Below are 178,090 nucleotides of genomic sequence, written 5' to 3' on the forward strand. Positions count from 1 at the left end.
TTTATAATCCGTTCAAAGTCTTCGTACTTTTCCTTGAAACGAGTACGCATTGATAAAAGGATTAAGCTTTCCATAACAGGCTTTAAATTATTCCAAATCATCAGGATGTAGGAATGCTCAATGGTTCGAATAATCGTTTCATGGAATAAGAGGTCTTGATAAGAAAATTCATCAGAATCATGATATTTAATGGCGATTTTCATCATTTCCATTATTTTATTTAGTTCTCTTACTAAATCATTTGTGTCCATCTTTACAAGTCGCTCAAAGATAAACGTTTCTATAAGTAAACGAACATCATATATTTCTTCGATTTCTTTCTCGGTTAAACCAATGACAACTGCCCCCATTCTTTCTAAGCGAATAATATTTTCAGAAGCTAGTACTTTTAATGCTTCACGGACGGGTGACCGACTTACAGAAAAATCGGCAGCTAATTTATTTTCCGACAGGATGGTACCGCTTTCAATTTCACCTGCAATAATGCGCATTCTCAGTTCGCTCGCAACACGATCACCTGTAGAAGCTTTTGAAAGCCATTTTTCAGGATAAAGAAATTCCATTGATTTCGCCATAAATTCACCTCATGTTAATCAAGTATACTTGTATACAAGTATTATAACTCGGATTTTTAATTATGCAAGCGCTTTTATTGTTTGCTTTGCTTCTTTTAGAGGAAAGCTCCATAATTATTAAGCTAACAAATCGAGTCGCCCCAAAAACTATTATTGTTGATGAAGAAGATTTAGGGAATGGAAAACTGAAGAATACGATATCCAAGGACTTATATCAACATATTTACCACCCGGGTTTACAACTTGTTGAATCAAAAATATAGATGTTAAAAATGTAACAGTAACTGAATTTGAGCATTAAAAACTTTCAAAAATTGAAATTGTATTGTAAAGTAATGATTTTACAAATAGAAGCAGTTTTATATAATTAAAGACAAGTAAAGAGAATTTAAATGATTCACAGTAAAACGTGTAAAAAAACAACGATTATGTAGATTATTCAGATAACATTTCAACTTAAAGGTTATATAGCCATCATATAGCTATGACGTTTCACATTTTTAAGATTCAAATTATATTTGTAATTAACATTGTTAGGAGGTATTTAAATATGGAGAAAGTGTTAGCATTGTTTAGTGATGCCCTCCTACTTGCTGCTCCAATTTATGAAGAAAACAAGCAGTTATGGGCCAAATGGAATAAATATTATAAAGAAGTACAAGGGAATCACGATAAATTAGTAACATCAGCTAATATGTCCCCTTCCTTTTCGACACTTGTTTCTTGGTTAGGTCAGAAACAAGAGCAAGGAATATCGTTATTAAACATTTATGCCAATCTGAATAAATATAAAATTGAAATTCAAAATGTACTAGATAAGATCATTGAACAAGAATTCGGAGAAAAAGTTGAAGCAGTTGTACCAACTCAAATTTCAATTTTTGAAGATAGGGTAACAGAACATATAGAAGATATATCGGATGATTACTATCCTGTAACCAATGACGCAATGTACTATCAATTACGTGATGGAATAGCAAAAAATCATTTTGAGGAAGATGAAGCAGTAGCAAAACCGGTACTGCCATTAGAAACAAAAAATTCAAGCGGAGTTGCACAACTATCTTCACATAAGGATGAGGATTTGAGATTAGTGAATACAAACGAAGCAGAAAGATGGTCTATATTGGTTGATGGAGTAATTAGTAATATGGATGATCTTACAGCAGACTGTTTGGATACCATTACAATACAATGGTTAAATCAAGCTAAATCTCCAGATGAATTCATAGATTTTAGTTATGAAAATGTGTTGGAATTATGTAATATGCCAAAAGCATCTGCAAACGGTGTAGAGTATTATCGTGCAGAAGATAAGATAAAAGTAGCGCAACGTATTGCAGCGTTAGCAAGCATCTTTATTTATTTGAATGATGATAATGAAGTTGTAGTATTGAACGATCAAGCTGAAACCGGGGAAAAATTTGAAGTAAAACGTGAAGTAATCAAAAGGCTATTCGTACTGGACTCTGTGGTGTTATGGAGAGATAAGAATACTAATGAATATATGGGGATAGAATCCTGTAAGATTAAACCAGGTAGTTTTTTATCAGGCTATTTGTATGGATCTAATAGCACAACTGCTTTATTATCGAAAAAAGCATTAGAGTATAATAGCTATAGACACAAGTTTCATAAACGTTTAATACGTTATTTATCCTGGCAGTGGCGAATCCGTCAACAATATAGTACTTTAAAAAGACCATACTCCATTGGTGGAGAAAAAGGTTTACTATCTGTAATGGGTATTACAACTACAAAGGGGCGCCCAACTCGAATTCGTGAACAACTAGAAAATGTTTTAAATGATTTAGAAAAAGAAAATGTAATTTCACATTGGGCGTATGCAGAGGAATTGGATGAAACAAAGATAGGAGAACGTAATTGGTTTAAGAATTACTATTCAAAATTAGGAATCATTATCTTACCACCACAAGAATTGATGAATAATATAGATAGTATGGTGAAGAAAAAAACAATAGATACGCAAGAGAAGCAAGAGGAGCGTTATATTGTAGATACAGTAAAACAACCTACTGTAGGATCAGAGGATATGATTCGAGAGAAAATTATGCATCAGCATATGCATCAAAATAAAACAATGCGTGAGATAGCAGATGAAATAGGTCTATCCCCTGCTACACTATCAAGATTCTGTAATAACAAAATGAAGCGTATTTCAAAAAGCGTTAATGAAAAACTGAACAAGTGGTATGAAAGACAAATGATTATAGAGTCTATGTAAAGAGAAGCAGATGCCTTTAAATGGAGAGGTACCTGCTTCTTTTTAGTTTGTTCATATTCTATCTGTTGTATGGTTACAATATAGTTATTTAATTTTTAACCTAAAACAAGCATAACCCCGTTCTCAATTTAGGACGGGGTTAAAATTTAGTTGTTTAATTTTCGATATAAGATACTTCACTGTACTCAAAATATAACAATAAAATCGTTTGAAAATCTAAGGCTCATTCAACAAAAGCGCCCTTTAATGGAATAAATTAAATCATGAACGAGACCTAAAAACACAATCACTTATTTCTTATTGAACTAAAGCCCCTTTTAGTTCAATAAGAAATAATGGCCCCCCTTATGATAGTATCTATCGCACTTGATCTCCTATTGAAAAATATTAATGGGTATAGGAGGATTAAATGAAATTAAAATAACATACTTTTTCAATTACTAGAGAGACAATTCATAAAATCAATCACGATTTTTCAGTTTATGCACCGAAAGTATTTTTCTTTAATGTTAGTGTTACTTTACCTAATTTAACGACTCCCATAATTATAGAGAGCAAAGGTATTAAAAATAAGAGATGTCCTATTCCTGGAGCAAATAATGTTACCGTGGACAAAGGACCAAATAATTTAGGAAATCCAATTAAAATAATCAACGGCAGCAGCCAGTTAAATACTAATATAGACAACCCGTTTAGAATCCTACGGAATGTTGTTACTTTACGATTTTTAGGTTTGAAAGTTCTGTAAGCTGAACAAACAATTAAAGCAACTATTGCCAGTAAAATCAAATCAATAATTACATATTTCATAAATGGATTGCTATCAGATATAGAAGGTTCTTCATGATGTACCAGCTTGTTTATCCAGCTTATGATGGCATCATATTCATTAAGATTAAGATAATCCATTGAATTGATCTGCAAGCTGATGCCATACTCCCCATCTAAAACAACTTTTGAGTATGTATTTTCTGTCCATCCATTATGGGAGATTCCTTCATTATTCACTTCCCATCCCATTGCATAGTAGGTATCATTCCCCATGAGTGCTGATGGATGATGCATTGTGGTCATTGCATTCGCTGATAAAATACTTTTTCCTTTGAATTCTCCTTGATTCAATTGTACGATCATGTAATTTGCCATATCCTCCGCACTGGAAATAAGGTAACCGGAAGAAACAGTTCCTTCATGGATTAATTGCTTTGTCGGCACCTTTAATCCAAATACAGTTTGGTATCCAGTCGCAATTGAATTGTTTGTATCATCTTTTGGGTTAACATAACTATTGTTCATTTCAAGCGGTTTGAATATGAATTCATTGATATACTCTTTATACGATTTATTCGTAACCTCCTCGATGACTAAGCCTAAAATGTTATAATTTAAATTCGAGTATTGATATTGTGCGCCCACAGAATATGTTAATTCTGTATTTGCCAAGCTTTTAATATGTTCTTTTAATGTTTTATTCCCTTGTGATATAGATACTTGACCATCATTTGTAGAAAGACCGCTTGTATGATTCAGTAAATGTTGAATTGTAATTTTTGCAGATGCTTTTTCATCTGCAATTTGAAACCAAGGTATGTAGGATTGTACCGGTTCTTCTAGGACGATTTTTCCCTGTTCCACTAACTGCATAATGGCAAGAGCCGTGAACGATTTAGTAGTCGAACCAAGAACAATCGGCGTTTGCGATGTCATTTTTTCCCCATCTGGATTTGAAACACCATATCCTTGTATATATTCCACTTGATCTTCCTTTACGATAGCCAATGATGCACCAGGAATGTTCAGTCTCTCTATCTCATTTGTCATAAACTGATCAATCTTAGAAATATCAAGACTAACATTTGTAGATTCTTTATCGTTTGCAAATATAACTCCGTTAACACTTATCATTAGCATTAGTATGGCGATTACGAACATTTTGCCTATTGTAAATTGTCTTTTCCTCATAACCTGTTTTTCTCTGATTTTATTCCCGCATGTAGAACATTTAAGTTTTTTTTGCTTAACAAAGTTAATCATTTCAGTCTCCTTGTCTACCTTGTTATCTGAATACCTACACCCATACAAACAACTTCTATGTTCAACAAAAAAAATTAACTGCAATTTTAGATTTAGACAATCCTTCACAAAATCTACACTAATATTAACATAAATATCCAATTATATTTGCGATTTTTATTCCATTAAATGGCCGGATTGTTGAATAACATGACTTGCTTTTTTTAAACAACTTTATTATCACTGTACATTTAGTGGATTTAATCAAATTACTTTGACTTACCACTAATAATACTTTTCCTTAATCCGTTAAATGACCCTTTACATCTTTATTGTAAATTCATTGGTTTTATTTGGAAGTAAATAACTTTATTGTCACTCAACATCTGTATCACTCTATAAACGCTCTCGATTGCTCGATGGATATCATATGTACATTTGCACATAATAAGATTGTTAAATGTTAAAGTCAGGAGGGTTTGTATGCAACATAATAAAAAAGCTATAGAAAAGTCTAGTTCCATTATGAAACCAAATTTTGCAGAAACTGATGCGCAAAAAGTGAAACAAGAAATTCAAAATGATGTAAGAGAAGGACAAGGAGCAATGACTTCCCGAGAAGCAGGTGCAATGCGGGATTAAGAAACCACTCCTTACTGTTATTTTATTTGTTAGTGAAATTTTAACCAGTAAGGAGCTATCCCTTAATCTGCTTTTGTTTCTTAAAAAGTCGTTTTTCATTTTGAAATAACGTTTACTTCATGTAAGTATCTCAATTAGAGATAATCTATTTCTCGTCTGACTTTTCCAAAAGAAAGTTTAAATTGCCGTGATATAAACAATTCCAAAATTGTCTATTGTAGTCATCAGCATTTATTAATATGTTAGTATCAAACTCCAATAATTTGTTCTTTAATTCATAAAAAGTGTTTATTAGATTATGACTTTTGTAGTGTTCTTGCTCTAATAGTTGAATCCAACACTTTTTAAAATAATTGAAGCAGCAGTACATTTTCTCTATAGAAGAATTGACAAAATATCTTTCTACTCTTTCCGTAATTTCATGTTCTAGCTCATATATTTCTCCTGTGGGCTGGTAGATAGTAATTAGATTACCTGAGTCAATATTGCTCCCAATAACAAGGTATGGTTTAAACTTCTCTAAACTCGCTAAAAACGCTTCTGTAAATTCTTTATCCAATATTGATAAAGAAAAATCATTTTGTTTTGTCCATTCTACTACATCTAAAAGAAAACCATTAGAATAGGTGTAAAAATCAACATTGAGACATTCGAATTCAGTTTCTTTAATTTGATGATTAAGTAAAAAATGCTTACTATCAATGGGCAAATTTAATTTGGCTATTTCCAATGTCCTTCCTCCCCCTGATTATTTAATCCATTTTCTGTTTCTTCACAAACTCAATTAAATTTTAGCATAAAGAAATGGCCTCCTTGGGGAAAGTTACATATGACATAATAAAAAGGTATGAGTTTACGCCCCACACCTTTTTACCAGTAGAAATATTCGTTATATGCTTAGTGTATCAATCAAGATCAATGTCACCTTCGATATATTGACTGAGTTTATCCTTAATTGCTGCACTTTCTGGAGTCACTTCTGCCACTTTTCGATTTTTAAGTCGAGAACCATCTTCTGTTGTATCAGAAGATGAGGTGTTTTCATCATCTTGAGATACAGTTGCAGCCATTTGTTGTTGTAACCATTGCATTGTTAAGTTAGAGGTTGTGTTTTTACCATTGATTTCTGCAGTTCGTTGAATTTCCTGCTCCTGCTGATTATGCGTTACAGTCGATGTGTAAGCAGGCTCTCTATATTGTGGTGTATGCTTCGTCCTTGGCACTTCTATTGGAGTTTCAGTAATAACTGGTGCTTTGTTGTTAAGTTCAATAGGTTCTCTATGTTTACTTGTATCTGGTACATTTTCTTTTTGAATATTGATTACTTCATTAATTTTTGCGGGTTCTGTTGTATTAGAAGTGGCAATTGATGCTGTAGTGTCCACCTTTTCTAGCTTAGGAGCAGAATTTCTTGAGTAATCTTGCACAGACTGATTATTTGTTAACTCACCTTCATTGTCAGTATCATCTTCATTGTTATAAAAATCGTAAGTATCAGGATTTAACGTTTGTAACCAACCTTCTATTGCAGTAGGCGCTGTTTTAGGTGTCCTCAATTCCTCAATTACAGTTTCTTCACTATCAACATCTGTATCTGTAACATAATCATCATATTTAATTTCCGTATTCAATGACTCTTCACGTACTTTTAGCCAATAATCAGCTGCTACTGCATCAACTTGAATCTTAGCTGTTTTAAACTCAGTGGCAGGAACAAAGTTTGCATTTACTTGTATTCCTCCTTGAGGAGCATTATCTTTTACAATTTTAGCAGCACACTGGAATGCTTTTTGAATCAATATATCATTTTCAGAAAGAATGGGTACCTCTGTTTTCGAATAAGAGTAGGATGTTCTACGTGTACTTTGAGTTTTCGTTTCAGCTGTTACCATATCAATTTCTTGATCACCTTCACGTGCTTCATAAATTGTTTTCGTACCCATAAGCTTACTAAACAATTTAGCATCTTCATTAGTGACATCACCATAAACAAGTTTATTACGAAATGTACCTAACAGGATATCCATGAATCTTGGGCCATGTTCAATTGCTAATTGGCTAATTGTTTGCGCAATAACAATTAAAGGTGCTTTATATTTACGTGATTGTGCAGGAAAACTTTTAAAGGCTTTATAAATGTAATCCGCAAACTCATCCACTAAAACAGGATGGTAAGGAGATACGTTAGGCTTACGACGGAAAACAGCATTCTGCACGGCATATAAACATAATTTACCGAATACATCAGATAGATCAGAAAGTTCCCCTTTTGCTGTATTAATTAAAAGGATACCTCCAAATTCCAAATGTTTTTCAAAGTCGAACTCCGATGGACCACATAATACACGTCGGAGCAGAGGTTGAGCAGAAATATCATTTAATGTGTTTCGTAAACCACGAACGAATGTTTCTTGTTTATCAATAATCTTTGGCTGCCCATAGTATTTCCCTTCAGTATGATAAACAACTTCCCCTCCCCCACGACCACCAGAAATTTCAGGTACATAATTTAAATCAAACCATTCATCAACTTGCTTCATTATGCGCCAATGATTTCGCTCATCTCTATTAGGTATAGATTCAATGTCATTTGGAAGTCGTTCTTTTAACTTGAGATGCATCTCAAAAACGAGATTAGCATCATTGTACATATCAATTAGATGTTCAAATCTAGCTTCAAATTTTGAATCATGGAGTTTTAACAAATAAATATGTTGTTTAAGATGGGAACGCTCAGATTGAACGAAGAAAGGATTTCCTGCTCCATTATCAGAGAGCCCCGTTAATACTGAACATAACATCTCAGCAACTTTATCAACTGGACCACGTACGAAATTTATTGAAGGGGTATCAGGATTTGTCGGATCTAAATAGAAAATAACACTTTCGGGAATCTTGTGTGCCAATACCAATTTATATACCTTGTCGCAGAAGTCATTAGATGGCTCGATAACTGTAAGACCATTGACCTGTGTTCCTTTTACGTCCTCTGAATGATAATCTTTTCTTGCATATAAGGTTTTAAAGTTATTAATCATTGAAGCCATATAGTCAAGAATTTGATTAGCAATTGGTAAACCTAGTGCAGCTGATTTACCTGTACCAATGTTACCGATAATCATTATATTAAGTGTTAAAGACTTGCCCTGTATTACTGCCATTTCCCGTGTAGCACTGTTAGGACCGAGAAAGATATCGGGTTCTGGCAATTTTGATGGATTTTTTTCAGTGAAAAATCTGTGTAATGAAATAGCAAGTTTTCGTTGACGATCTTCATTCAAAAAGGAAAGCATCCAACCAGGTATTTTAAACACGTATTCCCATTTTCCGAATGCATCTAAAAGCTCCTTTTTATGTTCATAAAAAATTTTAAAGAGCCATAAGAGTACGAGAATAATAATAATTACAGGTATAGCAAATACAAGGTGCATGATATTACTAAAATTTGAAAGGATAGTATCCTCTAATCCTTTGTCATTTAGTGAAACTTCTCCAGCTTTCGAATTTAAGAATGGAATAAATATTTTAGCTAATGGAACACTAAACGCCCATAAGAACTGGGCAACTATACCGATTAACATCATCGAGAAAATAAACCATCTACGTTTTATCTCCTGATAAGTTTTAACCTTGGTTGAAAGCTGCCAAGTATAAATTAAAATCCAAAAGCTAAAAAAGGTTTCAATGTAATAATTAGTTTTGAACGGATTACCGAAGATACTTAAGGTAGGTAATGGAACGCCCATTTGTATTGACCAGAAAGAAGCGTATTTATATATTCCTCTGAAAGCAAAATACCAAGCTAGCAGCAGTAGTAATGTCACAACATAGTAAGATGAGCGAGCTACTAAACGATATTTCCAGATTTTTGTAATATCGATTGTAACTGTATAGGAATTTTTCTTGCTCCTCCCGGCTTTTGGATCCTCTCCATTACCTGGTGTATTATTGAGTTCAGCATTCTTTTGAACTGCGTTCTCCAAATTCTTGTTTCACCCTCTCTTTTAAAGAATAAAAAGCAGCGGTGAAATTAAGCAATTCAGCAGAAGTAGCCAATAATATATTCTCTGGTGCTATGGAATTGTGATACAAATCAGTAAAAATGGCCTGCTGCCCATGCTCTAATTCGTCCGCTTCATATATCCCCAATATTTTAATTGGGTTTAGTGTTTGATGTTGATTTTGCATGGCCAACAATCCTGATAATTGTTGTAATTTAAAGTGTGTGTTAACCTCCCCTACCTTAAGTATTGTTAATATACAAACTATTTCTAAGTAATCTAAAGATTTTTTTTCTTCATCAGATGTTTTTTTTCGTAATACCAGAATGTCATCTGTTAGCTCAAGTAGTTTAGAATGCTGAACCCCTTTCGCTTGCATTTCATTTTTATTAGATATCCACTCTACCGAATAAGGGAAAGAAGAATTTATGTTTAAACGTTCAGTGATTTTTTTGATCAGGTGACTTTTGCTTAAACTATTAGTTTCGCGAATTTCTTGAAGAATATTATTTACTACAAGTGCAGAACTACCCATATTGCATACGTAAACATTGAGGTTGTTTAACACACTTAAACGTGGAATATTACCAAAAGCTTTTTTTAAATTGGTAACACGTGTGGTCCGTTTTTTGTAAGTAGAAATGGTATGGTAGGAGTCATCAATAATAGAAAATAACACGTAATATTGCTTAGATGGGTTAGCAGCAGCGATATCGAGATATTTTTTTAATTTATTTTCTAAAAACGGAATGTTTTCCGATCCTGTATCAACTTCAATATTGATAATAGAATTGTTACAAGTAATAATCCAATCAGGAATTAGTAATGGGTTTCCCTTTGAGTCAGGATAAAATTCTTTAGATGGACGAAATGAATATACAAGTTGAGGCAGATCTGGTAGGAAAGAAACGGGTTGAAGTTCGGGCTGAAACACTTCACGGTAGTCTTCATCTTCATATAAATAGTAGACATCTTTTGAATCGGAATACATTAGGTTGGGCAAATGCAAGTTTTGCTTTACGATTTGACTTAGCGGAAAGAGATAATCTCCATTACCACCTACAATTGCACCAGTATGTTCATTGTTTGATTCTGCTTTAAGTAAATTTAAAACAAATTGCGTAATTGCTATATTGTGTTCATATTGCCTCTTAGTAACAAATGAGGTACTACAATCAGAAATCAATTTTAATCTATATAATATTTCAGCTCCTTTTAAAGAGATAGAAACGAAATCCAGTGTAAAGCCTCGCTTTTTTCTCACGCTTATATTTTCCTTTTTTAGTAATTTCATTTTTGCCCATTTAGTTAACTTTGATGAAAAAGTAGTGCGACTTATAGGCCCCCCACTTATCAATTCATAAAATTTACGTAATTGAATTTGAGATACTGTTCGCTGTTCATATAAAAATAAAACTGTAAAAATATCAGAACGATTAAAATAAACTCCACGATCATTTTCTCCGACGATATATTTAACTGCATGATTAAATGATTTTTTCAATTTTAAACACTCCCCTGATATGGAAATAAAATACGGAAACTTGCATAAAATTGATTGCAACTATCCAAAAGCCAACCTAGACTGATTGGGTAAATAAAACATTTGAGAACATAAAAATGTTTTAAAAATATTTTAACTGAAATTTACAAAAAAACAACTCGTTATCCATCAAGACTCTGGATTTAAAAACACGTAATACATCTTCATGTATGTCTTATAAAAATCAAATGTAATAAGGATCTATTTACTATTAGAGTTCGTCATATATCCTTCGACATAAATAAAAAGACATGTGACGAAGCTAAAAGATAAAAATAGAGTTCGTCATATGTATTACGTCATATCTGTGTAAAGTCCCCAAAATACATAAAATACACAGTGAATATATTTTTGAATGAATGAAATTAAATATTGAAACGAATGTTAAAAATTTTTTAGATGTAACTGTTTATCAGGAGGAAAAATTACATCATAAAAGAAATAAGTAAATAATTATAATAAAGTAAATGAAAATTTTGTATATTTCGTATTTTGCATGTTACAATCTGATTTAAGGGGTGAAAAAATGCGGAATTGGAACACAGAATATGGGTTAATAAAAAAGATTATACAAAGTGAATTTGAAACAGACTTTTTTTATAACAAGGTGACCAATACATTAAAAAATGAATATGAGATAATTCCATTACAGTTTGCTGCTCTAGATCCTTATAAAATCTACAATACTTCACAAGTTAGTAGAATATTGAGACTAAAACCTAATAAATTAAGGTATTTAATTAACAGATACGGTGAATACATTCAATTAATAAAAAAAGGAACTAAATATATTATTTCATTTAAAGCTGTATACAAGATTTATTTAGTACATCTATGTTTAACAAAGAAATTAATTAGTTTATCTGAGTTTAATCGCTTTATGGCTTTACATGTGAGTTATAGTGATTATATTGATATGAAATTGACAAGTTATACTGAAAAGTTAGTAGAACTTAATTTCAGAGAAAAACAAATGAATGAAAATGAATCACAATTTTATGTGTTATTTCTGCAAATCTCAGAAATAACTACGGAATTAATAAAAGAAATAACGAAATATAACATGACATTGACATCCCCTTTCCTTTCTGTAGACAACCAACAGAAAAATGAGTTATTGAAAAAGAAGCAGGATCATAAAGATCTGTTTAATAAACTAAGTATTTTATATAAAACTATATAGTTAAAAGAGTAATACTTAAGAAGTATTACTCTTTTTTTTAGGGTTATATACACGTTTTATTGATAAGTCTTTCATATAAGACCTTTAAATAGGGCGTATAATAACTCGTGGTAATATTCTATTGACATGAAATTAATATAAAAGCATATAAAACCTTTAATAATAAGTGTTTGTTTATACGTCTTGTATGTAGTTCGTTTATATAAGACGTATAAATCAAATGACCATGATAATAGTACGTTATTTTAGAAGTATTATATATTGGAAGTATAATTCTAGGTAAAAATATACATAAATACTGCACTCATATTTATTATTTAATAGTTATTGTTAGTTATATGAAACCTGATATTAACATGTTTTATTTACTGCTTATATGAACGACTTTCATGTACGTCTTATACATTCGACGTTGATATATAGGTCATTATTTCGTTTTTACATTTTGTAAATATTATATAAGTCTTGTATATAACAACTTAATATAAGGCTTATATATAATGACTTGATATACGTCTTACAATGATGTAATATATTTTTAGGAATAATTAACCAACGTTTTAAGGGGGGGACAACTTGAACGAGGTATTAAGTGAAAAATATAAACAAAACAAATTCACTGAAGAAGTTGTGGAAATGTTTGCAGACATTATTGAAGGAGACGAAATACTCTACAATGTATTTCATTACATAGGATCTCAAGTAAACAAACAATACCAAGAGACAAAGTATATGAGAGGAATCTCAATAAATGAAATAGTAGAAAGTGTTGTTATTGATAGGAGAGTAAAGAAACCTAAGGGTAAATCCTATTCATTAGAACTTGAAAGAACTAACATTTCAAGAAGATCGGCAGAAGGTAGTGTTGCTACTTTAGCTTCAATGTCATTAATAACAGAAAAAATTATGCATCCGTATAAGTTTTTAATTTCAACTATTAGGGGACAACAAGTATTAGTTGAATTAGGGAAACGTAAAAAAAGTAATGAGAATAAGGGAGAGATAAAATAATGGCAAAAAACTTTCTGAAAAACGAAGTAGCTGTGAAAATGACTATGGTTGGTTTTGGTCAAGCTGGAACTAGAATGGTAGATAAGTTTGCTGAGTATAAGCATACAGACGGTACAGCAGTTTATAATTGCCTAGCATTGAATAGTAATGATGGGGATTTAGCTGAACTGAAAAATGTGCCGAAAAGTAACCAAGTTTCACTAAAATTAGGTGGTTTAGGTAAGAATCCTGAGCGTGCTGTAAAGGTTTTAGAATCTAATGAAGAAGCTAAAGATAAACTAAAAGAATTTATAACGGAACGTGTTAGACCAACTGATGAATTAGTGCTATTTTTTGCAGGTTTAGGCGGTGGTACAGGTACATCTACAATTATTCAAGCAATTGAAGAATTCTCCGCTTTTCATAATAAACCTGTAATTGCTGAAGAACTTAAAAGTATGGCAATGAAAATTCCTAGAGAAGAATTAATAAAAAATCAACAAAAGTATGCAAGAATTGCTTTCAATAATGCTATTGAGCGTAAAGATTTCATTAAAATGGGTATTGTAGTTACACTTCCAGTTAGAGCGGATGGGCCTGATGTACTAAGACAGGTGAATAAATTTTCACAAGAAATTTGGAAGTTAGCTAATGATCCAGCGAAAGGCGTTGCATTTGTTGTATTTGCAGATAACCAACACTTCTATGATGAGTTTAAGGGATTAAACGAAAATGAGAAAAAAGGCATTGGAAACTCACGAGACTATGCAAACCAACGCATTGGAGATATTATTCATGAGTTAAATACAGCTGCAAATGGTTCAGGGACATCAGTAATTCTAGATTCTCAGGACTTTAAACGAATTTTACTAGAAAGAACAGGCTGTTTAGTAATTAATAAGGTTTCACGTAATATGAATCAAATTGAAAACAGTAAAGAAATTGTAGATATGTTCTCAGAATCATTGAAAGGAAGCTCCTTCCATCACCCTATTGACCTGATGAAGACAAATGAAAATGGAGATTTAGAGGCATCAAAGGTACATCATTTTGGGATGTTAGCAATTTTAGATGAACAGAAGAACATTGATGATTCATTTATGGATGATGCAAAAGTAGAAGTGACAAATAAACTACCAATCAATGGAACTGTTTTTAATGGTTATTTAGTCAGTAAAAATGACTTTATGGGCAGCGTGTATACTTTCTATAAGACAGATGCACTACCATCACGATTATCTAAAGGATTAGTTGAAGAATATAATGAATTTAAAGAAAAACAAAGCCAAATCCAATATACAAAGTCTCAAATTAATACAATTGAAGCGCAAGACTTTGATGATGATTTCAATATTAATTTTGGTGATTACTTTGAATTAGAACCAGTTAAAAATGAAGAACCACAAGCACAAAATGATGAAGAATTAGCAGCATTTATGGATCCAGATAAGATGTTTGGATCAAAATAAAAAATAAGCCTGGGATTTTCCAGGCTTATTTTTCTGTTTTCATTACACTTTTCATATATTCAATCATGTTCTCATCAATATAGTTTTCTATAAAAAGTTGTTTTCTTGCAAGATCTTCCTCTTTTTTAAACCAGCCAACTTTTTTAATACGAGTTTCTTCTGGTTGTGCACTCCACTCTCTTTCAGCTTGTTTTCTTAACTCTGTACGTGCTCTATGTTGAATTATCATATTATCTAGTCTTTCTTGTCTTTGGCGCTCTTTTAACATTTCAGGGTCTTCTGGTTCAGGTAGCACCGCACGTATAGCATCTTCAAACTTTCCTTGATACTCTAATTCAATGTTTTGTAAATGCATTTGAATCTTTTGCTCTACTATTTTCTCAATAGTCGCTGCAGCTTCCTGCATGTTTAATGGGGTTGAGACTTCACTAGTTTGATTTTCTGGAGAAACTGGTCTTAGTTCGAATTGATGTGGTAAAAGCTCAATAATTGCATCTAGCGACCACTTTTCATCCCTCTTTAGCTTAATAAATAAAGCTATGTCTAAATCCAGTGTGTTATATAGCTTTTCATTTGTATTATTGGTTCTTAATGTTCCGTGTAACCCCTTTTCCTCTAGGGTATTGAACCAATTGTACACAGTGTTATGATGTCGGCCTACTAGTTTTGAAAACTCTGTTATTCGCCAAGCTTTTTCAAAAGCATCTTCATGACTAGAGTTTGTATTATTTGACTCCATATGTTCATTTGTATTTTTGTTATCTTGTTCAATCATCGTTATACCTCCTTGAAATATAATGGCCACAATAAAATGGAATTAACATATAAGGTGAGATTAACATGTTAAGTGTTTTTTCGATAATATAAACCCGAATCCCTTTATTGATTGACATTCACATGAAATGTATCATTAATATGTAAAGTATCACTTGTTAACATAAAGTTAATAAACAAAGGGTTTGAAATTAACTATTGTTAATATCTTGTTAATAATTCGTTAGTTGTTAATGATTATTGTTGCTATGAAATTAACAAATTAGTCTACAATATATTAATGATAAGAAAATATTAGTGATTTGTAAATAAATTATGAGGATATAGTATTAAACTTAAAGACTTAAAAGCTAAAAAGTATGTATAAATGTAAAGCGAAAAGCCAATACTAATAATAAATAAAGGCCTATATTTATTATAATTTAAGATACTTGGTAGTATAAAGCTAAGAACTGTATAGTTAATTAGTTTCAGCAGGTCTTTAGAATGCACATGAAGGTTATTATAGGTTATTGAATTAGTGTTAATACAGTTTAATATAAACTCGCTTTTTCTAGAGGGCACCGCCCTTTACAAGTGATCTCTATATAATCAAAATTGATTCATACAATTGTTACTTTTAAATCGGAAGTAATAAAAAGCAATTTATTGTTTTTAGCCACTATCAAAATGCTTTCAAGAATGATATCTTCCCCGGTTTATCCAGTGGATTTCGCTATAGAAAAAAGCCTTTTAATAAATGTAGAACTTAAAACTCTATTTGTATGTATATTCTCAACTTTAGAATTAATAATTGTTAATGTCATGTTAATACGTATTGGGGATAGTTGATATGACGCTATCATTAATTGATAACTAGCCCTATAAACATGTCAATCTCAGATTATATATCAATGATAAATAAAGAGAAAACTATTAATTTTTGTGTGTCACTAATAAGAAACTATCAATTGTATGGAATTCTTGTTGGCTTCTAACTACTTAGAGTTCTTTTAGGGTGTTTTCTTTTTTATTTTTCAATAGAAATCTGTGGTGGTAGATAAATTTTTAACTAATGCGGATATTGAAAAATCGAAAGGTGCTTCTGTGACCATTTTAGCTATTTAATTGTTAATGTCATATTAATGTTAAATGCAAATTGTTGATATAACATTAACAATAAAAACGGCATTTCTCCCTACGTTTGGCTTTTAGACTATATGTCAATGATAAACAAGGTAAGAAAACTATTGAATTGCTGTCGTCATTTATTATTGTGATGAAATTTCAAGTATTTTTTGATAGTGTGAAAACATCTTCTTGGATAGATCGTCACTAGATTCGCTTCGAGTAAACCGCCACAGAAGAAAATTTTCATCAATATAGATTTTGAAATCTCGAAAGCCATAAATACTTCTCTTTTTTTGACACCTCATTGTTAATGTTATATCAATATCAATTAGAATAATATCAATAACAAAAGAAAATAAATGCTTAACATGTCAATCTCATATTATATATCAATGATAAATGAAGGGAAAACTGTTGTGGTAGATAAATTTATAATTAATGCAGATTTCTAGACTCAAGACCTGTATTTATACGTATTTCAACTACTTAATTGTTAATGTTATATCAATGTTAAATTCAAATTGTTGATATGAGATTAACAATATAGAAAGTATTCCTTTATACTTGCTGTTTTCAACTATATGTAAAGGATAAATAGAGGGTAAAAATCATTGAATTACTGTCATCATTTATTACTCGATTAAATCTCTAGCTATGTTTTGATAGTGTCGAAACATTTTAGGATAGATCGTTACTAGATTCACTTCAAGAAAACTACCACAGAAGAAAAAATTCAGCCGATATAGATTTTGAAATCTCGAAAGTTATAAACATTCCTTCTTTTTTGATGCCGAATTGTTAATGTTATGTCAATTATAATCAGAATGATATTGATAACAAGAGAAAATAATCACTTAACATGTCAATCTCGGTTAACATGTTAATAACAAATGAGAGATTAAAAAACAGTTATCTTTCCATTGATATCAACATGAGATTGATATTTTCGTGTTGTTTCTTTTGTATATTTTACTAGCGTTGAAAATGTTTCAATGCTAGTTTATTAATTAACATACTTCCGTACAATCCGTTGCAATAGGCTAATGTTCAACTAATATAGATCTTGAAGTTTTGATAGGCACAAACATTTTTGATAAGCGTCTGCTTGTGGATGTTATGTTGATGTTAATTGATAGATACTAGCATTTAAGTTGGCGCGATTCAGTTAACATGTTAATCTCGTTTGATATGTCAATGTCAAACATAGGTAAGCTGTATTGATTTTCTGTTGATATCAACATGAGATTGATAATTATTTGATTGTTTTATAGTCCTTGGTCTAAATTTCTAAAAATTAGGACTGATTAATTTCCGGCAAAATATAAAGTTATGATAATTGTTTACAAGGAATTGATTATGGTTAACAAGAATGCGCTTAATAGTGCAATTAATTGGTTAGTAGGGTATATATACTGTATCAAAAAAATTCAGCAGAAAAACATTAGTAAACTGTTAATAACGGGTATCCTTATAGCTTGGTAAATATAGATTGCTAAAATAGTATCTGATTCTGAAGAAGTTCTCGCTTCAAAAGGTCCAAAAGGAGTTAAATAGTGAGATGCCCATGTATAATTATAGTGTGGGGTTTAATAATATTTAGAAGATTATTTGATTAAGTAAAGAATATTATAATTAACCTCTGGATTAAATTTATAATTTTTAGTATATTCTTATTATAAAACGTAATTTTTTTTATTTTCTAGTGATTACATGAAGCCCTTCGGGTTACGGATTAAATTACACGTTTGTGTGGTATTTAACCTCCGTATTCCAAAGGGCTTTTTTATTTGATTAAGGGAAAAGGAGAGATGTTATGTCAATTGAAAAGTTAGCAGCAAGTAGAATATTAAGACCAGTGAGAAGCATGAATAAGGGGAGTAATGAGAGATGGTTTGAATATTATAGAACAACATGCCCTATATGTGGTAAGCAAGGATGGTGCATGGTTAATGATTCTGAAACCAAAATAATATGTGGACGAATTTCATCAGAAACAGTATTCGGGGAAGCAGGCTATTTGCATATAGTAGCTGAAGATCAAAAAAGGGGATATGACTTTTCTCAAGATCAGATGCTTAAGGAACATAGGAAGAAAAATGATTACACCCTTGATATTATTTACACTTTATTCTTAGAATCTTTAGACGTGCGAGATGAACATATTAAAATGTTAAGGGGATCAAAACGTAGGATTACAAGGGAAGTAATAAATGTTAGAAATTACAAAAGTTTTCCTATTAAACCTTGGGATACTACGAAAGAGTTAATAAAAAAGGTAGGAGGGAAAACAAGCTATATTGTTGGAATTCCAGGATTTTATGCAAAAGAAACGAAGGATGGAAGATATTTCACGTTTGCAGGTAGGAGAGATTCTTTATTAATACCGCAGAGAAATATATATAATCAGATATGCGGTTTTCAATGTAGAATTGATGATCCTGAATATATGACAGTTGTAAAAAATCATAAACCAAGCTTTAAGGCAGAAGTTATAGAGCAACCCAATACTATAGAGGTGACCTATAAAATCAATGGGAAGATAGAGTCTATATTTAAAGATAAAGTCGATGTTAAAGAATGGTATGAAATTAATTATGAGGGTGAAAAATTAGGTGAAGTACAATTAAAGTTAGAAAGTAAATATATTTGGATCAGCTCAGGTGGGAGATTTCATGGAACAGGAGTTGGGAACCCGTTGCCAATACATGTAGCAGTACCTAATCGAGAGCTGAAAAATTGGGAACGTGGAGAATTAATAAAAAAGGATAGTGTATGGATTTCAGAAGGGAGTCTAAAGTCTGATATTGCTGCAGAAAACTTAGACGAGCTACTAACAAATGAGGAAAAATTAATGTATGGTACCACAGTCGTATCAATACCTGGGGTTAAAGTATGGAGAATATTAATTGAACCATTAAAAAAAATGGGAGTTAAACAGGCAACTTTCGCTTTAGATATGGATATGATTACAAATTCAGATGTTCAGTGGTCGTTATTAGAATGTGCGCAAGCGCTTTATCAAGAAGGGATAAGTATTAATTATGCAAGTTGGGATATTAATCTTGGAAAGGGGCTAGATGATTTACTGTTAAACGATTATATTCCAGCAATAGAGAAAGTGAGATAAACGCTATTGTTCAAAGAGGAAACTAACTTGTCAATGAAACGATAGCATTATTAAGTTTTGAATGATTATTAAAAAATAGAAATTCTTTTTGATATTTAAGTAAAGTATTAAAGTAGATTTATATAAAAATATGTAACACCACTATAAGAAAATAATGATGAAATAGATATCTTTAAGTTTTAAGATTTTTCTAATAATTAATTTTACATTTTTTGTAATCGTATATATATTATATATAGGGGAATTTTGGAAAAAATCTAATGGGGAAGTTTCGTATCTATGTAGTATCAATAGTAGTCTTTAATTGCTAAATTCTATTCATTTATACGAGGTGAATCAAATGGGGAGAAAAGTTGATAGGAAGAAATCAAAAGAACAGTTTTTATATGAAAGAAAAAAACAGTTAGAAATAATGGAAAGCATCAGCAGCATCTGTAAAGGATGCGATATATATAATGAGTTAAAAAAGACGAAATCACGAAAAGAAGTTGCTAATACATGTGCAAAGGATTGCAATTTAATAAACAGTTTACAAGAAGAGACAAAAATATTTTTAGAAACACTTCGCTAAAAAACAGAAAGGAGGAATATGTATGAATCAATCATATAGCAGTTTAAATCGAGAGGAATCACTAACAAGAACTATAACTTTAGGTACTACTGCAAGAAGTATTGGGCCGCTGGTTAAACCTGAGGATGAAAATTTTGAAGTTAAGGAGATTTGGAATTATAAAGTACTGTCAAAGCAAGAGAGTTTAAATTTATTTCGAAGGTACAAACATGGTGAAAAGGATCTACGTGAATATTTGTTCCATGTAAATATAGGCCTAGTACTATCTATTGCAAGAAAATATAAAAAGAAGCACCCAGAAATAGAATTTGATGATTTGGTTCAAGAAGGTAATGAGGGAATGTTGCGAGCAATTGAGGATTTTGATCCTGATTTAGGTTATTGTTTTTCTACATACGCTTACTGTTGGATAAAAAAGAGTATGTTAGGGTTTATATGTAAAAAAAAATCTGGGCCTTTTAAAATCCCTAACTATGTGAATCAATTTAATGTGAAATATGTTGAAATCGAAGATAAATATTTACAAATGCACAACAGAATCCCTACAGTTGAAGAGGTAGTAAAAGAGTTAGATGTAACTAGAGAAAAGGTAGTTCGCCACAACGTATATTATAATCGGGTTACTACTATGACTTTAGATATAGATACAATAAATGAAGATATAGGTATACTGAACTCATTCTGTAATGATAATTCAGCAATTCCCTCCACAAATGAGATGATAATGGAGGACTTGAATTACGAGATATGGATAATATTTGATGAAGTATTAAATCCGAAGCAAAAGATGGTACTAAATCTATGTTTTGGTCTACTAGATGGTAAAATTCATTTGCATAAAGAAATTGCAAAAGCACTTATGATTACAACTGAAAGGGTATCACAATTAAAAGATGAAGCGATTAATAGATTGAAGAAATGCGACTATAAAGATGAAATTTTTAATCTATTACATGAAAAGTTGAAAGTAATGGATGAACTTAATATGGCGTGAAATTATATATTCGTATTTATTAGAATATACAGTGTAACGAGCGTATTGTATTTTTAAATATCTATTTCACAAAATTTTGCCCCTCGAGTAACGTGAATTACAAAATTGTTATTTAATTTTGTAATAATACGAGACTATGAGGTTTTTTTGTATCTAAAAGGTGGAAACAAAGTGATGTATTAAGGGTATAACATATAATATAACCTTAATAGATGTAAAATAAAAAAGAAGGATAAATGGGTGCTACCTGTTTATCCTTCTTTTTATATATCATGCTTAAAAAAATAATATTATCTTTTTTTCCTTAGTTTTTCTAAAGAAATATCTCATGATTAATTATGAAGGATAAATAATTTAATTATTCTCATTTATGAGGTACCAATAGAAAGGAGGCCATTGTTGTTATATGCAAAATAATAGAAAAAGAAACGTAATTAAAGAAAGGATTAGACAAGAAAAAGAACGACGAGAACGATTACTAGCAGAGGAAGAAGAACAATATGGGGATTTCCATGAGGATCAAGTAAGTGAGCAATTTCAGCAAGAGCATTTAGAACAACCACTGAAACAAAGCGAAGAAAGTGTAAATTTATGTACACCTAAAAATGAGGTTTCAAATAATAATCCGGCTCATGATTGGATTACAACAATTCAAAAACAGTCAGGCACTTCTGAAAGTGAATTTAAAATAGAAGAAGCACGTAGGAAAGCGAAAGAAGAAGCAAGGAAACAGGCAGAAGCAGAAGCACGTAGAAAAGCAGAGGAAGAAGCAAGGAAACAGGCAGAAGTGGAAGCACGACGGAAAGTAGAGGAAGAAGCAAGGAAACAAGCAGAATTGGAAGCGCGACGGAAAGCAGAGGAAGAAGCAAAGAAACAGGCAGAATTGGAAGCGCGTAGAAAAGCAGAGGAAGAAGCAAAGAAAAAGGTAGAAGCAGAAGCACGACGGAAAGCAGAGAAAGAAGCAAGAAAACAGGCAGAATTGGAAGCATGTCGTAAGGCAGAGGAGAAAAAACTTGAAGAAGTAAGAAAACGTAGATTAGAGGAAGAGAAGAAAATAGAAGAAGCACAAAAGAGACAAAAAATAGTAGTAGCCAAAAGAGAATCAGAAAGTGAGGAAGTCAATTTAAATAAAGAAACAAATCCATCAAATGAAACTAAATTTGAACAAGAAGAGAAAATAGATCTTGATAAAAAAGGAATCTTAAATTATATGAAAAAATATAAGTACGCTATTATAGGAGTCGCATCAATTGTTTTATTAGTAGTAGCAGGTTTTGCCTTTACCAATATGAAAAATTCACAGGCTGCATCTGCAAATAATGTAAATAGTTTAGAAGTTAATGTAAATTTAATAAATGGATTAAGATTATCTGCAGTTCAAAAATATCAAGATGCTGCCTTGGAATTTGATAAAGTGGATTATAAAAAGTTAGGAAAAGATGATAAAAAGGCGGTTTTATTTACTTATCTTTTAAGCGGTAAAGCGCAAAAGGCTATTGATTTAGAGCAAGATTTTGCAGAATCAGTAGTTTCATATTATATAGCTGTAGATAATTTGAAAAAAGTAAAAGAACTTAAAACAAAAAATCCACTAATTAATTTTGAAATTGCAGCATTAGATGACAAACATGATGAAGTTATTAAATTAAAAGATCATGTTCCACTAGATGGAAGAAGAGAAGGAATTATTGTTAATAGTTATTTGAAATTAAATAAATCCGAGGAAGCTAAGAAGTTTGCTCAAAAGGTTGGAAATAAAGATTTACTTGAAAAAATTAATAATTCTGCCCCTAATAGCTCTGCTACCTCTGTAGCAACTATTAGTGCAGGTTAAAGTAATGGGGAGGAATTGATTGTGCCATTAGATTATTCGGAAATTTTTAAGAAAGTTTTACTTGCTACTACTGCTACTACCCTAAGTGTTGGGGTAGTTTCAGGCTGCTCGCTGTTTTCTTCGGAAAAAAAGAGCACCAAAACAGCATCAGTATCTAAAAAGAAAAAAGATACTGAAAAAGAAAAGAAGAAAGATGAAAGTAAGGATGAAACAACTGAGAATTTAAATACTAATGATTTTGATGAAATCATTGATAATGCAAAACGTAGCTCAGATCAAAATTTATCTGGAATCATTGAAAATAACAAAACCAAAAAGAAATTTGATGATTTAACGGATTCAATTGTGACCGCGGCTATAAATTCAGATAGAAATCTAGCATCAGTTATTGACAGTGATAAATCAAATAATCGTTTTTCAGATTTAAATACTTCAATAGCATCAGCAACAAACAATCCTTCTGTTTCGGATAATAAGGACAGTAAGAACTTTGTATTTGGTGGCGATCTAAATATCAATGATGGAGTTGCTAGTGCGGATAATTCAATACCCCCAATTAATAATGATAAAAAGCCACCAGCTTCTGGAGACTCTAGTGGCGCAGGAGGTACAAAACCGCCAACAAGCGGCGATGGTTATAATGGCGGAGGAGATACAAAACCACCAACAGGCGGTGATAGTAACGATGGTGGAGGAGGTACAAAACCACCAACAGGCGGCGATGGTAACGATGGCGGAGGAGGTACAGAACCACCAACAGGCGGTGATGGTAACGATGGTGGTACAACAAAACCAGAGAAACCTGAAAAAGATACAGTGGCACCAGTAATTACAGCAAAAAAAGGTGTGACAGTAAATGTCGGTGATGGTCTAAGTACAGACGATTTAGTAGAAGTAAAAGATAATAAAGATCCAAATCCAGTAGTGACAGTAGGTGCGTATGATACAAGTAAGGCGGGAGAAATTCAAGTAACAGTAACGGCAACAGATGCATCAGGAAATAGCTCAAGTACAACAGTAACCGTTAACGTAGTAGAAAAAGAAGAGGAAAAAGATGCAGAAGCACCAATAATCACAGCGAAGCAAGATGTGACAGTGCATGTAGGAGATAGCTTAAATGCAGGAGATTTAGTAGAAGTAAGTGATAATAAAGATCCAAATCCAGTTGTAACAGTGGGAGATTACGATACAAGTAAGGCGGGAGAAATTCAAGTAACAGTAACGGCAATAGATGCATCAGGAAATAGCTCAAGTACAACAGTAACCGTAAACGTAGTAGAAAAAGAAGAGGAAAAAGATACAGAAGCAACGGTAATTACAGCAAAACAAAGTGTAACTGTACATGTAGGAGATAGCTTAAATGCAGGAGATTTAGTAGAAGTAAAAGATAATAAAGATCCAAACCCAGTAGTAACAGTAGGAGCATATGATACAAGTAAGCCAGGCACAATATCAGTTCAAGTAACGGCAACTGATATTGCGGGTAACAGCTCAACTGTAACGGTAACAGTAAAAGTAGTAGAAAAAGAAGAAGAGAAGGATACAGAAGCACCAGTACTTACAGCGAAGCAAGGTGTGGTAGTACATGTCGGGGATAGCTTAAATGCAGGAGATTTAGTAGAAGTAAAAGATAATAAAGATCCAAATCCAGTAGTAATAGTAGGGTCGTATGATACAAGTAAGCCAGGTACGATATCAGTTCAAGTAACAGCAACTGATAAGGCAGGTAACAGCTCAACGACGAAAATTAACGTGGTAGTTCTTGAGAAAGAAAAAGCAGAACAAAAGCCAGAACAGAAAACTGTAGGAACAATTTCTAAAGAGCCAGGAAATGGTTTACTTGTATCAAATTCTAATAGTGTAGTTAAATAAGCTTTTAGCAAAACGATAAAAAATTAAATGTACCCTATCACATGGATACTTAAAAAGTGTGTTCAATAGGGTATTTATTTTATGATAATTAAAATGCCCTATAAAACTTCCTGAATCTATCGAATGGTTTATAGCGTAGAATTACCTTGTTATAAAATCAACGGATTGAATATTCAGAATGTTGTTGTTTTTACAGATGGAATTTGCTAAAATTAGTATACCTTTTTTATTTTCAATTTTTCATATCTATAGCTACTATAGCCCTTTCGGGGTTTCGATTTTCAAAGATAGTTTAAGTATTTTACTTTTACTTTCTTTGAAAATATAACTCTGAAAAGGGCCTTTTTGCGTTATTTGGAGAACATTACATTGTGAAAGGATGAAGATTAAGAGATTGTTTTTATTGGTAGGCATTTTTGCTATGATGGTTGTTTTTTATAACACCTTTATAAAAGATGAACATCCAACAAATGCTTTAATTCCAATCAAAGTAGAAGATTTGAAAAAAATTCAATACGATTGTTTGAAGTTGAATTATCACAAAATGTGATTAATGACCTAGGAGGGAAATTCAAATTAATATTTGATGATATTGATAAGAACGGCCACTTAACCATTTATCAAAATAAAAAAGAACTAGAAATGTTTTTAGGAAATCATGTAACTAGTGCAGAATTAGCTAATGAATTTACATAAGACGATATTAGTACAAATAAGAATTACAGCCTTTTCCGAACGAGAAAGCCCATCGCCTTTAGGCATGGGATGAAAGTGAGGTTGGATACGAAGTGCTACTAAATAACCGAAAGATTTGTGGCACTTTAGTTATCCAAAGTGTGTGTATCCATTATTTTTGATCTTTCACGTTGCTGTTTTATAATCAAACTGATACAGCGTAAGCATGATAAATGATTATAGAAAAACCAAAACAACCGTTTCATTAATTAACTACTATTTTGTGTTTTGCCCACGATACAGAAGAAAGATTTTTCTTAACGCAAAAGTAGAAGAACGTTTCAAAGCATTGGTTCAAGAGCTTTGTAACGAAATAGATATTGTTATTAGTGCAATGGAATGTGACAAAGACCATGTTCACTTGTTCTTAAATGCACTACCAACACTTAGCCCTGCTGATATTATGGCGAAAATTAAAGGAGTGACGTCGAAGCGTTTAAGAGAAGAGTTTTCTCATCTCGCACATTTGCCAAGTCTGTGGACACGTTCCTATTTTATTTCTACTGCTGGGAATGTATCAAGTGAAACAATACAACATTATGTTAAAAGTCAAAAAACGAGGGGGTGAAACTTGTGACACAAACAATCACGGTTAAAGTTAAATTACTTCCAACAAAAGAACAAATTAGGCTATTGGAACAAAGTAGTTCCGATTATATTAAACTCATTAATACACTGGTATCTGAAATGGTTGAAGCGAAGAAAAGCACGAAGAAAAGTACAAAGGATATTGAAGCCAATCTTCCAAGTGCGGTTAAAAATCAAGCGATTAAAGATGCGAAAAGTGTATTTTCTACAAAAGTGAAAAAGAGTAAATATAAAATTGTTCCAATTCTAAAAAGACCTGTTTCCGTGTGGAATAACCAAAACTATTCATTTAACTTCACGCACATTTCAATGCCCTTTATGGTAAATGGAAGTTCAACTGGGTTACAGATCCGTGCTTTATTAACCGACAAATACAATCGCAATTTTGAATTATTGAAACACAAGTTAGGTACAATTCGTATCACAAAGAAATCTGCTAAATGGATCGCTCAAATATCTGTCACAATCCCTACAAACGAAAAAACGGGGACAAAGATTTTAGGAGTGGACTTAGGTCTCAAAGTTCCTGCAGTGGCCATCACAGACGATGATAAGGTTCGTTTCTTTGGAAACGGTAGACAAAACAAATATATGAAACGTAAGTTTCGTAGTATTCGCAAGAAGTTAGGAGAAGCTAAGAAATTGAATGCCCTTCGGCAACTTGAAGATAATGAACAAAGATGGATGCAAGACCAAGACCACAAAGTGAGTCGTAAAATCGTTGATTTCGCAACGAATAATAATATCTCTGTCATTCGATTAGAACAACTAACGAACATTAGACAGACGGCACGAACAAGCCGTAAAAACAAAAAAAATCTACACACTTGGTCATTCTGTCGTCTAGCGCAATTCATCGATTACAAAGCGAAATTAGTTGGTATAAAGACCGAATATGTGAATCCTTCTAATACAAGTCAAACATGTCCGAAGTGTTCTGAAAAGAACAAAGCACAAGATAGAAAATATAAGTGCCAATGTGGATTTGAGAAGCATCGTGATATCGTTGGGGCGATGAACATTCGCTACGCAACTGTGGTTGATGGTAATAGTCAACCAGCCTAAGAACCTATATGGTCTGTCTTAGGAGGGGTGATGGCACACCCTCATCTTGAAGGCTGTTCAAAACAGAAATGAACTGCGAACGGTTAGTCATTCAAGAATCCCATCCGTTACACCGTAAGGGGTAGGACTTGCGGCTTTAGCCATGGGAGTGTCAAAAAGTTACTTATGAAAGTAAACCAAGTCAATTTAATGATGAAAAACCAAGAACTGTTAAAAAAATAAAAAAGGATTGTTTTTGATAAAACAAAACGACTTAATTCTGGAATTTAAATATGTACCAGAAATAGATGGATTTCGAATTTCTGAGATTACATATTTAAAATAAAAAATTATTGGGAGGGAGTTATTATGTTATTACAAATTAGAACGGTTATTGCTGATGTATTAAGAATAGATGAAGAAGTGAATGGCTTTTTGAAGTATTGTACTAATTACGGAAAAATAGTTAAAAAAATAACGCCCAGCGGGTTTATGGAACGTGAACAAGGCCAACCGCTTTTTGTTATGGTAGTAGAATATGAAGAAAAAAAATGACTGCGGTTATGAAAAAGACTAGGATTCTTTCCTTGTCTTTTTTATTTTCTAAGAAGTGTGGATATATCCACTATGAAAATTATAATTATGAAAATGTAGAGGGAAAATAGGTAGCATTTGAGATGTTAGAATTCTATATTCATCAAAATTGTATTGTAATCTACTTTATAATTGAAGGCAAATTTTAAAAAATAAATAATAAACAGGCTTTCGAATTATTAGAAAGTGTAAAGGTATCAAATAATTTGATTTGTTAACTTGAGAAAGTTAAATAAAAGAATAAAATTTCTGAATTAAAAGATAAAATGAACTTCATTGTGATATAATTTAGTTGCATTTTTTTCTCTTTCTTTTTTATATCACTAACTACTTATAACCTTTCGGGTTAATGAAATTACACAAAAAGGAACTTTATGTTGCTTTATTTTATTGTGTAAACACTTTATTATCCCAGAAGGTTATTTGTTTTTGCCTGAAAGGGGTGATGCTATGTCATAAGAACTAATTATTAAATAGAAACTGCTGCTGCAATGTCAAAAGTTTTTCGAAAAGGGGTGCATATTATGTTGGTTACAGTAATTGTGTCAGTTGTGGCTGGTATGGTCTCAGGATTGGCTAGTCATTACATCACAAACAAAAAGTTTTTGTTGCCTCGTAAGAGCAAACTTGCATTTCACCCGGGTTTCTTGGGAGAGATGTTTGTGGGCAGTATTGCTTCACTCGTTGGTGTTGCAATGTTTAACCCTGAAACAATGATGGATATTCTTAAGGTGAGTATTCTTGCTGGGATTTCAGGACAAGCTTTCCTGCTGCACAATCGCTTGGCAACGGAACAAGTGAAAACCGACGAGATTCAGTCAATTTCAAAGAAATTGACCGAACTCGAAAAAAAGAATAAGGAATAAAAGAGGAGTAATCTGTTATAAATAGAAATAGAGAGATGAGGAGATTTGGTTATGTAATGGCCAAATAAACAGAGTTGAGTTGAGGTGAGCCCCATGTCTCGAAAGGAAGTTTTTGATTATTTGAATAATCAAGAAAAGAAAGATTTAGCAGAATGGACAGAAGAGCTTAAGAATGCTCAATCTACGAAAGCAGTTAAACTTTATTCAAGTAAGATAAAGGAACTGCTAGAAAAGATTGAACAGCGAATGATTAGTTCAGGAGAGGAAGCAGCGACGGTTAGCTTCTAATTGAATAGCAATATAGAAAGAAGCTGGTCGAGAATTTATCCACCAGCTTCTTTTTTTATCGGGCAACATTGTTTTAGTATTATCTATTGAAAAAAGTTTTTATTTAAAGGATATATCAAAAGATTAGCTGAATAGCAGTTGATGCTAGCCTAAGATGATTTTTTAACCTCGCTATATTAATAATATATTTATAAATTTTTAATAAAAAATACAACAATATTATGTAAAACATGTATACACCATACAATCCAAAATGGTGGGAATTTTGTATGTCCATTTTCATATTTTCTTGTATAAGTCCAATAAGAGTATGCAAATACAAAACCCATAATGCAAGCATATAATATATAAATATAGCTAAAATCGTGGCTCAATCCAAATAGAATAGCTGAAATAAAGATAATCGATTTGTTGTATTTTTCCATACCAGGGATCAGTTTTAAAATCCAAAATATAAACATTTGGTATAGAGCTGTTTCTAATAAAGGTGCAATGACTATGCCATCCACTATTTGAATCCATATATATTCATCTTCAATGGGGTTTTTTTGTAATCCTCCTGGTAGAAAACTGGTGGGGAGTGGTAACAAGAAAGATGCAAAAGTCATGAACAGAATAAACCATTGTGTTTTTAAATGATAAAAATAATGTTGTGTCTTCTGAATCATTGATATATTCTCCTATACTGCCGTGTCTTATTTACGGTTTATAAATAGGTGTACTTCTAATCTAGTAATAATTTAGGTATATAAAAAGACACTATATATAGTGTCTTTTTATACGTTGACCTATTCTGAAAGAAAATGTAGTGATTAATAATAGTTTGTTGGATACTTCTTGGTTGATATTAGTATACCATTATCATCAGTTATTTTAAATATAATTATTCATATATATGATTTTTTATTATATTATGGTTAGAGTCATGTTTTTTCTTCTTATATGTAGTGCATAATTTGAGATTGTATAATGTCTTTCCATAAATCCTCCCTCATTGAAGTAAAAGGAACATCTATACTAGAAAGCAAAAAATAAAAAGGAATATTTTAATAATGGTACCAGATTTTATAGTAAAATAGGTCTCATGGTATGAATGTACAATTTAGATATTTGCCCAATGAACCATATGCTTTTAGAACTGAGAAAGACCTTAAAACAAATAAGTTATATATTTTAATGCGGTAATGTTCCAAGCAGTATAGATGGGAACGTCAAGAACTTAAATGATTTAAGATTCACACTATATAAAAGTTGAAGTATACGACTAAGGAAAGAGGACTTTGCAGTGTACTGCACATTCAAGAATTAATTCTTTCGTAGGGAGTGCTTATATGAAAAGTATGAAAAATGTAATATTGCTAGTAGTATGTTTCATATTTCTAAGTGGTTGTAATTCCAAAAATGAAGCTGAGGTACAAAGTTATATAAAAGAAAAACATGGAATCGATGTTGATATAACAGAATGGGGCTCAATAAACGAGAATAATTTTGGTAACACTTACCATACTGTGCAAGAAAAAGATAACAAATATCTAAAATTCCGAGTAAAAGTGCAAGGTTTCCTCTATTCATCTATAGTGGGTGACGAATACAAATATGGGAAAAAAACATATGAGGAATATAAGAAATTCCAACCAACTCTAGAAGAAATAAAAAAATTAGGGTACGTGGAAACTGAAGAGGAAAATGCTCTTAAATATTTGTTGGATAATGAAAATCCAGAAGAAGGAAGCCCGACAGATGAATTGCTATTAACTTTGAAAATGAGCAACGAGATTGACTTTAGCCAATTGGATTCCGTAGAATTAGATCGTTTATATGCTCTATTTCAACTCATTCAGAAGAATAATAAAAAGATAACAGAACTAGAGATTAAGGATCAAAATGGTAAATCCTTAGGTGGACCTTTTAAAAATGTACAAAATATAATAACAAAAGAAGAACTGTTATTAACAATGAAAACTACGATGTCAGATACCATAAACAAATATTGGGAAGGTTGGATTAGAACGCACACGAAAGTAGTAGAAAGATTATATGAATTGCAGAACGATCGATTTGCAATTAAAGGTATTACTTATATAAGTTCGGATCATGAGGGACTTCGAAAATATATAGTGATTTTAAAATTTAATAGCGACGGTATATTTGAAAACAATCCTCCTTTAATTGAGGATTTAATCAAAGTAACCAAAATACTTAAAGAAGAACTGTATAATAAAAATTATGCCATAGATTTAACCAATAAGACTGGAACATTATATACAGCTTGGTTATCATCAAAAGAAATTAAAGAAGCGAATAACATTGAAGATCTTGTAAAAGAGGGGTTTCCTACGAATTAAATGTAAAGTCCTATTCAGGTTTGTTATTTGATCTGAAAGCATGATATATCGAATTCTTAATCTATACCCATCAACTTTAGAATTTTATAACACCTCAGGCTGAAAATCTCGTGTGTTTTTGATAGAAAACGGCTTGTTTTTCGCTTTGGGGTGTTTGCTTTTCTTAGGCTGATGGTGATGTAGTGTTATCCTACGCCAATTTTCATGATACTCCTTTTAGAGTAATTATCAATTTTTAAACTGATGTATATAGGAGATCACTCCATATACATCAGTTTAAAAACATAAAACACTTTATTTATCAAGTTAATTTAATTTGCATCCGCATAGGAGGGAATGGGGATTCTAAACACTTATTTGAATATTAATCACTTCAATCGTATTCCTTCGAATGCATTTATTACCAAGTCATGCACATAGGATTCATCCAACTTTTCACCTGTTACTAGCAACCGATAAAAAATTGGTCCGTAGATGAGATCGATGCTTAAGTCAACATCGAGGTTTTCTTTTAATTCACCTCGTTTAATTCCCTTCTCCAGAAGTTGCTTTGCTTGCAGGCGACGTGGTTGGAAATAGCGAGCACGATATTCCTCTGCCAGTTTCGAATCAAATTGCCCTTCGCCAACTAACTCAGTAATAATAGTGCCTTCTCGACTTATTAAAAAAATGGCTAAACTTGTGGCGTGAGTTAAGATATCAGTCAATGCTGAACCTGTATCAGGTACAGGCAATCTGGCAGCAGCAGCAGAAAGAAAACCATCCATTACCACAGCAGCCTTATTTGGCCACCATTTATAAATCGTAGCTTTGCTAACTTTAGCACGGTCTGCAATTTTATCAACTGTGACTGCTTTAAAGCCACTTTCCAGTAATAACTCATAGGATGCAGAAAGGATAGCCTTTTGGGTTTCGATATTACGTGGTCGACCTCTTTTACCTTGCACATTAATCATTCCTTTCAAGAACATAAACTATACGTTTAGTATACTTAATATGAACGGATAATAAAATAGCCTATTTACAAAACTGAACGTTTAGTATATATTTTAGCTAATTAATAAACTGAACGTTTAGTTTATTAATTAGCTAGCAACTTATAATGGTAAGGTCTTTAAACAGGTTTCCAAATCCACAAAGTGAATTACTAAAAAAATTTAGAAAAGGGGAATAAAAAAGTGGGGAAATTGGATCTTTTGAAAGAAGAACAGAAAGTAGTTCAGGCTCAATTTAGAATAATGGTAGTGCTGTAGTTCTTGCCAAGGCGATTCAGTAATTTTGAAATAAAAGTATGGGAGGAAATAGATATGTCTAATTTTAAAAATAAAGCAATCAATAAGGAGATTTCATCGGGTTTAATCATTCTTCTAGCAACTGCATGTGGTATTATTGTGGCTAATCTTTATTATGCTCAGCCTTTAATTGGGGTAATTAGTCATGTAATTGGGCTTTCTAATAGTAGCACTGGATTAATTGTAACACTAACTCAGATTGGATATGTTGTTGGCTTACTATTTCTTGTACCTTTAGGGGATATTGTTGAGAATAGAAAATTGATAATTATATTGTTAATTCTAAGTGCAGTTGCTCTCACTGCCACAGTTTTTGTAAAGAGCGCAATCTTGTTGTTAGTAGCTTCATTCTTTATCGGATTGGGATCGGTTGCAGCGCAAGTGCTCGTACCTTTTGTATCATACCTTTCATCGGAAGATGCACGCGGTCGTGTAGTTGGTAATGTCATGAGTGGCCTGTTATTAGGTATTATGCTTGCGCGTCCGATATCTAGTCTAGTAGCTGATATCTGGGGATGGAATGCAATATTTGCTTTATCTGCTACTGTAATCATTGTTTTGGCGTTTGTATTATCGAAAGTACTCCCTACTAGGAAACCAACGGAAAAAACAAATTATACTGCTTTACTTAGTTCAATGTGGCAACTGCTACGAACTACTCCAATTTTACGCCGTCGCGCAATTTATCATGCTTGTGTATTTGGGGCTTTCAGCTTATTCTGGACCACTGTTCCATTATTATTGTCTAGTCCTGCTTTTCATTTTTCTCAGACTGCCATAGCATTATATGCACTTGTCGGAATTACAGGTGCAATAGCCGCTCCAATAGGTGGTCGTCTAGCTGATTTTGGCTGGACACGATCCGCCACTGGGATAGCTCTCACTGTTGTTATTATTTCTTTATTACTACCACTTATTATTCAAGGTAGTTCGCCTATCGGAATAGCTGTTTTAGTAATTGCTGCAATTTTGTTGGACATGGGAGTATCTGCAAACCTTGTGCTTAGTCAACGTTTAATTTTCTCATTGGATCCAGAAATTCGTAGTCGACTAAACGGGCTATTTATGGCTATTTTCTTTTTAGGAGGTGCTGTTGGTTCCTCTCTTGGAGGATGGGCATATGCCTTAGGTGGTTGGAGCCTAACATTATGGATAGGAATCGCTTTTCCGATCATAGCCCTTCTTTATTTTTCTACAGAGAAATAGTTTTATAATCGAATTTTAGCAGTCCGCATTCGTTTGAATGCTTATTCATTGGTATATCCCAGTTTTATAGATTAATGGCGGTTATTTTGAAATTTGTATCATTTCTATTTTTGTTTTCAGTTCTTTTAACTTTTGTCGCATTTTCCATTGTCTTGATGATCTATCATCCATTTTTAACATTCCTTATACAATTATTTAAGAATGAGTATAGCATATAAGGGCAGTCTGTATGAAAATGAACTATTTAAATATAAATTAAACAAAAACGTTAATTAAAAAAAGACCTCTTACGGAGAGATAAGAGGTCATCAAAAAATGTTGTATTTGAAACACGCGATGTTTCATAAAGATATTTTAACGTAAATTTATATATTATGTATAATAAATATAAAATTTTATGAAAAGAATAAAATTTTATAAATCCGTATTTAAATGAAGAATCCCTAGACTTAGGGGGCTAGGGATTCTCGATTTGGTATATCTCACACGATATTATAAAAAGAATAGAACGTACTGAAGATAACATATGAATGTTTCGTAAATGTATCAAAAAAGTGAACAAAAGCGTAATTTGAATAAAAAATGACAGCTGAAATGTTAAGGTCGTATCAGCTGTCACTAAAATAGATATTGAGTTTTATTATTAGGTTTTTTAATTGGTATTTTTGCTCTTATTTTTAGAGGAAATTGTACCAAAGATTGCTCCAGACATTGCACCGATTAAAGTCATAAAGATCGCACTCCAGGCTGCAAATGACATAATTACACCTCCTAGTAATAAATTGTTGTAACTAAATAAAGTTATTGTTTCTTAGCCCTTTTAACAGAAATGATGATTGCAACAATTATTAAGAAAATAAGAGGAGCCCAAGAAAAGAAAGACATTTAGTACTCTCCCTTCAATATTAGCTTTGTACATTCTTATAAAACAATTATCTCATGTTCGTAAATCAAATATACAGAATATGTAATATTGCATATCGAATTGTAGATTGAGAAGAAGTGACTATGATAATTGAATAAAAAAGAGCTCTTACTACTAAGTAAGAGCTCCTTAAACAGAGAAAAAGTCGTTTGTGATTCTATATGAGAACCACAATAACGTTTTAACTCCCTAATGTATAGTTGTTTATATGTGTTGACTGTAGTAGAACTAAAAAAATGCTATTTTACTTGAAGGCTAACAACTATCATCACGAGATTAAGAGTTACTATTTACACAATGATTACATCGAATTAGTTAAGTAATTCTATATACGAACGACAGATAATACTATCATTGTTTTGTGTTTAAGTGAGTTCCCTGAAGTGTTTGCGGTATATGAGGGATTCACTGAAGCGCAGATCAAGAAGATATACAGAGGAAAATTACAATAAAAGAGCAGTTAGCAAAAGCTAACTGCTCGGCTGGTTCTCCAAAAGGGGGAAAGGAGAAAGGTTAAGGACTTCATTAAATGAGTTATGGCCATCGCCTATCTATATTATTGACGAAATATTAAATTTTATTCTAGGGAACCCAAAAAAAGCACCTTTAAAAAGTGCTCTTTAAGGGAAAAGTGAGATACTGAAAAATAAATTAGGGTTTTTTGCTTCGAGATAATATATGACCATCTCATCATAATGTGACGATGAATCACAAAAGAGCAGCTAGCAAAAGCTAACTGCTCATCTCCAAGGGGGAAAGGAGAAAAATCTAATGTCATCTACATTGTTGACGGAATATTGAGTTTTATTCAGGGGATTTACTAATTATGTAGGTTACGTGAGAAGCCCTATTAACATCCAAGCTGCCCCGATTAGAATTAAAGTTTCGAATGTAATCCAAAATATTCTCTTCTCTGGTTTTTGAAATTCTTTAATTACAGAAAATACGGCACTTATTCCTACAAGGGTGAAAAGAACAATGCGGATTGTATCAGTCATTTGCATCACCACCTAAGATTTGAATAGTTTAATTATATATTAATTACCATTTTGTAGAAAGTTAATAAAATAATCCTTTTAATAGAAAGCGAGGACTAATAATAGGACTAGGAAACAGAGGAATGCATTTTGAGAAGCTTATCAATCTAGCGAATGAAATGTATCAAAGAGGTGGAGTGGCACTTATAAACAAGCGCCCAACTCCTGTGAAGGTATTAAAAAGCTCAGGGAGTCGTGTACTAAATGATTTCTATGAAGCTAAAAGTACAGTAGATTATGACGGTGTGTATAAAGGACGAGCTATTGCATTTGAAGCAAAGTCTACAGAGAGCACAACACGATTTAATTTAAAGAATATTGCGCAGCACCAGTTGGACTGCTTAGAGAAAGCAGAAAAGATGGGAGCGATTTGTTTCTTCCTAATTGAGTTTAGTAAGGATAGGTCAGTGTTTGCGGTACCCCTACTTAGAAAAAACAAATTACAAGAACAAATGTTACGAACTTTTCGAAATATAATAAAAAGATACAAACCCCTTTTCATTTTTTTATATTATATATTGAAAAATAATAATGAAAGGGTGGTTAAAATACCTCCAAAACCTCCAAAACCAAATAATAAAGAAGTACAAGTGAATAATTCTGCTAGTGATATAGCTAATTTTCCTAACATAACTCAAAGTGAGACAAGCCTAGCCCATTTTAAAGATTTCATTCTCTATGGATTTAATGATTCAAATGATGAATTTACGAGAAATAGTTTCTCTGGATTTGCTTTTTCAAAAGATTTAGGTAAGACCTGGACAGATGGCGGTTCAATACCGACAAATCCCGGGGGAGTCAACAACGGAGATCCTGTAATAGCTGTAGATAAAAAAGGAATATTTTATTATGGTCAGATTGGACAAGAAGTTGTCGGAGGCACTCAACAAGACGTAATTAGTGTATCAACTGGAGTGATTAATCCGAACAAAACGATTACAATGAATCCGCCGCAAGTCGTCGGGAGAGGACAAAACCCTCAAAATGGTAACTTCTCTCAAGATAAAGAGTGGATTACAGTAGGAACTGATAGAACTAGACCAGGACAAGAGGCACTGTATATCGTTTGGAAAGATTTCACTACTAATCTAGGACGAATTCGTTTCTCAAAATATACAACCGGTGTTAATTTAAATCCTTTGATTACCGATATAGATATCATTTCTCCTCCAAATGCTAATACATTTGTAGAAGGAGAATACGTGATAGTAGACATGCAAGGGGTTATTTATGTATTTTATGCAGTAATACCAAACAACAATCTACTATTAAAGCAGGCCAATAGGACAATTCGAATGAGAAAATCAACTGACGGTGGACAAACTTTTCCAGTGAATACGGACGTAGCAGTTTCTACAACACCTTTCGCTGCTGCAGCGAACCATGTTGTTCCATGTGAACCCGGGTTTAACCGTACAGTTATTTTTGTAGATGCTCAAAGGGATATTAGGAATAATGAATTTCCTCAAGCTTCCATTGGACCTGATGGCACTATTTATGCTGTATGGAATGGTGGTACAGTTAATGGGGATATTAATATCTTTTTGGCATTCAGCAGAAATCAAGGGGCACTTGGTCACAACCAGTGAATATCACGCAGGGTCTGCCATTTGCATTTTTCCCTTCAGTAGCTGCCAATGTTAAAGGAGCGCATACTCAATATAATCGTTTTAATGATCCAGCGGGAGTTGGTGGAATTGGCAACGGAACATTCGGGATATTTAAGAAAACATTCTCTGTTACTAGAGGTTTAAATCCAGAATCAGTAATAAGTAACCCATCTTCTCCAGTAACTATTACTAGACCACCTCAAGATCCTGGTGTTGGTCCTTGTTATATGGCTGACTATAATCAAGTCATTACAGGTCCTCGAGAATCTCTGCTTCATGCCTGGAGTGATAATCGTAATACGTTGAACGGGCTGAATAATCCAAATGTATTCTTTAGAAAAACCGAGTCAAAGCCATAACCTAGCAAATTCCTCTAATAAACCTCATTCTAGTAATTCCTCAACCTAATCCCAATTATTTAATGAGCCATCACCAGCATTTTGGAAAAAACCACGCTAAGAGTTTTTAAATCATTTTAATCTTATTTTAAATAGTGTTGCATTAAATGTTCTTGGCGTTGTTAAAATTACTTGTTTTTATGTCGAAATGTGCTTAACGTGGTTTTTTCCTTTTTGCGGTCTGTATCCAAAAAAGAAAAGGCGCCCAGATAAGGGTGCCTTTTCTAATAGTTTTTTTAGCAGAAACAAGCAGCTCCAACGATGATTAATAATATAAACAATACAACTAATAAAGCAAATCCTCCAGCAAAGCCACAGCCTCCGCCGCAACTACCACCAAATCCCATAATAGTTCCTCCTTTAAATCGGAGGGTAAAACAAGGGTTCACTCATGTATTTTAACGGATTCAATTTACTGTATGTTTTTACGCATGAATTGAGCAGGTCCTTTTGAAAATAAAGAAAAGACACCCAAAGGTGCATTCCTCTGACTTGAACCATCTTAATTTTAATAATATGTATTGGACTCGCATCCGAATATTATTTTACCACGTTAAGTAATGTTGGCCATTGTGAAAAAATAAAGGCACTCTTTCGAGTATCTTTTTACTATTCTACTTTTAACTTAATTTCTTCACCTGTTATACCGCCACTAGCTTTTAAGAAAGGTCCTGCAGCATCTTTTGGTATATCAAATACAATTTTACCTGTCTGTGTTAGACCAGGATTCAATTGTTTTAAGAAGAAGTCAGTTTTACCACCATTAGCTAAGTCAAAAGATGTTTGACCTTGTACTGAAGATGTGAATTCACGACCTTTGTTATCTACCAATTTAAAGCTGTTAGTATCAACAGTGATAGCGTCTTTTTGATTATTAGTAAGTATAACTTCTAAAATCTTAAAGACACCTTGTGCTTGTTCTTTTGAGTATTCATTACCCACAGAATCTACTGTTTCCATAGATCCTACAGAGATTTTTACATCAGAAGATACCCCTTCTTTTGATACCGCTTTAGTGTTTGTTGAAGTCTTTTCTGTTAAATCTCCGCCAACAGCGATCATAGCAATTATTCCGATTACAAATAAAGCTATAATGCCTAGGCATCCAAATTTAAATATTTTTCCCACGTATCTCTTATTCATAAAGAAAAGACACCCTAAGGTGCCTTTTCCAATAGTTTTTTAGCAGAAGCAACTGCATCCGATAATGATTAATAAAATAAATAATACAACTAATAAAGCAAATCCTCCAGCGAAACCGCAGCCTTCGCCGCAACTACCACCATATCCCATAACAATAGTGCCTCCTTTAAATCAGAGGGGAAAACTAGGGGTCATTTCATGTAATTTAATGGGTTCACATTACCTTATGTATTTAAGAATGAATTGAGCAAGTCTTCTTGAAAATAAAAAAAAGACGCTATAAAGCGTCCCCATAATTGGGTAAATAAGAAGTAAGGTTTCTAAGATAACTGAAAAAAATAGAACAGGTGGTTAGAGTTTATCACATTCTTTTGCTGAGTGATCATGCATTATTACATATCTTAATAAATTCCTCTATTTTCCATTTGATAAAATGAATTACCAATATTAATAAGATTTAAATAAATATTTCTACAAATTCAAAATATTTACAAAAATTGAAAAAGTGATATATTTAAGGTGCAAGTTATAAAAATATTTGAGGGGGAATTTTTATGTTCAAGAAATTAGTAGTTGGAACATTAGCAACTGGTATTATGCTATCTGGTGCAGGTGGAGCGATGGCTGCAACACCTAATACTGATAGTGCAAAGACAGAAAAGATTACTATGGCAGCAGATAAGAAAAATATTAAATTAACAGGGTACCTATCAAGAAATTCTATACCGAGCACAACTGTACTATATGGAATCACGTGGTACTTGAAAGACGCATGGCAAGAAAGGGATGGTACATGGACAGGTTATTTTGAAGGATGGTATTAATTAATAAAATCTATTTATTATAAAAAGCCTCTTATAAAGGGGCTTTTTTATTTGTGTAAAATCATAAAGAAAAGACACCCTAAGGTGCCTTCCTCCGACTTGAACCACTTTAATTTTAATAATATGTATTGGACTCCCATCCAAAGATAATTCTAACATGTTTTCATATAAATGAAAGTGGATTCTTTAACTTACTTAATTACTTTGTCCATAACTTCTTTATATTTGTTAAATTGGGCATCTTCCATATCACCATTCATTTGTATAAGGAAGTTATCTTTTGCGTAAGTATGAGAGAATAGCATTTGATTACCATTACCTAAATCGTCATAGTATTTCTTAGCTTTTTCAAGATCTTCTTTGTTTTTAAACTCAAATATTCTACCACCACTATCTTCACCTAATGCTGGAACAAGAATGCGCTTTGCTTCTTTTCTAGTATTTCCAAATTCTTTTTCTGGTAGGTCACTAGGATTGTCAGCTTCTAATCCTGCAGCTTTAAATTCTTCAATTACCTTACCAACCGTGACATTACTTGTCATTGATTTAACGCTGTCACAAGCGGATAAACCAAATAATAATAGAGCTCCAATAAGTAATACTGCTAATCTTTTAAACATAGTTGTTCATTCCTCCTAATGTAAATAAATCCATAAATATAATAACAAATTATTTATCTTTATATTGTCATATATTGTCGAACGGAAATAAAAAAGAGAGCTGGAGCCTTCAAGAAGGTATGGAAACAATTATGAGCTTCAACGGCCAACTTGAAATTCAATACCACAATTCATTTTTGGGAAGTGTATTTGAGAACCTTTTATTTTTGGATTATAAGAGTGCTCTCACATTTACGACAAGCAATCTTCTCTTCCTCAAAAATGAATAAATTCTCAGCATCACATTTTGGGCATATCACTGCAAATGGTGTTTTTATATTTTTATAGCATAGGAAAGAAATGACTGCAAGGACTAGAGCAGGTATAACAAGCAACATAATTAAGAATAGGCCTGCAAAAACGCCTGTAATTATGGAAAGTGGTTTCATTAGTTTTCTACCCACGGAGTTTACTTGATTATCCTTCTTACGAAAAGCAGTAACAATGTAAGTTTTGGTTTCTTTTACCTGCTCAAATGCTCTTACCGTATTGTAATCTTGTTCATTCATAGTGGGATAGGAAGTGTTTTGCCCTTGAAACCCTCGTTGTATATAATAGTTGTTTGACTCAGCTATTCGTGGTGTATACGAGATTCCAGTTCCAGGTATATAAGTTGTTGTTCTTGATTCAGGTGGAAGGGCGCTGCCTCCCGTACCTGTGTATGTAAAGTTAATTTTCACACCCGGGGAAACTTGGATAATTCTACGAAACTTATAACCCATAATATTGTATCCTCTCCATCTAATTAATATAATTATTTACTAATTATAACAAATTTTTAACTTAACATTAATATATTAAGTTAAAATAAATTAATAAAAAAGAGTAATATTGAAGTTTACTAATTTAAGGCGTTTTAGGAGTCTTTTTTTATAAAGAAAAGACACCCTAAGGTGCCTTCCTCTGACTTGAACCAATTTAATTTTAATAATATGTATTGGACTCCCATCCAAATATTATTTTACAAGGTTAAAAGATATACGTCTTAGATATAATCACATTGTGTAAAGACTATAGTTCAGTGAAGGCTATGCGACAGCCAAAGTATTGGCCAACTCTATGGAGTATAAACGAGAAAATTCTTAGTCTTCTCCTAGTCACCGAACGTAAAGCGCGTAGCTAATAAGAGCTAAAAAATTACATGATGAAGTGGCTTGGAGAAGGTTGAGAGTGCTCAGCCTTGAACTAATAGTTAATTTTTTATTTATTTTCTCACATCCTATTTAGGATTTCTATTTCAAATGTATAATTAATTTATTCTAATAAAAGGATATTTATGACTCTTATCGAATAAATTAATTTGGAGGGGATTAGGAGATGGATAAATATATTTTTGATGAATTATTAAATTGGGAAAAAAAATTAATAGAAAAGTATAAAGCGATTGTAAAGGTGGAAAGAGAAAGAGAACTTGAATCCTTTACTCTGATGAAAAAAATTGAAATTCTAAAAAAAGTGAGTGAAAAGTTTGAAGGGGAAAGGAAAAAACTTTTCGTAAGAGCAGAAATCAATCCGCTTCAAGACAGAGAGAGACAATTAGACCAAGAAATTAAAAGTACAAAAGGGATTTATTATGAGAATAAGGAGGAAATCGAAATTACCCTTGAATACTTAAGAAAAGAAATTGATAATGATGATGAGAGTCAGCAACTTATTACGGATGATAAAGAGGTATTTTTAAAATGAAACTAGAAAGGCATCCCAAACGGGTGCTTTTTCCTTTGTTATATAGAAATTACACATTAAACTAGTGAACATTCTAATAAGACAAGCATATGATGAATTCGTGGGACGAGTTATCATATGAGGTGAAACTTGGAGCGCCATACTTATTTGTTTAAGGGTACCTAATGATGGGTACTCTTTTTATTTTGAACAAAATGGACATTTGGGTTAAATGAGTATATAAATAGGAAGAATCTAATTATTGGATGCATATTTTACTCTAAGAGGTACAAATTCGATGCGACGTGAAAAGGATTTGTTGAAACAGTGGAAGACGGATTTGCAAGCTGTTCAAGAAGAGAAGAGGCTGAAGAAGAAGGCTAAGAAAAAGAATAAGAATAAGAAATATAGCATTCCTGGTAATACAGCTGACTTCATGAATGGAAAGAATACTTATCGTAAAGAGAATGGGGTATGGAAGCAAAGAAATAAATGACGTGAGGATAAATAAGTTGATTAAGTGTATAGGAATTATTGTAGGCGCCACCGTGATTTGGGTGGCGTCTTGTTTGTTGTTAAGGAAAGCTAACAAAATAAACGAACACAACGAACGAAAATAAATGAATGTCCTGCTTAACTATCTAAAAGTTAGTTTGAAATGAAATGTATAAAACACTTATAACTTTTAGACAGTATCAAGTGGATGATTTTATGGGAGTGGTGGGACACGTACGAGTTAGTACAAGAGAACAAGACCTAGGATTGCAAAGTGAAAAACTAGAAACATAAGGTTGTACAAAAATATTCACTGAAAAGCAGAGTGGGGCGAAAAGTCATCGTTAAGAATTAAAGAAAGTGTTAGAATATTTGCGTTCAGGTGATAAATTGGTTGTGTACAAGGTAGATCGATAGCACGTTCTACATTTGATTTGCAAAGAATTGTAAAAGAATTAAAGGAATGAGATATATAAGTTGTATTTATAAAGGATCAACTCGACTTTTCTACACCTTCTGGAAAGCTCGTGTTTACAATGCTAAGTGCTATTGCTGAATTTGAAAAAAACTGGATTAATGAAAGAACAACAGAGGGCCGAGGAAGATTGTAGGCGCAAGGGAACAATATGGGGCGTGGTCAAGATGAAAAACACGTAAAACAGGCTATGAACTTATTTTTCAACAGATTAGTAAATAGTTTGGGTGTCAATAATACCTCAAAGATGACAGGTGTCCCACGCACTACTATTTATGCTAAGGCTAAAGAATTAAAGTAGCGAATCCACTTCTTTTTTATTTTGTAAAGAGGCAACTCCGACACTTTATATCCTTTTATATTAATATAAAGAAAAAGGAGATATATGAATGCTTGTATTGGGTTTTATGCTAATCGGTTTAAGTATTTTGATTGTTTGCCTAACTATAATTGATGGAGTCAGAAAAGCAAAAGAAAATGGTCGTGGAATTAAAGATTTTATAATTATAGTGCTGGTACGCATTGTAGATATAATTAGTGATTTATGGGGTTTTCGATTTCTCTTCATATTAATAGGGGTTATATGTATCGGATTTGGTGTGGCTATTTTAACAGTAGAATTGTATTAAGGGATAAGCGAAGAGCATCTAATTAGGATGTTTTTTATTTTGCATAGAAAAAAGGAATCCCGAAAGATCCCTTTTTCTAATTATGATATATCGTAATCGCATATAAGTAAAGACATTTAGTATTATATAACAATGAAATAATATAAACAATAAATATTTTAGGATTTACAATAAGGAGGAGTTATAACGATTGTCTTCTTAAAATATTGAAAATAGACGATTACACTTGTGAGGCATATCAGTACAACCTGTTATTTATTGCACCATGAGTATAGGCACGTTATAATAGTCCCTAATTACATATAAAGAGGTGCAGAAAATGAATAAAACAGAATTAATAAAAGTAGTAGCAGATAAAGCAGAACTTACACAAAAGGATGCTGCTACAGCGACACAAGCTGTATTAGACGCAATAACAAATACTCTTGCAAATGAAGAGAAAGTACAGATTCTTGGATTTGGTACATTTGAGGTACGTGAAAGATCTGCACGAACAGGGCGTAACCCACAAACAGGTGAAGAAATGCAAATTGCTGCTTCTAAGGCGCCTGCATTTAAAGCTGGAAAAGAATTAAAAGAGGCAGTGAAATAATTATATATAGTGAAAAAGGATCTGATATTCATATCGGATCCTTTTTATTTGTGATAGGGCAAGTTTCCTCTTAAAGATAAAAATTTGCATATCTTATTTATGTAATTTATGATATGGTTTCATATGTTAATAAATTACAACACTTTTAAAAAGAAGTATACATTATGATAGATGCTACTTCTTTATAGGAAAAGTCTCAAGGTTAAAAAACGATTTTCGTAGATGAAATGATTGCGAAACAAAAAAGAAAGAGTTGGAAGAAAAGAAACAACAATCACGAAACAAAGGGGTAAATTACAATGAAGCGTAAATTATTAGCAGTTGCACTGCCAGTAATGTTGATGAGTGGTGTAGGTTGTGCAAGTAAGGACGTAGCGGAAGAGAAAAAAGAGGATAGTGTAAAAGTAGCAGACTATAAGGAAACAGAGAAGGAGAAGGAAAAAGATAAAGATAAAAGAACAAATAATGACTCTTCAGCAAGTGATAGCGAGTCTGGAACAACAAATAAGGACCCAATAGCTACTATAATTAAAGACGTAGATAAAATACACGAAGAAAAAGACAAGTTAGAGAAACAAAAAGAAGCGGAAACAAAGAAGGAAGAAACAAGTAAAAAGGAAGTTCAGGTAGAGAAGAAAGAAGAAGTAAATAAAGAGAAAGACAAGGTGTCTGACGCTACGAAACCTAATAGTATGAAAGAGTATCAAGAAAAAGTAGAAATACAGGCTAATAAATTCATAGCTGCGGTAAAAGCTACGAAACCAATAGTTGAAAAAGATGAAACTCTACGAACAAATAAAGACGAATTAAAAGCACAGTTTAATATAGTGAAAGGAGAGGCAGAGAAGTTAGTAGGCCTTAAACCGCCTGAAAAGTACAGTTATTTTAAAATTGAATTTATAGATGCTAATAAGACATTTCTACGGGCATTAGGCGACTTGTTTGCAGCTCTAGACGAAGGAGATGTAGAAAAGGGCGACACGGCTTTAAATGGTGTATTATATGGTTTCGAGCAGTTTGGCATGACAATAAATGGCATAAGAGACATAGAAGAATAAAGTTTGTCTTAGATTGAATAATATAGTTGTGAGAAGTGAAAACAAAAAACCTTGATACAGCTGGTATCAAGGTTTTTTCTCTTAGTAAGGAGACATATATTGATCGCGTTCCCATTGGTATACTTGCGTGCGGAAAATATCCCACTCAATTTCTTTTGCTTCGATGAATTGCTCAAGTAAATGGTCTCCTAGTACACCGCATACGACTTCATTCGATTGTAATGTAGCGAATGCTTGCGCTAATGTTACTGGTAAGTCAATGATACCCGCTTCTTCACGCTCTTCTTATGTCATTACATAGATGCTGCGGTCTACTGTAGCTGGGTCAACACTACGTATTTCTATGCGTGTACTAATGATGATACATTTGAGGCTATGCCTACAGAAGAAGAAAAGAATCCAAAGCAAGGCGTAGCACGTGCGGGAACAGTTACCTCATCTTGGAATATACCAGATGGCTAGGTGCACAAAGGAGAATATATTAGTACATGCGCCTGGTACAACAGCCAAACCAGCTATTAAAAGAATGACTTTATCATTTTAGCCAAGAAGACTCCTTCCTCAAGGAACGCTAAGTGAGTAGGTGGGAGATGAATTGGCTAAAATGATAAAAGTGCCAATAGTAGCGCATATATTATTTAATTCATTTTTGTTTTTAGCGATAAGTTTGTAGTGAATTTTTACACATGTGTAAATGTGTAAATGTGAAAATGTGAACTTGTCCAAATGTCCACATGTGTAAATACAGTAGATATTTGTTGAAGAGGGCTATCGTATAGGGGTAAAGCCGATTCTTGAAACACTGGTAATTTCATATATTGATATACACCAAACATCTTAAACTGTGTCCAAAATGCATAAGGGTATAAAAAATGTATAAAACTGAAATGATGGTGAGCATTCTAATTATAAAGGAGTGTTCATTATGATAAATGACGAGTTAAACTGGCAGAAAATATTATAAATAGGAGCTAGTTCTTTGGGTTCTCCAATAGGTACAGCAATAATAAGCGAAATGTTTCCATCAGAAGATAGTGCTCAAGAAGCGGTGAAACAAGCAGTAGAAGAAATTTGTGATAGGGTTAAAAAAATAATTGACCAAGCTTTTTTAGATCACTATGTAGCTAACTGTGACAGTATTGCGAGACGTCTTCAGGGCTATCCAGAGAGCAGAGATGTAAATACTTTACACGGCATATATGACGATGGTTCAGATTTAGTATCAGATTTAGTACGTTTTGAAACGTTTGAAGGTATAACAGCCCTTGTTTACATTTGTACTTTGCATCTAACTGACATAAAAGCTCTTAGTGAAATTGACTCTGGGTATAAAGCTACTTTAAGTCGTTGTGGGGATGAGTATGCTGCTTTATGTGAACCACGTGGTGACAAATTAGTTTACTTTACAAATGTAAGTGTAGGTGATGCAATGTATGCTAATAGTGGCCTCTACGATATGATCACAGCTCCTACTACTTCTAATTCTTATCCTACACTCAAATACAGGTTTAATTTTGTAGATGAATGGGATGAAAATTTAGACACAAAGGTTCATATATATGATTCTGATCTTATATCACTAACAGATCCACTATGGTACACAGAATCTTCAGGTATCCCACGTTATAGATTAACCGAAGCTGGTAGAAATTCTACATCTATTCAAAGGGTCTATTTGAGTGCTAAAAATGAGATAATCTCACAGAGAGATACTTTCTTAAATGACAGACTAGAAATTACAAATAATATGCGTGAAAATATTCGCAAGGCATGTGATGAGTGGCGAAATCTTTAAATTCATAAGTGAAACGAGAAGTGAATTCCGACGTTTCTATGCTCCTTAACACACATTTAGGCATCTATTAAAATGAATGCCTAAATGTGTGTAACATTTTCCTTTCATCGTTTAAATTGGAAGGATTTTTAGTTATGGCGAGTTATTCTTTGAATCGTTTCCATACATCATCAATACTTCTTTTTCTTCTGGTGTTAAATCTTCTAATTCCTTAGCAACTCCAATTATTTAAAAATAAAAGTTAGGCTATGACCTGTTTTTACACATATCTCGGCTGTACGCCTATAGTAGTATGTTAGCCTTTATTTGTTAATTTCTCCTCGACGACTTATCGATAATATCATCAAAAACTTCCGTGCATCTTATAAAAAAATCAGTATCTTCACGAGTAGTATCATTATTGCAAATACGTTCAATCACTTCTGTTCCATATTCTCTATCTTCATCTGTTTTTGCTAAATATTTTTTATAAACTCTTACAACTAGTATTGCTCCTGTTTGTATATAATGAAGCTTCCTTAATTATATTATAATATAAAAATTTATTGTTATATAACTCTGATAAACTACATACTTGTTTTATGTATTTACAAAATTTAACTTGTATCTTTATTATTAATAAGTCCTGTCACTACAATGAAAATTCATACAGAAGAAATTGTAAACCAAGATGAGAAATCTAATGAAAAAACTTTTACAGTAGCAAATTCATATTTTCAGACAGTGATTGATAATACTGAATCAAATTGGAATGTGGGGAAATTACTTTATGATAGGGATTTGTATAATGCACAAGGGGAAAAGAGAGCATATCTATTTCAAGTTCAACAAGCTGAACGAAAACAAGGATATGTAATTGTAGGAGTAGTAGATGGTACATATAAAGTACTAGAGTCTGCTAGAGAAGGTACACATCCTTATCAAGGTGTAAATAAAGATGAGAGTATTTACTTAGGGCTATTATCTTATTATAAAAAAGCTACAAGCTCAAAAGAAATAAAAACAGCCAATCAAGTCAAAACAATGAATGTTAGTTGTAAGAAAATATAACTTCTGAATCATCCTTAAGGTGAATCTCGACTTATTTCCTACCGACATATCTTTTAACGTGTACCATTTGAAGTGTTAGAATACTCCGGAAGAAATAAATAATTCTAATCATAAAGGGTATTAATATTAATTTGTTTTTGGCAGAGGTTTTGATAATTATAAATTCAACTTTTCTATTTTTGGGACGTTTCATTTACAGAAGATAGATAATAACATAATTTTCTCAATAAGGCATTTTTTTCTTTTAATATAATTTTTTAACAATTCATGGTATATCTGTATTAAGGGGACCTTTTCGGTTGATTAGGGAGAAAGATTATAAAAATGATATGGGAGGAACAAAAAATGTCATTGAAAAAGAAATTAGGTGTTGGAGTGGTTTCAGCCGCCCTTGGCTTATCTTTAATTGGTGGGGGAACATATGCATATTTTAGCGATCAAGTGGTGACAAATAATTCATTTGCTGCAGGTACATTGGATTTAGCTATGCAACCAACTACTTCACTTAACTTAGAAAATTTAAAACCTGGGGACAAAATATTAAAGAAATTCAATTTAAAAAATAGTGGTACATTAGATATTAAAGATATCATGATGAAAATAGACTATACTGTAAACGATTTAAAACAGAATAACACTACAGAAGATTTCGGTAAACATATTAAAGTACAATTTCTTTTGGATTGGGATCCTGCGAAAAGCCCTGTATACGAGACAACTCTTGCAGAACTAAAATTACAAAGCCCAGAGATTGCCTCCAAAAAAGTATTTCATTCTAAGTGGACTGAAACAGGGGGATTAAAACCTGGGAAAATGGATTGGTTTTGGATAAAGTTTGTATTTGAAGATAACGGCACAGATCAGAACGTGTTCCAAGGGGATAGTATTGCGCTAAAAATGGAGTTCCAAGCCAATCAAACAGATGGACAAGAAAGATAAAATTAAGAGCATATTACTGGTAAAAAGTAAAACTGAGCTTATGCCTTTTAATTATTTAAAAAATTTTAGGTTATTTAAAATAAAACACAAAAAGAACTTGTAGAAATCCCTACAAGTTCTTTTTTAGATAATGTAAAAAAGGTTAAACAAACTATCTCATAATTTGAATCGGAGCAAACACTCTAACTACGGGTTGCCTTCATTATATATCAAATCTTAAAATGTGAAGTTATAATATTTGAAAATTATGTGAATTCGGAGAGAGAAAATAAAACCCTGATTATAATCCCTAAAAATATCCAAATGTTTTGCAATTAGACTATAAAAAAAGAGTCCTATTTAAGATATTTCTATAATGAAAAAAGACACCTGTGAAGGTGTTTTTTCATCTATTCTTATTATTCTAGGCAGAATAATATTTATAACAATGATAGGTTATAGGTACTCTTAGGTTAATGGCAATATGATAATCCCCATCAATGAACAAAACAATTTAACATGGTAAATAATATTTGGATGGGAGTCCAATACATATTATTAAAATTAAAGTGGTTCAAGTCGAAGGAAGGCACCTTAGGGTGTCTTTTTTTGTACATAAAAAAGCCTCACCATCTTATAGAAACAGTAAGTCCTTGAAAATAAACAACGATTGCAAATATATTAATTTTACATTAGATTAAAGATTAGCGAATATTCGTATACTAATAAAGTGCTAAATAGTAGGTGAAAAAATGGAATTTTACGATTTGGGTATTACCATTAAAGAAATTAGAATTAAAAAAAACATATCACAATCCGAATTATGTCATGGAATATGTTCACAAAGTCAAATTAGCAAAATAGAAAAAGGTATGATTTATCCATCTAGCATATTGTTGTATCAGTTATCTGAACGGCTTGGTATTGATCCAAATAATATATTTGCACTAACTCAAAACAAGAAATTAAAATACGTAAAAAATGTAAAATACGTAATGAGAGATTGCACAAAGCAAAAACAATATAAAGAACTTTATGAAATAGTAAAACAAGAAAAAAAACAAAATAATTTTCAATCAAAAGAAGATAAACAATTTCTAATATGGCATGAAGCAATTGCTATATTTGAGGTAAATAGATCAACAAAAACTGCTTTAACTCTTTTAAATCATGCATTAAAACTAACTTTAACCAATTCTGATTTTTTATCAGAAAGAGAAATAGATATTATGCAGACAATGGCTATATTTTATGCAGAACACAAAGAATATGAAAAAAGTATTAATATATTAAGAAGATGTTTAACCAATTTTAATAAGTTAGATTTTCCTAGAGATAAAGAAATTAAATTAAAAATCATTTTAAATTTAGCAAAATTTTTGGACCTCACATATCAACATGAAGAGGCAATAAAATACCTTGATAAGGGCATCAAATTAGCTATTAATCTAGACACTTTATACCTACTAGGTGAACTATACTATTTAAAAAGTCAGTATTTATTAAAGATTAAACAACATAATGAAGAAGATGTTGTTAATAACATGAAAAAAGCATTATTTATATTTGAACTAAGAGAAAAAGAACATTATATACAAATGATTAAAGATGAACTTATTGAAATACAGAATAAAAAACACTCATAATTTCGTAAAAACTACTTACAAATCCCACAGGAAAAATCCATATAGTTTTTAAACTTAAAACTATATTATTAAAATTAAAGTGGTTCAATTTAGAGGAAGGCACCTTAGGGTATCTTTTCTTTATGCATTAAAAAGGTATCGACAGCATTCCATAGAAAAAACAAGCTAAGAGTATGCAAGGTTTTATACAGTTTTTCGACGAACCCAGTAACAAATGAGAACCCTAAATCCGCGCCAGGATAAGAATGTATAAAAAAATGAATAGGGTTATAGAAAAAGAAAAAGGTGAATCCCCACTTTCAAAGGGAATTCGCCTTTTTCCTTGCTACTGATAATGAGACGTTATGTTAACTTCACATGAATACAATATACATGGACTTTTACATAGGTCTCGATAAGTATATGATGAATAGAAACATACAAAAGATGGTGAAAACATGAATACAGAGGAAAAGGAATTTGCAGAGAAAGTATTAAGGCATTTATGTTTAGGAAGTCAAATAGACGGTATAAGATTTGGATCTAATAGCCCTCTATTATATTTCATGCACTATGATGAAAGAGATGATGCTGATCAGTTATGGTTACATTGCGAATCAAGATGGATTGTATATTCGAAAGCCCCAGATACATACCCGTTATCTGAAAAAGAGATGGAGATAAAGACAGAAGAAGACCTATTGAAATCTGTCATTAATATAAGGAGAGAGAAGATAGTAGATATTCGATTAGGAGATGTTTCCCCACATCTTATTATCACTTTAGAATCAGGCAAGGTATTATTTATAAATGGACACCATCCTGAATACGAATGTTGGCAAATAGGTGATGGTAGAGACTATGGTGGAGGTGACTGGTCACTAGTTTCTGTTCCTGAAGATGGGATAGCAATTTGGACTCCAGATGATTTTAATTGACTTCCGCTTTCGAGAATTATGTAAATAAGCTGCCCATATGGACAGCTTATTGTATTTTTTGCTTAGCGTGGGGTTTTCCCGAAATGCTGGCAGTACTCTGAATATGTAAAGGGATATTAAAGTTGTTTAAAAATCATTATGCGACTAAAGGGGCAGTTTAGGGGAAGAAAGAACACCCTAATAATTTATAGAAATAAACAAATGTAATTAATTTTAAACAAGGGGAGATTATCATGAAGGATATTAATCTAACTATCGAAGGGCTTGATGTTCATTATTACGAATTAGGGAATAATGCCAAACCAACGATTGTCTGTATACACGGACTTGGAAATAGTGGGGCAGTCTTTTCTGAGTTAGCTGAATATCTAGAAGATGATTTTCATATATTATCATTTGATAATCCAGGTCACGGAGGGACAACTCCTTTTGTAAATGAAGATGGCTATCTATTTTCAAACATTGCAAAATGGTATAACAATGTATTCCAACAAGTCTTAAAAGATCCTTTTTATATTTTTGGCCATTCTTGGGGGGCTGATATTGCATTACACTATGCTAAAATGTATCCTGAAAAAATTAAAGGGGTTATCTTACTAGATGGTGGTTATACTTTTCCAGATTTTCAGGAAGATATGACATTTTCTAAAGTATATGATGGATGGAATGATTATATGGAAAATTCCTCTGTTTTCGACACTTGGACTGATGTAATCGGGGAATACAAACAATGTACAGAACGATGGAATGAAAAAATTGAACAAATGGTTCAAACACTTTTTAATAAAAAAGAAAAATATGAACTTATTAGTTCAAAGTTTACTGTATTATCTATTATTAAAGCATTTTTTAAAGAAAGTTTTACAACAACTTATCCTTACATAAAATCACCATTGATTCTAATCCACGCAACTCTTCCAGAAGATTTAATTAGCGCTAGAAGAACTGGAATCAACAAATTAAAACAATATATAGAAAATGTCACCATTGTTTCTATGGAGGAAACTGACCATATGGTTCATTGGGATAATCCTAAAAAGGTAGCTAATGAAATTCATAATTGGGTATCTTGTAGTCATTTTTAATGCCTATAATAAAAAGAGACAGGGAGGATTTATGTCCTTCCTGTCTCTTTTATTAATGTGGGTAACATGTGCCTTTTTCTGGAATGCAGGAAATCCCTACATTACTTTTTATTTGGATTTATTTCCTTCATTTGAATTTGGAAAATATCACTGTCTTTTATGCCCAAAACCAGCATCTCATCTTTTAATGAACGCCAAGGCTCAATCTTGATGGATTTAGTAGTTCTGTCCCGTAAGGTGTATTCATGAATATAATATGATTTTTCATTTTAAATCCTTATTAAAGGTTTAAAGAAATTCTGGTTATGATCGTTAGTTTTTGGATCATTATGTTTCTCGTGTATGGAGAAAGCCTGTTACAATAGTAAAGAATAACTTGGGTACAAATTGATAATGAAATGGGGAAATATGCTGGATGAAAGCAACCGGAGTAACTAGAAAAGTGGATGAATTAGGGCGTATAGTAATTCCAAAGGAACTTAGAAATACGCTTGGGATTAAAGAAAAATCACCATTAGAGATTTTTGTAGAAGGGGAAGACATCATTTTACAGAAGTATCAGCCTGGTCATGTTTGTGCATTAACAGGAGAAGTGTCAAATCGTAACATAGCATTAGCAAAGGGTAAGATCTCATTAAATACAGAAGGTGCAGAACTATTAATAAAAGAAATAGAACAGTACCTTGTCAAATAAGTGCTCCTTTCAAGGGGCTTTTTTATGGTTAACGCGATAATTTCACGTACCGTAATGATTTAAAAAACTAAAACAATACAATAATAGTCTACATTTAATCTTGTGTAGACTTAAACAGTTAAATGGAGAATGTATTGTATATTTGGGATAGATTTCTTGCGAAATATGTACCTAGAGCAGTATTTCGATTTAAATATGATATGATAGTTATATATTCGTTTTGCTAGTAAAAGGGGATGAGTGTCGATGAAAAACCACATAAATGTAAATGGAAAAATCCTTCAAACAAATAAAAAATGGTCACATCTCAAGCAAAGACAAAGGCAACATATTTCTAATTGGTTACGCAGAGAATATACACAGTTTGTAAAAACACATTATAGAAAACCTAGGAAGTATGAACATGATGAGATTCTTCATGAAGTGATGAATCAAATACAGGAACGTGAAATTTGGATTCCTAATGGTGAAGTAAAAAGATATTATTTAAGCAAAATAGGAAAATGGTTTAGAAAAATAGAAGGTGAATGGGAAATACAAATAGATCACAATGGAAGGCAGCAAGTATTAAAAGAAAAGTAGCTAAAAATAGGGGGGCATTTCATGTTTAATTTACAAGAAGATATGTATGAACAATTGAAAGACAAAAAAGGGGAAGTTACTGTATTTTTAAAGAATGGCGTTCCAGTACGTGGGCAGATCCTTGCAACAGATAAATTTACTGTCCTAATGATGGTTCGTGGTAAACAACAACTAATCTACAAACAAGCAATCTCTACACTTGCTATTTAATGGGTACCGCCAGTATTTCGGAAAAAACCCACGCTAAGAGTATGCAAAATTTTATACAGTTTTTTAGCTAAAACAGTAACAAACGAGAAACCTAAAACCGCACCATAATTGGAATGTATAAAAAGATGAATCGCTTTATAGAAAATAAAAAAGGGGATTCCTTCTGAGAATAAGATTCCGCCTTGTTCCTTGCTACCGATAATTGAGACGTTATGTATAGATTTCAATTGAAATATTTCAAATAATTATAAGTTGGTTTTTTGAAATGAAAAATTCTAAATTTATAGATAATTATCCCATCTCAGGGATTTGGACAAAAATACCTGAGTACAATGAAAAGAATCAAACCAAAAGCTAAAGGCTTATCATTTGATTTAATTTCTTGCCCCTTATCTTTCATCTCCATACTGATACCACACCTTTTTTTATTTTACACTTCTACTTCTTTTTCCTTTTTAATAAACCTTATAATTAAGTCTTCACCTTTGTATCTAGGGTCTAACTTAATCTCACCTTTATATTCAATCACCTTCACCTTATCCATGACAGTTATACCGTCATACAACTCCTGCTTTACCCATAACTTTTTAACTTTATCATCAACAATCAATTCTAAAGTAGGGTGTTCCAGAATAAGATACTCGGTCTCAACATGTCTCCCAAGAACAGGTGCTTCTATTGGTTTACCTTTCACAATTAGTTCATCGTTTTGATACCCCTCTATTACTGACAAGACTATACAAAACAATACAAAACAACCAAAGTATATCCAATTTTTCTTTCTCCTCTTTTTCTTATATGCTTCCAGTTCTACAATATACACTTCCAATTCATACTCTGTGTACCCCTTAACGTCTGTAGTCAAATAATAGGTTTTTCCAAACTTTTTACTTGTAAATGCTACATAGTCGTTTAAATACTCTGGGTCTTTCTCATAGTTTATAAATTTCTTTTCACCCATACTGCTACCCCTATCTATCTTCTTATATATCTATCCCTATTTGACATTACCAAGATTACGTCTATTAAAAATCACTACAAATAATAATAAAAACATCCCTATTCCGAACATAATAACATTGCTTTGAGTAATTTCTTGAGCTCTCCAATATGCTAAAAATATTAACAAACCATATCTAATTAAAAAAAGCGTACTAAGTCCAATCCCCAAAATTATATAAGGTGATTTTTTTCATATAATCACTCCCATTAAAATCCCTTTTTATCCCATATTAACACATGAAAATATGGGATAAAAAGCGATATTCTCTATTTTCCCCTTGTTTTTGGGTGTGAGGTAAGGGCTGGGGTGAAGTGAAGCGAGGGGCTAGCCCCTTTTCGTGTTATAAAAATATAGAGTAAGAGCTTATTTTTGAACAGTAGATTTAGGCGGTTCGGCAGGTACAATTACTAGTCCAGGTCGTACTACCTAAATCCTCGTTTTGGTATGTTCGACTTGGCAACATGCCCATACCTGCCGAATTTCGAAATGCAAGGAGAAAGGAGGAAGTTTTTTTGAGTGGGGTTCTCAAAAAATACTCTCCATTCCTTGTATGGAGAAAAGCCCTTATAGGGGTCACCATACATGCCCATCAACTTAAGAGTGAAAAAAACTGATCTTTCATTCAGCCGGATTAAAACATTCTCAAAATAGAAGTATAATCTTTAAAATGCACATACCAAATAAACCCTAACGGGTTTTACTTTTTTGATTATGTAATTTTCTTTTGTTTTCCAAGTTCACTATGCTCATAGACAACACCCATAATACCAAAGACTGTCTTTTTCTCATTTCTATGAGACTTCCGTCCATTCTTCTCTAAGAGGTGGAATAGGCGGATTAGAATCTTTGTCATTTCTATGGTGCTTTGTCGTATAGCTTGATACAACAGGTGTAAGTGATCTTGAATTATTCCAATCGCTTTATATTCACTTAATTCTCTTTTTTTCTTTTTCAAAAGAAGTTGACGCATTTTGAACATAGTAGAGGAGCACAGGAAGATAGCAATTAGCTTTCCATATAATTGGCACTCTAATCGTTCCTGTTTTACATGACGATAATGGTCTATTTTGAAAAGTGATTTCCACGTTTTAAAGATAATCTCTATTTGCCAACGTAAAGTATATAACTCATGTACTTGTTCCATAGGAACCCATTCCCAAGCTATATTCGTCACGTAAACGTTTAACCCAATTACAATTTTACTTTTCTCTGAGTATGTTCTATTTTTTGATTTTTCTTTTTCTGCGATCCTTGCTCGTCGTTTTTGAAGTTGTTTTTCTGTTAATCGATTAAATCTTTATTGATATTTTTTAAGTGTTATTTCTCGTTTTATAAAGAAGAAAATCAATATTTTATAAACATTGTAATGAATATTCAATTTATTTAAAGAAACCAAACTATAATAAAAGGTAAGGAACTAAATTAAGATTTATCCTCTTCTCTGATATTACTTCATATAAAAACAACTACTGATGAGATCCTCTTTATTCTTAACTTAATGACTACGTTAAAGGTTGTTTATGAGAAAATTTGTTCTCGTATATAGCGAGGGAAAAACGCCTCATATCTACTTACTCAAGTATCTCTTCAATTTCCTAATTTCTAAAATCCCTATTGTTCGCAATCCATTATAAGTAGTCATGATAGTACTTTAATTCATATTTAACTGCGTAGCTAATTCTCGTTCTAAGGGTAGAAAAATCTCCATATTACTTATGAAAATTAATTTTCTCAAATTGGTTGGGTGGAAAATCTTAAAAATGGCTGGTTTCATATCCCGCCAATTTGATTATGCTAATTACCAAAGGAAATATTTGGGGGTAATAATGTTATTCTCAAATAGAACCAAAATTTATTATCTTAAATGAACAAATCTGACTCAACAAATGAGAGGAGGAGATATAAATGACCTTTAGTAGAGGAAATGCCTCAATTATAAATGAAACTATCTCTGCAACAGGTGTTGGAATCTCTTGTGGTACATGTGGAGAGCTCGTTCAAGGGTGTATTAATGATCAAAATTTTATGATTACATTTCCTATACCACTCTATGCTAGCGCTGAAGCTAAGTTTATAAGTGGGGGGGAAATAAGTGTAATTCCTAGTTATAAAAATAAAGCTGTAAAAGCTGCAGAAATATTAGTAAGCTCATTAAGAAATTTAGGGATAGTTGATGAGAAGTTAGGAATTACAGTTAAAATCGAATCAGAATTAATTGAGGGGAAAGGGATGGCTAGTAGTACAGCTGACATTATAGCAGTTTGTCGGGCTATTGCAAATTTATGTGACTATCCTATCGGACCTTGGGAAATATCAAGTATTTGTACATCTATTGAACCGTCTGATGGTGTAATGTATCAATCATCAGTAGTGTATGATTTTTTTAAAGGTAGATTGCTTGAAGATATCGGACCATTAATGTCTATGCACTTGATTATTATTGATAACGGTGAGGCCGTAGACACAGTTAGTTTTAAAAGGGTACCTTATACATTTAATGAGATGAAGCAAATCTTGGAGGCTTACCGTTTAGCGACTTGTGGGATCAAAAACCAGGATATTGAGCTATTAGGACATGCTACTACAATAAGTGCTAAGGTTAATCAACGTAGACATTATAAAAGAGAATTCGATGATATTTTGAATATTCTTCCCGAATTAGGAGCGTACGGAATATCGGTGGCTCATAGTGGTTCAATTCTTTCTTTGTTATTTGATAGTAATGATGAAATGAAAATTAGGAATGCAAAAAAACGTCTTTCGAAGATGTACCCAGACGCAACTATTAGGGAAATTAAAATATAAATGAGGTGTGTAAAATGGTTCGGAAATTATATCTCCAAGATCCTTATCTTCAGGAATGTAACGCTACCATAACAAAAATAGAAGGTAATAAAATTTTCTTGAATCAAACTGTTTTTTATCCAGAGGGTGGAGGGCAGCTTGGAGATCAAGGGTGGATTGAAGGAAATGAAGTAATTGATACTCAGAAAACTGGAGGGAATCTGTTTTATCATTCTGATTTTCCAATAATTAAAGTTGGTTCAGAAGTAGCTCATGTTTTAAAAGAACCGGTAAAGGAACTACGTGAGGGAATGGAAGTTAAGGTGAAAATTAACTGGGATAGACGATACATGTTGATGAGAATGCACTCTGCTGCACATTTAGTTTATTATTATACATTTAAAGTTTTTGGAGAGATGTATGTTAAAGGTTGTCATATCGCAGAAGATAGAGCTCGATTTGATTTTTATAGTCCTGACCAACGTCTTGAGCGTGAAGGATTAGATAAAGTAGAAGAGTTCGCAAATTTAATAGTTAAAGAGAATCTTCCAATTAAAAATATCCCATTAAGTGAGGAACCAGAAGCAATAAATTGGATCTGTGGTGATATGCATATTCCCTGCGGTGGTACACATGTTAGACAGACTGGAGATATCGGAAAAATTTCTGTAAGAAGAAACTCGAGAGGGAAAAGTTTGGAGCGAATATATTTAGAAATTGGAGAAAAAGATTAATTTGAATAAATTAGGGAAACCTGCTTTAGCTCATTCACTTCTAGATAACTCTTGTTGTTACAGAGATAGGATTTGAAAGTAAAAATTTCTAGAATTTTGTAATACGAGTAATATCAAGTTAATTCTAGATTTATTGAGATAATTTTAGGGCACTTCTTAATAAGGCTGTATTTAAATTTCAATGTGGAAAGAGGTATTAATAATGCTAAGAGAAAACATAGTAGATGCTATTGGAAACACGCCGTTAGTACAACTCGAATTGGATTCTACAGCTAAAGGGAAAGTTTTTGCAAAATTAGAAATGCTAAATCCTTTTGGGATGAAGGATCGTGCCGCAAAGCAAGTAATTTTAGAGGCGAAAAAGAATGGAGTTTTAAAAGAGGGTGCTCCAATTATTGAAAGTTCTTCGGGGACTATGGCATTGGGTCTTGCAATGGTTGGAACCTATTTGGGGCATCCTGTTCATATTGTAACGGACAAACGTACCGATCAAATGACCCTTGCAAAATTAAAAGCACTTGATTGTAAATTGGAAATAGTTACAGAAATGACGCATTTAGGATGGCAAAGTGCTCGTCTTGATAGACTAGATGAACTTCTTAGGGAGAATAAAGGAGCATTCTGTCCTCATCAGTATGAAAATCCTGATAATCCTAATGCTTATGAGTCATTAGCAAATGAGGCTCTTAAAGAGTTAGGTCATATTGATATTTTAGTAGCTTCTGTAGGTAGTGGAGGATCACTTTGTGGAACGGCACGAGCCCTAAGAAAAGCTAATCCTGACTTACGTGTTGTAGCAGTTGATGCGGTAGGAAGTGTTATTTTTAATCAGCCAGATATTCCAGGACGCTTGCAAGGGGGGCATGGAAATAGTGTTGTTCCAAAAAATGTAGATTTTTCAATAATTGATGAAGTTCATTGGCTAAACGATGAAGAATGTTATGCAGCTAATCTAGAGTTAGCTGCGAATGAAAAGATATTTGCAGGTAATAGTTCGGCGGCATCATATGCAGTTTCACGATTTTTAAGCAGTAGGTGTTCAAAAGAGACAAATATTCTAACAATTTTTCCAGATAGAGGGGATCGCTATTATAAAACAGTTTATAATGAAGACTATCGTAAAGAAAAGGGTATGACTAATCTTATCCTACCTGAACAACCTAAAAAGGTTTCTTATGGAACGACGGTTACTTCCTGGTCTTATGCTAGTTTACAAAATAATAAAATGCCCACGTTTTAATTATTTGAAAATTTAAAATCGAAAGGGAAAGTTTATGAAATTTGATTTTAATCAACAAGTCGATAGATTTTATACATCATCTTACAAATGGGATCAGTCCAAAAATCTTTTTGGAACAGAGGATATTTTACCAATGTGGGTGGCTGATATGGATTTTATGTCATCTCCAGCAGTAGTTGATGCACTTATAAATAGAGCTGCACATGGGATATATGGTTATACAATAATACCTGATTCCTATTATATTTCGATAATTGACTGGCTGAAGAGAAGACATGGATGGATAGTAAAAAAGGAATGGATTACACATTCTCCAGGAGTAGTAACAGCGTTAAGTATTTTGGTCTCTTGTTTAACTAACCCAGGAGATAAAGTGATTATTCAATCACCTGTTTATCATCCTTTCTATGATGTAGTTATTCAACAAAACAGAAAATTAGTAACGAATAATCTTATTTTAGAAGATGGTCGATATACTATGGATCTAAAAGATTTAGAAGATAAAATAGATTCAAGTGTAAAATTAATGTTGTTATGTAATCCTCATAATCCTGTCGGGAGAGTATGGAACAAAGAAGAGTTAGAGAGACTAGGGGCGATATGTGCTAAACATAACATAATTGTAATTTCGGATGAAATTCACTGTGATTTAATATATAAAGGAAATAAACACACACCATTTGCTTCTATTTCTGAAGAATTTAAAAGGAATAGTATAACATGCATTTCTACTAGTAAGACATTTAATCTTGCAGGATTAAAAACATGTAATCTAATCATTCAAAATCCTCATATAAAGGAATTGTATGAACAAAAGTTAAAAATGCTTTCGTTACACTCGGAAAGTTTCTTTGGTATAACGGCAGTAGAGGCTGCATATAACCATGGTGAAGAGTGGCTAAATCAATTATTAATCTACTTAGAGCGAAATTTAAATTTTTTACTTGATTATTTTAAGCAAAATATAAATGGAGTGAATGTAATCAAACCTGAGGGAACATATTTAGTTTGGTTGGATTTCCGAGAGTTAAGGATGAATAAAGAAAATATAGAAAATTGGATGTACCAAAAAGCTAAATTAGCTTTAAATGAAGGTTCTATGTTTGGAGAAAACGGTGAAGGATTTCTTAGAATGAATATTGCTTGTCCTAGGGTTACTTTAGAAGCAGGTTTATCTCGAATACGTAAGGCGCTCTAAGTGAAAAGTTGTAAAAATTAATAAAAAAAACGTAACGCCTTAATAACTTTGAACACATATTATTGATTTATAATGAAAAGCTTATTATGAATAAGTTCAAATACTTTAATAGCTATTTTGAAAATTTCAGGAGGGGTATCATAATCTATAAGGTTAGATATTTTGAGTAGCCTTGCCTAGCTAAAGGCGGATATTATGTTTGCCTCTCTTCAAAATTTCCTTTCTATTGGGTTACATTATGAAAAAAATTTAATTTACTAATCCTAAAAAATATAGTAATTACGTTAAGAGGGTGACCCAACAGTGTTAAATAAATAATCCATTTTCTGACACTGTAGTTTAATGAGCGTGCTTAGTTTACTGTTTTTTGTTGAGGATCCTCCTGTTAAAAAATGTTCAATTTTATTTAAGGGTTACAGTAGGAGAAAAAAATGATAAGAAATAATGAAACGAAATATATACTATTAGTATTTTTAGCTATCTGTTTTTTAGCTACAGGTGGTATTTTTGTGAAGCTAAGTGAATTGCCGCCAATTAATACAGGCTTTTATCGCGTATTACTCTCTATCCCTCTTTTATTACCGTTTGTATGGAAAGACCTTAATAAAGTTTCAAAAAAAGATATCTTATTAATACTTTTAGCAGGTGTATTTTTAGCAGGTGATTTAATTTTATGGAACATATCATTTTATTATACTAGTGTTGCAAATGCTAATTTATTAGCTAATTTAGTACCCATAGTAATTATTCCATTTTCATTTTTTATTTTTAAGGAAAAGATAACACGTGCATTTTTTATAGGATCTATTATTACAATATCTGGGGTGATTATTTTAGTTAGTGGTAAAGCAGTAATAACAACGAATAATTTATTTGGAGATATGTTGGCCTTTTTAACTGCTTTTTTCTATGCATTCTTTTTATTGACAGTATATAAAGTACGAGAAAGAGTAAGCGCTAGTATTATTATGTTTGTTAGTGCTTTTGGAAGTGCAGTAACAATTTTCATTGCTATGCTTTTTACTGAAGGCGTTTATTTCCCAAGTGGTACTTCAGAATGGATGCCTTTAATAGGTTTAGCTATTTTTTCGCAAATTTTAGGACAAGGGCTACTGAGTTTTTGTTTGGGTAAAGTTAATGTTGCACTATCCTCTATATTAGTTTTATTACAACCAATTGTAGCTGCAATATATGCATGGTTTATTTTTACTCAGAAGCTTACAATAGTGGAAGTAATGGGGATGTTAATTGCTTTATTTGGGATCTATATTGTGAAAATGAAAAAGAAACAAAAGGTGTCAGACGAATCAAAAGAGGAAAATGTAAGTTAAGAAGTATGTTTAAATAAAAAGACGATTTTTTATATTTAAAAAATCGTCTTTTTATTTTCTTTCAATTCTCGGAGCTTTCCATATAAACCAATTAAAACTATACCTGTGATCGCATAAATTTCTTTGCTTGTCTTTATCATTTTAGCCAAGAAGACTCCTTCCTCAAGGAACGAGAAGTGAGTAGGTGGGAGATGAATTGGCTTCGCACAAGAGATGGCAGAAAGCCATCTTAATTGTTCGACATACATAAACTGTTACTTCACTATCTACCGAATGTATGTTTGTTGTGTAATAGACACATGCCGAAATGGAGGTGAAATGAATAATGATTAATAAAGTATATTAATTTCGTATCTATCCAAATAAAACACAAGCAACCCTAATTAATAAAACAATCGGCTGTTCTCGTTTTGTATTCAATCATTTCCTATCTCTATGGGATAACGCATACAAAGAGACGCGGAAAGGTTTGACATATGGTACATGCTCTGCCAAACTTCCTGCCATGAAGAAAGAGTTTGTTTGGCTCAAAGAAGTAGATAGTATTGCGATTCAGTCGTCTGTTCGCAACCTTGCGGATGCGTATACACGCTTTTTCAAAAAACAAACGAGTGCCCCCCGTTTCAAATCTAAGAAAAACAACGTACAATCTTACACCACAAAACAAACAAATGAAAACATTGCCATTGTAGGAAAAAAGATAAAGTTGCCGAAACTAGGTCTTGTTCGATTTGCCAAGAGTCGCGAAGTAAAGGGACGTATTGTAAATGCTACGGTTAGAAGGAACCCTTCTGGCAGATACTTTGTGTCCTTGTTAGTTGAAACAGAAGTGCAAGAACTTCCAAAAAACCAATCTTACATTGGAATGGATGTGGGACTAAAAGATTTCGCCATTTTGTCAGATGGAACAACCTATAAAAATCCGAAGTTTTTTTGATCATTAGAAGAAAAGTTGGCAAAAGCACAGCGTATTCTTTCTAGAAGAATGAAAGGATCTTCTCGCTGGAATAAACAACGAGTAAAAGTAGCTAGAATTCATGAATACATGACGAATGCTAGAAAAGATTACTTGGACAAAATCTCGACTGAAATCATCAAAAACCACGATGTTATCGGTATAGAGGATTTGCAAGTATCGAATATATTAAAGAATCATAAGTTAGCAAAAGCAATTAGTGAGGTATCATGGTCACAGTTTCGAACTATGTTGGAATATAAGGCAAAATGGTACGGCAAACAAGTCATTGTCGTATCGAAAACATTTGCTTCCAGCCAATTATGTTCTTGTTGTGGATATCAAAACAAAGACGTTAAAAATCTAAAACTACGTAAATGGGAATGCCCTTCTTGTCGTAAACATCATGATAGGGATATTAACGCAAGTATCAATCTAAAGAATGAAGCGATAAGGCTTCTAACCGCAAGGACTGTGGAGGTAGCCTAATAAATTAGAGTTCGATAGAACTCTTTACTTAGGAATCCCTCATCTTCACTTCTAAACGAAGTGAAAGTGGGGGTAGTTCAAAGAAGAGAAGTGGGCAGGGGGATTAGCAAGAACAAATTGTAAATATGCTATCTAAAAATGAGGAGATTTTTTAGAACTCAACTCCAAAAAGGAAGACTATATTGGTAAGTAAATTATTAAATAGAAAGCAACCTATTGAAAATGCGAGGATTAAATTCGAAACCTTAATTTTTATAATACATACGAAAACCAGATATAATACCTTTTCGGTAATAGATCTGGTTTTAAGGATAGGATATATTGGATTGTTATAGGTTCTTCATTAACAAATTTATTACTTTCTAATCGTTATCAAATTATGTTGTTAGTTACGGATCAAGTAATCAAATGCACCTAGAGATGCGTTTGCGCCTGATCCCATTGAAATAATGATTTGTTTGTATGGGCTATTTGTACAGTCACCCGCAGCAAATACACCAGGTACGTTTGTAGCACCGTGCTTGTCTGTAACGATTTCACCACGAACACGTTCTACTGTTTCACCTAACCAGTCTGTGTTTGGTACAAGACCGATCTGAACGAATACACCTTGTAATTCTATATGATGAACTTCGTCAGTTTTACGATCGATGTAAGAAATACCTTCTACTTTGTCACTACCAGTAATTTCTTTCGTTTGAACGTTCTTTAATACAGTTACGTTTGGTAAGCTGTACAGACGATTTTGTAATACAGCATCAGCTTTTAGTTCTGGCATGAACTCAAGAACAGTTACGTGTTTTACGATACCTGCTAAATCAATTGCTGCTTCAACGCCAGAGTTACCACCGCCGATAACTGCTACATCTTTTCCAGTGAATAATGGGCCGTCACAGTGTGGACAATATGCTACACCTTTGTTTTTAAACTCAGCTTCACCAGGTACACCAACATTACGCCAACGTGCACCAGTAGCAACAATTACGCTCTTACTCTTTAGAACCGCACCATTTTCAAGTTCTACTTCGATTAAGTCTTTCTTTTCTAGACGCTTCGCACGTTGCAAATTCATTGCGTCGATATCGTAATCTTTTACGTGTTCTTCAAGGCTTGCTACAAGCTTAGAACCATCAGTGCGTGTCACACTGATAAAGTTCTCGATACCCATTGTATCCATTACTTGGCCACCAAAACGGTCAGCAACAATACCTGTGCGAATGCCTTTACGTGCCGCGTAAATTGCTGCACTTGCACCAGCAGGACCTCCACCAACAACAAGTACATCATATGGATCTTTATCAGCGAATTCTGATGCATCTGGGCCAACGCCTAGTTTTGCAAGAATTTCTTCCATCGTTATACGGCCGCTTCCAAATGTTTCACCATTTAAGAATACAGTTGGTACTGCCATGATGTCTTTACTTTCAACTTCTTCCTTAAATGCAGCGCCGTCAATCATTGTATGTGTAATATCAGGGTTTAAAACGCTCATTAAGTTCAGTGCTTGTACAACATCAGGACAGTTGTGGCAGCTTAAGCTAATGTAAGATTCAAAGCGGTATTTACCTTGAATATTTTTAATTTGGTGAATGACTTTTTGCTTAACTTTTGGAGCACGACCACTAACTTGTAGTAACGCTAAAACTAGGCTATTAAATTCGTGTCCTAGAGGGATACCCGCAAAAACTACCCCTGTATCTTCACCAACACGATTCACACTAAAACTTGGTGTTCTTTCTAATTCTATTTTTTCTATCTTGATCTTTGATGACATTGCTGCTAATTCATCTACAAGAGCTAGCATATCTTTAGATGTGTCATCAGATCCTGCACTAACTTTTAGTAATACATCACTTTCCATCAGTTGAAGATATTGGGCTAATTGTCCTTTGATATCTGCGTCTAGTAACATTGTGTCTTACTCCTTAAATTGTATTTCTTTTTGTTTATTTATTAGATTTTACCTACAAGGTCAAGGCTTGGTTTAAGTGTTGCAGAGCCTTCTTTCCATTTAGCTGGACAAGCTTCGCCTGGATTATTACGGACGTATTGTGCAGCTTTTACTTTGTTTACAAGGATACTTGCATCACGACCGATATCGTCAGAGCTAATTTCAACAGATTGAATAATACCATCTGGATCAATAATAAATGTGCCACGTGCAGCAAGGCCTTCTTCTTCAATCAATACATTGAAATTACTAGAAATTTTTTGAGTCGGATCACCAATCATAATATATTCAAGTTTATTAATAGTTTCTGAGTTATCATGCCATGCTTTATGAGTAAAGTGAGTATCAGTTGAAACAGAGTATACTTCAACTCCAAGTTCTTTTAAAGTTGCATATTGATTTTGTAAATCTTCAAGTTCAGTAGGGCATACGAATGTGAAGTCAGCAGGGTAGAAGCAAACTACACTCCATTTATCTTTGAAGTTTTTTTCTGTAACATCAATAAATTCACCATTCTGGTAAGCTGTCGCTTCAAATGGTAATACTTCTGTGCCGATTAATAACATAATAAAATTCCTCCTAAGTTTAAATGTTGAGTATTATAAATAGATTTAAAAAAAGAAAATTCTTAATTAAAATCACATTGCTTAAGATCAACAATTTTAGTTTTATATTTTATCTTATACCCCAACCAAATACATAAAAATAAAATTGCACTAATATATGTCGCAAATAAATCAACCCATGAAACATTCATTTTTACAATATTTTCATATTCTTGTCCTAATATAACACCAATACATAGTACTATTGAAATTATAGGGGCGAATGGAAACCATTTAGCTCTATAAGGAAGATCATCAATGTCTTTTCCTTGGGCTATATATGCTTTGCGAAATCGATAATGACTTAACGCAATTCCTAACCAAGCTATAAAACCAGAAAGGCCGGAAGAGCTTAACAACCACATGAATACTTTTCCTTCGCCGAAAAAGGAAGAAAGAAAAGCAAACATTCCTACTAGAGCCGTAAAAATTAGAGCGTTAATTGGTACACCATTTTTATTTATTTTCATGAGAGATTTTGGAGCTTTTCCTTCTTTGGCTAAGGACCATAACATTCTAGTAGATGCATACATTCCAGAATTAGCAGCTGATAGAATAGATGTTAAAATGACAGCATTCATAACCGATGCAGCAAATAATAAGCCTGCTTTTTCAAAGACTATTGTAAAAGGGCTCATCGAGACATTTTCAATATCTATATTCATTAAATCAGGATGAGTATATGGAATAAGCAGCCCAATTACAAAGATAGAACAAATATAGAAGAGTAAAATTCTCCAAAATACTTGTTTTATAGCTTTAGGGACATTTTTTTTAGGGTTCTTACTCTCACCAGCTGCAACCCCTATTAACTCTGTTCCTTGGAAAGAGAATCCAGCAATCATAAAGACTGATAAGATGCTTAGACCATTAGAGGGTATAGGGGCTTCACCGATAGTGAAGTTTTTAAATCCAACAAACTCCCCACCAATAATCCCAATAATAGTGAGTAATCCTATTAATAAAAAAACTATAATTGTTATTACTTTAATTAAAGAAAACCAAAACTCAGCTTCTCCAAATGACTTGGTGGAAAAGTAATTAAGCAAAAATATTATAGTTAAGAAAGCAGCACTCCAAACAATGCCTGGAATAGAAGGGAACCAGAATTTCATTATAATAGCAGAAGCTGATAACTCTACTGCGATGGTAATGGCCCATGTATACCAATAATTCCAGCCCAGAGCAAATCCGAGAGCTGGATCTACGAATTTAGAGGCATACGCACTAAATGAACCCGAATGAGGTAGAAAAGTGGCCATTTCACCTAGACTCATCATAAGTAGGTATACCATTATTCCAATTGAAATATAAGCAATTAGAGCCCCTCCAGGCCCTGCCATTTGAATGGATGTACCACTAGAAATAAATAGTCCTGTTCCAATTGAACCACCAATAGCAATCATAGTAAGGTGCCTAGCTTCTAATGTTTTTTTTAATGTATTTGTAGGATGTTCCGTGCTTTTTTGAGCTATATTGTCAACATGCGAAGTTACCGTCGCTCTTTCAGAACTCATAAAATCCCCCATATAAATTTTTTGGAGTATTTAGAAATAACATCAATTCTTACAGGTTTATTCAAACACTCTTGATTTTGTAGAGGTTATTTCATAAAGAGTCGGAAGAATTTCTCTCCGACTCTAAAGATGTTTAACTCACCGTATAGTTTAAACTCCTACTAATTCTTTGTTATCTTCATAAATTTCGCCCATAGTTTCATGAGAAATCTCTCTAGACATATCTTCCTCGGATGCATAACTGAAAACAACAACAGTACGACGAGAGTCGTTATTTAATGGTGTAACCCTGTGCAATGTAGTGCCGGCTTTCATAAAGTAACAATGATCTTTAGGAACATACAAACTCTTAATTTCACGGCTCTCTAAAACTTCTTTTAATCCAGACTCTGGGTTTTCTTTATCCCAAACAGTATCAGGCACATACTCAACAAGAGCACCTTCACCTTCTTTAGGAGCTTCAATCACCCAGATTAAAGCAAATGTATAGTCATCCCAATGCCATCCGTGTGTGTCACCTGTTTTCTGTTGGTTATTAATAATAAACTCTTCTGGTGTATAAGGAATGCGGTGAACGGGTTCATTATTGTTTAAGAAGGTTAAGAAATTTAAAAGTACTTCAGACTTAAAGAATGCTGGAATTAATTTTCCATCCTCATGAATATTATCTCGATTTACTACATTAAAGTTACGTGGAGTATTCCCTGTAGCTTTAATGGTAATATCACGACGTTTTGCATTTTCAGAAAGAAGATATTTCGCTTCTGCAGACATAGCTGCAATTAGAGGTTGCGGTAACATGTCATTCATCATTGCTAAACCTTCATTTTTAAATCTTTCTTGAAGAACTAATAAGTAATCCTTAGGTAATGAGTTAATATGTTGTTCTACAATTGCATCAAATTGTTTTTGAAATTCCATAGTAAATTCCTCCTAATTTTTAAATATAAAAGTTTATTTATTATCAATGACTTTAATAGCATGTAAACCATTGCTACTCTGCACAGAAAGTCCTAATTCAATACAGTATTTTAGATAATTCACGATATCTTTTGTAATAACTTCACCTGGTAAAAGGACAGGTATCCCTGGCGGTGTTACCAGAACGGATTCTGCTGCTACTCTTCCAATAGTTTTATCTAAATCTACATACTCAAATTTGGAGAAGTACGCTTCTCTAGGTGTCATAGCCAATGTAGGTGGAGTTAATGTTCTTATAGCATTTTTACTCTTAGTTACTCGATCAAAATCAATTGGTATTGAACCATTCTCAAATCGAATAGCTAATGACTTTAATGATTGTAGTAGTTGTTCAATATCAGATTCATTATGACCAATTGTTACAATGAAAAGAATATTATTCACATCGGAAAGCTCAACTTCTATGCGATAATCATCACGTAAGATATTTTCAACTTCCCTACCTGTTACGCCCCAGTTTGTCACATTTATACAAAGCTTTGTCTCATCTAAAGCAAAACTAGAACTTAAACCCTTCAAATCCTCTGGCCCTAAGCAAGAAAGCCCTGGAATTTTATTAATTGAACCTCTTGCGATACGAGATAAATCTAATGCTCGTTGCAATAATTCTTCTCCATTAACTGCTAGTTGTTTGCGAGCTGCATCTAAAGAAGCCATTAATAAGTAGGATGCGCTAGTAGTCGTAATTAAAGAGAAATTTTCTTTAACCCTATCTAGACTCACCAATCCTTCTCGAACATTGATCACACTTGTTTGAGTAAATGAACCGCCCATTTTATGCATACTTGAGGATGCAATATCTGCACCCGCTTCCATTGCAGATATAGGGAGATCCGGATGGAAATGTACATGTGATCCTTGAGCCTCATCCACTATGACTGGTATACCCTTAGAATGCACATAATCAATAATGGCTTTCAAATCAGTTACAGCGCCATAATAAGTAGGGTTTATTACACATACACCTTTAACATCAGGGTGAGCTTCTAGAGTTTGCTTTATATTTTCTAAGCTAATCCCATGGCAAACACCGTAGACAGGATCAATCTCAGGAGATATAAAGATTGGCACTGCACCAGATAAAATTAGTCCACTAACAATAGAAGCATGTACATTTCTAGGAATAATAATTTTATCACCTGGATTACAAATGCTCATTATCATAACTACATTGGCGCTACTAGTGCCCTGAACACTAAAAATAGTGTAATTAGCTCCAAAAGCGTCCGCAGCCAGTACCTGTGCCTCGTGAATAATACCAGTTGGATGACGTAAATAATCTAATGGCGGTATACCCACTAAATCAAAATCCAAGGTATTTTTTCCAAAGTAGGTTGTAAATTCTTCATCTAATCCTCTTCCCTTTATATGACCAGGTGTATGCATTTGTAAATAATCACTATTTATATAATTCTTCACACCAGTAATTAAAGGAGTCTCATATTGTTTACTTTTATTCTTCGATAGAAAAATTTCTTCTTTAAGTTGCAAGAGATCACCTCAACTAATTAGATTGATTTATTTTTTTAAAAATAATTCCCTGACCTATGTATCAGCATAAAACAGCTTTATATGTTCACCTCCTAAATCCAAAATTCTTAAGATTCTATTTTTATTATATATTCTAAAAATAATCATTAAAAGTAGGCACTTTATTGTGTCAAAGTATCTTGTTATATACATAATAACTTTTAATTAGTTAATTATTTTTAATGAATGTCATATCATTTTTATTTTCTTAAGGAAATAAAAATGAAATATGCTACGAATATCTTGGTTATTCCTTTAAGTTATATAATATATTTTTGCCTAGTAACTCTAGTTGAACTACCCCCTATTTCACTTCGTTTAGAAATGAGGGATTCCTAAGTAAAAAGTTCTATCGAACTCCAGTTGATTAGGCTAACCCCGCAATCCTTGCGGTTAGAAGCCTTATCGCTTCATTCTTTAGATTGATACTTGCGTTAGTATCCCTATCATGGTGTGTACGACAAAAAGAACAGTCCCATTTACGTAGTAGGTTTAGATTTTTAACGTCTTTGTTCTGATATCCACAACAAGAACATAATTGGGAGGAAGGAGTCTTCTTGGCTAAAATGATAAAAAAGGATCCTAAATATAGGATCCTAAGTAGAAATTGTATCTTCCTAAAAATGTGATTAAACTTTCATTTCTTTAGAAAAATTCTGCATATGAAGTATGTAGTTTCTAGCACTTTCTTCTAATTTTTCATCTGATAAGTTATTGTGTTCTGCACCATATACAGCAAAAGTCGGTAAGAACTTCATCCCAGTATAAAGGCATGAAGCCTGATAAGGTTTTAATAATTCACTCAATGTATACTCGTTTGCTGCACCTGCTTGATATTCCTTCTCTGCTACACCAGCAGAAATTGCTAGGCCAAACTCTTTTCCTTGAAGCTTATCTCCTTTAGAGCCATATGCAAATCCGTATTCTAAAACATCATCAAACCATTTTTTTAATAACGGCGGAGAGCTGTACCAATAGAATGGGAACTGGAAAATATAACGATCATGTTCTAATAATAGATTTTGTTCATATTCAATATCAAAACTCCAATCTGGATAGCGTTTATATATTTCATGTACAGTAAATTCTTCTGGGTGCTTTTTAATCTCCTCAAGCCAACGTTTATTTACTCGAGATTCCTCAATATTTGGATGTGCAATGATTACAAGTGTTTTCATGAAATTTCCCCTTTTCAAAAAATAATAAATAATAAATAATATCAATACTTTTTTTATATTCAGTAATATTGATATCATGTAATATATACTAATCTTTAAAGTACATACTTTAAAGTACGCACTTTAAAGTGCTATAGGAACCCTGAAGTGCTATAGGAACCTTGAAGTGCTATAGGAACCTTGAAGTTCCTATAAAAATAGGGGAGGCTTAGTTTTTTATTTAATTTCAAAAACATTATAGACTTAATACTAGTAAAAGGAGCGATTTTATGAAAGAATATAATTTTCCTATTGAGGCAACTCTTGATGTTGTAGGTGGTAAATGGAAAGTAGTATTATTATGTATTTTACTAAATGGAAAAAAGAGATCCAGTGAAATTAAACGTGCTATGCCAAACATTACCCAAAAAATGCTGACACAACAATTAAGAGAATTAGAATCAGATGGAATTATTAATCGTACTGTTCATAGTCAGGTACCGCCAAAAGTAGAGTATTCTTTAAGCGAGTATGGACAAACTTTAACTGCTGTACTTGATTGTATGTGTGAATGGGGACAAAACCATATACAAAAGCAATTAGAAGATAGTAATGTTAAATAATCTCCATATTAATTTTAATAGCATTCATAATATAAAACCATTACATAATCTAAAATGAAAATTCTGATTTTGTTGACTTTTCTAATTTCACAAATATAATTAAATTGTCATATATGGTCTAAACATCTTTTTTCTAAGAACTTGATAACGCTTGGTTGAAGAAGATATTCTATCAACCAGGACTTCTTCTTTAAAACTTGTTTAGGTTAGAAGATTATTAATACAAGAAAAGAATATATGATAAATTTATTTAAGGGCGGAGAGGGGATATTATTTATGAACGTGAAAGAAAAAATGCGATTGGGCGAAATGTATTGTGGATTTGATAGTGAATTAGTCAAGGCAAGAGAAAATGCAAAGAAAATTACAAGATTATATAATGCAACAACTGATGAAGAACGTGACTATCGTGAACTACTGATTAAAAAACTTCTTGGAAAGAATGGTTCAAATACGTTTATAGAGCCAAATTTCCGTTGTGAATTTGGTTACAATATTGAGGTTGGTGATAATTTCTTTGCAAATTTTGATTGCATTATCTTAGATTGTGGTAAAGTGTCAATTGGAGATAATGTGTGGCTTGGACCAAGAGTACAGATTTATTCTGTAAACCATGCTACAGAACCACAGGCTAGAAGAGAGGGATACGAAATTGCAGCACCTGTAAACATTGCTGATAATGTTTGGGTTGGAGGAAATACAGTAATAAATATGGGCGTTTCTATTGGGGAAAATAGTATTATTGGCTCGGGAAGTGTTGTCACAAAAGACATACCCCCTAACGTAGTTGCAGTAGGAAACCCTTGTCGAGTTATAAAAACAATAGATTAATTCTCTATTTTAAAGACAACGTAAACTATCAAGTGGAAATTACTTCCCTGTAGCTTAATATTAAACTGCAAAGATAAATCACCCGTAGTAGGTTAAGAAATTTAAAATACGGGTGATTTTTTTGTTTTAAATTTAAAATATTATAATGAAAATACTTGCGCTCTAGATAGTTTGAAATGCAATATTAGGTTCACTAATATCTTCTAAATAATTTGTACCAATCTCACACATTTGAAATAAAATAGCTTCTAACTCATATCCCTTAGATGTAAGAGAGTACTCTACTTTCATTGGTACCTGTTGATATATTTTCCTCTCAATTAACCTGCTCTGTTCCAACTCACGTAGCTGTTTTGTCAGCATTTTTGAAGTTATTCCAGGTAGTAAAGATTTTAATTCACTAAAACGCTTCTTTTCAGAAATTAAGTAAAATAATATTAACATCTTCCATTTACCAGTAATCATATGAGATAGTAATTCTAATCCACAGTTGTAAGTTACTTCTTTCAAATACATCACCTCGCTTGATATAGATGAAAAGATATAATTTTACGAAAATATATCTTTTCTATACAAAATTTTATCATATGTAGATAAAGTATAAAATAACAAAAAAGAAATCTTTTTACAGTTTATGTACAAGTTATTGGTTCTTCAAAAGAAGCACTACATATTATTGATGGCCTACTTTATCATGAAACAGATATGAAAATTGAAGAACATATTACTTTGAAAGATGATTATGTTTAGAACTTAAATCAAAAATCAATAATTTAAGACCCTTACGAGACAAAAACTCCACAAAAATGCAGTAATATAAAAAACACTAATCCTTCTTAAAATAAGAAAGATTAGTGTTTTCCCGTATGCTTATTGATGGTTTGTATCCTACTTGTTAATAGAATATTTAATCTCTGAGTAACTAAATTATTTTTATCATCAGTAAAAGTTTCATCTTGTTCAGATAATATTAATCTGACTGGGGAGATATTGTCCTGAAATACTATAGAAAAGAGAGATATACATTTTTCATTTTTACCATTGATTAAAAATGAAAACATAGTCTTATTCGTTTCAAGCTGCATTTCTTTAATCTCTATTGTTTCAAATTTTTGAAGTTTCTCGTATTTATCTTTTAATCATCTTATTGCTTGCTATAAGATGATTTGAACTTATTTACATTAACATTATAACGAGATTTATATTTTTTATGATGAAAGATAGTTACAGATAAGTAATCTTTATTCTTTGTTACTTCAATATCGACCAGGGGACTTTGCTCTAATATGACCTGAACAGAAAAGGGATATGCAATATTGCATATGTAAGTTTTTATTTACTTTACTGGTTATATAGTAGCGATGTAAATAAAAGACCTTTAGTACCTCTTTATCCCTGTACAAGTAGCTGTATAAAATGATATGAAAGCATTTTAAAATGGCAACATAAGTAAGAGTGAGACGTCATGGGAGAATATTATGTAATGAGGAATATAGCACTGATCCGAGTAAAGAATCGTTAAATTTTAACAAATATAAGGAAAAATATGTGAAAAAAACCGCTTTACTTTTTGTAAAAAAAATACTAATATAGCTAATGTAACTAAATAAAGCGTTTTCAAAAAGATGGGAGGATTCAAATATGACACAATCTAATGCATTTATTTCAGCATTGGGCCTACCAGGATGTGGGAAGACCACTGTTATGAGGGAAGTAGCTAGAATCTTAGGGACTGACTATTATTTTTCTGAACCAGAAGAAAAGTATTGGGGTGAAGCGGTTAAGGAAAGAGAAGTTGTAGGGTATTTTACTGGGCTAATGTGGTTCAGGTCAAATAGAATACCAAACTTGATTAAAGCCCGAAAATTATATGAACAAGGAAATAATGTAGTGGTAGATTCATATTATGATAAAGCAGTTAAAAGTTATTTAGGAAAAAAAGGAATGGAATGGTTAATAGAAGATAAAGATGCTTATTTTGATGTTTCCAGTGAAATTGCAGAATTGGATTGGTATAGGCTACCAAATGTAACTCATTTAGTCACATTTGAACTTACAAAAGATGTTTGGTTAAGGAACCTTAATATAAGAAATAGAAATTTAGATAATAATAAAGAATTGCTAAAAAGTTTTCGAACACAACGTTACTTTATAGAAGCTGCTGCACAACTAAGTGAAGAGTTTGGTATCCAGCATATTAATATAGAAGTGAAGGACATGTCAGTCAAAGAAACAGCAGAAAAAATTGCAGAAATGATAGAAAGTAAAGAGTTAAAATATCATGGGGTTGTATAAAACGTTTGAAGGAATAGATGAATGTGGAAAGAGCACTCAAGCTAAGCTATTATACGAGTACTTAGTTAAATAGAAAATTGCAACCGTTTGCATAAAAATCCTGGAAGTACCAAGTTGAAATAAAATTAAACAAGTAAGGGATGGATATACCATGGGGTTGTACATAACATTTGAAGGAATAGATGGATGTGGAAAGAGCACTCAAGCTAAGCTGTTATACGAGTACTTAGTTAAACAGAAAATTGCAACCGTTTGCATTAGAGAGCCCGGAAGTACCAAAGTTGGGAGAAGGTTAAGAGAGTTAGTTTTAGAAGAATGTAACCGAAATTATTCTGGTCTTACAGAAGCATGCTTGTTTCTAATTGATAGGGCCGAAACGTATTCAGAAATTACAAAGAAAAAATTAAGAGAAAACTATGTTGTTATAAGTGATAGAGGGCTTGATAGCTCTATTGCCTACCAAGAAGAACGATATTCCGAATTTATAAACATTGGAAATTCTCTTGCGTTAGAAAATATAAAGCCTGATTTAACGTTTCTAATAGATGTCCCAGTTGAAGAAATAAAAAAAAGAAAAAGAATAAAACCAGATTATTATGATTCAATTGCACAAAATTATAAGCAAAAAATTAGAGATAGGTATTTAGATGTTGCGCAAAAGAACATGGATAGAGTCATCATTATAGACGGCACTCAAAATGAAGAAACAATTGCTAGAATTATTAGATGTAATATAGAAAGGAAACTACATTATGTACAAAATTTTCCAGTCGTATACTCTGCTGAAATCTAACAAGGGTTTAGATTCTAAAACTGTAGCACAGCTTATTAATGAAAAAAACATATTGCCCCTTCAGTGGTCTTCATTATCGGTTTTGCTCGAATTGAGAAAAAATAAAACAGTCGATGAAAAAAAATTATTAATATATTCGAAGCAAAAATCAGGAAACCCTGAATCTTGGTATAAGATCCTTAATGGGTTGGATAGTTATTCAGACAAGTTCGAAGAAATAATTTACAAAACATTTCATCAAGAACAATTAGGTGAGCAGCTTATTGCTTGGATTGTTGATGAATTTGAAAAGAATTCTCTTTGTAATAACTTTACATCTTTTTGGCTAATGTTACTTAACGTTCGTGATATATCGTTTGATGATACAGTTTACTTGACTGAAAAACTACTTCATTCTGGTGAAATAGTTAACTACAAATCTTTACTTAAAGATTCAGATACCTATTTTGCAAGAAGATACCCAACTGGGGGTCTTTCTGAGAAAGTAGCACTTATATTACCAAGTCTACTAGCTGCGACAAAAAGCGTAGTAAACATAAATTCAAATTTTTTAGTTGCCAAAACTCTAAGTCATACTGGTGGAACAGTAGATAAACTATCATCAATAAAGGGATTTTATGTTCCTCATTCAACAATTGACATAGTTAATACACTCGAAAAATTCGGAGTAGTGATGTCTAGTACAGGTGATACTATAGCTCCTGTAGATGAAAGATTATACTCATTCAGAAGTATATCAGGAACAGTTGAAGCGGACAGCTTAATAATTTCAAGTATAGCAAGTAAACAATTGGCCTTACCTACGGATTATCTTCTGATGGACATTAGATATGGCAGTGGTGCGTTCATATCCGATAAGGAAAAAGCAACAGATATTGGAAAAAAACTTAGTGGAATCTTTGAGAAGTTTGGTCAAGCTAATTCTTTTACTTTAACTGCTATGGAGGAACCGAATGGAAGTGGAATAGGGAATGTCTTTGAAGTAATTGAGGCAGTAGAAATTATGGATCCAAATTTTAAATCTGATTTATTCAGTGAAAAGCTAAAATGTCATCAAAAAGGTTTAGTTTTAGATTTCTATAGTAAACTAATGAGTTATTATGACAATTCAAGAAATTGGTTAGACATAGGCAGTTGTCTTTTTGATGATGGGAAGGTAATTGAAAAATTCTATGAATTATTGACATACCATGGAGTAGATTCCAGAGAAAAAGATAAAATTAAAAAAGGTATTTTAGATTATTTTGAGATTGGAAAAATGTTTAAATATAAAGTGAAATCAAAATGTAGTGGGAAACTCAGCTATATTGATCAAAAGCAGTTGGGATATTTAGTGAATTATGAGGTTAATTTTGATTCTCGCTTAAATACAAAGTTACTAAATGGAGGGGGCTTAGTAATTAATAGCTTTATGGGTGATTATGTAAAGAAAGATGCTACAATAGCTACCCTATATAGTAAAAAAGAGGTATCTTGTAAGATTTTAGATAGTATAAATGAAAGTTTTATAATTAAAGAGGAGTGTTGAAAAATGAGTAAAGCAAATGAAAAAGGGTATTTTTTTAGCTTTTGTGGTTTAGATGGAGCTGGCAAGACAACACACGCAAATTTATTAAAGCGTTATTTAGAAGAAAAATTAGACAAAAAAGTTACAATTATTCCAGGATATAAACCCCCTATTAATGTGAAAAATTTACAGGATGTAGCTGAACAATTAAATGTCCATTATCAAAAAGTATTTACAAGTGGAAATGTTACAATGAGTCTGTTATTAGATTTATGGATGCATACGAAACAGGAAGTGTTACCAAGATTAGAGAAGGGTGAAATTGTAATTTCAGAACGCTATTGGGAAAGCTCTATATTGTACGCTCCTATATTAGGCGTAGATAAAGATTTTATAGAAAAAATTGTAAGTCAATTTATTACACCAGATTTATTCATATATCTAAATATATCACCTGAAAAATCATATAAGCGAGTTGTTAGCAGATCTATTAAAGACCAAGTAGAAATAATGCCAAAAGAACAATTGGAAGTTATGGAAGAGGTTTATAGTAAATATAATGATTTTGCACGTGAATATAATGCAGCGATAATTGATATCGATACAGATGATGCAAATTTAATTTTTGAAAAGATAAGAAAATCAGTAGATCTTTTAGTTAGTAAGGGAGTTTAGGATCATGATATACCAAACAATAACTAAGATAAGTGAAAAAAAGGGTGTAGATGTTATTTTTGAAAGAATCCTTAACACTAATTTAAGTGGAATTAGGTTTAACTTATGTAAATATAAAACTAATGAAATTGAATCGCTCCTTAAAAATATAAAAGAGTATAAAGATAGAGGTTTAAAGTTCTTTTTCGATGTACCATATCCAAAAAATAAAGTAAGAATAAGTGGGTTTAAAATTGATCAAAGTTCCATAAAAGAGTCTAAAGTATATATCTTAACATCGAATTCATTGAAGTACAGTGATTTGAATAATGTCATTTTTATAGATAAAGAAGACATTAACGTAAGCATTGATGACGTAATTTATTATGCGGATGGACAAGGGGCCTTTACAGTAAAAAAAATAATTAGTACGGATTCAATTGAAATTAAAGCATTAAATGATTTCAAAATATACCCCAATAAAGGCCTGAGTTGTGGATTTGTTAAAAATGTTGAATTTATAAAAGTAATTGAAAAAATTTCAAATGAATTTCCCCATTCAGGTTTTCTACTTTCTTTTATCGAAAATGGTAAAGAGATTATAGAAGTTAAGAAAAAAGTTAACTCTTCAAATGAGGTCATTGCAAAAATTGAGTCGAAAAATGCCTTAGAAAATTTAGATAATATTATATCTGTTTCCGATGGGGTCCTAATTGCAAGAGGAGATTTAGCATTAAATACTCCTTTCGAAAAATTATTGGAATATACAGAAAATATTCATTTAACAGCTAAAAAAAGAGGGAAAAAAGTACTGAGTGCTACAGATATTTTAAGGTATTCTGATTTTAGACTAGTTCCAGAAAGATCGGAGCTAATAGATATTCAGAATATGGCAAAATTAGGTACGGACATAGTAATTCTTCCTTCAGATTTTGATTTGGTGTCCAATGATATGAATATTGACATTGTTCAAAAAATCAATAGAAAGATTGAAATAATAAATACTTGTTTTAGTAATTTCAATACAAGAGGTAGTTTATGAATACTATTAATCTTTTTAAAGGGTTAACGAAGTGTGAAAACCTGTTGCATGAAAAGGATTATTTTGAAACTGCTATTAAAGAACATGTGTTCAATCTTTGGTATAGTAAATCAGAATTTCCTTATTTAGAGAACAAAAAAAGTTTAATTGAAGAGATGCGTGAGGGCTATGAATGGCTAAAAAGCATAAGGTATAACTCGTTGAAAAATATTATAAAATTATTTAATGAAAATGATATAGACTACTATTTAATTAAGGGAATGATTTTCTCAAAGTATATTTATAACGATTTTTATGCTAGAGAAGACAATGATTTAGATATACTTGTTGAGAAAAGAGATTTTAAAAAGATAAACCTCCTTTTACTAAATAATGGGTATAAAAGCAATTTTGATAAAGATTTTGATGTAATCAACTATCTGGATGCATATGAAATAAAGTACCACGATGGGAAAGGTTCTGTAATAGAGTTAAAACTAGCAACTAGTAGTATTAGAAATGATAGTACATTAACGTTCTTGAAGAGTAATCCTGTTTTTGTTGAAATAGGTGACATAAAAGTAAAGACCCTAAATCTAGTTAATAGTTATTTACTATTGTGTACAAGTGTATTTGCAAATATTGAAGGTGAATTTGCAAAATTTAAAATTAGAGATTTTGTAGACTTGTATCACTTTTCTTTAAAGAGGGAAATATTCGGAAATTGGAAAGAAGTTGTATGTCAGGCTAATAGTTTAGGTATATTAAATCAATTAAAAGGTGCTTTATTAGTCCTTAATGAACTAACTGACAACAGTTTTCAATCTTTTATTAATGAAGTTGAAGAAATATTTTGCATAGGTAAATATGATTTTTCTTATGAGAGTGGATTTTTACATGATTGGGGCGATATTGATTCCATTATTAGTTTAACTAAAGATAGAGATAAGCATCTTAAGAAACTATATTTTTTAGATAGTATCCGTGCTTATAGTACGAAAAATAAAAACTTCAAACTTCCGAAATTAATTGATGATAAAAATATATCAATGGAATTTGTGAGTTTAAGAAATATGGAGTTAGATATTAATGAACATATCAAAGTACAACTAGAGAAAAATTGTATTTTATTTGCTCTTGATATTAATAATTTTAACTTTGTTTGTAAGAGATATTTAATGTTTTATGATGTTAATCAGAATAACCCAAGAACAATCATTGAATTACAAGTATCGCCTGAAAAAGAAATAAAATATCAGATTGTAAAAGGGGATACCGATTTAGACTGTGAAATGAATTGGGATGGAAATTCCATTTTTATTAGACTAGATATCAATAAATTTTCTTCATTCAAAGAATATAAAATGATTGCGTTTAAAACATTTTATACAGTAAATGTCGGTGGAATTGATTATGCATTAAATAGTGTCGATTCTGAATATCTAATGCTCAACCCTCATGTTTTAAAAGTTCATTTAAAAGGTAGTGAGAAAGTTGATTGAAATAACTAACCTTAACAAAATATACAAAATAAGAAAAAGAGTTTCAGAAGGGAAATTTTCGGTTCTTAAAAATTTCTTTTCTACTCAGTATAATGACATTAATGCAGTATCCGATTTATCTTTGTATATAAAAAAAGGGGAAATTGTTGGATATATCGGAACTAATGGAGCAGGAAAGTCTACTACAATTAAGATGATGACAGGTATATTAAATCCTACAAGTGGATCTATACGAGTAAATGGTATGGATCCCTTCAAGGATCGTTCAAAGTATGTAAAAGATATTGGAGTAATTTTTGGCCAAAAGTCACAGCTTTTTTGGGATATTCCTGTAATTGAATCATTAAAACTATTGAAAAAAATTTATGATGTACCACAAAAGGATTTTGATGAGAGGTTACAATATTTTTCAGATGCTTTAAAGTTGGATGAAATTTTAAATCAATCAGTCAGACAGCTATCATTAGGTCAAAAAATGCGGGCTGAATTTGCAGCAGCATTTTTACATAATCCGAAAGTTGTTTTTTTAGATGAGCCTACAATAGGATTAGATGTAAACATCAAATATCAAATCCGAAAATTTGTTAAAAAGATGAATATGAAGTTTGATACTACTATTATTTTAACTACTCATGATTTACAGGATATCGAGTATTTATGTCATAGAGTAGTAATAATTAATAAAGGGACAAAAATGTTTGATGGGCCACTTAGAGATGTATATGGATTATTTGATTCAAAGAAAACTGTAATTGTGACACATGACGAACGAAAACCAATTAAGTTGGGGAATGAATTCTTTAACCTGGTAAATATTGAGCAAACAAATGGTAATTCTACTTCGAAATTGACCTTTTTAAATAGAGAGGTAGAAACGGCTAAACTTATAAATTCCTTATTAGAAAATAATGAAATAAATGACTTGACAGTTAAAAATTCAACAATAGAAGAAATCATTCGATCGATATACGTGAGGTAATTTTAATGAGAAATTATTGGATGTTCTATGCAGTGTCAATGCAAGAGTTTATAGCTTATAGGCTCAGCTTAATTTTTGAATTTTTAGGGTTATTAATAAAAACTTTATTGGTGTTTAGTTTTTGGAGTGTTTTTGTAAAAAATGGTAACCATGTGGGGTTTGAGTCTAATAATGAAGTTTTAGGATATATGGTAGTTGCAGCAATATTACCTACTATTATTAGTAGTGAAGCAGGAGTAAATTTAGGTAAGAGGATTTTAAGTGGTGATATTGCTACAGATTTGATAAAACCGTATAACACAATTGTTATGTTATCTGTAAAAAGTTTATTTTTTAATATTTTCAAATTTATCTTGTTTTTTATTCCAATTGTTACCCTTTACAATTATTTAGGTTTAATTTCAGTAAAACCTCAAAATATTCCACTATTTATTGTCAGCATTTCACTAGCAACATTAACAATGCTTTTACTGTACTTATTTATCGGTATGATATCTTTTTGGACAGAAAATTGGTGGGGGATAAAAATATTGTTCGATGGAATAATTACTTTTTTCTCTGGTGCGATTATTCCAATCACACTTTTTCCTAAATGGCTACAATCTCTGAATTCTTTTTTACCATTTCAATATACGATTTTTCTTCCATCAAAGTTATTAATAACTGAATCTGGAGCAGAGTTTTGGATGGCAATCTTGCCCCAACTAGTGTGGATATTTGTGTTGGTAGTGATATTTTATTTTACGTGGAGATTTGCATTAAGAAGACTTGTTATATTTGGGGGATGATTAAGTTTTGAAATATTTTTTCTTGTATTTTGCTTACATGAAAACATTTTTGATCAAAATGATGGAATATAGAATAGATTTCATTATTGGTACTATTTCAATCGTAGTTCAACAAGTAATACTATTATCATCTATAACAATAATATTTAATAACATAAACACTGTTGAAGGATTTTCGAGAGGAGATTTTCTTTTTATGTATGGGATTTCCACTTTAGGGAGTGCGATTTGCTATACCTTTTTTGATGGTCTTTGGACTATTGGTGGACACTATATAAAAAAGGGATTATTAGATAGGATCTTGCTGAGACCTATTAATCCTCTTTTTCAAATAATTTCTGAAAGAATTAAAATTGAGGGAATAGCCTCAATAATACTAGGGATTTCCATATTACTTGTATCGGGTAAAGCGTATATTGATTATGGTAGTTTAGGTGAAGTTATTTTACTTATTATATTTTGTGTTAGCTCAGCTTTTATTTTCGCGGGAATTTTATTAAATGTTGCTACACTTGCATTTTGGATTGTGGATAGTTTATCGCTTATGCAACTCGTTAACAATTTTGCTGAGTATGGAAGGTACCCTATAAGTATTTATCCTAAATTCCTAGCTATCTTACTAAGTACAGCATTACCTTTTTTATTTACTTCGTTTTTTCCATCGAGCTATTTTATATTTAAAGACGAGTTTCAAATTATATCTTTACTAACTCCACTTGTAGCAATTTTTATATGGATGATAGGTATTTTATTTTGGAATATTGGTTTAAAGAGATATGGAAGCTCAGGGACTTAAAGATTAGGATGTTAATCTTCAAATTTCTTTTATTATAGTATTGTAAATGTAAACAATCTTAAATATTATATCTTGAACCAATCTAAACAAATAAAAATTAGTCGTGTTTTAAATATCATATTGATTCCTTTTTAGTAGATACCTTTGGTTGGGTTGCTCATACTCAGATTAGAGTAGGGTACATACTTGAAGTGGTAGGAGATAGAGACATAATTATTCGCTCTCATCAAAATAACGACTTATTAATGGGTGAAGCTCTAATATTGAAAGGGAAATGTACAGAGATAATAAAGTTGTCAAAAGAAATACAAGTCATTTTATTCAACAATCAGCACTCATTTTCCTTTTTAGAATCAGATTTTATTAACACTATATGGGGGATATCTTATGCAAAATTCATTTTCTAGAGTATTGATTAAAGATACGAGTAATAAAATTTTAATCATTCAAGATAGAGCTGACGTGTGGAATTTTCCAGGTGGAAAACAGGAGTTGAATGAGACTCCACTTGAATGTGCTAAACGAGAAGTTAAAGAAGAGATTGGATTACACGTTGAAGATCTTACAGAGATATATCAAGGGAATTTTCGTTTCGGGGATACTCAATGGCAAGGATACTTCTATTTTGCAAATTCTGTTAGTGGTATTCCATTTATAAATGAGTTAGAGAAGATAAAGGAAATACAATTTATCAATAGATATGAAGTGATTAATTTTCCGTTAGAATTAACAGAAATTATTCGGAAAATATTAAAAAGCCCTCAACTCCAAACAAAATTAACTAACTGGAAATAGGGTGTAACTAATTTTAAAATTAGTTAGTCAATTAATTACTGTCATCTGTATACCACGGTAGCAGTAATAACCCAAAACTATTCCATTAAATGATACTATTGTTGAATAGACCTTTAGATTTTCAAATGACATTATTGTCTTTTACAGAAAAGATATTGTGATTTGTGTGTACGTTAATGTATTAAAGTAAATGAAGCGAGAAGGCGCTGAATTAGCAAGGAATAATTAGAACGACGTAATGTGAGGATTTAATATATACTACGATCTTTTTATATTTAATATTTACGCTTATTTGGGAGAATATATCCTTTGCAATAATATTAAATAGGCAAGCGGATACGCTAAACACAGCAGTTTTGTCATCATAGAAAAGTCCTATGTAAAATAGAAAAACTAGAATAGTCATAAGTAAATCTCATTATTAGCTTTCTTCACTTGCTGTTTTATAAATTTTTTGGTTGTTCTCAATATCCGACATGTACACATACAGAACCAATCAGTAAATGAGTTGTGATGAAAATCCAGCTCTTTTTCTGATTGGTTCTGTTAATATTAATTGTTGACTTTCGAACAAAAGAAAACCGCCTCTTATAGAGAGCCGTTTTACTTATATGCATTCTTATGCAAATTCTGAAGCATATTCTTCGTATATCTTTAATGTATTAAGCAATCGAGCTGATTCAATCATGATTTCGTTCGATGAATCAGCTACAGAAATGACAATAAATCGATTATCATTTCTGTCTCCAAACAATCCTTCTGATTCAAGTTCCATTAACACATTTAACGATTCTTTCAACAGTGTATTTACTCCCATGTTAAAGTCACCTTCGACGGTTTCATGATAGTTCTTAATAATTTTGTTCACTTCATCAAACATTCCGGAATCGTCCCATTCGCTCCACTCAACAGCTCCATATCTATAATAATTGTATAAAGGGTGCGATTTATTAACTTTGATCAGTCTTTCTTTATTAGCCACTGGTCCAATGCTACTGACACAATCGTCTGTAAATATGGAGTACCCATATATTGTATCAACACCGCACCTAGTTATAAGTTCGTTATAATGACAACGAATTGCATTTTTTAACTCAACATATAAACTTTCTTGAAGATGCATTTTCACCGTATTTCCCCCGTTCTTTTTGTAGCGACATGTTGTTACATACTTCAACCTTACCATGAAAATCAATACTAAACGTTAACTGATCCTTTATATAAAGAATACGTGAAAAAATTGAGGTTCAATTAAAAAATAACCTTTCAGATTTAGTTGTATGGGATTTTGATGAAGTTATTAATACAATGAGTCGTATTTTTTATAAAAACGCATGTAAAGGGAGAAACGGACTTTATATGCATTTTTAGGTTTTTTAGAGAAAATAAAAAGGGTAGTCATTATTTACGACTTAACCCTTTGTCTATGATCTGACGAATTGCTCCGTTTCGGTTACTAATCTTGTTATCGTGCCAAAAATTTTCAGAAAGATGGCTGAAAATGTAGTGAATTTCTTGTGTGAAGTTATTTTAAAAATTCATTGTAGAAAGAGAATGGTAAATAAATAGAAAAGCACCCGGAATGAGTGCTTTTTAAACGTAATCGGCTGGTCTTATTCACATAGTGTACCCTTATATTTTACTCGCCAAAAATTTTCGCCATCTTTTTTCGTCATTGATACCATTTTAAATTCGATAGATTGACCTTCTATTTCTCTTGTAATGTAATTTGGAATATACTCATCTTCACTATAATGCTCATTATAATAAACCGTTCTACAAGATTGAGCATAAGCCTCTTTATTTTTTTCTTTTACAGATATCTCACTTGCACTTGCTGTAATTCCGCCAGTTAATAAAACACCCGTTGTTAATGCTCCTACAACTAATTTCTTAAACATTAAGACACCCCTTTTTAATTAGAATAGTATTACCATTTAAATATATGATAATGCTGTTAGGTATGTAAATATTAGGTAATTTTAGAAATTGTTTTTTTGAATTTTCTCATTTTAACGCTTGAAAATTTGCTTAGGAATAGAAATATTCTTACCATGGGTTATTCTTTGAATCGTTTCCGTAGCTCTATGAAGTAGTTTTTTGAAAAATCCGATTTTAAGTCAGATTGGGGATAAAAGTAATCCTATGCCCTATTTTTACCCGTATCTTGGCTGTATCCCTTGTAAAGAAAAGGGGTACGTAGAATGGAAGAAGGTCTTATTTCCTTTAAGCAAATGTTTAAAGGAATTCTGCTTATGATCGTTAGTTTTTGGATCATTATGTTTCTCGTGTATGGAAAAAGCCTGTTATAATAGTAAAGAATAACTTGGGTACAAATTGATAATGAAATGGGGAAATATGCTAGATGAAAGCAACCGGAGTAACTAGAAAAGTAGATGAATTAGGGCGTGTAGTAATTCCAAAGGAACTTAGAAATACGCTTGGTATTAAAGAAAAATCACCATTAGAGATTTTTGTAGAAGGGGAAGACATTGTTTTACAGAAGTATCAGCCTGGTGGTGTTTGTGCATTAACAGGAGAAGTTTCAACTCATAACAGAGCATTAGCAAATGGTAAGATAACATTAAGTCCAGAAGGTGCAGAGTTATTACTAAAAGAATTAGAACAGTATCTTGTCAAATAAGTGCTCCTTTCAAGGGGCTTTTTTTTATGGTTAACATAATAATTTCACGTACCGCAATGATTTAAAAAACTAAAACAATACAATAATAGTCTACATTTAATCTTGTGTAGACTTAATCAGCTAAATGAAGAATGTATTGTATATTTTGGATAGATTTCTTGCGAAATATATACCTAGAGCAGTATTTCGATTTAAATATGATACGATAGTTATATATTCGTTTTGCTAGTAAAAGGGGATGAGTGTCGATGAAAAACCACATAAAAGTAAATGGAAAAATCCTTCAAACAAATAAAAAATGGTCACATCTCAAGCAAAGACAAAGGCAACATATTTCTAATTGGTTACGTAGAGAATATACACAGTTTGTAAAAACACATTATAGAAAACCTAGGAAGTATGAACATGATGAGATTCTTCATGAAGTGATGAATCAAATACAGGAACGTGAAATTTGGATTCCTAATGGTGAAGTAAAAAGATATTATCTAAGCAAAATAGGAAAATGGTTTAGAAAAATAGAAAGTGAATGGGAATCACAGATATCCAACAGTGAAAAGCAGCAGGTATTAGAAGAAAAGTAAATACAAAGAAATCAGGGGGAGATTTCATGTATAATTTACAAGAAGATATGTATGAACAATTGAAAGAAAAAAAAGGGGAAGTTACTGTATTTTTAAAGAATGGCGTTCCAGTACGTGGGCAGATCCTTGCAACAGATAAATTTACCGTCCTAATGATGGTTCATGGTAAACAACAACTAATCTACAAACAAGCAATCTCTACACTTGCTATATAAAAAATGATTGTATTATATAAAAGGAGAGGGATATATTGATTTTTTTATTTCGATTTGACATAAAGGATGCTGGAATGGATTTTATCTTAAACGAAAAAATAGCTGAAGATAAACTTGAAAATGGAGTGATACGATGAATAAGACGTATGATGTCATCATTACCGGTGCTAGATGTGCCGGCTCTACCCTGGCAATTTATCTTGCTAAGGCAGGTTTCCATGTGTTGTTAGTGGACCGAGCGAATTTTCCAAGGGACACATTATCAACCCATACCTTTTTCAATAATACTGTCGCTCTTCTTCGAGAAACCGGTGTCCTGGACAAGTTATTGGAAACAAAAGCACCGCCGGTACGGGATATTAAATTTCAATTTGAGGATACCGTGATAGAAGGTCTCATCCCTGAGGTTTACGGAGAGGAAAGTTGTTATTGTATTAGAAGAACTTATCTCGATCATATTCTACTTGAACAAGCCAAATCCCAAATGAATGTAACTGTTTTAGAAGGATTTCGTGTGACGGATGTCATCCGTGATGACGAAACAGTGATAGGGGTGAAAGGTTTAGACGGCGACAACGAGAAACAAGAATTTTTAGCTCGCCTGGTAGTCGGGGCAGACGGCCGATCCTCTATTATTCGCAAGCTGGTAAAAAGTGAACTCAAAATAAGTATTCCAGCAACAGTCGGCATCTATTTCGGGTATTTCTCTGGATTTCGCCACGATAATGTCCCTAAATTTGAAGTATACAAGGTAAAAGATAACACAGCCATTCTCTTTCCGACGAATGATGATTTATATGTAATTGTCGGCATTTTCCCATTAGAAAATAAGGAATTGATAGAACGGTTGAAATTAAATCCGGAAAGCTGTCTACGCAATTTCTTTACAGATAACTTTCCGAATACAACAATTGGGGCGCGCTTGAAAAATGCAGAACTAGTAGAACCGGTCAAAGGCATTCTCGGATATGATAATTACTGGTATAAAGGAATGGGAAAAGGATGGGCGCTGGTTGGAGATGCAGTTTGTTTTAAAGATCCTGGCATGGCGCAGGGTATCCATGATGCTATATGTGGAGCACGTATATTATCCAATATTCTATCAAAATATAAGGGACAATCCGATCAATCAAATCAAATGTCTGAAGAATATCAAAAGGCTATAGAAGATGAGTTTATGGTTCGGTTTCACATGGGATGCCAAATTTCGAAGAATGAACGCATATCTGAACAACAGGATGCTGTCAACAAGCTAATCAGTTCCCATCCAGAGGCTATAGAGAAGTTTTTAGGGATTTACAATTATGCAAACGAGCCCGCTGCTTTAGAAAAAGAACTCGCACGAATTATGCAATCGATGTAGCAATGATATTAGAGATTAAGTGATTTAAGTACAAAAATAATTCACTATGAACCTCCCCACTTACTCGCTTCCGCTTGAAGTGGGGATTTCTTAGCATCAACAAAAATAAGGTCCCATGAGAAGCGGATTTTCCATCTCCTCTCTGCACCTATGCAGGGACTCCTTTTCTTCATTTGACTAAGCAACTTCTGCACATGCAGAAGGGTGGGAACACACCGTCTACTACTTTTTGCTTACGCAATCCACAAATACTTTCTCTTCGTTTCTTCCGGGATATGACACATCTTTCCGTACAGTTCTTTTGCCAAAATGTTGCGGGCACCGTGAATGTCCCAGTGTTCTTCGTAGCCGCACACACAAACGTAGTTACGTGTCCGCACTTTCTTTCTTCTTTGGCAACAAGGGCATGTTTGAGAAGTGTATGCTTCGTCTACGAGAAACAATAGAGGTACCTTTAGCAATCTAACCTATTTCGAGGCTGGAGCCAGAGTGACTTCGGGTGATGTTACCTTGTCATAAAAATCTAAGAATTTGTCACGATCGGCGCTATCACGGTAAGCCATGGCGACACGTGGATGTTCATTAAATACACCAGAGATCATGTAAGGTATGATATAGCCTCACTCCCACTCTTGTCGCATTTCTAACAAGAGTATATCTTACTAGTGAATTCTGTATATATTATTATGTGGGGTACCGCCAGCATTTCGGAAAAAAACCACGCTAAGCAAAAAATACAATAAGCTGTCCATATGGGAAGTGAAATTTATACTTTATCATTGGTCTTTTTTAATCTACTAGCCCTTAATTCTTTGAAATTCTTGATTAATTCTTCTCCGAAAATATAAATAACTTTTTCCCATGGATGCCCTAAATAACCCCACTTAAAGTCTTTTTGCAAAAAGAAATAATAATCTCCATCCGGAAAAAATGGGATTTTCCATTGATGATCATCTTCGTTTAGATTTAAATTTAAACTAGGATTCATCCAGTAGCCAGCATGCTGCCAATCTAACGCATATATATATTCATGTTTCTCGGTACATAAAATAAGAGCTTCCAATAATATATGATCAAAAATATAATCATCGTCATCAGTCCATTTTCCTTCAAAATAATTAGGTAAATCATAAGTAATATATGGACAAGAAAATTTAAATGATTGGTCACCATCAATATTAGGATTAAAAGCAAATTCATCATAAAATCTATCCCAAACATTCTCATATTCTTGTTCATTTAACAAAATCCATTTTTTCAAACTCCGTACCTACTTTCTAATATTATTATATAATTAAAATACCACGATGAAATTGTATATTCTATTCATTGCTAATTTACATAACACATTATTATCAGTAGCAAGGAAAAGGAGGAACCCTACTCTCTCAAGGGAACCTCCTTTTTTCGTTCTATGGACCTATGCATTTTTTCATACATTCCCATTCTGGCGCGGTTTTAGGTTTCTCGTTTGTTTTTGGATCCACCAAAAAACTGTATTAAATCTTGTTTGATCCTAGGGGTCACTATATATGAACACTACGTATTTGACTTTCTCAATAACCAACATTACTTAACGTGGTAAAATAATATTCGGATGGGAATCCAATGTTATTAAAATTAAAGTGGTTATCAAGTCGGAGGAAGGCACTTTAGGGTGTCTTTTCTTTTTAAAATATATAGGTGCACCATCCCTTTCCTAATAGAGGTCCCCTCATGCCTCCTTACAGGGAGAATGATAAGGTATTTTTTTATTTACCCAATTACCGAGCTCTCACATGTTTTAAATAGTTACAATACTTGTATTGCTTCAATAACATATGATCATTCTTAAGAATGTCATTGAAATGTACCAATAGATTCTAGTGTAGCAAAATAAATTGTGCTATGATGTGAGCAAATATAAAGCTATCTAACGGAGGGATTCACATGCCGCATATTGTGTTTCGTGGAATTACTACTGAACAATTAAAATACATAAGCAAGCCATTAGTAGAAGAGCTTGCAGAGATTTGTGAGTGTGGTACGGATAATTTTACGTTGGAACTACCAAGTTCTACGTTTGTATTCAATGGAGAAGAAATAGAAGCGTTTCCTCTTATTGAAGTGAAATGGTTCGAGCGTGGACAGGAAATTCGTGATCGATTTGCCAAGGCCATTACTACATATGTAATGGATTTTGGACTTCCAGAAGTAGAGGTTGTATTTACGGTTTTCACAGAATCAGCGTATTATATTAACGGGAAGCATTGTGCAAGTTAGAGCCATTTGAAAGATTTTTGTAACATTTAAAAGGGGTAGAACTACATCGTTATCAAGCTAACTAGACAAAATACCCCCTAAAAAGAAAAAGGCGTTATTCTTTCTGAGAAATCATAGGAAAGGATAACGCCTTTATATCAATATGACGGTATACTATATGAAAATTAACATTGTTCCAAATGTATATATTGTGTTCATAATCATTTAAAAGGCAATGAGTTGAATCATGGGGATCTTAACTATCTAATGTAAGCAAAATAGGGGGCGTATTTCATGTATAATTTACAAGAAGATATGTATGAACAATTGAAAGAGAAAAAGGGGGAAGTTACTGTATTTTTAAAGAATGGCGTTCCAGTACGTGGGAAGATCCTTGCAACAGATAAATTTACCGTCCTAATGATGGTTCGTGGTAAACAACAACTAATCTATTAACAAGCAATCTCTACACTTGCTATTTAGTGAGTACCGCCAGCATTTCGGAAAAAACCACGTTAAGCAAATTTCAACACAAAATAGCCGACTTTAATCCCTTTAAGACTAAATCGGCGGTTTTATATTCAAAACTTAGTTGTTTGTAATATCAAAAGAAAATGTTTCTTTTAGTCCCTTTTTCCCGTCAGTAGTGATTTTTATTGCTCTTGTTTTAGGTAAACGTTGAACCCAATTTAGTTCTAATAGTCTTTCTAGAAGGGCATTTCCTAATGCTCCCGCAAGGTGGTGACGTCTTTCACTCCAATCTAAACATTTGTGTGTAAATGAACGACGCTTTTTCTTAACCCTTTCAAGATCAATTTGAAAATTTGTAAAGAATGACTCCCCTTTTTCAGTAACAGTAAACCCGTCCTTTTCTTCATAAATAACACCTATTTTAATTAAAGAATCTGTTAATTGTACTCCTAAATTTCCCGCAAGATGATCATAACATGTTCTTGCAAAACGCATCGCTTTATCTTCCGAAGCCTGTTTTAATGATTTAATTTCAATGGGTGGAGCTATTGATAAAAATGACTCCATAACTTGAGCAACTTCCGGATTTCGAATTCCATAATATCGATGTCTCCCCTGTTTTTCAACTATAACTACATTCGCATCGACCATTTTTGTCAAATGGAAACTAGCCGTCTGTGGTTTGATTCCTGCCATATATGCTAATTCGCTTGCAGGGTGGAATCTACCATCTAATAAGACTGTTAATATTGTTGCACGAGAAGCTTCACTCACAAGAGTAGCAATCATCGCTACATTTGGACTTGCGTTCATTTTAAATTCCCCCTAATGTAATCCATGTTTCGATGATAATCGAAATGTTTATATTCTACAATAAATAAGGAAGAACATATGAATAGGAGGAGAAATAAAGATGAAAAAAATGGCTCAGGTTTCAAACACAGAGACTATTAAACCTAAAATTTTATACTACGGAACTCCTGTGATTTTACTAAATTCACTAAATGAAGATGGAACAGTAAACATCAGCCCTATGTCATCATCATGGGCATTAGGAGATTTTATTATATTAGGAATTGGAGTTGGCGGGAAAGCTATCGAAAATTTAGAACGACATCCTGAATGTGTAATCAATGTTCCGAGTCCTTCATTATGGGAGAATGTTGAACAATTAGCCCCCTATACAGGGAAAAACCCCGTTCCAGATTATAAGAAAAAGAATGGGTTTACATATAAAAAAGAAAAATATGATATTAGTAGATTAACACCTACTGAGTCTAAATCGGTAAAACCTACTCGAATTATGGAATGTCCAATTCAAATTGAGGCAAGGGTGAAGCATATTCGAATTCCTGATTATTCTCCTGATTTTGCAATTGTTGAGACACAAGCCATACATGTACACGCTCATAAGGAAATCATTCTTGAAGAAAATCATATTGACCCAAATAAATGGAGCCCACTTATATATAATTTCCGTCATTATTTTGGTCTTGGTAACCAGTTAGGTAAAACCTTTCGATCCGAAATATAAATAAATATATTATCTTTTAAAGTGGACAATCCTTTCCTAATTAAAGTTAAATATTGTAGTAAGAAACCGAATTCCACCTGTTAAGGAATTCGGCTTCTTTATTATTTTTAACTTTCTTAATTTGAATTTATTATATAATCTTTTACAAGTTACTCTTGATTCATATAATTAAATAACTTTTTAATGAAAGTTTAGATTTAAAGGTATACCTTTATAAACAACTATTTATTTTTCCTTTTGGTGAAGGTAATAGATCAGTTAACATTTTAATAAACGTCGACTTTCCAGCACCAGATAGCCCTTAATTTAACAGAATAATAACCTTCATGTATAGCAAACACTTTAAATTGTGTCTAAATGTATAATTTTCTTTTTTTGTATGACTTAACTCATAAAGTTGCATGCCAATAACCTATAACTTTGCATAAAATTTTTGGTTTCAAAGCTTAATATTGCAAAATTACCTTTCAAAATAACACATATATTTGCAGAAAGTTTATTTTGGAAGCATAACATTGCAGAAAGTTTTTACATTATGAAGCCTTGAAATAAAATTCGATTAAAAATATTGCTCACCCTGTCTTAAAATGAATAAGGGAATTCCTTTTGAAAAAATATTAATCAAAATAGATTCTCGCGTTAGTTGTTCAGCCGAGATATATGTAATTTTGGTGTAACAAAAACTGTTTTGCTAATAATGTTACAAATTATTTTTGGTTAAACATATTAATTGATTATTAAAATGATATAATATCGTTATATTAATTAAAGGAATCTTTAAAGGAGTTTATATGAGGGATAGGAGATATAAAGAAAGTCGTTTCGCTAAATTTAAACGTAAATTTTCAATTGAGCTAGATTATTCTACATTAAGTTTAATTCGTATGATTAAAGAGCTTTTATATCCATACTACAAAATATTCTTTACAAGAAAGAGCTTAATACTATTCACTATATTTATTTGCATGACTCCTTTTTTAATTAAAGGGTATAACAGCTATAAAGAGTATTCGATTGAATATGATAAAGTTAAGGCTCGAGAAATGATTAGTAATTGTAATAATCCATACGCTTTTTGGCAAGGCGTTAACGGGAAGTCATGTGATGATGCCAGGAAAGTACTTTATGGTGAAGAAGCTTTTTTAAAGATGAAACGTGAATTGGTTAGGACTGGTGAAATAACGGAAAAAGATTATTTATACAGTCAATATAAAAGAGAAATGGAAGATGAATACGAAAGATTAAAGTAAAAAGAACTTAATCAATATTGGTTAAGTTCTTTTTATTTGTTTTTTATGGAATTATCAAGTGTTTTGCATTACTCAAAAAGAATTAGCGTGTGTTTTATATCATTTGGATGGTGGGACCCCATCGCTATCAAGCTAAGTTTTTGATATACCCCTTAAATAAAATTTTTATTTTTTTACAGGTAATTTCTTTGAAAGATCAGCTTATTTTTTTAGTTAATGAGATATGTGGTGGTTATCTTGCTATTTAGATATGCAATTAGGCATTTTCTATTTATTTTAATTTCCTCTATGATAATATGTAATCTATATATATTTATATTAAATAAAGAGTGGGAATGATTAATGAAGAAACAGTCTCAATATATGTATCATTTAATTATTAGCATACTATCACTTTTAGCTATACTATTTTTGTTTTTTGGAAACTATAAAAGTACTATTTTTAAGTACTCATTTATCTTTATATGTTCAATTAATATGATAATGAATTTCCTTTCTTATTATAAAAAAAGAAATAATTAGTTCTCCATAAAATTAAAAAACACGCTATTCTTTCTTTAAATCATAGGAAAGGATGGCGTTTTTATGTCTGTTTCTGTGTCTGACGAATTACAACTATTTGCTCAAGAGATTCAAAGTTTTTTATTTCCAAATACCTTACGGAATCTTGCTAGAGATGTTGGTTTTGTGCAACGAACCAGTAAGTACCAAGCAAAAGATTTAGTAGCTTTATGTGTATGGGTGAGCCAAAATGTAGCTATGACTTCTTTAACTCAGTTATCTAGCTGTTTAGAAGCATCAACAGAAGTACTCATCAGTCCTGAGGGACTGAATCAACGGTTTAACAAGGCGGCCGTTCAACTTTTACAACACCTACTAGCCGAACTACTAAGCAAAAAATTGGCCGCATCTATGCCGATTTCTTCTCCATACACTTCTGTTTTCAAGCGTATTCGTATTTTAGATTCAACTGCATTTCAACTCCCGGATGTATTTTCATCGGTTTATCCAGGTGCAGGAGGATGCAGCCATACAGCTGGAATAAAAATTCAACTTGAGTATGATTTATTAAGTGGACAGTTCCTACATATTCATACAGGTCCAGGTAGACAACATGATCGCACTTACGGCTCTCTGTGTGTCCCAACTATAACAGCGAATGATTTATGTATCCGAGATTTAGGTTATTTTCATTTGAAAGATCTTCAACATATACAAGATAAAAAGGCTTACTATATCTCTCGTATCAAGTCTAATACAAGTATCTATCAGAAAAATCCTAACCCTGATTACTTTCAAGATGGACGAATCAAAAAGGTACAGAGTATATACAGATAGATATGGAGGTTTTAATGAACTCTCTTCAACCAGGACAAACATGTGAAATATCCAAGGCTTATGTAGGAATGACTGATAAAGTCCCAGCTCGTGTGATTGTTCATCGACTAACAAAAGAACAACAAAAAAAACGATTACAATATCAAGCTGTAAGAGAAAAAAAGAAAGGAATGAAGTATTCTCCTCGTAGTAAACGACTCAGTGGTATCAATGTATATATGACAAACACCTCTACAGATATTGTCCCGATGGGACAGGTACATGACTGATATTCTTTGCGTTGGCAAATCGAAATTTTATTTAAAACGTGGAAGTCATTCTTTCAAATCCATCATTGTAAAAAGATAAAACCAGAACGATTGGAGTGCCATTTATATGGTCAATTGATTGCCATTCTACTCTGTTCTTCTATCATGTTTCAAATGCGCCAATTGCTCCTCATGAAGAAAAAACGAGAGCTTAGTGAGTATAAAGCCATATATATGATTAAAGACTATTTTCTTTTTCTATTCCAAACTATACAAAAAAACACCCAAGAGCTATCAAAGGTGTTACTTCGTCTGTTCAATCTCCTACAGCAAAACGGGAGAAAATCTCATCGATATGAGAAGAAAACAGTCTTTGATATATTAGGTGTCGTTTACAATTGTACCATGTCTGATAATCAAGCGGCTTAAATCAAAAAAATGAAACCCGTTAGGGTTTATTTCGTATGCAAATCTTTCAATCACCTACACTTGCCCTTTAGAAAAAAGAAACAATCTCGCCTAAAATTGACTTTGTATAAGCATAGCTTGATGGTGATGGGGTACCGCCAGCATTTTGGAAAAAACCCACGCTAAGAGTATGCAAAATTTTATCATTTTAGCCAAGAAGACTCCTTCCTCAAGGAACGCGAAGTGAGTAGGTGGGAGATGAATTGGCTTCGAACAAGGGATGGCAGGAAGCCATCTTAATTGTTCGACATACATAAACTGTTACTTCACTACCTATCGAATGTACGTTTGTTGTATAATAGACACATATCGAAATGGAGGTGAAACGAATGATGATCAATAAAGCATATAAATTTCGTATCTATCCAAATCAAGCACAAGCGACCCTAATCAATAAAACGATTGGCTGTTCTCGTTTTGTATTCAATCACTTCTTATCTCTATGGGATAATGCATACAAAGAAACAGGAAAAGGTTTGACATATGGTACATGCTCCGCCAAACTTCCTGCCATGAAGAAAGAGTTTGTTTGGCTAAAAGAAGTGGATAGTATTGCGATTCAGTCGTCTGTTCGCAACCTCGCGGATGCTTATACACGCTTTTTCAAAAAATAAAACAGTGCCCCGCGTTTCAAATCTAAGAAAAACAACGTACAATCTTACACCACAAAACAAACAAATGAAAACATTGCCGTTATAGGAAACAAAATTAAGTTGCCAAAACTAGGTCTTGTTCGATTTGCCAAAAGTCGTGAAGTAAAGGGACGTATTGTAAATGCTACAGTTAGACGGAACCCTTCTGGCAGATACTTTGTGTCATTGTTAGTTGAAACAGAAGTGCAAGAACTTCCGAAAACACATTCTTACATTGGAATGGATGTAGGACTAAAAGATTTCGCCATATTATCAGATGGAACAACCTATAAAAATCCGAAGTTTTTTCGATCATTAGAAGAAAAGTTGGCAAAAGCACAGCGTGTTCTTTCTAGAAGAATGAAAGGATCTTCTCGCTGGAATAAACAACGAGTAAAAGTAGCTAGAATTCATGAATATATGACAAATGCTAGAAAAGATTACTTGGACAAAATCTCAACTGAAATCATCAAAAACCACGATGTTATCGGTATAGAGGATTTGCAAGTATCGAATATGTTAAAGAATCATAAGTTAGCAAAAGCAATTAGTGAGGTATCATGGTCTCAGTTTCGAACTATGTTGGAATATAAGGCAAAATGGTACGGCAAACAAATCATTGTTGTGTCGAAAACATTTGCTTCCAGCCAATTATGTTCTTGTTGTGGATATCAAAACAAAGACGTTAAAAATCTAAACCTACGTAAATGGGACTGCCCTTCTTGTCTTACACACCATGATAGGGATATTAACGCAAGTATCAATCTAAAGAATGAAGCGATAAGGCTTCTAACCGCAAGGACTGCGGAGATAGCCTAATAAATTAGAGTTCGATAGAACTCTTTACTTAGGAATCCCCCTCTTCTAAACGAAGTGAAAGTGGGGGTAGTTCAATGAGTATTATACAAATCAAGGGTATGCGAAAATGAAAGGCTATCACGGTTTAGACGGAACAATTAAAGTTTTAGAAGCAAGAAGAGATATTGAAAGAGAAATATTTGATATGTTAAATATAAAAAAGACAAAAATTAATAATTCACAGTATGAAGCTATCAAATATAAGTCAATGATAATTGAAAAATTGAAATCACTTGAATTTCTAGATTAATGTAGTGCTTTAATTGAGCAAGAAACTAAGAATTTTTAACTTCCGCTTTCGATAATTATTTAAATAAGCTGTCCATATGGACAGCTTATTGTATTTTTTGCTTAGCGTGGTTTTTTTCCGAAATGCTGGCGGTTCCACTACTAGTATTCTTGCATTTAAATTATTTTTAATATATTATATTTATATGTCTATATAAAGATTAATGTATACAAAGAATTACCAAAATGTAATATAACTTATGCTTGTCTTTTTAATATGTATCTAGTAAAAAGTACATTTTTTATCAATACAATTATGTTTTCAATATAAATGGAAGCTTTTAAATGGAAGTTTATTTACTTTCAATGATAGGAGTTAGTTGTTCTAGAACATAGAGGAACAAGGCACCATACAGAGTAATCTGACGAACCTAAGAAATACTGTATGCAGTTTGTTCATCTCAAGTACAACAAGAGAGCCTTACCTCTCTAGGCAAGACTCCATTAGTGTAGTTGTATAATTTTTACATATCAAATAAGAAACAGAAAATATATAACACAAAGTAGCAGAACCCTACCATTCCGCCTACAGCTAATACCTGTTTAACCCAACTCTTAAATTTTAGATTACTGTAAATCTCTTGTACTCTTTCCATATTTCCTCCTATTAAGAAGAACCCTTAAAGACTCTCACCTCGCTATGGTACCATTAAAGAATGACTAATAGAGGTCTAATTTTTGTCTAAACGTATAAATATGCAATATTGCATACAGAAATGTATTGTTACAAATGTAAACGCTTACTATAATAAGGGTATAAAGATTAATCACATCCTAGTACTAACAAAAGAGGAGGAAATAATATGGAAATCGCAATGGCAGTTTTAAAATTTATCGGTGGAGCAATCCCATTAGTTCAAGAACTTCTAAAAGCATTTATGTAAATTCACTATTTAGCAATTATTTATAAAAATTATAATACAAATGATCTGTATATCAAAGATGAATTGATATATAGATTATTTGTGTGAGTAAAGTTCCTTTAACATTATTAATATGCAATATTACATATAAGAATGTATTGATAGAATTGTAAGCGCTTACTATAATGAGGGTATAAAGATAAATCACATCTTAGCAACAACAAAAGGGGCGGAAATAATATGATAATTTTAAAATTTATAGGTGGAGTACTCCCATTAATTCAAGAACTTTTAAAAGCATTTATGTAAGTTCAATATTTAGCAATTATTTATAAATAATTATTATACCTTAATACGAAAAAAGGAAGAAGTTGATTTTTATGAAGACTACAAGAAATACAAAAGGAAAAAAATTACTAGCAAGTTTAATAATCAGCTTTTTCACTATTAATTATTCATCTATTTCATTAGCGGAAACACCTAAAAGTAATTCAGCTAATGCACCCAAACAAGCTATTGGCATTGATACTGGTATAGCAAATTTAAAGTATGATAGTAGAGATATTTTAGCAGTAAATGGGGATAAAGTAGAGAGTTTTGTTCCGAAAGAAAGTACAAATTCAAATGGTAAATTTGTAGTAGTGGAACGTGAGAAAAAATCACTTACAACTTCACCTGTGGATATTTCAATTATTGATTCTGTGGCTAATCGTACGTATCCAGGAGCAGTACAACTTGCAAATAAAGCTTTTGCCGATAATCAACCTAGTTTATTAGTGGCTAAGAGAAAACCTATAAATATTAGTATAGACTTACCTGGAATGAGAAAAGAAAATACGATATCTGTCCAAAATCCGACATATGGTAATGTGTCTGGAGCAGTAGATGATTTAGTATCTACTTGGAATGAGAAGTATGCATCAACACATTCGTTACCTGCAAGAATGCAGTATACAGAATCTATGGTGTATAGTAAGTCACAAATTGCAAGTGCTCTTAATGTCAACGCTAAATATCTTGATAACAGTCTAAACATTGACTTTAATGCTGTTGCAAATGGAGAGAAAAAAGTGATGGTTGCGGCATATAAGCAAATATTTTATACCGTAAGTGCTGAACTACCTAACAATCCATCTGATCTTTTTGATAACAGTGTTACGTTTGATGAGTTGACTCGTAAAGGGGTAAGTAATACGGCTCCGCCTGTTATGGTGTCAAATGTAGCCTATGGTAGAACCGTTTATGTAAAATTAGAAACATCATCTAAAAGTAAAGATGTACAAGCTGCTTTTAAAGCTCTAATTAAGGGTCAAGGCGTTGAAGCCAGTGGACAGTACAAAGATATTTTTGAAGAAAGTACCTTTACGGCTGTAGTGTTAGGCGGAGATGCAAAAGAGCATAACAAGGTTGTTACAAAAGATTTTAATGAAATCCGAAATATTATTAAAGATAATGCAGAATTAAGTTCTAAAAATCCAGCATACCCAATTTCATATACAAGCACTTTCTTAAAAGATAATGCAACTGCTGCTGTTCATAACAATACAGATTATATTGAGACTACAACTACAGAATATTCAAGTGCGAAAATGACGCTTGATCATTACGGTGCATATGTTGCTCAATTTGATGTATCTTGGGATGAATTTTCATATGATGCAAATGGGAAAGAAGTATTAACACATAAGACTTGGGAAGGAAACAACCAAGATAAAACGGCTCATTACTCTACAGTAATACCACTTCCACCGAATTCAAAAAATGTAAAAGTCGTAGCGAGAGAATGTACAGGTCTTGCATGGGAATGGTGGAGAACAATTATTAATGAACAAAATGTTCCATTAACAAATGAAATAAAAGTTTCAATTGGAGGAACAACTTTATACCCAACTGCTAATATTAGTCATTAGGTAGAAGTGAAGCACCCTGTAAACAGGGTGCTTTTTTACATGGTCACAAGTATATTGGTTTTTTAAAAATATAGCATACCCATCAGATAGCGATGGAGTGTAGCCTTATTTAGTAAACTTTGTAACAGAGCCACTAGTTTTATTTTTTTATAGATTTGCAAGACTTTTGTTGTATTCAACTTAGCGTTTTTTGACACTACTACAGCTAAAGACACAAGCTGACTAACGTCAGTGGGATTCTTGCTACCAAAGGCGAAGTCGATTGCAAGATTGCGGTGTGCCATCACCCCTCCCACAATAGACTATATAGGTTTATAGGCTATGGTACTGTGACCATGCCGTACAAATTGTTGGTTCTCATATGATCTTACGTCTTTTGCATGACCATGAAATGTTTATAAGTTTTGTTATCTGAATTTTCTGTTTTGTTTTTATATAATTTCAAACAGGAGGCGATTTACTATTATATCTAGAATTGTGTAAAAGTGTTAAAAAATGGGATGGGAAGTGGTATTTTGAAAAAGGTGATTTTATCTTCAACATTAGCTGTATCTATGGCTTTAGGTGCATTTGCGACATTAGGAACGTCACGTACATATGCAACAGAGCAAAAGATTCAATACAACCAAGAATATCAAACACCATCTTATATTGGGGAAGAGTGGAAAGCGCCAGAAGGACTAGATAAAAAAGAGACTGTGTTCGAGTATTTAAAGAGTAAGAAAGACATGTTTAAATTAGCAGGAAATATGGAGAAACATTTTGAAATCGTTAAAGAAGAAAAAGACACAGAAGCAGAAACAACGCATGTGAAGCTTATTGAAAAATATAATGGTGTTCCTGTATATGGATCTGATCAAACAGTAGCACTTGATAAAAATAATAATGTGAAAGCATTTTTTGGACAAGTTATACCGAATTTAGAAAATAAAAATATTCCATCAACTGCAAGCATTTCAGAAGATGATGCTGTAAATATTGCGAAAGCTGGTATTGAGAAAGAGATTGGAAAAGTAGATAACTATGATGGTATGAAGAAAGATTTATACATTTATCAAAAAGATGGACAATATTATCTTTCCTATCTTGTAAAAGCCTCTGTTTCAAAACCAGCACCAGGCTACTGGCATTATTTTATTGATGCAACAAATGGAAATGTGATCAATAAATATAATGCGGTCGATCATATTACTGGTTTTGGATATGGTGTTTTAGGAAACAGACAATCATTTGAAATTGTTCAAAATGAAAAAACGGGTGCATTCCATTTATTTGATGGTAAACGTGGAAACGGTGTTTATACGTTTGATTGGAGAAATTTGTTGAAACAATCCTATGATTCAACATCAAAAGGACTGGGATATACAGGTTATGAAATTGAAAGTAAATCCAAGTTCTTTGAAGATAAAGCAGGTGTTGATGCACATGCAAATGCAGAAAAAGTATATGACTATTATAAGAAAACATTTAATCGTAATTCCTATGATAACAAAGGAGCGAAGTTACGTTCTGTTGTTCACGTAGGAGAAAACTGGAATAACGCTAGTTGGAACGGTGTGTATATGGCGTATGGTGATGGTGATGGAAAACTGTTTATTCCATTTTCAGCGAGCTTAGATGTAGTTGCCCATGAGTTAACACATGCTGTAACAGAGCATACAGCAAATTTAGAGTATCAAGATGAGTCTGGTGCATTAAACGAGTCATTTTCGGATATTTTCGGTGCGATGGTAGACCGTGATGATTGGGAGGCAGGAGAAGATATTTATACACCGGATATAGCAGGGGATGCGATGCGATCCTTAAGCCATCCTGCTTCTATTCCCAATCCATTAGAACCCACTCAAGGTTATCCAGATCATTATAGAAAATATTATCCTGGACCATATGATAATGGCGGTGTTCATATTAACAGTAGTATCAATAATAAAGCAGCATATTTATTGTCGGAAGGTGGTTGGCATTACGGTGTGGAAGTAAATGGCGTTGGCCGCGAAGCTACAGAAAAAATTTACTATCGTGCTCTTACAAAATATTTAACGGCAAAATCTGATTTTAAAATGATGCGCCAAGCTGCACTTCAAGCCGCAGAAGATTTATATGGTAAAAATTCAAAAGAGATACAAGCTGTAGCGAAGGCTTATGATGCAGTTGGTATAGAATAAGTCCTGTAAAAGACCTGATATATAACGTCAGGTCTTTTTTTACTGAGTAATCAAGAATGATTTTCGCTACGCCTTTATCAACCTATAAAATATTCATTAAATGAGAATGTAAACCTCATAACTCGATAAATATATTGTTCACGCTTTTCTTTTTCTGTTTAAGATAAGAAGAATACAATTTTGCAATAATAATGTTTTTTCTACGTTTCCTTGTACGCTAAGGGGTCATGTATATTAAAAAATTTCAACTTGAGCTACAGTATCTGATGTAGCATTTGCACCTCCTGTCGTTACTTTTAGTGAAATACGATCACCTGCTAGAAATGTCACCGAAATATCATTATTTATATTGGAAGTTTGAGTACCAGTTAGTGAAACAGTAAGAGGTGTATCTACACCATTTTTTCGAATTGTCAAGGTGACCGTGTTTGTACCTCCTGATCCAGTTAAGGCTTGAATTGCTAAAGATTTTATCACTATCAAAACAAGAAAAGCGAATACTCCAAAACGGAAAATGAGCTTTTTACTTACCAGTTAGCACAAAATTTCGTTTTGGGAGCACTATAAGATTTCACGCACCACATGTTTAATATATTTTTATAATTAAGTACACGTCAAATCTTACTTTAATGGCTAATATTGACTAAGATAAATCTTATAACAAAAAGGCTATGTATTATGAGTTTCATAAGTCGAAAAACAAAGATTGTATCGTCCTCTTTTGGCTAGTTGGTCTAATTTCTCCCGCATTTTCCTGGAAATTTAAATTGATTATAAATATTTCATTTTAGAGTTTGATAAATATAATTTATAAAAAGTAAATATGAAAAAGTTAGAGAATTATCTTAGTTATTAAATAGATTCTGCCTATACTTTAAGTAGAGCCCAATTTATTAAATTTAAATAGTTTATATGTTCATATATAGAATTTTGAAGGGGGTAAATTGTAAATGATTCCAACGTCAACATATGTGGTTAAATGGGTATTAGATGACTTAACACTTGCATCAAGACCAAATCAGGGAATCAAACTAAGTACATTTAAAAAGTTAGAGAAACTTTATGTAGAATACAGAGAAATGATTGAGGGAGATACTAGCTTTGAAATCACACATTATCTGTTAGAGTTTATCAATCCACATAATCTTTTTGTAGTAAGAGACGGTTACTATATATTTGATAATAAAACGATGAAATTTATTAAAGTATCGGACGATATTCATTTTTCAAATCAAAACTTAGCGTATTGTAATAAAGGAGTTGCAGTGGATTTAATAAACGGAAAAATGTATTTTTTAGAAGGGCATTATTATAAAGTTAAGACCTCATATGTTGATTTATTAAAAGGAGAAACTATCCCTGTAATGGTACTAAGTCATTTGGATAATAATGTTGGAGTATCAGTTCCTTTGAAAATGTTTAATGAGGAAAGAACTTTTAAAATTTCAGAGAGTTATATAGTTGATCTTACCTCTAAGAATTGCAACAACGATAGTGAATTTAATCAAAAGGGAAACATAATACGATTTCTAAAACCTTCCATTGTGTAGTTAAGGATATATGGTAATTAAATTCATAATGGGTTCAAGAGGGTGAAAAAGGTGCCATTTTAAATGTATACAGACTTTCACGGTAAAGTAATTATAAAGGATGAATATAAAGTGTTGGTTGAATTAATAAGTAAAGGAAGCTGGGAAGAAGAGAATGATTATTATACAAATTTAAAAGATAATGAATGGTCATTGATAGCCAATCTAAAGAACTACAGAGATCCAGAACATAACGTGGCATCTATTACATTATTTATGAATTTAATTTTAAAGGAAGTAGCAGCACATATTACTAGGTTGGAAGTGTGGTATGGTGAAGCTGATGGACCGAAAGAATACTTTTTTATAAATAATGATTTTATAAAGAAGTTGTAGCAGTAATTAAATATTGCTGCTTTTTATTTATTAATACAATAAAATTATTGTTGTTAGCTTTATGTATATTCATTTATAATAGAATATGGAAAATTTTATAATACATTTAAGTATACAAGGGCTGGGAGCAGCTCTTTTTATTTTGCTCAGGGGAAGTGTGAAAGAAAAAAGTTTATGTTAGTGACAAAATTAAATAATCTAATAGAAACTAAAAAATTAGAATTAGTAGAACTTGTAAATAAACATGGCTTTATTCATACAAAAGTAATCCATTTAAGTCAAGAAATTGATAAATTAATTAATAAATATTTGAATATAAAAAAGGAACCCTATAATAGGGTTCAAAGGGAACAGATACATAAAAATAAATAAAAAGAATAATTCGATTATATAAGAAATTTGATACTGTAATATTGAGAAAGTGTAAAAACTCAATTAAGTTTGTTTAAAATTTACCCTTTTTAAGGGGATGGACAAAGAAACCCAATTAGAGATTCAAACAGCATAGGACAGGATAAAACTTGCTGCACAGGTGCAAAGATATATATTGAGGAAAAAGAAGGTAACAACAAAAGAATAAGCGCAACAAGTAGGGGATACAGCGGTCCGTCAGGTGAAAATTTCCGATTAAAACTCCCTTAGAATTCTTTAAAAACATCAAAATGTCGCAACTGATTTGTGCACATGGTGATTTCATTTAAAAATACTGTAAGCTATACATTTACCTTAACTCGTAAAAAAATTATTACCAATAGACCAAAAACACTCTTAAAACAAGCTGTATTGCAACCTATCAACTTAATCTTGCCCATCTGTCATTTTGATTTTTACGTATCAAACCCGGATTATTTTTCATTTTGTTAATGGATTAATCAAAAAAGATTAAATGCATCTTACTGCTAGATCTTGATTTCGCAAAAAATTCCGCTTCATTTCCTCCATCCACAAAGCCACCAATATTTCTGAAAACTCCACATTCACCGGGGCCTAAATATCGTACTCCTACATAATCATTATAGCTATCAGGATCGTACTCCCATAGTTCAACCTTTAACTTACTAGTTGAACCTACTTCAGCAGCTCGACAAATCTTATAATCTCCACCAGTAGAGGTATATACATCACTTTCAGCACCATTAGAATATAGCGTTTGTTCTCCTAAGTAATCCCATCCAGAACTAAAAGGATCTATTGTGTTTGCAAATGTAGAAAAAGGGACCGACAATACTAACAACGTCGTTACGAATGCCACCATACTCATTTTAAATTTTTTCATTCTTATTCCTTCTCCCTTGTTTGTAATTAAATATTATTGTTCTCCACATAATACATAAAATATTTTGTTTTATTCCAAATAAATGAATGCTTTAAAATAATGTTGTTTGAAATTACTACTGTCCATATGTCAGAGCAAATAAATAAGCGTCTGTTAAATAGTCTCATTAAAAATCAATTGAATTTCATTAATTGAAAGAGAGGAAAACACTAAGATTTTTTTCAAATCAATGCATAAGACATACAATTACTTAATAGAAAAAGCATTGCAACATATTTATATTACTTTTCTATTCTATTCCTCACGCTATATATCAAAGTACTAACCTTTGTTTACCAATGATATCCATTGCAATGTAATAAGATAGGTTGTAACATTTACCAGTATTTAAATGACAAACATTGTTTAAATCATTTCAACAAATAGTTAAGAGGGGAATACAATGAATAAAATAAAAAGGTTACTGAAACGTAAAACGACTTGGATAATTCTTATCCTATTCGTATTTGTTTATGTAAATAATAGTTCTTTTTTTGCTAAGAGGGATGAGGGAGCTCCTATTCTTCTTGCTCACCGAGGACTTTCACAAACATTTAGCATGGAAGGGATTGAGGGTGATACATGTACAGCAGAACGTATAAATAAACCTGAATATCCTTATTTAGAAAATACAATTCCATCTATGGAAGCGGCATTTAAAGCTGGGGCTGATCTAGTAGAGTTTGATGTTCAACCTACTAAAGATAATAATTTTGTTATTTTCCATGACTGGACTCTTGATTGCCGTACTAATGGTAAAGGTGTTACAAGAGATTTTACAACAAAAGAATTACAAGCACTTGATATTGGTTACGGTTATACAGCTGATGGAGGTAAAACATTCCCGTTTCGTGGTAAAGGGATTAATCTTATGCCAACACTTGATGAAGTACTTAACCATTTTCCAAATCGTTCTTTTCTTATTCATATTAAAAGTGATGATGAAAATGAAGGAATCCAATTGGCTGATTACCTAAAGAAAATACCAGCAAAACGCCTTGAGAAACTAACTGTATATGGTGGAGATAAACCAATTGCTGCAATAGAAGAGCGCATCCCTAGTTTACGAACAATGTCAAAAGCAACTATGAAAAAGGATCTTCTTACTTATATTGCGTTAGGGTGGACTGGTTACATGCCTTCAAGCCTGAAGTATGGTGAGTTGCATATACCAGACAAAGTAGCTCCTTGGCTTTGGGGATGGCCAAATCGTTTTCTTAATCGAATGGATAAAGCGGATACTCGAGTTATCATTGTAGGGGGAAATGGATTTGGATTTTCAAGTGGATTTGACTCACCTGAAGATATAAAGCGTCTTCCTGAGGATTATACAGGTGGAATTTGGACAAATCGCATTGATAAAATAGCACCTTTATTTAAGAAATAAGGGATAATATAATAATCGAAGTGTTTATATGGTTACAGTATTACGTTAAGTTCCTAGAATTGTTGTTTTAGAATTAATAGAATTAAATATTTAACAAAAAAGATGAATTTATGATATATTTCTAAAGTAGTGCACGAGTGCAAAATCACAAGAAAGATCACCTATAAAATAGGTGATCTTTTAATGTTTATTAAATAGATTTTTTATTGATTTAATACAAATAATTTTTGAACCTTTTTACAAAAGATAAAATTACACGAAAATTAAAAACAAGTAAAAAAATGGGGAGTGATTTATCTAAAAATATAGAATTTTTAACAAAGATGCATAATTATGTTATATAATGATGTTAACAAACCATATTTTAGGCATTACCCCGATTGTGTAGAATAAATAATTTGTTTTGATGAGCTAAAATATTTAGCTAAAAGAACTTGTAGCGGGGCCTGCTACAAGTTCTTTAATTTTTTCAGTAAAGGAAAATAAGAAAAAGGAGGGAATACAAGTATGACAAGAAATTTAAAAAAAGCAGCAATTAATTCGTTAGATGGTAAATGGGGGCTGGGTATAGGAGTATCAGCGTTAAACTATTTTGTACCTACTCTTAGTGCATCAGCAATCGCGGGTTTCATGTATTTAATAGTTGGCCTATTTATTGGAGTAATTGGTTTGGATGTGTTCTTAATTTATTCAATTAGTGGGGAACCACAAGTAGATCCGACTGCACTAGTATTACTTATTCTAAGTTATATATTTTTAGGACTTATTTGTTTCTTAATTTACAGTTCCATACAAGGTATCTTTAACTATGGATACTCTGTTTTCACCTTACATTTAGGTAAAAATGAAGATGCTAAAGTAGATGATGTATTTGTGGGATTTAAGAAGAACAATGTGTTTAAGCCAATAAAATTGGGTCTGTTGCAGGCTATTTTTCTTTTTTTATGGAGTCTATTATTAATTGTTCCAGGTATTATTAAATATTTTTCTTATTCCATGTCGTATTACATATTAATAGAGAATCCTGATTATACAGCAAGTGAAGCATTGAGGGAGAGTAAAAGAATAATGAAAGGACAAAAGTTAAAGTTATTTGTTCTTTGGTTATCATTTATTGGTTGGTTTTTATTAGCCGCATTTATAGGAATGTTTACATTTAATCTATCATTTATTTTCATTTCTCCTTATTACAACACAACTGTCTCACATTTTTACTTAGATTTAATTAAAAAACAGGATGTTGGAGAAGCGAAGGTAAGTATATAAATAGGAAGAAAGTATGCATAAGGAAAGTGTATACTATCTTGATAGTGGATATGCAACTAAGCATATCTATTTTTAAGTATTATATTAAAAGAGTTAAGCTGCTAGATACATGATATTTATTATGATTTGAGCAAGGATACCGCAAACATGTTGCGAGTTGGAGGAAATAGCGATGTGGGGTAGCGCCACATCGCCGTCAAGTTAAGAAATACAGTATTCCCAGAAACAAAAAAAATATATATTTAGAACGTACTACAACTTCTGTTTGGCTACTAAAGTATCTAAAAAGACAAGATCAACGCCAACTCAGAAACAAGGTTTAACCGATAAACAATTTACTTTAAACGATATTCTATACTTTAAATAAGCTGGATAATCATCCTATTTTAAAAAGGATGATTTTTTTAGAGGTTCCTGTGGAATTTTATGTTAAACTTAATATAAAGATTATGAAAATTCAATCTTCAATAAACGGGCAGGATTATTGAACAAGTTTTATGAACTTTAGTGGTAGCATCATTAGTGAAATGCTTTATAACAACTAATTAAGGAGGGATAGAATATGAGAAATAACTTTCAAATCGTTGCGTTACAAGAGAAGGAGTTTAATAACCTATTTCTAATGAATGAAGAAGTATTAAAAAGTATCGGGGCAGTCAAAATAATAGTAAATAAAAATCCTGGATATCCTTGCAGGATAAGTTTAAAGGATGCAGAGGTAGGAGAAGAGGTAATCTTACTGAATTACCAATATCATAGTGTTAATTCGCCTTATAAAGCAAGTGGTCCCATATTTATACGAAAGGGAGCAACTACCGCAAAGCTAGATGTAAATGAAATTCCGCATATGTTACATCATAGGTATCTATCTGTACGCGGCTATAATGCTGACTCAATGATTGTAGAAGCAAGGGTTACAGAAGGTGTAAATTTAAGAGAAAATATAGATGAAATTTTTGATAATAAAGAAGTAGAATATATTCACATTCTTAACGCTAAACCAGGATGCTATAACTGCCTTGTTAATAGAGTGTAAAAAATTGGAAATGAAAACTTCTATTATCCTATAAGGGGTAACACCAAATCGCTATCAAGCTAATACAACAAAGTCTCCCCTAACATGAAAAAATACGCTATTCTTTCTGTAGAATGATAGGAAAGGATGGCGTTTTTCTATGTATTTATCGATTCGAGATAAATTTCACTTCTTTAGTGAATCTCTACATATTCTTCAACAACTTGCAAAAGAGCCGGGATTTATAAAACCTAAAAATAAGAATGGTACACAAAACTGGGCTGCTTTATGTAATTTGGGTTATTCAACATGTGGCATTATATACATTCTAAAAAGGTATAATTTTTTCCGGAACTTCACATGTAACTTCCATCAATTCTGTTTTATTGACTAATATTGAGAAAGTATTAATCAAATTAAAAAATAACATTTTTTCAATTTATTGTAATTATAATTAAAGGTATTCTGTTAGTCTTATTCAGATGTATCTCTCGATTTATTCCATGTATGAATCTAGTCTGTCTATCTATCAACAGAATATGCCACATACCATTGAAAAAGGAGGAAAGTTTATGCAAAGAATTTTTAAATTCCTATTCATGTCCGTTTTTTCTTTAATTTGTGTTTTGTATGTTCAAACGAACGCTTTTGCCGCACCAGCACACGATGGAATTGTCAAAATGAAGCAGCCCTCAGGCGAATCTTTTGAGGGCACGTTACATGGAGATGAATGGTTCCATTGGGTAAGTACAAAGGATGGCGACGTGATTTTACAAGATCAGAAGGGGTATTGGAATTACGCGGAGCTTACATCAGATGAACTAAAATCGACGGGGAAAAAATATAAAATTGATAAGAAGCCTTCAATGGCGGTAAAAGAGAACAATTTGAACAAATGGATAAAGAAATACAACCCTCAAGCAAAGAAAAAACAGGAGCATATGAATAAATTACAAAAAGAATCACCAAAAAATATTGATGGAACTGTCACTCCAGTTATAGGGACCAAAAAATTACTTGTTTTGTTGATTGGGTTTACAGATGTTGATATTGCATATAGCGATAACGATTGGAGTAACAAATTCTTTTCTACAAATCAAAAGTCAGTAAAGAATTACTATAATGAAGTAAGTAATGGAAAAGTACAGATCACTCCAGCTTCCGAAGCGTATGGTACGCAAAATGATGGGGTAGTTAAAATAAAATTAGACTATGCTCATCCGAGTACATCGGGAAAAAGCATGAGTACGGTTATAACAGATGCATTGGCTAAAGCTGATTCTCAAGTGAATTTTGCTAGTTTTGATACTAATAATGATCAAGTCATTGACTCTAAAGATGGCTTCTACATTGTAAGTTTTCTTGCTGGCAATGAACAGGCTGCTCCTGGTGCTCCACTTCCTTATATTTGGGCACATCAGTCGTATGCTCCCAATACAAATCACGATGGTGCTACTGTATCAGGCATGTATACGGCGCAGGGTGAAAAACAATATGGTCATATGGCAACGATTGGTATCCCTGCTCATGAATTAGGTCATTCCTTTGGCCTGCCAGATCTATATGGTGATAATAATCATGTGGGTAGTCTAAGTATAATGGGTAACGGATCTTGGAATAGTCTTCAAGGAGAAGATTATGGAGCTACACCCGGTCATATGGATGCTTGGTCAAAAGTAAAATTAGGATTTGTAACACCAAATGTAGTAAATACTACTAACAATTTTACTCTAAATGCGATCCCAAATAACTATAATGTGTTAAAGATTCCTTTAAAGGATAATACGTATTTTTTAGTTGAGAATCGCGCAAAGGTTGGATATGATGCGAGCTTACCAACAAATTCTGGTGGTATTGCGGTTTGGCATATTGATGAATCCATGAATAATAATTCCAGTGATCCTCATCCTTTCATTGATATAGAGCAATCCGTCAGTGAATACCAAGACCCGTTCTATTACACGAATCAAAATCATGCTGCTACCTTTGGTCCAGACACCAATCCGAATAGTAATACCTACACGGGAGAAAAATCAGGAGTAACGATTACAACTACAAGTACAAGTAATTCTGCTATGAATTTAGCAGTCACAACAAAAGAAGCTAGTTTAATTCCGCAAACAAACTGGACACTAAAATATGTAGATAGCTATAATTGGTACAATTTAGGTACGTATGCCTTTGATGGGAACAAAGACACATTTTGGCATACAAACTGGAGCCCCGTAGCTCCAATGCCGCACGAGATTCAAATTGATTTGGGTGCGAGCTATAACCTCTCCAAATTTAGCTACCTGCCAAGGCAAGACGGCCAAATAAATGGGACGATTAAGGACTATGAGTTTTACGTCAGTGGTGATGGAGTGAATTGGGGAACAGCTGTGTCCATAGGTGCTTTTGCAAATAATACTAATTTGAAAGAAGTCAGCTTTGCAAACAAGACAGGTCGTTATATTAGACTACGAGCATTAAGCGAGGTAAACAATAATCCATGGACAAGTGCGGCAGAAATCAATGTATTTGGAGTGGCTCAATGATATATATGAAAGTAGCTATTTAAATCATTGATACACTATTTCAAAAGGTTATCATCCGCTGAGAGTTTCGTGCAGCCTTTGATAACCTTTTTATTCTACTAATATGTAAAAGAAAAACACAGATTAATAAAATTGAATTTATAAGCTTAGTTTAACTTAAATCTGAAACTTGTTAGAGTTTACTTCGTAAGCAAATCTTTTCAATCACCTACACTTGTTCTTTAGAAAAAAGGTTAAATTGACCGACAAAGGAACAATTCAATCTGTATGGACTCTAGTATATTCTGAAAACCACCCTGTATGGATAACCGCTATATTTAAATCGCACCTAGGCATCATTAAATAATCTCGAATGCCCTCTCATTTTTTTAAATAGCCATAATATCTTTATAGTTTATTGAAGAACATGCAAAATGAATAAAAATCTCATTCCTGCCATAAACGCTTGACGGGGACGAGGTTTTTATTCATTTATTTAGGCATTTCCTTGTTACACTAATCTGCAACTAACTTGCTATTAGTTCAATAATGAAAATAAATTGAAAGATGCTCTTTTTTGTTTTCTACTTCCATTTTGGAGGTTCTTGAAAAAAATGCTTCTTTTATCTTTAATTTCAAAAATCATTGGAATAAGCCGAAACTTTAATCAGTAGTACTATTCTGTGCATTTCACGGCTCTCTTTTTTGCTTTAAATGGATGTTTTCGCTGCACTTTTATCTCAGCGAGTATAACACCACTTAGAATAAGAAATGCTCCGATATACCCTTTGAGTGACAATACTTCGTTCATGAACAGGTATGCAAATAGTGCAGAAAATACAGGTTCTAATGAAAAAATGAGTCCTGTATGTGTCGGTGTTGTGTATTTCTGTGCCATCGACTGAATGATGTAGGCAAAAGCACTACAGAAAATACTTAACACCAGTACAGCGATCCAACTCTCTTTAGTGGATGGAAGTTGCGGCTCTTCGAAAATCAGGGCAGAGAGTACACCGAAGCCGCCTGCAAATCCCAACTGAAGAATTCCAAGCTGCAATGTATTGGCAATTTTAGCCGCCCTCCCGGTGACAATAATATGAAAAGCATAAAAGAGAGCAGCAAGTATACAAAGTAAATCTCCAGAATTTAGTGTTAATTGATTATTTAAAGTCAGTAAACCAATTCCAGCCATTGCAACAACAGAACTAATGATTAGTCTGTAACTCAGTTGATCCTTGAACAAAACGATAGATAATAAAGGGATAAAGATTACAGTCAAACTGGCTAGAAAACCAGCATTTGAAGCTGATGTCGTTTTTAAACCTAAGATGACTGAAGCAGATACGACGAAAAGTAAAAATCCCAGAATAAAACCATATTTTAGAGTAACAAAATGAATTGAACGAAATTGTTTAAAAAAAACTGCGACACAAACCAAAAAAGCAATACCAAAGCGCAATGCAACAAGGGAAAATGAAGGGACAGTTTCCAATCCGATCCTCATAAAAAGGTAGGAAGTACCCCAGGTCATTGTAACAAGTAAAATCATAAGATCAGCTTTTATTGGTTTCATTATTAGTTCCCCTTTAAAATTTTTATGTACTCAGTATAATTGTGATTCAAGTATTAGTAAAATGAATATATGTAATGATATACTTGAACAAAATTCATACATAAGAAAGTAGGAGAATCTATGAGTCTGACTAAGTTAGAAATCTTTCTGAAGACGGTTGAAATGGGGAACTTATCAAGAGCGGCAGAAGCAATGAATGTGACTCAGTCAGGTGTCAGCCATGCGATTAGAAGTCTTGAATTGGAGTATGGTTTTCAACTGTTATTCCGGAATAAAACGGGTGTTCGATTAACGGAAAATGGTGAGCGTGTTTTAACGCATGTTCGTGAAGTAGTAAATTATAATGAGCGATTGAAGCAAACTGTTGCAGAGATTAATGGCATAGTAGCTGGAACCTTGCGCATTGGAACCTTTACAAGCGTGTCTACTCATTGGCTGCCTGCAATCATCCATCGTTTTCACTTGGAATATCCTCGAATTGAAATCAAATTAATGGAAGGTGATTATGGAATGATTGAAACGTGGATTCAACAAGGGGTGATTGACTTAGGTTTTATGTCACTACCGTCGTCGGGCCATCTAGAATCTATTCCACTAAGAAAAGATCGAATGCTATGTATTCTTCCTAAAAATCACTCATTAAGTAAAAAATCCATAATTCGGTACGATGAGCTCGAGAAAGAGCCTTTTATTATGCCTGCTTCTTCATGCGGTTACGATGTTAGGAAAGTATTAGAAGCGGCTAGAGTTCATCTAGATATCCAATTCGAAACCGGTGATGATCATGTGATTGTCGCGATGGTGGAGAACGGGCTTGGAATCAGTGTCATGTCTGAACTCGCATTACAAGGACAAAGCGAAAATGTTACGGTTGTGGAATTGGAAGACAAACCTACACGATCACTTGGGTTGTCACTTACTTCAATTAAACACGCATTACCAGCGACAAAACGCTTTATCGAATATACCCAAAAATGGCTGGATGGCGATTGAATATATAGGCAATCAAAACAAAATTAACATTTAATGATTTTTAGTCCATATAGGGGTATCTTTTCAAAAGAAGAAATGAAAAGGAAAACAAAGGACCAGCTCACAGAAGATATTCACAAAAGCTCTCCAATTAAAAGTATGTAGTTAATGTATAATTCTTATAACGTATAAAAAGACACTGTAGAAAGTGTCTTTTTATACGTTGACATACTATGAAAGAAAATGTATTGATTAATAATAATGTGTTGGATACTTCTTGGTTAATCCTAGTATAACATTAATATAGATAATTTAAAATTAAAATTTTCGTATATATAGAATTTATTATGTTTATACACATTGTTCGTCTATAAGTTAAATATTGTTGTATATTAAGAAAAAATGAACAAACAGAATTTTGAATAGGTAATAAACCCAACATTACATGTAGCATTTGTGTCCAATGTTTGGAACTGTATTAGTTAGATGGATATCAGCAGTAATACAGGGGTTCTTACATTTACACTTTGTTTATATTGGTAATCTATTATTAAGATACTTATATTTCCTCTTGTTGAAATATCTTATTTTTAGCGTGAAAGCTGTTGTAATAAATAATACATATAGGTGATAAGGAATAATGTTAGGACATGTATAGGTAAGATATTGAATGTTAAATAGTAAACATGTATTTAAATTCATTGTTCGGAATAAATAAACCTTTATACGCTGTCAAATTAATACAAATAAATGTTATTAAAATAAAAAATAATCAATTTTATAAGTAATTTTGAACGTAAGGAATTTGTAAGGAAGAGGTAAGAAAAAAGAGATTTTCGTTGTGTATGATTAAAATGTAAAGATGAGTAAGAGAAGGAAAAAATACTATATATTTCTATAAAAAACAAATCAATTAATAAGACTTGTATGAAGGAAAAGAGACATTACAAAAGTTAACATACATCTCTAACAAAGGATAGACTATTTTTTAGGTCAGAAAGCCGTGTGATTAGTTTCAACCAGCAAATAACCATTTATACAATATGAATAGGGGAGAGGAATATTTTGATGAAAAAGCATCGTCAAATTACATTTACAGGTTTAGCCCTTTTAATAACTGGAGGTTCCCTGTTTTATACAACTCCAACCTCAAGTGTAAAAGCGGAGTCCACTCAAAATCTATCTAGTTCGTTACCAACAAGCAACCAAAGAGATCGAAATTCCGTCAAAGAGGCAATGCGGGATACATTGCAACTTGGATATCCAGGGATACTTGCTAAAACTTCTGAGGGCGGAAAAACATGGAGTTATGCAGCTGGGGTAGCGAATCTAAGTACCAAGAAACCAATGAAAACAGATTTTCGATTTCGAATTGGCAGCGTGACAAAGACATTCACTGCAACAGTTATACTTCAATTAGCGGGAGAAAACTGCTTGAATCTAGACGATTCCATTGAAAAATGGTTGCCTGGAGTCATTCAAGGAAATGGATATGATGATAAACAGATTACTATCCGGCAATTATTGAACCACACAAGTGGTATTGCTAATTACACAACGTCAAAGGATTTTAATATGATGGATACAAAAAAATCTTATACTGCTGAAGAATTAGTAAAGATGGGAATATCCATGCCTCCAGATTTTGCTCCAGGAAAGAGCTGGTCGTATTCAAATACAGGATACGTATTACTAGGGATTATTATTGAAAAAGTAACTGGGAACAGCTATGCGGAAGAAATTGAAAATCGAATTATTGAACCACTTGAATTATCGAATACATTCTTACCCGGAAATTCAAGCGTTATTCCAGGAACTAAGCATGCCCGTGGATATATCCAATTAGACAGAGCAAGTGAGCCAAAAGATGTTACTGATTATAACCCAAGTATGGGGAGCTCGGCCGGAGATATGATTTCTACAGCTGATGATTTAAACAAATTCTTCTCTTATTTACTTGGGGGTAAATTACTGAAAGAACAGGAACTAAAGCAAATGCTTACAACAGTCCCTACAGGAATAGATCAACTTGGCGATTCCGGGCTTGGAATTTTCAATATGAAGCTTTCAAACGGTGTATCGATATGGGGGCATGGAGGAACCATTCCTGGATTTTTAACTTTTGCTGGGGGCACACTTGGAGGCAAGCATACATTGGCCATCAATTTGAACAGCCTTAAAGCTGATAGTCCTGACCCTTTTAAAAATATTTTACTTGCTGAATTTAGCAAGTAGTCTAAAAGTAAAGACGGGTAAAATTTATCATAGTTTCATAGTTAAACAAATTAATGATAAAATCGATCACTTATTTAAGGAGGTAATTCCCTCATGAAAATTAAGTTAACTGGTGTGTTAGCCGTGACATTAGCGCTAACTTTGATCCTACCAACAGGGGCGAAAGCATTCTATGATAATAAGACTACAGTTGTAACTAATGAAGAAGTAGTTAGCCAAGAACTGAAGAAGATTGCAGCAGAGAAGGCGGCGCTACTTACGGAGTCCCATGGGGCGAATAGCGTGCAGTATGCGCTAATTGATAATGGAAAACTTATTTTGTCGGGTCAGGCTGGCAAGAATGATATGGAAGGGGAAAAACCGCTAACCAATGATACTCAATACGGGATTGGTTCAGTCAGTAAAATGTATGCAACTGCGGCTGTAATGAAATTGGTCGATGAAGGAAAAGTCGATTTGGATGCTCCTGTTGTCCGCTATGTTCCTGATTTTAAGATGAAAGACGGTCGATACAAACGTATTACACCGCGTATGTTATTGAATCATTCCTCTGGATTGCAAGGTTCTACATTAGGTAATGCATTTTTATTTAACGATAATGATACCTATGCCCATGATACCTTGTTGCAGCAGTTGTCAAATCAAAACTTGAAGGCGGACCCTGGCGCTTTCTCGGTATACTGTAATGATGGCTTTACGCTGGCCGAAATTTTGGTGGAAAGAGTTAGTGGTATGAGCTTTACTGAATTTTTACATCAAAGCTTTACAGGGCCCTTAAAGATGAATCATACGAAAACGCCACAGGACAAATGGAGGTATGAAAATCGAGCTGGACTATATTTCCCTGCGTACCAAGGACAACTTCCAAATGAATCGGTGAATGTAATTGGTACGGGAGGCATATCTTCCACGGCAGAAGATATGGTGCGATTCTCACAATTATTTATGAGACAGGGGAAGGGAAAAGGGATTCTCTCTGATAAGGTAGTTAATGCGATGGAGCAAGAGGAATATAAAAAAGGAGTATGGCCAGGGGCTGGAGATAATATTTTTAACTATGGCCTTGGCTGGGATAGTGTGAAACTATACCCATTCAGTGAATATGGGATCAAAGCTTTGGCTAAGGGCGGCGATACTGCACTACAACATGCTATACTAGTCGTGCTTCCGGAACAGAAAATAGCAGCGGCTGTATTGACATCTGGTGGACGGAGCTCTACAAATCAACTATTGGCAACTGAATTGCTGCTCGCTACGCTTAAAGAAAAAGGCACTATTAAGGAAATCAAGCCAAACAAATCCTTTGGTAAGCCGGTCAAAGTCAAAATGCCTCAAGGCGTAGCAAAGAAAGCAGGATTTTATGGCAATAGCGAAACTCATTTTAAAATTGAAATTACGAACAACGGAGAACTGTTCTTACCATCTAATCGAGAAGAAAAATTTGTATATACTGCTGATGGAAGTTTTATTAATGAGGAGGGTACTTCCAAGCTCAACTTCGTAACCGAGAAGAATGGAAGAACTTATTTGAAGGAGAGCGCATATAAATCTCATCCAGGTTTAGGGCAAAGTGTGATGACCTACTATTTAGCTGAGAAACTAGAAGACAACGTGCTATCGAAGAAAACCGCTGCTGCATGGGCAAAAAGGGAAGGAGTCAAGTTCAATCTTGTAAACGAGAAATTTAGTTCTATTCAATATCTCGTTCAACCGAAACTTCTTACTACACAAATTATTCGCAAAGAAGGCTCAGCAGGCTATTGGGATGGAAGAAAAATTACAGGTCCGAATACCGCAACGCATCAGCTCCAAATTCCCGTAATGAATGGCCGTGATACAACGGAAACGCACTTCTATACAGAAGGTGGAAATGAATATATGGAGATGGCTGGGTTGTTATACGTAAGTGAATCTAATGTAAAACCAATTGATATAGGCCAATCATCTAAAGTTACGTTGGAAGCAAATGGGCATGCGAAATGGTTTGCAATTCCGCAAGCGGCAGCAGGGAAAACTATGACCGTGACGTTGCCATCAAAAGGTTCGTTTGCGGTGTATGATGAGAAGGGAGTTTGCGTCATCTTTAGCATCGTGAGTGACAATAACAAGGTGAAGCTGCCGAAGAACGGAACAATCGTATTCGCTGGGGCACCGAACTCGGAATTTGCAATCTCGATGAACTAGCTACAATTTAAGATGACCTTAAACAAAACCAGTACGGTACAGAAGATGTATTACTGGTTTTGTTTGTATTTATGCATTCTCTACGAAAAAACTTGAATAATATCACGCTCAAGCACTAAAATTGTATAAAGAAAAGACACCCTAAGGTGCCTTCTTCCGACTTGATAACCACTTTAATTTTAATAATATGTATTGGACTCCCATCCAAAGATAATTCTAACATATTTTCAGAAAAATGAAAGCGGATTCCTTAACTTGCTTAATTACTTTATCCATAACTTCTTTGTATTTGTTAAATTGGGCATCTTCCATATCCCTATTCATTTGTATAAGAAAGTTACTTTTTGCGTAAGTTTGAGAGAATGGCATCTGATTACCATTACCTAAATCATCATAGTATTTCGTAGCTTTTTCAAGATCTTCTTTGTTTTTAAACTCAAATATTCTACCGCCACTATCTTCACCTAATGCTGGAACTTGATTTTTTAATTTCAGATTACTTGGCTACTGATCATATTCTAATTTCAGATTTAAATTACCAACATAGGACTAGGAAATCTAGCAAGTATATAGCTGAACGTTTCGTAAAAAGAGTAGAAGGATTTAATAAAATTACACATTGCGATATTAAAATTCCTGATATATCGATAATCGAAGAGGTTCTTAAGCAAGCAGATCATGTAAGGAAATTATTACATATGGACATTCGACCAGAAAATATAATTGGATATAACGGAGAAGTTAAGGCGTTGATTGATATAAGGCTCTAATTGGTCACCCGCTGTTAGAACTATGAGGATAGCTGAAACTTATGAAATTGATTGGTATGAATTTAAAGATGAATATTAGAATAAAGGTATCTTCGAATCTATTCGTCGTATTGTCAGCCTATTTTATTAGCTTGATACAGTGGAAATGCTTGCAAATCAGTTTATAGCGCAACTGAAAATAAAGGATAAAGGTATATTTTATAAAGAGCATGTGAAAACACTGCATAATGAAATACATAGATATTTTATAAAAATAAATACGAGCAAAATGCACAAAATTTTCGTTCTGGGCGTGGTATGTGATTTTAAGTTGATGGGCATGGGGTACCGCCAGCATTTTTGAAGAAAAACATGCTAAGCAAAAACATAAAATAAGCTGCCCATATGGACAGCTTATTTACATAATTATCGTTATCGAAAGTTACTGTATTCATGTTTTAAAAGAGAATATACCTTAGAATCGCAATACATACCATTGATCATTACACTTTGTCTCAATGTTCCTTCATATGTCATTTTTAGCTTTTGCATAACTCGTTCAGACGCTGTATTCCTTATGTCGCATCTTCCTTCAATACGATTTAAATCTAATTCTTGAAAGCCAGGCTTTATTGGTTCTTCTAAAGCTTCAACGATAACTCCTTTTCCCCAATACAGTGGGTTAATAACGGCTCCTAAAGAAGCGCTACTGTGTGATAATTTCCAGATGCCACAGGTTCCAATAGCTTCTGATCATCCTTAAAGATAATAGACCATATGAAAGACTTACCTTTCTTAGCTGTGTCCATCGTATTTTCTAAAAAAGTACGAGTTTCATCCTTATTTTTGTGTACCTCTCGAGGTACATATGTAGTTGTTTGAGGATCCGAATAGACTTCAAATAAATCATCTAAATCATGAAAATCTAGTTTTTTTAATAAAAGACGCTTTGTTTCTAATTTTGGGATTTTATATGTATCTTCCATACTCTCACCTCAGTTAATCGTTATTTATATATTATATACCTTATTCATGTAAAGTTTACATAACCTATCATTATAAGTAGTCAACAATGAATAGAATTTTCGTTAAGGGGGGATTTTGATTTTTTAGGTTGATAGCGATGTGGTACTAGCCCATATCCATCAACCTAAGATTTTAAAATATCCCCTACTTAAGGAATTTGTAAGTGTCAAGTAAGAAAAACGAGAACTTTGTTTCGTATAATCAAAATATAAAGTGCAGGAAGAGGTTGTTTCTGAGGTTAATATGAAAGTGGCAAGAGAAGAAATCCACAGTTTTTTAGAGTAATAATATCAGTATGTCCAAGTTTTGGAGATTACTTGCAAATATTTTGAAGTTTTTGCACCAGAACCTTAATTACCATACCTGTTTTTTTACCATCACATATTGGGGGTTAAAACATGAATAAAAAAAGGAAAATACAAAAATCAGTACTTACCTTTACCCTACTCTTTTCTTTAGGGGTTTCATCTTTCCCGCTTGCAACAGCTATTCACGCAGATACAAGTGAGGAACAATCTGCAGAAAAGAAACGAATCTCTTTAACGGAGCGTACATCATTATTTTTTGAATACCTCCAGCAAGGTAAGTATGCAGAGGCACTCCAGTTGACGTCTGCTGCTTTTCAATCCAAATTTACAGCAACCACATTACAAAACTGGTGGACACAAAGTGGCTGGAGCGGGTTAAAAAGCATGGGAACCCCCGTGATAAAAGAACGAAACTTGGTCCATCAGACGGTGGAAATTCATGGAACTACCGAAGGAACTACCATCCCGCTACTCCTTAAATTCACGCCTGGCGGGAAAGTAGATGAGGTTGGAGAAAGGCCACCCGAGGAATCTTATACCATCCCGCATCCTAGCTATGATCAACCTGCTTCCTATCAAGAACGTGAAATCGTCATTGGAAATTCTATCTATCCGTTATCGGCCACATTAACGGTTCCGAAACATAAACCTGGTGAAAAGGTACCCGTAGTTGTTCTTGTTCATGGTGCTGGCATCCATGATCGCGATAGCACATATATGGGAACAAAAATCTTACGTGATCTTGCGGTGGGCCTTTCATCCAACGGAATTGCAGTGTTGCGCTATGAAAAACGCACCTTAGAACACGCATTAAAGATGAGTGCAGAACCTGTTACGTTAGACCGTGATACTACAGATGATGCCATATATGCAGCAAAATCAGCAGCGCAGCAAGAAGGCATTGATCCAAGTAATATCTTCATTCTTGGACATAGCCTAGGAGCCGGTACAATGCCACGTATACTGAGCAAAGCGCCTTCCTCACTTGTCAGAGGAAGTATCTTACTCGCACCACCTGCACGCCCTTTGACTGACATTGCCATTGATCAGTATCAATACCTTGGGGAATCAAAGGAAGTAATCGATGAAATAAAAAGGCAGTTCGCTTTTATCCAGGATCCTACTTTCAATCCTGACCACCCTCCAGCTGGCTACAATTTTGGGTCGCCTCATTTTATGTATGATGTTTCTAGGTGGCGTCCAGTTGAAGAGGCAAAATCACGAAAAGAGCCTTTACTTATTTTGCAAGGAGCACGCGATTATCAAGTAACAGTAAAAGATGAATATACAAAATGGCAAGAAGGACTTTCAAAACGCAGGAATGTTCAGTTCAAAAAATACCCGAAATTGAATCATTTCTTCACGGAGGGTGACGGGGAATTAAGTCGTCCTAGTGAATACGAAATCCCTGCTAATGTTCCCGAGTACGTCATCGAGGACATTATTACATGGGTCAACGAGACAAAAAAATAAGAAAACATCAAAAGCCTTCATGCAATCATCATTGCGTGAAGGCTTTTTTGAAACTAGTGATTCAGACATACCTATTATTTTCGATATCATTCTATATAATATTTGCCCCAAAACGAAAAATTAGAGTCTTTTATAGCAATGAAGTTCATTTTTATCATTTTGGGGGCAACCTATTCTGTTAGCTTGATAGCGATGTGGTAGGACCCCAAATATGTATGAATGGTGACAATGAATTCGTGTTTATAGACAAGAGTTTTGACCCTTATTTTAATGGTGGGGGTTGTATATTGATAATAAAGTCATTTAAAAACAAAAGTAAATCTCTTATTGTTATTTCGTTAATTTTTACCATACAAAAAAATAAAGTTAAAAGTGATGTAAAATGAATTCGTAGATTTGAATAAATAGGACGGAAGTTCTAATAAACAAAAGAAATTGAAGAATTATTTGAAGGCGTACCACCAACATTTCGGAAATTTTGTAAGGTAAGCAGTCAAAACTATAAAAATTGATTGTAATGTGTTCGCTTAAGCCATTACCAAAAAGATATTAACCACTAATCATCGGCACTTTGTTTTTGGTAATGAGTTTTGGTGACAGCGAAAGAAGCCAGTGAGAAATGGGGCATTTCAAATCGCCGGATACAGCTTTTATGTAAGTAGGGCAGGATTATAGGTGCATATCGGCTCGGCTGGACATGGGCTATTCCAGAGGATGCCGTAAAACCTGTCGATGGACGAACGAAATAAATCTTAAAACTACAGGGAAAATACAGATTGCTGTGTTATCTTTTTTACGGAGGTATACATTTATGGATATACGAATACTGCTTGTCGAGGACGATGAGCATATTTGCAATGCAGTGAAAGTCTTTTTATCTGGAGCGGGATATAAGGTGGATGCCTGTTTTAACGGGGATGAAGCGCATAGCAAGTTTTATGATAACACCTATCAGCTTGTCATTCTTGACATCTTGCTGCCGGGAATGAACGGTCATGAGCTTTTAAGGGAGTTCCGTAAGCTGAATAATACGCCGGTTCTGATGATGACCGCTCTTTCCGATGATGAGAATCAAATCAGAGCATTTGATGCGGAAGCGGACGATTATGTGACTAAGCCGTTCAAGATTCAGCTATTGCTGAAACGTGTGGAGGCGCTGCTCCGTCGCAGCGGTGCGGTGGCAAAGGAACTTCACTATGGCAAGCTGACACTTTTGCCGGAAGATTTCAAGGTTTTTTATGACGACGAAGAATTACTTTTGACCCTTAAAGAGTTTGAAATCTTAATGCTACTGGTGCAAAACAATGGCAGAACACTATCTCATGAAGTTATTTTGTCCCGCGTGTGGGGCTACGATTTTGACGGTGATGGCAGCACCGTGCATACTCACATTAAAAACCTACGGGCGAAGCTACCAGATAATATCATCAAAACAGTACGCGGAGTGGGCTACCGATTGGAGGAAACTTCATGAAAAAGAATGGGATATTTATTAAGATTTTTGCCTATACGATAGTTGCTATGCTGTTGATTGTTTTCGTAACTGCCGCATTGTTTTCAGGTCAATTCTTAACACTGTACAGAGCAGTTGAAAGGGAACAAATATTAGTGTCCTATCAGCCTTTGGTCAATAGAGTAAAAAATAGTGATTATAACGATATTCCCGCAGCAGCGCAAAGGTTTCGTGACAACAACCAATCATTTGAGTTTTGCATTATAGATGATAATGGCGGCGTGATTTACGCTACGCCGGGTGCGGATACCTCGGATAATTTCAATGGTGACTTTTACTATGTGGTGCATAATGATAAAGCGCTCGGCTATTCTGTCGTCGCCCAGACCAGACCGGGCTTAACTGCCTTTTACAATGAAATAATTGTGCGGGCATTGGTCGCGTTTGCCATTATACTCGCCCTCTGCCTTTTGTGCGCGTATGTTTTTGCACGGCAGATAACCAACCCCATCAAGCGACTGGCGGATGACGCCGGGAAAATGACAAGGCTTGAAGATGTACCGCAAAGCCTGCCTATACGCCGGGATGAATTAGGCGATTTGTCGCGTGACATTCACTCTATGTACGATAAGTTGAAAGATACCATTTCCCGGTTAGAAAATGAAATCCTGCGGGTAAGGGAAATGGAGGAAGCACAGCGATATTTCTTTTCGGCGGCTTCACATGAGCTAAAAACGCCTATCGCGGCAACAAGTATCTTGCTGGAGGGTATGCTCGAAAATGTAGGTGATTACAAAGACCATCCCAAATACCTGCGCGAATGCGTGAAGATGATGGACACGCAGGACGATGTGATTTCCGAGATACTGGAGATTGTCAACCTGAGCGATGGGAAAATCTCTCAGGCTTCTGAAAAACTGAAAGTCAGGCAAATAGTGGCTGACATACTGCCTGACTTTCAGATATTAGCTGAAGCAAACGGTCAGTACATTGTTACGGACATTCCTGACGGACAAAACTGCCTTGTCGATTCTAAAATGCTTCAAAAAGCACTTTCCAATATTATTTTGAACGCAGTACAGAATACGCCTACAGGCGGTGAAATTAGGATATGGAGCGAGCCTGTGGCTAAACAATATCGCCTTTGCATACTAAACACAGATGCAAGGATAGACGATACAGTTCTGCCTAAGTTATTTGACCCATTTTACCGTATGGATAAAGTGCGGGGTCGGAAAAGTGGGCGCAACGGTTTAGGCTTGACCATCGTGCGGAAAACGTTGGAAGTAATGAACATTGAATATGCTTTGGAAAACGTTCCGAATGGTGTTCTGTTTTGGATGAATTTTCCAAAAGTATAAATAACACAAGGAGAAAAAATAATGAAATCAGAAAACCGAAATAAACTTACAATTGCATTGTTTGTAGTATATATGCTGCTGTTGACAGGCGTCATTCTCTTCAAATTACCGTTTTTTTCTTCTGAAATATCAGACGGGATACGAGTAATCAATCTGATTCCATTTCAGGGGTCTTTCGATGACAGCGGAACTATTGATTTTAGAGAAATAAGAGATAATATACTTATTTTTATCCCTTTAGGTATATATATTTGTATGCTAAAAAGCAAATGGCCTTTTATGAAGAAAGTTCTTCCAATTGTTGCTTTGACATTGGCGTTTGAGGCTATACAATTCATTTTCGCAATGGGAAGAAGCGATATTACTGATGTACTTGACAATACGCTTGGAGGGGTAATCGGCATTGGTATTTATGCTTTATTGTTCAAGATTTTCAAAAATAGGACTGTTAAGGTTGTAAATATACTTGCCTTGGTAGTAACTGTTTGCGTAGTATTATATTTCGCCTATCTGTTTTATCTCAGCCATTTTGTTATGAGGCGTCTGCACCCCTGATGTTAGCAACCAAGCTTTATCACTTTGACCGACAGGGTTATTCCTGCCGGTCTTTTTTGATTTTCTCCGCTACAGACAAACTACAGGTTGGTAACAGGGGAAATACAAATTGCTTTGCCATAATAGGAGCATGACGAACGTAAATGTCTATTTTACGCCATACATAGCATGACTACCGCAATGAAAATGAAAAAACTAATCGCACTCGCTTTAGCACTTTTTCTCGTACTATTATTTCAACCAACCTGCTGGTTGATTGAAATAGGGATATTTGATTAACTTTATTGTCATTGGATCCCTGCCACATTCCAACCACCTATACTCCCCAAAATGAAAATCCGAACTGTATTCCACAAATAAGTTTTTAAAATTATCATTTTGGGGTATTTATTTTTCTTAGCTTAACGGGCATGGGATAGCTCCACATCGCTTTCAATCTAAGGTTTAAAGTTCCATTGAAGCGAAAATTTTGTATTTTCGTCCCGGCAAGATGAGCCAGCGTTCTATCTAAAAAACAAGTAGGAAGAAAAGTATTATAGATTAATATGTTAAGTGTTTGTATTTTAGAGGGGGATATGTATTATAGAATTGTTAAAATTGAACTACTCACAACTTATTCGTTTTTAAAATAGCCAACTTGAAATGGATCCAAATGTGGTAAGTCAATTAGAGTAGAGAACTAATTATTCTTTAGTAGTATTAATGGTAAGTATAAATGGTAAAAAGCAATGAATATGCACAATTTCATATATAAATAGGTATTTTTTGTTAACTCTTTTAAAGGGAAGCTAATGTATGAAATTAGTATGATAGAATCAATTTGTATTAAATCGAAAGGGGATGAGTGTATGTTAAAAAGAATGATTCTAGGGGTTTCATCATTAGTAGTGGGAGCAACAGTTGGTTTAGCGACAGATGTATCTGCGGCACCAGCACCACCGTTAACATCATTAAATATAGTAAAAGTTGAATCTCAATTAGGCGGAGTTGAGTTTATTGGTCCCAACAATTTAAGTACAGTTAAAGATCATGGAGGAAGCTATTTATATATTTATACAAATGAAATGGGATACGGTAGAAATCCGATTGCTCAAATGAGTGGTCAAAGACTAAAAAAAATAGATTCTAAGATGATTGATATAAATGGTGATAAAACAGTTGATGGATGGGAATATAAATGGGATGCTTCGGGACAGCAAAATGGACAATTTAAATATCAGAACACATCTACAAATGCACCATGGAATACATTGTCTACGTCATTAAACATTAAATAAACTAACAGAAGAATCTAGTATTAATTTATTGGTCGTTTGCAATATGTGTAATGCTTAGGTAACTATAGGAGTCTACGTTTTTTAGTGGGCTCTTTTTATCTAATGATAGGATAACGGCAAATAGATAAGCTATTTTGTTTAATTATCAGGTTCAAGGTTTACATAATATTATTTTGGTAAACACATTTGTGTTTAATAGTGTAATTAATAAAGGAAATAAATCTATCATAAAATCAATTAAGTTATTTAGTAGATCTTTCATCATAAATATTTAAAACTACATATTTATGAATCTTTATAATATTTTTAGTCTACATGTAGTCCCAAATCATACGATTTTATAACAAAATACTATAATTTGACTAGTAATAGTAGTGAAAAAAACATTAAACATACCTAGGTAATATAGCTAATGTTATTTTTTTACATAATTTGTTTAATAGTATGTATATCGTTATTATTCAATGTAAATAAAATAATTTAAAAGGAGATAGGAAGTTATGTTTAAAGTCAAAACAAGAGGAAGAATAAAAAAAATTGCTATGATTTCTGCGATGTGCACCATGATCTCAATGTATGGAACACCAATTTCTAGTACAGAGGCAGCAATCCGCTCCCATGCTCCATCAGTTTATGTAACACCACAAAATACTGCTGCTTCAGATATTATCAGCATAGACTGGTCTCCAGTCCAAACAGCACCTTATACATATTGGGCTGTACATAACTGGAATCAGGGGGGAGAGGGTGGTGGTTATGCTGGCTTTCAACAACAAAGCGGTTTTGATCAAACCGGTAAACGTACCCTTCACTTTGCACTTTGGGATCCAATAGCATCAAACCAAGCAATAAAAGCTGAATATTTATCTCCGACTTCAGAAGCCAGTAGATTTGGTGGAGAAGGAACAGGACTGAAGGTACAAACAACTTATAATTGGAAAGATAGTGAATGGTATCGAATGACTCTACGTTCTTGGCAAGAAGATGGCCATACAAAATTTGGCCAGTGGATAAAAGATAATAAATTAAATCAATGGAAGTTAGTTGCTATTATGGATCATCCAGTTGCGAATGTTGCATTCAACTATGGTCTATCGATGTTTCAAGAGGACTGGGCTGGTAATGGACAAGATGTAAGAGAAGCACGTCTTAAAAATGGATATAGCAGAAAAGTTTCAGATAAACAATGGGATTCTTGGAACAATCAGCGTATTTCTGGGCAACATGATACTTCTTATCAATACGATGGAGGAGCAACTTCAGAATATGTATGGGTTAAAGCAGGAGGAAATACGCAATCAACGATTGGTACTGGAAAGACTTTTAATATAAATCAGCCTAGTCAACCAGAAATGGGAAATTTGGATTTTGATATTCAAACTATTCGTTTTGAAAATGAAAAATTAAATGTGTCTTGGAAATTGAAAGAACAAAGTACTCCCCAGTTTAAAGGAAAGATTGAAATCTATGACAATGAAAAGTTAACGGGACAAGCTTTGAAAGTAATCGACAATATTAAGTCCTATCAAACTGAGGTAAGTCAAACTATGCAATTGCCTCAAACAGCTTATGCTAAAATTACATTAACAGATATATTTGATCGAACTGTAGAGAAAAAAGTAGGAATTACAAATGGAAATTCTGATATTTTAGTAGGGAATCAATTTGCATGGTCACTAAAAGGAATTAGTGATTTCGAGTTTGCTAAAATCAATTTCAATAAATCGACAGAAGAAATGCAAATTGACTTAAAAGCAGGCGTACCTCATCATTATTTTAATGAAACATATGCGAGTATTAAAGTACAAAATGCATCAGGAAAAGTAGTATACAATAAAGATATTTATGGAAACAAACAACAAAATGCTGAATCGCAAAAAGTTCCAGTCAAAATAGGTGATTATATTGAGCTAACACATCTAGAAGGTGTGCATAGAGCTACTTTCACAAATGTAGACTACAGTAAACAAGAAAGCTTTGGAAAAAAAGCAATGTATGAAGTCACAAAAGAAGGCTTAAAGAAAGTAGAAAAAATGCCAGAAACAACAATTTTAGACGGAAATCAATTTGCATGGTCCTTAAAAGGATATAGTAATCGAGAAATTGCAAAAGTAGATTATAACAAAACGGTAGAAGAGATGAAGGTAAAACTAGAAGCTGGTGTACCACATTCATACTTTACTAGTACGTATGCGAGTATTAAGGTCCAGAATTCTTCTGGTAACGTTCTGTACAATAAGGAAATCGTGGGAAATAAACAACAAAATGCTGAAACCCAAACAGTGCCTATAAAAGTGGGAGATTATATAGAATTTACTCATATAGAAGGGGAAGCAGCAAAGGAAAAGACACGAGCAATTTTAACGAATCTTGAAAATAACAAAAATGAGACCATTGGAAAGACAGCAAGGTATCAGTTTACAAAAGAGGGCTTAAAGAAAGTAGAAAAAATGCCAGAGACAACAATTTTAGACGGGAAACAATTTGCATGGTCCTTAAAAGGATATAGTGATCGAGAAATTGCAAAAGCAGAGTATAATAAAACAGCAGAAGAGCTGAAAATCAAATTAGAAGCAGGCGTACCGCATTCATACTTTAATAGTACATATGCAAGTATTAAAGTCCAGAACGCATCCGGTAGCGTTATGTACAATAAGGAAATCGTGGGAAATAGACAACAAAATGCTGAAACCCAAACAGTACCTATAAATGTAGGAGATTATATAGAATTTACTCATATAGAAGGGGAAGCAGCAAAGGAAAAAACACGTGCGACTTTAACTAACCTTGAGAATGGAAAACAGGAATATATAGGAAAGAAAAGAACATATCAGGTTACATCTACTGGATTAGTAAGACAATAAATGTATAAAAAAGTTGGGGGAATCCTCAACTTTTTTATATTAAAACATTATTATCTTATACCAGCCTTGACTTATGTAACTTAAATGCTATTACCATATTGTATGTGCGTTCATGCCATTTCCAAGAATCAGAATAAATATTGGCAATAAAACTGGCCCTAAGGTAAGAAGTAGATTTAAAAGTATAAGAATTCTATATATCCAGGGATAATGTTCATCAATTTGATTTGCAAATACTATAATAACTAATGACATTATATTTGTTACATATAATCCTAGCATTAGAAACCAATAATTTGCCATTATACTGAGACTCCATGCTCCTAATAATTCGTGTATTACACCAAATGATATTCCTAATACTGCAAAACTAAAGGAAACAACTGCGATTTTTTTGAGAACTTTAGTAAATATTTTATCATGAGAATTTTCAGGATATAAACTCATTATATTAAATAAAGATAAATAGCCCATTAAAACTCCCACCCCAGACAATAACAGGTCTCCATGTGATTTGAAAAAACAGAACAGCCCTGCTACAGAAAAAATAAAGGAAATAAATATTTTTTTAAACACCGGTTTCATTATATTTTCACACCCTTAAAAAATTCGATTATAATCAACTTTGTTGCAGTTAAATTCAAATTAACCTCTTTTTACAAGCTAATCTTTGAATTTCATATGTTACACCTTTAGCATGTTTACTTTATATCTTTTTATTAGGTTATATAGATTAATTTGCGGTAATTGCATACGAAATTTAAAATTAATAATTTATATATCATTTATGCATTTTTCTTATATGGGTAAAGATATTCAAAAATTAACTAGAATTATTTATAGTAAAGTATACATTAACATAAGGTTAAGTATATGTAAATATAATTAAATTCAAATTAATTATATTTCTTATTTAAAGGGGATTACGTACATGAATAATATCAATATAGGTCAAAAAATTATGACATTTAGAAAGAACGCAGAATTAACTAGTAAACGTTTAGCAGAATTAGCCCATATAACCCCCTCAATGTTAAGTCAGATTGAGAAAGGAATTACTAATCCTTCTCTACAGACATTAAAATTGATTTCTGTAGCATTAAATATGCCTTTATTTAATTTTTTCTTGGAGGATACAAATACAGAAGAATTGGCTGTAAGAGCCAATCAAAGAAAAAAAATCCACTTTCCTGAAAGTGGTGATGTTTCATATGAGTTACTGTCTCCCACTTTAAATGGAGCACTCGAACTTGCTCTAATGAATTTATTGCCTTAAACCTCTTCATCTACAGAGCCTGTAGCACATAAAGGTGAAGAAATAGCATTTATTATGGAGGGGCATGTAACTCTGTACTTAAATGATGAGGTTTTACTTCTCTATACAGGCGATAGTGTTAAAATTCCGCCGTATGCAAAACATAAATGGGAAAATAATTCTTCTAATAAAGTGATTGTTATATTTGGAGTAACTCCACCATCTTTTTAATACAATAGCATATTGAGCTAATTATTTTTTTGTAATCATAGTTGAGTTAGCGTGCAAAATTCGTATTTTGTTGGCGCCTCTAAAGATAGTTGAACCATTAAAGTGTAATTGAATAATGTAAATAGAAGCTTTGTCCATCGGATGGGGCTTTTTTTACATATCAGAGAGCATAGAAAAAGTAAAAAACTGTTATTGAAAATGTTGAAGAATAATTTGTAAATCATCATAATAGCGGCCAAATATGCAGGTTGCATGAAATATAAGAAGGTAACGGAAGAAAAAATATATTACCTCTTTGTGGTGTAGAAATTAATTCAAAACAATCGGGATAATAAGCTAGTGGTAGTTCTTTAATAGAACTACCACTTTTACTTTTTTGCTAATCTAAGTTATAGAAATAGGGGTATCAAGCTAATATTTTGAGAACCCTCCATAACGAAAAGTATATCTCTTCACAGCTAATTATTAGATTTTGACTCATTTTATTTTGTTTTGTTTTTTGGAACAATTAATTTTTTAAGTTAATGGGTATGAATGGTGCCTCTTAAAAGAGAAAACATCCGCCTAAAATGGATATTGTATTTAATAAAGCGCCCAGTAAGCAGGGCGCTTTTTCAATTATATTCTACCCATCCAATTGGAGAATCAACATGCTATTTTAGTTAAAGAAAAAAGTTAGAAACCATCTCTATTAAGTTTATTAATTAAGAAACAATAAATATACGCTTTAATGGATACTTATTGCATTTGAGGGGGGATGTAAGATATCATCTTTTTTAAATAAATAAAATATAAAACGCCAAACGAAATTTGAAAATTAAACTGAAATTAAAGGAGAGTACGATATGAATACAATCATGATTGTAGAAGATGATATGAAGATTGCTGAATTACTGGGAACTCATATAAAAAAATATGGATACCAAAGTGTTATTATAGAGGATTTTGAAAATATATTAGAAATATTTCAAGAGATAAAACCAGATGTAGTGCTATTAGATGTAAATTTACCTAATTTTGACGGTTATTATTGGTGTCGCCAGATACGAGCTATTTCTACTTGTCCAATTGTATTTCTATCTGCAAGGAGTGGAGAGATGGATCAAGTTATGGCTTTAGAAAATGGTGGTGATGATTACATTACGAAACCTTTTTATTATGAAGTTGTAATGTCTAAAATCCGTAGTCAACTTAGAAGAGCATACGGTGAATATGCTCCAAAAGTAAAAGAACGAATAGTTGAGCGATCAGGGTTATCCCTGTTCCCAGAAAGAATGGAACTTCAACTAGATGAAAAGACAATTTTACTAACTAAAAAAGAAACAACTTTATTGGAAATATTGATAACAAAGTCTCCACTCCTTGTAAAACGTGAAGTGATTTTAGAACAACTATGGGATAGTTCATATATAGACGAGAATACATTGAGTGTAAATATAGGTAGAATTAGAAGGAAATTACAAGATTTAGGTATTGAAAACGCACTTGAGACAGTTCGTGGTGCTGGATATCGTTTGCATGCTACTTGGGAGAAGGAAGGAAAGGAATAATGAAATTATTTTTACAAGAACATATTCCACTCATTTGTTATACATTTGCCCAATTGCTTATCATCCTTTTTATATATTGGTTTGATGGTTATCCACATATTTTGACAGCATTATATTCTGTATTTTTGGGTGTTTTTTTATTAATGGGTTATTTAATATATCGTTATTATAGTCATCGTTCATTCTACAAGCGTCTATCAACACCAATGGAAACGTTAAATGAATCAATAAAAGATAGTGATTTGACTCCTTTATCAATGGCCTTAGAAACATTACTTCAAACTCAATATCAATATTATCAAAACCAATTAAAAAAATGGGAACGAAAACAACAAGAACAAATGACTTTTATGAATCAATGGGTTCATCAAATGAAAACACCTCTTTCTGTTATTGAGTTAATTACACAAGATGCAGATGACTCTCGATTTGACAGTATTAATGAAGAAACGGAAAGAATCAAAAAAGGATTAGAAATGGTCTTATATGTTGCTCGTTTAGAAACATTTGAACAGGATTTTCATGTAGAAAAATTGCAATTATTGGGAATGATTGATTCTGTTATTCATGAAAATAAACGTTTGTTTATACGTAGTTATGTGTATCCAGAAGTAAAAGTAGATCCGAGTCTTATTGTAGAAACAGATAAGAAATGGATTCGATTTATACTCAATCAAGTACTGTCAAATGCAATTAAATATTCATCAAGTAAGAAAGGGAAAGTAATAGTATCGGCGTATTCAAAAGGACGAGCAATTATTTTGGAAGTAAGAGATTATGGAGTGGGCATTCCTACTGCTGATTTACCACGTGTTTTCAATCCATTTTATACTGGAGAAAATGGTAGGAAATATAAAGAGTCTACGGGAATGGGATTATATCTTGTTAAAGAAGTATGTGAAAAATTAAATCATAAGATTGAGCTAGAATCTGAAGTAGGTAAGGGAACAAAAGTTAGAATCGTATTCCCATATGCATCTCGTTAACCGATGAAAGGTAGACTTTTCATCGGTTTTTTCTTTTGAATCTTACAAACTTGTTAGATAAATGTTAGGGAAATCGATATGAGACATACTATATATAGGTTACACTTCATGTATCGAAAAGAGAAATGGAAGGTGAAATACTTGTGGAGATACTACATGTTTCAGATTTAGGGAAAGTTTATTCTGGAGAAATTTCTTATACAGCATTATCCCATATTGATTTAAAAATAAACAAAGGTGAATTTGTAGGAATTATGGGTCCATCTGGGAGTGGTAAAACAACGTTATTAAATATGGTTTCTACTATAGATGCTCCAACATCAGGAGAAGTATTAATTCACGGAGAAAATCCATATCTGTTATCTCCAGATCAGTTATCTTTATTTCGAAGACATGAATTAGGGTTTGTGTTTCAATCATTTAATCTCCTTAATACATTGACAGTGAAAGAAAATATTGTTCTGCCACTTACACTTGATGGCGTAAGCCCTAGAGAAATGGAAGGGAAAGTGGAAGCTATTGCTGAAAAACTAGGGATAACTGAAATATTAGATAAACGTACGTATGAAATTTCTGGTGGGCAGGCACAAAGAACAGCAATCGCACGAGCTACTATTCATAATCCGAAATTATTACTTGCGGATGAGCCTACAGGAAATCTGGATTCAAAATCTGCTAGTGATGTGATGGGATTATTGACAAAGCTTAATAAAGAAAATAACACAACTATGATGTTAGTGACACATGATGCAATGGCTGCAAGTTATTGTGATCGAATTGTGTTTATCAAAGATGGACAGTTATACAATGAGATTTATTGTGGAGATAATCGCAAAGTATTCTATCAAAAAATTCTAGAGGTTTTAGCATTATTAGGAGGAAATGCAAATGACTTTTCGACAATTCGCATTTAATAACGTCATTCGAAGTAAACGAACATATTTGGCTCATTTTTTAAGTAGTACGTTTGCTATTATGATTTTCTTTACGTATGCATTACTTGCATTTCATCCTAATTTACAAGGCGATCTTGCTGCCAGTGTAACAATCAATACATTTGCAAAGTCAGGATTACAGATATCGCAGGGGTTAATATTTTTCTTCTCATTCTTCTTTATCCTATATTCTGTAAGTGCATTTTTGAAAACAAGAAAAAAAGATTTCGGAATTCTAATGTTACATGGGATGTCACGTTCACAGTTGAATAAATTAGTATTTATTGAAAATATAATAATTGGAATCGCTTCTATTTTAACAGGAATTACTATTGGAATGGCGTTCTCTAAGTTTATCTTAATTATGAGCAACAATCTGTTAATAATTGATAAAGGACTCCCATTTTACGTACCCTTTAAGGCAATTGGAATAACATTTGGAGCTTTCTTTTTATTATTTTTATTTATCTCACTTTTCACTTCTCGACTAGTAAATGTCGAGCAATTAGTAGAATTAATAAAAGCAGAGGAAAAGCCAAAGCCTGAACCAAAAGCATCCTTTTGGCTATCTGTATTCGCACTTATTTGTATGGGATTAGGATATACGGCTGTTTTCCATAGTGTTCAAGCAATTCATTACAAGGATATGAAATATGTATTATTCATGATGGCGACAGGGGTGAGCTTTGTTGTACTTGGAACGTACTTCTTGTTTACACAGCTCAGTGTGTATGTGTTACGTGCATTAAAGAAAAGAGAAAATATTTTCTTTAAGAAAACAAACATACTTACCATCTCAGATTTAGTGTATCAATTAAAAGATAATGCAAAAATGTTTTTTATGGTAACTATTATTTCTGCCGTTGCCTTCACTGCAGTAGGGACCTGTATGGGATTAGGCAATTCGTCCATGGCTGAATCGGATAATCCTTTTGCATTTTCTTATGAATCTTATAATAATAATCCTTTAGAAAAAGAGCATCTAAAAAGAATAGAAAGCGAACTCAATAATGATGGGTTTAAATTCAAACAAGTAGCTTATTCAATAAAACAAATTCCAGATACCCTTTATAACAGCAATGTATTATTAAGCGTCATAAAAATAAGTGATTACAATAGGTTAGCAGAATCCTTTGATTTTGAAAAAGAAAGCTTAAAAGATCAAAATAGTAGTTTTGTCATTCCTTCAAAAAAAGTCTCTAATACAAAATCTAATCAAAATGACTTTCAATTGTTGCATGAAAATATAAAAAAAGATATGCATGTAGATAAAATACTAACTCCGAAAGAACTACAAGATACAACCGTCACGATAATTATTGTACCAGACGCTGTATATAACCAAATGATAGTGGATCCAGAAAATCAATATGGGCAATCTACTATTAATGGTTTTATTGTGAAGGATTGGGAGAAAACGAAAAAAGTTGCTGAAAAAATCGTAACTACTCTACAGAAAGATAATGAAGGTATACATGAACCTGTATTATACAACGAACAATATAAATTTTCTTCATTAATATCTACATGGATAGTGATGAAACAAGGTTTTGGACTTGCATCCATCATGAGTGTATTAATAGGCATTGTTTTCTTTACGTTTGCTGCAAGCTTTTTATATTTCCGATTATACACAGACTTAGAACGAAATCAGCAGCAATATAAAATGATAGCAAAAGTTGGTTTAAGTAAACGGGAATTAAAGAAAATTGTGTCACGTCAACTTGTATTACTATTCTTTTTACCAATTATAATTGCAATTACACATAGTGCAGTAGCTTTTACGGCCTTACAAGAGTTAGCCGATTTTTCAGTCTTGGGTAGTTCAGTTATGGTATTAATTTGTTTCTTAATTTTGCAAATTATATACTTTTACTTTGTTCGTTCTCAATACTTGAAAAAAATGTATAAAACGATTTTTTAATTCAAATATAATTAAAAGAAGGAGAATATAGGTTGAAAAAAAGACTTGGATTATTAATAGTAGCTGGCATTTCGATTACCATGTTAGGAGCATGTTCATTATTTGGTACAAAAGACTCTCCAGCAAATGGGCTTTCAATAGAGGTAGAGCAGTTAAATGAACAAACAAGAAATTCTATAATAGACCTATACAAAGATATAACCATATCACAAGACCAATTCAAAATAAAAGAGGGGAGCATAGATAATAACAAACTCAACATAAAGCTCCCGACACAGTTTGGGGATGCTAGGGCAGATACTCCTAGTAATTTAGTATTTATTAGTAGAACAACTGCTGAAAAAATGGACAAAAAGGGGCTTATATATGAAAGGGATAATAATCAGGGGGACATGACTTCAGCCCCTATGGATTCATTACCAAAATCAAAAAAAGATGAAACTATCTTATTTGCGAATAAAGAATATAAGGACTTAAAAGAAATAACATATGATGGGAAAAAAATGAGTACTCAATACGAAGGTGATGTATGGCTAGCGCCATATCGTGGTGGATCAAATGTAATCCTATTAATTGTAGATGATACTTTAATTAAAGAAATAAATGGGAAAGAAAAAACAAGACAATTTCTATCTTTTAATAAATCTTTTGGGAATCTTAATTTAGTCAATCAGGGGAAAGAACCAGAATTAAAAAAGGAAATAAATAAATTGAATACGGCTTTAGGTACTGAGGGTAAGGGAGCCGTTGAATTTGTAAATATTACAGAAAAGTAAAAAATTACTTCTATATCGGTAAAAACTGGTCACCATCAGGTTAAGAAAAATAAGTACACCAAAACGAAAAATCTCACTTCTTATCTGAAAAAAGATGAAAAGTGAGATTTTTTTGCTTAGCATGATAATGTTCTAAAACGCTGATGGTATTACATGTCTATCAAGCTAAGATTGGATTTTTTATAAAATTCCATTTCTCGTTGTTGAACCCCTAGTAACGTTTCGGTTCCGTTACTATACAAACTCAAATTTTTTCCTCATATTAAAGTGGAACAAATTTATTACTTAAATTGTCTATTAAATGTACCCCTAAAAACTTAGTGTCCAAACTTGATACATTGAGTCTGGTTTGACATCTATTTTAAGTACTGCAAAACACGAAGGGACTGATTATCTTGAAAAGTACAAGGATGTTAAAAATAGGGATGTGTGTTGAAGTATTAAGTTTAAGTCTTGCAAGTGTAAAACTTTTTACAGGTGAACCATTTTAGATGGAAGCAAAAGAAAAAGTAGAGAAAACTAAATATGCAAATCATGCGCCTCATTGAGCATTCACGCAACTTGAGAAAAGTTTAACGCTTGACTGGGTGTCTATCCAATCGACGCTGGTACAAACTGGACAGTTACCTATCGATCACCTTACGAACGGTTTGTTTACGCATCTACTTTTAAGGCTCTGATTGCAGGGGCATTTTTACTGCAATATCCAATTGACAAATTAGGCGGTATTTTCACTTATACAAAATATGATTTAGTCAAGTATTCACCAAGTACAGAGAATAAAGTGGATATCGGTATGACTCTTAGGAGAAATTGCGGAGACGGATATTCATTATAGTGATAACAACTGCGGGGAACATTTTATTCGAAAAATTAGAAGTCGATTCTTTTTTACATCAAAAGAATCGTTTTTTACATTCTTTTCATTACGATTATGCTAACAAGAATCATCAAATTAGACGAGTAATTCAAGAACTCACTATTACAAACATTAGATATAGTACAAAGAGATGAAGAACAGCTCACAATTTCCTTACTTTAAAGGGCAGCATTAAAGAATAGATATGTAGTTTGTTCAAGAGTTAATCTAGGTTTTATAATCTGCTGATTAGAAAAATATTTACTAATCTCGATTACCACACTTTTTTAATATAAGTATATTTCTGAAGGTGACTTCAATAAATTTAAGTGAATCAACAAGAGAATTGAAAGGCAGGAGAAAGTAACATGTCAGAAAATTATCGTTCTCGAGAGGAGAGACGACAAGTTAAAAAGAAAAAACAGCCAGCTGCTAAAAAACAAAAAACAAAAGGTAAAACATCATTTTTTCGTAAGTTTTTAATTAGTTGTTTATTACTTGGAATTGTAGGGTTAGTTGCAGGGGTTACTACTTTTTTCGTTATGATCAAGGATGCTCCAAAACTTGAGAAAACAAAACTTGTTAATCCGTTATCCTCAAAAATTTATGATAAAGATGGGAAATTAATATATGAATATGGGAAAGAAAAACGAACAAATATAATGTATGATCAAATTCCTAAATTAGTAGAAAATGCGTTTTTAGCGACAGAAGATGCACGCTTTTACGAGCACAGTGGCGTAGATTTTAAAGGTACTGCACGTGCAGTTTTAGTCAGCCTAAAAGGGGATTACGGCTCTCAAGGTGGAAGTACGATTACGCAGCAAGTTATTAAAAATTACTTCTTATCAATGGAAAAAACGTCAAAGAGAAAGGCGCAAGAAATATATTTGGCGTATAAGCTAGAACAACAGTATTCAAAACATGAAATTTTAGAAATGTATTTAAATAAAGTTTACTTAGGCAACCGTTCATACGGAATTGCAACAGCAGTACATAATTACTATGGTAAGGAATTGGAAGATTTAACACTACCAGAAGTTGCGATGCTTGCTGGTTTAATGAAAGCACCTAATAACTATGATCCAACAAAAGAACAAAATATCAAAAAAGCAACAGAAAGAAGAAATGTTGTACTTGAATTAATGAATCGACATGGTTATATTACAAAAAAAGAAATGGAAGAAGCATCAAAAGTTCCAGTAACAGAAGGGCTTAAGAAAGCAACCGAACAAAAAGAAATGCCATATCCTGCGTTTATGGATGCGGTTGTGAAAGAGGTTGAAAAAGAGTTGCCAGATGCTAATATTGGATCTGACGGCTTAGAAATTTATACTACATTAGACCAAAAGGCACAGGATTTTGCGGACAAGCTTTTAAATGAAAATATTATAAATTATCCAAATGAGAAATTCCAAGGGGCTTTCACATTTATGGATACGAAATCAGGAGAAGTTCATGCAATTGGTAGCGGGCGTGGTGAAAATAAAGCTGTATTTAAAGGACATAATATAGCGATTGAATTAAATCGTTCAGCAGGTTCAACGATGAAACCAATTTTTGATTACGCTCCTGCAATTGAATATTTAAAATGGGCAACTTACCATCAAATTGACGACTCTCCATTTAAGTATTCAACAGGACAAGAAGTTAGAAATGCAGATAGAAAGCATTTGGGACCAATTACAATGCGTGATGCATTGAAAACGTCCCGAAATATCCCGGCGATTAAAACTGCAAAAGAAATAGGAATGAATAAATCAAAAGTTTTCTCTGAAAATCTAGGTATTACATTTAATGTAGCACCGACCGAATCAACAGCGATTGGTACAAATGAAGCGTCACCAACTGAAATTGCAGGTGCCTATGCGGCATTTGGTAATGATGGTAAGTATACGAAGCCACATTTTGTTAAGAAAGTCGTTTATTCAGATGGTAAATCAAAAAGATTTGAGCAAAAGCCCAAACGAGTTATGAAGGATTCTACAGCATATATGATTACTGATATGCTTCGTACTTTTGTTTCTTCTGGGTTGGGTACAGCAGCTAATATAGGTTCTTTAGATGTAGCGGGTAAAACAGGGACAACAAATTATTCTTTAGAACAAATAGCAAAATATAATCTACCAGAAAGTGCAACTCGTGATAGTTGGTTTGCTGGTTATACACCACAATATACGATGGCAGTATGGACTGGTTATATGAAAGATAGTAAAGACGATTATATTAGTAGTAAAAATACGAAAATTTCTCAGTTAATTTTTAAAGAAATGATGAGTAAGTTTGCTACAGATAAGTCGCAATTCAAAATGCCGAACAGTGTAGTTCAAGAAGGTAGCGAATTACGTATTAAAGGTGAGAAACGTGATTCTTCCCCAAATAGGACTGAACAGCCAAGTAATAATAATCAAAATAAGCAACAAGAAAAGCAAAAGAAACCAGAAGAGCACAAGCAAAGTGAGCTAAACAATAGTAGAAGCGAAGGAAATACAACATCGCCAAACAATGGTAGAGGCGAAGGAAATACAACGCCGCCAAACAATGGTAGAGGCGAAGGAAATACAACGTCGCCAAACAATGGTAGAGGCGAAGGAAATACAACATTGCCAAACAATGGTAGAGGCGAAGGAAATACAACGCCGCCAAACAATGGTAGAGGCGAAGGAAATACAACATCGCCAAACAACGGTAGTGGTGAAGGAAATATAACATCGCCAAACAATGGTAGAGGCGAAGGAAATACAACATCGCCAAACAACGGTAGTGGTGAAGGAAATACAACGCCGCCAAACAATGGGGATGGTCGTGGAACGCCAACGCAACCAAGTTATGATGGGAATAGAGGAGAAGATCCAGCAACTAATGGTTAATAAGTAATATAAAGAAATTGTTGATTCTGTTGCAAATTTTATAAACAGGTTGGTAAATGAGAAACAATGTTTAGGAAGCAGCTAGTAATTGTTGAGATTCATTGTACGCTGAAAAGGAGGAGTCTCTTTGTAAAGCGCCCAAAAATTTCTATTCATTATTGACTACTTGATAAATAGATTATGTTACCATTTTAAAGAGTAGACAAAGTTTTTTAATACTTGTTATTAGTTTTGTATGCAGTTAACTTCGGATAATTGATTTTTGTATTCTTCTAATTGGATTAGATATTCAAAATCCTTTTGCAACAACGAAATTTCGTTTTTTTAGTGTACGATGAATTACATCAATTACTAACGATCGCATAAAATCCAACTGCAATCATACCAACTTTTTATCTGCTAAGAAAATTTGCACCAGCCTCCTTTTGAGCCAGCATTTAAATCTTTCTAAATGTACGAATTTCTTTACGATATTATTTAATGTAATGCCTACCCCAGAATTTTTTATAAATTACTATGAACTCCCTCTTGGATTATTGGAAGTTGAATCTAATACTTTACTTTATTTTTTAGGTGTTATTAATAAATATTATTACAATGAGAAGCTAATAGTGAACATTTCAAGAGTGACTATATATTTTTAAGACAAACTGTTGTAGAATTCTTAAGAACTTTTGCCCCTTTTTCTTAAGGATTGGATTCTAGAGTATAAGTATGAATGGGGTGATTAAATATGAATACAATTCACTTTCCTATTTCTGTATATAATGTTCCAAAAATCAGTTGGTGCAGCCCTTCCAAGTTTAAGGTTTATTAGAGATAAAATGATTGAAGGAATTGATTTGAAGAAAATAAATTACATTGTCAAATATGAGCCAAGCACACGTGTATTAAAAGGGAAATTAATTATAAGAAGAAGGAATCTTATTAATTGTAATATGGCTTAGCGGTATATATTGAACAATATATTAGGGGATTGATATCACTATATTCATTATGTTATTTCTTGTTTTCCGTTTTGCAAGTTAACCATAAAGAGACGATAGACATGTCTCACCTGCAAATGTCTTTAATTGTTCAATATGAGAAAAAATGTGGAGGAATAATATGGAGTCAAAAATTCTTATTGTTGATGATGATAAAGAGATTAGAAATCTTATCTCTGTTTATTTGGAAAATGAAGGTCTGAAAACTCAAAAGGCTGAAGATGCTATGGAAGCTTTACAACTGTTAGAAGAAAAGGAGTTTGATCTGATTATTTTAGATATTATGATGCCTAATATGGATGGTATTGAAGCGTGTATGAAGATTAGGGAAGACCGCAATATGCCTATCATTATGCTATCTGCAAAATCTGAGGATATAGACAAAATTCAGGGTCTAGCCTCTGGTGCAGACGATTATTTATCAAAACCGTTTAATCCATTGGAATTAATCGCTAGGGTAAAATCCCAATTAAGAAGGTTTAAAAAATACAATACGTCAATAAATCATAATAAAAGCATCCTAGAAATTGGTGATTTAACCGTGAATACAGATACACGTCAAGTATGGGTAAGGGGAAAGGAAACAAGGCTAACTCCAAAAGAGTTTGCTATTCTCGAACTACTTGCCCGTAACAAAGGGATTGTCCTGAGTGTAGCAAAAATATATGAAGCAGTTTGGAAAGAGGTTTTTTATAAATCGGATAATACAGTCATGGTGCATATTACAAAAATAAGAGACAAAATAGAAGAGGATTCTAAACATCCCATTTATATTAAAACTGTGTGGGGAATTGGGTATAAAATATGAAGAAGGTTAGTTTTAAAAATAAAATAATTATAAAACTTTTGGTTGCTGTTGCAGTTAGTTTTTTTGTTGCGTTTGGTTTAACAATCCTTATGGTGCTATTCGTCATAGATCCATTATTTAAAAAACACGAAGATTTTGGTATGTTTGAACTCAATTTATCATTGTTATTCTTATTCTCGTTCGCAATTTTTAACTTTATAGTAATTTTTTTGATATTGGTTCGAAAGAAAATAGCATATTTGAAGCTCATTTCTGATAATGTGAATGATATTGCCAATGGAAAACTGGGTTTGACAATTGGGATTGAGGGGAAGGACGAATTGACCCAACTTGCTCAAAATATAAATTATATGTCTAAGGAATTGGAGCATACATTTGAACAGGAAAGGCGATTGGAACGTACAAAAAATGAACTTATAACCAATGTATCTCATGACTTACGCACACCGTTAACATCTATTATTGGCTATATAGATTTATTAAAAAGAGGGCAATACAACAGTAAAACACAATTACAGGAATACCTTGAAACCACGTATTCAAAGTCACAGAGGCTGAAATATTTAATTGATGAGCTGTTTGAATATACTCGTTTATCAGGCATAGATGCTAATTTAAACTTTAATGAAGTCGATTTATCAGGTTTGTTGGAGCAAATAGTTGGAGAATACATTCCTATATTTGAAAAGGAAAGTTTAATCATTCAAAAATCAATCACGGAAGAAATAATACCTATTTTCATGGATGTAGAAAAAATGGTACGTGTTTATGAAAATCTGTTTATGAATGCGATAAAGTACAGCATGAAACCTTCCGAATTATCCGTATGTCTTGAATTAATAGATAACAAAGCGATTTTGAAAGTTTCAAATAAAGTCGAGAAGCCGCCTGTTAGCGATCCAAATAAATTGTTTGAAAGGTTTTTCAGGGGGGACAAGGCAAGAAAAGATGACCAGGGAAATGGTTTGGGGCTTGCTATCTCAAAAAGAATTGTTGAACTTCATAATGGTAATATACATGCAGAATATAAAGATGGCTGGATGTCCTTTATTGTTGAACATCCAATCAAATAGATTGGCTTATGGAATTACAGGTTCCATAAGCTTTTTTTTATAAAACTTAATAATTCTTAAGAATTTTACAGCGTGTTTCCTAATTTTCATAGTTTATCATGTATGTATCCAAAGCGATGAAGAGAGAGGAGAAATTAAAAAAGAAATTTTATTTACAATTTTCAAGTGATACATCGTGGCAGTCTCATGGAAAAGGTGGATGCAATACGCCTATTTTGTTAGTAGCAAATAAGAATAGCAACTTATTTTAAAGAAATGAAAAAACAAACGTAGGAGGATATATATGACGAAACCAGTTGTAGACGTGAAAAACGTCCAAAAAGTGTACGGTAAAAAAGGTGAGAACCAATCACAAGCATTAAAAGGTGTTTCATTCTCAATTCAAGAGGGTGAGTTTGTCGGAATTATGGGACCATCTGGTTCTGGTAAAACGACCTTATTAAATGTAATTTCAACGTTAGATAAAGCAACGGGCGGCGCTGTTGAAATTGCAGGAACAGATATTACGAAAATGAAACAAGGTGAGCTTTCTGATTTCCGTTCACAAAAATTAGGATTCATTTTCCAAGACTTTAACTTATTGGAGAACTTATCTATTTACGAAAACATCGCTCTTCCACTTTCCCTTCAAGGTGTTTCATCACGTAATATTGGGCCGAAAGTAGAAAAGGTAGCTGATATGTTAGGAATTTCAGCAATACTTCAAAAGTATCCATCTGAAGTATCTGGTGGACAGAAACAGCGTTCAGCCGCAGCACGTGCGTTAGTGCATGAGCCAGCAATTATTTTAGGGGACGAGCCAACAGGAGCGCTTGATTCTAAAAATGCAACAAGTTTACTGGATGCGATGACAAACTTAAATAAAGAACAAGGTGTATCTATCATGATGGTTACGCATGATCCGTACAGTGCAAGTTACTGTCAGCGTATTTTATTCATTCAAGATGGTGAGCTATATAAAGAAATTCATCGCGGTGGTACACGTGATGAGTTTTATAAAAAAATTTTAGACGTGCTTGCAGACTTAGGCACACAAAAAGCGTAAGAGAGAGGGCTCATGTATGTTATTTAAACTTTCCATGTCAGGACTAAAAAGTAAGTTACAAGACTATATTGTCTTACTTGTTGGTCTTATCGTATCTATTTCTACTTTTTATATGTTTCAAACGCTATCATTAAATAAAACGTTTCTTGAATCTAGCTCTTCTATTCGGGATATTGTATCTATATTCCACATTGGTTCCTTTCTGTTAGCGATTATAACATTTTTCTACATTTTATATGCTAACTCTTTCTTAGTATCTCTTCGCCAAAAAGAGTTTGGTATGTATATGATGTTAGGAGCAAAAAAGCATAAAGTTACACTACTTATGTTTATTGAAACAATCGTATTAGGCGCAGCGTCTCTTGCGATTGGAATTACAGTTGGTGTAGGACTTGCAGAAGGTATCGGACAGTTACTAATGAAGCAATTGGAATTTCCTGGTGAGGGTTATCAAGCATTTTATATTCCATCTATAACTGTTACGTGCATCTTCTTCTTTGCACTATTTGTACTATCAGCAATTATGAGTAGTATTAAATTAGTACGTTTTTCCGTATTACAACTTGTACATGCAGATGCACAAACAGAACGTGTCGCGGTAAAAGGAAAAATGACAGTTGTAGTTGCATTCCTTGGTTTAATTTTGTTAGGTATTGGTTATGCATCACTGACCTATATTCCACAAGCGGGAATGGCTGCTCTTGGATTAATGGCCCTTGGATTGACCACAGCAACCTTTGGTACTTACCTTTTATTTGGATCACTTCTCCCAGTTATGATTAACAAGTTAAAGAGTAATAAAAAACGTAGTGAGAAAGGCCTCAATGCTTTTACTTTTGCACAATTAAATTTTCGTATGAATAGCCTAGCAAATGTGCTTGCCACGGTAGCAATGTTAGTGGCCCTTGGAGCTGGTGGGATTTCTGGTGGTATGGCATTTAAAAACAACGTAATAAAAATGGTTAATGGTAGTGAAATTTACGATTCAGTCGTTCATAATCCAACAACTGAAGAAAAGAAAATTATGAATACTATCTTATTTACAGAGAAGCTTGAATATCATTACAAAATAGATGGTCAGTCTATTTACTATTTAAAAGAGGATTTAGAGAAAAATCGTCCTTTAGTATTGAAAAATAGTAATGAGAGAGCAGAGTTTGGGAAAACAATGAGAGTTTCAGAAGAGTTGCCAATTGGTGCAAACGTGAAGAAGTCACCGCAACAATGGAGTGAAGCTTTCGAAATAATCCAGCCATATTATATGTATCCTGATCATGAAATAAAAATTGTAGACAAAAACATGTACCATAGTATAGAGGGTCGAGAAAGTACTGTGTTTATTGGGAAAACAGATAATTTTAAATCATACTTAAAGGAATGGAAACAACTTGACGAATTACAGTTAGCTAAATATACAAGTATGAAACCTGAAGAACTGAAGAGTAAATATCGAATGTATGATTCTTATCATGGCATGTTCAGTGGATTGATGTTCATGGGCTTCTTCGTCGGAATTGCGTACTTAGCAATGATGGCAAGTTGCCTTATGTTTAAAGTTTTGTCTGGTGCATCCAAAGATTGTACGCGTTATCAAATGCTTCGTAAAATCGGTGTTCGCCGAGAGTTATTAACACAATCGATTTATAAGGAGTTATTCTTCGTGTTCTTAGTCCCAGCAATTGTTGGCATTGTTCATGTATTAGTTGGTATGAACATGTTCGGAGCCATTTTGATTGATCCATATTTTCGTATTTGGTTACCAATTGTTATTTTCGTAGTGATTTACTCCATTTATTACTTCATTACAGTTCAATTGTATAAAAGAATTGTGCTTCCGAAAGAAAATTAATGTAATGATATTATTTATACGAAATATCAACATAATCTGACCCCATTTATTGATCAATCTGAATGGGTTTGGAAATAATATATTGACTAGCACTACGATCCATAAACCATTGGTTCTAGTGTAAAAACTCTAAAATTATATCGTTTACCCTAAGAACGGACTATTTCAATAGTCTGTTCTTTTACGTTCGTAAAGACATGTGTAAGTAGGTTCACGCAAGGATCTTCACTAGAAGGTTGGGCATTATACATTCCATAATTAATAATAATATCTATATTGAAAAATCGACCATAAAATTTTAAAAAAATCCAATATAAACTTTTAGCCAGTAGTTTACTTTCATACTATTGATTTTTATACGTGTTTGATAAAAAATACAATGAGTTGCAAAAAAAACGAAATCTAGTTTGGTATAGTGATGTGCATATAAAAAATCCCTCCTTGCTATATCCCCCAAAAAGAGTCATTGCTGCGAGAGTTATAGACTGTATTTTCAGAAATATTACGAGCGTGTAAGAAAAATGTAAGGTAATTCAATATGAGAAAAATAATCTCACTACTACAATGAATAACAGATACATTCATGAAAAAATCTGTGGTGCGATATCAAGTTATTTTAGTGCTTAAAACATTCGACCAAGTATTGCAGTTTAAATAAGGGAAATCGAAACTAGACCATCAAATGTGACAAGAAAAATGATGATTCTATTTTTCTTACAGATTGTAGTGGCTATGATTCAAAGCAGTATTGCATTTCTAACTTTGCACCAATTAGGACAAAAAACAAATAGGGAAACGTCTGTTATTCAAAGCTCAATTGTTGTATTAGTAAGCTTTGTTTGCATGTAAATTATTTATTTCCTTATTATTAGAAATCACTATAAAAAACGCATATGTACAAAATTATATTCATAAAAAAGATAACCCCAAAAATGAAAGTGCATACGTAGTCAATAGAACATGGATACCAGTATATAATCTTATGTTAATTATTATTAGGAGTAACAATCTATCTAGAATAGTATATAAAAGCTATTAAATATTTAATTTATAAAAACAGAGGTGTAAAATGAACTTTATTTTCGATCTAATCGCTAGTTATGCGATTCCTACGATACTACTCACATTCTTGTTACTACTTGTATTTGTTATTAGCTATTTTGTAGTATACAAAAAGATATGTAAAGGAGAAAAAAAACTTACTGTACAACAAATTATATTGTTTGTATTAATAGCGGGATACTATTCCTTTGCATTATCAGCTACTTCATTTGGTCGTTCAGATGATATGGTTTTTGCAAGAACGTTTGACTTCGATGTACTTAGTGTTTATAAAAAAGCATGGAATATCTTTTCGTTTTCTTCTTTTTTCCATATTATTTTAAATATAGGTATGCTGTTTCCGTTAGGAATTTTATTCCCTTTATTTAGTAAGGTTTTTCAAAAAACAAAATGGATGTTAATCATCTCAATTATAGCAAGTTTATTAATTGAAATTCTTGAATTTACACTGCAACGCGGAAGTATGGAACTATCCGATTTACTTCATAATACTTTAGGCATGATGCTAGGATATTCTGTGCTAAACATAGTTCTTATATTTTTGAAAAAAAAAGAAACAGATACAAAAATAATTAAATATTTATACCTTCCCATTACAGTAAGTTTCCTCGCACTCGGAATAATGATTTCGTATCAAATGAAGGAATTTGGAAATATGCCTATTGATCCCATTACAAAAACTGATATGTCTCATGTTACTATAAAAACATCAATAGAGTTAAAAGACGAAGGGAAAAAAATGCCTGTTTACAAAAATTATGTTACAAAAAAATCACATGTTCGAGATGTTGAAATTCTTTCTCCAAAGGAAGCATTTCAAAAACTGAAACAAGGAGAATTTGATCCTATAGGATCTTTCAAAGCTGGTGATACATTAGTTATTACAAAATATAATTTAGATTACTACACTGATACTAAAGGTTTCTCTCAGCCTATATATGTTTTTGAAATACACGTAAATGATAAAAATATGTGGTCTCAACCTATTTCCGCAAAGAAATAACGTAAATTTGGTTCTGTTGCAAAGTTTTTCAAGAAATAAACAGATACATGAATGTATGAGGAGGCTAGTAGTACTTGCTTTAATTGATAATACATCGAAAAGGCGGAGTCGGTTTGAAGACTTCGCCTTTGTTTGTATAGTGCATGCACAGGGGGGAAGGAGCATCATTCATCAACTCTCATACTTAATTTGTAAATTTGGAGGGAATTTCTCATATGAAAATAGTAAAAGTAAAAGATCTAGGTAAAGAATACACATGGGGAATTCGTTGGGATTATGGGCCTTTCAGGTAGTGGGAAAACAACATTATTGAATATGATTTCTACAATTGACTCGCCAACATTAGGCAGTGTATTCATTGATAATCAAAATCCGAATCAACTTTCAGCCAATGATTTGGCTTTATTTCGTGGACAGGAATTAGGATTTGTCTTTCAATCCTTTAACCTACTGCATACATTAACAGTAAAAGAGAATATGGTTCTTCCGCTTGCATTAGATGGCATGAATGTGAAAAGAATAGATAAACGAGTAGAATCTATTTCGAAAAAATTAGGAATCAATGAAATTTTAAATAAGCGAACATATGAAGTATCAGGAGGGCAAGGACAGCGAACAGCAATTGCACGTACGCTCATTCATTCCCCAAAATTAGTTCTTGCCAATGAACCGACAGGAAAATTAGATTCTAAAGCCTATCAAGATGTAATGGAAATATTAACACTATTAAACAAAGAAGAAAAGGCAACAATGATGTTAGTAACGCACGATCCAGTTGTTGCAAGTTACTGTGAACGCATAATTTTTATTAAAGATGGTCAGTTATACAATGAAGTTACTTGCAATGAAGATCGTCCATTATTTTATAAAAATATTATGGATAGTCTTTCTATGTTAGGGGGGAATAAACATGACTTTTCGACAGCTCGCATTCAATAATGTTTTACGGAATAAACGAATATATCTAGGTCATTTTTTTAGTAGTACATTTGCGGTATTGATTTTTTTCATTTATGGGTTACTTATCTTTCATCCGAACCTACAAGGCGAACTGACTCATGTAAGTACCATCATGAGTACATTTGGGAGAATAGGATTTCATTTATCTTATTACTTAATCTTTGTCTTTTCTTTCTTATTTATTTTCTATTCTGTTAGTGCATTTTTAAAAAATAGAAAAAAAGAGTTTGGGTTATTAATGTTACATGGAATGTCTCATCAACAGCTTCATCGATTAATTTTTTTCGAAAATATGTTGATTGGAATCCCTTCTATAGTAGTAGGCATCGGACTTGGATTGGTTTTTTCTAAATTGTTTTTACTAGTTAGTGGGTCTTTATTAGGAGTAGAGCAAACGTTAGCATTTTACTTTCCTTTAAAGGCAATGCTAGTAACAGCAATGTCCTTTGTTGTTTTATTTCTACTAATTTCTTTGTTTACATCAAAAATGGTGAAAATGAATGAGCTTGTAGAACTCATAAAATCAGATGAAAAACCAAAAACTGAGCCAATAGTGTCAGTCTATATATCCTTGTTGGTCATTATTTTATTTGGATCGGGTTACTCCTGCGTTCACCACAGTATTTCCGCGGTCGATTACATGGGTTTAAATCAATTATTCCTACTCGTAGGAGTAGGTGTCTTATTAATTGTATGTGGAACCTATTTTTTCTTTACTCAATTGTGTGTATATGTGTTATCCAATTTAAAAAATAGAGAAACTACATTCTTTAAAAGAACAAATATCCTTGTCATTTCAGAATTGATGTATCGAATGAAAGATAATGCGAGAACGTTCTTTATCGTTACAATTATATCTGCAGTTTCTTTTACTGCAATTGGAGTTTGTACGGCTATCGCAAATCCTGAATTGGCAAAACATGAGACCCCATATGCATTTACCTATCGATCGGATAAGGGGAATATACAAGAAAAAACGCATATTGAAGAGATAAAAAAACAATTAAAAGAATCTGGATTTTCATATAAACTTGTAGCAACAAAATTTAAAAGGGCACAAAGTGGGCCGGTTTTAATTAATCTTTCTACGTATAATGAATACGCTAAAAAATTAGGGTATGAAATAGAGAAATTAACAAATGAAAATGAAAGTATCGTTATACGATCAGAGAAAAACCACAAAAGTGCAGAGGATCTAGAACCTTTTGAATTAAGGCATGGTGAACTAGAAGTACCACTTTCTGTTCAAAAAACAGTTTATATCCCAGAATTAACGGGCGCGTTTGTTAAACCTGTTATTGTCTCTGATGCTGTTTACAATAAGGTCCTAAATGTTCAACAAGAAGGCGTACTCCGAGATTACACCATATACGGTTTTATCGTTAAAAATTGGTCTGAAACAAGTGCAATTTCTACAAACCTTATGAAGTTCATTGGTACGAATCAAGAGGATTATTATGTCTTTTCATCTTTGTATTTAAAATGGATTGAATTGAAACAACAAAATGGATTACTTTCTATTTCAAGTGTAATGGTGGGAATAGTATTTTTTGTGTTTACGCTAAGCTTTTTATATTTCCGTCTATTTACTGATTTAGAACGTGATCAAGAGCAATATCAAATGATTTCAAAATTAGGATTAAGCCAAAGTGAGTTAAAGCAAATCGTAACAAGACAAATGATATTACTATTTTTCTTACCGATTGTAGTGGCTATGGTTCACAGTAGTTTTGCATTTCTAACGTTTCATCAATTAGGACAAATAGTAAGTAGGGAAATGTCTGTTTTTCAAAGCTCAATTGTTGTATTAGTAAGCTTTATTTGCATTCAAATGATTTACTTCTTTATTATTAGACATCACTATTTAAAACGCATAAGTACAAAAATGTATTCATAAATAAAAAAGATAAACAAAAAATTGAAGGTGCATACTCAATCACTAAATTTGGTTGGATATGCACCTTTAAATTGTTGGGAAATATAACTAGGTTAATGAGGAACACGCGAAAAAAGATAGTTAAAGCCAACCTATAAATAAAAGCAGCTAGCAAAAGCTAACTGCTCTCCAAATGGAATGAAGTGTGTATTTATAATATGGTTTAGCTGGCCATATTATTATTTCAATTTTAATATCTGATAATCCTAATTCTGAAATGCATGCAATTTTCATTGCTTGATGTTTCGTTAATAAGCTGTCTCATACGGATGATATCGGTAGCATATCTACTCAATGCAAGGAATGTAACTTTATGACACCAATATCAGAAGGGAGCGGTGGAAAGTTCTTGTTCATATGGGCCTACTTTACATGCGGCATTCCATGTAAAGTATTAAAAATAGAATAGTAGATTCCTTGTATGAAAACGTATATTTTTACATAATGTAAGATTGAATGAGTTGAGATGTGTTTTTGTAAAAGAAGCGTATGTTCACATCACAAAAGTGTTCATAAAATAAGAAGAAAAAACTATAGTGATGGGGGAGGGGATTTTTTGAACATTGAAGATGCTTTATTATTAATGTATTTTTTTGTAGAAGAACCACAGGATGTAGAACAAGAAGAAGAGTTATTTCGTGAGGTGCAAGAAAAACATAATACGTACCGAAAAGGCTTTAATTCAGCTCGTCAATACTACCGCGAATACCGTGACACTATAAACTCCAGAAAAGAAGAAAAAAATGAGAGAACTTGGTTTAGAAGTATCTAATGGAATGATAGATGCTAAAAGAAAAAAGGAAACTGGAGAATATGATTAGAATGAATTTACACGAGTTCGGATTGTACTTAATAACTATGATAAAAGATAAGGAATTCAACAAAAAAGCTTATCATGAAATGTTTTCTGATAAGCTTTTTCGAATTTTATCATCCTTTGTTAGATCTATTCCAGCTAATTCTAGCCACTATATACTCAATACCAAACACAAACGAAACAACTAGTATGAACTTGATAATGACACCAAACCATTCCAATAGACTTTGCGGTAATGGATTATGATACGTAATAGAAGCAACACCACCTAAACATAAAAGGAAAGTAAAAGTAAACTTCTCCTTCAATTTTAGATTCATTTTTTCTTTACTGTCGACCTCTGGCTCATACACACCTGCAAACAAACATCTGATTAAAAAAAACACACCAAAACTGACAACAATCCCAAGTGTTGTAGCCCATTCTATAAAGGGACGATGTAAAAAGAAACCTCGCATGATGACATCTGCAAGTGCAATCAAGAGGATGAATACACCCGATTGTGCCCAAATGCTCAATTCAATCTTTTGAATTCGTTCATCTGGATGTGTAGTAAGTGAAAAACAATTTTTAAACTTCTCCATTTTTTCCTCCCAAAATATATCTTTTAATATTGTATTTTGTACACCGCGAAATCTATGAGAAGCTTTCAGTGTATCGCCTGAAGCTAGATAAGACGTGTGATGTAAAAATAACCTTTTAGTAATTTTATATTCTATATATTAAATTATAACACTTAAAAATGCAATATATATATTACAATAAGTCTTATATAAATGACTTATTGGCCGTTTTTATATAAAAGTGTTTCTATACTAAACTTTGGGAATGTTCTGTGAAAATATTCTCAATTTTCCAGTTATTCTTAATGTTAATGTATTATACATGTAAAGATTTTGTCTACAAATCAATTGATGAAAGAGTGGTATGTATCATCAGTTTTTTTCTGGAAAGGGAAGAGAGCTGCATATACATAGGGATTTCTTTCTCTTGTATAAAAGTTCATTATTCTTGTCGTATAAAATATGTGGAACCATCCGATTATTCCTATATAAACTATACATTGATAAAATTTTACAAATATATAAAAATATGAAAAGTAATTATACAATGGATTCGTAACATATACTAATTGGGGAGTGGATGATTTTGAAACGAATCTTTGGTGTACTTTCAACGAGTCTATTAGCTGGTGTCATGTTATTTGGTGTATCCAACATCGAGGCAAAAGCTGCAGAAACGACAGATAAGCCTTACAAAGTAGTAGAGCCAGGGTTTAATGGAGAACAAACGACAACTGGATTTGATACAAAAGCAGATTTCGAGAATCATATTAAAACGCACCCTGTTCCAAAGAATAGCACGATTAAACCGCTAGCAGCAATTTACTCTACTTTTTATCACGATATTAATGCAAGTGGACCAAACTTTAATGTAAATGCAAGTAGAAATCCAGTTGTAGTTACAAATTTCGCAGGCTGGAGTAACGATGCTGTATCAAGTGTACGTACGCATTCGTATGGAGACCACACAATTATTTATGAGCATGCTAATGCACAAGGGCGTGGACTTGCACTTGCGAACACGGGTGCCGTCTATAATTTGACAAATTATAGTATGGGTGACGGGGCTAGAACGTGGAATGATGAAGCATCCTCAACGATAGTAAAATCGAATTAATTACTATACTAATAAAAACAATGATCCTGAAAGTTTTAGGATCATTGTTTTTTGATTGAAACACTGTAATAAAGTTAGATACATTAAGATTTTCCGCATATGTATTCAACTTAAGAACCCTTTAAATTAGAATTTGGAAAATTTCAGTAAAGATATTTTGTACATTTCGATTGTACCCCATGCCAATCAACTTAAGGGGGAAACAAACTGAACCTTCATTCAGCCAGGTCAAAACATTCATCATTGAACTATCCCCACTTTCACTTCGTTTAGAAGTGGGGGATTCCTAAGTAAAGAGTTCTATCGAACTCTAATTTATTAGGCTAACCCCGCAGTCCTTGCGGTTAGAAGCCTTATCGCTTCATTCTTTAGATTGATACTTGCGTTAATATCCCTATCATGGTGTGTATGGCAAGAAGGGCAATCCCATTTACGTAGGTTCAGATTTTTAACGTCTTTGTTTTGATATCCACAACAAGAACATAATTGGCTGGAAGCAAATGTTTTCGATACGACAATGACTTGTTTACCGTACCATTTTGCCTTATATTCCAACATAGTTCGAAACTGTGACCATGATACCTCACTAATTGCTTTTGCTAACTTATGATTTTTTAACATATTCGATACTTGCAAATCTTCTATATCGATAACATCGTGGTTTTTGATGATTTCAGTTGAGATTTTGTCCAAGTAATCTTTTCTAGCATTTGCCATGTATTCATGAATTCTAGCTACCTTTACTCGTTGTTTATTCCAGCGAGAAGATCCTTTCATTCTTCTAGAAAGAACACGTTGTGCTTTTACTAACTTCTCTTCTAACAATCGAAAAAACTTCGGATTTTTATAGGTTGTTCCATCTGACAAAATGGCGAAATCTTTTAGTCCTACATCTATTCCAATGTAAGAATTTGTTTTCGGAAGTTCTTGCACTTCTGTTTCAACTAACAATGAAACAAAGTATCTACCAGAAGGGTTCCATCTAACCGTAGCATTTAAAATACGTCCCTTTACTTCACGGCTTTTGGCAAATCGAACAAGACCTAGTTTTGGCCACTTTATTTTGTTTCCTACAACGGCAATGTTTTCATTTGTTTGTTTTGTGGTGTAAGATTGTACGTTGTTCTTCTTAGATTTGAAACGCGGGGCTTTGTTTTGTTTTTGGAAAAAACGTGTATAAGCATCCGCAAGGTTGCGAACAGACGACTGAATCGCAATACTATCCACTTCTTTTAGCCAAACACACTCTTTCTTCATGGCAGGAAGTTTGGCAGAACATGTACCATATGTCAAACCTTTTCCTGTTTCTTTGTATGCATGATCCCATAGAGATAGGAAATGATTGAATACAAAACGAGAACAACCAATCGTTTTATTGATTAGAGTCGCTTGTGCTTTATTTGGATAGATACGAAATTTATATGCTTTATTGATCATCATTCATTTCACCTCCATTTCGATATGTATCTATTATATAACAAACATACATTCGATAGGTAGTGAAGTAACAATTTATGTATGTCGAACAATTAAGATGGCTCCCTGCCATCCCTTGTCCGAAGCCAATTCATCTCCCACCTACTCACTTAGCGTTCCTTGAGGAAGGAGTCTTCTTGGCTAAAATGATAAATTAAAATAAAAAAGAAATCTCTTCATAAACATATATTCCATTCTGCATATTAATGCAAATAAAGAAAACTTGTACTGTTATTCTGCTGAAATTGTAATGGAAAAGTAAAATGGTTGAAAATGCACACATTACAAATGGTTTTATTTACCAATAATATTTTCTTTATTTCGTAGCATAATAAACCTACTGGAGGTGATATATGATGGCAAACAATCGTAACAACTCTTTAGTGATACCAGGTACAGAAAGCGCACTGGATCAAATGAAATATGAAATTGCACAAGAATTCGGCGTACAATTAGGCGCTGATTCAATTGCAAGAGCGAACGGCTCTGTAGGTGGAGAAATCACAAAACGTCTCGTTGCTATGGCAGAACAGCAACTTGGTGGATATAACAAATAATGCAAGATGTAAAGTAGAAAAAGGAGAGATTATATCTCTCCTTTTTTGTATAGTATTCGATTATAAATAGTATATTTGTTATCTTTCTTGTCTCTCATTATTTGTTTCTTCCAGCCACTTAGAAACGGATTCTTGCATACGAGATTCTAATGATTGTATCGTTTCATTTGATATAGCAAGTGCTTGATCCGCATACTTCTTCGGGAACATGTTGCGTAAAGTAGGTTCGTTTTCAGCGCCATCACCTGGTTCACGGTAATCTTCAATGATGTAATTATCCCCATTTTTTATGACCGTCACACGGACTGGAAGTAAATGTCCTGCTTGAGAAACAGTCTGCGTTGCACGGTTATATCCTTGCATGAGGGAATGAAGATAGACATACATTTTTTCATTCTTCATCTCAGTTCCATAGATTACATGGGTCTCAAATTGCTTTTCTGTATGATTTAATTTATCTTGATTCCAGGCAATGATACTTTCTGAAATAAGGGAATCTAGTTTGCTGTTAAGTGGAACGTCCTTTACATCCTTTGCATCATTTGGGCCTGAATCACACCCTGTTACAATGAAGACAAGTATGACAATGCTTACGGTAATCATTATTCTTCTCAAAATCTTATTTTCATATGTTAATCCAAAACACCTGCTCATCTATTCACTCCGTTTCGGTTCCTCGTGATTATCCACTGATAAAAATCCCCATATGGCAATAGAAAAACCGTTTCCAAACTAGAAACTTATTCTATCCAAGGAAATATATTGAATTATATAATATATACTATACGATTCTTACATATTACGGGAGAGATTCTATGAGAAAAGTTATAATTTATTGCGGGATCTTTTTTATGATTCTATTAAGCGGTTGTATCCGATTCGGAAAAGACACTACAGATACGATTTATCTTGTTCCTGAAGCGTACTAAGAAATGGTAACAGAAACGACAGAATATAAAATCACAATTGGTTCCATCTCTACAGATTTCGAGTCCGATAGTAATTTTGTTCTGTTTATTAATGGGGTAATGGAAGAGAAATTAGATGAACTTGGTACAATAGTTCGTCATTTTACAGGGGATACCATCACGGCATAGAAAAAATAGGATAACAGAAGAAAGCACTCGGTTCCAAGTTAAAATTCCGTGTGTTTTTTGAACATACACTCTTCATTAATAACATATATATTGAATATACAGATATATTGTGTTATAATATGAAGGAGAAACTCGCGTGTTTCAAATACAACATTTTTATCTTCTTGATGACCTCTTATCTTTCCGTAAGAGGTCCTTTTTTTATCACTCCGTATTGCATAGTCATTAAAATACTAGAGACTACAACACTGTGATATTCTCTAATATTTCTTCTTTACCCAGATAATTTATTGCTGGTAAGCAATAAATTATGCCTTTTTTGTATAATTTTCGCAAAATTTCTTTGACCCATTATTTATTTCACTATAAAATAATAAAAGGATATATCTGGTTAACGGTTATATGCATAGGTATGTCCTTTTTTGTAATGATATTACGAATTAATGCCTAATACTGATACGGTAAATGAGATAAATCAGGCTGAAATAGGTAGTAAGGAAAGCAAAGCAGTAATAGCAGACAATACATATCGTAAAAACGTTCATAATGGACTAACGATGGAGAGAAGAAGTACGAAAAGATAAGGGGCAAAAGAATATGAACAGATCACTCAAAGGTATCGCATTAACAGGGCTCAGTGTAAGTTTCTTGCTAGCGGGTTGCACAACAGAAACATATGGACTTACACAGTCAGAGTACAAACTGGTAGATAAAGAATTTAAAGCAGATAAAATGGTAGAAGACATGAAGCGTTTGCACTATAGTGATGAAGAGATTGAAAGACAATTAAGAGGTGCATTAGCTACAATTAAAACTGAAAAAGATGAGAAGAATAAATCTGAAAAGAAGGCTGAAGTGAAAGCTGAGTCATATAGTAGAGAAAGTAAACCAGAAACAAACAAGTCAGGATACGATAACGATGTAGAGGGGTTTCCTTCAGACGAAGTAGATAATGCAGATATAAAGATGGTAAAAGTTTCAGAAAAAGAGTATCCGTATCGTTTATACGAACAATTTGTAAACATTCAATATGAAGCGAAGGAACTAGAGAAGAGAAACAATTTATTATTTACAGGTGATAAAGTTCATATAACTCGTGTATTAGACCAAATAGATACAACAAAGAATGATGTAAACAAATTTGCAAGCCTAACCCCACCTTCCCAATTTAAAGACTACTATGAGCATGCCATCCTAAGAGGGACAAAGGATATTAAAGGAAACTTACAGAAAGTAGAAGATGCGGTTAAAAAGTATGAAGACGGTACGTACAGTACATCTAAAATGAAAGAAATCGTAGAAAATGGTACGAAAAGTATAGAAGAAGGGATTTATATGTGGTTAGGGCTGTTTGAGGAGATAGACGAGAAATACCCTGATGCAAGGCAAAAAGCACTTGATAAGATGATGAAGGATATGAAGGATTCTGTCAATAAAACCTATATTGATAATGATTCAATGCCTGATCCTAACGATGAAATAATTGAACTATCTTCAAGCGGTAAGGAGTTAGTAGGAGTATGGGACTTTTATAAATTTGAAAAGGTAACTTTTAGTATAGACTTCAAAAAAGACGGAACGATGACCATGTATGAAAGTCAAGACAAAGAACAACAAAAGAAAAACTATGCAACAGGAAATTGGTCATACGATGGAGACAAAAAACAAATTACCTTATCATTAAAAGAGTTTATTGAAAACGGTAAGAAAAACGAAGAGAACGATTATGAAAAGAATCTACCTTTCACAGTAAAGTCTTTCACAGGTGATTCTTTACGAATAGCCGATGAAAGAGGTAGCGTTGAAAAAGCGAAGAAACATAAGTAATTTCGTATAAAAAGAGTATATAAAAAATAAAATAATGAAGTCCATTACACTAATATGAAATCAGTAGTAGAGGGGATTGAAAATCTCCTAAAGAGACGTAAATGAGGTTGAAGATGTGGATAACTAAGTTCAGTATCCTGACTTTCTATATAACATAAGTGTATTCTGTAGAATGAATCCCTCCGAGGGCTAATATGGAACCTTTAATCGATGTTATTTTATACTTTGTATTTTATGTTGGAGCACTGTTTCTTATACTGGGTACTGCATTGGTTTTATTTATCGCGTCTGCATTACCAGTAATCAGGAAGAAGAATCTATCATTCATAATGATTAGTTTAGGTTTGAACTACTCATCACTATTTAAATTTTTATCAGAGAGTAATTTAGTTAAATGGTTGAAAAAGGAAGGTGCTTATTTGGCTCCTTCCTTTTTCTCATACATAAGGCTTGTTGACAATTTATGAAATAATAGCATTCATCGCTAATATAACACTAAAAGTAATTAATTAGATATGCAATTATGCATCCATTGTACTATTTCATGAATGGGAACAAAACTATTTATCTCTTTCGGGTTGGGAAGCAAATAGACCCAGGTATACTTAGGGTAAATACACCTGACCATTGATTGCTGGTTAAACCATATTTCTACGTATCTGAAACAAATTATTTCACTGGATGGCATGTTAAAGAGGGTGAGGGTTTTATGAAATGTAGATTGTTCCTTGTTGTATAAAAATGATTAAAATAACAAATATAATAACTTAAAATCTATATATATTTATAAAAAAACATTAAATTAGAGTTGGATTTATCAATAAAATTCCGATTTTTCAGTCATGTATAAAACATACATTTATTTCAAACTAGAATTTGAAGAAATATGAAAAATAGCTTGGATTTACTAATAAATAAATAAAAAAATGCTAAAAAATACACAATTATCGAAAAATGTAATAATTTGTAGTATTTTTTGCATTCCAAAAAATAATTCCTGTGTATAAACTTTGGGTTGTAACATTTATTACATAATTTAGTAATTATGGAGTTGGATGTGATAAAAAATACTATATGTATTGCAAAGTTTAATTAAATAAAAAGGAGAGGATCTTTAATTAATACTTTAATATTTTCAAAGTTAGAGGAAACGACTGATTTTATCCCAATTTTAGAAAAACAAAAATGGCAACTAGAAAGAATTAATGAAGTTTTATCTTTAGCTAAGGAATATTCATCATTTTATAAAACATTTTATAAAGAAGTGAAAGTCAATCTTAATAGTTTGGAGGAGTTCCAAAAAATTCCTATGATAAGTTCTAAGGATATTATTAAAACGACACCTCCCATACATATGCTGACAGGTTCACCCCGGAATTCGTATGTATTTACAAGTGGAGGGACAACTGGAGAACCTAAAATTATTTATTTGACCTCAGATGAATTGAAAGAGAATATTTTCTTTCATGGAAAAGGTTATGCAATGGCTGGGATTAATGAAGATGATGCAGTTGCTACATTTGGAGTGCCTGGATTTTTAACATCTGAATTTACTGTTTACCTAGGACTTGAAAGAACGGGATGTAAAATTGTTCCCATTGGTATTAGCTCAGACCTCGAAAGACTGTTTAATTATATAAAAATGTTTAATGTTACAACGCTATTAGTTATGCCATCTGATGTAATACCGTTAGCGCAATATATAGAGAAGTCAAACAAAACTCTTTCAATAAATCAGATTGTTTATGGTGGCGAAAAAATGTATTCTTCTACAAAGAATTATTTAGAGTCCATATTAGGAGTAAAAAGTTTTAAATCTGTATTTCAAAGCATGGATGTGGGTACTATAGGTTTTCAGTGTGATTACTGTGAGCCAGGTATGTATCATATACATGATCAGCTGCAATATACTGAAGTTTTAAATGAAAAAGGTCAACCTATACAAGATGGGAATATTGGTGAACTTGTTATTACGAATTTAAAAAGAAAGTTAATGCCAGTTATTAGATACCAAACTAACGATTTAGCAATGAAAATAGATACTTTATGTCCATGTGGTAGAACAAATCCTAAAATTAAATTAGTAGGGAGAAAAGGAGAGATAATTAAATTAGGTGGAGAACAAATATTTCCACAAATATTCGCCCAAGCATGTAGTCATTTAGAAGAGTTAACTGGGGAATTTCAATTGTTAATAACTAAACATCAAAATAGAGATAAGATCCAAGTGTCCTTTGAAGTTTCAGGAAAAAATCTGGATGAGAAAATTGAAGAACATTTGATCAGTATAATTAAAAATCGAATATTAAACTTTACACCTAAATTAAAACAAATGATTCAATTACAAGTTATTGAGCCATTGGAAGTTAGTTTAGTAGGAAGAGAAAAAATGAAAATTTCTGAAAGTTCAGGAAAAATAGTTCGTGTAATTGATAAAAGAAAATAAAAGGAGGAGTTTTATATGTTATTTAAAAAAATCGAATCAGAATTTCATTCTTTAGCAACAAAAAATGAAGTGGGTTTAAAAGAAACATTAAAGAAAGTAGATCAAATAATTCAGAATGAGGGTTTGGTTTTTAAAGGAAAGGCACTTCCTTTTTCTGTGCAACCACTAGCAATTACAGATGAAGAAAACGATTATTTTAAGAGGGCTTCTGAAATATTATCTGATTCTCTAGAAATAGTATTAGATGCTTATGAGAAAGATACAGAGATTAGGGAATACTTTTCATATTATAGTAAATATGAAAAGCTAATTAATATCAATCCGGGTTATGAGAGGAAGATACGCATTTCAAGGTTTGACTGCATATGGAATGGTGGATATGAATTTAAAGTAGTGGAACCGAATGCTTGTTGTCCTGGAGGCGTTGTTGTATTGGGAAAATTGAAAGAGAAATGGTTTGATTTACCTATAATTAAAGAAATTACTAATTCTTATGAAAAGAAGCAATTTCTGTGTGATACACCTAATGGATTCCTTAATGAACTAGTCAGTGCTTATAAAGAAATGGGAGGTAATGAGGAAAGTCCTCAAATTGCGCTTGTGAATTATGCTGAAAAATACTCATATGAATTAGAGCACATTCAAAAATATGGGTGTGAAATGGGTTACAAAATTATTATTTGTGATTTGAGAGATTTAAAATTAGACTCACAAGGAAAACGATTAATGTTTAATCAACAACCAATTGATATTATTTATAATAAAGTTGACCAATTAGAGTTGGGAAATGAAGATATGAAGGATGTAATTGAAGCATGTGAACGAGGATTAGTCTGTAACGTTAATTCGTATTCTTCTATGTTTATTGGAGAGAGTAAAATGACTTTAGCGTTACTTACAGATTCAAAATTCCAAGAAAAATATCTATCTAAAGAACAAATTGAAATGGTTAATAAGCATATTTTATGGACAAGGAAATTAGAAGAAACTATTACCAGTTTCAAAGGAGAAGAAGTAAATTTAATTCAATATATTATTGAAAATAAAGATCTTTTTGTTTTAAAAGTAGACAATTCTACACGTGGAGAAAACGTATTTTTAGGTAAATATACAAATCATGAGACATGGTCCAAAATTATAAATGATAATAAAAATGAAAACTGGATAGTCCAAGAGTATAATGAAATTCCAAGTGTGCAGATATTGGAATGTAAAGGCGAAAATATTATAAAAGAAAATAAAAAGTTTGGCATTGATATATTTATGTTTGGAGGTAAATATGCTGGGATTGTATCGCGTATTTCAGATAAAGCTGTTATAAATTTGGGACAAGGTGGATATGAGCAGCCTGTAATAGCATTAAAAGCTATAAAAGAAGAGGTAGCGAGTATATGAGGGCACTTATTGATGATTTCAACTTAAAGGTTTTAGATATGCCTCAACTGGCAGTTGATTCATTTAATAAGTTACAAAATAAAATGGTTGAAGACCGAATCCTGCAGTATTATTTGGATAAGGAAACAGAAATCATTCCAAAACCGGGAATTTTAGATGAATTACAATTAAACCTTATTGGTGAAGATACTAAATCATTGTTAGATATTATTGTATCTTTACCGGAACGTATATTTAAGGGGAATATTTTAAATATGTGCACAGCTTTAGGGTTTTCAGAGAAACAATATGAATTAATGATGTCGACATATCAGAATGATAATTTAATAGCCCGTAGTGATTTATATTTCACTAAAATTGGACATAAATTTTTAGAATTAAATGTGGATAGTAGTGTCGGGGGAATCGATATAGGTCATTTAAATAAAACGATGACATCTTATGGGTTTTACAAATCATTAACAGGATCTGAAAGATGGAATTATATTGATCCGATGGATAAATTAATAAAGAGTATCCAGGATTTAGCTATAAAAATTGGAAAAGAAAATAGTGAAATAACAATTGCTGTTATGGATTGGGATGAATATTTGGATAGTTATTATGGGACTTTAAATTATATTAAATTAAGGTTAATAGAAGCTGGATATAAAGCAGTGATATGTTCTCAAAAAGATGTAGAATGTAATAATGATATGCTAGTGGTAGGAAATCATACAGTTGATATTGTATATCGAGTATTTTTGTGTGATGATGCTCTTCATAATCCTGAAGAAGTAAAACCAATCGTTCAAGCTTACCAGGCAGGGAATTTGGAACTATTAACAGGATTTCATACAGAGCTTTATAGTAATAAAGGGAATTTTGCATTTCTTTCAGATCCAAAGTATAAACATTTATTTACAAAAAAAGAGTTGAATTTAATAGAAAGGTGTATCCCATGGACGCGATTTTTAAAAGATATTATAATTCCAGATAATAATTTGGACACTAATGGAATTGATTATATCATAAAAAACAAAGATAACCTTGTTATTAAACCTACAATTGGATATGGGGGAAATGAGGTACTATTAGGGTGGAAGTTTAATGAAAATGATTGGGAAAACAAAATTTCGAATTTATTAAAAACTGATGCCGTATATATTATTCAAGAGAGAGTATATCCAATTGAAGAGGAGATTCCTTTTTTGATAAATAAATCAATCGAATTAAAGAAAGCTATTTTATGTTGGGGGCTTTATGTTATCAATGGAGAATTTGCAGGAGCAATGTTAAGAGGTTTACCATGTGAACAAAGCGATGTAGTAAATTTGGGAAATGGTGCAGCAGTGACATGTCTTTTTTATAGGAGTTGAAAATGAGTAAAAATAAGAAAATTTTAAAGATGACAATTCCTACCATAATCGAAATGAGTTCAACTAACTTTATGGGGGTAATAAACCTTATAATTATTGGTCATTTAGGCTATGAAGCCATTGCTGCAGTAGGCATTACAAATGTAATTATATTAAATTTGTTTGCTCTATTCAGTGGTATTGGTTTTGCTGTAAATTTCTTAGTATCTCAATCTTATGGAGCTAGAGAATATAAAAAATGTAGTATATATACTTATACTGGAATCTATTCTGTTATTGCCCTGCTTCCATTCTTTATACTATTTGCATTCTTTGCGCCTAAATGGATCTTTGAAGTGATGGGAGTTTCATCTAGTATTGCAATGATAGGGATAGGGTATTTAGGATTAAGAATAATCGCATTTTCTATAAATATGTTTCGTGTAGTATTAAATGGATTTTTTAGAGGTATTGGAAATACAAAAACTCCAATGTATTTTTCTATGCTGGGTAACACTTTAAATGTTTTAATCGCATTGTTACTAGTAAATGGTTATTTATATTTCCCTAAATTAGGTGTGCTAGGGGCAGGTTGGGCATTCATTGTTTCAGAAATTGTTCAGGTTACTTGTTTACTAGTTTGTTATTTAAAAGAAAATAATTGGTATGCTACAAAGAAATTAATAAGTTTTAAAGAGACGAAATTCAAATTAGTAAATTTCGAAGGTTTAAAAATCGGTCTAGAAGAACTTGGAATGAGTGGGGCGATGCTTCTCTTTACTGTGTTCATTTCTAGAGTTGGTGATATAGAATTGGCTGCCACGGAGATTGTGTTGAATGTAATATCACTTGCATACTTACCTGGTATAGGATTTGGAGTAACAGCAACTATATTAATAGGTCAACAGATTGGAAAAGGAAGTCCATTGATTGCAAAAAAAATCGGTATTGATGTTGTAAAAATAGGGTCATATTTTATAGTTCCTTTTACAATTATTTATTTTTTAGGTGCGGAATATATCGCAAAATTATTTACTACAGAAGAAATGGTACTGTCCTTAACTGTTGAGATATTACGGTTTGCTTCATTGTTTGTAATTTTTGACGGACTTCAGTTAATTTTGGCTGGGGGACTAAGAGGAATTGGAGATAATTATTATACAATGAAAGTCGCGTTGATTTTAGGGTGGTTCGTGTTTATACCATTATCTTTTATATTTACCTTTGTATTAGATTTTGGGATTTACGGTCCTTGGGTTGGATTTTATATTTACATTGCGGGACTATTTGTTGCTTTTGGTTATAGGTATTTGAAGCTAGATTGGTCTAGTATAGCAATAAAAGATGCTGCTGCAAGTGGTTAATGATATTAGTATATTACTTAAGATAACTTTTGATTAACCGTTTTAAAATAGTGAAAGTAATAATGTATGTAACGTTATTTCCTTAATACGTTATCAAGAAGAAGCGTTATATCGCCCGGATTAGGGAATGAGCTTTAAGATTTACTAATTAATGAACTGTATGTAAATTGTAAGGAATTATAGACAATTTACATGCAGTTTTTTTGAAGTACATACTAATTCAATCTTGTTATCAGTTAACACTTGGTAGTTATTAAGTGGTTTAAGTCGGAGGAAGGCACTTTAGGGTGTCTTTTCTTTAAAAAATATATAATGTTTTATAAAGTTAAATGGAACAATTGCAATAGGGGTCTTACCATTAGAAATTATCAAATAGAAAACAAAATATCAAGTGCCTTTTTATCCAGTTATTCATGGGAAGGAAAAGAGAGGAAACAAATTATTTAGGAAATGGAACTTGAAGATTATGAACAAAAATATGTAAATCAAGTAATGAAAGAGTTAATTCAAGAAGAAAAAATATAATGGTTTTGAATTAGATAAGAGAATTCTTTTACTAATTGAAATGAATGAAGAAGGAGATGATGGATTCGATGAAAACGATGCTGAATAAATGTGGTAAAAAAGTAGGTGAATAGATTAGGTGATATTTCTAAATGAGCACGAAGAATTTCTGTAATATCTCTTTTTTACTAGTGCTTGAACACTACCTGTTGTAAACTGCTTCATAGAGAAGAGCTTTTTTCTATGAAGTGTTGTTTGGTAACTCTATTCTATCCGAAAAAATCTTCTTTTGTATGTATTCATTTACACAAAAAATTTTATGCCATCAAATATAAATTATTATATATTAATATCTATCTATACACATAGATGTATGGTAATATTTGTTTTGTTAGTTGTTATTTCCTGTATCTAATTAAAGTATTGTAAACGAGGTGTATATATGGAATTGGACAATGGTAGTGTTGAGAGAAATATAAAATCAAAAAAACTAAGCTTATTTACTGTAATTGCGAATATTGCGATGTTAATAGTTTTAGTATTTATGTCATTAACAATAGACTTATTAAAGAATTCACACGGACTAATTCACACTGGTGAATCTCCTATTTCGTTACTTAAGTTTTTGTTCTTTATTTTTGTAATTATTGGTTCATTTCTGCACTTTAAACAAGGAAATTGGTCTTCCATAATAATGATCTTACTATTTACCTTTTTCTATTTCGGGTTTAAAAGTGATATGCAAGATTTATCTTTTGTATTAAATCTTAACCCTAACGGAGATACAGAGGTTCTTATAGCTCAGAACAAATTATCTGCGTTTAAAAATATCGCATTATTTCCTTTAACTGGAGCAATATCATATTTGGTTATAACTATTCTTAGAGTATTAAAGAAAATTTAGGAAATAATAATTAATTCTTTACCAGCCACCGTTATATAAAAAGGGGTGTTTATAAACTAAGTTTTAACTCTCATGCCCCTTCATGTATTACTACTTACACTCGACATATGGAAAAATTGTAGTAAAGTTTTTGAGAAAAATAAAGTAAAGGTGTAGCAGTGACAGGTCTTATCGAAAAATCGATACGATCTGATTTTATTTAGGCGGATTATCTCGAATCTTATCATAAGTAAATGAATTTTTAAAATAAATACCTGAGCCTTATTTCAATGAAGCGGTACGATGTTATGTGGGATACGACACAGAAAAATAGAAGTTCGGAAGAGTGTATGTAATAATGCGTATTAAATCGAACAGTTATTATGATATTCTCTCATAGAGTTGATACAAAATTTTTCAGATTGGAAAACTAAACCTTATCCACACAATTGTAGGAGACGCCTTATGGCGTCTTTTTTACTCCCAAGCATTCATACATTTGAGGGCTTATCAATTGAAAGGTAGAACTGTTTGGAATTCCTTAAACTATGAACAAAGCAGGGTACTCCTAAACCAATTAATAGAGCGCCAGCAACCGCTGGAATTGGTACAGGAATTTGGATACCGTCTACAAATAAGAAGTATTTACCATCTACTAATTATCTTACTGAGGTATTAGAGAGGATTTAACTTTATAGAAATTGCTTTAAAAATAAAAATGCAAAGTCTATTCTATGACTTCGCATTTTTGTTTATTCGAACTTTCTGTGAGTTAGTTTTCATAACCATTTTTAAACGTGGATAACATTTAGGGGGTACTTCAAAACTTTAGCTTGATGACGATCTGACGATATCCTATATAGTCAAATATCAGAACTTCATATCTTAGTATTCTATGTGTAACATCGTGAAAGACGTTTTTATTTCATGTTTTATGATTTTATGAATATGTCCAAAAGTAAATAATTAATAATCACCGTATATTAAATTGAGTAACTTAAGAAGCCTAGAAAGATTTAATTTCTACGCTTCTTCTAATTGATCACAAATTTATTATCGTTTTAGATTTGCTATATAAGATTTTACAGCTTGTAATAAGAATTCTTCTTGTCCAATACCAGCATCCGCAGCCATTTGAACTACTTTTTGTTTAAATTCATGATCGGCATGAAAAGTTAATGGCTCGACATTACTTTTAAAGTAAATCCCTTCTACATGTGGAAGGATTGTACCGGATATCATATGAGAATGTAAATATTTAATCTCTTCTTGAAATTGCAATGGCTCTACTTGTAATACGAAAGGTTTAATTTCTAATTTGATAGTATCTGATGTAATAGTCAATCGTATATTTGTGACACCAAGTTCTTTATAAAATAAGTTAATTAGATTATAAGTAATGGAATTAAATAATTGAGGCTTTTTAAATGAAAAAGATAAATACCCACGTTTTGTAATTACCGCTTGTTTCTGAAGAGGTTCAAAGGAATAATCATGTTCCTTATAAGTGGATAGTGCAAAAATTTCTTCATCCTCTGTAAGAATCTTTCCATCTGCTCCATTAATCTCTATTACCCTAGCTGTTTTTCCGGTATGTAGATGTCTTAATAATTGATATAGATATATATATATATCTTCACCTTGAATCTTAGTGATGAATGTTTTTCGCTCCTTTGTTTTAGCTTTTTCATAATCAAGCATAAAAATCTCTAGCTCTTCTTCATCGATAAGATATACTTGCTTTCCTCGTTTTTCTACCATTGTTGCAGGTAATTTTCCGGATTTGATGTATGTAAAGATAGTAGATGGTGCTACATTAAGAATTTCAGCCGCTTCTTTTGTGCTAAGGCCTTTAACTTCTTCTTTATTTTTTAAGCGTTCAATATCCTCCAAATAGAAAATCTTACTACCAAATTGTTTCCAGTTATTTTTATATACACATTCTATTAATCCATCTTTTTCTTTCTTTAATATTGTCTGTACGGTTACTCCTAATAAGTCTGCTGCCTCTTTTGTCGTTACAGTAGGCTTTGTAATAAATAATAAATCTTGTGTCATGAAAGGATACCTCCTTAACTATTGTTAACTAATCTATAACCTATATATATATCATATCAGAATTTTATTTGTAATTAAAACTAGAAATAAATTTTGTGAAAAGTTAAATATTAAAATGTGAATTATAGATAGTTAAGATTATATTTAACTTTTTATTATGTTCTTATAAAAAGTTAATAACAGGTTCGTTTTAAAAATACTATTATATATAACGAACGATTATATATTTACTAATAAATTATAAAAAAATATATAAATAGGTAAATAGAGAAGAATGATGCATTCTTACAGAAAGTCTATTAATTATCATTTGTATAATTCATAGAAGTGAAATAAAATGATAAGTATAGTTAATAAAGAGAATTATATTCATAATCTTCAATAGGAGAGGTTAATTTGAAATATGGATAATAAAAGTGGAAGAGAGAATTTATCTATTATAAATAATAAAAATAAATATATAGATACATATTTAGAGAATATAAGAGATATCATTCCATATCTGCATAACAATCATTATGTAGATAAAGTGGAAGAGAAGATGGAGGTTGCAGAAAAAGAGGGAAAGAGTAAATATACGTATTTAAGTGACCTGGAAGTTATTTATCATTTCGTACATTTACAAAAAGATATGGATGAGAAGAAGAATAGAAAAAAGGATACGAAAAAGAGTTATATATCTGAAATCTTGTCATTTTGTCAGTGCATGGTGCAGCATGCAGAAGAGTTCGAATTAGATGGAGAAGAGGTACAGGAAAAAGATTCTTTATTAAAAACATTACAACCTTGGCATATTCGTAAGTACAATTCTTGGTTGAAGCAGGTAGAGAATGGTAGGAATGGTGATACATATGCAGTGGCAACACTTGCAAAGAAAACAGTGCTCATTCGTTCTTTTCTAAAACATCTTCATGTATTTTCTTATATTGAAAGGCCTCTTCATGAAGAACTGCAGCGCGCAAATGTAAATGAACAGGATCGGCCAAATCGGGATCTTTCCTATGATGAGGTTATGAAAATTTTAGGGTTTTATAAAGAAAGAGGACATTTAGTAAACTATACAATTTTACTAGCCTTGGCAAGTACTGGTGCAAGAATTCAAGAATTGTGCACCGCGAGAGTGAAAGATTTACATTATGATGGAAAGTACTGGTTAAAAGTCACTGGAAAAGGGAATAAAGTGCGTGAACTTTTCATTTCGGAATATTTATACCAGTGTATTTGTGAAATGAGGCGGAGAAGAGGATGCCAAACGGTATTGGAAAAAGGGGATGAGAGTCCATTATTTATAAATCAAAGAGGAAATACTTATAACTCTAAAACACTATCGAATCAAGTAACAGATATGATAAAAAAGACAAACTTAGAGTTTCTACTGTATCGTGAAAATCCTGTAACGGCGCATACATTCCGTCATGCTTTTGCAATTATGGCAGTAGAACAAGGTAATGCAGATTTATATCATTTAATGCAAACACTTGGTCATGAAAATATTCAAACGACTAAAATATATTTAGAAAAGCATATGAAGCGTAAAAATAATGTTGGATCTACTTTCGCTGATATGTTGGTTTGAATTATATATAGTTTATAAGGTTATTTAATTATGTATTTTTTATATAATTAAATAATATATATGTTCGTTTATTCATTGTAAAGATATAATAATATATGGGAAGTCTTTATTTGCGACTACAGATGTGTCGCAAAATTTTCGCAAATCAGAAGATGGATATTACAAGACACATGGGATGAATAAATAGGAACGTTACTATTGAGAAGAGGATTGTTAAGGCTTGGACAAGTTTTTTCTTATATACGTTATCATATTGAATCAAAATGATTATGAGAACTAACATTTCCTATGTAGACTTAGACGATAGTAGGAAATTTAATCACGTACTCTATCCTAATTTTAATCATCAGGATATTAAAATTAGGATACTGAGTTACCTATATTTGTATAAAATACTGTATGAAAAACATGTAAAAGTCATTGTAACAATTGAGGATATGAAACCTAATCTATTGAAATCGAAGTTTGTTTTTAAAATAATGTGAAATGATAAAATCTAAAATTATATATTTGATATGGACATAGACTTGATCTCTAGCTTGTCCTTGTCTTTCGCTTGAATATATTACTAAGTCATATATAATATGCTTATAGACTTGAAAGTGAGAGTGGAGAATGGCATACAGCAAGGCGCAAAATGAAGCCACAAAAAACTATAAAAAACGTAATCCACAACAAGCGAAATACCTCAATTATAAAACTATGGCTAGAAGTTTCATCAAGAATCTAGCCACACAAGAAGATTTGGATATGCTAAAAGAATTAATGGCAGAAAAAGAGGAGAATGACCGTGTTAGAAAATAAATTAGGTATCAAAAATCAGTTGGAATTGAATCGAGTGGAAGAACGACTATCAAAAATGAAAGCCAAAGATTTATATGATTCAGGAGAAATAAACCACATAGAAGTTGGCACATTTAAGGGGCTTTCTGACATTCATAATTATCTATTTGAGGATATTTATTTCTTTGCTGGAAAGGTTCGAAAGGTTAACATAGCGAAGGGGAACTTTCGATTTGCTCCTGTTATGTATCTAAGCCATTCACTAGAACATATAAATACTATGCCACAAACAACCTTTGATGAAATCGTTGAAAAGTATGTTGAAATGAATATTGCCCACCCTTTTAGAGAAGGGAACGGTAGAGCGACTAGAATATGGTTAGATTTAATCTTTAAGAATGAAATTCAACAGGTGGTTGACTGGAATAGGATTGATAAAGAAGATTATTTACTGGCAATGGAACGCAGCCCGATTAAAGATATTGAAATTAAGCATTTACTACAAAATGCACTAGTAGATAAAATAAATAGCCGTGAAGTATTTATGAAAGGCATTGATATTAGTTACTATTATGAGGGATATACTGAATATGATATAGAGGATTTATAAATAAAAAAGGGCTGAAATAGCCCTTTTTATTTGCATTTTGAAGAGGATTTTTCATATAAAAACAGCATAAATTCTACTATGAATCCTCATTGTTATTTGGAACATATCCTTTATGTTAAGATTTATAATAGAAGTTCATCTTTTCTGATAGTTAAATTACAGGCACATGAAGGAAGGCAAACAAATCAGGACAGGAAAGGAAAGGAGGAGATGACAGTGACACAACAAGAGGAAAAGAAAACGCTGAGTGGAATGAAAATAAAGAAAGTGCGTAACATCTTACTTAAAATCATAGGAGCAATCGTTCTAGCCATTGTACTTTTTTTAGGTATTGTTTATATCGCAAATGTGATGAGTAGTTATTCGGAGCAAAAACGAATAGTGCCCTACGGACAGCACGTATCTGTAGACGGGAAAAACATGAATGTGTTAATTCAAGGCGAGGGCGAGGAAACGATCGTGCTCCTGCCTGGTTATGGAACAGCTACTCCAGGGCTTGATTTTAAGCTTCTTATCGATGAATTATCTCCATTTTACAAAGTTGTTGCGGTAGAGCCTTTCGGTTATGGATTAAGTGATGAAACTGTAAAAGAGCGAACCACGGAGAATATGGTAAGTGAAGTTCATGAAGCTCTACAGCAGCTTAATATTAACAGATACATGCTCATGGGCCACTCCATTACAGGCATTTATGGAATTGATTATGTGAACAAATATCCAAACGAGGTGACTGCATTTGTCGGAATCGATAGTAGTGTTGCAACACAACCGGGTATGGATATCAATTTCCCATTAAAAACGTTTGCATTTCTCAAAAAATCAGGTCTCTTAAGATTGACTATGAAAATCAGTGCTGACCCCTATGCTGGACTGGCATTTGATGAAAAAACCGTAGAGCAAATGAAAATGATTTCGAATAAAAACATGTATAATGACACAACTTTGAATGAGATGGACCATATTTCGTCTAATTTTAAAGGGGCTCAAGGTTTAACCTTCCCTAAATATCTTCCACTTCTTCTCTTTGTACAAGCGAATAATGAAGGTGTAGCAGGATGGATATCTCTGCATGAAGGGCAGATCAAAGACTCGGTACATGGAAAAGTAGTAACCATGGATGGATCACATTATTTACACCATACCAAATTCAAAGAAATCGCTGAAAACGTTAGACTATTTATGAAAGAAATAAAGTAAGTGTTCAGAGAAAGGTTCATCCGTTATTTTATGCATTTGTCTACATTCTGCAAGACAATCATTTCGATGGTCTTTTTTATGTCCAAACAGTTGTATATTTCCAAACCAAGATTATACTTTCGCCTGAAAGACATTGGGTTTCATTTTCATATTAACTAACGAGGCAGATGTGCGGCCGAGCCTAGGTCGTATCATATAACGGGAGGGATTCCCGTCGAGTAAGAACTAGCGATTCGCTCGTAGCGAGTCTTGGAGGGCTAAAGGTAACGTTAGTCTTTAAGCGTAGACAGTTAGGTGGCGGGCCGAAAGCCAAATGGTTGAAGGGATTGAGCTCCATAACGTTAGTAAATCAAGAGGGCTGATGTTTTACCTGCAGCAGAAAGCTACATTTTATCCTTCGTTTAAGGCAAGATGGATAAAACCTCTCTGGATTCAGAGACCTTGGCACGTTACATATTGATATGATACGGTAACTCGGGAGACCCTATCGGTCTTTTCTTGTTAGGAGAGTATGGTGTACAAACGAAAAAAGTAAGGAAACCGAATGCCGTTGTAGTGAGTCGGATACCAGCGTAGTACCCATGAAGTTGGGTAATGGGGTATGCCTTCCATCATAGAAGGATGCACTTCAGTCAAGGGTAATTCTAAGTAAATAAAATTCTTCGTCAAACACCTATTTTAATTTTTGAATTTTCATAAAAATACTTTTATATACAATAGGGGGGTATAGTAATGTGGGAGTTAAGGAGGTGAGGCAATGTCGATGATTTCAGAAAATCTTAATAAAATTGTTGAAATCGATTAATGCTGCTCATAAGACGATGCAAGAAAAAGCCACCATTCAGATAAAGTAAAGAATAACTTAACGATTAGTTCAGAAGATAATAAGTCATATATTGAAAGGTATGAAAAATTATGAGTTTAGAAGCTTTAAATGAACAAGTAAAAAGGGATGTTTCTTATCTTGCATTTGGGGGAGGGGACTGGATATGTCCAACCCACCATCCTGAAGGGCATGCTACGATACAATGATTATAGGAGGCGGCCAGTGTGGCTTAGGTGTGGCCTTTGGGCTATTGCGTGAAAGAATATCTAATATCTTTATCATCGACGAAATCGTTGAAGGATATGAAGGACCATGGGTAACTTACGCTCGTATGATGACATTGCGTACACCTAAACATTTGATATCCATTGATCTTGGAGTGCCTTCTCTGACTTTTCTCTCCTGGTGGGAAGCGCAATTTGGACCAAAAAGTTGGGAGGACCTCGATATGATCCCGCGGAACGATTGGATGAACTATCTACGTTGGTATCGAAAGGTTCTTAATTTACCTGTTGTTAATGAGGTAAAGATGAAACTTATTGAGCCTGCAGGGGAAGACGTTTATCGACTGCATATTGAAGGTGCAGGAGCATCTTCTAATACATTACTGGCCCGCAAGGTTATCTTAGCCACCGGTATTCAAGGCGGAGGGGAATGGCACGTACCATCTATGATTTCTGAAATATTACATCCTTCTTCAATTAACAATTACATGACAGTCGTCTTGCAAAAAAACCTGATCGGGGCTTTTTTTATAAGCAGGAATTTTCTAAACATCATGGAATACTGTCACTAGTAGGTGTCGTGACGTTATGACGGACGAGATTGTATATTATTCTGCTAGTGAAGTATACAAGTGACTAGGAATAAGTGATATCTTGTAAAATAATGATAAAATATAAGCCTAATATGTTAATGGGGTGTATAAATTGAGTAATAAACATGAATCAATTATGGTCATAGATGTAAGCAACATTTATAATGCAAAAGAATTACATTTACTTCTTAAAGAGAAGCTCGAGTTTCCTGATTTTTACGGGGAAAATTGGGATGCCTTTTGGGATTGTATTACGGGATTTGTGTTTCCTTTGCCAAACAAAATGATTTTTGACGGATGGTCAAAGTTAGAAAAAAGGTTACCGAGAGATACAAAAATAATGAAAGAGTGTCTTCTTGATTATAATAAAGAGGATAGAAAAGACCCTGAATGGATAAGCGAATTCTTATTTAATTAAATAACAGGAAATATTTGTGATGTGACTAGTAATCTTAATATAGAATAAGAGGCTCTAAATGGGGCTTTTTTCTTTGCAGGAATTTCGGGATGAGATTGCTGCTGTGAAAGAGAAGAACCCGTGGTGGAAGTTTTGGTGAGAACAAGAAGGTTCCCTTGTGAGAGTAGGGTGCTTCCTTATCCTTGCTATCGATAATGATGCGTTATGTTAAACACACTGAAAAAAGTATATTTTAAGTAAAACATTAGGAGGGATGTACTTATGTCTAATGAAGTTTTGCCTTTCACTGTAAGAATAGCTACTTCAGAAGATTTTTGGGATATATCAAATATAAACAAGCAAGTTCAACAGTTACATATAGAGGGAAGACCAGATATTTATTCTGATACTTCAGCTTCTTTGGATCACAATGCATACGAAGAATGGCTTATTGATACAACCATAGAGATATTTGTAGTAGAGGACAATAATAAAGAGATTCTTGCTTACATAATCTTAGATATTAAAGAGCCATCCGAAAATCCAAAGTTAGTTGAGAGAAAAGTACTCTTTATCCGCAATATTGGTGTAAGCGAAATATGTCAAGGAACTGGAATCGGAAAAATATTAGTACAAAAAGCATTTGAGTATGCTAAAGAAATACAAGCAACAAGCGTAGAATTAAATGTTTTAGAATTTAACAAGAAGGCTATACGATTCTACGAAAAACTTGGGTTTAAAACACAGAGTAAGCAAATGGAATTTGTATTACCTGATGCTTAAAACTACTTCTCCTTATACTACTTGTAGCTTTAATATGCTGGTTTATTTGCAAGGGCAAAGAAAAAATCGATACATAGAATTTTTACCAGCTTTGATTGATATTGCGACCCTATGCAAATTGTGTTTAAATCATTAGAAATGGAGCATCCTGATGGGTGCTTTTTTCTTTTGGAATAGAAATCCGCGTGTTAACTATATTTTATATATAATTAATAATTACGGTGCATGAAATTTTATAGAGCGGACAGCTATGAGTTTACATGTAATAAAAATAGGGAAGAATAGCATGTTAGAGTATTAATTAAAAGGGGGGGGATGAACGCATTTTTTAAAGAGTGTAAACGGTCCTTAAACGTGTTAGTAGCTACCAATACATATTTAGATAGCTTATTGCAAACTAAAACGTATCTGCAGCTCCTAATACTAATCTTATTTTGTATCGCTATTATTCTTTTGGCACAAGATTACACGAACCTTCATAATAAGTCCCATTACTTCAATTACAACCTCTTTAATATTGTCTGAAAGCTCATTTGGGGGTACAGCCGCATGCCCATCAACTTAATAAAAACAAATACCCCCAAGATGAAAATTCCGTTTATTTTTGACAGAAAACGGCTTATTTTTTCGTTTTGGGAAGTATCCGTTTCTTAAGTTGA

General features: G+C 32.7%; 144 protein-coding genes and 22 pseudogenes (1 of these 166 only partly in view). 121 read left to right on the top strand and 45 right to left on the bottom strand.

Features of this window, described 5'->3' with window-relative positions; genetic code table 11:
* Window positions 1-575, bottom strand: partial view of a gluconate operon transcriptional repressor GntR gene (gntR, locus tag ACS2MN_RS16025; RefSeq protein ID WP_001130026.1) — the 5' portion only. It extends 157 nt beyond the left edge of the window; 575 of the gene's 732 nt are visible here — the first part of the coding sequence; its start codon is at window positions 573-575; its stop codon lies beyond the left edge, outside the window.
* Window positions 576-1,125: 550 nt separating this feature from the next.
* Between gntR and ACS2MN_RS16030 the strand changes: the two genes are divergently transcribed.
* Window positions 1,126-2,820: a helix-turn-helix domain-containing protein gene (locus ACS2MN_RS16030; protein WP_438894721.1), complete on the top strand. Its 1,695-nt coding sequence runs from the start codon at window positions 1,126-1,128 to the stop codon at window positions 2,818-2,820.
* Window positions 2,821-3,300: 480 nt separating this feature from the next.
* Here the strand turns inward: ACS2MN_RS16030 and ACS2MN_RS16035 are convergent, their stop codons facing one another.
* Window positions 3,301-4,782 (bottom strand): serine hydrolase domain-containing protein, encoded by a 1,482-nt coding sequence (locus ACS2MN_RS16035; RefSeq protein WP_346994661.1) that lies wholly within the window; start codon window positions 4,780-4,782, stop codon window positions 3,301-3,303.
* 534 nt (window positions 4,783-5,316) lie between these two features.
* Here ACS2MN_RS16035 and ACS2MN_RS16040 point away from each other — a divergent pair.
* Window positions 5,317-5,475 carry a hypothetical protein gene (locus ACS2MN_RS16040; protein WP_180250212.1) on the top strand — a complete coding sequence of 53 codons (159 nt, stop codon included), beginning with the start codon at window positions 5,317-5,319 and terminating at the stop codon, window positions 5,473-5,475.
* A 145-nt stretch (window positions 5,476-5,620) separates the two neighbouring features.
* Here the strand turns inward: ACS2MN_RS16040 and ACS2MN_RS16045 are convergent, their stop codons facing one another.
* The 3 genes from ACS2MN_RS16045 to ACS2MN_RS16055 all read right to left on the bottom strand — a co-directional run bounded on the left by ACS2MN_RS16045 (window position 5,621) and on the right by ACS2MN_RS16055 (window position 10,980).
* Window positions 5,621-6,205 (bottom strand): hypothetical protein, encoded by a 585-nt coding sequence (locus ACS2MN_RS16045; RefSeq protein ID WP_098805690.1) that lies wholly within the window; start codon window positions 6,203-6,205, stop codon window positions 5,621-5,623.
* Between the two features lie 175 nt (window positions 6,206-6,380).
* Window positions 6,381-9,458, bottom strand: a complete 3,078-nt coding sequence (locus ACS2MN_RS16050; protein WP_098805689.1) for a type IV secretory system conjugative DNA transfer family protein — start codon at window positions 9,456-9,458, stop codon at window positions 6,381-6,383.
* Window positions 9,430-10,980, bottom strand: coding sequence for a replication-relaxation family protein (locus tag ACS2MN_RS16055; protein ID WP_098805688.1), 1,551 nt, complete (start codon window positions 10,978-10,980; stop codon window positions 9,430-9,432). Before ACS2MN_RS16055 ends, ACS2MN_RS16050 begins: the two co-directional genes overlap by 29 nt.
* Window positions 10,981-11,515: 535 nt before the next feature.
* Between ACS2MN_RS16055 and ACS2MN_RS16060 the strand changes: the two genes are divergently transcribed.
* From ACS2MN_RS16060 to ACS2MN_RS16070, 3 genes are all read left to right on the top strand, one after another.
* Complete coding sequence (locus ACS2MN_RS16060) at window positions 11,516-12,202, top strand: hypothetical protein (protein WP_098805687.1); 687 nt, start codon at window positions 11,516-11,518, stop codon at window positions 12,200-12,202.
* Between the two features lie 576 nt (window positions 12,203-12,778).
* On the top strand, window positions 12,779-13,213 hold the full coding sequence (locus tag ACS2MN_RS16065) for a hypothetical protein (protein WP_001006721.1): 435 nt from the start codon (window positions 12,779-12,781) through the stop codon (window positions 13,211-13,213).
* Complete coding sequence (locus ACS2MN_RS16070) at window positions 13,213-14,661, top strand: cell division protein FtsZ (protein WP_001097026.1); 1,449 nt, start codon at window positions 13,213-13,215, stop codon at window positions 14,659-14,661. The genes ACS2MN_RS16065 and ACS2MN_RS16070 overlap by 1 nt, the downstream gene beginning before the upstream one ends.
* A gap of 25 nt (window positions 14,662-14,686) precedes the next feature.
* Here ACS2MN_RS16070 and ACS2MN_RS16075 read toward each other — a convergent pair whose 3' ends face one another.
* Entirely contained in the window at window positions 14,687-15,436 is a 750-nt protein-coding gene (locus ACS2MN_RS16075) for a terminase gpP N-terminus-related DNA-binding protein (protein WP_000572413.1), read from the bottom strand.
* A 2,922-nt stretch (window positions 15,437-18,358) separates the two neighbouring features.
* Between ACS2MN_RS16075 and ACS2MN_RS16080 the strand changes: the two genes are divergently transcribed.
* From ACS2MN_RS16080 to ACS2MN_RS16130, 11 genes and pseudogenes are all read left to right on the top strand, one after another.
* Complete coding sequence (locus ACS2MN_RS16080) at window positions 18,359-19,672, top strand: DUF3854 domain-containing protein (protein ID WP_098805686.1); 1,314 nt, start codon at window positions 18,359-18,361, stop codon at window positions 19,670-19,672.
* A gap of 340 nt (window positions 19,673-20,012) precedes the next feature.
* Window positions 20,013-20,243, top strand: coding sequence for a hypothetical protein (locus ACS2MN_RS16085; protein ID WP_000532869.1), 231 nt, complete (start codon window positions 20,013-20,015; stop codon window positions 20,241-20,243).
* 22 nt (window positions 20,244-20,265) lie between these two features.
* Window positions 20,266-21,237, top strand: a complete 972-nt coding sequence (locus ACS2MN_RS16090) for a sigma-70 family RNA polymerase sigma factor (RefSeq protein WP_098688243.1) — start codon at window positions 20,266-20,268, stop codon at window positions 21,235-21,237.
* 406 nt (window positions 21,238-21,643) lie between these two features.
* Window positions 21,644-23,071 carry a hypothetical protein gene (locus tag ACS2MN_RS16095; protein WP_346994662.1) on the top strand — a complete coding sequence of 476 codons (1,428 nt, stop codon included), beginning with the start codon at window positions 21,644-21,646 and terminating at the stop codon, window positions 23,069-23,071.
* Window positions 23,072-23,092: 21 nt separating this feature from the next.
* Entirely contained in the window at window positions 23,093-24,943 is a 1,851-nt protein-coding gene (locus tag ACS2MN_RS16100) for an adhesin (protein WP_346994663.1), read from the top strand.
* A 901-nt stretch (window positions 24,944-25,844) separates the two neighbouring features.
* The gene (gene tnpA, locus ACS2MN_RS16105) at window positions 25,845-26,246 is read left to right on the top strand and encodes an IS200/IS605 family transposase (RefSeq protein ID WP_098805683.1); all 402 of its coding nucleotides are present in this window, start codon (window positions 25,845-25,847) and stop codon (window positions 26,244-26,246) included.
* Between the two features lie 5 nt (window positions 26,247-26,251).
* A complete protein-coding gene (locus ACS2MN_RS16110) occupies window positions 26,252-27,331 on the top strand; it encodes an RNA-guided endonuclease InsQ/TnpB family protein (RefSeq protein WP_098805682.1) in 1,080 nt (359 codons plus the stop codon).
* Window positions 27,332-27,486: 155 nt separating this feature from the next.
* A pseudogene (locus ACS2MN_RS16115) lies at window positions 27,487-27,656 on the top strand (peptide ABC transporter ATP-binding protein); the annotation flags it as partial.
* Between the two features lie 23 nt (window positions 27,657-27,679).
* Complete coding sequence (locus ACS2MN_RS16120) at window positions 27,680-27,865, top strand: hypothetical protein (RefSeq protein WP_098805681.1); 186 nt, start codon at window positions 27,680-27,682, stop codon at window positions 27,863-27,865.
* 563 nt (window positions 27,866-28,428) lie between these two features.
* Window positions 28,429-28,770: a DUF4257 domain-containing protein gene (locus tag ACS2MN_RS16125; protein WP_000961795.1), complete on the top strand. Its 342-nt coding sequence runs from the start codon at window positions 28,429-28,431 to the stop codon at window positions 28,768-28,770.
* A 93-nt stretch (window positions 28,771-28,863) separates the two neighbouring features.
* Complete coding sequence (locus ACS2MN_RS16130; protein WP_000087406.1) at window positions 28,864-29,058, top strand: hypothetical protein; 195 nt, start codon at window positions 28,864-28,866, stop codon at window positions 29,056-29,058.
* Window positions 29,059-29,246: 188 nt separating this feature from the next.
* On the opposite strand, the gene ACS2MN_RS16135 is transcribed toward ACS2MN_RS16130, so the two are convergent.
* Window positions 29,247-29,726: a CPBP family intramembrane glutamic endopeptidase gene (locus ACS2MN_RS16135; protein WP_098805680.1), complete on the bottom strand. Its 480-nt coding sequence runs from the start codon at window positions 29,724-29,726 to the stop codon at window positions 29,247-29,249.
* 663 nt (window positions 29,727-30,389) lie between these two features.
* Between ACS2MN_RS16135 and ACS2MN_RS16140 the strand changes: the two genes are divergently transcribed.
* Window positions 30,390-31,403: a hypothetical protein gene (locus ACS2MN_RS16140; protein ID WP_098805679.1), complete on the top strand. Its 1,014-nt coding sequence runs from the start codon at window positions 30,390-30,392 to the stop codon at window positions 31,401-31,403.
* Between the two features lie 368 nt (window positions 31,404-31,771).
* On the opposite strand, the gene ACS2MN_RS16145 is transcribed toward ACS2MN_RS16140, so the two are convergent.
* A complete protein-coding gene (locus ACS2MN_RS16145) occupies window positions 31,772-32,359 on the bottom strand; it encodes a TetR/AcrR family transcriptional regulator (RefSeq protein WP_346994705.1) in 588 nt (195 codons plus the stop codon).
* A 351-nt stretch (window positions 32,360-32,710) separates the two neighbouring features.
* On the opposite strand from ACS2MN_RS16145, the gene ACS2MN_RS16150 reads away from it, so the two are divergent.
* Entirely contained in the window at window positions 32,711-33,901 is a 1,191-nt protein-coding gene (locus ACS2MN_RS16150; RefSeq protein WP_098805677.1) for an MFS transporter, read from the top strand.
* 652 nt (window positions 33,902-34,553) lie between these two features.
* On the opposite strand, the pseudogene ACS2MN_RS16155 reads toward ACS2MN_RS16150, so the two are convergent.
* Window positions 34,554-34,743: pseudogene (locus ACS2MN_RS16155) on the bottom strand (hypothetical protein).
* A gap of 319 nt (window positions 34,744-35,062) precedes the next feature.
* Between ACS2MN_RS16155 and ACS2MN_RS16160 the strand changes: the two are divergent.
* Window positions 35,063-35,278 (top strand): annotated as a pseudogene (locus ACS2MN_RS16160) (hypothetical protein).
* Between the two features lie 381 nt (window positions 35,279-35,659).
* On the opposite strand, the gene ACS2MN_RS16165 reads toward ACS2MN_RS16160, so the two are convergent.
* Complete coding sequence (locus tag ACS2MN_RS16165) at window positions 35,660-35,824, bottom strand: hypothetical protein (RefSeq protein WP_000132661.1); 165 nt, start codon at window positions 35,822-35,824, stop codon at window positions 35,660-35,662.
* A 101-nt stretch (window positions 35,825-35,925) separates the two neighbouring features.
* On the opposite strand from ACS2MN_RS16165, the gene ACS2MN_RS16170 reads away from it, so the two are divergent.
* Window positions 35,926-37,452 carry a Holliday junction resolvase RecU gene (locus ACS2MN_RS16170; protein ID WP_346994706.1) on the top strand — a complete coding sequence of 509 codons (1,527 nt, stop codon included), beginning with the start codon at window positions 35,926-35,928 and terminating at the stop codon, window positions 37,450-37,452.
* Window positions 37,449-37,832: a hypothetical protein gene (locus ACS2MN_RS16175; RefSeq protein ID WP_232353606.1), complete on the top strand. Its 384-nt coding sequence runs from the start codon at window positions 37,449-37,451 to the stop codon at window positions 37,830-37,832. The genes ACS2MN_RS16170 and ACS2MN_RS16175 overlap by 4 nt, the downstream gene beginning before the upstream one ends.
* A 275-nt stretch (window positions 37,833-38,107) precedes the next feature.
* Here ACS2MN_RS16175 and ACS2MN_RS16180 read toward each other — a convergent pair whose 3' ends face one another.
* The 3 genes from ACS2MN_RS16180 to ACS2MN_RS16190 all read right to left on the bottom strand — a co-directional run bounded on the left by ACS2MN_RS16180 (window position 38,108) and on the right by ACS2MN_RS16190 (window position 39,164).
* Window positions 38,108-38,218, bottom strand: coding sequence for a YjcZ family sporulation protein (locus ACS2MN_RS16180; protein ID WP_000505679.1), 111 nt, complete (start codon window positions 38,216-38,218; stop codon window positions 38,108-38,110).
* A 262-nt stretch (window positions 38,219-38,480) separates the two neighbouring features.
* Window positions 38,481-38,999: a DUF4352 domain-containing protein gene (locus ACS2MN_RS16185; RefSeq protein WP_346994707.1), complete on the bottom strand. Its 519-nt coding sequence runs from the start codon at window positions 38,997-38,999 to the stop codon at window positions 38,481-38,483.
* 54 nt (window positions 39,000-39,053) lie between these two features.
* A complete protein-coding gene (locus ACS2MN_RS16190; protein ID WP_000540371.1) occupies window positions 39,054-39,164 on the bottom strand; it encodes a YjcZ family sporulation protein in 111 nt (36 codons plus the stop codon).
* 404 nt (window positions 39,165-39,568) lie between these two features.
* Here ACS2MN_RS16190 and ACS2MN_RS16195 point away from each other — a divergent pair, with 404 nt between their 5' ends.
* Window positions 39,569-39,838 carry a lysine 2,3-aminomutase gene (locus tag ACS2MN_RS16195; protein WP_097957007.1) on the top strand — a complete coding sequence of 90 codons (270 nt, stop codon included), beginning with the start codon at window positions 39,569-39,571 and terminating at the stop codon, window positions 39,836-39,838.
* Window positions 39,839-40,029: 191 nt separating this feature from the next.
* Here ACS2MN_RS16195 and ACS2MN_RS16200 read toward each other — a convergent pair whose 3' ends face one another.
* On the bottom strand, window positions 40,030-40,458 hold the full coding sequence (locus ACS2MN_RS16200) for a stress protein (RefSeq protein ID WP_098657611.1): 429 nt from the start codon (window positions 40,456-40,458) through the stop codon (window positions 40,030-40,032).
* A 200-nt stretch (window positions 40,459-40,658) separates the two neighbouring features.
* Window positions 40,659-41,219 carry a DUF4236 domain-containing protein gene (locus ACS2MN_RS16205; RefSeq protein ID WP_198130883.1) on the bottom strand — a complete coding sequence of 187 codons (561 nt, stop codon included), beginning with the start codon at window positions 41,217-41,219 and terminating at the stop codon, window positions 40,659-40,661.
* Window positions 41,220-41,814: 595 nt separating this feature from the next.
* Between ACS2MN_RS16205 and ACS2MN_RS16210 the strand changes: the two genes are divergently transcribed.
* The 7 genes from ACS2MN_RS16210 to ACS2MN_RS16240 all read left to right on the top strand — a co-directional run bounded on the left by ACS2MN_RS16210 (window position 41,815) and on the right by ACS2MN_RS16240 (window position 45,411).
* Entirely contained in the window at window positions 41,815-42,183 is a 369-nt protein-coding gene (locus ACS2MN_RS16210) for a hypothetical protein (protein ID WP_098145912.1), read from the top strand.
* Window positions 42,184-42,460: 277 nt separating this feature from the next.
* Window positions 42,461-42,658 carry a hypothetical protein gene (locus ACS2MN_RS16215; protein ID WP_098806276.1) on the top strand — a complete coding sequence of 66 codons (198 nt, stop codon included), beginning with the start codon at window positions 42,461-42,463 and terminating at the stop codon, window positions 42,656-42,658.
* A 526-nt stretch (window positions 42,659-43,184) separates the two neighbouring features.
* Window positions 43,185-43,268, top strand: a complete 84-nt coding sequence (locus tag ACS2MN_RS16220) for a hypothetical protein (RefSeq protein ID WP_438894727.1) — start codon at window positions 43,185-43,187, stop codon at window positions 43,266-43,268.
* 15 nt (window positions 43,269-43,283) lie between these two features.
* Window positions 43,284-43,433, top strand: a complete 150-nt coding sequence (locus tag ACS2MN_RS16225) for a hypothetical protein (RefSeq protein WP_429794612.1) — start codon at window positions 43,284-43,286, stop codon at window positions 43,431-43,433.
* An 88-nt stretch (window positions 43,434-43,521) separates the two neighbouring features.
* On the top strand, window positions 43,522-43,761 hold the full coding sequence (locus tag ACS2MN_RS16230) for a hypothetical protein (RefSeq protein ID WP_098806274.1): 240 nt from the start codon (window positions 43,522-43,524) through the stop codon (window positions 43,759-43,761).
* Between the two features lie 319 nt (window positions 43,762-44,080).
* Entirely contained in the window at window positions 44,081-44,353 is a 273-nt protein-coding gene (locus tag ACS2MN_RS16235; RefSeq protein WP_001043917.1) for an HU family DNA-binding protein, read from the top strand.
* A gap of 299 nt (window positions 44,354-44,652) precedes the next feature.
* Window positions 44,653-45,411, top strand: coding sequence for a hypothetical protein (locus ACS2MN_RS16240; protein ID WP_429794613.1), 759 nt, complete (start codon window positions 44,653-44,655; stop codon window positions 45,409-45,411).
* Window positions 45,412-45,492: 81 nt separating this feature from the next.
* Here ACS2MN_RS16240 and ACS2MN_RS16245 read toward each other — a convergent pair.
* Window positions 45,493-45,768: pseudogene (locus ACS2MN_RS16245) on the bottom strand (type I glutamate--ammonia ligase); the annotation flags it as partial.
* A 622-nt stretch (window positions 45,769-46,390) separates the two neighbouring features.
* On the opposite strand from ACS2MN_RS16245, the gene ACS2MN_RS16250 reads away from it, so the two are divergent.
* The 9 genes from ACS2MN_RS16250 to hfq (ACS2MN_RS16290) all read left to right on the top strand — a co-directional run bounded on the left by ACS2MN_RS16250 (window position 46,391) and on the right by hfq (ACS2MN_RS16290) (window position 54,308).
* Window positions 46,391-47,206, top strand: a complete 816-nt coding sequence (locus tag ACS2MN_RS16250; protein ID WP_346994664.1) for a hypothetical protein — start codon at window positions 46,391-46,393, stop codon at window positions 47,204-47,206.
* 636 nt (window positions 47,207-47,842) lie between these two features.
* Window positions 47,843-48,256, top strand: coding sequence for a hypothetical protein (locus tag ACS2MN_RS16255; RefSeq protein ID WP_098806269.1), 414 nt, complete (start codon window positions 47,843-47,845; stop codon window positions 48,254-48,256).
* A 345-nt stretch (window positions 48,257-48,601) separates the two neighbouring features.
* Window positions 48,602-49,195 (top strand): TasA family protein, encoded by a 594-nt coding sequence (locus ACS2MN_RS16260; protein ID WP_098806267.1) that lies wholly within the window; start codon window positions 48,602-48,604, stop codon window positions 49,193-49,195.
* A gap of 731 nt (window positions 49,196-49,926) precedes the next feature.
* On the top strand, window positions 49,927-50,820 hold the full coding sequence (locus ACS2MN_RS16265; RefSeq protein ID WP_098806265.1) for a helix-turn-helix domain-containing protein: 894 nt from the start codon (window positions 49,927-49,929) through the stop codon (window positions 50,818-50,820).
* 437 nt (window positions 50,821-51,257) lie between these two features.
* Complete coding sequence (locus tag ACS2MN_RS16270; protein ID WP_098806264.1) at window positions 51,258-51,737, top strand: hypothetical protein; 480 nt, start codon at window positions 51,258-51,260, stop codon at window positions 51,735-51,737.
* A gap of 233 nt (window positions 51,738-51,970) precedes the next feature.
* Window positions 51,971-52,822 carry an alpha/beta fold hydrolase gene (locus ACS2MN_RS16275; protein ID WP_098806262.1) on the top strand — a complete coding sequence of 284 codons (852 nt, stop codon included), beginning with the start codon at window positions 51,971-51,973 and terminating at the stop codon, window positions 52,820-52,822.
* A gap of 415 nt (window positions 52,823-53,237) precedes the next feature.
* Window positions 53,238-53,516, top strand: coding sequence for an AbrB/MazE/SpoVT family DNA-binding domain-containing protein (locus ACS2MN_RS16280; protein ID WP_098806260.1), 279 nt, complete (start codon window positions 53,238-53,240; stop codon window positions 53,514-53,516).
* 246 nt (window positions 53,517-53,762) lie between these two features.
* Window positions 53,763-54,098 carry a transposase gene (locus tag ACS2MN_RS16285; protein WP_198130881.1) on the top strand — a complete coding sequence of 112 codons (336 nt, stop codon included), beginning with the start codon at window positions 53,763-53,765 and terminating at the stop codon, window positions 54,096-54,098.
* 21 nt (window positions 54,099-54,119) lie between these two features.
* Window positions 54,120-54,308, top strand: a complete 189-nt coding sequence (gene hfq / locus ACS2MN_RS16290; RefSeq protein WP_098806257.1) for an RNA chaperone Hfq — start codon at window positions 54,120-54,122, stop codon at window positions 54,306-54,308.
* Window positions 54,309-54,738: 430 nt separating this feature from the next.
* Here hfq (ACS2MN_RS16290) and ACS2MN_RS16295 read toward each other — a convergent pair whose 3' ends face one another.
* Window positions 54,739-55,269 carry a hypothetical protein gene (locus ACS2MN_RS16295; protein ID WP_098806255.1) on the bottom strand — a complete coding sequence of 177 codons (531 nt, stop codon included), beginning with the start codon at window positions 55,267-55,269 and terminating at the stop codon, window positions 54,739-54,741.
* 751 nt (window positions 55,270-56,020) lie between these two features.
* Window positions 56,021-56,599 (bottom strand): annotated as a pseudogene (locus ACS2MN_RS16300) (transposase); the annotation flags it as partial.
* Between the two features lie 617 nt (window positions 56,600-57,216).
* Between ACS2MN_RS16300 and ACS2MN_RS16305 the strand changes: the two are divergent.
* From ACS2MN_RS16305 to tnpB (ACS2MN_RS16330), 6 genes and pseudogenes are all read left to right on the top strand, one after another.
* On the top strand, window positions 57,217-58,116 hold the full coding sequence (locus ACS2MN_RS16305) for a GHMP family kinase ATP-binding protein (protein WP_098806251.1): 900 nt from the start codon (window positions 57,217-57,219) through the stop codon (window positions 58,114-58,116).
* 14 nt (window positions 58,117-58,130) lie between these two features.
* Window positions 58,131-58,829 carry an alanyl-tRNA editing protein gene (locus ACS2MN_RS16310; RefSeq protein ID WP_098806249.1) on the top strand — a complete coding sequence of 233 codons (699 nt, stop codon included), beginning with the start codon at window positions 58,131-58,133 and terminating at the stop codon, window positions 58,827-58,829.
* A 202-nt stretch (window positions 58,830-59,031) separates the two neighbouring features.
* Window positions 59,032-60,069 (top strand): cysteine synthase family protein, encoded by a 1,038-nt coding sequence (locus ACS2MN_RS16315; RefSeq protein WP_098806247.1) that lies wholly within the window; start codon window positions 59,032-59,034, stop codon window positions 60,067-60,069.
* Between the two features lie 34 nt (window positions 60,070-60,103).
* Window positions 60,104-61,267: a MalY/PatB family protein gene (locus ACS2MN_RS16320; protein WP_438894723.1), complete on the top strand. Its 1,164-nt coding sequence runs from the start codon at window positions 60,104-60,106 to the stop codon at window positions 61,265-61,267.
* A gap of 431 nt (window positions 61,268-61,698) precedes the next feature.
* Window positions 61,699-62,598, top strand: a complete 900-nt coding sequence (locus ACS2MN_RS16325) for a DMT family transporter (RefSeq protein WP_098806244.1) — start codon at window positions 61,699-61,701, stop codon at window positions 62,596-62,598.
* A 352-nt stretch (window positions 62,599-62,950) separates the two neighbouring features.
* Window positions 62,951-64,042: pseudogene (gene tnpB / locus ACS2MN_RS16330) on the top strand (IS200/IS605 family element RNA-guided endonuclease TnpB).
* A gap of 385 nt (window positions 64,043-64,427) precedes the next feature.
* Here tnpB (ACS2MN_RS16330) and ahpF read toward each other — a convergent pair.
* The 7 genes and pseudogenes from ahpF to ACS2MN_RS16365 form a co-directional block, all read right to left on the bottom strand.
* A complete protein-coding gene (gene ahpF, locus ACS2MN_RS16335; protein WP_346994667.1) occupies window positions 64,428-65,954 on the bottom strand; it encodes an alkyl hydroperoxide reductase subunit F in 1,527 nt (508 codons plus the stop codon).
* Window positions 65,955-65,995: 41 nt separating this feature from the next.
* Window positions 65,996-66,559: an alkyl hydroperoxide reductase subunit C gene (gene ahpC / locus ACS2MN_RS16340; RefSeq protein ID WP_346994668.1), complete on the bottom strand. Its 564-nt coding sequence runs from the start codon at window positions 66,557-66,559 to the stop codon at window positions 65,996-65,998.
* Between the two features lie 62 nt (window positions 66,560-66,621).
* A complete protein-coding gene (locus tag ACS2MN_RS16345) occupies window positions 66,622-68,115 on the bottom strand; it encodes an amino acid permease (RefSeq protein ID WP_430384455.1) in 1,494 nt (497 codons plus the stop codon).
* A gap of 150 nt (window positions 68,116-68,265) precedes the next feature.
* The gene (locus ACS2MN_RS16350) at window positions 68,266-69,036 is read right to left on the bottom strand and encodes a HalD/BesD family halogenase (RefSeq protein ID WP_063539144.1); all 771 of its coding nucleotides are present in this window, start codon (window positions 69,034-69,036) and stop codon (window positions 68,266-68,268) included.
* 33 nt (window positions 69,037-69,069) lie between these two features.
* Window positions 69,070-70,587, bottom strand: coding sequence for an aminotransferase class I/II-fold pyridoxal phosphate-dependent enzyme (locus ACS2MN_RS16355; protein WP_346994669.1), 1,518 nt, complete (start codon window positions 70,585-70,587; stop codon window positions 69,070-69,072).
* Between the two features lie 406 nt (window positions 70,588-70,993).
* Window positions 70,994-71,179, bottom strand: a pseudogene (locus ACS2MN_RS16360) (zinc ribbon domain-containing protein); the annotation flags it as partial.
* Between the two features lie 76 nt (window positions 71,180-71,255).
* Window positions 71,256-71,804 (bottom strand): NAD(P)H-dependent oxidoreductase, encoded by a 549-nt coding sequence (locus tag ACS2MN_RS16365; RefSeq protein WP_346994670.1) that lies wholly within the window; start codon window positions 71,802-71,804, stop codon window positions 71,256-71,258.
* A gap of 269 nt (window positions 71,805-72,073) precedes the next feature.
* Here ACS2MN_RS16365 and ACS2MN_RS16370 point away from each other — a divergent pair, with 269 nt between their 5' ends.
* Window positions 72,074-72,406: a winged helix-turn-helix transcriptional regulator gene (locus tag ACS2MN_RS16370; RefSeq protein ID WP_088054897.1), complete on the top strand. Its 333-nt coding sequence runs from the start codon at window positions 72,074-72,076 to the stop codon at window positions 72,404-72,406.
* Between the two features lie 276 nt (window positions 72,407-72,682).
* On the top strand, window positions 72,683-73,237 hold the full coding sequence (locus tag ACS2MN_RS16375) for a sugar O-acetyltransferase (protein WP_088054896.1): 555 nt from the start codon (window positions 72,683-72,685) through the stop codon (window positions 73,235-73,237).
* Window positions 73,238-73,399: 162 nt separating this feature from the next.
* On the opposite strand, the gene ACS2MN_RS16380 is transcribed toward ACS2MN_RS16375, so the two are convergent.
* Window positions 73,400-73,753 (bottom strand): winged helix-turn-helix transcriptional regulator, encoded by a 354-nt coding sequence (locus ACS2MN_RS16380; RefSeq protein ID WP_088054895.1) that lies wholly within the window; start codon window positions 73,751-73,753, stop codon window positions 73,400-73,402.
* A 117-nt stretch (window positions 73,754-73,870) separates the two neighbouring features.
* Between ACS2MN_RS16380 and ACS2MN_RS16385 the strand changes: the two are divergent.
* The 11 genes and pseudogenes from ACS2MN_RS16385 to ACS2MN_RS16435 form a co-directional block, all read left to right on the top strand.
* A pseudogene (locus tag ACS2MN_RS16385) lies at window positions 73,871-73,966 on the top strand (Tn3 family transposase); the annotation flags it as partial.
* A 912-nt stretch (window positions 73,967-74,878) separates the two neighbouring features.
* Complete coding sequence (locus tag ACS2MN_RS16390) at window positions 74,879-75,532, top strand: hypothetical protein (RefSeq protein WP_346994671.1); 654 nt, start codon at window positions 74,879-74,881, stop codon at window positions 75,530-75,532.
* A gap of 151 nt (window positions 75,533-75,683) precedes the next feature.
* Window positions 75,684-76,325, top strand: coding sequence for a dTMP kinase (gene tmk / locus ACS2MN_RS16395; protein ID WP_346994672.1), 642 nt, complete (start codon window positions 75,684-75,686; stop codon window positions 76,323-76,325).
* A complete protein-coding gene (locus ACS2MN_RS16400) occupies window positions 76,285-77,853 on the top strand; it encodes a hypothetical protein (RefSeq protein ID WP_346994673.1) in 1,569 nt (522 codons plus the stop codon). Before tmk (ACS2MN_RS16395) ends, ACS2MN_RS16400 begins: the two co-directional genes overlap by 41 nt.
* A 3-nt stretch (window positions 77,854-77,856) precedes the next feature.
* On the top strand, window positions 77,857-78,507 hold the full coding sequence (tmk, locus tag ACS2MN_RS16405) for a dTMP kinase (protein WP_346994674.1): 651 nt from the start codon (window positions 77,857-77,859) through the stop codon (window positions 78,505-78,507).
* 4 nt (window positions 78,508-78,511) lie between these two features.
* A complete protein-coding gene (locus tag ACS2MN_RS16410; protein WP_346994675.1) occupies window positions 78,512-79,528 on the top strand; it encodes a pyruvate kinase in 1,017 nt (338 codons plus the stop codon).
* Window positions 79,525-81,009 (top strand): nucleotidyltransferase family protein, encoded by a 1,485-nt coding sequence (locus ACS2MN_RS16415; RefSeq protein ID WP_346994676.1) that lies wholly within the window; start codon window positions 79,525-79,527, stop codon window positions 81,007-81,009. The genes ACS2MN_RS16410 and ACS2MN_RS16415 overlap by 4 nt, the downstream gene beginning before the upstream one ends.
* A complete protein-coding gene (locus ACS2MN_RS16420) occupies window positions 81,002-81,988 on the top strand; it encodes an ABC transporter ATP-binding protein (RefSeq protein ID WP_346994677.1) in 987 nt (328 codons plus the stop codon). The genes ACS2MN_RS16415 and ACS2MN_RS16420 overlap by 8 nt, the downstream gene beginning before the upstream one ends.
* A 5-nt stretch (window positions 81,989-81,993) precedes the next feature.
* The gene (locus tag ACS2MN_RS16425) at window positions 81,994-82,776 is read left to right on the top strand and encodes an ABC transporter permease (protein WP_438894724.1); all 783 of its coding nucleotides are present in this window, start codon (window positions 81,994-81,996) and stop codon (window positions 82,774-82,776) included.
* Window positions 82,777-82,783: 7 nt separating this feature from the next.
* Complete coding sequence (locus tag ACS2MN_RS16430) at window positions 82,784-83,572, top strand: ABC transporter permease (protein WP_346994678.1); 789 nt, start codon at window positions 82,784-82,786, stop codon at window positions 83,570-83,572.
* 387 nt (window positions 83,573-83,959) lie between these two features.
* Window positions 83,960-84,367 (top strand): NUDIX hydrolase, encoded by a 408-nt coding sequence (locus ACS2MN_RS16435; protein WP_346994679.1) that lies wholly within the window; start codon window positions 83,960-83,962, stop codon window positions 84,365-84,367.
* A 619-nt stretch (window positions 84,368-84,986) separates the two neighbouring features.
* Here the strand turns inward: ACS2MN_RS16435 and ACS2MN_RS16440 are convergent.
* Together ACS2MN_RS16440 and ACS2MN_RS16445 are read right to left on the bottom strand one after the other, a co-directional pair.
* Window positions 84,987-85,496, bottom strand: coding sequence for a DUF4303 domain-containing protein (locus ACS2MN_RS16440; RefSeq protein WP_346994680.1), 510 nt, complete (start codon window positions 85,494-85,496; stop codon window positions 84,987-84,989).
* 484 nt (window positions 85,497-85,980) lie between these two features.
* Window positions 85,981-86,268, bottom strand: a complete 288-nt coding sequence (locus ACS2MN_RS16445) for a hypothetical protein (RefSeq protein ID WP_346994681.1) — start codon at window positions 86,266-86,268, stop codon at window positions 85,981-85,983.
* 464 nt (window positions 86,269-86,732) lie between these two features.
* Here ACS2MN_RS16445 and ACS2MN_RS16450 point away from each other — a divergent pair, with 464 nt between their 5' ends.
* The 4 genes from ACS2MN_RS16450 (at window position 86,733) to ACS2MN_RS16465 (ending at window position 89,173) form a co-directional block, all read left to right on the top strand.
* On the top strand, window positions 86,733-87,011 hold the full coding sequence (locus ACS2MN_RS16450) for an AbrB/MazE/SpoVT family DNA-binding domain-containing protein (protein WP_088054894.1): 279 nt from the start codon (window positions 86,733-86,735) through the stop codon (window positions 87,009-87,011).
* 248 nt (window positions 87,012-87,259) lie between these two features.
* On the top strand, window positions 87,260-87,595 hold the full coding sequence (locus tag ACS2MN_RS16455; RefSeq protein WP_000788513.1) for a hypothetical protein: 336 nt from the start codon (window positions 87,260-87,262) through the stop codon (window positions 87,593-87,595).
* Window positions 87,596-87,621: 26 nt separating this feature from the next.
* Entirely contained in the window at window positions 87,622-87,810 is a 189-nt protein-coding gene (gene hfq / locus ACS2MN_RS16460; RefSeq protein WP_088054892.1) for an RNA chaperone Hfq, read from the top strand.
* Window positions 87,811-87,943: 133 nt separating this feature from the next.
* On the top strand, window positions 87,944-89,173 hold the full coding sequence (locus ACS2MN_RS16465; RefSeq protein ID WP_088054891.1) for an NAD(P)/FAD-dependent oxidoreductase: 1,230 nt from the start codon (window positions 87,944-87,946) through the stop codon (window positions 89,171-89,173).
* Window positions 89,174-89,406: 233 nt separating this feature from the next.
* Here ACS2MN_RS16465 and ACS2MN_RS16470 read toward each other — a convergent pair whose 3' ends face one another.
* The 3 genes and pseudogenes from ACS2MN_RS16470 to ACS2MN_RS16480 all read right to left on the bottom strand — a co-directional run bounded on the left by ACS2MN_RS16470 (window position 89,407) and on the right by ACS2MN_RS16480 (window position 90,434).
* Window positions 89,407-89,634, bottom strand: a complete 228-nt coding sequence (locus ACS2MN_RS16470; protein WP_098088251.1) for a zinc ribbon domain-containing protein — start codon at window positions 89,632-89,634, stop codon at window positions 89,407-89,409.
* A 6-nt stretch (window positions 89,635-89,640) separates the two neighbouring features.
* A pseudogene (locus ACS2MN_RS16475) lies at window positions 89,641-89,823 on the bottom strand (nucleoid-structuring protein H-NS); the annotation flags it as partial.
* 116 nt (window positions 89,824-89,939) lie between these two features.
* The gene (locus tag ACS2MN_RS16480) at window positions 89,940-90,434 is read right to left on the bottom strand and encodes a DUF2716 domain-containing protein (RefSeq protein WP_000758862.1); all 495 of its coding nucleotides are present in this window, start codon (window positions 90,432-90,434) and stop codon (window positions 89,940-89,942) included.
* A 668-nt stretch (window positions 90,435-91,102) separates the two neighbouring features.
* On the opposite strand from ACS2MN_RS16480, the gene ACS2MN_RS16485 reads away from it, so the two are divergent.
* Complete coding sequence (locus tag ACS2MN_RS16485) at window positions 91,103-91,435, top strand: DUF1904 family protein (RefSeq protein ID WP_070172722.1); 333 nt, start codon at window positions 91,103-91,105, stop codon at window positions 91,433-91,435.
* Window positions 91,436-91,708: 273 nt separating this feature from the next.
* Window positions 91,709-91,870, top strand: coding sequence for an RNA chaperone Hfq (gene hfq / locus ACS2MN_RS16490; RefSeq protein ID WP_346994682.1), 162 nt, complete (start codon window positions 91,709-91,711; stop codon window positions 91,868-91,870).
* Between the two features lie 132 nt (window positions 91,871-92,002).
* On the opposite strand, the gene ACS2MN_RS16495 is transcribed toward hfq (ACS2MN_RS16490), so the two are convergent.
* Window positions 92,003-92,698 (bottom strand): ArsR/SmtB family transcription factor, encoded by a 696-nt coding sequence (locus tag ACS2MN_RS16495; RefSeq protein ID WP_346994683.1) that lies wholly within the window; start codon window positions 92,696-92,698, stop codon window positions 92,003-92,005.
* 100 nt (window positions 92,699-92,798) lie between these two features.
* Here ACS2MN_RS16495 and ACS2MN_RS16500 point away from each other — a divergent pair, with 100 nt between their 5' ends.
* The 5 genes and pseudogenes from ACS2MN_RS16500 to ACS2MN_RS16520 all read left to right on the top strand — a co-directional run.
* Entirely contained in the window at window positions 92,799-93,419 is a 621-nt protein-coding gene (locus ACS2MN_RS16500; protein ID WP_346994684.1) for a flavin reductase family protein, read from the top strand.
* Window positions 93,420-94,210: 791 nt separating this feature from the next.
* Complete coding sequence (locus tag ACS2MN_RS16505) at window positions 94,211-94,669, top strand: hypothetical protein (protein WP_224993852.1); 459 nt, start codon at window positions 94,211-94,213, stop codon at window positions 94,667-94,669.
* A gap of 585 nt (window positions 94,670-95,254) precedes the next feature.
* Window positions 95,255-96,684, top strand: a pseudogene (locus ACS2MN_RS16510) (IS4 family transposase).
* A gap of 368 nt (window positions 96,685-97,052) precedes the next feature.
* Window positions 97,053-98,174, top strand: a pseudogene (gene tnpB / locus ACS2MN_RS16515) (IS200/IS605 family element RNA-guided endonuclease TnpB).
* 70 nt (window positions 98,175-98,244) lie between these two features.
* Window positions 98,245-98,463: pseudogene (locus tag ACS2MN_RS16520) on the top strand (hypothetical protein); the annotation flags it as partial.
* 502 nt (window positions 98,464-98,965) lie between these two features.
* Here ACS2MN_RS16520 and ACS2MN_RS16525 read toward each other — a convergent pair.
* Window positions 98,966-99,097 (bottom strand): hypothetical protein, encoded by a 132-nt coding sequence (locus ACS2MN_RS16525; protein WP_269755923.1) that lies wholly within the window; start codon window positions 99,095-99,097, stop codon window positions 98,966-98,968.
* Between the two features lie 100 nt (window positions 99,098-99,197).
* Here ACS2MN_RS16525 and ACS2MN_RS16530 point away from each other — a divergent pair.
* A pseudogene (locus ACS2MN_RS16530) lies at window positions 99,198-99,385 on the top strand (hypothetical protein).
* A gap of 359 nt (window positions 99,386-99,744) precedes the next feature.
* Window positions 99,745-101,274, top strand: coding sequence for a thiol-activated cytolysin family protein (locus ACS2MN_RS16535; protein WP_198130875.1), 1,530 nt, complete (start codon window positions 99,745-99,747; stop codon window positions 101,272-101,274).
* A 62-nt stretch (window positions 101,275-101,336) separates the two neighbouring features.
* On the opposite strand, the gene ACS2MN_RS16540 is transcribed toward ACS2MN_RS16535, so the two are convergent.
* Window positions 101,337-101,558, bottom strand: a complete 222-nt coding sequence (locus tag ACS2MN_RS16540; protein WP_098806001.1) for a hypothetical protein — start codon at window positions 101,556-101,558, stop codon at window positions 101,337-101,339.
* Between the two features lie 231 nt (window positions 101,559-101,789).
* Here ACS2MN_RS16540 and ACS2MN_RS16545 point away from each other — a divergent pair, with 231 nt between their 5' ends.
* Window positions 101,790-103,439: a M4 family metallopeptidase gene (locus ACS2MN_RS16545; protein ID WP_198130874.1), complete on the top strand. Its 1,650-nt coding sequence runs from the start codon at window positions 101,790-101,792 to the stop codon at window positions 103,437-103,439.
* A 234-nt stretch (window positions 103,440-103,673) separates the two neighbouring features.
* Here the strand turns inward: ACS2MN_RS16545 and ACS2MN_RS16550 are convergent.
* Window positions 103,674-103,916 (bottom strand): annotated as a pseudogene (locus tag ACS2MN_RS16550) (hypothetical protein); the annotation flags it as partial.
* Between the two features lie 473 nt (window positions 103,917-104,389).
* On the opposite strand from ACS2MN_RS16550, the gene ACS2MN_RS16555 reads away from it, so the two are divergent.
* From ACS2MN_RS16555 to ACS2MN_RS16565, 3 genes are all read left to right on the top strand, one after another.
* On the top strand, window positions 104,390-104,989 hold the full coding sequence (locus ACS2MN_RS16555) for a hypothetical protein (protein ID WP_098806002.1): 600 nt from the start codon (window positions 104,390-104,392) through the stop codon (window positions 104,987-104,989).
* Window positions 104,990-105,052: 63 nt separating this feature from the next.
* Window positions 105,053-105,364, top strand: coding sequence for a hypothetical protein (locus tag ACS2MN_RS16560; protein ID WP_098806003.1), 312 nt, complete (start codon window positions 105,053-105,055; stop codon window positions 105,362-105,364).
* A gap of 174 nt (window positions 105,365-105,538) precedes the next feature.
* Entirely contained in the window at window positions 105,539-105,736 is a 198-nt protein-coding gene (locus ACS2MN_RS16565) for an aspartyl-phosphate phosphatase Spo0E family protein (protein WP_098806004.1), read from the top strand.
* Between the two features lie 496 nt (window positions 105,737-106,232).
* Here ACS2MN_RS16565 and ACS2MN_RS16570 read toward each other — a convergent pair whose 3' ends face one another.
* Window positions 106,233-106,640, bottom strand: a complete 408-nt coding sequence (locus tag ACS2MN_RS16570) for a hypothetical protein (protein ID WP_438894725.1) — start codon at window positions 106,638-106,640, stop codon at window positions 106,233-106,235.
* A 442-nt stretch (window positions 106,641-107,082) separates the two neighbouring features.
* Between ACS2MN_RS16570 and ACS2MN_RS16575 the strand changes: the two genes are divergently transcribed.
* The 4 genes from ACS2MN_RS16575 to ACS2MN_RS16590 all read left to right on the top strand — a co-directional run bounded on the left by ACS2MN_RS16575 (window position 107,083) and on the right by ACS2MN_RS16590 (window position 112,884).
* Window positions 107,083-108,066, top strand: coding sequence for a glycerophosphodiester phosphodiesterase family protein (locus tag ACS2MN_RS16575; RefSeq protein ID WP_098806006.1), 984 nt, complete (start codon window positions 107,083-107,085; stop codon window positions 108,064-108,066).
* Window positions 108,067-108,573: 507 nt separating this feature from the next.
* On the top strand, window positions 108,574-109,332 hold the full coding sequence (locus tag ACS2MN_RS16580; protein WP_198130873.1) for a DUF975 family protein: 759 nt from the start codon (window positions 108,574-108,576) through the stop codon (window positions 109,330-109,332).
* Between the two features lie 562 nt (window positions 109,333-109,894).
* On the top strand, window positions 109,895-110,368 hold the full coding sequence (locus ACS2MN_RS16585; RefSeq protein ID WP_098806008.1) for a DUF1203 domain-containing protein: 474 nt from the start codon (window positions 109,895-109,897) through the stop codon (window positions 110,366-110,368).
* 551 nt (window positions 110,369-110,919) lie between these two features.
* A complete protein-coding gene (locus ACS2MN_RS16590; protein ID WP_098806009.1) occupies window positions 110,920-112,884 on the top strand; it encodes a M6 family metalloprotease domain-containing protein in 1,965 nt (654 codons plus the stop codon).
* A 655-nt stretch (window positions 112,885-113,539) separates the two neighbouring features.
* On the opposite strand, the gene ACS2MN_RS16595 is transcribed toward ACS2MN_RS16590, so the two are convergent.
* The gene (locus ACS2MN_RS16595; RefSeq protein ID WP_198130872.1) at window positions 113,540-114,436 is read right to left on the bottom strand and encodes a DMT family transporter; all 897 of its coding nucleotides are present in this window, start codon (window positions 114,434-114,436) and stop codon (window positions 113,540-113,542) included.
* 120 nt (window positions 114,437-114,556) lie between these two features.
* Here ACS2MN_RS16595 and ACS2MN_RS16600 point away from each other — a divergent pair, with 120 nt between their 5' ends.
* The 3 genes from ACS2MN_RS16600 to ACS2MN_RS16610 all read left to right on the top strand — a co-directional run bounded on the left by ACS2MN_RS16600 (window position 114,557) and on the right by ACS2MN_RS16610 (window position 119,827).
* Entirely contained in the window at window positions 114,557-115,429 is an 873-nt protein-coding gene (locus ACS2MN_RS16600; RefSeq protein WP_098806011.1) for a LysR family transcriptional regulator, read from the top strand.
* Window positions 115,430-116,476: 1,047 nt separating this feature from the next.
* Complete coding sequence (locus tag ACS2MN_RS16605; protein ID WP_346994710.1) at window positions 116,477-117,643, top strand: serine hydrolase domain-containing protein; 1,167 nt, start codon at window positions 116,477-116,479, stop codon at window positions 117,641-117,643.
* A 93-nt stretch (window positions 117,644-117,736) separates the two neighbouring features.
* A complete protein-coding gene (locus ACS2MN_RS16610; protein WP_346994686.1) occupies window positions 117,737-119,827 on the top strand; it encodes a serine hydrolase domain-containing protein in 2,091 nt (696 codons plus the stop codon).
* A 216-nt stretch (window positions 119,828-120,043) separates the two neighbouring features.
* Here ACS2MN_RS16610 and ACS2MN_RS16615 read toward each other — a convergent pair.
* Window positions 120,044-120,304 (bottom strand): annotated as a pseudogene (locus ACS2MN_RS16615) (hypothetical protein); the annotation flags it as partial.
* Between ACS2MN_RS16615 and ACS2MN_RS16620 the strand changes: the two are divergent.
* Window positions 120,280-120,838: pseudogene (locus tag ACS2MN_RS16620) on the top strand (phosphotransferase family protein); the annotation flags it as partial. The pseudogenes ACS2MN_RS16615 and ACS2MN_RS16620 overlap by 25 nt on opposite strands.
* Before the next feature lie 170 nt (window positions 120,839-121,008).
* On the opposite strand, the pseudogene ACS2MN_RS16625 reads toward ACS2MN_RS16620, so the two are convergent.
* Window positions 121,009-121,562 (bottom strand): annotated as a pseudogene (locus ACS2MN_RS16625) (GNAT family N-acetyltransferase).
* A 438-nt stretch (window positions 121,563-122,000) separates the two neighbouring features.
* Between ACS2MN_RS16625 and ACS2MN_RS16630 the strand changes: the two are divergent.
* From ACS2MN_RS16630 to ACS2MN_RS16655, 6 genes are all read left to right on the top strand, one after another.
* Window positions 122,001-123,383 (top strand): alpha/beta hydrolase family protein, encoded by a 1,383-nt coding sequence (locus ACS2MN_RS16630; protein ID WP_346994687.1) that lies wholly within the window; start codon window positions 122,001-122,003, stop codon window positions 123,381-123,383.
* An 811-nt stretch (window positions 123,384-124,194) separates the two neighbouring features.
* Window positions 124,195-124,857 (top strand): response regulator transcription factor, encoded by a 663-nt coding sequence (locus ACS2MN_RS16635; RefSeq protein ID WP_098806016.1) that lies wholly within the window; start codon window positions 124,195-124,197, stop codon window positions 124,855-124,857.
* A complete protein-coding gene (locus tag ACS2MN_RS16640; RefSeq protein WP_098806017.1) occupies window positions 124,854-126,197 on the top strand; it encodes a sensor histidine kinase in 1,344 nt (447 codons plus the stop codon). The genes ACS2MN_RS16635 and ACS2MN_RS16640 overlap by 4 nt, the downstream gene beginning before the upstream one ends.
* A gap of 21 nt (window positions 126,198-126,218) precedes the next feature.
* The gene (locus ACS2MN_RS16645; protein WP_198130871.1) at window positions 126,219-126,752 is read left to right on the top strand and encodes a VanZ family protein; all 534 of its coding nucleotides are present in this window, start codon (window positions 126,219-126,221) and stop codon (window positions 126,750-126,752) included.
* Between the two features lie 791 nt (window positions 126,753-127,543).
* Complete coding sequence (locus tag ACS2MN_RS16650; RefSeq protein WP_098806019.1) at window positions 127,544-128,029, top strand: DUF4879 domain-containing protein; 486 nt, start codon at window positions 127,544-127,546, stop codon at window positions 128,027-128,029.
* A gap of 500 nt (window positions 128,030-128,529) precedes the next feature.
* Window positions 128,530-130,893 (top strand): putative mucin/carbohydrate-binding domain-containing protein, encoded by a 2,364-nt coding sequence (locus tag ACS2MN_RS16655; protein WP_346994688.1) that lies wholly within the window; start codon window positions 128,530-128,532, stop codon window positions 130,891-130,893.
* A gap of 90 nt (window positions 130,894-130,983) precedes the next feature.
* On the opposite strand, the gene ACS2MN_RS16660 is transcribed toward ACS2MN_RS16655, so the two are convergent.
* Window positions 130,984-131,478, bottom strand: coding sequence for a DUF3902 family protein (locus ACS2MN_RS16660; protein ID WP_098139888.1), 495 nt, complete (start codon window positions 131,476-131,478; stop codon window positions 130,984-130,986).
* A gap of 346 nt (window positions 131,479-131,824) precedes the next feature.
* Here ACS2MN_RS16660 and ACS2MN_RS16665 point away from each other — a divergent pair.
* The 13 genes and pseudogenes from ACS2MN_RS16665 (at window position 131,825) to ACS2MN_RS16725 (ending at window position 150,105) form a co-directional block, all read left to right on the top strand.
* Window positions 131,825-132,379: pseudogene (locus tag ACS2MN_RS16665) on the top strand (helix-turn-helix domain-containing protein).
* A gap of 845 nt (window positions 132,380-133,224) precedes the next feature.
* Window positions 133,225-133,929, top strand: coding sequence for a response regulator transcription factor (locus tag ACS2MN_RS16670; protein WP_200204434.1), 705 nt, complete (start codon window positions 133,225-133,227; stop codon window positions 133,927-133,929).
* Window positions 133,929-134,915, top strand: coding sequence for a sensor histidine kinase (locus ACS2MN_RS16675; protein WP_346994689.1), 987 nt, complete (start codon window positions 133,929-133,931; stop codon window positions 134,913-134,915). Before ACS2MN_RS16670 ends, ACS2MN_RS16675 begins: the two co-directional genes overlap by 1 nt.
* A 143-nt stretch (window positions 134,916-135,058) precedes the next feature.
* On the top strand, window positions 135,059-135,829 hold the full coding sequence (locus ACS2MN_RS16680; RefSeq protein ID WP_346994690.1) for an ABC transporter ATP-binding protein: 771 nt from the start codon (window positions 135,059-135,061) through the stop codon (window positions 135,827-135,829).
* On the top strand, window positions 135,804-137,774 hold the full coding sequence (locus ACS2MN_RS16685) for an ABC transporter permease (RefSeq protein WP_346994691.1): 1,971 nt from the start codon (window positions 135,804-135,806) through the stop codon (window positions 137,772-137,774). The genes ACS2MN_RS16680 and ACS2MN_RS16685 overlap by 26 nt, the downstream gene beginning before the upstream one ends.
* 32 nt (window positions 137,775-137,806) lie before the next feature.
* Complete coding sequence (locus tag ACS2MN_RS16690) at window positions 137,807-138,550, top strand: lipoprotein BA_5634 family protein (protein WP_346994692.1); 744 nt, start codon at window positions 137,807-137,809, stop codon at window positions 138,548-138,550.
* A 1,227-nt stretch (window positions 138,551-139,777) separates the two neighbouring features.
* Window positions 139,778-142,279 carry a PBP1A family penicillin-binding protein gene (locus tag ACS2MN_RS16695; RefSeq protein ID WP_346994693.1) on the top strand — a complete coding sequence of 834 codons (2,502 nt, stop codon included), beginning with the start codon at window positions 139,778-139,780 and terminating at the stop codon, window positions 142,277-142,279.
* A gap of 1,107 nt (window positions 142,280-143,386) precedes the next feature.
* The gene (locus ACS2MN_RS16700; RefSeq protein ID WP_098806027.1) at window positions 143,387-144,073 is read left to right on the top strand and encodes a response regulator transcription factor; all 687 of its coding nucleotides are present in this window, start codon (window positions 143,387-143,389) and stop codon (window positions 144,071-144,073) included.
* The gene (locus tag ACS2MN_RS16705; protein WP_098806028.1) at window positions 144,070-145,146 is read left to right on the top strand and encodes a sensor histidine kinase; all 1,077 of its coding nucleotides are present in this window, start codon (window positions 144,070-144,072) and stop codon (window positions 145,144-145,146) included. Before ACS2MN_RS16700 ends, ACS2MN_RS16705 begins: the two co-directional genes overlap by 4 nt.
* A 283-nt stretch (window positions 145,147-145,429) precedes the next feature.
* The gene (locus ACS2MN_RS16710; protein WP_346994694.1) at window positions 145,430-146,191 is read left to right on the top strand and encodes an ABC transporter ATP-binding protein; all 762 of its coding nucleotides are present in this window, start codon (window positions 145,430-145,432) and stop codon (window positions 146,189-146,191) included.
* 16 nt (window positions 146,192-146,207) lie between these two features.
* Complete coding sequence (locus tag ACS2MN_RS16715; RefSeq protein WP_098806030.1) at window positions 146,208-148,040, top strand: FtsX-like permease family protein; 1,833 nt, start codon at window positions 146,208-146,210, stop codon at window positions 148,038-148,040.
* A gap of 684 nt (window positions 148,041-148,724) precedes the next feature.
* Window positions 148,725-148,955 (top strand): annotated as a pseudogene (locus ACS2MN_RS16720) (ABC transporter permease); the annotation flags it as partial.
* Between the two features lie 154 nt (window positions 148,956-149,109).
* Complete coding sequence (locus tag ACS2MN_RS16725; RefSeq protein WP_098806031.1) at window positions 149,110-150,105, top strand: VanZ family protein; 996 nt, start codon at window positions 149,110-149,112, stop codon at window positions 150,103-150,105.
* Window positions 150,106-150,164: 59 nt separating this feature from the next.
* On the opposite strand, the pseudogene ACS2MN_RS16730 reads toward ACS2MN_RS16725, so the two are convergent.
* Window positions 150,165-150,254 (bottom strand): annotated as a pseudogene (locus ACS2MN_RS16730) (IS6 family transposase); the annotation flags it as partial.
* Window positions 150,255-150,320: 66 nt separating this feature from the next.
* Here ACS2MN_RS16730 and ACS2MN_RS16735 point away from each other — a divergent pair.
* The 3 genes and pseudogenes from ACS2MN_RS16735 (at window position 150,321) to ACS2MN_RS16745 (ending at window position 153,773) form a co-directional block, all read left to right on the top strand.
* Window positions 150,321-151,044, top strand: a pseudogene (locus ACS2MN_RS16735) (ABC transporter ATP-binding protein).
* The gene (locus ACS2MN_RS16740) at window positions 151,016-152,962 is read left to right on the top strand and encodes an ABC transporter permease (RefSeq protein WP_346994695.1); all 1,947 of its coding nucleotides are present in this window, start codon (window positions 151,016-151,018) and stop codon (window positions 152,960-152,962) included. Before ACS2MN_RS16735 ends, ACS2MN_RS16740 begins: the two are co-directional and overlap by 29 nt.
* A gap of 595 nt (window positions 152,963-153,557) precedes the next feature.
* Complete coding sequence (locus ACS2MN_RS16745; RefSeq protein ID WP_001019124.1) at window positions 153,558-153,773, top strand: hypothetical protein; 216 nt, start codon at window positions 153,558-153,560, stop codon at window positions 153,771-153,773.
* Between the two features lie 158 nt (window positions 153,774-153,931).
* Here the strand turns inward: ACS2MN_RS16745 and ACS2MN_RS16750 are convergent, their stop codons facing one another.
* The gene (locus ACS2MN_RS16750) at window positions 153,932-154,402 is read right to left on the bottom strand and encodes a DUF6773 family protein (protein ID WP_098806034.1); all 471 of its coding nucleotides are present in this window, start codon (window positions 154,400-154,402) and stop codon (window positions 153,932-153,934) included.
* A 565-nt stretch (window positions 154,403-154,967) separates the two neighbouring features.
* Between ACS2MN_RS16750 and ACS2MN_RS16755 the strand changes: the two genes are divergently transcribed.
* Entirely contained in the window at window positions 154,968-155,498 is a 531-nt protein-coding gene (locus ACS2MN_RS16755; RefSeq protein ID WP_180250228.1) for a hypothetical protein, read from the top strand.
* Between the two features lie 318 nt (window positions 155,499-155,816).
* On the opposite strand, the gene tnpB (ACS2MN_RS16760) is transcribed toward ACS2MN_RS16755, so the two are convergent.
* Entirely contained in the window at window positions 155,817-156,938 is a 1,122-nt protein-coding gene (tnpB, locus tag ACS2MN_RS16760) for an IS200/IS605 family element RNA-guided endonuclease TnpB (RefSeq protein ID WP_346994696.1), read from the bottom strand.
* Between the two features lie 392 nt (window positions 156,939-157,330).
* Between tnpB (ACS2MN_RS16760) and ACS2MN_RS16765 the strand changes: the two genes are divergently transcribed.
* Window positions 157,331-157,531: an alpha/beta-type small acid-soluble spore protein gene (locus ACS2MN_RS16765; protein WP_346994711.1), complete on the top strand. Its 201-nt coding sequence runs from the start codon at window positions 157,331-157,333 to the stop codon at window positions 157,529-157,531.
* 78 nt (window positions 157,532-157,609) lie between these two features.
* On the opposite strand, the gene ACS2MN_RS16770 is transcribed toward ACS2MN_RS16765, so the two are convergent.
* Window positions 157,610-158,185 (bottom strand): peptidase M56, encoded by a 576-nt coding sequence (locus tag ACS2MN_RS16770; protein WP_098805428.1) that lies wholly within the window; start codon window positions 158,183-158,185, stop codon window positions 157,610-157,612.
* Window positions 158,186-158,463: 278 nt separating this feature from the next.
* Between ACS2MN_RS16770 and ACS2MN_RS16775 the strand changes: the two genes are divergently transcribed.
* The 8 genes from ACS2MN_RS16775 (at window position 158,464) to ACS2MN_RS16810 (ending at window position 168,405) form a co-directional block, all read left to right on the top strand.
* Window positions 158,464-158,628, top strand: a complete 165-nt coding sequence (locus tag ACS2MN_RS16775) for a hypothetical protein (protein ID WP_000255794.1) — start codon at window positions 158,464-158,466, stop codon at window positions 158,626-158,628.
* Between the two features lie 443 nt (window positions 158,629-159,071).
* Complete coding sequence (locus ACS2MN_RS16780; RefSeq protein ID WP_180250207.1) at window positions 159,072-159,212, top strand: hypothetical protein; 141 nt, start codon at window positions 159,072-159,074, stop codon at window positions 159,210-159,212.
* Between the two features lie 13 nt (window positions 159,213-159,225).
* Window positions 159,226-160,455 carry a DUF3994 domain-containing protein gene (locus ACS2MN_RS16785; protein WP_098805427.1) on the top strand — a complete coding sequence of 410 codons (1,230 nt, stop codon included), beginning with the start codon at window positions 159,226-159,228 and terminating at the stop codon, window positions 160,453-160,455.
* Between the two features lie 1,309 nt (window positions 160,456-161,764).
* Window positions 161,765-162,901, top strand: a complete 1,137-nt coding sequence (locus tag ACS2MN_RS16790) for a phenylacetate--CoA ligase family protein (RefSeq protein WP_098805425.1) — start codon at window positions 161,765-161,767, stop codon at window positions 162,899-162,901.
* A gap of 15 nt (window positions 162,902-162,916) precedes the next feature.
* The gene (locus ACS2MN_RS16795) at window positions 162,917-164,296 is read left to right on the top strand and encodes a glutathionylspermidine synthase family protein (RefSeq protein ID WP_098805424.1); all 1,380 of its coding nucleotides are present in this window, start codon (window positions 162,917-162,919) and stop codon (window positions 164,294-164,296) included.
* A complete protein-coding gene (locus tag ACS2MN_RS16800; RefSeq protein WP_098805423.1) occupies window positions 164,293-165,654 on the top strand; it encodes a hypothetical protein in 1,362 nt (453 codons plus the stop codon). The genes ACS2MN_RS16795 and ACS2MN_RS16800 overlap by 4 nt, the downstream gene beginning before the upstream one ends.
* Before the next feature lie 2 nt (window positions 165,655-165,656).
* On the top strand, window positions 165,657-166,997 hold the full coding sequence (locus ACS2MN_RS16805) for an MATE family efflux transporter (RefSeq protein WP_098805422.1): 1,341 nt from the start codon (window positions 165,657-165,659) through the stop codon (window positions 166,995-166,997).
* Between the two features lie 946 nt (window positions 166,998-167,943).
* Window positions 167,944-168,405, top strand: a complete 462-nt coding sequence (locus tag ACS2MN_RS16810) for a hypothetical protein (RefSeq protein WP_000418041.1) — start codon at window positions 167,944-167,946, stop codon at window positions 168,403-168,405.
* 1,032 nt (window positions 168,406-169,437) lie between these two features.
* Here ACS2MN_RS16810 and ACS2MN_RS16815 read toward each other — a convergent pair.
* Window positions 169,438-170,442, bottom strand: a complete 1,005-nt coding sequence (locus ACS2MN_RS16815) for a helix-turn-helix domain-containing protein (protein ID WP_438894726.1) — start codon at window positions 170,440-170,442, stop codon at window positions 169,438-169,440.
* Window positions 170,443-170,845: 403 nt separating this feature from the next.
* On the opposite strand from ACS2MN_RS16815, the gene ACS2MN_RS16820 reads away from it, so the two are divergent.
* The 7 genes and pseudogenes from ACS2MN_RS16820 (at window position 170,846) to ACS2MN_RS16850 (ending at window position 177,431) form a co-directional block, all read left to right on the top strand.
* Window positions 170,846-172,018: a tyrosine-type recombinase/integrase gene (locus ACS2MN_RS16820; RefSeq protein WP_346994698.1), complete on the top strand. Its 1,173-nt coding sequence runs from the start codon at window positions 170,846-170,848 to the stop codon at window positions 172,016-172,018.
* A 615-nt stretch (window positions 172,019-172,633) separates the two neighbouring features.
* On the top strand, window positions 172,634-172,822 hold the full coding sequence (locus ACS2MN_RS16825; RefSeq protein ID WP_000331760.1) for a hypothetical protein: 189 nt from the start codon (window positions 172,634-172,636) through the stop codon (window positions 172,820-172,822).
* On the top strand, window positions 172,803-173,411 hold the full coding sequence (gene fic, locus ACS2MN_RS16830; protein WP_033666950.1) for a protein adenylyltransferase Fic: 609 nt from the start codon (window positions 172,803-172,805) through the stop codon (window positions 173,409-173,411). The genes ACS2MN_RS16825 and fic overlap by 20 nt, the downstream gene beginning before the upstream one ends.
* A 216-nt stretch (window positions 173,412-173,627) precedes the next feature.
* Window positions 173,628-174,608: an alpha/beta hydrolase gene (locus tag ACS2MN_RS16835; RefSeq protein ID WP_097859918.1), complete on the top strand. Its 981-nt coding sequence runs from the start codon at window positions 173,628-173,630 to the stop codon at window positions 174,606-174,608.
* Window positions 174,609-175,523: 915 nt separating this feature from the next.
* A pseudogene (locus ACS2MN_RS16840) lies at window positions 175,524-176,122 on the top strand (FAD/NAD(P)-binding protein); the annotation flags it as partial.
* A 241-nt stretch (window positions 176,123-176,363) separates the two neighbouring features.
* Window positions 176,364-176,669, top strand: a complete 306-nt coding sequence (locus ACS2MN_RS16845; RefSeq protein ID WP_098184133.1) for a barstar family protein — start codon at window positions 176,364-176,366, stop codon at window positions 176,667-176,669.
* A gap of 261 nt (window positions 176,670-176,930) precedes the next feature.
* A complete protein-coding gene (locus tag ACS2MN_RS16850) occupies window positions 176,931-177,431 on the top strand; it encodes a GNAT family N-acetyltransferase (RefSeq protein ID WP_098184132.1) in 501 nt (166 codons plus the stop codon).
* The last annotated feature ends 659 nt before the right edge of the window (window positions 177,432-178,090 follow it).

Source organism: Bacillus cereus group sp. BceL062 (assembly GCF_051780025.1).
GTDB lineage: Bacteria > Bacillota > Bacilli > Bacillales > Bacillaceae_G > Bacillus_A > Bacillus_A toyonensis.

Bases quoted from the DNA above. Each gene is read 5' to 3' on its own strand.
- ACS2MN_RS16200 (WP_098657611.1), bottom strand. From the start codon at position 40,458: ATGTTTAAAAGATTAGCAGTATTACTTATTGGAGCTCTATTATTATTT.
- ACS2MN_RS16650 (WP_098806019.1), top strand. From the start codon at position 127,544: ATGTATGAAATTAGTATGATAGAATCAATTTGTATTAAATCGAAAGGG.
- ACS2MN_RS16740 (WP_346994695.1), top strand. From the start codon at position 151,016: ATGACTTTTCGACAGCTCGCATTCAATAATGTTTTACGGAATAAACGA.
- hfq (WP_088054892.1), top strand. From the start codon at position 87,622: ATGTATAATTTACAAGAAGATATGTATGAACAATTGAAAGAAAAAAAA.
- ACS2MN_RS16495 (WP_346994683.1), bottom strand. From the start codon at position 92,698: ATGAACGCAAGTCCAAATGTAGCGATGATTGCTACTCTTGTGAGTGAA.
- ACS2MN_RS16145 (WP_346994705.1), bottom strand. From the start codon at position 32,359: ATGATTAATGTGCAAGGTAAAAGAGGTCGACCACGTAATATCGAAACC.
- ACS2MN_RS16500 (WP_346994684.1), top strand. From the start codon at position 92,799: ATGAAAAAAATGGCTCAGGTTTCAAACACAGAGACTATTAAACCTAAA.
- ACS2MN_RS16315 (WP_098806247.1), top strand. From the start codon at position 59,032: ATGCTAAGAGAAAACATAGTAGATGCTATTGGAAACACGCCGTTAGTA.
- ACS2MN_RS16425 (WP_438894724.1), top strand. From the start codon at position 81,994: ATGAGAAATTATTGGATGTTCTATGCAGTGTCAATGCAAGAGTTTATA.
- ACS2MN_RS16365 (WP_346994670.1), bottom strand. From the start codon at position 71,804: ATGAAAACACTTGTAATCATTGCACATCCAAATATTGAGGAATCTCGA.
- ACS2MN_RS16705 (WP_098806028.1), top strand. From the start codon at position 144,070: ATGAAGAAGGTTAGTTTTAAAAATAAAATAATTATAAAACTTTTGGTT.
- hfq (WP_346994682.1), top strand. From the start codon at position 91,709: ATGTATAATTTACAAGAAGATATGTATGAACAATTGAAAGAGAAAAAG.
- ACS2MN_RS16770 (WP_098805428.1), bottom strand. From the start codon at position 158,185: ATGAGCAGGTGTTTTGGATTAACATATGAAAATAAGATTTTGAGAAGA.
- ACS2MN_RS16120 (WP_098805681.1), top strand. From the start codon at position 27,680: ATGTTATTACAAATTAGAACGGTTATTGCTGATGTATTAAGAATAGAT.
- ACS2MN_RS16125 (WP_000961795.1), top strand. From the start codon at position 28,429: ATGTTGGTTACAGTAATTGTGTCAGTTGTGGCTGGTATGGTCTCAGGA.
- ACS2MN_RS16265 (WP_098806265.1), top strand. From the start codon at position 49,927: ATGGAATTTTACGATTTGGGTATTACCATTAAAGAAATTAGAATTAAA.
- ACS2MN_RS16455 (WP_000788513.1), top strand. From the start codon at position 87,260: ATGAAAAACCACATAAAAGTAAATGGAAAAATCCTTCAAACAAATAAA.
- ACS2MN_RS16130 (WP_000087406.1), top strand. From the start codon at position 28,864: ATGTCTCGAAAGGAAGTTTTTGATTATTTGAATAATCAAGAAAAGAAA.
- ACS2MN_RS16445 (WP_346994681.1), bottom strand. From the start codon at position 86,268: ATGTTTAAGAAATTAGTTGTAGGAGCATTAACAACGGGTGTTTTATTA.
- ACS2MN_RS16240 (WP_429794613.1), top strand. From the start codon at position 44,653: ATGAAGCGTAAATTATTAGCAGTTGCACTGCCAGTAATGTTGATGAGT.
- ACS2MN_RS16670 (WP_200204434.1), top strand. From the start codon at position 133,225: ATGAATACAATCATGATTGTAGAAGATGATATGAAGATTGCTGAATTA.
- ACS2MN_RS16585 (WP_098806008.1), top strand. From the start codon at position 109,895: ATGAGAAATAACTTTCAAATCGTTGCGTTACAAGAGAAGGAGTTTAAT.
- ACS2MN_RS16295 (WP_098806255.1), bottom strand. From the start codon at position 55,269: ATGGGTGAAAAGAAATTTATAAACTATGAGAAAGACCCAGAGTATTTA.
- ACS2MN_RS16555 (WP_098806002.1), top strand. From the start codon at position 104,390: ATGATTCCAACGTCAACATATGTGGTTAAATGGGTATTAGATGACTTA.
- ACS2MN_RS16560 (WP_098806003.1), top strand. From the start codon at position 105,053: ATGTATACAGACTTTCACGGTAAAGTAATTATAAAGGATGAATATAAA.
- ACS2MN_RS16165 (WP_000132661.1), bottom strand. From the start codon at position 35,824: ATGACTGATACAATCCGCATTGTTCTTTTCACCCTTGTAGGAATAAGT.
- ACS2MN_RS16715 (WP_098806030.1), top strand. From the start codon at position 146,208: ATGTTATTTAAACTTTCCATGTCAGGACTAAAAAGTAAGTTACAAGAC.
- ACS2MN_RS16285 (WP_198130881.1), top strand. From the start codon at position 53,763: ATGAAAAACCACATAAATGTAAATGGAAAAATCCTTCAAACAAATAAA.
- ACS2MN_RS16540 (WP_098806001.1), bottom strand. From the start codon at position 101,558: ATGGCACACCGCAATCTTGCAATCGACTTCGCCTTTGGTAGCAAGAAT.
- ACS2MN_RS16635 (WP_098806016.1), top strand. From the start codon at position 124,195: ATGGATATACGAATACTGCTTGTCGAGGACGATGAGCATATTTGCAAT.
- ACS2MN_RS16595 (WP_198130872.1), bottom strand. From the start codon at position 114,436: ATGAAACCAATAAAAGCTGATCTTATGATTTTACTTGTTACAATGACC.
- ACS2MN_RS16205 (WP_198130883.1), bottom strand. From the start codon at position 41,219: ATGGGTTATAAGTTTCGTAGAATTATCCAAGTTTCCCCGGGTGTGAAA.
- ACS2MN_RS16685 (WP_346994691.1), top strand. From the start codon at position 135,804: ATGACTTTTCGACAATTCGCATTTAATAACGTCATTCGAAGTAAACGA.
- ACS2MN_RS16350 (WP_063539144.1), bottom strand. From the start codon at position 69,036: ATGGAATTTCAAAAACAATTTGATGCAATTGTAGAACAACATATTAAC.
- ACS2MN_RS16785 (WP_098805427.1), top strand. From the start codon at position 159,226: ATGAACAGATCACTCAAAGGTATCGCATTAACAGGGCTCAGTGTAAGT.
- ACS2MN_RS16815 (WP_438894726.1), bottom strand. From the start codon at position 170,442: ATGACACAAGATTTATTATTTATTACAAAGCCTACTGTAACGACAAAA.
- ACS2MN_RS16645 (WP_198130871.1), top strand. From the start codon at position 126,219: ATGAAATCAGAAAACCGAAATAAACTTACAATTGCATTGTTTGTAGTA.
- tmk (WP_346994672.1), top strand. From the start codon at position 75,684: ATGGGGTTGTACATAACATTTGAAGGAATAGATGGATGTGGAAAGAGC.
- fic (WP_033666950.1), top strand. From the start codon at position 172,803: ATGACCGTGTTAGAAAATAAATTAGGTATCAAAAATCAGTTGGAATTG.
- ACS2MN_RS16400 (WP_346994673.1), top strand. From the start codon at position 76,285: ATGTACAAAATTTTCCAGTCGTATACTCTGCTGAAATCTAACAAGGGT.
- ACS2MN_RS16035 (WP_346994661.1), bottom strand. From the start codon at position 4,782: ATGAGGAAAAGACAATTTACAATAGGCAAAATGTTCGTAATCGCCATA.
- ACS2MN_RS16765 (WP_346994711.1), top strand. From the start codon at position 157,331: ATGGCAAACAATCGTAACAACTCTTTAGTGATACCAGGTACAGAAAGC.
- ACS2MN_RS16850 (WP_098184132.1), top strand. From the start codon at position 176,931: ATGTCTAATGAAGTTTTGCCTTTCACTGTAAGAATAGCTACTTCAGAA.
- ACS2MN_RS16310 (WP_098806249.1), top strand. From the start codon at position 58,131: ATGGTTCGGAAATTATATCTCCAAGATCCTTATCTTCAGGAATGTAAC.
- ACS2MN_RS16640 (WP_098806017.1), top strand. From the start codon at position 124,854: ATGAAAAAGAATGGGATATTTATTAAGATTTTTGCCTATACGATAGTT.
- ACS2MN_RS16275 (WP_098806262.1), top strand. From the start codon at position 51,971: ATGAAGGATATTAATCTAACTATCGAAGGGCTTGATGTTCATTATTAC.
- ACS2MN_RS16195 (WP_097957007.1), top strand. From the start codon at position 39,569: ATGTTCAAGAAATTAGTAGTTGGAACATTAGCAACTGGTATTATGCTA.
- ACS2MN_RS16655 (WP_346994688.1), top strand. From the start codon at position 128,530: ATGTTTAAAGTCAAAACAAGAGGAAGAATAAAAAAAATTGCTATGATT.
- ACS2MN_RS16710 (WP_346994694.1), top strand. From the start codon at position 145,430: ATGACGAAACCAGTTGTAGACGTGAAAAACGTCCAAAAAGTGTACGGT.
- ACS2MN_RS16820 (WP_346994698.1), top strand. From the start codon at position 170,846: ATGGATAATAAAAGTGGAAGAGAGAATTTATCTATTATAAATAATAAA.
- ACS2MN_RS16565 (WP_098806004.1), top strand. From the start codon at position 105,539: ATGTTAGTGACAAAATTAAATAATCTAATAGAAACTAAAAAATTAGAA.
- ACS2MN_RS16305 (WP_098806251.1), top strand. From the start codon at position 57,217: ATGACCTTTAGTAGAGGAAATGCCTCAATTATAAATGAAACTATCTCT.
- ACS2MN_RS16700 (WP_098806027.1), top strand. From the start codon at position 143,387: ATGGAGTCAAAAATTCTTATTGTTGATGATGATAAAGAGATTAGAAAT.
- ahpF (WP_346994667.1), bottom strand. From the start codon at position 65,954: ATGTTACTAGACGCAGATATCAAAGGACAATTAGCCCAATATCTTCAA.
- ACS2MN_RS16230 (WP_098806274.1), top strand. From the start codon at position 43,522: ATGCTTGTATTGGGTTTTATGCTAATCGGTTTAAGTATTTTGATTGTT.
- ACS2MN_RS16525 (WP_269755923.1), bottom strand. From the start codon at position 99,097: ATGGAAAGAGTACAAGAGATTTACAGTAATCTAAAATTTAAGAGTTGG.
- ACS2MN_RS16580 (WP_198130873.1), top strand. From the start codon at position 108,574: ATGACAAGAAATTTAAAAAAAGCAGCAATTAATTCGTTAGATGGTAAA.
- ACS2MN_RS16610 (WP_346994686.1), top strand. From the start codon at position 117,737: ATGAAAATTAAGTTAACTGGTGTGTTAGCCGTGACATTAGCGCTAACT.
- ACS2MN_RS16675 (WP_346994689.1), top strand. From the start codon at position 133,929: ATGAAATTATTTTTACAAGAACATATTCCACTCATTTGTTATACATTT.
- tnpA (WP_098805683.1), top strand. From the start codon at position 25,845: ATGATAAATGATTATAGAAAAACCAAAACAACCGTTTCATTAATTAAC.
- ACS2MN_RS16080 (WP_098805686.1), top strand. From the start codon at position 18,359: ATGTCAATTGAAAAGTTAGCAGCAAGTAGAATATTAAGACCAGTGAGA.
- ACS2MN_RS16180 (WP_000505679.1), bottom strand. From the start codon at position 38,218: ATGGGATTTGGTGGTAGTTGCGGCGGAGGCTGTGGCTTTGCTGGAGGA.
- ACS2MN_RS16450 (WP_088054894.1), top strand. From the start codon at position 86,733: ATGAAAGCAACCGGAGTAACTAGAAAAGTAGATGAATTAGGGCGTGTA.
- ACS2MN_RS16605 (WP_346994710.1), top strand. From the start codon at position 116,477: ATGAAAAAGCATCGTCAAATTACATTTACAGGTTTAGCCCTTTTAATA.
- ACS2MN_RS16090 (WP_098688243.1), top strand. From the start codon at position 20,266: ATGAATCAATCATATAGCAGTTTAAATCGAGAGGAATCACTAACAAGA.
- ACS2MN_RS16630 (WP_346994687.1), top strand. From the start codon at position 122,001: ATGAATAAAAAAAGGAAAATACAAAAATCAGTACTTACCTTTACCCTA.
- ACS2MN_RS16375 (WP_088054896.1), top strand. From the start codon at position 72,683: ATGAACGTGAAAGAAAAAATGCGATTGGGCGAAATGTATTGTGGATTT.
- ACS2MN_RS16135 (WP_098805680.1), bottom strand. From the start codon at position 29,726: ATGATTCAGAAGACACAACATTATTTTTATCATTTAAAAACACAATGG.
- ACS2MN_RS16235 (WP_001043917.1), top strand. From the start codon at position 44,081: ATGAATAAAACAGAATTAATAAAAGTAGTAGCAGATAAAGCAGAACTT.
- ACS2MN_RS16485 (WP_070172722.1), top strand. From the start codon at position 91,103: ATGCCGCATATTGTGTTTCGTGGAATTACTACTGAACAATTAAAATAC.
- ACS2MN_RS16750 (WP_098806034.1), bottom strand. From the start codon at position 154,402: ATGGAGAAGTTTAAAAATTGTTTTTCACTTACTACACATCCAGATGAA.
- ACS2MN_RS16600 (WP_098806011.1), top strand. From the start codon at position 114,557: ATGAGTCTGACTAAGTTAGAAATCTTTCTGAAGACGGTTGAAATGGGG.
- ACS2MN_RS16370 (WP_088054897.1), top strand. From the start codon at position 72,074: ATGAAAGAATATAATTTTCCTATTGAGGCAACTCTTGATGTTGTAGGT.
- ACS2MN_RS16140 (WP_098805679.1), top strand. From the start codon at position 30,390: ATGAAAAGTATGAAAAATGTAATATTGCTAGTAGTATGTTTCATATTT.
- ACS2MN_RS16790 (WP_098805425.1), top strand. From the start codon at position 161,765: ATGATAAGTTCTAAGGATATTATTAAAACGACACCTCCCATACATATG.
- ACS2MN_RS16805 (WP_098805422.1), top strand. From the start codon at position 165,657: ATGAGTAAAAATAAGAAAATTTTAAAGATGACAATTCCTACCATAATC.
- ACS2MN_RS16060 (WP_098805687.1), top strand. From the start codon at position 11,516: ATGTTACAATCTGATTTAAGGGGTGAAAAAATGCGGAATTGGAACACA.
- ACS2MN_RS16390 (WP_346994671.1), top strand. From the start codon at position 74,879: ATGACACAATCTAATGCATTTATTTCAGCATTGGGCCTACCAGGATGT.
- hfq (WP_098806257.1), top strand. From the start codon at position 54,120: ATGTTTAATTTACAAGAAGATATGTATGAACAATTGAAAGACAAAAAA.
- ACS2MN_RS16575 (WP_098806006.1), top strand. From the start codon at position 107,083: ATGAATAAAATAAAAAGGTTACTGAAACGTAAAACGACTTGGATAATT.
- ACS2MN_RS16810 (WP_000418041.1), top strand. From the start codon at position 167,944: ATGGAATTGGACAATGGTAGTGTTGAGAGAAATATAAAATCAAAAAAA.
- ACS2MN_RS16030 (WP_438894721.1), top strand. From the start codon at position 1,126: ATGGAGAAAGTGTTAGCATTGTTTAGTGATGCCCTCCTACTTGCTGCT.
- ACS2MN_RS16260 (WP_098806267.1), top strand. From the start codon at position 48,602: ATGTCATTGAAAAAGAAATTAGGTGTTGGAGTGGTTTCAGCCGCCCTT.
- ACS2MN_RS16415 (WP_346994676.1), top strand. From the start codon at position 79,525: ATGAATACTATTAATCTTTTTAAAGGGTTAACGAAGTGTGAAAACCTG.
- ACS2MN_RS16095 (WP_346994662.1), top strand. From the start codon at position 21,644: ATGCAAAATAATAGAAAAAGAAACGTAATTAAAGAAAGGATTAGACAA.
- ACS2MN_RS16505 (WP_224993852.1), top strand. From the start codon at position 94,211: ATGAGGGATAGGAGATATAAAGAAAGTCGTTTCGCTAAATTTAAACGT.
- ACS2MN_RS16210 (WP_098145912.1), top strand. From the start codon at position 41,815: ATGGATAAATATATTTTTGATGAATTATTAAATTGGGAAAAAAAATTA.
- ACS2MN_RS16780 (WP_180250207.1), top strand. From the start codon at position 159,072: ATGCCTAATACTGATACGGTAAATGAGATAAATCAGGCTGAAATAGGT.
- ACS2MN_RS16075 (WP_000572413.1), bottom strand. From the start codon at position 15,436: ATGATTGAACAAGATAACAAAAATACAAATGAACATATGGAGTCAAAT.
- ACS2MN_RS16535 (WP_198130875.1), top strand. From the start codon at position 99,745: ATGAAGACTACAAGAAATACAAAAGGAAAAAAATTACTAGCAAGTTTA.
- ACS2MN_RS16270 (WP_098806264.1), top strand. From the start codon at position 51,258: ATGAATACAGAGGAAAAGGAATTTGCAGAGAAAGTATTAAGGCATTTA.
- ACS2MN_RS16465 (WP_088054891.1), top strand. From the start codon at position 87,944: ATGAATAAGACGTATGATGTCATCATTACCGGTGCTAGATGTGCCGGC.
- ACS2MN_RS16435 (WP_346994679.1), top strand. From the start codon at position 83,960: ATGCAAAATTCATTTTCTAGAGTATTGATTAAAGATACGAGTAATAAA.
- ACS2MN_RS16320 (WP_438894723.1), top strand. From the start codon at position 60,104: ATGAAATTTGATTTTAATCAACAAGTCGATAGATTTTATACATCATCT.
- ACS2MN_RS16570 (WP_438894725.1), bottom strand. From the start codon at position 106,640: ATGAAAAAATTTAAAATGAGTATGGTGGCATTCGTAACGACGTTGTTA.
- ACS2MN_RS16795 (WP_098805424.1), top strand. From the start codon at position 162,917: ATGTTATTTAAAAAAATCGAATCAGAATTTCATTCTTTAGCAACAAAA.
- ACS2MN_RS16800 (WP_098805423.1), top strand. From the start codon at position 164,293: ATGAGGGCACTTATTGATGATTTCAACTTAAAGGTTTTAGATATGCCT.
- ACS2MN_RS16255 (WP_098806269.1), top strand. From the start codon at position 47,843: ATGAAAATTCATACAGAAGAAATTGTAAACCAAGATGAGAAATCTAAT.
- ACS2MN_RS16215 (WP_098806276.1), top strand. From the start codon at position 42,461: ATGCGACGTGAAAAGGATTTGTTGAAACAGTGGAAGACGGATTTGCAA.
- ACS2MN_RS16345 (WP_430384455.1), bottom strand. From the start codon at position 68,115: ATGAGTTCTGAAAGAGCGACGGTAACTTCGCATGTTGACAATATAGCT.
- ACS2MN_RS16380 (WP_088054895.1), bottom strand. From the start codon at position 73,753: ATGTATTTGAAAGAAGTAACTTACAACTGTGGATTAGAATTACTATCT.
- ACS2MN_RS16775 (WP_000255794.1), top strand. From the start codon at position 158,464: ATGGTAACAGAAACGACAGAATATAAAATCACAATTGGTTCCATCTCT.
- ACS2MN_RS16590 (WP_098806009.1), top strand. From the start codon at position 110,920: ATGCAAAGAATTTTTAAATTCCTATTCATGTCCGTTTTTTCTTTAATT.
- ACS2MN_RS16150 (WP_098805677.1), top strand. From the start codon at position 32,711: ATGTCTAATTTTAAAAATAAAGCAATCAATAAGGAGATTTCATCGGGT.
- ACS2MN_RS16660 (WP_098139888.1), bottom strand. From the start codon at position 131,478: ATGAAACCGGTGTTTAAAAAAATATTTATTTCCTTTATTTTTTCTGTA.
- ACS2MN_RS16190 (WP_000540371.1), bottom strand. From the start codon at position 39,164: ATGGGATATGGTGGTAGTTGCGGCGAAGGCTGCGGTTTCGCTGGAGGA.
- tnpB (WP_346994696.1), bottom strand. From the start codon at position 156,938: ATGATGATCAATAAAGCATATAAATTTCGTATCTATCCAAATAAAGCA.
- ACS2MN_RS16280 (WP_098806260.1), top strand. From the start codon at position 53,238: ATGAAAGCAACCGGAGTAACTAGAAAAGTGGATGAATTAGGGCGTATA.
- ACS2MN_RS16225 (WP_429794612.1), top strand. From the start codon at position 43,284: ATGGGGCGTGGTCAAGATGAAAAACACGTAAAACAGGCTATGAACTTA.
- ACS2MN_RS16085 (WP_000532869.1), top strand. From the start codon at position 20,013: ATGGGGAGAAAAGTTGATAGGAAGAAATCAAAAGAACAGTTTTTATAT.
- ACS2MN_RS16410 (WP_346994675.1), top strand. From the start codon at position 78,512: ATGATATACCAAACAATAACTAAGATAAGTGAAAAAAAGGGTGTAGAT.
- ACS2MN_RS16695 (WP_346994693.1), top strand. From the start codon at position 139,778: ATGTCAGAAAATTATCGTTCTCGAGAGGAGAGACGACAAGTTAAAAAG.
- tmk (WP_346994674.1), top strand. From the start codon at position 77,857: ATGAGTAAAGCAAATGAAAAAGGGTATTTTTTTAGCTTTTGTGGTTTA.
- ahpC (WP_346994668.1), bottom strand. From the start codon at position 66,559: ATGTTATTAATCGGCACAGAAGTATTACCATTTGAAGCGACAGCTTAC.
- ACS2MN_RS16040 (WP_180250212.1), top strand. From the start codon at position 5,317: ATGCAACATAATAAAAAAGCTATAGAAAAGTCTAGTTCCATTATGAAA.
- ACS2MN_RS16070 (WP_001097026.1), top strand. From the start codon at position 13,213: ATGGCAAAAAACTTTCTGAAAAACGAAGTAGCTGTGAAAATGACTATG.
- ACS2MN_RS16325 (WP_098806244.1), top strand. From the start codon at position 61,699: ATGATAAGAAATAATGAAACGAAATATATACTATTAGTATTTTTAGCT.
- ACS2MN_RS16725 (WP_098806031.1), top strand. From the start codon at position 149,110: ATGAACTTTATTTTCGATCTAATCGCTAGTTATGCGATTCCTACGATA.
- ACS2MN_RS16825 (WP_000331760.1), top strand. From the start codon at position 172,634: ATGGCATACAGCAAGGCGCAAAATGAAGCCACAAAAAACTATAAAAAA.